Genomic DNA, 225,803 nt, shown 5'->3' on the forward strand with positions numbered 1-225,803 from the left:
TTTCGCAGGTCTGTCGATCAGGCGCGACCTACGGCTGCCGGACTCCCGGTGCCGTAGTAAAAGTAGAAGCGCTGACCGAACACGCCGTTGAGTATGCCGCGCGGGGCGCGACCCCCGCAAGCAAACCCGTCAGGTTCAGGTAGGACCCCGGCCGCTCAGCCGAGTCGGGTGATGCGGTCGGCCGGGCCCGGGGCGACCGGTCCGGCGGCGAGGTACGCAATCAGCGCGTCGACGTCGAAGCCCCGCGCCGTGCTCCGGCCGGTGCCCGCCGTCAGCTCGGTGAAGCCGTCCCCGCCGTTGGCGAGGAAGTCGTTCGTGGTGACCCGGTAGTCGGCCGCCGGGTCGACCGGGGCGCCGTTCAGCGCGAGCGCGCTGACCCGGGAGCCGGCCGGGGCGGTGCTGTCGTACGAGTAGGTCAGCCCGGCGGAGACCTGGAGGATCCGCTGGGTGGTCTGCCCGTTGAAGCCGACGAACTGCTGCTCCAGCACGTTGCGGAGCTGGGCTCCGGTGAGGGTCTGGGTGACCACCAGGTTGTTGAAGGGCTGGACGGTGAACGCCTCGCCGTAGGTCACCTCGCCCGGCGCCTCGCCGCCGGGCGACGCCCCGTACGACAGGGAGGCCCGGATGCCGCCCGGGTTCATCAGCGCGACCTGCGCGCCGTCGCCCCGGGTGTACGCCAGCTGCGCGTCGGCGATCACGTCACCGAGCGGGCTCTCGCCGTTCGGGCGGGCGTCCCGGACGATGTCCGCCGAGATCCGACCGACCACCCGGTTGGCGATCGGCGCGACCGCGGCGCGGTACTTGTCGGCGAGCGCCTTGGCGCCCGGGTCGACCAGCTCCGGGTTGCGGACGTAGACGCCGGGGGCGCTCTGCTGCCAGCTGCCGTCGGCGTTGCGGACGCCGTTCTCGACGACCACGTTGCGGGCGGAGATGCCGGTGAACCGGCCGGTGTCCCGGTCCAGCGAGTAGTCGATGTCGGTGACCAGCTGGCCGTTGCTGCCGGCGCTGGTGACCACGCTCGGCGCGCCCGAGGAGTTCGGCAGCGAGCAGGAGTAGAAGCGGTGGGTGTGCCCGGAGACGACCAGCCCGAACTCCGGCCGCAGGCCGCGCACGATGTCCACCACCGGGCCGGAGAAGTTGGCGCAGTCGGAGACGCCCGGGGGGTTCGGCGGCGGCGACTGGGCGCCGCCCTCGTGCAGCAGCAGCACCATCGCCCGGACGCCGAAGAGCTTGAGCAGGCCGCCCCACCGGTTGGCGGTCGCCACCTCGTCCCGGAACTCCACCGAGGTGATGCCGGCCGGGTTGACGATGCCGGGGGTGCCCTCGAGGGTGACCCCGACGAAGCCGACCGGTACGCCGTCGACGAAGCGGACGTCGACCGGCGGCAGGATCGGCAGCCCGGTCTTCTTGCTGATCGTGTTGGCGGCCAGGTAGGTGAACCTCGCGCCGGCGAAGCCGTCGCCGTCGGCGCAGCCGTCGACCGGGTGGCAGCCGCCCTTGTCGATCCGGATCAGCTCCTCGACGCCCTCGTCGAACTCGTGGTTGCCGACCGAGCTGATCTCCAGCCCGATCTCGTCCATCAGCTCGATGGTGGGCTCGTCGTGGAAGGCGGCGCTGACCAGGGGGGTGGCGCCGATGAGGTCACCGGCGCCGACGGTGGTGGTGCCGCGGCCCTCGGCGGTGGCCTCGGCGCGCAGCTTCCTCAGCCAGGTGGCGAGGTATTCCACGCCGCCGGCGGGGGTGCCGTTGACCGTGGCGCCGCTGCCGCCGGGCGGGTCGATGGCGCCGTGGAAGTCGTTGTAGCTCAGGAAGTTGCCCTTGACCTCGCCGCCGGTCGCGGCGGCGTAGGAGACGGCGACCGGGGTGAGGGCGGTCGCCGGGTCGGCGCCGACGGGTTGCGGTCCGGGGCGGCCGGTGGCGGGCAGGGTGGCCACGACGGCCAGCGCGAGGGCCGGTACGGCGAGGTGGCGCAGCACGGCCCGACCGCGCGAGCGCGGTTGACTCATGGTGTTCTCCCAGGTCCGTTGCGGGGGAGCGGGCGGGGATTTCACCGTCATCGTTCCCGTTCGGGGGCGAACGCGCCAGGGGTGGCACCGTGGCAGGTTTCGTCCCACCCCCGCCGGGCCGGTGACGGTGACCTCGCCCGGGCGTGCGCGGGCGGGAAGTGTCCGGCCGGCGGCATAGACTCGCCGTGCGATGCATCCTCTCTTCGACATCCCCGTGTCCCCGCCCGCGCCCGAGCCGGCCCGTGCCCCGTCGCGCCGGCCGGGGTCCGCCGCCGCGCACCTCGACCCGCAGGCCCTGGTCGAGGGCCTCAACGGCCCCCAGCGGGACGCGGTGACCCACGCCGGCTCGCCGCTGCTGATCGTGGCCGGTGCGGGCTCCGGCAAGACCCGGGTGCTCACCCACCGGATCGCCTACCTGCTGGCCGCCCGGGACGTGCACCCGGGCGAGATCATCGCGATCACCTTCACCAACAAGGCCGCCGGTGAGATGAAGGAGCGGGTGGCCCACCTGGTCGGGCCGCGCGCCCGGCTGATGTGGGTCTCCACCTTCCACTCCGCCTGCGTACGCATCCTGCGCGCCGAGCACGAGCACGCCGGGCTGAAGTCGACCTTCTCGATCTACGACGCGGACGATTCGCGCCGGCTGATGCAGATGGTCGCCCGCGAGCTCGACCTCGACCCGAAGCGCTACCCGGCGCGCGGCCTGGCCGCCCAGGTCTCCAACCTGAAGAACGAGCTGGTCGATCCGGAGGAGTTCGCCACCCGGGCCAAGGGGCCCAACGAGCGGGCGCTGTCGGAGGCCTACACGCTCTACCAGCGGCGGCTGCGCGAGGCGCACGCGCTGGACTTCGACGATCTGATCATGACGACGGTGCACCTGCTGCAGTCGCACCCGCACGTCGCGGAGAGCTACCGTCGCCGGTTCCGGCACGTCCTCGTCGACGAGTACCAGGACACCAACCACGCCCAGTACACGCTGATCAAGGAGTTGGTCTCCGGCACCGAGGGGATCGAGCCGGCGGAGCTCTGCGTGGTCGGTGACGCCGACCAGTCGATCTACGCGTTCCGCGGTGCGACCATCCGCAACATCCTGGAGTTCGAGCGGGACTTCACCGACGCCCGGACGATCCTGCTGGAGCAGAACTACCGCTCCACCCAGACGATCCTCAACGCGGCGAACGCGGTGATCGACCGGAACACCTCGCGCAAGCCCAAGCGGCTGTGGAGCGACGCCGGGGCCGGCGAGCAGATCGTCGGCTACGTCGCCGACACCGAGCACGCCGAGGCGGACTGGGTGGGCCGGGAGATCGACCGGCTGGTCGACGACGGGGAGACCCGCCCCGGGGACGTCGCCGTCTTCTACCGCACCAACGCCCAGTCCCGGGTCTTCGAAGAGGTCTTCATCCGGGTCGGCCTCCCCTACAAGGTCGTCGGCGGGGTGCGCTTCTACGAGCGCAAGGAGGTCCGCGACGCGCTGGCCTACCTGCGCGCGGTGGTCAACGACGACGACACGGTCAGCCTCCGCCGGATCCTCAACACCCCGCGTCGCGGCATCGGCGACCGGGCCGAGGCCTGCGTCGAGGCGCTCTCCAGCCGGGACCGCATCTCCTTCGGCGCCGCGCTGCGCCGGGCGAAGGACGCGCCGGGCATCTCGACCCGGGCGGCCAACGGCATCGGCGACTTCGTCGCGCTCCTCGACGGCGCGCGGGAGCTGGCCGAGACCGGCACCCCGGAGGAGGTGCTGGAGGCGCTGCTGACCCGCTCGGGCTACCTGACCGAGCTGGAGGAGAGCCTGGACCCGCAGGACGCCGGCCGGGTGGACAACCTCCAGGAGCTGGTCAGCGTCGCCCGCGAATACACCGAGCGGGTCGAGGCGACCGGGGCCGAGGGGGAGCGGGCCACCCTGGCCGGCTTCCTGGAGCAGGTGGCGCTCGTCGCCGACGCCGACCAGATCCCGTCCGACGACCCGGACCACCAGGGCGTGGTCACCCTGATGACGCTGCACACCGCCAAGGGGCTGGAGTTCCCGGTGGTCTTCCTGACCGGCCTGGAGGACGGCGTCTTCCCGCACCTGCGCTCGCTGGGCGACACCCGCGAGCTGGAGGAGGAGCGCCGGCTGGCCTACGTCGGCATCACCCGGGCCCGGCAGCGGCTCTACCTGTCCCGGGCGGTCACCCGCTCGGCCTGGGGGCAGCCGGCCTACAACCCGCCGTCGCGGTTCCTCGAAGAGTTGCCACCCGAGCTGGTCCGCTGGGAGCGCACCGAGGGGTCGTACACCTCGTGGGCCGGCGGGGGCGGTGGCGTCGGTGGCCGCGCGGACCGCGCGCCCGGCGGGCGTGGCGGCTTCGCCGGGGGTACGCCGAAGGCGGCGCAACTGGCCAAGCGGCTCGGCGTCGACGGCAGCCGGTTGGCCACCGCCAGTGAGCTGCCGCAGGGCCCGAAGGTGTCCGCCGGTGACCGGGTCAACCACCAGCGGTACGGGTTGGGCCGGGTGCTCGCGGTGGAGGGGCACGGGCCGGGCGCGCGGGCCCAGATCGACTTCGGTGACCAGACCATGTGGCTGGTGCTCCGGCACGCCCCGATCGACAAGCTCTGACGACGCAGGGGCCCGACCCGGCACAGCGCCCGGGTCGGGCCCCTTCTCGCGTCGCCGTGGCTCAGCAGCCCACTTTGATGCCCCGGGCGCGCAGGAACGGCCCCGGGTCGATCTGGTTCCACATCTGACCCCGGTGCACCTCGAAGTGCAGGTGCGGGCCGGTGGAGTCGCCGGTGGAGCCTTCCAGGCCGAGGGTCTCCCCGGCGCCGACCTTCTCACCGACGCTGACCTTCGCGGTGCTCAGGTGCGCGTAGTGGGTCAGGTAGCCGTTGCCGTGGTCGACCACGACCGAGATGCCGTAGCCGTCGCCGACGTCGCCGGCCTTCTCCACCGTGCCACCGAAGGCGGCGCGGACCGGCGTGCCGGCGGGCATCGCGAAGTCGATGCCGGCGTGCAGCGTGCCCCACCGCGGCCCGTAGCAGGAAGTGATCTCGGCACCCCGCATCGGCATGACCCAGGACGGTCTCGGCTTCGCCGTCCTGGTGGCGGTCGGCCTCGGCCGCGGCGTGGCCTTCCGGGTGGGCGTGGCCGACGGGCTGGCGGTCGGGCTCGCCGTGGTGGGGCTCGGCCTGGCCCACGGGCTGTCCGGGGTGGCCGACTCGCGGGTGGAGCGGTCGGCCCGGTCGGCGGCCTCGGCGCGGGTCCGGGCGTCGAGGGCGACGGCGGTGGGGGTGGGGGAGTCCTCCCGGTCGAGCACGACGGTCGAGACGCCGACGAGGCCGAGGCCGACCAGCGCGACCGCGCCGAGGACGAGGCTCCGTCCTCCGGGCCGGCGCCGCCCGTGCCGGGCCGGGACGGACAGGGTCTTCTCGTTCGGGGTGTTGCTGTCTTCCTGCACGACGGACCTTCAGTCTGGGGGGCGGGGACCTGCCCATCCTGGGTGTCGACCGGGTCGTCGGCGGGTACGGGTGCGGGTGGGCGACCGACGGGCGCCGGGGCCGGTGTCCGGGATCCTGCCGCTCTCGGCCCGGACGCCCCGGATCGTCCTCCTGTCGGCCTGTGCCCCCGCTCACATCGCCCGGTGTGACCCAGCAGACTTCCGGCAAAGAAGAACCGCCCGGATCGTTCGATCCGGGCGGTCAACGGGCGATACGTAGCGTCAGGAAGCCGCTACCTCGCTGTAATATGCCTCGACTTGCAGCTTGATGTCCACTCCGCGTTCCTGGAGCCACGGCACCGGGTCCAGCGGCTCGCCCTTGACATGGATCTCCAGGTGGAGGTGGGAGCCGTACGAGTGGCCGGTGTTGCCGACCAGTCCGAGCTGGTCGCCGGCCTTGACCTGCTGCCCCTCCTGGACGCTGACCGACTGGGAGTGGCCGTAGATGGCCTCGCTGCCGTCCGCGTGCTGGACGATCACGGCGTAGCCGTAGCCGCCGAACCAGCCGGCCTTCATGACGGTGCCCGAGTGGATGGCGACGTACGGGGTGCCCTCTGGCGCGACCAGGTCGATGCCGGTGTGCAGCTTGCCCCAGCGCATGCCGTACGGGGAGTTGAAGTCGTAGCCCTGCAGGGGCAGCAGCCACGGGTCCTGCTCGGTGGAGCTGACCTGCGCGTCCCGGTTGGTGTCACGGGTGGCGCGGTCGGCCGCGTCGGCGCGGGCCGCCACGTCCTGGTTGGTGATCGACGCCTGCTTGAGCTCGTCGAGGACCGACGGGCTGACGCTCTTGGCGTCGGGCATCGCACCCGCGCCGAGCGCGACGATGCCGGCGCCGACGAACGCGGTGGTGACGACCGCGGCGTAACGGCTCCGCGGGGGGGTGGGTACGCGGCGGCGACCGCGATATCTATCGGGCTCAGACGACAGGCGCTGGCGCACGCACACCCTCCGTTGTCGGGGATCCGATGCGGTCTGCCGGCGTCCCGGGAAAGCCCCGGTGAACGTCGGTCGGCCGCGTCGTCACCCGTCGGTGGACCTGATGACAACCGTGGACACGTTAGCCCTCCCCCGCTCCCGTCACAAGCGCAACCGCCGAAACGCCGAGTCTTTCTGTCCGTTTCCGTCCTTCATTGTCATAGCTTGGGGCACCGTACGGCTGTCCCTGCAACTGCCCGTTCGTTGCCCAGAGTGACCGATCGGCGGAGGTGTCCGCCTTTCGGTGGGGCTCGCCGGGGGGTAAGGGTGCGGGCCGGATTTCCCGCCCCGCGCCGGGCGGGTTACCGTTCGTTCAGGTGATAGCCGCGGAGCCCGCGAAAGGTGTGCTGATGAGCTCTCGTATCCGGGTCGTCGTCGCGAAGCCGGGCCTGGACGGCCACGACCGCGGCGCCAAGGTGGTGGCGCGCGCACTCCGCGACGCCGGCATGGAGGTCATCTACACCGGCCTGCACCAGACGCCGGAGCAGATCGTGGAGACCGCCATCCAGGAGGACGCCGACGCGGTCGGGCTCTCCGTGCTCTCCGGCGCGCACATGACGCTCTTCCGCCGGGTGCTGGAGCTGCTCGGCGAGCGGGACGCCCGCGACATCGTCGTCTTCGGCGGCGGCATCATCCCGGACGCCGACATTCCCGAGCTGGAGCAGCTCGGCGTCGCCAAGATCTTCACCCCGGGGGCGACCACCGGGTCGATCGTCGAGTGGGTCCGGGCGAACGTTGCCCAGGCCGTCGCCTGACCCCAACCCCCGACGTACCGAAATGGCGGTGTCCCGAACCGGGACACCGCCATCTCGCTGTTCCGGGGTCGATCACGGCGTGGGCCGGACCCCGGACAGGGGGAAGGGCCGGACGCACCCCTCACACGCCCGGCCCTTCTATGCACGATGCCCCGCCGCCACCCCTCGACCGACAGGGCATCGGCCGCTCCCGTCTTCGCGCTGTTCAGCGCTCCGACATCAGACTCAACGACGCCCCCACGGTGGGGTTACGCGGCTTGCGCGACAACCTGCGCCGCGGCCCGCGGGCCCGGCGGGTCGCGCCCGACGCGCTGTGCATTACCGCACACCGTGCACCCGCTCGGTTGCCTGCGGTGCCCATCTCGCTAGGCTGCCGCCAACGGCCTGTTTGAACTGACGGCAGGCGTCAAGAGAGTTTCCACAACGCTGGTGAGCGGCGCGACGGCGCGCCGCGGAGACGGGACGGGACGCGCAATCGTGGACCTGTACGAGTACCAGGGGCGGGACCTGTTCGAGCGGCACGGGTTGCCCGTGCTCGCCGGCGGCGTCGCCACTACCCCGGAGGAGGCCCGCGCGATCGCCGAACGCCTCGGCGGTCGGGTGGTCGTCAAGGCGCAGGTGAAGGTCGGCGGCCGAGGCAAGGCCGGCGGCGTCAAGCTGGCCGAGGGCGCGGAGGAGACGGTGGCCCGCGCCACCGACATCCTCGGCATGGACATCAAGGGTCACACCGTCCACAAGGTCATGATCACGGTGACCGCGGACGTGGCCGAGGAGTACTACTTCTCCTACCTGCTCGACCGGGCGAACCGCACCTTCCTCTGCATCGCCAGCGTCGCCGGCGGCATGGACATCGAGCAGGTCGCCGCCGAGACCCCCGACAAGGTGGTCAAGGCCCCGATCGACGCCGTCAAGGGCGTCGACGAGGCGAAGGCCCGCGAGATCGTCACGGCCGCCGGCTTCCCGGCCGAGGTCGCCGACCAGGTGGTCGACGTCGCGGTCGGGCTGTGGAAGGCGTTCGTCGCCGAGGACGCCACGCTGGTCGAGGTGAACCCGCTGGCGAAGACGGGCGACGGCAAGCTGCTGCTGCTCGACGCCAAGATCACGCTGGACGAGAACGCCGCGTTCCGGCACCCGGACCACGAGGCCCTGGTCGACCAGGCCGCGGTGGACCCGCTGGAGCAGGCCGCCAAGGAGAAGGACCTCAACTACGTCAAGCTCGACGGCGAGGTCGGCATCATCGGCAACGGCGCGGGCCTGGTCATGTCCACCCTCGACGTGGTGGCCTACGCGGGCGAGCGGCACGGCGACGTCAAGCCGGCCAACTTCCTCGACATCGGCGGTGGCGCGAGCGCCGCGGTGATGGCCAACGGTCTGGAGATCGTGCTCTCCGACCCGTCGGTGAAGAGCGTCTTCGTCAACGTCTTCGGTGGCATCACCGCCTGCGACGAGGTCGCCAACGGCATCATCCAGGCGCTGGCCCTGCTCGAGCAGCGCGGCGAGAAGGTCACCAAGCCGCTCGTCGTCCGCCTCGACGGCAACAACGCCGAGGCCGGTCGGGCGATCCTCGACGGCGCGAACAACCCGCTCGTGCAGCGGGTCGACACCATGGACGGCGCGGCCGAGCGGGCCGCCGAGCTGGCAGCTGCGGGGGTCTGAACATGGCTATCTGGCTGACCAAGGACTCGAAGGTCATCGTTCAGGGGATGACCGGTTCCGAGGGTTCGAAGCACACCCGGCGGATGCTCGCCGCCGGCACCAACGTCGTCGGCGGCGTCAACCCGCGCAAGGCGGGCCAGACCGTCGACTTCGACGGGACCGAGCTGCCGGTCTTCGCCTCCGTCGCCGACGCGATGAAGGAGACCGGGGCCGACGTCACCGTCATCTTCGTGCCGCCGCAGTTCACCAAGGGCGCCGTGGTCGAGGCGATCGACGCCGCGATCCCGCTGGCCGTGGTGATCACCGAGGGCGTCCCGGTGCACGACACCGCCGCCTTCTGGGCGTACAACGTGTCGAAGGGCGAGCAGACCCGCATCATCGGGCCGAACTGCCCCGGCATCGCCTCGCCGGGCGCCTCCAACGCCGGCATCATCCCGGCCGACATCACCGGCTCCGGCCGGATCGGCCTGGTCAGCAAGAGCGGCACGCTGACCTACCAGATGATGTACGAGCTGCGCGACATCGGCTTCTCGACCTGCGTGGGCATCGGCGGTGACCCGATCATCGGGACCACCCACATCGACGCCCTCGCCGCGTTCGAGGCCGACCCGGAGACCGACGCCATCGTGATGATCGGCGAGATCGGCGGCGACGCCGAGGAGCGGGCCGCCGAGTTCATCAAGGCCAACGTCACCAAGCCGGTGGTCGGCTACATCGCCGGCTTCACCGCGCCCCCCGGCAAGACCATGGGGCACGCCGGCGCGATCATCTCCGGCTCGGCGGGCACCGCCGAGGCGAAGCAGGCGGCCCTGGAGGCCGTCGGCGTCAAGGTCGGCAAGACGCCGACCGAGACCGCCAAGCTGATGCGGGAGATCATGTCCGGCCGCTGAGCGGGCGGACGGGCCGCTGAGCGGCCGGCAGAGCTACCGAGGGGGTCGACCGGCGACGGTCGGCCCCCTCAGTTGTCGTCCCAGAGCGGGTAGGTGCCGGTGGCCCGCCAGATCGCGGAACCGATGATGTTGATCACGCCGAAGGCGATCGCCAGGTAGCCCAGCACCGGTGACTGGTTGAACCGTTTCGCGTCCCGGATCGACAGGTAACCGAAGACGACGCCGAGGATGCCGCAGCAGAACAGGCCGGTGACGATGCCGAGCACGCCCCAGAGCGTGGTGCGGTCGCGACCGGCCGCCGGCGGTGGCGGTGGCGGCGGGTACGGAGCGTTCACGGCTTCCTCCCAGCGGTCGGTGCCGCGACCTCGGTCGCGTCCTGCGCCGAGGCTAGACCGGATCCGGGCCCTGAAACCGGTGGATCACGGAACTCGCCGGGGCCGCCCGGGGCCGCCGGGCAGCCGCCGGCCGCCCGGCGTGCCAGAGTAGACCCGATGTCCTCGGTCACCCCTGATCAGCCCCGTCGCGCCGGCCCGGTCGTCCGCGCCGACGCCCGACCGGCCGACCGTGCCGTGCCGGGCCCCCGGGTGCCGGCCCCCCGCCGGCCGGAGCCGTCGCGCGGCCGCGCGCCGCTCGCCGTGGCCGCCGGGGTCGCCGCCGGCTGGGCCGCGCTCACCTCGTACCTGCCGGTCGCCGTGGTGCTGGGGCTCGTCCAGCTCAGCGAGGACGCCGGCTCGGCGACCGGCGCCCTGCGCGCGGGGCTCGCCGGCTGGCTGCTCGGCCACGGGGTGCCGCTGGAGACCGGCGCCGGCCCGCTCGGCCTCGTCCCGCTGGCGCTCAGCGGGCTCGCGTTCTGGCGGCTGACCCGGGCCGGCGTGCACACCAGCCGGGCCATCGGCGCCCGCGGCGGCCGCTCACCCCGCCAGGCGCTCACCGCCGCGGGCGCGGTCGGTGTCGGGTACGCGCTGCTCGGCGCCCTCGCCGCGGTGCTGGTCGGCACGGCCGGCCTGAGCGTGTCCCCGATCCGGGCCGGCGGGACGTACGCCATTTTCGGCGCCCTGGCGGCGCTGGTCGGCGCGGCCCGCACCACCGGGGTCGCCGGGGTGCTCGCCGCGCGGACGCCGACCGTGCTGCGCGACGGGGTGCGCACCGGGCTGGTGGCGGGGCTGCTGCTGCTCGGCGCGGGCGCCGGCGCGGCCGGACTGGCCGTGGCGACCGGCGGGGGAGACGCCGCCGACATGATCGCCGCCTACCGGACGGGGGTCGCCGGCCAGGCCGGCATCACCCTGGTCAGCCTGGCGTACGCGCCCAACGCCACGGTCTGGTCGACCGCCTACCTGCTCGGGCCCGGGTTCGCCGTCGGCGCCGGCACCGCGGTCCGCACCAGCGAGGTCTCGGTGGGCGCGCTGCCGGCCGTACCGTTGCTCGCCGGCCTGCCCAGCGGCCCGGCCGACGGGTTCGGCGCCGCGCTGCTCGCGGTGCCGGTGCTGGCCGGCATGGCGGCGGGCTGGCTGCTCGGGCGCCGGCTGCTCCGCCCGGCCGCCCGGCAGGAACTCCCCGCCGCCCGGCCCGACCGCACGGAGCTCGGCTGGCCGGCGCTGCTCGGCCCGGCGGCGCTCGCCGGCCCGGTGGTCGGCCTGCTCGCCGGTCTCGCCGCCGCCGCCTCCGGTGGGCCGCTCGGCGGTGGCCGGTTGGCCGAGATCGGCCCGGTGCCCTGGCAGGTGGCGGCCGTGGCGACCGCCGTGGTGATGGCCGGCGCGCTGCTCGGCGCCGCCGCCGCCAAGGTGCTCGACCGGCCGACCCGCGGCTGACCCGGCCCGGCCGGGCGTCGTGCGACCTCGGCACGCCGAAGGGGCGCCCCGGAGGACCCGGGACGCCCCTTCGCGTGGCGCCGACTCAGGAGTTCGGCAGGGCCAGGCCGAGGGCGATCACCCCGATGTGCAGGATGCCCAGCAGCAGGCCGAAGCCGCCGCAGATCAGGCCGGTGAGGGCCTGACCGGGGTTGGTCGCCAGCCCGCGGGTGGCCTTCTGCCGCGCCAGCCCGCCGGTGACCAGCGCCGCGATGCCCAGTGGAATGCCCAGATAGCAGCAGACCAGCGGGATCGAGGCGATGCCCAGGATCATCGACAGCAGGCCGAGGGTGTTGTCGCCCTGCTGCGGGTACCCGGCACCCGGATAGATCGGCAGGCCGTACGGCTGCTGACCGTACGGGTCCGGGTAGGACGGCTGCCCGTACGGCGGCTGCTGCCCGTACGGCGGCTGCGCGCCGGCGTACGGGTCGTACGGTTGCTGGCCCCAGGGCGCCTGCGGCGGCGCGTACGGGTCCGGCTGCTGCCCGTACGGCGGCTGCCCGTACGGCTGCCCCGCAACGGGCTGCTGACCGTACGGGTCCGGGCCGGGGTGTCCGGGCTGCATGTCGGGTGCCCCTCGGTCCGGAATCGTCAGTAGCTGCTGCTGGTGCTGCCGCCCATGGCGCCCATCGCGCCACCGAAGATGCAGCAGAGCAGGACGATGACGAGCCAGATGCCGCCGATGATGAAGGCCAGCTTCGACCACTTCTTGGACTCGGCGGCGGCAGCCTGCGCGCCGGCGTAGTCACCCTGCTGGAGCAGCGGGTTGACCTTGGAGGCGTTGATGATCGCCGGGATGGCCAGCGGCCAGAACAAGAAGATGGCGACGATCGACGGCGTCATGTTGTTGTTGATCGGCTGCGGCTGCTGGGGGTTCGGGTAGCCGGGCTGCATCGCGGGGGTGCTCCTCGTCGACATCGGTACGTGTGGCGTACCGGTTCACTGGTGAAGGGTCACGGCGACGGGCGGATGCCGGCCACCGGGCGACGGGCAGCGTATCGCGCCGGGGCCACCCGGGAGATCACCCGAATCGTCGCTGCCCGACCGATGGGCGGGCCGACCTGCCCGATAGGGTTGGCCGCGTGACCGAGCCCGCGTCCGTCGCCCGCCTCGTCGTCCTCGTCTCCGGGTCCGGCAGCAACCTCCAGGCCCTGCTCGACGCCGCCGCCGACCCCGCGTACGGGGCCCGGGTGGTGGCGGTCGGCGCCGACCGCGAGGGGATCGCCGGCCTGGACCGGGCGACCGCCGCCGGGGTGCCGACCTTCGTCGAGCGGGTGAAGGACCACCCGAGCCGGGAGGACTGGGACGCCGCGCTCACCGCGCACGTCGCCGAGCACAAGCCGGACCTGGTGATCAGCGCCGGCTTCCTCAAGCTGGTCGGGCCGCACTTCCTGGCCGCCTTCGGCGACCGCTACCTGAACACCCACAACACCCTGCTGCCGGCGTTCCCCGGCATCCACGGCCCGCGGGACGCGCTCGCCTACGGCGTCAAGGTCACCGGGGCCACCCTCTTCTTCGTCGACGCCGGGATGGACACCGGTCCGATCGTCGCGCAGGTCGCCGTGCCGGTGCTCGACGACGACGACGAGGAGGCGCTCACCGAGCGCATCAAGGAAGCCGAGCGGCGCCAGCTCGTCGAGCAGGTCGGTCGGCTGGTCCGCGAAGGTTGGACCATCACCGGAAGAAAGGTCACGGTTCCGTGAGTTCCACTCAGGACGAGCGCCGCCCGATCAGGCGGGCACTGGTCAGCGTCTACGACAAGAGCGGTCTGGTCGAGCTGGCCCGGGCCCTGCACGACGCCGGAGTGGAGATCGTCTCGACCGGTAGCACCGCGTCGACTATCTCCGGCGCGGGTGTGCCGGTGACCCCGGTGGAGCAGGTGACCGGCTTCCCGGAGATCCTCGACGGCCGGGTGAAGACCCTGCACCCGAAGATCCACGGCGGCCTCCTCGCCGACCTGCGCAAGGACTCGCACGCCGCCCAGCTCGACGAGCACGGCATCGCCGGGATCGACCTGCTGGTCTCCAACCTCTACCCGTTCCAGGCCACCGTCGCCTCGGGCGCGTCGCAGGACGAGTGCGTCGAGCAGATCGACATCGGCGGGCCGGCGATGGTCCGGGCCGCGGCGAAGAACCACGCGTCGGTCGCGGTGGTGACCGACCCCGCGGCGTACCCGGCGCTGCTGGCCGCGCTCGCCGAGGGCGGTTTCACGCTCGCCCAGCGCCGGGCGCTGGCGGCGCGCGCCTTCGCCGACATCGCCGAGTACGACGTGGCGGTCGCCGAGTGGTGCGCCCGGGAGCTGGCCCCCGAGGCCGACGGGTGGCCGCGGTTCGCCGGGCTGACCCTGCGCCGGCAGGCGGTGCTGCGCTACGGGGAGAACCCGCACCAGGACGCCGCCGTCTACGCCGACCCGTCCAGCCCGCCCGGGCTCGCCCAGGCCGAGCAGCTGCACGGCAAGGAGATGTCCTACAACAACTACGTCGACGCGGACGCCGCGTGGCGGGCGGCCAACGACTTCCCCGACCAGCCGGCGGTGGCGATCATCAAGCACGCCAACCCCTGCGGCATCGCGGTCGGCGCCGACGTGGCCGAGGCGCACCGCAGGGCGCACGCCTGCGACCCGGTCTCCGCGTTCGGCGGGGTGATCGCGGTGAACCGGCCGGTGAGCGTCGAGCTGGCCCGGCAGGTCGCGGAGATCTTCACCGAGGTGCTGGTCGCGCCGGAGTTCGAGACCGGTGCCCGGGAGATCCTCCAGGCCAAGAAGAACATCCGGCTGCTGCGGGCGCCGGAGTTCCGGCCGCTGCCGGCGGAGTGGCGGCAGGTCACCGGTGGCGTGCTGGTGCAGCTGCGCGACCGGATCGACGCCGAGGGCGACGATCCGGCCAACTGGCGGCTGGCGACCGGCGAGGCGGCCGACGAGGCGACCCTGCGGGACCTCGTCCTGGCCTGGCGGGCGGTCCGCGCGGTGAAGAGCAACGCGATCCTGCTGGCCCGGGACGGCGCCTCCGTCGGCGTCGGGATGGGCCAGGTCAACCGGGTGGACTCGGCGCGGCTGGCGGTCAGCCGGGCCGGCGCGGACCGGGCCCGCGGCGCGGTGGCGGCCTCGGACGCGTTCTTCCCGTTCGCCGACGGCCCGCAGATCCTCATCGACGCGGGCGTGAAGGCGATCGTGCAGCCCGGCGGCTCCATCCGCGACGAGGAGACCATCGCCGCCTGCAAGGAGGCCGGGGTCACGATGTACCTCACCGGCACCCGCCACTTCTTCCACTGACACCCGGCTCCGAGCGGCCCCGTCCCCGACCGGGGACGGGGCCGCTTCTGCCGGCGCCGCAGCGTGTCCCGGAGGGGCCGTCACGCCGCCACCCTGGTCAGTCGAGCCGACGTTCGATCGGCAGACGGGACCGGGTCAGCAGTCCGGCGCCGAGCATGGCGACCAGCGGCACCACGGCCAGCGCACCGAGGACGGACCACGGGACGACGATCGGGTACGGGTCCCCGCCGGGCCAGGTCCCCAGGTATCGCTGGTTGATGGCGGTGAGGAGGGCGACGCTCGCCACGAGGCCGACGGTCATGCCGAGCAGCGACCCGAGGCCGGCGATCACGCCGGACTGGCTCAGCGACAGCTTCCGGCGCACCAGGGGGCTGGCGCCGACGGCAGCCAGGGTCGACAGGTCCGGTCGGCTGTCGGCGGCGGTGAGCCCGGTCGCGATCCCGACCGCGCCGAGGGTGATCAGCCCGGCCGCCACCGTCAGGATGAGCAGGACCGGATCGCCCGACGTCGCGGGGCCCCGCTCCACGCTGACGCGCAGGCCGGCGGCGAGGGCGCTGACCTCGGCGCGGAAGCGGTCCTCCGCCGCCGTGTCGGGAGCCGGTGTGGCGATCACGAAGCCCCACTGGTGTGCGACGAGCCCGGCGCGGGCCAGCGCCGCCGGCGAGATGACCGTCCGGTCCGACCGGATCCCGGTGGCGAGGGCGTACCCCGGCAGCTTGAGGGGGGCCGGCTTCTCGGCCCCTTTCAGTGGTCCTCCCCGTTTCGGCACCGCGGGTGGCTGCACCGTCACCGTTCCGTCCACCACATAGCGGGAATCGGTGACGACCACGCCGCCGGCCCGCAGGGTGGCCACGGCCCGGGCGAGGTCGTCGCCGTGGGCCCCGGTGAGGGGCGCCACCGCGCTGCCGTCGTCGACGACGAGCCAGACGTAGTCGCGCGAGTACGTCTCGTTGGGCGGGTCGCAGCGGGCGTCGGCGCGGGCCTGGCGCTGCTCCCCGGGGGTGAGGGGCCGTTGCAGGTCGAAGTAGGGGCACCGCTGCCGCGGCGGGAGTACCAGGTCGACGGAGGTGTTGGGGCAGTCGCCGGGGTCCCAGCCACGGCAGCCCGGGACGCGTACCTCGGCCACCTTGGCGGCGGGCAGGGTGCGATCGGCGATCGCCGCGAGCCGGTCGACCGGGATCGACCGCTGATCCGGGCTGAGGGGATTCACCAGCGTCACGTGACCGGCCGGCGTGCTCGGGCGGTATGCCGCGTCCGACCGGGCGTCGCTGCTGTACTGGTAGACGCCCAGGCAGATGGTGCCGGCGACGGCGGCCATCACGGCGGAGATCGCCGGCGCGGTCGCCGCCCGGTTGCGGCCGGCGTCGCGGAGCGCGATCCGCGGCGTCAGCGGCAGGTGCTGGCCGAGCCGGGCGAGCAGGCCGACCAGGGCCGGGGTGCAGAGCACCAGGCCGAGCTGGGTCAGCCCCAGCCCGGCCAGCAGCAGGTTCGTCGACGTCCGGACGGCGGCGTACGCCGTCAGACCGGTACCGCCGGCGGCGAGCACCAGGCCCACGGCCACCCACCGCCGCCGGGACCGCGTCACGCCCCGACGCCCGGTCAGCGCGACGACCACGTCCTGCCGCGCCGCCACGAACGCGGGCACCAGCGCCGCCACCATCCCGGTGAGTACGGCCAGCCCGGCCCCGGCGAGCAGGGCGAGCGGGAAGAAGCGGTACCCGCCGGCCCGCGCCTGGGCCAGGTGCTCCTCGACGAACGGGCGCCCGGCGACCGCCAGGATGGCGCCCAGCAGGGTCCCGACGACGGCCCCGACCAGGCCCAGCACCACGCCGTCTGCGAGCACGATCCGGCGGAGGTGGGCGGGGCTGCCGCCGTTGGCGGCCACCAGAGCGAGGTCGCGCTGGCGACGCCGCGCACCGATGGCGAACGCCGGCCCGGCCAACAGCACGATCTGCATGGCGCCGAGCCCGCCGAGCAGCACGCCGATGCCGACCGACCGGGCGTTCACCTCCGACGGGGGAGTGTGCCGTACCGGTGGCGGGTCGCGCAGCACCGCCCGGGAGATCACCAGGATGCCCTCGGCGTTCAGCCGTCCGACCTGGTCCCAGCCGACCGGGGCCGGGGCGTCGACCAGCCACGCGCTCGGCGGGTCGGTGCGGGCGGCCGGGGGCAGCACGACGACCTCGCCGAGAGCGTCCGGGATCTCGACGATCCCGACCACCGTGAACCGCCGCGACCCCTCGACCAGTTCGACGGTCCCGCCGAGGTCCACGCCGAGCCGGCGCAGCCCCGCCTCGCTGGCGGTCACCTCGGTCGCGCCGGTCGGCGCACGCCCCGCCCGCAGGCGCGCCATCCCCTCGGTGACCGGGTCCGCCAGGTCCAGCCCGTACGACGGGACGGATCCGACGCCGTCGGCGGTCCGCCAGTCCCACCGCTGTTCGTCCCAGACCGGGACGACCCGGCTTCCGGACGGCAGGGCGGCGGTCACCTCGGCGGAGGTCGCCGGCTCGTGGTCGGCGGCGGCGCTCCTCCGGTGGATGCCGGTCGCGGTGACGAGGTCACCGTCGGGACTCTGCTCGACGGCGCCGACGTAGTCCCAGGTCACCCTGGCGTCGGCGGCGCCGAGCGTGCGTCGCAGCCGTTCGTCGTCGGTGAGCTGGAACATGTCGTAGGACGCGGCGGCGAAGCTGAGCGCCAGGACGGGCGTCGCGATCATCGCCGCCACCAGCGCGCTGCGCCCCTTGGCCCGGCGGGTCTCGCGCCACGAGATCCGCAGCGCGGTACGCCAGGAGACCAGGGCGTCCGACATGCGGTGTCGTCGCCGGGTCATCGGATCTCCCCGTCCAGCAGTCGCTCGGGCCGGTGCAGCGGCCCGGAGGTGCCGGTGACCACCCCGTCCCGCATGAACACCACCCGATCGGCCCAGGCCGCGTGTCGTGCCTCGTGGGTGACCAGTATGGCGGCGGCCCCGGCGTTCACCCGGGAGCGCAGCACCCGCAACACCGCCTCGCCGGCCTGCGAGTCGAGCGCCCCGGTCGGCTCGTCGGCGAGGACCAGCCGGCGCCGGCCGATCAGGGCCCGCGCGATCGCCACCCGCTGCTGCTGGCCGCCGGAGAGTTCGTCGGGGAAGCGCTGGGCGAGGTCGGCCATGCCCACCTCGTCGAGCGCGGCGGCGGCGCGGCGGCGGGCCTGCCGTACGGAGGTGCCGTCCAACTCCAGCGGCAGTGCGACGTTCTCCACCGTGGTGAGGCCGGGCAGCAGGTTGAGGTGTTGGAACACGTAGCCGATCGAGCGTCGGCGCAGCCCGGAGAGGCGCGCGCGGTTGAGCGTGTCCAGCCGTTCGCCCTCGACCCACACCTCGCCCCGGGTCGGCCGGTCCAGCCCGCCGGCCAGGTTGAGCAGGGTCGACTTGCCGGAACCCGAGGGGCCCATGACGCCGACGAGTTCGCCGGGGCGCACGACGAGGCTGACCCCGCCCAGCGCGGTCACCGACGCGTCGCCGACGCCGTGCCTCCGGTACGCGTCCCGGATCTCCAGCACGTTCACCGGGCCGGCCTCCGCCGGTCCGGGGCGGGCGCGGGACGCCCCGGCGTGGTCGGCGGTGGAGCGGCTTCGCGAGGTCGCGGGGCGTTCCGTCGGCGGGCGAGCGGAGCGTGGAGATCAAGCCATGTGGTCATGCATACGGAGTATGCATACCAGGTATGCAGCGGTCAACGGCGGCTCGCCCGGCCGCGAGGGGCGGCGGCGGGGCCGCCCCCTCTGTGCTCGACGCACGCCAAAGCGTGCACCGTGAAGAGTTGTGGTCGCTCCAGCGACAACAACTCTTCACGGGATCGGCGCCCGCGTGGCGCCGCAGCTCGCCTTCCTGTCGGCAGGGGGAGGGTCAGGCGGCGCGGAGGGTCAGGGCGGAGCGGGTGCCGTCGGTGCGGTCGGCCCGGATGGTCCAGCAGCCGGGGGCGGAAAGACCCGCTAGCTGCCCCACTCGTCGCCGGGGCTGCCCCAGGTGCTTCCGTCGTGTCGGGCGGGTCCGTCCGCCGGGTGACGGTGACGCCGCCGGGCCAACCGCGCGCAGCGTCAGCTCGCCCGACCCGGTCATCCTGAGGGCGATCTTCACCCGTTCGCCAACCCGCAGGTCCTCGCAGGTCAGGAACAGCAACGCATGATCTTGCCGAGCTGCATCACGGCGACCCGGATGTGCCGGGCCACCGACAGGTCGTGCGCGATGAAGATGTACGGCAGCCCGAAGGGAACGTCACCGTTTGCCGTCGGCGAACCGTCGACCGCGCGACATGAGACGATCTGGTCGTGACGGCGACGATCCTGGACGGCAAGGCCACCGCGGCGGAGATCAAGGACGAGTTGCGTACCCGGGTGAAGGCGCTCGCGGAACACGGCGTCACCCCGGGACTGGGCACCGTCCTGGTCGGCGCCGACCCCGGCTCCCAGGCGTACGTCAACGGCAAGCACCGGGACTGCGCCGAGGTGGGCATCGCCTCGATCCGCCGGGAACTGCCCGCCGACGCCACCCAGCAGCAGGTCGACGACGTGCTCGCCGAGCTGAACGCCGACCAGGCCTGCCACGGCTACATCGTCCAGCTGCCACTCCCCGGCCACCTGGACACCCAGCGGGCGCTGGAGATGATCGACCCGGACAAGGACGCCGACGGCCTGCACCCGGTCAACCTCGGCCGGCTCGTGCTCGGCTACGACGGCCCGCTGCCGTGCACCCCGCGCGGCATCGTCGAGCTGCTCCGCCGGCACGACGTCGCGCTGCGCGGTGCCACGGTTGCCGTGGTGGGCCGGGGCAACACGGTCGGCCGCCCGCTCGGCCTGCTGCTCACCCGGCGCAGCGAGAACGCCACCGTGACCCTCTGCCACACCGGCACCCTCGACCTCGTGGCGCACACCCGGGCCGCCGACATCGTCATCGTCGCCGCCGGTGTCCCCGGCCTGCTCACCGCCGACATGATCAGTCCCGGTGCGACCGTCGTCGACGTCGGCATCACCCGGGTGATCGGGCCGGACGGCAAGGGCCGCTACACCGGTGACGTGGACCCGGAGGTCGCCGAGGTGGCCGGCAAGGTGGTGCCGATGCCCGGCGGCGTCGGCCCGATGACCCGCGCCATGCTGCTGACCAACGTGGTGGAGCGCGCCGAGCGCGGCTGACCCGGGCCGGACCGGGCGCGCGTGACATCCGCCCCATCCCGGCGATGGCGCCGCCCCTGGCCCGATCGGTGCCACGATGACTGATACGGTCCGGAAAACCGACTGGTATCAGGGAGTGGGACGACCATGGGTAAGAAGGTCACTGTCGTCGGGGCCGGCTTCTACGGCTCCACCACCGCACAGCGCCTGGCCGAGTACGACGTCTTCGACACCGTCGTGATCACCGACATCGTGGAGGGCAAGCCGGCGGGTCTCGCGCTGGACCTCAACCAGTCCCGCGCGGTCGAGGGCTTCGAGACCAAGGTCGTCGGCGTCACCACCGGCCCGAACGGCGAGGGCTACGAGGCCATCGAGGGCTCGGACGTCGTCGTCATCACCGCCGGCCTGCCGCGCAAGCCGGGCATGAGCCGGATGGACCTGCTGGAGACCAACGCCAAGATCGTCCGGCAGGTCTCCGAGAACGTCGCCAAGTACGCCCCGAACGCCGTCGTCATCGTCGTCTCCAACCCGCTGGACGAGATGACCGCGCTGGCCCAGCTCGCCACCCAGTTCCCCAAGAACCGGGTGCTCGGCCAGGCCGGCATGCTCGACACCGCGCGGTTCACCAACTTCGTCGCCGAGGCGCTCGGCGTACCGGTGAAGTCGGTGAAGACGCTGACGCTGGGCTCGCACGGCGACACCATGGTCCCGGTGCCGTCCAAGAGCACCGTCAACGGCAAGCCGCTGCGTGAGGCGATGCCCGCCGAGCAGATCGAGGAGCTGGTCGTCAAGACCCGCAACGGTGGCGCCGAGGTCGTCGCGCTGCTCAAGACCGGTTCGGCGTACTACGCCCCGTCCGCCGCCGCCGCCCGGATGGCCAAGGCCGTCGCGGAGGACTCCGGCGAGGTCATGCCGGTCTGCGCCTGGGTCGACGGCGAGTACGGCATCGCCGGCGTCTACCTGGGCGTCGAGGCCGAGATCGGCGCCCAGGGCGTCAAGCGCGTGGTCGAGACCGACCTGGACGCCGACGAGCTGGCCAGCCTGAAGGAGGCCGCCGAGGCGGTCCGCGCCAAGCAGGCCGACGTCGCCAACATGTGATCCACCAGCACCACCCGAAGGGGGCACGCCGGCACACCCGGCGTGCCCCCTTCCGCTTTCCCGTGGGGCGCGGGCGCGCGGCGCGGGGGCGCGGGGCCCGGTCGCGGGCGCGCGAGGGCGGGGGCCCGGTCGCGGGCGCGCGGGCCCGGTCGCGGGGCGCGAGGGCGCGGGCCCGGTCGTGGGGGCGGGGCCCGGTCGTGGGGGCGGGGCCCGGTCGCGGGGGCGCGAGGGCGCGGGGCCCGGTCGCGGGGGCGCGGGCGCGGTGCCGGGGGCGCGGCGCGGGGCGCGAAGATCACGCTCGAACATGGAAGTAGTGGCCTCCTGTCGTCGGGGAGCCCACTACTTCCTGGAACGAGCACGATCTTGCGGATGCCCGGACCGCTCCCAGCGTTGATCAAGAAGTTTGCGTCGGAAACGGCGCCTGGGGCGACGCAAACTTCTTGATCAACCCGAAGGTGCGCGGTGCGCCCAGTGCGCGCGCTGGCAGGGGGCGCGAGGGTGTCGGGGTGCGCGAGGGCGCGGGGTGCGCGAGGGGAGGGGGTGCGCGAGGGGAGGGGGTGCGGGAGGGGGTGCGGGAGGGGAGGGCATGCGGGGGCGCGGGGGTCAGAGGGGGGTGAAGGGGGTGCCCAGGTGGGGGGTGGCCAGGTGGGTGGGGCCGGGGGTTGTGGCGAGGGTGTGCAGGAGGGTGGTAGGGGAGGTGCGGGCGGTCACCGGGTCCTCCTCGTGGGCGTAGGCGAGGGTGGGGTCGACCAGCTGCACGGCGTGCACCAGCAGGTCGCCGGTGAGCAGGAGCCGTTCGTCGCCGGCGTCGACCAGCACCGACTGGTGGCCGGGGGTGTGCCCCGGGGTGCTCAGCAGGCGTACCCCCGGGGTGAGCGGGGTGTCGCCGTCGACCACCCGGAGCCGGCCGGCGGCGCGCAACGGCGCGACCAGGCCGGCCGGTAGTCCCGGGTTGATGGTCTCCATCGCGTCCAGTTCGGCGCGCTGCACCAGGTAGTCGGCGTTCGGGAAGTACGGCCGGCCGGGCGTGCCGGTCACCGCCCAGCCGATGTGGTCGCTGTGCAGGTGGGTGAGGACCACGGTGCCGACGTCGGCCGGGTCGATGCCGGCGGCGGCTAGTTCGGCGGGGAGCCGTCCCGGCACCGGGGCCCAGCTCGCGGCGGGAGAGCCGGCCGGGCCGATGCCGGCGTCGACGAGGGTCACCAACCCGTTCCCGGCACGGAGCGCGAAGCTGCGGAACGGCAGCCACCACTGCCCGTCCTCGGTGACCGACGCCGGGTCGCGCCGGTCGGCCTCCCGCCAGTGCGCCTCGGTGGCGTCCGGGAACGCCTCGGTGCGGGGTTGGAAGAACGGCCCCTCGCCGTCGGTGAGTGCGGTGACCGTGATAGACCCGAGGTTACGGCTCAGTGGCATCGGGCGATGGTGCCAGTGATCCCCGCGCCGGGCATCCGGTTATCCGCCTCGACCGAGGCCGGCTGGGGGCCGCCGGCGAGTTTCCAGTACGCTCGTACTGCTTGAGCACGTGTCCCCCGAGAGGAGCGCCGGCCGATGGCGAAGATCAAGGTAAACAACCCGGTCGTGGAGCTCGACGGCGACGAGATGACCCGGATCATCTGGAAGCAGATCCGGGAGCAGCTGATCCTGCCCTACCTCGACGTCGACCTCCACTACTACGACCTGTCGATCCAGCACCGCGACGAGACCGACGACCAGGTCACCGTCGACGCCGCCAACGCCATCAAGCAGCACGGCGTCGGCGTCAAATGCGCGACCATCACCCCGGACGAGGCCCGGGTCGAGGAGTTCGGCCTGAAGAAGATGTGGCGGTCGCCGAACGGCACCATCCGCAACATCCTCGGCGGCGTCGTCTTCCGTGAGCCGATCATCATGTCCAACGTGCCGCGGCTCGTCCCCGGTTGGACCAAGCCGATCATCATCGGCCGGCACGCCCACGGTGACCAGTACAAGGCCACCGACTTCGTCGTCCCCGGCCCGGGCAAGGTGACCGTCACCTACACCCCGGCCGACGGCTCCGCCCCGATGGAGATGGAGGTCGCCAACTTCTCCGGCGGCGGCATCGCCATGGGCATGTACAACTTCGACGAGTCGATCCGGGACTTCGCCCGCGCCTCGTTCCGGTACGGCCTGGACCGCAACTACCCGGTCTACCTGTCGACCAAGAACACCATCCTCAAGGCGTACGACGGCCGGTTCAAGGACATCTTCGCCGAGGTGTTCGAGAACGAGTTCAAGTCCGAGTTCGAGGCCGCCGGCATCACCTACGAGCACCGGCTGATCGACGACATGGTCGCCGCCGCGCTCAAGTGGGAGGGCGGCTACGTCTGGGCCTGCAAGAACTACGACGGCGACGTGCAGTCCGACACCGTCGCGCAGGGCTTCGGCTCGCTCGGCCTGATGACCTCGGTGCTGCTCTCCCCGGACGGCCGCACCGTCGAGGCCGAGGCCGCCCACGGCACCGTCACCCGGCACTACCGGCAGTGGCAGAAGGGCGAGAAGACGTCGACCAACCCGATCGCGTCGATCTTCGCCTGGACCCGTGGCCTGGCCCACCGGGGCAAGCTGGACGGCACCCCGGCGGTCACCGAGTTCGCCGAGACCCTGGAGCGGGTCTGCGTCGAGACCGTCGAGGGCGGCCAGATGACCAAGGACCTCGCGCTGCTCATCTCGCGCGACGCCCCGTGGCTGACCACCGACGAGTTCATGGGCGCCCTGGACGAGAACCTGGCGCGCAAGCTCGGCGCCTGATCGCCGTACCGCTTCACCGACCGAGCCCGCCGGCGTCCGCCGGCGGGCTCCGTCGTACCCGGAACCCGGCGGGTCGCGGTGTCCGGGCGAGGGGATGGCGCGACACGCCGCGAACGGTGGGCGGGGATCCCCCCGGCGTCACCGCCGGGGAGGTGGGTCGTTGAAGCGGGTGGACGTGATGCCAGTCGCGTCCCGGAGGGTTGACTTCGGTCGCCTCGCGGCAAGAGTGCCGACCAGCCAGCCTTCCCGGCTGTCGTGCACAGCCAGCCGTCCCTTCCCTGCGGGGGGCCCTGTCCCGGGCCCCCCGCGCCCTGTTTCCGGGCGCGACGTTCCGCCCTCCGCCCAGGGTCAGGCGGCGCGGAGCAGTTCCGCCGCCCGCTCCGGGGCGATGTCGTTGATGAAGACGCCCATGCCGGACTCCGAGCCGGCCAGGTACTTCAGCTTGTCCTTCGCCCGCCGGATGCTGAACAGCTGCAGGTGCAGGTGGCCCAGCTCCCGGTCGATCCGCACCGGCGCCTGGTGCCAGGCCGCGATGTACGGCATGGGCATGTCGAAGAGCGCGTCGAAGCGGCGCAGCACGTCCAGGTAGAGCGGGCCGAAGGCGTCCCGCTCGGCGTCGTCGAGCGCCGGGATGTCCGGCACCGGCCGGTGCGGCGCCACGTGCACCTCGAACGGCCAGCGGGCCGCCGCCGGGACGTACGCCGTCCAGTGCTCGTTCGAGGCGACCACGCGCTCCCCGGCGGCGCGCTCCGCGGCGAGCACGTCGGCGTAGAGGTTGCCGCCGCCGGTGCGCTCGGCGTGCCGGCGCGCCGCGGCCAGCAACGACCGGGTCCGCGGCGTGACGAACGGGTACGCGTAGATCTGCCCGTGCGGGTGGTGCAGGGTCACCCCGATCTCCACGCCCCGGTTCTCGAACGGGAAGATCTGCTCGACCCCGGGCAGCTCGGAGAGCGCCGTGGTGCGGTCGGCGAGCGCCTCCAGCACCAGCCGGACCCGCGCCGGGGAGAGGCTGGCGAACGCGGCGTTGTGGTCGTCGGTGAAGCAGACCACCTCGCAGCGTCCCTGCCCCGGCCGGACCGGCGTGAACGGGGTGATCTCGGCCGGCTCCTCGGTGATCCGCTGGCTCAGCGAGGGGAAGCGGTTCTCGAAGACGGCCACGTCGTAGTCCGGCGCGGGGATCTCACTGAGCCGGTCGCCGCGCGACGGGCAGAGCGGGCACTGGTCCGCCGGCGGGAGGAAGATGCGGGTCTGCCGGTGCACGGCGACCGCCACCCACTCGTCGGTCAGCGGGTCGTACCGCAGCTGGGAGGCGTGCGGGGGAGGGGGCAGCTCGCGGCGGTCGGGCTGATCCCGGACCGCGTCGTCCCGCTCGTCGAAGTAGATCAGCTCGCGGCCGTCCGCCAGCTCCATCGCCGTACGCTTCACTGCGTCGTCCCTTCCGTGGTCGTCCGGCCCGTGCTCGGCACGATCACCAGCTCGCCCACCTTCTCGTCGAGTGTCCGGCACGCCTCGGGTGCCAACCGGTCGTCGGTGATCAGCACGTCCGCCGCGGCGAGCCCGACGATCGAGGAGATGCCGACGGTGCCCCACTTGGTGTGGTCGGCCAGCACGACCAGCCCGTCGGCGGCGGCGACCAGCGCCCGGTCGGTCTCCGCCTCCATCAGGTTGGGCGTGGTGAAGCCGGCCCGTTCGGTGATGCCGTGCACGCCGAGGAAGAGCAGGTCCAGGTGGAGCGAGCGGATCGCCTCGACCGCCAGCGGCCCGACCAGCGCGTCGGACGGGGTGCGCACCCCGCCGGTCAGCACCACGGTCTGGTCGGGGCGCCCGCCGGCGTGCAGGATCTCGGCCACCGGCAGGGAGTTGGTCACCACGGTCAGGCCCGGCACGTCGACCAGCCGGCGGGCCAGCTCGGCGGTGGTGGTGCCGGCGGAGAGGGCGATCGCGGCGCCGGGGCGGACCAGTTCGGCGGCCCGGGCGGCGATGGCGGCCTTCTCAACGGACTGGCGGACGGACTTGGCGTGGAAGCCCGGCTCGTCGGTGGAGCCCGGGCCGGCGAGCGTCGCGCCGCCGTGCACCTTGGCCAGCAGGCCCTGCTCGTGCAGCGTCTCCAGGTCACGCCGGATGGTCATGTCGGAGACGCCGAACGCGGCGGCGAGGTCGGTGACCCGTACGCCGCCGGCCGCGCGGACCCGGTCGAGGATGGCATCCTGCCGTTGCCGTGCCAGCATCCGCTCCACCCCTCCGGCCGCCCCCGCGCACTCTCACGCGGTCAAACGTGTTCCAACAAGAATGAACACTAGCGCGCAGGAGTCATCAACGGAAGGAACCCCCTGGCAGGGGAGATCAGGCCGACTGCAGCCGCGGCTCCACCCAACCGGTCTCAGTCAGGTGGTGCATCACCGACTGGACCGCCTCGTCGACGCTCAGCTCCGAGGTGTCGATCACCAGCTCGGCGTCGGTCGGCTCCTCGTACGGGTCGTCGATGCCGGTCATCCCGGTGAGCAGGCCGGCTCGGGCCCGCGCGTACAGGCCCTTGCGGTCGCGCCGCTCGCAGACCTCCAGCGGGGTCGCCACGTGGACCAGCAGGAACCCGGCCCCCGCCGCCAGCGCCATCTCCCGGGCCGCCGCCCGCGCCTGGGCGTACGGCGCGATCGGGCAGCAGATGCCGACCCCGCGGTGCCGGGCGATCTCCGCCGCGACCCAGCCGATCCGGCGGACGTTGGCGTCCCGGTCGGCCCGGCTGAAGCCCAGCCCGGCGGAGAGCTCCCGGCGCACCACGTCGCCGTCGAGCAGGGTCACCGTCCGGTCGCCCTGCTCACGCAGCGCGTCCGCCAGCCCCCGGGCGATGGTGGACTTGCCGGAGCCGGAGAGGCCGGTCAGGAAGACCACCAGGCCCCGGTACCGGCGCGGCGGCCGGGCCCGGGTCAGCTCCTTGGCCACCGCCGGTGGGGTGTGCCACTCGGGCAGCGGGAAGCCCCGGTCGAGCAGGTCGTCGATCTCCTCCTGGCTCAGCGCCAGCCGCCGGTTGCGCGGCGGGATGTCCTCCCGCCAGCGCCACTGCCCGTCCCGGTTGTCGTAGGCCAGCTCGCGCGGCACCAGCACCCGCAGCCCGGCACCGGAGAGCATGCCGTCGGTGGAGAGCAGGTGGGTCACCCCGTACGCGGCGGAGATCCGGGCGCGCAGCAGCGCGTCGCCGATGTCGTCCCGGCCGCGGGGCATCGGCACCACGATCAGGGTGGCCGGGGGCATCCGGTCGCGGGCCGCGAAGACGCTGCGCACCAGCGCCTCCGGCGGCAGCGCGCCGACGCCGTCCGCGCCGACCGGGATCATCACCAGCAGGTGGGCGGCGAGGGTACGGGCGGCGTGCGCGATCTGCGCCAGCTGCGGGCGGTGCAGCGGCCGGTCGGCGATCACCCCGAGCACCCGGCCCGGGGGCAGCAGCGCCCGGACCTCCTCCGGGGTGCGGCGCAGCCGCTGGAACGGGCCGTGCCCGCCGTCACCGAGCCGGCGTACCGTGCCACCCACCCCGGCCACGCCCTCGCGGGCCGTCCAGACGTCGGTGACCTCCAGCGCGGCCACCGGGGCGCCCTCGCCGTCGGTCAGCACCAGGGCCCGGCGCAGCGGATCCGCCGGATCGAGCTTCTCGGCCAGCGCGGCCGGCACCTGGAGGGTCACCGGCACCGGCCACGGCGTGCCGTCGGCCAGCCGGCCCCGGCGCTGCAGCGAAACCAGGTCGGCCCGGGTCATGAAGCCGGTCAACGGGGCGTACGCCCCGGTCAGCAGCAGCTCCAGATCGGCCAGTTCCCCCAGGCGCGGCAGGTACGCCGGAGCGTCCCGAAGCACCTCGTCGGGCAGCACCCAGCCGTTGCTCATCCGCACCCCTCACTCGCCGACCGGCACACAGTTTCTCAGTCGACCGGCGATCGGTCGAGAGCGCCACTCCACTCCGGTCGGTCGAGCTTGGCGCGGGGTCAGCCGACCGGGGTCAGCGGGGCGGCCCCGAACGACACCGAGAACCGCTTGCACCAGATCGAGACGCTGGTCAGGCCGGTCAGGTCGGTGCCGGCCGGGACGGCGTACGCCTGGTCGCCGCGGTTGCCCTTCAGCCGGCCCAGCTCCACCCACCGGCCGTCGTCGAAGACGCCCCAGCCGGCCCGGCCGGTGCGGACCGGCTGGTCGGTCAGCCAGACCCGCAGGTCGGGACCGTTGGAGGTGTCCAGCCCGACCAGCTCCAGCCGGTGTCCGCCGTCGGCGCCCCGGACGATCCGGGCGGCGCCGGAGGTGTCGTGCTCGTGGGTGACGAAGTCGCCCCGGCTGACCAACGTGGGTCCGGCCGGCGCCGCAGCCGTCGCCGTCGGCGTCGGGACGCCGGTCGACGGGCTGGGGTCGCCGTCCACCTCGGTCAGCTCCTCGCTGACCCGGGTGTCCGTCACCGCCTTCCACGGCTGGAACCAGTAGAGCCCGAGGGCCGCTCCGGCGCCGAGGACGGCGACGGCGGCCCAGGTCAGCGGGGTGCGAAGCAGACGGGAGATCACCCGTCCAGTCTCCCGGGCCGCCGGCTCGGGGCACCGCACCGGCGGCCTTACGAACTTCTTACCCCTACTGGCGACATCAGGGGCGTGCCTGATGCGTACGGGTGCGTCCACTTCCTACGCTGTGACTCGTGACACTGATAGCGACCGAGTCGCTGACCAAGACGTACGGAGGCCGGGTCACCGCGTTGGCCGACCTCACCGTCGAGGTCGAGCCGGGGATCATCGGCCTGGTCGGCGCCAACGGCGCCGGCAAGTCCACTCTGATCAAGATTCTGCTGGGTCTGCTCGCGCCGACCAGCGGACGGGTCTCCGTGCTCGGCCTCGACCCGACCACCGATCCGGGGGCGGTCCGGGCCCGGGTCGGCTACATGCCCGAGCACGACGCGCTCCCGCCCGACCTCTCCGCCGCCGAACTCGTCACCCACCTGGGTCGGATCAGCGGCCTGCCCCGCACGGTGGCCCGCGAGCGGGCCTCCGAGGCGCTGCGCCACGTCGGCCTCCACGAGGAGCGGCACCGCGCCGTCGGCGGCTACTCCACCGGCATGAAGCAGCGGGTGAAGCTGGCCCAGGCCCTGGTGCACGACCCGGACCTGCTGCTGCTCGACGAGCCCACCAACGGCCTCGACCCGGCCGGACGCGACGCCATGCTCGCCCTGATCCACCGGATCGGCACCGAGTTCGGCATCTCCGTGCTGGTCTGCTCGCACCTGCTCGGCGAGGTGGAGCGGATCTGCGACACGCTGGTCGCCATCGACGGCGGCCGGCTGCTGCGCGCCGACCGGATCGACGCGATGACCTCCGCGACCGACGTGCTCGCCATCGAGGTCAGCGAGGGTACGGACGACCTGGCGACCCGGCTCGGCGCGCTCCACCTGCCGGTGACCCGGGACGGCCGGATGCTGCTGGTCCCGCTCGCCGACGAGGCGACGTACGACCTGATCCTCAACGCGGTCGCCGAACTGGACCTGCCCCTGCACCGGCTGGACCAGCGCCGGCACCGGGTGGCCGAACTCTTCGCCACGAGGGAGCCCAGCCATGTCTGAGCCGACCGGCGTCATCCACGACATCGGGTACCAGCGCTACACCGGCCCCCGGCTGGGCCGCCGGCACGTCTTCGGCGCGCTCTACCTGCACGGCCTGCGGACCGTCTTCGGGTTCGGGCGCAGCGCCAAGGCGAAGATCTTCCCCTGGCTCGTGGTCGCGATCGTCACCCTGGTGGCCGCCGGGGTGACCGCGGTACGCACCCAGATCGGCCAGGTGGTGATGACGTACGCCCAGTTCGCCGACGCGATGAGCTGGCTGGTCATCTTCTTCGTCGCGGTGGCCGCCCCCGAGCTGGTCTCCCGTGACCTGCGCAGCGGCGTGCTGCCGCTGTACTTCTCCCGGCCGCTGCCGCGCGGCGACTACGCGCTGGCCAAGCTGCTGGCCCTGGTCTCCGCGCTCTGGCTGCTGCTCGGCGGCCCGCAGCTGGTGATGTTCCTGGGTGCCGCGTTCACCACCGGCAACGGGATGCGCGGCGTCTGGGACGAGCTGCTCGACCTGCTGCCGGGGCTGCTCTACGCCGGGCTCTGGGCGGTGGTCTTCGCCTCGATCGGCCTGCTGGTCGCCTCCCTCACCGGCAAGCGGGCGTTCGCCGCCGGTGGCATCGTCGCGGTCTTCCTGATGACCACCCCGATCGTCGGCACGCTGTCGATCATGCCGTCCCGGACGGTGAACGAGCTGGCCCTGCTCGCCTCGCCGTCCACCCTGGTGCAGGGCGTCGGCATGTTCACCCTCGGCGACCTGCTGGTGCCCGCCGGGGAGGCCGACCGGATGATCGGCGGCTTCGGCCCCGTCTACATCCTCGCCGCCGTGCTGCTGGTGGCCGGCTGCGTCGCCCTGCTGCTGCTGCGATACCGGAAGGTGGCCGCCCGATGACCACGCTCAGCGCCGGCGCCCCGCCGGTCGCCGTCTCCAGCACCCTCGACCTCGCCGGCGTCTCCCGCTGGTACGGCAACGTGGTGGCGGTCAACGACGTCACCATGCGGCTCGGTCCCGGGGTGACCGGCCTGCTCGGCCCGAACGGGGCCGGCAAGACCACCCTGCTGCACATGATGGCCGGGTTCCTCGCCCCGTCCCGGGGCGCGGTCACCCTGGACGGCGAGTCGACCTGGCGCAACCCGGAGGTCTACCGGCGGCTCGGGCTGGTCAGCGAGCGGGAGGCGGTGCACACCTTCCTCACCGCGTACGAGTTCGTGCTGGCCAGCGCGAAGCTGCACCGGCTGCCCGACCCGGCCGCGGCGGCCCGGCGGGCGATCGCCCTGGTCGAGATGGAGGGCGCGCAGGACCGGCGGATCGGGACGTACTCCAAGGGCATGCGGCAGCGTGCGCGGGTCGCCGCGGCGCTGGTGCACGACCCGCAGGTGCTGCTGCTCGACGAGCCGTTCAACGGGATGGACCCGCGCCAGCGGCTGCACATGATGGCGCTGCTGCACTCCCTGGGCGACGCCGGCCGGACGATCCTGTTCAGCTCGCACATCCTGGAGGAGGTCGAGCAGGTCTCCGGCACGGTGCAGGTGATGGTCGCCGGCCGGCTCGCCGCCTCCGGCGACTTCCGGACCATCCGCCGGTTGATGACCAACCGGCCGCACGTCTTCCTGGTCCGCTCCACCGACGACCGGGCGCTGGCCGTGGCGCTGATGGCCGAGCCGTCGGTGTCCGGCGTCGAGCTGGACCGGACCGGCCTGACCGTGAAGGCCGGCGACTACGGGGCGTTCACCCGGGCGCTGCCGAAGTTGGCGCTGACCAACGGCATCCGGGTCCGTCAACTGTTGCCCGAGGACGAGTCGTTGGAGAGCGTCTTCTCCTACCTGGTGGAGGCCTGATGTCGACCGTTACCTGGATCACCGCACGCGGGCTCTTCGGCCGCCGGCGGTTCCTGCTGCTGCTCCCGTTGCCGCTGCTGCTGGTCGGGCTCGCCGTGCTCTGCCGGGCGCTGGCGGTGCCGGCGGCCGACTGGGGGCCGCCGGTACTGGTCGGTCTCGGCCTGGCCGTGGTGCTGCCGGTGGTGGCGCTGGTGATCGGCACCGGCGTGCTCGGCGCCGAGATCGACGACGGCACCGTGGTGCACATCCTGACCAAGCCGCTGCCGCGCTGGCAGATCGTGCTGCCGAAGCTCGCCGTGGCGACCGGGGTCACCGCGGTCACCGTCGCCGTGCCGCTGCTCGTCGCGGGCGCGCTCGCCGAATCGGTACGCCTCGGCCTGGGGCTCGCCGCCGCCGCGGCGCTCGGCGCGCTGGCGTACTCGGCGCTGTTCCTGGCGCTCAGCCTGGTGACCCGGCGTCCGGTCCTGCTCGGCCTGGTCTACGTGCTGATCTGGGAGGGGTTGCTCGGCAACTTCGTCAGCGGCACCCGGGTGCTGTCGATCCAGCAGTGGGTGATCGCCCTCGCCGACCGGCTGGCCCCCACCGAGCTGCTGTCGACGACCGTCTCCGTCCCGGTCGCCGCCGTGCTGACCGGCCTGGTGGCGGTGGGCTTCACCGTGCTGGCGATCGACCGGCTCCGCTCCTACTCGATGGCCGGCGAGACGAGCTGACCGTCGGGCGCGGCGGGTCCGCGACCGGCACCGCGAGGCCCGGTGTGCCACCGGCACACCGGGCCTCGCGGTCAGGCGGCTGTCAGGTGGTCACGGAGACGGTGACCGTGCCGATGACCACCCGGTGATCGGAGCAGGGACCGCCACAGGTGGTCGGAATGGCGAGAGAGTCGCCGCTGTACGTTCCGGCGATCCGGTCACCTCGGACGAAGATCAGGTCGATCTTCTTGCCCTGGTTGCAGAGCCCCTCGGTGTTGCCGTCGTAGACGGTGGTCTCGCCGTATCCGGGGCACCGGCCGTCGGTGTCGTCGAGTTCCCGGTAGTTGCCGGTGTTGCCACTGTTGTTCGGCGTGTTCAGGCTGGACGAGTACCAGGGGTTCAGCCGCCCGTAGTGCGGCTGCGCGTTGAAGTCACCCGCGATGAGGACGGTGTCACCGGCGGCGGCGAAGCTCTCGAGTCGGCTGCGCACCTCGTCCAGCTGGGTCACGTTGATGTTCCGGCCGTTGATCACCGCGTTCGACGGGGTGATGTGTGTCGTGCAGAATCTCAGGTGCGGGCGGGCGGCGAGTGGCGCGCAGAGCAGTTTGCGCCGCTCGGTGGTGCCGTCCTCGGCCAGCGCGTAGCGGTTGGCGGCACCGAGCGGTGCCCGGCTGAAGATGGCGAGCCCGAACGGTTGGCCACCGCACGCGGTGTCGCTGTGCGTCTCGAACCGGGCGAAGTTGCTGTCGTCCTGGGGCCAGCCGGAAGCGAGCAGGTTCGCCTGCACGGCCTTGTACTGATCCCAGCAGAGTTCGTTGAGTGCGGCGAAGTCGGCGGCCCGGTTCCGGATGGAGTCGGCGAGGGCCGGGATGAGGCCGTCGTTGGTGACGCCTCGGTGGAGGGTCCAGCCGGCGACGTTCCACGTCCAATTGGTGTAGCTGGCGTTGACCGTCGCCGCCCTGACCGGGGCGGCCACCCCGAGGACGACGAGCAGCCCGGCGGCGAGCCCGGCGATGAGTGTGCGAATGCGCATGATCCCCGTATCCAACGTGGTGAATGATGGTCGGAGATCATCGCACGCGTCGATACCCTCGTCCACCCCGCAGCGACCGTCGTCGCCGACGGGTACTCCCGTCCGCCTGCGCCTGCTGACTCCTCAGAAGGCGCAGGCGATGACGAGTTCCGGGGTGCGGTCGGGCAGCAGGTCCAGCTTGGCGATCCGGCCGGCCGCCCTGACGTCGTCGGCGACCAGGGTCAACCGGTCCAGCAGCTCCGCCGGGCCGAGCGCCTCGGCCAGCGGCACCTCCGCCTTCATGGAGAGCTTCCGCTCCGACTTGGCTCGGCGCACCTGGCTCAGCGCGTCGGCGGCCAGCCGCAGCAGCTCCGGCTCACCGGGGCTCTGGATCGCCCGGCCCACCTCGTAGGTGGTGGGCCACGTCGCGCGGTGCACCGAGCCGTACCGCCACCAGGACCAGACCTCCTCGGTCACGTACGGCAGGACCGGGGCGAAGAGCCGCAGCTGCACCGAGAGCGCGGTGGCCAGGGCCGCCCGGGCCGAGTCGGCCGCCGGCCCGGTGCCGTAGGCGCGTTCCTTGACCAGTTCGATGTAGTCGTCGCAGAACCGCCAGAAGAACGCCTCGGTGGCCTGGAGCGCCGCCGTGTGGTCGTAGGAGTCCAGGGCGGAGGTGGCGGCGGTGACCACGCCGGAGAGCTCGGCGAGCATGGCGGTGTCCAGCGGGGTGATCGCCGGGGCGCGCAGGGCGTCCGCGGCGCCCAGCCCGAGGGCGAACTTCGACGCGTTGAGCAGCTTGGTGGCGAGCCGGCGGCCCACCTTGAGCTGCGCGGTGTCGAAGGCCAGGTCCATGCCGGGCCGGCCGTTGGCCGCCCAGTAGCGGACCGCGTCGGAGCCGTGCTGCTCCAGCAGGGCCAGCGGGGTGACCACGTTCCCCTTGGACTTGGACATCTTCTTGCGGTCCGGGTCGAGGATCCAGCCGGAGAGTTCGACGTCCCGCCAGGGCAGCGCGCCGAATTCCAGGTGTGAGCGGAGCACGGTGGCGAAGAGCCAGGTCCGGATGATGTCGTGGCCCTGCGGGCGCAGGTCCATCGGGAAGACCCGGCGGAACAGGTCCGGGTCGGTCTCCCAGCCGCCCACGATCTGCGGGGTGAGCGACGAGGTCGCCCAGGTGTCCAGCACGTCCGGGTCGCCGACGAAACCACCCGGCCGGCCACGCTGCGACTCGTCGAATCCGGGCGGCGGGTCACTGGACGGATCGATCGGCAGCATCGACTCGTCCGGTGTGAGAGGGTGGGCGAAGTCCGGCTCGCCAGCGTCGTCGAGCCGGTACCACACCGGCACCGGCACCCCGAAGAAGCGTTGCCGGCTGACCAGCCAGTCGCCGGTCAGCCCGCCCACCCAGTGGTCGTACCGGTGCCGCATGTGCTCCGGCAGCCAGCGCAGTTCCGCGCCGCGGGCCAGCAGCTCCGCCCGCAGGCGCTCGTCCCGGCCGCCGTTGCGCAGGTACCACTGCCGGGTGGAGACGATCTCCAGTGGCCGGTCGCCGCGCTCGTAGAACTTCACCGGGTGGGTGATCTCGCGCGGCTCGCCGACCAGGTCGCCCGCGTCGGCCAGCAGCTGCACCAGCGTCCGCCGGGCGCCGTTGACGGTCTGCCCGCCCAGCGCCGCGTAGGGCTCCGCGGGCACGCCGGCCGGCGGCTCGGGCAGCAGCCGGCCGTCCCGGCCGATCACCACCCGGGTCTCCAGGCCCAGGTCCCGCCACCAGGTCACGTCGGTCAGGTCGCCGAAGGTGCAGACCATCGCGATGCCCGTACCCTTGGCCGGGTCCGCCAGCGAGTGCGCGCGCACCGGCACCTCCACCCCGAAGACCGGGGTACGCGCGGTCGAGCCCACCAGGTCCGCGTAGCGCTCGTCGTCGGGGTGGCAGACCAGCGCCACGCAGGCCGGCAGCAGCTCCGGGCGGGTGGTGTCGATCAGCACCTCGCGCCCGCCCGGCCCGGCGAAGCGCAGCCGGTGGTACGCCCCCGGCCGCTCCCGGTCCTCCAGCTCGGCCTGGGCGACCGCGGTGGCGAACCCGACGTCCCAGAGGGTCGGCGCCTCCGCCTGGTACGCCTCGCCCCGGGCCAGGTTCCGCAGGAACGCCCGCTGACTGGTGGCCCGGGCGACCCGCCCGATGGTGGTGTACGTCAGGGACCAGTCGACGGAGAGGCCGACGCGCCGCCACACCGTCTCGAAGACCTGCTCGTCCTCGGCGGTCAGCTTCGCGCAGAGGTCCACGAAGTTGCGCCGGGAGATCGGCGTCGGGTTCCTCCGGGCCGCCTCGTCCACCCCGGCGGCGGGCGGGACCCACGACGGGTCGTACGGCAGCGTCGGGTCGCAGCGCACCCCGTACACGTTCTGCACCCGGCGCTCGGTGGGCAGGCCGTTGTCGTCCCAGCCCATCGGGTAGAAGACCGTCCGGCCGCGCATCCGCTGGAACCGGGCCACCACGTCGGTGTGCGTGTACGAGAAGACGTGTCCCATGTGCAGCTCGCCCGATACGGTCGGCGGCGGCGTGTCGATCGCGTACACGTCGGACCGCTGCTTCCCGCGGTCGAACGTGTACGTGCCCTCCTCCTGCCAGCGGCGCGCCCAGGTCTCCTCGAGCCCGTCCAGGGTCGGACGCTCGGGGACGCCGGTGCGGGCCGTCCTCGCCGTGTCGGTCATCCGTCGATCCTAGGCAGCGCGGATGACCGACAGCCACGAATTTGTCCCGTGTCCGTGACCGTTCGCGGACACCGCGCGACGGGGTGGGCCGCCGACGGCGTCGACCCCGACGAGCGGCCGGGGCGCGGTCAGACCAGCGAGTCCCGCCACTGCCGGTGCAGGGTGGCGTACCGGCCACCGGCGGTGGCGAGGAGGGCGGGCGGGCCGTCCTCCACGATCCGGCCGCCGTCGAGGACGAGCACCCGGTCGGCGGTCTCGACGGTGGAGAGCCGGTGCGCGATCACCAGCGCGGTCCGGTCCCGCAGCACGGTGGCGAGCGCCCGCTGGACCAGCCGTTCGGTGGGCACGTCCAGCGACGAGGTCGCCTCGTCCAGGATCAGCACCCGCGGGTCGGCCAGGAACGCCCGTGCGAACGCGACCAGCTGCCGCTGGCCGGCGGAGAGCCGGCCGCCGCGCCGGTGCACCTCGGTGGCGTACCCGTCGGGAAGGGCGGCGATGAAGTCGTGCGCGCCGATCGCCCGCGCGGCGGCCTCCACGGCCGCGTCGTCGGCGGCGGGGCGGCCGAACCGGATGTTCTCCGCGACCGTGCCGCCGAACAGGTGGTTCTCCTGGGTCACCAGCACCACCGCGCGGCGCAGCTCCGGGTCGGCGACGTCGCGCAGGTCGACCCCGTCCAGCAGCACCGCGCCGGCGTCCGGGTCGTGGAAGCGGGCGAGCAGCTTGGCCACGGTGGACTTGCCGGCGCCGGTCGGCCCGATCAGCGCGACCGTCTGTCCGGCCGGCACCACCAGGTCGAGCGCGGCGAGGATCGGCGCCTGCGGCCGGTAGCCGAAGGAGACCGATCGGAACGCCACCGCGCCCCGGCCGGGGCCGGCCGGCAGCGGCACCGGGCGCACCGGCTCGGGCACTCCGGGCGGCTCGTCGAGCACCCCGGCGAGCTTCTCCAACGCCGCCGTCGCCGACTGCAACGAGTTGTAGAACTGGCTCAGCTCCTGCATCGGCTCGAAGAAGCGCCGCAGGTAGAGCAGGAACGCGGCGAGCACCCCGACCTCCATCCCGCCGCCGAGCACCCGCCAGCCGCCGTACCCGAGCACCACCGCGACGGTGACGTTGCCGATCACCTTGATCCCCGGCGCGTACGTGGCGATCAGCCGGAACGCGCGCAGCGTGGCCCGCCGGTGCTCGTCGTTCACCGCCACGAAGATCTGCTGGTTGCGCCGCTCCCGCCGGAACGCCTGCACGGCGCGGATGCCGCGCAGCGACTCGACGAAGTGGACGATGACCAGCGCGACCGCCTCCCGGCTGCGCCGCCAGGCGTCGGCGGAGGCGCGGGCGAACCAGCGGGACAGCAGGAACAGGAAGGGGAACGCCAGCAGGGTCACCGCGGCCAGCGGCAGGTCCAGCCAGAGCAGGATGCCCGCCACCGACAGCACCGTCAGCGCCGCCACCACCAGACTGTCCAGCCCGCCGTCGACCAGTTCGGCGATGGCGTCGAGGTCGCTGGTGAGCCGGGAGACCACCCGCCCGGAGGTGTAGCGCTCGTGGAAGGCGACGGAGAGGGTGAGGAAGTGGCCGTACACCCGCTGGCGCAGCTCCAGCAGGACGGCCTGGCCGATCCGCGCGGAGAGGGTGAGGAAGCCCCGCCGCGCGGCGTACTCGGTGCCGGCCGCGACGGCGAACGCGGCGGCGACGGCGGTCAGCGGTCGCGGGTCGCCGGCCCGCAGCGGCGCGATGGCCCGGTCGATGCCGACCATGACCAGGTACGGCCCGGACATGGCGGCGGCGTTCTGGGCGAGCAGCAGCGCGGTGGCCAGCCCGAGCGTCCGTCGGTGGGGGCGCAGCAGGTCGGCGAGGAGGGCCCGGCTGTGGCCGCGCAGCCGGGCCACCGCCTCGGGTGAGGTGTCCTCGGCGCGGCTGCGGTCGGCCTCCGGGTCGGTGGCGATCCCACGCCACCGGGACAGGTCCGCCCCGGCGGGCGGCGGTGGACCGGCGGACGCCGGTGGGCCGGGTGGCGCGGCGGGGGCGCGTTGGCGGGGCGGCCGGGCGCTCACGAGCACACCAGCCCGCGTTCCCCGGCCGACGGTTCGGCGGAGAGCACCGCCCGGTACGCGGGCACGGTGGCGAGCAGTTCGGAGTGCCGTCCGACCGCGACGATCCGGCCGCCGTCGAGCAGGGCCACCCGGTCGGCCAGCGCGACGGTCGACGGGCGGTGCACGACCAGCAGCGCGGTAGTCTCCCGCAGCACCCGCCGCAGCGCCGCCTCGACCAGCGCCTCGGTCTGCACGTCCAGGGCGGAGAGCGGGTCGTCCAGGACGAGTACGGCGGGGCGGCCGAGGACCGCCCGGGCCAGCGCGAGCCGTTGCCGCTGCCCGCCGGAGAGGGAGAGCCCCTGCTCGCCGACCCGGGTGGCCAACCCCCACGGCAGGTCGTACGCGAAGTCGGCCTGGGCCAGCGAGAGCGCCGCCCGGACCTCCTCCTCGTCGGCGTCCGGGCGGCCCAGGGTGAGGTTCTCCCAGACCGACATGGAGAAGAGCGTCGGCTCCTCGAAGGCCACCCCGACCAGCCGGCGCAGCGAGCCCAGCCGCAGCTCGCGCAGGTCGTGCCCGTCCAGGGTGATCCGCCCGCCGGTGACGTCGTGCAGCCGGGGGACCAGGGAGAGCAGGGTGCTCTTGCCGGCGCCGGTCGCGCCGACCAGGGCGAGTGTCTCGCCCGGCTCGACGGTCAGCTCGATTCCCCGCAGTACTTCGTGGGCGCTGCCCGGGTAGCGGAAGAAGACCGCGTCGAAGCGCAGCCGGCCGCGGACCGCGGCGCGGGGCAGGAGCGCCGCGTGCGGGGCGTCCACGATGGTCGGTGGGGCGTCCAGCACCTCCTGGATCCGGTCGGCCGCGGTGGCGGCCTCCTGACCGTTGGCGATGATCCAGCCGAGCGACTGCACCGGCCAGGTCAGCATGAGCTGGAGGCTGACGAACGCGACCAGCTCGCCGATGCTGAGGGTGCCCCGGGCGGCCAGCGCCGCGCCGCAGACCAGCACCACGCCGAGGGTCAGGTTGGGTACCAGGTCGAACAGCGCCGAGGTGCGCGCCAGCAGCCGGGCCTTGGCGATGCCGGTGTCGTGCAGCGCCCGGGCCCGCCCGGCGAACCGTTCGGCCAGCTCCGGCCCCCGCCCGTACGCCTTCATGGTGCGCAGCCCCTGAGCGGTCTCCTCGACCAGGGTGGCCACGTCGCCCTGCTGGTCCTGCATCCGGCGCGACGCCGCGTGGTAGTGCCGGGCGAACCGCCGGCTGACCAGGAACAGCGGCACCGCGCTGGCCGCCACCAGCAGGCCCAGCGGCGCGTGCAGCCGGAGCAGCAGCACCACCACGGCGACGTAGGTGGCCACGTTGAGCACCAGGAAGAAGAGCCCGAAGGAGAGGAACCGGCGGATCACCGACAGGTCGCTGATGGCGCGGGAGAGCAGCTGGCCGGAGTGCCACCGGTCGTGGAAGCCGGGCGGGAGGCGTTGCAGGTGGGCGTAGATGTCGGCGCGGATCGCCGCCTCCATGCCGACCGAGGAGGAGGACTGCGTCCACCGCCTGATGAAGATCAGCACCGCCTCGGCGAGGCCCAGCAGCAGAGCGAGGGCGCCGAGCCGGAGCAGGCCCCCCGGGTCCTGCCGGGCGATCGGCCCGTCGACCACCCGCTGCACCACCAGCGGCACGGCGAGGCTCGCGGCGGTGGCCGCCAGGCCGGCGAGGAGCAGCCAGCAGAACTGGCCCGCGTACGGGCGCAGGTAGGGGCGCAGCCGCCAGAGGTTGCGCAGCGGGCGCGACCGGACCGCCGCCCGGGGGGTCGGGTCGCCGTCGCGCTGCGCGGGCACTACCCGACGTTAGCGTCAAGTGGGAGCGGTGCCACTGTCAGCTTCCCGTCAGCCGCCCCTCATGGGCGAGGAGCCAGCGCTTCACCTCCAGCCCCCAGCGGTAGCCGCCGAGGCTGCCGTCGGTGCGCAGCACCCGGTGGCAGGGGACGAAGAGCGCGGCGGCGTTGCGGGCGCAGGCGGCGGCGGCCGCGCGGACCGCGGCGGGCCGCCCGGCCAGCCCGGCGAAACCGGTGTACGTCACCGGCTCGCCCGGTTTCACCTCGCGCAGCACCTGCCAGGCGTGCGCCATGAAGACGCCGCCGGTGTGCTGCTCCACCGGCACCGCGTCGATGGCGGTCAGGTCGCCGGCCAGGTACGACCGGACGGCGACGGTGACCGCGCCGAGGTCGGCCCGGTGCCGCAGCGGCCCGCGCAGGCCGGGGTGCACCAGGGGGAGCAGGCTCTCCGGTTCCGGGGTGAAGCCGGCGGCGCGGACGGCGCCGTCCGGACCGGCCAGCACGGCCAGCGGACCGGTGGGGGTGTCGATGAGGGTGCTGTCGATGGTCATGCTGCTCTCCAGAGTCGGATCACCGCGTACGACCGCCAGGGGCGCCAGCGGTCGGCGTACGTGTCGAGGGTCTTCGGGTCGGTGGGCAGGCCGAGGGCGGCGGCGCCGCGACGTACCGCCAGGTCGGTGGGGAGCAGGACGTCCGGGTCGCCGAGCGCGCGCATGGCCACGTAGCCGGCGGTCCACGCCCCGATGCCGGGCAGCGCGGTCAGCCGCCGCACGGTCTCCTCCCGGTCCCCACCCGGCTCCAGGTCGATCTCGCCCGCCGCGACGGCCCGCGCCAGCCCCCGAACCGTCTCCCGCCGCGCCCCCGGCATCCCGAACGCCCCATCCGGCAACCCCACCACCTCCCCGGCACTGGGAAACCCCCGCAACCCCCCACCCCCCTCCGCCTGTCGATCATGAAGTTGGCGGCGGTCGGGGAGATCGACATCACCGTCAACTTCATGATCGGCGGGGGTGGTCGGGGGGTGGGCGGCGGTCAGGAGGCGGGTGAGAGTGGTGCGGGCGGAGCGGACGGAGACCTGCTGGCCGATGATCGCGCGGAGCGCCATCTCGAAGCCGTCCACGGCGCGCGGGAGGCGAACCCCGGGCTCCGCCGCCACGGCGGGGGCCAGGGCCGGGTCCGCGGCGAGGGTGGCGTCGACGGCGTGCGGATCCGCGTCGAGGTCGAACAGGCGGCGGCAGCGGGCCACCGCGGGCGCCAGGTCGCGCATGTCGGCCAGCCGCAGCGTCGCCCAGACGTGGCCGTCCGCGGGGGCCAGCGCCGCCTCCGCCGGGCCGTGGGGCAGCCGCAACCCCCGGCGGTACGTCCCGTCGCGCACCTCTTCAACGCCCGGCAGCGCCCGGTGCGCCAGGAAGTCCAGCAGCGCCTCGGCGTGCAGCGGTGGCCGGTACGCCAGCCGCAGCGTGATCGTCCCCGCGCCGCCGGCCGCCGGTCGACGCCCCCGCGCCGTGCGCAGCTCGGAGGGGGAGGCCGCGTACACCTCCCGGACCGTGTCGTTGAACTGCCGCACACTGCCGAAACCCGCCGCGAAGGCGATCTCCGCCAGGCCCAGTCCGGTCGTCTCGATCAGCGTCCGAGCGGTCTGCGCGCGCTGCGCCCGGGCCAGCGCCAGCGGGCCGGCGCCCAGCTCCGCGCTCAGCATCCGGTGCAGGTGCCGCTCGGTGTAGCCGAGCCGGGCGGCGAGCCCCGGCACGCCGTCCCGGTCCACCACCCCGTCGGCGATCAGCCGCATGGCCCGGCCGACCACGTCCGCGCGGACGTCCCACTGGGGCGAGCCGGGAGCGGCGTCGGGACGGCAGCGGCGGCAGGCGCGCAGCCCGGCGCCCTGCGCGGCGGCGGCCGACGGGAAGAACCGGACGTTCTGCCGCTTCGGCGTCATCGCCGGACAGGACGGCCGGCAGTAGATCCCGGTCGACGTGACGCCGGTGTAGAACCAGCCGTCGAAGCGCTGGTCGCGGCTGTCCACGGCCCGGTAGCACCGTTCGAAGTCCAACTCCACGTCACCGATGATGCCCGCAGCTCAGGGCGGGTGGCTCGCGGGAATCGGACCTGAGCGTGGTGACGCCCGACGCCCCGGGCCGTGGTCGGCCCGGGGCGTCGTCAGGCGATCAGCGCGGCGACGGGCTGCCGGGCGGTACCGGCGACGGCCTGCCGGGCGGCGCCTCGGTGCCGACCGGGCTCGGCACCGCCGTGGTCGGGGCGGGACGTGCCGGACCCGCCGGCCTACCCGGCGCGGGCGCGGCGGGGCTGGGTGTCGCCGCCGGCGAGGGTGGCGCCGGAGTGGCCGGGCCGGGCAGTGGTGGCCGTGGTGCGGGTGTCGCGTCCGTGGTCGGCTCGGCCGGGCGGGGCGGTGGGGCGGTGGGGGCGGCCGGCTGCGGCGTGTCCGAGCTGGTCTGGGCGACGGCGAGCGGGGCGGCGATCAGGACGGCGGCGAGCGTGCCCACCGCGCCCATCGTCACCGTGGCGCGGCGTCGGGTCCGGGCCCGTCGTTCCGCCGGCTGCAACTGGTCCTGCACTGTCGGTGCCTCCTCGGCAAGGTCGGTCAGGGTGGTGCGGATCAGGACTTCGAGGGGGGACGTCATCGCCGTACCTCCAGGAGTTCGACGTCCGGCAGGAGCTGACGCAGTCGGGCCACCGCCCGGTGCGTACGGCTGCGGACGGTGCCGACCGAGCAGCCCAGCGCCTGGGCGACCTGGGTCTCGGTGAGGTCCTCGTAGTAGCGCAGGACCACCACGGTCCGCTGCGCCGGCGGTAGGTGCCGCAGCGCCGCCCGCATGGCCAGCCGCAGGTCGGTGCCGCCGCTGGGATCGGCGGCGGGCACCTCGTGCGCCCCGGTGAGCAGCGACTCCCGGTACCGGCGCAGCCGCCGCCACCAGCTCACCTGCTCCCGGTACATGACCGTGCGCAGGTAGCCCTCCGGGTCGGCGTTGCGCAGCGCGCGCCAGCGCGGAATCGTCCGCGCCAGCGCCGACTGGAACAGGTCCTCGGCGGCGTGCCGGTCCCCGGTGAGCAGGTACGCGACCCGCATCAGGGCCGGCGTCCGGCTGGCCACGAACTCGGCCAGCCGGGCCCGGTCGTCCTCGTCCACCCGGCCTCCCCGATTGTGGTTTGTCACAGATACAGACGCCGCAGGCCAGCCCGGCTATCCATTGCGGGGCAAAGGATTCCGGCCCGGAAAAGTGTCGGTAGTGGTCGGTAGCGTCCCGCCACCAACTCCAGAAGGGTGCGGCGATGGCGAGCGTGGCCGGGCGAGGAGCCTCCCGGTCCGGGCGGGCGCGGCTCGACCGGTCGGTGGCGCAGGGCCTCTATGACCGGATGCGGGTGGTGGCCCCGGCGGCCTTCGGTGCGATCGAGCGGGACCGGGCGGACGATCCGGCCCGGCCCTTCGCCGACACGGCCTGCGGGCGGCTCGCCGCGTCCCTCGACGCGCCCGGCCTGCGGGCGCTCGGCATGTGGGCGCACCACTGGTGCATGCGGCACTACGACGACGACACCCGGGTCGGCCTGCGCCTGGTGCGGGAGATAGCGGGCCGCCCCGGCCTGGGCTGGACGGTCGACGAGGTGCGCTGGATGCTCGGCGAGTCGGAGCTGGCCGGTCCGGCCGCCGCGCAGCGGTTCACCCTGCCGGTCGCCGCCGCCGCCGAGCTGCCCGCGGGGGTCGACCTGCCCGCCGGGGCCGGTCCCGAGGCCGGGTCCACCGGGAGCGGCTGGCGCCTGGCGGGCTGATCCGCTCGCCGGTCGCGGCGGGTGGCGGCGGGGCCTCGACGGCGACGAGGCCGGCGTCATCAGCGGCCCCTGGCGGCTGCTGCCCGCCACCGCCGGGGCCGCATCCCGACCGGGCCGCGTCCGCTGCCGGGCGATGGCGCAGGATGGGGTGCCACCCGTCCCGCCGGAAGGATCGACGTGCCCGCCAGCGAACCGACCATCGTCGCCACCAGCATGGGCTTCTCCAGCCGCCGGCGCGGGCCCTGGGACGCGCGGCCCGGACCGGTCTTCGACCTGATGGCGGAGTTGGCGCAGGCCGGCGACGCGCCGAAGATCTGCTACCTCAACCAGGCGGTCGGCGACCAACCCACCTCGTTCACCGTCTTCCACGGCGCCTTCGCCGGCACCCGCTTCCGGCCGTCGCACCTGGCGCTCTTCCCGATGCCGAACGTCGACGACGTCCGCGCCCACCTGCTCGCCCAGGACGTCGTCTGGGTCGGCGGCGGCAGCGTGGCCAACCTCTGCGCGGTGTGGCGGGCGCACGGCCTGCCCGAGATCCTGCGCGAATGCTGGGCGGCCGGCGTGGTGCTCGGCGGGGTCTCCGCCGGCTCGATCTGCTGGCACGCCGGCGGCGCCACCGACAGCTTCGGCCCGACGCTGCGCGGCTTCACCGACGGGCTGGGCTTCCTCCCGTACGGCAACGGGGTGCACTACGACAGCGAGGCGGAGCGCCGCCCGCTGATGCACCGGCTGGTCGGCGACGGCACGCTGCCGGTCAGCCACTGCACCGACGACGGGGTCGGGCTCGTCTACCGCGGCACCCGCCTGGTCGAGGCGGTCGCGGACCGTCCCGGGGTCGCCGCGTACGAGGTCGCGCCGGACGGCGACGGCGGCGTCCGGGAGACCCGGATCGAGCCCCGGCTGCTGACCGGTCCGGCCTGACGGTCAGGTCGTCCCGGCCCGCTCGGCCCGCTCGGCCCGCTCGGCCTGGCGGCGCCGGGCGGCGTCGAAGACCTGGGCCAGCTCCGCGGCGTCCTCCCCGGCGTGGTGGGTGTGCGGCACGTCGGTCAGCCCCAGCTGGTGCTTGATGTGCCCCTTGCGGCTGGCCACCCACTCGCCGCCGGTCAGCCCCATCCAGAAGCTGCGCAGGTCGACGCCGGAACCGGTCGCGCCGAACGGGCTGCGGCCGGTGAACCGGACGAAGTACCAGTGCACGAACATGCCGTCCCACACGGCCGGCGCGGCCAGGAAGACCGGGCGGCCGATCCGCCGCAGCCCGTTCACCCACCGCGCGGCGGCGCTCATCGCCTCCTCCGCGGTGGGCGCCTCCCGCAGCAGGCGGTCCCGGTCGAGTCCGGAGACGGCCAGCGCCGCCGGCACGAACTCGTCGGAGATCGGCTTCAGCTCGGTGTAGAAGGTCAGGTCGGGCCGGCCGGCGACCGCCATGCCGAGCGAGATCATGCTGTACGGGCCGGGGATCGGGCCGTCCGCCTCGACGTCGACGGCCACGTACAACTCGGGCAGCTTGTCGGTCACCCGCGGAGGCTAGCAACGCGCCGGGGGTCCGCGGTCGCCCTTTTCCGCCCGATGCCGGGCCTGCCTGCCCGCGGCCGGCGGTGACCGGCGTAAGCTGGCCCGTCGTGAGTCTCTCCATCGGCATCGTCGGCCTGCCCAACGTCGGCAAGAGCACCCTGTTCAACGCGCTGACCAAGAACGACGTGCTCGCGGCGAACTACCCGTTCGCCACCATCGAGCCCAACGTCGGCGTCGTCGGGCTGCCGGACGAGCGGCTGGGAAAGCTCGCCGAGATCTTCTCCTCGCAGAAGGTGCTGCCCGCGCCGGTGTCGTTCGTCGACATCGCCGGCCTGGTGCGCGGCGCCAGCAAGGGGCAGGGCCGGGGCAACGCGTTCCTGGCGAACATCCGCGACGCCTCGGCGATCTGCCAGGTGGTGCGCGCCTTCTCCGACCCGAACGTGGTGCACGTCGACGGCAAGGTCTCCCCGGCCGACGACATCGAGACGATCAACACCGAGCTGATCCTCGCCGACCTCCAGACCCTGGAGAAGGCGCTGCCGCGGCTGGAGAAGGAGGCGAAGCTCCGCAAGGACCGCGCCGCCGCCGTCACCGCCGCGAAGAAGGCCGTCGACCTGCTCGACACCGGGGTCACCCTCTACGCCGGCGCGGCGCGCGCCGGCATCGAGCTGGAGCACCTGCGCGAGCTGCACCTGCTCACCACCAAGCCCTTCCTGTACGTCTTCAACGTCGACGAGGCCGAGCTGGCCAACGACGAGTTCCTGGACGAGCTGCGCGCGCTGGTCGCCCCCGCCGAGGCGGTCTTCATGGACGCCAAGATCGAGTCCGAGCTGGTGGACCTGCCCGAGGAGGAGGCCCGCGAGCTGCTGGAGTCGATCGGGCAGCACGAGCCGGGCCTGGACCAGCTGGTCCGGGTCGGCTTCCGTACGCTCGGGCTCCAGACGTACCTGACGGCGGGGCCCAAGGAGGCGCGGGCCTGGACCGTCCCGGTGGGCGCGACCGCGCCGGAGGCCGCGGGCGTCATCCACAGCGACTTCCAGCGCGGCTTCATCAAGGCCGAGGTGGTCTCCTACGCCGACCTGGTCGAGGCCGGATCGATGGCGGCGGCGAAGGCCGCCGGCAAGGTCCGGATCGAGGGCAAGGAGTACGTGATGCAGGACGGCGACGTGGTGGAGTTCCGCTTCAACGTCTGAGTCCGGTCCGTTTCCGCAGTTCAGGCGGTTGTGGCGTGGCTCGGGGGCACGCCGGGGGCGCAGCGGCGCGGCGGACTAGGGTTCGCGCATGGGCTTGCACTGCGGGTACCTCGTGTCCACCGCTTCACCGACCAGACTGCTGGCGGAGCTGTCGCGACATGCGGGGGAGTTCACCAGCGACGCGGTCGTGGAACGTACTGCCGACGCTGAGATCGACCCGGGGCAGTTCGACCTGCTGCTCGGCGGACGCGACGGCCATGCATTCCTGGTCGACACGTCGATGTTCCTGTCCGACAGTCCCGACATGCTCGTTGCCATGTCCGCTGAGCTGGGCACTGTTGTGGGCACTGGTGCTGAAACCGTGTCAGGTACATATTGGCTGACTGTCGCCCGCGACGGCGAGCCGCTGAGGTACACCTACACGTCGTACGCGAGCTTGACGCGGGGTATGGCAATGGGTGAACCGCTGTCGAGCGAGGATGAGCACCCGCTCGCCGACATCAGTGGGGGCGGGGTGTTCGCCGCGATGGCGCTCTTCGGGCTCGACCCGTCCCCCTGGCTGGCGTCCGGACCGGCCACGATCGTCAAGTTCGACGCTGCCCGGTTCCCGACAGACGGACCCATCGCCGCCATGCGTCGCAAGCACCTCGAGCAATACAAACGTCCTGAGGACGAGTGGTTGAGCGAGATCACCGCGGTAGCCGTCGAGGGGCCGCCCGCACCATGACCCATCCGCTCATCGACACAAGCGGACAGGTCAGCCCCTTCGACAGACAGATCAGTCTCAAGACGTGCGTGACACTGCGTCTGCCCGTAATGGAGAGGACGACCGTAAGCCTGCCTGGCAGGGTGAACTGGTGCCGGATATCGACCCCACTGAGGCGGAGTACCTCCGCGAGATAGAGCTCCTTGCCAATGACGTCGTCGGTCGGGCGGTGGACGAGGGCTGGCTGAGCTTTGATCCGGATCCTGACGACGCGACGCCCCTGCAGCGTGCCGTCAACGCGCTGGGACGCCAGCTGCGGCATTACCACTTCGAGAATGACGGCTGCGTCGATCCGGACGCCCCGCTCGTCGGCCTGGCCGGGGCTCTCCTGGTTCGTCCCACGACCGTCCTGAGCGAGCAGGAGTACGTCCACATCTGCGAGCGGCTGGGCGTTGAGGCACGGCCGCAGGGGTGGGCGTTGTGGCATACCTGGGATCAGAAGGGCCGACGAATCACCATGGTCACCACCAGGATCAGCACAACTGAGGGAATGCTGCTGGTCTGGTCGAAGGGCCGCCACATGGTCCCGGTCAAACCGCCACGGGCCGCAGTGGCAGCCACCGTCAGGGGCTGGATTGGACCAGCGGTCCGATCTCCCGGATACGTGGCCGAGACAGGAGTAACGGAAGCGGCCGTCGCTGCTTCCGTGCCACCGTGCTCGACAGGTGGGTCTACAACTGCTCCACCGAGCAGCAGAGAAGAGGGCATCCAGCCGGATGTGTCACCCACGTCTTGAGACTGATCTGTTGGGCTTCCCTCCGGGATGTGGACACCGGGTTATGCCGCGACCTGATGCGGCGTAGTCGGTGTGAGGGTCTGTTCGTAGTCGGCGTGCCGGCGGTGGGCACGTCGAGCCCGGACAGGATCGTGAGCAGCTTCGACTTGCCCGATCCGGAGGCGCCGACCAGGGCCATCAGCTCACCCCGGTCGACCACGAGGTCCAAGCCCTGTAGGGCGACGACCTCGACCCCTTCGGCTTGGAAGATGCGGACCAGCCCGTCACAGGCGATGTGGCCGCGCAGCCGGTCGGCGCCACCCGCCCGGGCGGCGGCCCGCAGGCGGGCGCGTTCCTGCTCTCTTGACCGCCAACTTACTGCTTTACTATGTTCCTAGCAAAGCAGTAAGGGGCTACCGTGTTCGTCTTCCGGCTCGACACCCACTCCGGCGTGCCGCCGTACCTGCAACTCGTCCAGCAGGTCCGCCAGGCGGTGCTGCTGGGCTTTCTCCAACCCGGTGACCGCCTCCCGCTCATCCGCGAGGTGGTCGAGGACCTGGCGATCAATCCGAACACCGTTGCCAAGGCGTACCGGCAGATGGAACAGGAGAACCTGGTCACCGGCCGGCCCGGCCAGGGCACGTTCGTCAATGAACAGCAGTCGGCCGCGATGTCGGCATCGACGTACACGTCGCTGCGCCGCGGCCTGGCGACCTGGCTGCGCCGCGCCTACGCGGCCGGCCTCGACGAGCAGGCGGTCAGCGCGCTCTTTACTTCCGTCCACCAGCAGACGAGGAATGAGGACGTGGCGTGACAGCGACCGAGTTCGCGCTGCGCACCGACGGTGTGGGCAAGCGGTACCGGAGGGGCTGGGCGCTGCGCGACTGCACCCTGGCCCTGCCGGCGGGCGGCGTGATCGCCCTGGTCGGGCCGAACGGCGCGGGCAAGACCACGCTGCTGCGCCTGGTCGTCGGGTTGCTGGCACCGAGCACCGGCACGGTGGAGGTCCTCGGCCACGACGTCACCGCCAGCACCCCGCAAACTCTGTCCCGGGTCGGGTTCCTGGCCCAGGACCACCCGCTGTACAAGCGCTTCACCGTCGCCGAGATGCTCCGCTTCGGCCGGGCCTGCAACCTGCGGTTCGACCAGGGGCTGGCCGAGCGCCGGCTGGCGAAGCTGGGCATCCCGCTCGACCGCAGGGCCGGTACGCTCTCCGGCGGGCAGCAGGCCCAGGTCGCGTTGGCTCTGGCCCTGGCGAAGCGGCCGGACCTGCTTGTCCTCGACGAGCCGGTGGCCAGCCTCGACCCGCTGGCCCGGCACGAGTTCATGCAGGTCCTCATGGGCGCGGTGGCCGAAGACGGGGTGACCGTCCTGTTCTCCTCCCACGTCGTGCACGAGCTGGAGCGCGTCTGCGACCACCTGGTCGTGCTCAACCACGGCCGGGTCACGCTCACCGGTGACATCGACACCCTCCTCGCCGAGCACCGGCTGCTCGTCGGCCCGCGCACGGCCACCGACCTCGACCGGGCCAGCGCCGTCGTGGAGGCCGTCCACAGCGACCGGCACACGACCCTGCTGGTACGCGACGGCGCGATCCCGGCCGCGCCTGGGTGGCAGGCCCAGCCGGTCGCGCTGGAGGACCTGGTGCTGGCGTACCTGCGCCGGCCGTCCGAGCCGAGCGCCGCGGTCACGTCGGGGGTGGCGGCATGACGTGGTTGATCTGGCGCCAGCACCGGACCGAGGTCTGCGTCCTGGGTTTGCTTGTCGGCATGTTCGGCATTGCCCTGCTCGTGCTCGGGACGCAGGCCCACGACCTGTTCCCCGGCGGTCCCGCCCGGTGTGCGGGAGAGGCCGGTATCAACGAGGCCTGCGCGGCCTCCTTCCGCCGGCTCGACGAGGAGTACGGGTACGTCGAGAACCTCCTGGCGGGCTTCTATCTGGTCCCCGTCGTCATCGGTGCGTTCCTCGGTGCGCCGCTGCTCGCGCGCGAACTGGAGGACGGCACCTGGCAGCTCGCCTGGACGCAGGCCGTGCCGCGGATGCGCTGGCTGGCGGCCAAGCTCGCGGCACTGGCCGGCGTCACCGTCACGCTCACCGGGATGTTCACCGCGGTGCTCACCTGGTTCCGTCAGCCATTCGACGCGTGGGAAGGGCGGTTCCAGTACGACGCCTTCGACGTGGAGGGACTTGTTCCGGTGGCGTACGCGCTGTTCGCGTTCGGCGTCGCCACCGCCGCGGGGGCGATCCTGCGGCGCAGCCTGCCCGCGTTCGGCGTCGCGTTCGGGGCGTTCCTCGCCGCCCGGATGGCGGTGGCGCTGTTGGCCCGTCCCGCGTACGCCACGCCGCTCACCACCATGGAGCCGGTCCCCGTCGGCGGCTCGAAGGACCAGGCGGGGCACCGGCCCGTGCCCAGCTTCGCTGACTGGATGATCGAACACGGCTACGCAGACGCCACCGGGCGCAGGCTGAGCTGGACCGAGTACTACGAGCTGGAGGGCGCCGCCAACCGGGCCGGCACCAACCTCAACCAGTTCCTGCACGCGCGGGGCATCCAGCAGTTCGGGGTCTACCACCCGGCCGACCGGTTCTGGACGTTCCAGCTCATCGAGGCGGCCCTGTTCATCGCCGTCGCGGCGGTCCTGATCGGTGTGGTGGTGTGGCGGGTACGGCGCCGTATGATCTAGTGCCCTGACCACAAACGTTCACGGTGTTGGTTGACACGCTGTTCGGCTTGTCGGCCGGGCGGCGTGTCGGCGTTCACGCTGTGTGGATGGCAGAGATGGGCTTCCCCCGGGATGTGGACACCGGGTTATGCCGCGATCGGTAGCAGCGTAGTGGGGTCGAGGGTTCGTTCGTACTCGGCGGGGCTGCGGTAGCCGAGGGCGGAGTGGCGACGGCGGTGGTTGTAGAAGGCGATCCAGCGGAAGCCGTCGCGTCGGGCGTCGGCCTCGCTGTTCCAGCGTCGATGGTCGACGGCGAGTTCGCGTTTGAGGGTGGCGCCCCCTGACCGGCGAGCAGGCGCGCGGGCGCGTCAGGCCGGCGGGCGGGTCAGTTCGACCTCGTCGGCAGGCAGGATCTCGACGTCGCCCTTCGCGTCGCGGATCTCCAGCACGGGTACGCCCTCGTCGAGCTGCATCGCCCGGCGCTCCCTGCCGCTGGGCATCCGCGCGACGACCGACGCGCCCGGCGGCACCTCCACCTGCCGGCGCTGCGGAAAGTCGCGGACGTAGCTGCCATGCCCTCTGACGGTGTTGACGAGGCCCTCGGACCGAAGCAGCGAGATGGACATCCGAACGGCTTCCCGGCCGACGCCATACTCCTGCGTCATCCGCGCCTCGCTGGGCAACGCCGACCCGGGCGCCAACTCGCCAGCATCGATGCGCTCGCGCAGGATGTCGGCGAGCTGCACGTAGACCGGCGTGTGCGAGCGCGGATCGATAGCCATGCGTCAAGCCTTGTCCCCCCGTCGGCCGGACTGGTTGTGCCCCTGAGCCCCTGACTGTATAGTCGCAGTGACGGTCGGTGCTCGGGTGGAAACTCCAGGGTGCCGTCGAGCGGCCCTGCTGGCGTACCGCTGATCTCAGGCTGCGGTGGCAGGGCGGGGTGGTCCGCCCGTGCGCGGCGGGCGGGTGCGGCCACCCCATCCATATCCCAGGACGGAGAGGTGGACGAGCGTGCGTGTCCTGTTCCGACGGCGCGGCCGGAACCAGCGACCGGAGCGGGCCGGCCGGCCCGGCGGCAACTACCGCTCCTGGTCGTGCGTCCCGTTGCTGCCCTGGCAGGTACGGCAGCGACGGTTCCGGCTGACCGGCTTCGGCCGGCGTGGACTCGACCCGGACGAGGTGCAGCTCTTCCTCGACCGGGTTGCCGGCGACCTCGACGCCGCCCACCGGGCACTGCGGGAGAGCCGGCTGGAGACCGCCCGGATCAAGGACGCGCTGCGCCGCTGGCAGTCCGAGCAGGCGCGGCGCGCCAACGCGGGCCGGCGCTGATGGCCGACCGGGGGCGCTTCGTCGTACACCTGCCGGTGCGGGCGGCCGACCTGGCCGGCGCGGTCCGACTCGCCCGGGTGGTGGCCCGGTGGGCGTGCGTGCTCACCCCGGCCGACCCGGGGGAGACCACGGTGTCGGCCGAGGACGAGCAGGGTGTACGACATCGGGTCTTCTGCGATCTGCGGATGCCCGGTGGCCGGCGGTGCCTGCTCCGGGCCGACCACGATGGACCCTGCTCCCGGCAACTTGCCCGACGCTGACTCCGGGGGGTCGGCGGACGTCTTCGCCACCGGCTAATCTCGGCGTGATGCGCGTCCTCTTCTTCAACAATCCGATGCCCGGGCACTTCCTGCCCCTGCTCCCGTTGGCCCGTGCCCTGCGGAGGCAGGGGCATGCCGTTGCCTTCGTCAGCGCCGCCGGCATGGCCCCCGCCGTCGAGCCCGAGGGTTTCGAGCTGATCACCGCCGGTCCGACGGCGGACGTGGTGATCGGCGAGCTGAACCGCCGTACCGGCACCAACATCCTGGTCAACAGGACGCCCGAGCTCGTCGGGGAGTTCTTCGCCGGGGTGCGCGTCGACCTCTCCGTGGACGAGGCCCTGGCCGGAGCGCGCGTCTGGGCGCCAGATCTGGTCATCTCCGAGCACCTCGACTTCGTGGGTCCGCTCGTCGCGGCCATGCTCAAGCTGCCGTCCGCGGTGCTGGCCATCGACCCGGCGCTCGAACCGGAATCCCTGGCCGCCCTGGCCGTGGCGGCGCACGCCCGGTATCTCGAGCGCGGTCTGGAGGCGCCGGACCACGCGCCGTCCGGCCGTTGGCTGCTGGACCTCTGCCCGACGAGCCTGCAGCGCGGCGGTGCCCTGCCGCCCCTCGACCGCATCGCGCTGCGGCCGGAGCCGCATCAGGCCGCCGAAGGCACACCGCGAGCATCCCGGGTTCCGGGTACCGGCCGGCCCCGGGTACTGGTCAGCCTCAGCACCGCCCCGGGGGCGCCGTCCGCGCTCGGCCCGATCCTCCGGTCGCTGAGCGCCCTCGACATCGATCTGGTGGCGACGACGGGCGGTCGCCCGGCCGAGGAGTTCGGAGTGGAGCCGGGACGGGTCGAACTGGTCTCCTTCCTGCCGGCGGCGGAGTTGCTGGACGGCGTCTCGGCCGTGGTGCACCACGGCGGCTCCGGCACCACCTTCGGTACGGCGGCCCGCGGCGTCCCCGCCGTCGTCGTGCCCGGAATGGAAGGGCAGGAGCGCCAGGCGAGACGCGTGCAGGCCGCCGGAGCCGGGCTTGCCCTGCCGATCGGGGAGCAGGAGCCGGAGGCCGTCGCCGCCGCGCTCGCCCGGCTGCTCGCCGAGCCCGCGTTCACCGTCGCAGCACAGCGCCTCCGTGACGAGATCGCCGCCATGCCGTCGGCTGACGAGGTGGCCGAACGCCTCACCGCGTACGTCTCCGAATAAGGGGCGGTGGCGCGCGTCGGCACGGCCGGGCCGACGCGCGCATCGACCCACTACTCCCCGGTGAGTCCGTCCACCGACTCGCGGATGAGGTCGGCGTGGCCGACGTGCCGGGCGTACTCCTCGATCAGGGTGATCAGGATGTAGCGCAGGCTGGGTGACTCACCGCGCGAGTTGACGAACCGGCCCAGCTGGTCCAGGCCGCCGTCGGCCAACGCCTCGTCGATGGTGACGCGGGAGCGGGCCACCGCGTCCCGCCAGAGCGTACGGAGCTGCTCGGGGGTGTCCTCGGCGGCCGAGCGCCAGTCCCAGTCCGGGGCGGCGTCCCAGTCCACCGTGTTCCAAGGGGGGCCCGGCTGCGTGCCCTTGAGCCACTGCGCCAGGGTGGAGTCCTCGACGTTGGCCAGGTGCTTGAGCAGCCCGCCCAGGGTCATCGACGAGGGGCCGATAGTCGCCCGCAACCCGGCCCCGTCCAGTCCGTCGCACTTCCACGCCAGGGTCGCGCGCTGGCGCTCCAGGAAGCCCAGGAGCGTGGCGGCCTCGTCGGCCGCGAGCGGAGGCTTCGGGCGGCCCTGTTCGTCCCGATGGGTCATGGGCGGTGAGTGTAGGTGTCGGGTCCGACGATAGGTGTCCCCATCCGACGGACCGACGGGCCGCCCCGCCCGTGTCCTCCCGGCGATCGGCCGGCCCGCCGGGCTGAAGCGGATGACGGTGTCGGAGCGTGACCTCGGCTCTGAGCCGGCGACCTGGATGAGCGCGATACCTGTCAGGCATCAATATGCCTCTGGGGCATCACGCTCATAGACATCACGCTCCCCGACCGCTCCCCGGACCGCTCAGTGGACCGACGCAGCGGCACGGTGCATCGAATCCGGCGTCGGGACGTGCCCCTCGGCGAGGCCCGTCCCGGGGCCAGTCGCCCGGTCAGGCCAGAGCGGGCCGCTCGTCGGGGCGGCGGACCAGCAGGTAGCAGCGCCAGGTCACGATGTCGCCCTGCGGGCCAGCGACTTCGGCGGAACGAGCACGTGGTCGACGCCGGGCAGCCGGCAGACCTGCTCGGCGAGCTTCTCGTCGTTGGCCCGTACGACCGCCGGACGGTCGGCCAGGGTCAGCACCAGCACCTCCGGCAGGTCCACCGGCTTGGCGGACGCGACGATCTCCGGCTTGATGTCCTGGTACATCTCCTTGAGCCGCTCGTACCCCTCCTCCCGGCTGCGCAGGCGGACGCCGCTCGCCCCCGGTACCGCCCGCAGCCGGGCCTCGATCGCCTGCTTCTCCCGCGCGGAGGCGCCGTCGGTGAGGAACACGTCGACGTCGAGGACGACGTGGGTCGCCACCCGGCCGCCGTAGTCGACCACGCAGTCCTTCACGGACTCCTGGGTCTTCTTTCCCCGGAAGACGACCGAGTCGACCCCGTCGAGGGCCCGCAGGTCGGCGCGGAGCGGCCCGGAGTAGGTGCGTTCGAATGCGGCCCGGTCGGGCAGCCCGAACCTGAAGGACTCCGGCAGGTTCTCCGGCTTGACCGAGTCGAGCAGATCCGGCTCGTCCGCCAGGTCCTTCCTCATCGACTCGTACGCCTGCTGATGGTCGACGAAGGTGAGGTCCCTGATGTCCGGGACCGCCCGCAACCGCGTCTGGACCGCGCTGGTCTGCGCCGCGGTGGCCTCGGTGTCCAGGAACACCGCGACGGTCAGGTTCTCCGGGCGGTCCTCGATCGGCGTCTGGCCGGGAGTGCAGGCGGAGAGCTGCGCGGCCGTCAGGAGGCCGACCAGGATCAGAGGCGATCTACGCATGACGGGCACCCTAGCGAAGCGTCGGTCCGCCGTGGGGTTCGCGACACCTCGACCAACGTGGAGGACGGCGGGCACTCAGCCGCGTCGACTACTCTCCGACTGCCCGCCAATGCGGACACGGGAGAGGAAACAGGCGTGACCAGGGAACGGAGCAGGCCGACGTCCACGGAGGAGCACCGCCCCGCCCCACCCGGAACGACGGAGCCGACCGGGGACGAATGGGAGCCCTGGGCGCGGCCCGAGCAGCCGCGCGGTCGGCTGAGCCGGTGGGCGGTCGCCACCTTCCTCCTCGGTCTGCTCGGCGGGGTGCTCGCGCCGGTCGCCGGGGTCGTCGCGCTGCGCCGGATCGCCCGCACCGGCATGCGGGGCCGGGGCCTCGCCGTCGCCGGCCTGCTGTTCGCCGGGGTCTGGGCGCTCGCCCTGGTCCTGGTCTGGACCCAGGCCGGCCCGCGCGTCGACCCGGCGGCCGGCGTCCGGGGGTTGCGGCTGGGGGAGTGCTTCCGCGCCCCGAACACCCCCACGGGTACGCCGACCGCGCCCGACACGATCACCGAGGTGCCCTGCACGGAGCCGCACGACGCGGAGATGATCGGCGACTTCCCGGCCTACGAGCGGTACGCCGACGAGCCGTACCCGGGCACGGCCGTGCTGTCCCGGCGGGCGGAGGCGACCTGCGGGCAGCGGCAGCGCAGCTACGTGCTCGACCCGCTCTCGCTCCCGACGGACGTGCGGCTGCGCTGGTACGTCCCCTCCCGGGTCCAGTGGGCGTCGGCGCCGAAGCTCACCTGCTACCTCGCCGTCCCGGCGTCGTTGACCCGGCCGCTGCGGGCGGACGCCACCGTGCTGCGGCCCGAGCAGCTCGCCTACCTGACCGCGGCGCGGGACTACACCGAGCTGCGGGCGGACCTGGTCGCCCGGGCGCCGACCGCCCCGGTCACCGAGCTGCGCGAGGCGGTGCGGCGAATCGAGGCCGCGCACACCCGGATGGGTTTCCAGTTGCGGGCCGGGAGTTGGCCGGAGCCGACGCGCGCGGCCGTGGCGGCGCTGATCGCCGGGATGGAGCAGGCGGAGCCGGCCTGGCGGGACGCCGAGAAGGCGGCCGGCCGCGACGACCTGCTCAAGGTGGTCGCGGAGATCCAGCGGCACCCGGCTCCGGAGGTCGAGTCGGCCGTGCGGCAGGCCCTGGGGCTGCCCGTTCAGCAGGGTGATCCGGTCCGGTGACGCGGCGACCCCGCCCCCCTTGGTGCGGGTGGCGGGGTCGGCAGGACCGGCTGGTTCAGTGGTTGGCGCGCGGGTCGGCGTCGCGGCTGCGGCTGCCGGACTTGGCCAGGCCGCGGCTCACCAGGTAACCGATGGTCAGCAGGGTGATGTACCACCAGGCCTTGTCGGCGGCGAAGTAGTCGCCGCCGTCGTTCACGGCACGGTCACCGACGGCGTTCGAGGCGATCAGCACGCCGATCACGGAGAGCAGGTAGACGGCCAGCTCGGTGGTCTTCCACGAGGGCTTGGTCTCGTCGCCGTGCCGGTGTGCGGGCCGCACGTCGTGCCCGACGTGGTCGGCGTGGTGGTCGGCGGTGCGGGTGGTGCTCGTGGGCGTGGTCATGATCAGCTCCAAAATATGTTGTTTCGGGGGGTCCGTCCTCTACGGGATGGTTGTTCCTTCCCGCGTCGAAACAACTACCCTGGGCGGGTTATCAGAAACATCAATCTTCAGGAAGTCCACAGGGTGTCGCCGCGTGGTCGACGGCCGCTCGGCCGGCGTGAAACAGGACGTTCCGCCGAGCACGCCGACGGGTGCCCGGCTCTAGGCTGAGGTCACGCCGGCGGCCGGTCGGCGGGAACGGGGGCCGAGATGGGCGGTGTCCGCCCGCTGTCGCAGGGCTGCCGCACCGGTGCCGACGGGCGGCGGGACCGACCCGGGCCCGATCAGGGTGCGGTGACCGCGCGGTACGCGTCCTCGATGCGGGCGGCCAGCAGGACCTCGCCCTCGCTCAACGGCTCGCCGTCGCCGTGGCCGACCCGGATCAGGGTCTGCTCGTCCCGGCGGCTGATCTCGGGACGCAGCCGCAGCGCGTCCGCGACCACCTTGATCCGTTCGGTCAGCGCCGCGTGCTGGGTGTCGTCCATGACGAGGATCCGTCGGATCTGCTCACCGTCCCGGGTCCACCCGGTGAGGAGGGTGAGCGCGTCACTGAGGTAGTCGTGCTTCGCCCGGCTGTTGAACAGCGCGCGCATCACCGCACCTCCCAGGCGTCGTTGCCGGCTTGTGGCCAAATCGTCGCCGTCCCGTGTCCTCGTGGTGTTACACAGTCTGTCCGCACTCGGAGAGTGTGTCCACGGCCACACTTCCGAACTCTGCTGACCTACCGGTCGGGGACGGTACCCAAACCGACGATTGATCTGGCACGCTGGACGGCCGTGCAGACCGAACAGGTAAGCGGTAACGGACACGCCGAGCGGCGTGAGCCGAAGGTCGTCGTCGGGGCGGCGATCATCTCCGACGGACGGGTGCTGGCCTGCGCCCGCGCCGCGCCACCGGAGGTGGCCGGCAGGTACGAGTTCCCCGGCGGCAAGGTCGAGCCGGGCGAGAGCGAGACGGCCGCGCTGATCCGCGAGTGCGTCGAGGAGCTGGACGTACGCGTCGAGATCGGTGACCGGGTCGGTCGGGACGTCCGGATGGCCCACGGTCGTTCGGTGCTCAAGGTGTACGCGGCCCGGCTGCTGCACGGCGACCAGCCGCGGGCGCTGGAACACTCCGCGATGCGCTGGCTCTCCGCCGAGGAGTTGGACACGGTGCCCTGGCTGCCCGCCGACGCGCCCATCGTCGCCGCCCTCCGTCCCCTGCTCACCCGCGACTGACCCACCGCTGTCGGCCCCGGCCGCCGCGACGGCGGCGGCGGGGATCCGGGACCGGCGGGGGGAAAACGGACGGGGGCCGGCGGCAGTCGCCGCGGCCCCCGTCGATGCAGTCCCGGTCAGTGCTTCTCGTCCTGGCTCGGGTGCGCGAAGTTGAGGTGCTCCGGAGGCAGCGGGAAGGTGACGTCGTCACCGAACGGCGACGGGGCCGCCGCCCGGTCGAAGGTCAGCTCCGTCAGCGGCAGCTTGCCGCTGCCGTCCACCGCCGGAGCGGTGGGGTGCGGAACCTCCCGGTGCCAGTTGACGCCCTTCTGCGCCTGGACCTCGGCGCGCGAGTCATGCGACCCTCCCGCGTGCGAGTGAACCCCAGCCTGACCAGCGCCGCTGTGCACCACGGACCCCTTTCCCGCGCTGCCCGCGGTGCTCTGCCGGGGCGTCTCGCCCCGCCGGAAGATCTTGCTACCAAGCCACACAAGGGGATCGTACCTGCGGTCGACGACCCGCTCCTTCATGGGGATGATCCCGTTGTCAGTGATCTTGATGTGCTCCGGGCAGACCTCGGTGCAGCACTTGGTGATGTTGCAGAAGCCCAGGCCCTGCTCCCGCTGCGCGTACTCCTTGCGGTCGGTCTTGGTGTCCAGGGGGTGCATGTCCAGCTCTGCGGCGCGGATGAAGAAGCGTGGCCCGGAGAAGGCCTGCTTGTTCTCCTCGTGGTCGCGGATGACGTGGCAGACGTTCTGGCACAGGAAGCACTCGATGCACTTGCGGAACTCCTGCGAGCGCTCCACGTCGACCTGCTGCATCCGGTAGTCACCCGGGGCGACGTCGGCCGGCGGCGCGAAGGCGGGCGTCTCCCGGGCCTTCTCGTAGTTGAACGAGACGTCGGTGACCAGGTCGCGGATCACCGGGAAGGTGCGCAGCGGGGTGACCGTGACCGTCTCGTCCTCCTCGAAGGTGGACATCCGGGTCATGCAGCTCAGGCGCGGCTTGCCGTTGATCTCCATCGAGCAGGAGCCGCACTTGCCCGCCTTGCAGTTCCACCGGCAGGCGAGGTCCGGCGCGTCGGTGGCCTGGAGCCGGTGGATGACGTCGAGGACGACCTCGCCCTCGTTCACCTCGACCGCGTAGTCCTGGAGGTCGCCGCCGGTCTCGTCACCCCGCCAGATCCTGAACTGTCGCTTGTTTCCCATTACTTGCCCGCCTCCTCAGCGAGGGCGTCGAAGTCCGCGAGCTCCTCGTCGGTCAGGTACTTGGACAGCTCGGCGCGATCGAAGAGGCCGATCAGCTCCGCTCGCATCTTCGGTAGTGGCTTCTGGTCCAGCCGGACCGTGTCGCCGTCCAGCGAGCAGACCAGGTTGAACCGCCGCCACTTCGGGTCCATCGCCGGGAAGTCCTCCCGGGTGTGCCCGCCGCGGGACTCCTGCCGCTCCAGCGCCGCCTTCGCGGTGCACTCCGAGACCACCAGCATGTTGCGCAGGTCCAGCGCCAGGTGCCAGCCGGGGTTGTAGCGCCGGCCGCCGGCCGCGCTGACCTTGGCCACCCGCTCGCGCAGCTCCGCCAGCCGGCTCAACGCGTCGACCAGCTCGTTCTCCCGCCGGATGATCCCGACCAGATCCCCCATCACCGCCTGGAGGTCCTGCTGGAGGGTGTACGGGTTCTCGCCGGTGTCCCGCTGCAACGGCGCGAGGGCCGTCTCCACCGCCGTCTCGACCGCGGCGATCGACACCTTCGGGCGCGAGGGCAGCTGGTCGGCGTACGACGCCGCGTGCCCGCCCGCCCGCTTGCCGAAGACCAGCAGGTCGGAGAGGGAGTTGCCGCCGAGCCGGTTGGAGCCGTGCATGCCGCCGGAGACCTCACCGGCGGCGAAGAGCCCGCGCACCGTGCCGTACGCGGCACCGGAGTCCGGGTCGACCTCCACCCCGCCCATCACGTAGTGGCAGGTGGGGCCGACCTCCATCGGCTCCTTCGTGATGTCGACGTCGGCCAGCTCCTTGAACTGGTGGTACATCGACGGCAGGCGGCGGCGGATCTCCTCGGCCGGCTTCCGGGAGGCGATGTCCAGGTAGACGCCGCCGGCGGGCGTACCCCGGCCGGCCTTGACCTCGCTGTTGATCGCGCGGGCGACCTCGTCGCGGGGGAGCAGCTCCGGTGGGCGCCGGTTGTTGTCCGGGTCGGTGTACCAGCGGTCCGCCTCCTCCTCGGTCTCCGCGTACTGCTTGCGGAAGACGTCGGGGACGTAGTCGAACATGAACCGCTTGCCGTCGGAGTTCTTCAGCACGCCGCCGTCGCCGCGCACCGACTCGGTGACCAGGATGCCCTTCACCGAGGGCGGCCAGACCATGCCGGTGGGGTGGAACTGGAGGAACTCCATGTTGATCAGCGTCGCCCCGGCGCGCAGCGCCAGCGCGTGACCGTCCCCGGTGTACTCCCAGGAGTTCGAGGTGACCTTGTACGACCGGCCGACCCCGCCGGTGGCCAGCACCACGGCCGGCGCCTCGAAGAGGACGAACTCGCCGGATTCCCGGTAGTAGCCGAACGCGCCGGCCACCCGGTCCCCGTCGAGCAGCAGCTCGGTGATGGTGGTCTCGGAGAAGACCCTGATCCGGGCGTCGTACGAGCCGAGGTCCCGCTTGTCCTCCTGCTGAAGGGAGACGATCTTCTGCTGGAGGGTGCGGATCAGCTCCAGGCCGGTGCGGTCGCCGACGTGCGCCAGCCGCGGGTACTCGTGGCCGCCGAAGTTGCGCTGGGAGATCTTCCCGTCCGCGGTGCGGTCGAAGAGCGCCCCGTACGTCTCCAGCTCCCAGATCCGCTGCGGCGACTCCTTCGCGTGCAGCTCGGCCATCCGGAAGTTGTTGAGGAACTTGCCGCCGCGCATGGTGTCCCGGAAGTGCACCTGCCAGTTGTCCCGGCTGTTCACGTTTCCCATGGCGGCCGCCGCGCCGCCCTCGGCCATCACCGTGTGCGCCTTGCCGAAGAGCGACTTGGAGATGATCGCGGTCTTCTTGCCGGCCAGCCGGGCCTCGATCGCCGCGCGCAGGCCGGCGCCGCCGGCCCCGATCACGACGACGTCGTAGTGGTGTCGTTCGATTCGCGTCTCAGTCATGTCCAGGGGCCCTTAGTTGATGAACCGCAGGTCGGTGATCCAGTTGGCGGCCACCGCCATGACGTAGAAGTCGGTCAGGGCGAGGGTGCCGAGGGTGATCCACGCGAGCTGCATGTGCCGGACGTTCAGCCAGGACACGCCGGTCCAGGCGCGGTAGCGCAGCGGAGCCTTCGAGAAGTGCTTGAGGCGGCCACCGATGATGTGCCGGCAGGAGTGGCAGGAGATGGTGTACGCCCAGAGCATCACCACGTTGACCAGCAGGACGATGTTCCCCAGCCCGAAGCCGAAGCCCTTCGGCGAGTGGAAGGCCAGGATCGCGTCCCAGGTGTTGATCAGCGAGATGATCGCGGCGGCGTAGAAGAAGTAGCGGTGCAGGTTCTGCCCGAGCAGCGGGAACCGGGTCTCGCCGGAGTACGCCTTGTGCCCGTCCGGCACCGCGCAGGCCGGCGGCGACAGCCAGAACGACCGGTAGTACGCCTTGCGGTAGTAGTAGCAGGTCAGCCGGAACAGCAGCAGGAACGGCAGGGTCAGCGCGGCGTCCGGGATGATCCACCAGCCGGGCAGGAAGCGGCCGAAGTGCGAGGCGCCCTCGAGGCAGCGTTCGGTCACGCACGGGGAGTAGAACGGGGTCAGGTAGTGGTAGTCGTCGACCCAGTACCACTTGTGCATGAAGACCCGGACCGTCGCGTACGCGACCCAGGCGCTGAGCCCGAGGAAGGTGAGCAGTGGGGCGAGCCACCAGCGGTCGGTCCGCAACGTCTTCGCCGCGATGGCGGCGCGCGCCCGCGCCAGCGGCCTCGTTGCCGTTGATGTCATTCGAGTCGTCTCCCTGACGGCGCCCTCGCGGGCGGCGGATCACGTTCCATTCGGTCAGCGGACCGGTGGGACTGAGGTCCACTGTCACGTCTTTGCGCACACCAACGACCGCTCCGACGAATCGGCGCAGCTAAGTGACACACGTTACGCCGATCTTCGCGGGCCGGCCGCGCAACGCAGTGTCCCGTGTGTCCCGCGGGTTGGAAAGACCCACACCATGATCAATGTCGGGAGGCGGGGAGAGATAGCCTCCGCTCGACATCCGGGGGTCCGCCCCGACGCCGGCGGCGACCGGTCAGCCGGAGGCGCCGCCGGTGAAGTTCCAGGACGCCAGCCGCAGCGCCGGGGACTCCCACCACGAACCGTCGAGCCGGTCCGGCTGGCGCACCGGCCGGCGGCCCAGGCCGCGCACCGCGCCCGGCGCCAACGCCCGGGAGTACGCCTCGGTGAACCGGAGGTCGCGGACCGCCCGGGTCGGCACACCGTCCTCGACCAGCCACACCCCGTTGCGGGTCAGGCCCGTGATCACCAGGGTCTTCGGGTCCAGCACCCGGGTGTACCACAGGTCGCTGACCAGCAACCCCCGCTCCATCCCGGCCACCAGCGCGGCGGTGTCCGGGTCGGCCACCGCGCCGGCCACCCCGACCGGTCCCGCCCCGGCGGCGCCGGTCGGCTCACCCGGCGGGTCGGCGTCGTCGTGGGTGGCGCCGAGGAGGCGGAGGTTGCGGGGGAGCGGACCGAAGGTGGCCCCGCCCGGCATCCCGTGCCCGGTGGACTCCGCCCCCACCTCCGCGCCGCTGCGCCGGTCGTGCGCCACCGCGCGGGTCACCCCGGCCTCGACCAGCGTCACCGCGCGGCGGGCGGTGCCCTCCAGGTCGTACGGGAGGGCGGAACCGTGCAGCGGGTCGTCGACCAGGGTCACCGCCGGATCGAACTGGGCCGATCCCGGCCGGGCGAAGGACTGGCGCTCGGCGTACCGCTTGCCGTTGAAGCCGTACCAGGCGAGATTCTGGAGCAGGTCGGCGACGGCGGCCGGTTCGAGCACCACCTCGTACCGGCCCGGGGGCAGCTCGACCGGGTCGGCGGCGGCGCGGGCCTTCGCCGCGGCCCGGGCGCCGAGGGCGGCGCCGTCGAGGTCGGCGAGCCGGTCGACGCAGAGCCGGGCCACCCCGTCCGCGCCACCGGCCCGGGCGATGCCGTCCATCGCCGCCTCGGCCGTGTGGCCGATCGCCGTGTGGCCCGCGGAGTTGGCGAACGCTCCCCGGCGCGACGATATGCGGCAGTAGCCGGCCGCCTCCAGGCCGCCCACCGCGTCCACGAAGGCGCGGACCCGCTCGGCCAGGTCGGCGGGTTGGGCGTGCTCCGTCGGGCCGTCGGTCGGTGGGGCGGACGGCACCGGGGTGGGTGGGGTCAGCCCGGGCCAGGCCGGGTCGGGCGGGCAGAGCCGGGCGGCCGCCAGGGTCCGCTCGACCAGCGCGGTCAGCCCGTCGGCGTCGACCAGGCTGCCGCTGCCGGCGGCCGTCCGGCCGTCGACGTGCAGCCGCAGCCGCACCGCCCGGCCCACGTCGGAGACGTTCTGGTGGATGAACGAGTTGGCGAACCGGGTCAGCGCCTGGTGGTGCTCGACCACGGTGACCTCGGCCTGCGCCCCGGGGCCGGCGAGACGGCGGACCAGCTCCACCACCCGGGCGGCGTGGTCCGACCCGGTCCCGGTCATGCGCGTACCCCCACCCGGACGTCGCGGAACCGGGCCGGCGCCGACGGGTGGCCGGTGTGCCCGATCTGGCCCGGCTGGCCCTTGCCGCAGTTGGGCGTCCCCCACGGCACGATCTCGGAGGAGAGCATGTCCATCGAGCGCCAGAAGAGCGGGCCGATGCCGGTGTAGGTGGGGTTGCGCAGCATCCGCCCGCGCCGCCCCTTCTTCACCTCCCAGCCGACCTCGCAGCCGAACTGGAAGTTGAGCCGCCGGTCGTCGATGGACCAGGACCGGTTGACGTCCATCAGCACCCCGTCGTCGGTCGCCGCGATGATCTCGTCGAGGGTGTGCGGGCCCGGTTCCAGGCCCACGTTGGTCATCCGCACCATCGGCAGCCGGGCCCAGCCGTCCGCCCGTACGCTGCCGCCGTGGTCGAGGCCGGCGACGGCGGCCGAGTCCCGCCCGGCGAGCACGCCCACCCAGCGCCCCTCGCGGACCGCGTCCCGCCGTACGGCGGGCGAGCCCTCGTCGTCGAAGCCGAAGCTGCCCAGCGCACCCGGGATGGTCGGGTCGATGGTGACGTTCATCAACTCGGAGCCGTACCGCAGCGAGCCGAGCTGGGCCAGGTCCAGCCAGGAGGTGCCGGCGAAGGCGGCCTCCCAGCCGAGGATCCGGTCCAGCTCGATGGCGTGCCCGACGGACTCGTGGATCTGGAGGGCGAGCTGCTCGCCGCCGAGGATCAGGTCGGTCTCGCCGGCCGGGCACTCGGGCGCGGTGAGCAGCTCCCGGGACTCCTCGGCGATTCGCGCCGCGTGCGCGGCCAGGTCCAGCGACTCGACCAGCTCCCAGCCGGTGGTGCCGTACTGGCCGCGGTAGCTGGGCCAGGAGCGGCGCTGGGTCTCCCGCTCGCCGATCGAGGTGGCGGAGATGCCGCCGCCGCACTCCCGGATGCGCTGGTCGATCCGGTGCCCCTCGCTGGAGACGAACCACTTGGTGGTGTCCCAGATCTGGTAGAGCCCCTCGGCCAGGTCGGCGCCGTGCGCCCGCATCGTGGCGGTCGCCCCGACCAGCAGGTCGCCCTTGTCCGACAGCGCCACCCCGAGCGGGTCGACCCGGCACTGCGAGGCCCAGGTCGCGGTGGTCGGCTCGCTCGGGACCAGGTCGATCGGCGGCCCGGGAACCCGCGCGCTCGCGGCGGCGGTCTCCGCGGCGCGCCGGCCGGCGCCGCGGACCATCCGCTCCGACAGCTCGGGTACGGCGTGGAAGCCCCAGCTCGATCCCACCAGCGCCCGGACGCCCAACCCGATGCTCTCGTCCTGGGTGAGCTCCTCGATCTCGCCGTTGCGGGCCGACATGGACTCGTAGCGGCGGTGCATCACCCGGGCGTCCGCGTACCGGGCGCCCGCGTCGAGGGCGGCCTGCACGGCGGCCGACGCCGCATCGAACTCGGTCATGTGCCCGACCCTAGGCGAGCGGACCGACATCCGTCAGGGGACGAGATCCTCCGGCCGGATGGTGGCGTGCACCGGCTCGGTCAGCGTCAGGGTCTCGCCCCGTTTGACCATGGACTGTTCGACGTAGTTGCGGCCGCGGCGCTGGAAGAGGCGCAGGCCTCCTGTCTCCTGCTCGACCAGCAGGTACCACTCGATGCCGGCGGCGGCGTAGTAGTGCATCTTGAGCACCTTGTCGGTCGCCGCGTTGCTCGGCGAGATGATCTCGCAGATGAGGCGGACGTCGGCCGCCTCGATCATGAGTTCGTCCAGGTCGACCGGCCCGGTGATGACGAGATCGGGAATGGGGATTCGGCCCGCTCGGAGCCGGACGTTCACCGCCTCCAGGAGCTCCAGCCCGGCAGTCTCCGCCGCGGCTTCGAGGATGTTGCCCAGCTTGCGCGAAATGCGCTGGTGACGTGGAGTCGGGGCTGGGGTCACGTGGAGGCTCCCGTCGAAGAGTTCGACGCGCTGTTGCGTCTCGCCGAGGGCGAGGTACTCCTCTTCGGTCCACGGTCCCTCGTGGTCGAACACCGCCGCGGTCATGGTCACCTCCACCTCGTGCCGGCGGGAATCCTCCCGTGGGTGCCGCCCCCATGGTCGCACCCGAGGTGCGACCGTGCGGGCACGACATCGAGTCGCCGGGGTGGATGTCCTGGTGAGGACTGTTCACGCCCGTTGTCGACTCGTTACGCTGTGGCCCGCTGACAGCTCCGCCTTTGTAGCTTATTTTCGCCCTCGTGAGTTTGTTGTAGGTTCTCTACAACCCGAGGGAGGCGGTCGTGGACAGTCCGGAACCGGTGCCGTCCGGCCGATCCGGCGTGCCGGAACAGCGCGCCGCCGAGGGCCCCTACCTGCGGGTGGAGGACCTGCGGGTGCGCTTCGAGACCGAGGACGGCGTGGTACGCGCGGTCGACGGGGTCTCCTTCGCGGTGGAGCGTGGCCGCACCCTCGGCATCGTCGGCGAGTCCGGCTCCGGCAAGAGCGTCACCTCGCTGGCCGTCCTCGGCCTGCACGACCCCCGGCGGACCACCATCACCGGGGAGATCTCCCTCGGCGGCCGGCAACTGGTCGGTCTCCCCGAGGAGGAGGTGCGCCGGCTGCGCGGCCGGGACATGGCGATGATCTTCCAGGATCCGCTCTCCGCGCTGCACCCCTACTACACCGTCGGCAGGCAGATCGCCGAGGCGTACCGGGTGCACCACCCGAAGGCCGGCAAGCGGGAGGCCCGCCAGCGGGCGGTGGACATGCTGGGCCGGGTCGGCATCCCGCAGCCGGCCAAGCGGTTCGACCAGTACCCGCACGAGTTCTCCGGCGGCATGCGGCAACGGGCGATGATCGCGATGGCCCTGGTCAACGACCCGGACCTGGTGATCGCCGACGAGCCGACCACCGCGCTGGACGTGACGGTGCAGGCGCAGATCCTGGACCTCCTCGCCGACCTCCAGGCCGAGTTCCGCTCGGCGATCATCCTGATCACCCACGACCTGGGCGTGGTCTCCCAGGTGGCCGACGACGTGCTGGTGATGTATGGCGGCCGGGCCGTCGAGCGGGGCAGCGTGGAGCAGGTGCTGCGACGTCCGCAGCACCCGTACACCTGGGGCTTGCTCTCCAGCGTGCCGTCGTTGCACGGCGACGCGGACGCGGACCTGGTGCCGATCCCCGGCAACCCGCCCTCGTTGATCAACCTGCCGGCGGGGTGCGCGTTCCATCCGCGCTGCCGCTACGCCGACCGCAACGGCGACCGGTCGTCCACCGAGGTCCCCGAGCTGCGCCCGACGGGCGCCCCCGGTCATCTGGTCGCCTGCCACCTCTCCGCCGACCAGCGGACCGTGCTGTACGCCGAGGACGTCGCGCAGGTGGGGGTGGCCCGGTGAGGAACGCGGCGGAGCGGAGTCCCGCAGGTTCGAACGAAGGGTCCGCGCCGATGACCGAGACCGAGCCGCTGCTGCGGGTGCGCGGGCTGGCCAAGCACTTCCCGGTGCGCAGCGGCCTGCGGAGCAGGGGACTGGTGCGGGCCGTCGACGGGCTCGACTTCGAGGTGCGGCCGGGGGAGACCCTGGGGCTGGTCGGGGAGTCCGGCTGCGGCAAGACCACCACCGGCCGGATGCTGGTGCGGCTGCTGGAGCCGACCGCCGGTTCGATCGAGTTCGCCGGGCGGGACATCACCCACGCCGGGCGGCGCGAGCTGCGTCCGCTGCGCCAGGACCTCCAGATCATCTTCCAGGACCCGTACGCCTCGCTGAACCCGCGCCACACCGTGGGCCGGATCGTGGCGATGCCGTTGCAGGTCAACGGGATCACCCCGCCCGGCGGGGTGAAGAAGCGGGTGCAGGAGCTGCTGGAACTGGTCGGGCTCAACCCGGAGCACTACAACCGCTACCCGCACGAGTTCTCCGGCGGGCAGCGGCAGCGGATCGGCATCGCCCGCGCGCTGGCGCTGCGGCCCCGGTTGATCGTCGCCGACGAGCCGGTCTCGGCGCTGGACGTCTCGATCCAGGCGCAGGTGGTCAACCTGCTGCGGGACCTGCAACGCGAACTCGACCTGGCGTTCGTCTTCATCGCCCACGACCTGGCCGTGGTCCGGCACTTCTGCCAGCGGGTCGCGGTGATGTACCTCGGCAAGATCGTGGAGATCGGCGACCGGGCCGACATCTACGAACGGCCGCAGCACCCGTACACCCGGGCGCTGCTCTCGGCGATCCCGGACGTGACGGCGCTCGGTCCGGGCGGCCGGATCCGGCTCACCGGGGACGTGCCGACGCCGCTGGACCCGCCCTCGGGTTGCCGGTTCCGCACCCGGTGCTGGAAGGCGCGGGACGTCTGCGCCACCGAGGAACCCGCCCTGGTCGTCCGCGACGGCGGCCGACAGTTGACGGCCTGCCACTTTCCGGAGAGCGGCCCGGTCGGCGGCGCCGATCCGGCCGGCCCGGTGGACGTGAGCGGCGTGAGCGCCGAGGAGGTGGCGAGGTGAGCCTGTCCCCGGTCGAGGGCGTGGCGCTGGCCGAGATCGAGTCCGGCGGCGACGGTGCCGCCCCGAAGCAGAAGGCCGTGGTCGGCCGCTCGCCCGGGCAGCTCGCCTGGCTCCGGCTGCGCCGGGACCGTACCGCCGTCGTCAGCGGGTCGATGCTGGTCTTCTTCGCGCTGGTGGCGCTCGCCGCGCCGCTGATCGAGCTGCTCTACGGGATCGGGCCGGGCGACCAGTTCCAAGGCAAGCTGGACGGGTTCGGGATGCCGCTCGGCTACGCCGGGGGTGTGTCGGCGGACCACTTCTTCGGCCTGGAACCCGGGCTCGGTCGGGACATCTTCATCCGGATGGTCCACGGCCTGCGGACCTCGCTCTTCATCGCCTTCACCGCGGCGGTGGTCACCACCACGATCGGCGTCGCGCTCGGCGTCCTCGCCGGCTACCTGGGTGGCCGGGTCGACGCGGTGATCAGCTGGATCACCGACCTGGCGCTGGCCATGCCGTTCCTGATCGTCGCGCTGGCACTGACCCCGACCCTGGTGCTGCGCTTCTACGGCGAGCGGGAGGAGGTCTCCTCGGTCTTCGGGGTGGTGGTGCTGATCGTGGTCTTCGCGGTCTTCGGCTGGACCAGCACCGCCCGGCTGGTGCGGGGCCAGGTGATCACCTTGCGCGAGCGGGAGTTCGTGGAGGCGGCCCGGGCCAGCGGCGCCGGGCTGGGGCACATGCTCTTCCGGCAGTTGCTGCCGAACATCTGGGCCCCGATCCTGGTGGCGTTCTCGCTGGCGGTGCCGCAGTACGTCACCGGCGAGGCCGCGCTGTCCTTCCTCAACGTCGGCCTCGGCGAGGAGACGCCGAGCTTCGGAAAGATGATCTTCCGGAGCCTGAGCTACCTGGAGACCGACCCGGCGTACGTCTTCTTCCCGGGCATCACGATCTTCGCGCTGGTGCTGGCCTTCAACCTCTTCGGGGACGCGCTGCGCGACGCGCTCGACCCGAAGTCGTCGCGGTAGGGGTGTCGCCATGGCCCGGTTCCTGATCAAGCGGATCTTCTCCGCCGTGCTCACCCTCTTCGTGGTGAGCGTGCTGACCTTCCTGATGTTCTTCGCGCTGCCCCGCGACCCGGTCAGCGGCATGTGCCCGAAGAACTGCAACCCGGAGCGGCTGGAACGGGTCCGCCAGGAGCTGGGTCTGCGCGACCCCCTGGTCACCCAGTACGCCGGCTACATGAAGGGCATCGTCACCGGCCGGGACCTGGGCAGCGCCCAGGGCGGCCGGTGCGACGCCCCCTGCCTGGGCTGGTCGTACGTCACCAACGAGGCGGTCTCGGACACCATCGCCCGGGTGCTGCCGGTGACGCTGAGCATCGTGATCCCGGCGGCCGTGCTCTGGCTGCTGCTCGGGGTGGGGCTCGGCATGGTCTCCGCGCTGCGCCGGGGCACCTGGCTGGACCGGGCCGCGATCGGCTTCTCGCTGGCCGGCGCCTCGTTGCAGATCTACTTCGTCGGCGCGGTGCTGATGCTGGTCTTCGTCTACACCCTGGCCTGGCTGCCGGTGCCCGGCTACACCTCGATCTTCACGGACCCGTTGGAGTGGGCCTCCGGGCTGGTGCTGGCCTGGCTGGCGCTGGCGTTCCTGTTCTCCGCGATCTACGCCCGGTTGTCCCGGGCGCAGATGCTGGAGACGCTGTCGGAGGACTTCGTCCGGACCGCGCGGGCCAAGGGCCTGGCCAAGCCCAAGGTGTACGGGCGGCACGCGCTGCGCGCGGCGATCACCCCGGTGGTGACCATCGCCGGCCTCGACGTCGGCGGGGCGCTGGGCGGCACGGTGATCACCGAGACCACCTTCGGCCTGAACGGGATGGGCCGGACCGCCGTCGAGGCGGTGCGCGCCGGCGACCTGCCCACCATCATGGCCACCGTGCTGATCGCGGCGGTCTTCGTGGTGCTGGCCAACCTGCTGGTGGACCTGCTGTACGCCGCGATCGACCCGCGGGTCCGGCTGGGCTGACCGTCGTCCGTCCCCGTCGGACGTCGACCGGTCGGGCGGCGTTGAAAAGTATCGACAACTGTTACACAACTCGTAGGTTTTTTTCTTTACGATCCTCGGGACGTCGGCGGTACACCCGCCGGACCGGACGGGCACAGGTGGAGGAGGCAGAAGATGCGACCACGCGTGACGGCCGCCGCGGGCGGCGCGATCGCACTGGTGGTGGCGCTGGGTGCGTGCTCGAAGAACACGGGCGAAGGCACCACGGTGGACACCAACCGGCAGCAGACCGGGGTCATCGCCACGGACCCGAAGGACTCGATGGGGCCGGCCGCGGAGGTGAGCGGCGCGCAGAAGGGCGGCACCTTCACCATCATCCGGGAGACCCCCATCACCCACCTGGACCCGCAGCGGACGTACTCCTTCGCCGGGCTGATGGCCAACCCGCTCTTCTCCCGCTACCTGACCACGTGGAAGGACGACGGCAAGGGCGGCCTGGTGCTCGTCGGTGACCTGGCCGAGACGCCCGGCACCAACGTCAACAACGACTGCAAGGTCTGGGAATACAAGATCAAGGACGGGGTGAAGTTCGAGGACGGCAGCCCGATCACCGCCAAGGAGATCGCGTACGGCATCGCCCGCTCCTTCGACCCCGACCTCTCCGGCGGCCCGACCTACCTGCAGGAGTGGCTCGCCGACAGCCCGCAGTTCGACACCAAGTGGGACTTCAAGAAGAACAAGACCTCGCTGCCGCCGGGCCTGACCACCCCGGACGACAAGACGCTGCGCTTCGAGTTCGCCAAGCCCCGCTGTGACCTGCCGTTCGCGGTCTCGCTGCCGACCACCGCCCCGCTCAAGCCGGAGAAGGACACCGGGGTCAACCTGGACACCCAGCCCTTCTCGTCCGGGCCGTACAAGGTGGCGAAGAACCAGGTCGGCGTGCAGCTCACCCTGGACCGCAACCCGAACTGGGACCCGAAGACCGACCCGGTGCGCCACCAGTACCCGGACCAGTTCGTCTGGAGCTTCGGCCCCACCGAGGACGCCGCCAACAACCGGGTCATCGCCGACAACGGCGCCGACCAGAGCGCACTCGCCTGGAACTTCGTGCCGGCCTCGCTGGTGGCCAAGGTGGCGGGGGACGCCTCGCTCAAGAGCCGCACCATCCTCTCCCCGACGCCCAGCGCCAACCAGCTGGTCATCAACACCCAGCGGGTCAAGGACCTGAAGGTCCGCCAGGCGCTCAACTACGCCATCGACCGGGACGGGCTGATCAAGGCGCTCGGCGGCCAGACCGTCGCCGCCCCGCTGACCACCCTGATGCCGCCGGCCACCATCGGCTACCAGGCGTACGACGCCTACCCGGCGGGCGCCAACGGCAACGTCGACAAGGCCAAGGAGCTGCTCGGCGGCCAGACCCCGGAGCTGGTCCTGGGCGCGGCGGACAGCACCCGCGAGCAGCAGGAGGCCGTTCAGGTCAAGGCCAACCTGGAGCGCGCCGGCTTCAAGATCACCATCCGGAACATCCCGGACGACGCGAAGCTCGACGAGATCAAGAAGAAGGACAACCCGTGGGACCTGTACTTCGGGTCCTGGGCGGCCGACTGGCCGAGCGGCGCGTCCATCCTGCCGGTGCTCTACGACGGCCGCACCATCAAGGCCGAGGGCAACAGCAACCAGTCGTACGTCAACGACCCGGCGATCAACGCCGAGTTCGACCGGATCCTCGCCCTGGAGCCGGCGAAGCAGGGCCTTGAGTGGGCCAAGCTCGATGAGCGGATCATGAAGGAGCTGGCCCCGGTGGTGCCGCTCTACGTCGACGTCGCCTACAACGTGCACGGGTCCAAGGTCGGCGGGGTCTTCATCTCCAGCGTCTTCGGCTACCCGTCCTTCGTGAACGCGTACGTCAAGCCGTGATCTGCCACTGACGACGCGCACCGCAGGCCAGGGTCCTCTCCCGACAACGTGGTCGGGAGGGGACCCTTTCGCTTGACGAGCCGGGACCACGGTACGGAGAAGCTGACCTGGCCTCTTGTCCGCGAAGCTCGCACCGACCCACCCATCAGCGGTGAGCAGGCCGGTTGTGCTGGCTGAGCCATCGCCAAAGCGTCGGCGCGCGCGGTTGGTGACATGATCGAGCGGTGGTTGAGGCAGTTGGCGTTCGATGGTTCCCGGACGAGGTCGGTCGTAACGAGGGGGAGGCCGCTTTCCTGGAACGGCTTCGGCGGGAAGCATCCGGCTGGGACGTCGAGGGGCTCTCGCCGGAGGACCACACCTCGTCGCAGCTGTGCCTGGTGCCGCTGTACATCGACGTTTATGTGCCAGGGCTCACCACCCAGCGCAGCACCCTGCAGGTTGGCTACTGGACGGGCGGGCCGCTCGGACAGGCACTCCAAGGTGTCTGGGGCGACGACCACCTCCTCGATGACCACGACGGCAACGATCCTGAGGACCTGACCGTGATCGGGGTGCGGGCCAGCCATGAGGACTACGCGGAGTGGGCCGGCGCCTGGCTGCTGCGCCAGTTGCAACGACCTGTCGTGCGGGAGGAGTGGCTGGCCGGGGACCGTGTGGTCGCTGCCACCTGGCGGCTGGACGATACTGGCCGTGTCCTCGCCCGGCATGGCAGCAGTTCCCGCCGGTTCCTGCGCCGCCGCGCCGACCGTGTTGTCGCGGTGAGGTGAGCTTCGCGATGATCGCCGAGCCGGGATGGTCTGCCGGCACGCCGGTCATCGGCTCGGCGTCGCGTGTACGCGTGTCGTGAGGCGCTGTCAGCCTCATGTTGGGATGAAGCCGTCACGACCGGCCTGTGAGCTTGACGAACGCCTACGCCGGCGACGTGTTGTACCGGTCGAGCGTCGCCTTGGACGTGGAGGCATCCTGGAAGGTCAGTTCCCACGGGCCGGTGTTGACGTCCATGTCCTTGCCGAACCCGACCCACTTCCCGGCCATCCGTCGACCGGTGGGCTCCACCAGTAGCTGGATCGCGCCGTGGTACCGGGCTCCCCGGTAGTAGCCGCCGGGGTCGGTCTGCTCCACCCAGGTGCCGGTGACAACGGCACCGTCCACCGTGAGATCCAACGACAACGACGATGCCGCCGAGCCGGGCAGGCTACGTGCGGTCAGCCGGTCGCCGTGCTGAAGCACGACCAGGAAGTGCTGCCCGGCGAACGACTCGCCCCGGCCGCTGGAATGGTACTGATAGCGGCTGAGCCACACGCCCTCGTGTGATCCGTGGACAGCGGTCGGCCTGGGCGTGGGGGTGGCCAGGCCGGACATGGGCGAGGTCAGGTCGTGGCCACCCTGCTGGTCGTCGACGACGTGGCCGTCAGGCAGCGCGGCGAAGCCGAGCAGCGAGATGGGCAGACCGGTGACCACTTCCAACGCGCGGGCGTAGACGGGTCGCGGCGCGGCGATCACGCCTGACTCCCAGCGTTGAACAAGTCGCTTGTTGGCGTCGTTGGGCTCGCCGGCGCGGTGACCGGCGGCCTGGAGCGCGCGGGCGAAGTCGTCCTGGCTCATGCGCATCCTGGTGCGGACGGCGCGCAGGACGGTGTTCGGAGCGGTCATGCTCGCCACGATAGCGGGATGTCGTCTTAATGTCGCTTCCCATGTGGGTGCCTTGTCGCGTCTTGTGCCGTCGCGCCCGGCGACACCTCGACGTCACTGTGGATGGCATGCGACGGCTGACTCGCCGCCGCGTCCCCGACGGAGGTGGCGATGCAGGATGGCGGCGAGGCGGCGGTGAGCCGGGGTGAGCAGGAGGAGGCGGCCGAGCGGGAGGCGGCGAGACAGCGGATCCTGGCGCAGGCCGAGGCGGAGCGGATACCGGTCGAGGAAACGACTCGGGCGGTGTCGGACCGGCAGTGGCGTCGTGACCGGTGATTCGGTACCGATTGGTCGACGCGTCGCGTACCTGCGGGTGCGGCGGAGGTTGTCGCAGCAGTCGTTCGCCGATCAGTTGGGGAAGTCGAAGAGTTGGGTGGACAAGGTCGAGCGTGGCGTCCGCTCCCTGGAGCGGGTGTCGACCATTCGGGACATCGCGGCGGTGCTGCGGGTTGACACCGCGGCCCTGCTCGGTCGCGACGCGCAGCCGGCCGAGGTGGCCGAGCGCAGCGAGGGCGTCGCACGGATTCGGGCGGCATTGTCGGCGTACGAAATAGCTCTTGGCCGGCCGGCGGCGGGCCGGGAGGTGATGCCGGCCGATCGGCTGGCACGGGAGGTGCGACACGCCTGAACGGTCTATCAGCATGCCCGGTACCCGCGCCTGGCGGAGCTGTTGCCGGCGTTGCTGGCCGAGGCTCACCGTGCCCACGTGCGGAACCCGGGGGCGGGTCGGGTGGCCGTGGTGGAGGCGTACCGGGTGACGGCGGCGTTGCTGGTGAAGCTGGGCGAGGGGAGCCTCGCGTGGCTTGCCGCTGATCGGGCGATGTCCGCCGCTGCCGGTGACCGGGTGTTGCTGGCGGGCGCGGCGGTGCAGCTCGGCCAGGTGTTGCGGGCGTCGTCGCGGGCGAGGTCTGTGATGCTGGCCGCCGCCTACGAGATCGCCCCGGCCGATCCGGACGCCGGTACGCCGCAGGAGTTGTCGTTGTGTGGGTCGCTGCTGGTGCAGGCCGCCCTGATCGCGGCCAGGGCGGGTGATGACCGTTCGGCGGGTGACCTGCTGAACGAGGCCGGTGAGATGGCGGCCCGGGTGGGTGACGGGCAGGACCATCATTGGACCGCGTTCGGGCCGACAGCCGTCGAGGTGGCGCGGGGCGCCGCCGCCGTGGAGCTGGGCGACGGCGCTGCGGCGGTCGCCCGGCACGAGGGGGCGATCGGACGGGACGGGTGGCGGTGGCTGCCGGTCGAACACCGGGCCGCGCACCTGATCGACGCGGCTCGCGCCTATTTGCAGACCGACGACCCCGTCAGCGCGGCCCGGGCCCTGCTGCGCGCCCACCGCATCGCGCCCGCCGAGGTCCGACACCGGCCGGCGGTACGAGAGGTGGTCGCCCAAGTCGCCCGCGACCCGGACGCCCCCGCCACGATCACCGAACTCGCCATCGGAATCGGGGTGCTCTGAGCGTGATCACGCCGGGCCCGCCGACGGCTCACCCGAGATGACGGCGCAGGAAGTCCAGCTCCAGCCGGAGCAGGCGCTCGGACAGCCCGTCGGCGGCCTGGTGGGTGGCGCCGGTCAACGGCAGCACCGCGTGCGGACGGCCGGTGGCCAGCAGCGCCGCCGACAGCCGCAGCGTGTGCGCGGCCACCACGTTGTCGTCGACCATGCCGTGCACCAGCAGCAGCGGCCGGGCCTGCTCCGTGGCGAGGACCGGCTCGGCGGCCAGCTCCACCAGCGAGTGGTGCCCGTAGACGTCGATCCCGTCCTCCGGCAGGCCCAGGTAGCGCTCGGTGTAGGCGGTGTCGTACAGGTGCCAGTCGGTGACCGGGGCGCCGGCGATGCCGCACCGGAACAGCTCCGGGTGGCGCAGCACCGCCAGCCCGGCCAGCCAGCCCCCGAACGACCAGCCGCGCACCGCCACCCGGTCGAGGTCGAGGTCCGGGTGCTTGCCCGCCAGCGCGGTGAGCGCGTCCACCTGGTCGGTCAGGATCACGTCGGCCATCCGCCGGTGGATCGCCTTCTCGAACGAGGGCGCCACCCCGGGGGTCCCCCGGTTGTCGATGGTCACCACCGCGAAGCCGGAGTCGGCCCACCACTGCCGCTCCAGCCAGGCCGACCGGGCCGCCACCACCTCCTGGTGCCCCGGTCCGCCGTAGATGTCGAGCAGCACCGGCAGCCGGGTGCCCTTGACGTGGTCGGCGGGGTAGAGCACCGCCGTCGGCAGCCGCCGGTCGGTCACCCGCACCAGCACCGGGCGCGGCGCGTACGGCGGGCTGGCGGCGAACGAGCGGAGTTGGGCCACCTCGCGGTCGCCGCGCCAGACCGACCAGCGGGTCCCCGGGTCGTCCAGCGACGCCGTGCCCACCACCAGCACGTCCGCGCCGACGGCGGCGGTGTGCCAGCCCGGGGTGCTGCTCATCCGGCGGGCCTCCACCCCGCCGCCGATCACCGTCCGCACCCGGTACAGGTGACGCTGGCTCGGCTCGCCCTCGCTCGCCTCGACCAGCAGGTCGGCCGGGCCGTTGCCGACCGGCAGCCGCCCCACCACCCGGCGTACGTAGAGCGAGGGCGGGGTGAGCAGGGTGCCGTCGGCGAAGAGGCAGCGGGCGTCGTACCCGTCGTGGGCCAGCTCGCCGCCGACCAGCACCCGCCCGTCGGGCAGGTGCGCCGGGGTGCCCGGGATCGGCTCCACCCAGCGCGGGTCGGCCAGTTCGGCGTGCACCTGGGTCTCCCCGGTGCGGTGGTCGACCGCCAGCACCAGGCCGTGCTGCTGCGAGCGGCGCAGCACGGTGATCAGCGGCCCGCCCTCGGCCCAGCCGACCGACGCCAGGTAGGGGTAGGTCTCCCGGTCCCAGTGCACGTCGACCCAGCCGCCGTCGAGGTCGAGCAGGTGCAGGCTGACCTCCGCGTTCGGGCCGCCGGCCAGCGGGTACGCGATCGAGGTGGGCGGGCTCGCCGGGTCGGCCGGGTCGTGCAGGTGCCAGCGGGGCAGGCGGGACTCGTCGACCCGGGCGGCCAGCACCGAACGGCCGTCGGGCGCCCACCAGTAGCCGCGGAACCGGTGGAACTCCTCGGCCGCCACGTGCTCGGCCAGCCCCCACGTCACGCCGGAGTCCTCGCCGGCCAGCAGGGTGTCGGTGCCATCCGACTCGACCACCCGCAGCTGGCCCCGGCGTACCCCCTCGGCGGCGTCGGTCACGTACGCCAGCCGCTCCCCGGTCGGGTCGGGCCGCGGGTCGATCACCGGCCCGACGGTGGCCACCTCGACCACGTCACCGTGCACCAGGTCCGCCCGGAACAGCCGTCCGGCCAGCGGGAACACCGCCACCCGACCGGCCGCGTCGAGGGCGTACGAGCCGATGCCGGCGGCGCTGAGCCGCTGCCGCTCGCGCAGCGCCCGCTCACCCGGGGCGAGCGCCGCCGGGTCGGCCTCGGCACCGAGCAGCGCGGCCGGGTCGGCCACCAGCCGCTCCTCGCCGGTGGCGACCTCCAGCGACCAGAGGGCCTCCGCCGGGTCCTCCGGTCCACCGGAACGGAGGAAGATCACCCGGGAGCCGTCCTCGGCCACGGAGACGGCGCGCGGGGCCCCGTGGCTGAACCGACGGGTGCGGGCGGCCAGCTCGGGAAAGTCCACAATCCGGATCGTAGAGCGGCGTCGGGCGTGATGTGGCCGACCTGGGCGGACGCGTCGAGACCGGCGGCCGGGGACCGCCGGTTAGAGTGACGGGCGTGACGACGCTGCCCGACCGCCGCCTCCTGCTGGTCCACGCGCACCCCGACGACGAGTCCATCGGCACCGGCTCGACGATGGCCCACTACGCCGCCACCGGAGCCCACGTCACGCTGGTCACCTGCACCCTCGGCGAGGAGGGCGAGATCCACGTGCCGGAGCTGGCGCAGCTCTGCGCCGCCGAGGCCGACCAGCTGGGCGGATACCGGATCGGCGAGCTGGCCGCCGCCTGCGCCGCGCTCGGTGTCACCGACCACCGGTTCCTAGGTGGCGCGGGCCGCTACCGGGACTCCGGGATGATGGGCCTGCCGACCAACCAGCACCCCCGGGCCTTCTGGCAGGCCGACCTCGACGAGGCCGCCGGGCACCTGATGGAGATCATGCGGGAGGTACGCCCGCAGGTGCTCGTCACGTACGACCCGAACGGCTTCTACGGCCACCCCGACCACATCCAGGCCCACCGGGTGGCGATGCGGGCGGTGGAGCTGGCCGCCGCCGAGGGCGTGGCCCCGACGAAGGTCTACTGGACGGCGATGCCGAGCAGCGTGCTCGAGGCGGGCATGACGCACTTCGCCGAGTCGGCGGACAACCCCTTCGCCGGCATCGACAGCGTCGAGGACCTGCCCTTCGGCACCCCGGATCCGCAGATCGCCGCCCGGCTCGACGCCACCGAGCAGCACGCCGCCAAGGAGGCGGCGATGCGGGCCCACGCCACCCAGATCCCGGACAACTCCTGGCTCTACTCGATCGCCGGCAACTTCGGCGCCGAGTTCATGGGCGTGGAGTACTTCACCCTGGCGGTGGGGGAGAAGGGGCCCGGCAGCGGCCCGTACGGCTGGGAGGACGACCTCTTCGCCGGGATCGTCACCGACGGGGCGGACCGCTCCCCCGTCGCGGCGGCCGGCCTCCGGTGACCCTGCCCGCCCCGCCGATGCCGGTCGTCGAGGAGGAGAGCCCCCCGCCCCCGCCCCCCGGCCGGTTCACGCGGCTGTTCGACCCGGCCCTGCGGGTGGCCGGCGGCCTGGTCTCCCTGCTCGGCGGGGTGCTCGCCGCCCTGCTCGGGCTGCTCTTCTCCACCGTCCGGGTGGGGGGACAGCTGGTCGGGGTGTCGGTGCCGGTCACCATCGCCGCCGCGATCGCGCTCAGCTGGTTCGCGTACGCGACGGTCGGCCGCAAGTGGGCCGTGGCGCTGCCGGCGGTGCCCTGGTTCGTGCTGATGTCCGTGGCGGCGGTCCGCTCCGACGAGGGTGACCTGCTCGTCGCCGGTGACAACTGGGTCGGGCTGGGGATGATCACCGCGGGGGCGATGACCTTCGCGGTGATGGCGTTCCGGCAGATCCTGGGCCCGCCGCAGCGACGCCGTGACGGGTGATGACGGGGCGCCGGTGGTGGTGGTAGATATTCCTGCCAGGAGGCCCGCCGACGGGGCGGCCGGTACGGCGGGAGGCGTGCGATGAGCCAGCGGCGGCGCGCGATCGGGGTGCTCGCGGGAGCGCTGTTCGCGGTCAACGTGGTGGCCCGGTTGACGACCAGGTTCGGCTTCGACGGCAACGACAGCGCCCAGTCCGTGATCTCCCTCATCATGTTCCTGGTGATCGGGGCGATCCTCGCCGGGGTGGTCCTCGTCCGGGGCCGGGTCCAGCCGGTCGCCGAGTGGGGCGGCGTCGTCGGCGCGGCGATCGGGGTGGCGCTGCTGCTCACCATCCTGGTGGGGCCGCTGCTGGTGGGCGAGAGCCCGATCCCGGACAACGGCGGTCTCTTCTTCGCCCAGTTCGGCTTCTACCTGCTCGCCGCCGGCGCCGGGGTGGCCCTGGCCCACCTGGTGCTCACCGCCCTCGGCCGGGACCACCGTTCGCAGCAGCTCAAGCGGTACGCCGAGCGCAAGGCGGCCAGGCCGCCCCGCGTCGTCCGCCGCTGACCCGTCGGGTCGCCCCTCAGTCCGGGGCGACGCGGGTCAGGTAGGTGTGGTGGGTGGTGAAGCCGATTCCCTGGTAGAGCGTCACCGCGGCGGTGTTGCGCTGTTCCACCTGGAGGAAGGCGTGCGTCGCCCCCTCCGCCACACCCCAGTCGACCAGGGCGCGGACCACCCGATTGGCCAGCCCGCGCCGCCGGGCCTCGGGCACCACCTCGATCAGGCTGAGCCCCAACCAGCGGCCCTGCCCGGTGACCGTGCCCCGGCCGATCGCGACGAGCCGGCCGTCGGCGTACACGTGGGCGAAGCGGACCCGGTCCACGGCGGTGAGCACGTGCCGGGCGGCGTCCGGCAGGCCGCCCTTGCGGCCGGCGGCGATCGCCAGCCAGCCGTCGGACGGCGCGGCGGCCAGCTCCACCGGCGGCGCGTCGGCGGGGGCCGGTGGCGCCGGCGGCAGCGCGGCCAACGCCACGGTCTGCACCAGCACCGGCGGGCGGGCGCCCCAGCCCCGGGCGTCCAGTTCGGCGCCGACCGGCGCGGCCAGCGGCAGCGGGGTGTTCACCATCGCCTGCTGGCCGTGGTCGGCGTACCAGCGTTCCACCGCGTCGAGCGCGGCGGGCAGGGGACGGTCGGGGTCGCCCACGGGCAGCGCCGAGTTGGCCCGGCCCGACCAGCCCGCGGCGGCGCGCAGCAACCAGTCACCGAGCCGGCCCCGGACCGGGGCGGGCCACGCCTCGTCGGAGGCGCGTTCCAGCTCCACCACGGCGCCGGCGGTGGGCCGCCGGGTGGGCGGCACCCGCTTGGCCCGGTGCACCTCCGCCACCGGCACCCGCAGCCGGCCGCGCGCGGTGGCGAGAGTGAGATGGGTCTCGGTCAGCTCGACCAGTTCGCCGAGGGCGTCCGTGAAGAGGGGCCGGCCCTCGCGAATCCCCACAATGCGGCGGACCACGATCCGGTGTCCCACGTCCTGCTGTCGGAGCACGATCGACCTCCTCCCCGGCGAGATACTAGGCTCTTAGCGTCGCGGTGATCGCGACGAGTCTTGCGGAGGAGAAGACCGGTGACCTACATCATCGCCGAGCCGTGCGTGGATGTGCTCGACAAGGCATGCATCGAGGAGTGCCCGGTCGACTGCATCTACGAGGGCAATCGGATGCTCTACATCCACCCCGACGAGTGCGTCGACTGCGGTGCCTGTGAGCCGGTCTGCCCGGTCGAAGCCATCTTCTACGAGGACGACGTCCCGGAGCAGTGGAAGAACTACACCGGGGCCAACTACGAGTTCTTCGAGGACCTGGGCTCGCCGGGTGGGGCGTCGAAGATCGGCAAGGTGGAGAAGGACGCGACGTTCGTCGCGGCCCAGCCGCCGCGCGGAGAGGGCCACTGAACCGGCCCGCGCCGGTCTCGTCGCGCCTGCCCGAGTTCACCTGGGACACGCTGGACGCCGCGGCCGCCCTGGCCGCGGCGCATCCGGACGGTCTGATCAACCTCTCGATGGGCACCCCGGTCGACCCGGTGCCCCCGGTGATCCGGCAGGCGCTGGCGGACGCGGCCGACGCGCCCGGCTATCCGCTGACCGCGGGCACCCCGGCGCTGCGTGACGCCATCGCGGCCTGGGTCGCCCGGGCCTGCGGCGCGGGCGTCGACGGGCTGGGGGTGCTGCCCACGATCGGCTCCAAGGAACTGGTCGCCTGGTTGCCCACCCTGCTCGGCGTCGGCCCCGGCGACGTGGTCGTGGTGCCCTCGGTGGCCTACCCGACGTACGAGGACGGGGCCCGGCTCGCCGGCGCCACCACCGTCCGCGCCGACTCGCTGACCGCGGTGGGTCCGACCTCCCGGGTACGCCTGGTCTGGGTCAACTCGCCCGGCAACCCGACCGGTCGGGTGCTGCCCGCCGCCCACCTGCGCAAGGTGGTGGACTGGGCCCGGGAGCGGGGCGCGGTGGTGGCCAGCGACGAGTGCTACCTGCCGTTGGGCTGGTCGGCCGAGGCCGAGCCGGTCTCGGTGCTCTCGCCCGAGGTCTGCGGCGGGTCGTACGACTCGGTGCTGGCGGTGCACTCGCTCTCCAAGCGCTCCAACCTGGCCGGTTACCGGGCCGGCTTCGTGGCCGGCGACCCGGCCCTGGTGGCCGAGCTGCTCAAGGTCCGCAAGCACGCCGGGATGATCGTGCCGGCGCCGGTGCAGGCGGCGATGGTGGCCGCGCTGGGCGACCAGGCGCACGCCGACGAGCAGCGCGAACGCTACCGGGCCCGGCGGGAGACGCTGCTCGCCGCGTTCACCGGGGCGGGCTTCACAGTGGAACACTCCGAGGCCGGTCTCTACCTCTGGATGACCCGGGGCGAAGACTGCTGGGACACCGTCGACTGGCTGGCCCGCCGGGGCATCCTGGTGGCCGCCGGGGTCTTCTACGGCCCCGGTGGCGCGCGGCACGTCCGGGCGGCGCTGACCGGGTCCGACGCGCACGTCGCCGCCGTCGCGGCCCGCCTCGCCGGATCCTGACCGCTGGTCCGGGCGGCCGACCCACTCCGGCCGGCCGCCCGGACGGCGTCAGCCGTTGATCCGGCGGAAGACCCGCAGCAGGGTGTCCCGGCTCTGCTTCTCCAGCAGTTCGCTGGCCATCAGCTCCTGCATGGTGACCACCCGGCCGTCGTGCAGGCTCAGCTCCGCCTTCAGCGGCACCTCCCGCTTCACGTCCACCGAGACGATCTCCTCGTACGGCAGGAAGGCGTGCCGGGTCGCCAGCTCCGCGATCGGCACCGAGCCGACCAGCGCGCGCAGCCGCTTCTCGCCCTGGCTCGCCTTGCCCGGGTTGACGATCAGGATCAGCCCCCGGTCGAGGATGAGCACGTCGTGCTCCTTGCCCTCGATCTTGATGTTGGCCAGCGCGCCGATCAGGTCGGCGTCCCGCCCGGAGACCCGGTCCTCCACCACCGTCGCGCCGCCCGGGTCGATGCCCAGCGCGGCGAGGCGGGCCAGCGCCTCGTCCAGGGTCTGCGGCGCGACGGCCAGCTTGGCGACCTCGGCCAGGTCCCACGGCTCCCCGTCCGCGCCGACCAGCTGGGCCGGGCCGGACCAGGAGAGCTGCCAGTGCGCGCGGCCGGAGCGGATCGCCGCGTTGTCCAGCAGCGTCTCCATCGGGCCGGCGAACCGGACCGCGGCCTCCTTGCGGGTGGCGTCGCCGAAGAACTGCTCGGCGAACTCGCCCAGCCGACCCGAGCGCACCAGGTCCAGCACCGTCGTCAGGCCGGGCCCGGTCACGCCGGTGAACCGGCCCGCCGCCCGGTAGATGCCGTCCGCCTGCTGCTGCACCGAGGCGGCCAGCGCCGCGGCGGTGAACTGGGCCCACGGCAGCACCTGCCGGCTGCCGTGCTCGACCACGGCACCCTGGAGCTGCCGACCGGCGGTGGCGATGTCGGCGAGCAGCAGCGCGGCCGGCCGGTCGTCCGGTGCGACCGCTCCCGCCGGCAGGGCCGTCATCGCGGCGACCCGGATGCCGATCGGCGGGTGGGTGTCCCACGGCGACGGCTTCCCGTCCGGGGCGTGCTCCCGCAGTTCGGCGATCTCGTCCCGGCGGGCGTGCAGCAGCTCGCCGAAGCCGCCGAAGAGGTCGTCCGGCGCCAGCCCGGCCGACCAGCCCGGCTCCACGTACCGTCGCATGTAGAAGCCCCAGGCGGCGTCGAGCGCGGGCAGCGTGCGCAGCGCCGAGGTCGCGGCCTCGTGCCCGGCCAGCAGCACGGAGGACCGGTCGGCCTCCAGCTCCTGCCGACGCGACGCGGCGTTGTCCACCATCAGGTAGAGCTTCGAGTAGCCCCGGAAGACCCAGCCGATCGGGTTGTGCCGGCCGATCCGCTGGACGGTCTCCTCGATCGCCAGCCGGCCCCGGTACGCCACCCCGCCGAGCCGGGTGTGCTTGCCGGAGTAGTGGCCGAGCTCGTGGGCGAGCACCGAGCGGAGCTGGTCCAGCCGCATCGCCTGGAGCAGCGGCAGTCCGACGTAGAGGGTGCGCCGGCCGCCGATCAGGCCGAGCAGACGGCTCTGCTCGCCGACCGCCGCGTTCACCTCGGGCACCAGCCGGATCTCGTCCGGGGCGCGGGTGCCCACCGCGGCGGCCAGCTCCCGGACGGTGCTCCACAGTCCCGGCGCGTCGCGTTCGGAGAGGATCAGGCCGGGCGCCGGCTCGTTCCTGGTACGGATCGCGCGCCAGAGTCCGACGGCCACCGCTCCCAGCGCGATGACCAGGGGCAGCAGCAGCTTGCCGGTGAGGGCGCCGCTGGTGTGGCTGTACAGCCAGGCCCCGAGCGCGACGACGGCGGCGAGCTGCAACAGCGCGACGACGTAGAAGCCGATCAACATGACCACCGAGGCGAGCGCCCGGTACGTCGCGGACATCTTGGTTCCTTCCCCCGCTGTGAGGCCGCCTCGGATTCACGGGCGGCGGAGGGGACCGTACGACGTGGATCTTCGCCGGACAACCCCCTTCCGGTCCGCCCGGTCCACCTCTACGATCTGCCAGGTCGTCACCTCGCCGGTGACCTGCGCTCCGCCGCCGGCCAGTTCGAGGTCATCGGCGACCAGGTGACCCCCTGGCCCTGGTGCCACATCAGCGGCGACGACCCGGTGCACCGGTTCACGGCCGGGCGCGAGGACGCCCGGGCCGCCGAGGACCGACCGGCGTACCGGCCGGGCCGATATCCTCGGCCCGGACCTGGTGGGGGCCGGAGGGCCCCGCACCCCCTAGCCGGAACAGCGAGGTGCGCCGATGGTGGACAGGGTCGGTGCGCCGGTGCGGGCCGCGGTGGTGGGCACCGGCCTGATCGGCGGCTCGGTGCTGCTGCGGCTGCGCGCCGCCGGCCTCGACGTGGCCGGCTGGGATCCCGACGAGGCCACCCGGGAGCAGGCGCGTCGAGCGGGCGTACCGGCCCTGGACCGGCTGGTCGACGCGGTGGCCGACCGGGACGTGGTCTTCCTCTGCGGACCGCTGCCCACCCTGCCGGAGACGCTGGTCGAGGTGGCGGCGGCGACCGGCGGCGGGTGCGTGCTGACCGACGTCGGCAGCACCAAGGGCGAGGTCGCCGCCTTCGCCGCCGCGCGTGGGCTGACCGACCGGTTCGTGCCCGGCCATCCGATGGCGGGCACCGACCGGGCGGGCCTCACCGCGGCGGCGCCGGACCTCCTCACCGGGGCGGCCTGGGTGCTCTGCCCCGCCCCCGGGCCGGCGCTGGCCGCCTTCCGGTGGCTGACCGCCCTGGTCGTCGACGTCTTCGCCGCCCGGGTGGTGCCGATGCCCGCCGACCGGCACGACACCGTGGTGGCGCTCGCCTCGCACGTCCCGCACCTGCTCGCCGGGGCGCTGGCCGGGGCGGCCGACCGGTCGCCGCTGCGCGACGCGGTGCTGGGCCTGGCCGCCGGCAGCTTCCGCGACGGCACCCGGGTCGCCGGCGGCCCGCCGGAGCGCACGGCGAACATGCTGCTGGCCAACCGGGCGGAGACGCTGGCCGCGCTGGGGTCGGTCACCGCCGTCCTGGACGAGCTGGCCGCCGCCCTGCGCGCCGGTGACCGGGAGGCGCTCACCGCCCGGCACGCCGAGGGCCGGGCTGCCCGGGCCGCGCTGGCCGGTCGCCCGACGGTGTCGCTGCGCCGTCGCTTCCCGCTGGCCGGCGGGGACGAGGAGCTGGCCTTCCTGCTCGAGTTGGGTGCGGCCGGCGGGCACCTGGACGGGTGCCGCGTCGACGCCGACGGGGTGACGTACTCGGCCCGCCGGTTGCCCGAGGGCGCGGGCGGCCCGGCGGCCCCGCCGCTAGGGTGAGGGCGTGACGGACGGACCGGTCGTGGCGGTGCGCGGTGCGGCGTACCGGGAGGTGCCGCCCGAGCTGGCCCGCTTCCACGTGACCGTGCGGGCCCGGGAACGCGACCGCGAGGCCACCCTGACCCGGCTCGCCGAGCGGTCCGCCGCGGTGCGGGTGCTGCTCGACGAGCACCGGCCGCCGGTCGACCGCCGGGAGACCGGCGAGCTGTGGGTACGTGCCGAGACCAGCCGGTCCAGCGAGCGGGTGGTCGGCTACCGGGGCAGCGTGACCACCATCGTGACGGTCACCGACTTCACCACCCTCGCCGAGCTGATGTTGCGCCTGGCCGACCAGGAGCAGGTGGAGGTCGCCGGCCCGCAGTGGTCGCTGCGCCCGGACAGCCCGGCCCACCGGGAGGCCCGGCACGCCGCGATCGCCGACGCGCTGCACCGGGCCCGGGAGTACGCCGAGGCGCTCGGCGCCCGGGTCACCGCCCTGCTGGAGCTGGCCGACCCGAACGAGGAGTACGGCATCGCCTCCGCCGGCGGCGCCGCCTGGCGCGCCAAGGGTGAGCCGGCCGAGCTGGAGCTGGATCCGCCTCCGCAGACCGTGCACGCCGTGGTGCGGGCCCGGTTCGCCATCAGCGAGCCGGTCCTGCGCTGATGCCCGAGGTGCTTGGCGTCTCGCTCGACGAGCTGGTGGCCCGGGCGAGGACCCTGGCCGACGCCGGTCCCCGGCAACTGCTCGGCATCACCGGGCCACCCGGTGCGGGCAAGTCCACGCTGGCCGAACGGCTCGTCGCCGCGGTCGGCCCGGCCGCCCGGCTGGTGCCGATGGACGGCTTCCACCTGGCCCAGGCGGAGCTGGTCCGGCTGGGCCGCGCCGACCGCAAGGGCGCGGTGGACACCTTCGACGCCAACGGGTACGTCTCGCTGCTGCGCCGACTGCGCCGGCTCGAGCCGACCGCGGTGTACGCGCCGCTGTTCCGCCGTGACCTGGAGGAGCCGATCGCCGGCGCGATCGAGGTGCCGCCCTCGGTGCGGCTGGTGGTCACCGAGGGCAACTACCTGCTGGTCACCGACCCGCCCTGGGACGAGGTGCGGTCGCTGCTGCACGAGGCCTGGTTCCTCGACCTGGACGCCCAGCTGCGGCTGCGCCGGCTGGTGGCCCGGCACGAGGCGTACGGCCGGTCGCCGGACGCGGCGGTGGCCTGGGCGCACGGCAGCGACGAGGCCAACGCCGCCGTGGTGGCGGGCTCCGCCGGCCGCGCCGACCTGGTGGTCCGCCTATCCGACCCGCTGCCGGGGTGACGGGGCGGTCCGGCGCAGCAACCGGGCCACCAGCGCCCGCTCGCGGGTGAACTCCGGCGACTCCGGGTAGCCGCTGTGGTTGCGGATCGGCGGGTCGGCGACCTCGCCCCCGCTGGGGTGCAGCGCCTCCGGGTCGGCGACCGGGACGTCCCGTCCGCCGGCGCTGACCGGCCAGCCGAGCGGGTCGGTGTCCCGCCAGAAGTTGCTCCAGGCGACGGGGCCGGAGGGCCAGGCCAGGGCGGTGGCGAACGCCCGGAGTCGCTCCGGCCCGAAGTACGCCGGGAAGATCCGCCCGTAGAGCCGGGTCAGCTGGCAGCCGTACGAGAAGAACCAGATCCGGCGCCGCCAACGGGACGGCAGTTGGAGCAGCATCGCGGCGCAGATGACGGCTCCCTGGCTGTGCCCGGAGAGGATCACCCCGTCCACCCGGCGGAGGTCCTCGCCGGCCAGCGACAGCAGCCCGGCGACGCGGGTCTGCAGCTCGGGGACCGCCCGTTCGGCGTAGCTCGGTGGGGCGAGCGGGTGCGCGGCGCGGGGCCAGAAGGTGCCGACGTCCCAGATCACGCCGGCCGAGCGCCGGACGGTGTCGTTGCGGTAGACCAGCAGGCCGAGGGCGGCGACGACCGCGGGCAACCAGCCCAGCATGGTGCCGCCGACGTCGGCGACGGTGTGCACCACGTCCCGCCAGTCGCCCGTGCTCCTCGGGCTGGGCCGGCTGCGGGAGAGGGCGGCGGCGCAGCAGAGGGTCACCAGCACCGCCGACACGGTGCCGAAGCAGCCGATCAGCCGGACGGCGTGCTCGCCGACCAGCCGGTGCAACGCCCGGAACGTGCTGACCTCGCGGCAGCGCCGCAGGTCGTGGGCGGAGAGAGCGGTGCCGGGAGTGATCTGGGCGATGTACTCCTGGCGGCGCAGCCGGTGGAAGAGGAGGCCGGCGCGTACTCCGGTGGCGGCGAGGGCGAGTGCGGCGACGGCGAAGGCCAGGCCGGCCCAGAAGACGGCCAGGGGCGGCACCACCGTGGAGTACCGGCTGGGTGTGCCCCCGTTGTCGAGCCGGTCGGTGACCCAGTAGAGCAGGCCGGCGCAGTAGGAGATGGCCATCATCCAGCCGAATCCGGCGATCAGGGCGGCGCCGCGGCCACCCCAGGCCAGGTCGGTGTGCGCGCCGAGCGGCTGCTCCTCGGTCTCCGGCCGGATACGGGGGAGCAGCAACCCGGTCGCGGCGATCCCGATCGCCAGCACGGCCAGCATCCAGAGCCGCAGCCCCGCCGGGGCGGGTGGCGCGAAGGGCGGCGCGGCGTCGACCCAGACCGCCCCGAGGGGCAGCAGGACGGCGCCGGTCAGCGGGGCGAGCAGCCCCCGACGCCCGGAGCGGGCGACCGCGCCGATGGTGATGAGCAGCAGCACCTGGTAGGTGGCGAGCCAGGCGAGGGCCGGGTCGTACCCGGGCAGCGACCGGTCGGTGAGGCAGCCGGCGATCCCCGGGTCGCGGACACACCCGGCGGGGGGCCGGTACTCGGCCAGGGGCCGGCCGGCCGGACCGTCGGGCAGCAGCAGAAGGGTGAAGGTGCCGGCCAGTCCGAGCCCGGTGAGCAGGCCGACGGCCGCGCTCCACCGGCCCAGCGGGGTGGCCCCGCCGCGCCGGCTCAGCCAGGGGTGGCCCACCGCGACCACCGCGATCACCACGACCGCGGCGAGGGCGGTGACGGTCGGCCAGGCCACGGCGGCGCGGACGCCGCGCGGTGGGTCCATGGCGAGCGCCGCCCCGAGCGGCACCGCCGCGGCGATCACCGCTCCGGTGCACAGGTGCAGGACGGCGGCCCGCCGCAGCTGGCCCTCGCCGCCCCAGAAGGTGGGGTCCTGGAGCGGGCTGGTGGCCGCCTCCCGCCGCTCCGGTTCGGGCTCGCCGTCGCGGGGCCGGGGGTGGGGTTCGGCGGGCAGCTCGGCCTCGTACTGGTAGGTGCGCCAGGCCACGATGCCGAGCACCGCGAGCATGGCGAGGGGGAGGAGCAGGCCGACGGCGAGCGCGCGGCTGCCCTCCCGCCACCAGGCGTGGGTGAGGAACTCCCACGGGCCCGGCAGGTGGCGCAGGCAGTCCCGGTCGACGCACTGCCAGGCGACGAGGTCGCCCCCGATGCCGGTGGCGGTGACGACCAGGGTGCCGGTCAGGCTGAGGCAGAAGAGCCGGATCAGCCACGCGGTGATGCCGGACCGGCTGCCCCAGCGCTCCTGGTCGGGGTCGGGCGGGATGCCGGGCCGCGCGTAGAGCGCGACGTTGGCCAGGGTGAACGGCAGCAGCAGGGTCCACAGGGCACGTTCGACGTCGCGTACGGTCCGCGCGCCGGAGGTCAGCTGTCCCCAGCTGTACGCCTCGACCGTGATCGCGTCGTCCGGGTCGGCCGCGGTGGACCGGTAGAAGCCGGTGACCGCGTCCCCTGCGACCAGCCGGGGTTGCGGGCCGTTGCCGCCCGGTTCGGGGCGCAGGCCGAGGAGCTGGTCGGGTGGGGTGTTGGAGACGCCGTGCACCCGTAGTTCGAGCACCCGTTCGTCCATGCCGGCCCCCTGGTGACGCCTCCACTACCCAGGGTGCCCGACGATGGCGGTCTCGCCCACTGTCGGAATTACTGTTTTCGCAGCTCAAACCCTATTCGAGGGTGCGTACGGGCTTGGCCGGGTTGCCGACCGCGACGACGTTGGGTGGCAGGTCCTTGGTCACCACGGCGCCCGCGCCGACCACGGTGTTCGCCCCGATGGTGACGCCGGCGAGCACGATGACGCCGCCGCCGAGCCAGACGTTGTCGCCGATGGTGATCGGCTTCGCCGCCTCCCACTTGTCCCGGCGAGGTCCCGGCTCGACGGGGTGGGTGGGGGTGAGCAGTTGCACGTTCGGTCCGATCTGGACGTCCGCGCCGACGGTGATCCGGGCGACGTCGAGGAAGACGGCGTTGAAGTTCACGAAGCTGCGCGGGCCGATGTGGGTCTGCCAGCCGTAGTCGCAGTGGAACGGTGGGCGGATCCAGGTGTCCTCGCCGAGCGAGCCGAGCAGTTCGCGCAGCGCGGCCAACCGTCCCTGCGGGTCGGTGGCGGGGCTGGTGTTGAAGCGCTCGGTCAGCTGGGCGGCCCGGTCCAGGTCGGCGATGATCTCGGGCTCGTTGGCGATGTACGGCTCGCCGGCGAGCATGCGTTCCCTCATGGACGTCACCGGCCGATCATCCCTGACCGAACCGGCGTCGGATGCCGGGACCGTCATATTCCGGACTTCATTTTGCATACCCGGTATGTAATTCTGGTTTCCGTCAATGTGACTCCCGTCTATAACGACGCCTCACGAGGAGGATCCGTTGCACCGAACCAGAAGAAAGACCGTCGCGCTCGGTCTGGTGTTCGGCCTGGCGCTCGGCGCCCCGGGCACCGCATCGGCCGCCGTACCATCGGCCCCGGCCGATCCGGCCCGGGCGGCCCGGCCCGCCGGGTCACCGTCGACGGCGACCGGGGCGTCGGCCAGTGTCACCCTGCTCACCGGGGACCGGGTCACCGTCACCGCCTCCGGCGACGCCGCCGTCCGGCCCGCCGCCGGCCGTGCTGACGTGCGCTTCGTGGTGCGCCGGGAGCGCGGCCACCTCACCGTCGTGCCGCAGGACGCCCTGCCGCTGATCCGCTCCGGCAAACTGGACCGTCGGCTCTTCGACGTCACCGAGCTGATCTCCGCCGGCTACGACGACGCCCGCCGCGACGACCTGCCACTGCTGGTGTCGTACGCCTCGGGCGAGGCCCGGCGCGGCGCGGCCGCGCTGCCCGGCACCCGGGTGACCCGGGACCTGCCGGCGATCCGCGGCGCGGCCCTGACCGCCGGCAAGTCCAGCACCAACGCCGTCTGGGCGGCGGTCACCGCCGGCTCCGCCGGCACCCGGCTCGGCGCGGCGGGGGGCGTCGAGCGGATCTGGCTCGACGGCCGCCGTCGGGTCACCCTGGACCACAGCGTCCCGCAGATCGGGGCGCCCGCCGCCTGGTCGGCCGGCCTCACCGGCAAGGGTGTCTCCGTGGCGGTGCTGGACACCGGCGTCGACGCGGCCCATCCCGACCTGGCCGGCAAGGTGGCCGAGGCGCGCAACTTCACCGAGGTCCCCGACGGCCGGGACACCGTCGGGCACGGCACCCACGTCGCCTCGACGATCGCCGGCAGCGGCGCCGCGTCGGGCGGCAGGTACAAGGGCGTGGCCCCGGACGCCACGCTGCTCGACGGCAAGGTCTGCGAGGACCTGGGGTGCAGCGACTCGGCGATCCTGGCCGGCATGCACTGGGCCGCCGTGGAGAAGCGGGCCGCCGTGGTCAACATGAGCCTCAGCGGCTGGGACTTCCCGGAGGTCGACCCGCTGGAGGCGGCGATCGCGACGCTGACCGCGCAGACCGGCACGCTCTTCGTCACCGCCGCCGGCAACGACGGCTCCGACGGCTCGGTCGGCTCGCCGGCCAGCGCCGACGCGGCGCTCGCCGTCGGCGCGGTGGACCGGGACGACCAGCTCGCCGACTTCTCCAGCCGCGGGCCCCGGGTCGGTGACGACGCGATCAAGCCCGACATCACCGCGCCCGGCGTGGACATCGTCGCCGCCCGGGCCGCCGACGGCTTCATCGGCGAGCCGGTGGGGGAGAAGTACCTCCGGCTCTCCGGCACCTCGATGGCCACCCCGCACGTGGCCGGCTCGGCGGCGCTGCTGGCCCAGCAGCACCCGGACTGGAAGGCCGGCCAGTTCAAGTCGACCCTGATGGCGGCCGCGAAGCCGCACCCGGAGCAGACCGCGTACCAGCAGGGAGCCGGTCGGGTCGACGCGGCGCGCGCGGTCACCCAGCGGGTCACCACCGACCCGGTGAGCGTCTCGTTCGGGCGCACGCTCTGGCCGCACGGCGACGACACCCCGATCACCCGCACGGTGACCTGGCGCAACGACGGCCCCGCCCCGGTCACCCTCGACCTGAGCGTCGAGGTCACCGGTCCCGGCGGGCGGCCGGCGCCGGCCGGCATGTTCCAGATCGGCGCGAGCCGGCTCACCGTGCCGTCGGGCGGCACCGCCGCGACCACCGTCACCGCGGACACCCGGCTCGGCGGCGCCGACGGCTACTGGACCGGCCGGGTCGTCGCCCGCTCCGGGGCGACGGTCGCGGTCACCCCGCTGGCCGTGCACCGGGAGGTGGAGAGCTACACCCTGACGCTGACCCACCGCGACCGGTCCGGCAAGACGACGGGGGAATACCACACCAGCCTGGTCGGGCTGGACCGCTTCGACGTCCGGGACGCCTACGACCCCGACGGGGTGGCCCAGGTGCGGCTGCCCAAGGGGCGCTACGGCCTGAGCTCGCTCATCTTCGAGCCCGCCCCCGAGGGCGAAGCCGGCGGGCTCACCATGCTGGCCCAGCCCGAGCTGACCGTCGACCGCGACCTCACGCTCACTGTGGACGCCCGGCGGGGCAAGCCGGTCCTGACCACGGTCCCGAAGCGGGACGCGGCGCCGCTGCTGATCGACGTCAGCGCGGTCTTCTACGCCGACGAGGGCAGCATCTACGGCTTCGGGCTCTGGGCCGCCAGCTTCGCCGGCCTGACCACCGCCCAGCTGGGCAGCCGGGTCTCCGCCGACCGGTTCGTCTCCACAGTCAGCAGCCAGTGGGCCGACCGGGAGGCGGCGAACAGCCCCTACCTGTACGCGCTGAGCGAGGCGATTCCGGGCCGGATGCCCACCGGCTTCGTCCGGCACTACCGCAAGGGCGACCTGGCCACGGTGGTGCACCGCTTCCGGGGTGGCTATCCGGGGATGGTCGCCGAGCGGATCGTCATCCCGGAGCTGGAGTACAACACCGGCGCTTCGGCGGTCATCCTGCCGATCGAGGTGCCCGGCCAGCGGGTGGAGCACTACAACACCAAGGGGGTGAAGTGGGAATCCGAGATCGACTTCGGGACCCGGGACGAGGAGGGCTGGCTGGACGCGAAGGTGGCGCTCTTCTCCACCCCGACGGCGTACCGGGCCGGACGGACCGTGAAGGAGGACTGGAACCAGGCCCCGTACTCGCCGTCGTTCCCGGCCCCGCGCTGGCCGGAGGAGAGCGTCACCCGGACCGGTGACCTGATCCAGGTCGGGTTGCCGATGTTCAGCGACGCCGCCGGGCACCCGGGCGGGTCGGTCACCGACGCCGAGCGGACCGCCCTGTGGCGCGACGGGAAGCTGGTCGGCGAGAGCGAGTACGCCGGCTACGGCCAGTTCACCGTGCCCCCGGGCGCGGCGGACTACAAGCTGACCGCGTCGGCGACCCGGAGCTTCACCGACCTGAGCACCGAGGTGGAGTCGACCTGGACCTTCCGCTCAACCCACGTCCGGGGTGACACCCCGGCCCGGTTGCCGCTGATGGCGGTGCGTTTCGCCCCGCCGCTGCGGGCCGACAACAGCGCACCGGCCGGTCGCAGCTTCCTCGTCCCGGTCGCGGTGGAGCGGCAGCCCGGCGCGCCTGCCGCCCGGGTGGCGAAGCTCACCGTCGACGTCTCGTACGACGGCGGGAAGACCTGGCGCAAGGCGGGCCCGGTCCGCGTTCCGGGCAAGGGCTGGGTGGCCGTGCTGGTGCACCCGCACGGCCAGGGGTACGCGTCCCTGCGGGCCACCGCCCGGGACACCGACGGCAACACGGTGACCACGCGGATCATGCAGGCGTACCGCCTGCGCTGAACCGGACGTCCGGGTCCGCGGCCTCGACGGCGCGGACCCGGACGGTCCCGGTCAGTCGTTGGCGTGCAGGGCGGCGTTCAGCTCGATGCCCTTGCCGGTGCGCGGCTTCGCCTCCAGCGCCCCGGTGACCGAGTTGCGCCAGAACAGCAGCCCGTCCACGCCGGAGAGTTCGCGGGCCTTGACCACCCGGCCGTCCGGCAGGGTGACCTTCGAGCCGGCGGTGACGTAGCAGCCCGCCTCCACCACGCAGTCGTCGCCGAGCGAGATGCCGATGCCGGCGTTCGCGCCGACCAGGCTCCGCTCGCCGATGCGCACCTTGTCGGTGCCGCCGCCGGAGAGGGTGCCCATGATCGAGGCGCCCGCGCCGATGTCGGAGCCGTCGCCGACCACCACGCCCTGCACGATCCGGCCCTCGACCATCGAGGTGCCCAGCGTGCCCGCGTTGAAGTTGCAGAAGCCCTCGTGCATCACCGTGGTGCCGGACGCCAGGTGCGCGCCGAGCCGGACCCGGTCGGCGTCGGCGATCCGCACCCCGGCCGGGACCACGTAGTCGGTCATCCGGGGGAACTTGTCCACCCCGTACACGGCGAGGTGGCGGCCGGCGGCCCGCTCGATGACCCGCAGCTCGTCGACCCGCTCCGGCGGGCACGGCCCGGCCGACGTCCAGGCCACGTTGGCCAGCTTGCCGAAGATGCCGTCGAGGTTGAGCTCGTTGGGCCGCACCAGGCGGTGGGAGAGCAGGTGCAACCGGAGGTACGCGTCGGAGGCGTCCTTGATCGGGTCGTCCAGCGAGCCGATCACGGTGACCACCTGGACGGTACGCAGACCGGGCAGCGCCCGCTCGCCGACCGCGCCGGGTGGCAGGTCGAGCACGTCGGCCTCGTCCTCCCCGGGGACCAGCGGCAGCTCGCCGAGTCCCAGCTTGCCGGTCGGATACCAGGTGTCGAGCACCTGCTCGTCAGCGGTGACGGTGGCCAGGCCGATGCCCCAGGCGGGTACTGCGGACGTCACTGTTCTACCTTTCGTTCGCGGCTGCGGGGCTCGCAAGCTCACTCCTCGCGCTCACCGAATTTGACGGTACCGTGCCCAGCATGGAGAACCCGCTGACCCCCGAGGTCCTCGCCGATCCGGTGGCGCTGACCCGCGCCCTGGTCGACATAGAGTCCGTCTCCCTCAACGAGAAGGCGATCGCCGACTGTGTCGAGGAGGTGCTGCGGGCCGTGCCGCACCTGACCACGTTCCGGCACGGCAACACCGTGATGGCCCGTACCGACCTGGGGCGGGCTTCCCGGGTGGTGCTCGCCGGCCACCTGGACACGGTCCCCTTGAACAACAACTTCCCGTCGACCATGCGCGGCGACCTGATGTACGGCTGCGGCACCTCCGACATGAAGTCGGGGGTCGCGTTCGCGCTGCACCTGGCGGTCAGCCTGCCCGACCCGCGCTACGACGTGACGTACTTCTTCTACGAGGCGGAGGAGATCGAGTCGCGGTACAACGGTCTCTTCCTGGTCTCCCAGGAGCACCCGGAGTGGCTGGAGGCGGACTTCGCGGTGCTGCTCGAACCGACGTACGGGATCGTCGAGGCCGGTTGCCAGGGCACCATGCGGGCGATCGTCACGACCCACGGCGAGCGCGCCCACGCCGCCCGGTCCTGGCACGGGGTCAACGCCATCCACGGCGCCGGCGAGGTGCTGCGCCGGCTGGGGGCGTACGAGGCCCGACGGGTCACCATCGACGGGTGCGACTACCGGGAGGGGCTGAACGCCGTCCGGATCAACGGCGGGGTGGCTGGCAACGTGGTGCCGGACCACTGCGAAATCGAGATCAACTACCGGTACGCCCCGGATCGCGACCCGGTGGCGGCCGAGGCGCACCTGCGCGAGGTCTTCGCCGGCTTCGACCTCGCGGTGACCGACGCCGCCGCGGGCGCGCCCCCCGGTCTGGAGTCGCCGGCGGCTCAGGAGTTCCTCGCGGCGGTGGGGGCGGCGCCGATCGGCAAGCTGGGCTGGACGGACGTGGCCCGGTTCGCGGCGATGGGCATCCCGGCGCTGAACTTCGGACCCGGTGACCCCAACCTGGCCCACCACAAGGACGAACACGTCGAGCTCACCAAGATCCGCGACGGGGCCGCCACCCTGCACCGCTGGCTGGCCTCCGCCTGACCCCCCGCCGCGGGGTGATCGAGGGGTTCGGCGTCGCCGGGGAGTGTCCCGGGGACGCGGGCCTCTCGATCGCTCCCCGGCCCGGGCCTCAGACGGTGGTCAGCAGCGGGTTGTCGGTGGGGCCGGCCGGGGCCGGGGTGGGCTCGTCCGAGGATTCCAGCTCCCGGGCGCGGCGGCGCTCGGCCACCACGTCGCAGATGCGTCGCTGCATCTGCCGGCGGATACGAATTCGCTCGTTGCTGCTGATCACGCTTGCTCCTCCCCCGAAGGTGCGCCCCGGGGCATACCCGGTATGTGAATAGTAAGACGTGCGGGCGACAGAATTAGTTGCCCAAGATCGCAAAATTTCTGCCGGCTTCTCCGCCAGCTCACCCCCGGGTCACCGCTCCACTACGGTGGCTCCCATGAGCCAGAGCAACGGACGGCAGCCGGGCCGTGATCCGGAGCGGCACCGGGGCGCCGTGACGCTGCGCCGGGGTGCGATCCCGACCAGCACTGCCGATCAGCGACTGCTGGACTCGCACGGTCGTGGCGACTGGAAGACCCGGGACGCCTGGCGGGCGCTGCGGATCCTCTCCGAGTTCGTCGAGGGCTTCGACACCCTGGCCGACCTGCCGCCCGCGGTGAGCGTCTTCGGCTCCGCCCGTAGCAGACCGGAGAGCCCGGAGTGCCGGATGGCCGAGGAGCTGGGCGCCGCCCTGGCCCGGGCCGGCTACGCCGTCATCACCGGCGGCGGGCCCGGTGTGATGGAGGCGGCCAACCGGGGTGCCAGCGACGCGGGGGGCCTCTCGGTCGGGCTGGGCATCGAACTCCCCTTCGAGCAGGGGATCAACGACTGGGTCGACCTCGCCATCGACTTCCGCTACTTCTTCGCCCGCAAGACCATGTTCGTCAAGTACGCCCAGGCGTTCGTCGTGCTGCCCGGCGGCTTCGGCACCATGGACGAGCTCTTCGAGGCGCTCACCCTGGTGCAGACCGGCAAGGTCACCCGCTTCCCGGTGGTGCTGATGGGCACCGCGTACTGGCGGGGACTGCTCGACTGGTTGCGCGACACCATGGCCGCCGAGGGCAAGATCGGCGCGGTCGACCTGGAGCTGATCTGCCTGACCGACGACGTGGCCGCCGCGGTCCGGCACATCGTGGAGGCGGAGGCGATGCTCTCGGCCGAGCAGGAGGCGGTCCGCGAGGAGTCCGTCGCCCTGACCGCCGCCGAGCAGCGGGTCGCCCGCCGGGCGTCCGCCGCCGACGAGCGGGACACGAAGGGCTGACCCGGTGGCGGCGATCTGTGTCTTCTGCGCCTCGTCCCGTACCCTCGACCAGCGCTGGCTGGACCTGGCGGCCGAGACCGGCGCGGAGCTCGCCCGGCGCGGACACACGCTGGTCAGCGGCGGCGGCTGCGTCGGCATGATGGGGGCGCTGGCCGACGGCGCGCGCGCCGCCGGCGGGCGCACCGTCGGGGTGATCCCGCAGGCGCTGGTCGACCTGGAGGTCGCCGACCTGGCCTCGGACGAGCTGCTGATCACCGACACCATGGCCAGCCGCAAGACGCTGATGATCGAGAAGTCGGACGCCTTCCTCACCCTGCCGGGTGGGTTGGGCACCCTGGACGAGCTCTTCGAGGTCTGGACCACCGCGACGCTGGCCCTGCACGCCAAGCCGATGGTGCTGGTGGACACGGACGGCTTCTACCGCCCGATGCTCGACTGGCTCGCGACCCTCGCCGCCCAGACCTTCCTGAAGCCCGCCGGCCTCGACCTGCTGACCATCGCCGACTCCGTCCCCACCGCCCTCGACACCATCGAATCCCACCTCGCCTGACCCCCGGCGCGCCCTGCCGTCGATCATGAAGTTGACGGCGAAGTCGATCTCCTGCACCGCCGCCAGCTTCATGATCGACGGCGGTCGACGGGGGGAGGGCGGGGGGTGTCGTACCGGCGTGGTGGGATGAGGGGGTGCAGGGGTACCGGCTGGTGCGCCGGCCTGCCGGACCGGCCCGCGACGACGGGCGGTCCGCCGCGACCGTTCGGGGGGACGGTCGGCCGGGCGGGCCGAACCAGCGGGACGGCGGTTCGGGTGCGGGCACCGAGGGGGAGCCGCGGTCCGGGGGGCTGGCGGGCGCTGCCGCGTACCCGGACGGCCGGTTGGCCGACCCGCTCCAGGCGGAGGTCGTCGCCCATACCGACGGGCCGATGCTGGTCCTCGGCGGGCCGGGCACCGGCAAGACCAGCACCCTCGTCGAGGCGGTCGCCGCCCGGGTGGCCGAGGGCGTCGACCCGGAACGCGTGCTGGTGCTCACCTTCGGCCGCCGTGGCGCCACCGACCTGCGCCAGCGGATCGAGGCGCGGATCGCCGGCGCCGGGCACCGGGTGGTCCGCGAGCCGCTGGTGCGGACCTTCCCCGCGTACGCCTTCGGCCTGCTCCGCCGGGCCGCCGCCGAACGGGGCGAGCCGTCGCCCCGGCTGCTCACCGGCCCCGAGCAGGATCTGATCATCCGCGAGCTGCTGGAGGTGGTTGGCGAGGAGCCCGACGACGACCCCGTCGGCTGGCCCGAGGACCTCCGCCCCGCCCTGCGTACCCGGGCGTTCGCCGCGCAGCTGCGGGACCTGCTGATGCGGGCCGCCGAGCGCGGGGTCGGCCCGGTCGAGCTGGCCCGGCTGGGCGAGCGGCTCGGCCGCGCCGACTGGCCGGCCGCCGCCCGCTTCCTCCGCGAGTACGTCGCCGTCCTCGCGCTGCGCGACGTCAGCAACCGCGGCTCCGTCGCCTACGACCCGGCGGAGCTGGTCCGGGCCGCCACCGGGATGCTGCGCGACGACCCCGAGCTGCTGGAGGCCGAGCGCCGCCGGTTCGCCCACGTCTACGTCGACGAGCTGGCCGACACCGACCCGGCCCAGCAGGAGCTGCTGGCCGTGATCGCCGGCGGGGGCCGGTCCCTGGTCGCCTTCGCCGACCCCGACTCCTCCACGTACGCCTTCCGCGGCGCCGACCCGAGCCTGGTGGGCGCCTTCCCGCACCGGTTCCGGACGGCCTCCGGGGCGCCCGCGGCGCAGGTGGTGCTCACCACCTCGTACCGGGCCGGGGCGGGGCTGCTCGGCGCGACCGGGCGGCTGGCCCGCAAGCTGCGCGGTCCGGCCACCCACCGGCGGATGCGTCCACTTCCGGACGCGCCACCCGGCTCGGTCGAGGTCCGCACCTTCCGCTCCAGCACCAGCGAGGCCGCCTGGCTGGCCCACGCGCTGCGCTCCGCGCACCTGCTCGACGGGGTGCCCTGGTCGGAGATGGCGGTGCTGGTCCGCTCGACCAGCCTGCACCTGCCGTCGCTGCGGCGTGCCCTGCACACCGCCGGGGTGCCGACCGTGGTGCACGGCGAGGACCTGCCGCTGCACCTCCAGCCGGCGGTGGCGCCGCTGCTGCTCCTGCTGCGCTGCGCGCTGGAGCCGGAGCGGCTGGACGAGGAGTCCGCCGTCGCGCTGCTGCACTCGCCGCTGGGCGGTGCCGACCCGCTGGCCGAGCGGCGGCTGCGCCAGGGGTTGCGTGCGCTCGCGCTGGCCGGGGGCGACCGCCGGCCCTCCGGCGAGCTGATCGTCGAGGCGCTGCGCGACCCCGCCGAGCTGGCCGGGATCGACCGGCGCTGGGTGGAGCCGGCCCGCACGGTCGCCGAGCTGCTCGCCACCGCCCGGGACGCGGCGGCCGCCCCCGGGGCCACCGCCGAGGACGTGCTCTGGGCGGTGTGGCGGGCCAGCGGGCTCGCCGAGCGCTGGTCGGGCGCCATCAACCGGGGCCGGGCCGCCACCGGCGAGCACGAGACGGCGCAGCGCTGGCGGGCCGAGGCCGCCGACCGCGACCTCGACGCGGTGCTGGTGCTCTTCGACGCGGCGGCCCGCTTCACCGACCGGCTGCCCGGCGCGCGGACCGAGGTCTTCCTCGACCACGTGCTCGGCCAGGACCTGCCGGCCGACACCCTGGCCGCCAGCGCCGACCGGGGCGACGCGGTCCGGCTGCTCACCGCGCACGCCGCCAAGGGCCTGGAATGGGACCTGGTCGCGGTCGCCGGTGTCCAGGAGGGCGTCTGGCCGGACCTGCGGCTACGCGGCAGCCTGCTCGGCTCGGAGCGGCTGGTCGACGTGCTCGCCGGCCGGGCCGAGGGCGCCGGCGTCCGGGCCAGCCTGGTCGGGCAGACCTCCGCCCTGCTCGACGAGGAGCGCCGACTCTTCCACGTCGCCGTCACCCGGGCCCGGCGCCGGCTGCTGGTCACCGCGGTGGCCTCGGCCGCGGTCGGTGGCGACGACCACGAGGAGCAACCCAGCCGCTTCCTGCACGAGCTGGGCGTCACCGAGCCACCGGCGACCGGGGCGGGCGGCCCCGCCCCCGACCCGACGCCGCCGGGTCCGCCAACGGATCGACCGGGCGACGACGCCACCCCGACAGGCCCGGCGGGGGACCGGTCCGCCGACACCACGCCGGCCGGGGACGACGCCGAGCCCCACCGACCCGGGGAGCTGCCGGTGGGGCGTCCGCCCCGCGCGCTCACCCTCTCCGCGCTGGTGGCGGAGCTGCGTACCGCGGTCACCGACCCGGCGGCGTCGTACGCCCGGCGGCGCGCGGCGGCGGCCGAGCTGGCCCGCCTCGCCGCCGCCGGCATCCCCGGCGCCCACCCCGACGACTGGTGGGGGCTGCGTCCCCTCTCCGACGACCGGCCGCTGGTCGACGAGGGCGAACCGGTGCGGGTCACCCCGTCGGCCATGGAGAGCGCGCTGCGGTGCAGCCTGCGCTGGCTGCTGGAACGGCACGGCGGCAGCGGACCGGCCAGCGCCGCCCAGGGCGTCGGCAACCTGGTGCACGCCGCGGCGATGCTCGCCGAGGACGCCAGCGCCGACCGCACCGCACTGCTGGAGTACGTGGCCGCCCGGTTCGACGCGATCGAGCTGGCCGCCCGCTGGATGGTGGGCCCGGAGCGGACCCGCGCCGAGGCGATGGTGGACAAGCTGCTGCGCTGGCTCGCCGGCAACCCGCGCCGGCTGCTCGCCATCGAGCACGAGTTCGCCGTCCGCCTCGACGACCCGCAGCGACCGATCGAGCTGACCGGTCGGGTGGACCGGCTGGAGGTCGACGCCGACGGCCGGCTCGTGGTGATCGACCTCAAGACCGGCAAGTCCACCGCGGTCACCGAGCGGGAGGTGGCCGAGCATCCGCAGCTCGGGGCGTACCAGGCGGCGGTGGAGGCGGGTGCGTTCGCCGAGTACGGCGAGTCCTCCGGCGGCGCGGCGCTGGTGCAGCTCGGCACCGGGGCCAGGGACGCCAAGGAGCAGGCCCAACCCGCCGCGGGAGAGGGCCCCGAGGCGGGCTGGGCCACCGCCCTGGTCCGGCGCACCGCCGATACGATGGCCGCCGCCACCTTCGCCGCGGTCGCCAACTCCAAGTGCCGGGTCTGCCCGGTGCGTACCAGCTGCCCGGTCTCCGGGCAGGGGCGTCAGGTCGTCGAGCCCCCAGCCACCCGTCCCTCGGAGGGCCCGTGAGCGCCGAGGTGCCCCAGTGACCCAGCCGACCCTCTTCAGCACCGCCGCCCCGGCGCCCCGGTCCGCCGACGCCGGCCCCCGCTACACCCCGGTGGAGCTGGCCAGGCTGCTCAAGCTGCCCGCGCCGACCCGGGAACAGGCGGCGATCATCGCCGCCCCGGTGGAGCCGCTGCTGGTGGTGGCGGGCGCCGGCTCGGGCAAGACCGAGACGATGGCCGCCCGGGTGGTCTGGCTGGTCGCCAACTCGTACGTCCGGCCGGAGCAGATCCTCGGCCTCACCTTCACCCGCAAGGCGGCCGGCGAGCTGGCGCACCGGGTCCGTACCCGGCTCGACCAGCTGGTGCGGCGACTGGGCCGGCGTGGGCGCGACCCGCTGGACGACCCGCTGGCCGGCGAGCCGACCGTCTCCACCTACCACTCGTACGCCGGCCGGATCGTCACCGAGCACGGCCTGCGCGCCGGGTACGAGCCGACCACCCGGCTGCTCACCGAGGCGTCCCGCTGGCAGCTGGTCGACCTGCTGGTGCGCAACTACGACGGCGACATGTCCGAGGTCGACCGGATGCCCAGCACGGTCACCGACGCCGTGCTCGCCCTCGCCGGTGAGCTGGACGAGCACCTGGTCGACCCGGACGCCCTCGCCGCCTGGACCGGCCGGTTCTTCGCCGACGTGCAGTCCCGCCCCGGCCGGATCTACGCCGACGTGCGCAAGGCCCTCGCCGTCCAGCAGACCCGGCTGAAGCTGCTGCCGCTGGTGCGGGCGTACGCCCGGCGCAAGGACGACTTCGAGGCGATGGACTTCGCCGACCAGCTCGCCCGCGCGGCCCGGGTGGCCCGCGACCACCCCGGCGTGGGCGTCATCGAGCGGGACCGCTTCCGGGTGGTGCTGCTCGACGAGTACCAGGACACCAGCCACGCCCAGGTGGTGCTCCTCAACGCGCTCTTCGGCGGCGGCCACCCGGTGACCGCCGTCGGTGACCCCTGCCAGTCGATCTACGGCTGGCGCGGCGCCAGCGCCGGCACGCTGGAGCGGTTCCCCACCGACTTCGCCCGGGCCGACGGCGCCCCGGCCGAGGTGCTCAGCCTGACCACCAGCTGGCGCAACCGCCCGGAGATCCTCGGCGTGGCCAACGCGCTCTCCCTGCCGCTGCGCGCCGCCGGCGCCCGGGTGCCCGAGCTGCACGCGGCGATGAGCGTCCGGGACCCGATCCCGCACCGCAGCCCCGGCGGCCACGCCGCCGGCACCGTGCACTGCGCGCTGCTGCGGACCTACGCCGACGAGGCGGAGTGGATCGCCGACAGCGTGCTGGCCGCCTGGCGGGGCGCGGCCCGGATGCCCGGCGCGCTGCCCGAGCACATCCCCGTGCCGTCCCGCCCCACCACCGCCGTCCTGGTCCGGCTGCGCAGCCAGATCCCCGCTATCGAGGCGGCGCTGCGCGCCCGGGGCCTGCCGGTCGAGGTGGTCGGCCTGGGCGGCCTGCTGGACACCCCCGAGGTCCGTGACGTGGTCTGCACCCTGCGGGTGCTCGCCGACCCGACCGACGGGGCGGCGCTGCTGCGGCTGCTCACCGGCGCGCGCTGGCGGATCGGCCCGCGTGACCTGGTGGCGCTGCACCGCAGGGCCCGGGCCATCGCCAGGGCGCGGCGGCAGCTCACCGGCGACGACGGGTCGGAGATCGTCGTGGACGCCCTGGACGAGGCGACGCTGGTGGAGGCGCTGGCCGACCTCGGGCCGGCGCAGGCGTACTCCGACCAGGGTTACGCGCGACTGCGGTCGTACGCGATGGAGCTGGCGCTGCTGCGCTACCGGCTGGACCAGACGCTGCCGGAGCTGATCGCGGACATCGAGCGGACCATCGGCCTGGACGTGGAGGTGGCGGTGCGGGCCGGCCGGGACGGCACCGGTGACGCCGGGCTCGCCCGCGGCCACCTGGACGCCCTCGGCGACGTGGCGGCCCGGTTCAGCGGGGAGACCCCGGGGGCCACCCTCGCCGGCTTCCTGGCCTACCTGGCCGCCGCCGAGGACGAGGAGCGTGGCCTGAGCCCCGGCGAGGTGGAGGTGGTCGAGGGCGCGGTCCAGGTGCTCACCGCGCACGCCGCGAAGGGCCTGGAATGGGACGTGGTGGCCGTCGCCGGACTGACCCGCGGCGTCTGGCCGGGGCCGGTGCGCAACTCCGACCACTGGCTGGGTGGGCTCGGCGTGCTGCCGTTCCCGCTGCGCGGCGACGCCGACGGCCTGCCCGAACTGGGCCTGGCCGAGGCGGAGGACCAGCGTGGGGTGGCCCGGGCGGTGTCGGAGTTCACCGACGCCTGGCGGGCGCACGACGAGCGGGAGGAGCGCCGGCTGGCGTACGTGGCGGTGACCCGGCCCCGGCGGCTGCTGCTCTGCTCCGGCTACTGGTGGGGGGAGGGGACGAAACGGTTCCGTGGGCCCTCGGTCCTCCTGCGCGAGGTGCACGACGCCTGCCTGGACGGCGCGGCCGGGCACCTGGTCGACCAGTGGGCGCCGGAGCCGCCCGGCGACGCGGTCAACCCGACCGCCGAGGTGGTGCTGCGCGCCGAGTGGCCGGCCGACCCGCTGGGCGTACGCCGGCCGGCGCTGACCGAGGCCGCCGCGCTGGTCCGCCGCTTCCTCGCCGACGGGCAGGACGCCGCCGTGCCGTCACCGGCCGGTCCGGACGGTGACGGCGCGGTCGACCCGCTCGCCGACGACCCGGAGGTGGTCCGCTGGCGGCAGGAGGCCGACCTGCTCCTGGCCGAGCGGGCCGAACTGCTGCGGCGGGCCGAGGCGGTCGAGGTGGCCCTGCCCGGGCACCTGTCGGTGACCCAACTGGTCGCGCTGCGCCGTGACCCGGAGGCGCTGGCCCGGGCGCTGCGCCGGCCCATGCCCACCGAGCCCAACCCGTACGCCCGCCGGGGCACCGCCTTCCACACCTGGCTGGAGCAGCGCTTCGGCGCCGACCGGCTGCTCGACGTGGACGAACTGCCCGGTGCGGCGGACGCGGACGCCGCCGGAGACGAGGCGCTCACCGAACTCCAGGAGCGCTTCCTGGCCAGCGAGTGGGCCGAGCGGGTGCCGGTGGAGGTGGAGGTGCCCTTCGCCACAGTGATCGCCGGCGTGGTGGTGCGGGGCCGGATGGACGCCGTCTTCGCCCGCCCCGGCGGCCGCTGGGACGTGGTCGACTGGAAGACCGGCCGCCGGCCCACCGGGCGGGAGGCGGAGGTGGCGGCGGTGCAGCTCGCGGTCTACCGGCTGGCGTGGGCGGAGCTGGCCGGGGTGCCGGTCGACCGGGTGGGCGCCGCGTTCCACTACGTCCGGGAGGGCGTCACGGTCCGCCCGGCGGACCTGCTGGACGCCGACGGGCTCACCGCGCTCATCGCCGGAGTACCGGAAATCCCGGATGGGGGTGGCGCGACGGCCAATCCGTGGTAGGTTGGTCTTGTTGCAGTTTTGGTTACCAGAGACTCTGTGTGCGCCTGGCGGGAATTGTGGCCCCAGGCGCTCTTTGTTGTGTCCGGAGTTCTCCGGGCGGGGCGACCAGAAGCGACAAGCGATTCGCGCATGCCCGCGCGGAGCGCTCCTCTTCGAGCCCGCAACAGGTGCGGGTTCGACGTTCCGTCAAGGAGACGAAACACATGGCTATTGGCACCGTGAAGTGGTTCAACGCTGACAAGGGCTTCGGCTTCATCACCCCGGACGGCGGCGGCGCTGACGTCTTCGCCCACTTCTCGGCGATCCAGTCCTCCGGCTACCGGAGCCTGGACGAGAACCAGCGGGTCGAGTTCGAGGTCACCCAGGGCCAGAAGGGCCCGCAGGCGGAGAACATCCGCCCGCTCTGATCTTCGGATCACCCTGCACCATCCATCACACTTTCCGGTGTGGTGAACGGGACCGGTCCGCCGCGCCACCCCCCGCTCCGCGGGGCGGCGCGCTGCGGCGGACCGGCCCGTACCCTTTCGGTTCGTGCTTGTGAGTCCCGGTGGACGAGTCCTCCCGGTGACAGCGCCCTTGAGGCGCCCTCCCTCGACACGTGCCGCGTCGAGGAAGGCATTCCGCATGACCATGACCATTCCCACCTTCGCCGCCACCGGCCTGGCCGCCGAGCTGGTCGCCGAGCTGGCGGCGCAGGGCATCTCCGAGCCGTTCCCGATCCAGGCGGCGACCCTGCCGGACTCGCTCGCCGGCCGGGACGTGCTCGGCCGGGGCCGCACCGGCTCCGGTAAGACCCTCGCCTTCGGGCTTCCGCTGCTCTCCCGCACCGCCGGCCGTCGGGCCCGGCCGGGTCGCCCGCTGGCCCTGGTGCTGGTGCCGACCCGGGAGCTGGCCCAGCAGGTCACCACCGCCCTCGCCCCGTACGCCCGGGCGCTCGGGCTGCGCTGCGCCACCGTGGTCGGCGGCCTGTCGCTCCAGCGGCAGGCGGACGCGCTGCGCGCCGGCGCCGAGGTGGTCGTGGCCACCCCCGGCCGGCTGCACGACCTGATCAACCGCGGTGACGCCCGGCTCGGTGAGGTCGCCGTCACGGTCCTCGACGAGGCCGACCAGATGGCCGACATGGGCTTCCTGCCGCAGGTCACCAAGCTGCTGGAGCAGGTCGACCCGAACGGCCAGCGGATGCTCTTCTCCGCCACCCTGGACGGCGGCGTGGACCGGCTGGTCCGCCGCTTCCTGACCAACCCCGTCTCGCACTCGGTCGACCCGGGCACCGCCACGGTGACCGCGATGACCCACCACGTGCTGCACGTCGACGCGGTCGACAAGCCCGCCGCGCTCACCCAGATCGCCGCCCGCGAGGGCCGCACCATCCTGTTCATGGGGACCAAGCACCGCGCCGACCGGCTGGCCCGCCAGCTGCTCTCCAAGGGGGTACGCGCCGCGGCCCTGCACGGGGGCAAGTCGCAGCCGCAGCGCACCCGGATCCTGGAGCAGTTCCGCAACGGCCAGATCACCGCCCTGGTGGCGACCGACGTGGCGGCCCGGGGCATCCACGTCGACGGTCTCGACATGGTGGTCAACGTGGACCCGCCGACCGAGGCGAAGGACTACCTGCACCGGGGCGGTCGTACCGCCCGGGCGGGGGAGTCCGGCAGCGTGGTCACCCTGGTCCTGCCCGAGCAGCGCCGGGACGTCTCCCGGCTGATGAGCGTGGCCGGCATCAAGCCCCAGTCCACCCAGGTACGCCTCGGCGACGAGGCGCTGGCCCGGGTCACCGGGGCCCGGGAGCCGTCCGGGGTGCCGGTGACCATCGTCGCCCCGCAGCCGGCGCCGGCCGCGCGGGTGCGTACCGCTGGTGGCGGCGGGGAGGGCACCCGGGCCGCGCACCGCACCTCGGGCCGCTCCCGGCGCCCGCGCCGCCCGCGTACCGTCTGACACCTCCGCGACACCTCGGATCCTGGCGGGGACCGATCCTTTCGAGGGCCGGTTCCCGCCAGGATTTTCTGTTCTGGTGGACCGGATGTGGTCGGGCTGTCGCGCCTGGTAGTGGCCGTGGTGGTTGAGTCGGGAAACAGGCCCGATTGGGTCCGATCGGTGACTGTTCCGCACGGTGCGCCTCGTCGAAGCTGATCCCGGGGGAAGATCCGGCCGCTACCGGCCGGCCACGGGAGGGGTGACCATGGCGGGCGACGCCGGCTCGGGGGCGGTGCGCGAGGTGCTGGTGGTGCTCGCGGTGGCCGGCGCCGGCCTGTTGCTCGCCATGGTCGCGGCGTTCGCTCCGTGGCACCCGGGGCCCGGCGCGGTGGCACCCGCCGGGCTGGTCGAGCTGCAGGCGCCGGCCGGGGCGGTCACCGCCGCCGGCAACGTCTCCACCGGCTGAGCGGCCGGTCAGCGGCGTACCGGGCGGTCGGTCCGGCTCCCGGGGGCGGAGCCCTCGGCGAGCAGGTCGGCCAGGGTGGTCCGGTCGACCACCGTCGCGATCGCGCCGGCCACCGCCAGCCACACCTCGCCCAGCCCGCTGGCCACCCCGTGGTAGCCGGCGTCCTCCGCCGGGCGGCCCCGCACCGTGGTCAGCGAGCCGCCGACGGCGCGCAGCACGTCCCCGACGGTGATCTCCACGGCGGGGCGGGTCAGCGCGTACCCGCCCTCGGTGCCCCGATGGCTGTGCAGCAGCCCGGCCCGGCGCAGGTCGAGCAGGATGCCCTGGAGGAAGCTGAGCGGGATGCCCTGCGCGTCGGCCAGGCTCGCCGCCTTGACCAGCCCGCCGCCGCCGGCCTGCCCGCCGTCGCCGGCCTGCCCGCCGTCGCCGGTGCGGGCGGCGGCGACGGCGAGCATGGCCCGGAGCGCGTAGTCGCTGCGTGCGGAGACGTACACGACGTCAGTCGCCAACCTGGTCGAGGACGCCCCAGCGGCGACGGATCGCCTTGTCGGCGGCGCCGAAGGCCGCGTCCACCAGCAGGCCGACCACCAGGATGACGATCATGATGGCCATCAGCCGGGGTGAGTCGGAGAAGTCCCGGGCGTAGGTGAGCTGGGCCCCGATGGAGGTCTTCTCGGCGATGACGACCAGCAGTTCACCGGCCATCAGGCTGCGCCAGGCGAACGCCCAGCCCTGCTTCAGCCCGGCGACGATGGCCGGCAGCGCGGCGGGTGCGATGACGTACCGGTAGAGGTTGAGCCCCCGGGCTCCGAGGTTGCGGCCGGCCCGGATCAGCAGCGGCGGCACGTAGTCCACGCCGTGGATCACGCCGTTGGCCACGGAGGGGGCGGCGCCGAGCACCACGACGAAGAAGATCGCCTCCTCGCTGAGCTGGAAGAGCACGATGGCCAGCGGGAACCAGGCGATCGACGGCATGGTCTGGAGGGCGGTGATCATCGACCCGAGCGCGGCCCGCAGCACCCGGACCCGGGCGACCCCCAGACCCAGCACCAGGCCGACCGCGACGGCGACGGCGAAGCCCATCAGGGCCCGCCGTCCGGTCGTGGCCAACCCGTCCCAGAGCGCGGCGGTGAAGAGGTAGTTCCACAGGTCGGCGAAGACGGTGCCGGGGGCGGGCAGCGCCCACGGATCCTTCCACTTCAGCCAGAACGTCACCTGCCAGATGCCGACGGCGAGCGCGAGCGCGGCCAGCTTCGGCCAGGTGGCGGCCCAGATCCGGGCCGCCCGGGAGGTCTCCTTCTCCCGACCGGCGATCTCCAGCGCGTCCAGGCCGCTGATCTCGGCGTCGCTGCGCGCGGTGGTGGCGAGGGTGTCACTGGCCATGGCGGCCCACCTCCGTACGGAGCCGGTCGGTGACCTCGGCCGCGATGGCGGCGATCTCGGGGGAGTCGATGCGCCGGGGCCGGGGCACGTCCACCGAACTCGACCAGATGATCCGGCCGGGCCGGCTGCTGAGCAGGATGATCCGGTCGGCGAGCCGGGCCGCCTCGCGGACGTTGTGGGTGACGAAGAGGACGGTGAGCTTCCGCTCGGACCAGATCCGCTCCAGCTCGTCGTGGAGGATGTCCCGGGTCATCGCGTCGAGCGCGCCGAACGGCTCGTCCATCAGCAGCACCGGGGTGTCCAGGGCGAGGGTGCGGGCCAGCGCGACCCGCTGCCGCATGCCGCCGGAGAGCTCGTGCGGGCGCCTGCGGCCGAACTCCGCCAGGTGGACGGTGCGCAGCAACTCGGCCACCCGGTCCCGCCGGGCGGCCCGGGGCACCCCGCGCAGCTTCAACGGCACCTCGACGTTGCCCTCCACGGTCAGCCAGGGGAAGAGCGCCGGCTCCTGGAACATCAGCCCCGGCCGGGCGTCGTCGGCCACGGAGATGGTCCCGCCCTGTGCCCGGTCCAGGCCGGCCACCAGGTTGAGCAGCGTGCTCTTGCCGCAGCCGGAGGCGCCGACCAGGCAGACGAACTCACCCGGCGCGACGTCGAGGCTGACCCCGTCCAGGGCGAGGACGGCGTTCGTCCCGCGCCCGTACACCTTGGTCACGCCGGAGAGCGCGACCGCGGTGGTCGCGCTCGCCGGCGCCGTCGTGGTCGACGTCATGGCTGGGCGACCTCTCCCTTGCCCTGGCCCTTGAGCACCTCGTTGAGGTACGTCAGGTCGTAGAGGCCGTCGAGGCTTACCGGCTGGGTCAGCTCGACCGCGACCGCGTGGTCGAGCCCGGCCTTCAGCGAGGACGCGATCGGGTCGTTGGTGAACTCCAACGTCGGCCAGGCCTGCTTGATCAGCTTCACGTCCAGCGGCTTCCCGCTGATCTTGGCGATGTGGTCGGAGATCGCCTGCTGGGACTCCTCCGGCCGGGTGTTGACGAACTCGTTGGCGGCGACCTGCCCCTCGACCAGCTTCTTCACCACGTCGGGGTGTTCCTTCAGGAACCGGGTGCTGACGATGAGGTTGGTGATGACGAACTTCCGGTCCGGCCAGAGGTCGCGCTCGTCGACCAGCACCTTGCCGCCGGCGTTGACCAGCCGGGAGACGAACGGCTCGGGCACCCAGGCGCCGTCGATCGCGCCGCTGCTGAAGGTCTCCACCGTCTGGGAGTTCTCCTGCGGCACAACCTTGACGTCGCCGCCCCCCTCCTTGGTGGTCTTCAGGCCCTTCTCCCGGAGCCAGTGGCGCAGCGCCACGTCCTGGGTGTTGCCCAGCTGCGGGGTGGCGACCTTCCTGCCGCGCAGCTGCTCCACCGAGGTGATCTCGGGCTTGACCACGAGGGCCACGCCGCCGGAGGCGGCGCCGGAGACGACCCGGACCGCCTGGCCCTTGGACTTGGAGAAGGCGTTCACGGTCGGGTTCGGGCCGATGTACGTCGCGTCGAGCGCACCGGAGAAGATCGCCTCGATGGCGGCGGGCCCGGCGTTGAAGGTCTTGGTGTCCAGCTTGACGCCGGCGCCGAGCTTCTCCGTGAAGATGCCCTTCTCCACGCCGACCACGGCCGGCGCGTGGGTGATGTTCGGGAAGTAGCCCAGGCGGAGGGTGACCGGGCCGGAGCCACCGGCGCCGGGGTCCTCGTCGCCGCACGCCGCGGTCGTCCCCGCCGCCGCCACGCCGATGACGGCGAGGGTGGCGAGGGAGACCAACCGACGGAAGGGGAGCCGTCTCATCGTCCATCCAATCCGCAGTATTCCTACTTAGTTGGTAGGAAGACTGGGGCAGGGCTCGGGCTGCGTCAAGGCCCATCCACGATCCGGGACGCGCGTTCCGGGAATGTCGGCAATTCCCACCAGCACGGTAGGCATGGCGAGATCGGTCGGCCGCCGACGGGAGGGCCGGTCGGTGACCGGGTGAGCCCCGGCGCAGCCGCCCTCCACCCGGGCGCGTGACCACGGCCGGTCGCTGCGCGGAGGACGCCGGTGCCGCCGGTGCCGACGCGCTAGTGTCGATCACGTGCCGACGCGCAGAGCGAGAATCCCAGCTACGAGATACCCCGTCGAACGGTTCACCCTCGGCAACGGCCTGCGAGTGGTGCTCACCCCCGACCGCAGCGCCCCGGTCATCGGGGTCGCGGTCGTCTACGACGTCGGCATCCGCTCCGAGCCCGAGGGCCGGACCGGCTTCGCCCACCTCTTCGAACACCTGATGTTCCAGGGCTCGGAGAACCTGGAGAAGCTCGCCCACTTCCGGCACGTGCAGGGCGCCGGCGGTACCTTCAACGGCTCCACCCACCTCGACTACACCGACTACTACGAGACGCTGCCGAGCAGCGCCCTGGAGCGGGCGCTGTTCCTGGAGGCCGACCGGATGCGCGGCCCCCGGCTGACCGAGGAGAACCTGCGCAACCAGGTCGACGTGGTCAAGGAGGAGATCCGGGTCAACGTGCTCAACCGGCCGTACGGCGGGTTCCCCTGGCTGACCCTGCCGCCGGTCATGTTCGACACCTTCCCCAACGCGCACGACGGCTACGGCTCCTTCGTCGACCTGGAGTCCGCCACCGTCGCCGACGCCGCCGACTTCTTCCGCCGCTACTACGCCAGCGGCAACGCGGTCCTCGCCGTCAGCGGCGACATCGACGTGGCCGAGGCGACCACGCTGATCGAGCGGCACTTCGGCGACGTGCCGGCCCGCCCGGCGCCGAAGCGCCCCAACTTCGCCGAGCCCGACCTGACCGCCGAGCGGCGCACCTCGTACACCGACAAGCTGGCGCCGCTGCCGGCGGTGGCCGGGGCGTGGCGGGTGCCCGACCCGCTCGGCGACCTCACCGCCTACCTGCCGTACGTGGTGCTGGCCGAGGTGCTCACCGACGGTGACGCCTCCCGGTTGGTGGAGCGGCTGGTCCAGCAGGACCGCACGGTCACCGGCCTCGGTGGCTACCTCGGCTTCATGGGTGACCCGTTCGACGTGCGCGACCCCACCGCGATGCTGCTCCAGGCGCACCTGCCGCCCGGCGGCGACGTGGACAAGGTGCTGCGCACCATCGACGAGGAGCTGGACCGGCTGGCCACCGACGGGCTGACCGACGGCGAGCTGGCCCGCACCCAGGCCAGGATGGCGACCCACCTGCTGCGGGAGACCGACGCGGTGCTCGGCCGGGCCCTGCGGATGGCGGTGCTGGAGCAGCAGCGCGGCGAGCCGGGCCTGCTCAACGAGCTGCCCCGGCTGGTCGGCGAGGTCACCGAGGAACAGGTCCGGGCCGCCGCCGCCACGCTGCGGCCGGAGCGCCGCGCGGCCATCGAGGTCATCGCCGGAGGTGCCAGGTGAGCGCGAGGAGTGAGCCGGGTTTGCGAGCCCCGCAGTCGCGAACGGAGGAGGCTCGGTGAGCGCGAGGAGTGAGCCGGGTTTGCGAGCCCCGCAGTCGCGAACGGAGGAGGCTCGGTGAGCGCGAGGAGTAAGCCGAGCGCGACGACGACCGTCCCCGCCGGGCCGCGGGCCCTGCCGCCGCTGGGCCGCACCCGCAAGTTGAAGCTGCCCCGGCAGGCCGAGCGGCGGCTGGCCAACGGGCTCACCGTGATCGCGGTACGCCGCCCGGCCGTGCCCCTGGTCGAGCTGCGGCTCTGGATGCCCTTCGGCCGTACCCAGCTGGCCCGCGGCGCGATGCTCGCGCAGACCGTGCTCTCCGGCACGGAGACGATGACGGCCGTGCAGATCGCCGCCGAGCTGCAGAAGGTCGGCGGCGGGCTCTCCGCCGGCGTCGACCCGGACCGGCTGATGCTCTCCGGCGCCGGGCTGGTCACCGGCCTCGACCGGATGCTGGAGATCCTGGCCGAGGTGCTGACCGGCGCCACGTACCCGAACAAGGACGTCGCCACCGAGCGGGACCGGCTGGTCGACCGGATCCAGGTGGCGCAGCGCCAGCCCGCCCACCTGGCCCGGACCGCCCTGCTCAAGCGGATCTACGGCCGGCACCCGTACGCGGAGCAGACCCCCGATCCCGACCAGGTCCGCGCGGTCCGCCCGCCCGCGCTGCGCAAGCTGCACGCCGACCGGGTGCACCCGGCCGAGGCGGTGCTGGTACTGGTCGGTGACGTGCAGCCGGACCGCGCGCTGGACGCCGCCGAGCAGGCGCTGGCCGGTTGGCGCGGCGACACCCGCGGCGTCGACCTGCCGCCCGCGCCGCCGCTGGAACCGGGCCCGCTGCTGCTGGTCGACCGGCCCGGCTCGGTGCAGTCCTCGCTGCGCATCGCGCTGCCGGCGGTGCCGCGCACCCACCCCGACCATGCCGCGTTGCAGTTGGCCAACCTGGTCTTCGGCGGCTACTTCTCGTCCCGGTGGACGGAGAACATCCGCGAGGACAAGGGCTACACCTACGGCCCGCACTCGCTGGTCGAGCACTCGGTCGCCGGGTCGGTGCTGGTCGCCGCCGCCGAGGTGGCCACCGAGGTCACCGGCCCGGCGCTGCTGGAGACGACCTACGAGCTGGGCCGGCTGGCATCGCTCCCGCCGAAGCCGGACGAGCTGGAGCAGGCCCGCCAGTACGCCCTCGGCACCCTCCAGCTCGGCATGTCCACCCAGGCCGGCCTCGCCTCCCTGACCAGCGCGTACGCCGGCAACGGGCTGCGCCTGGAGTTCCTCGCCGAGCACGCCGCCCGGTTGGCGAAGGCGACCGTGGACGACGTCGCCGAGGCGGGCGCCCGCTACCTGGCCCCGGCGAAGGCGGTCACCGTGGTGCTGGGTGACGCGGAGCGGATCGAGGGCCCGCTGGCGGCGCTGACCCCGGTCCAGCGGGAATCGGCGTGAGCGGCGAGCCCGCCCCGCCGCTGGCCCGCTCCACGCTCGACCGGGCGGCGCACCGGCGTACCGACCCGGAGTGGCTGGCGCAGGCGTGGCGGCGGGCCCGGGTGCTGGTGCTCGACTCGACCCGGGAGGGGCGGGCGCTGGTGCACACCGACACCAACCCGCCGAGGCTCGTGCTGCACGACCCGGCGGCGCTGACCGTCACCGCGGACGCGGTGCCGCTCTTCCTCGGGGTGGAGCCGGACGACGTGCCGGTCTTCGCCGTCGACGCCCCGCTGCCGGAGCTGCCGGGTACCCGGGCGGTCAACCTGCGCGAGGTGGGCCACCTGCTCGGTGACCGGGACGCGGGCATCTTCACCACCGCGCTGGCGCTGGTCAACTGGCACCTGGGGCACGAGTGGTCGCCGCGGACCGGGCACCGGACCGAGGTCGACGAGGGCGGCTGGTCGCGGGTGGACGCCGAGGGCCGGCGGGCCTGGCCGCGTACCGACCCGGCGATGATCGTGCTGGTGCACGACGGGGTGGACGGGCCGGAGGGCCGCTGCCTGCTCGGCAACAACGCCACCTGGCCGCGCACCCCGGGCGAGCGCCGCTTCTCGTGCCTCGCCGGCTACGTCGAGCCGGGCGAGTCGGCCGAGGCCGCCGTCCTGCGCGAGGTCCGCGAGGAGGTCGGGGTCGCGGTCGAGCGGATCGGGTACGCGGGCAGCCAGTCCTGGCCGTTCCCCGGCTCGCTGATGCTCGGCTTCCTGGCCGAGGCCGATCCGGGGGAGCCGGTGCACGTCGATCCGGCGGAGATCGCGTACGCCCGCTGGTTCACCCGTCGGGAGATCGGCGCGGTGCTGGCCGGTCGGGCGGTGGACGCCGGCGACGGCGCGCGGGTGATCCTGCCGCCGCCCTCCTCGATCGCGCTCTTTCTGATCCACCGCTGGCTCGACGGCCACTGCTGAACCGGCCGGACGCGGTCCCGGCCCGGGACCGTCGTTGCCGCGACGATCCCGGGCCGGGAACACGGACCGTCGTGGCGGATGGGGCGAGGAACTCGGCGGGGGAGCCGGTCCGACCACGGCGGACGTCGGGTGGGGTCAGGTGGCGGTGTCGACCCAGCTCTCCTGACGGGTCGGGGTGGGCTCGTCGAGCGGGAGCACCTTGACCCGCTGTCGCCCGGAGCGGACCGCGCCGACGGTGGCGAGCGCCCGGGCCAGCAGCAGCGCCGCCTCCCGGTCCTCGGCGTGCACGGTCTGCCGGCGGGCCTCGGGGGTGGTCGTCTCGTCGCGCAGCCGGCCACCGCCGGCCCAGGCGGCGGCGATGTCGGTGTCGGCGGCGGTGCGGATGTCGGTACGAACGATCAGGAAACGCATGGCTGTCTCCGGATGGGCCGCGACGGACGAGTACGCAGTGGAACTTCCACGTCACTGATTCGTCATGTTACGCCCGTCGGGGGTCCCAGCAAGTGAAACGCGGCCATCTGTCCGGTGCCCGACCGATCGGCCGATGCCTGCTCAGCACGGTCGGTGGCCGCGGACGACGAGGGGCCGCCGGCGTCGTGCCGACGGCCCCGTACGGTCACCGGATCAGTTCAGGTCGAACTGTCCGTTCCTCGCCCCGGTGATGAACCCGAGCCAGCCGGCCCGGTTGAACAGCAGTACCGGACCGCTCGGGTCCTTGCTGTCCCGCAGCGCGACCGCGGCCGGGCCGGTGCCCAGGGGGGCCACCTCGACGCAGTTGGAGGTCTGGCTGCGGGTGCTCTTACGCCACGGGGCGTCGGCGAGCTGCCGGGTGAGCACGGTGTTGCGGATCTCGTTCATGGTTCTGCTCCTGCTCCTGGGGTTCGTTGGGGACGAGTGACCCGTGCCCGGCCCCGGCGGAGTTCAGGTGTGCATCACCGTTCCGTCAGGCGCCCGGAGTACCGGCTGCGCTGGACCGGCGCCGCTGCCGATCCCTGCGCCGCCGTGGACGAGGCCGCCGCCTCGGAAAGCCGTCCCGTCGCCTCGAAGAGCCAGGAGAGGGTGTCCGATGCGGAGAGCGCCGCCGAGCATAGCCACTCGAATGCCACTTTATAGCGATTCAGGGTGTTTGCCTCGGTTGACATGGCGTCGATGAAGCCACCTTCGATGGCCAGCGTCTCCGGGTCCTGCGGATCGGCGAAGCGGTAGAGCGAGAACGCCGTCGGCGGCAGGTAGAAGTCGCCGATCCGGGCGTCGCGCAGCAGCAGGCGCAGCGTCACGTTGGGAAGCATGGCCAGCTCACAGAGCTGGACCAGCTGCTCGCGCAGCACCTCGGGCGGACCGGCCCGCCGGCCGAGCGCCGCCTCCTCCAGCACCGCGGTGTAGCGCGGCCCGTCGGCGCGGTCCAGCAGCGACTGCCGGGCCAGCCGCGCGCGTACCTCGGTCTCCGGGTCCTCGCCGGTGTCCGGCTCGCCGGCCTCGGTCGCCGCCCGGTTCGCCGAGACGATCCGCAGCCGCGCGTACCCGGGGGTCTGGAGCAGGCCCGGCACCAGCACCGGGTTGTACTCGCGGATCTCCGCGCAGCCCGCCTCCAGCTCCGCCCAGCCCAGCTGCTGCTGCGTCATCACCGGGTACGACTTGAGCCAGCCCCGCATGTCGCCGGCCTCGAGGGTGATGCCGAGCAGGTCCTCGCTCAGCTCCGGCTCGGCGCCGTAGAGCGCCAGCAGGAGGCGGACGTCGTCCGGGTCGGGGCGGCTGCGGCCGTTCTCCAGCCGGGACAGCTTGGAGGCCGAGGCCCAGCCGATCCGCTCGATCACCTGGTCGCCGGTGAGCCCCGCCGCCTCGCGCAGGCGGCGCAGTTCGATGCCGAGCCTGCGACGACGCAGGATCGGGCTCGGTACGGCAGGAGGCACGTCTCCTCATTTCCGTCGACCGCCGCGGACGCGACGGTAACTGTATGAAATTCGCCCCCCACGGTCAGTATGGACGGCGCGACCGGCGTCGGAGGTTCCGGCGAGGGCGTGTCTGAAGACAAAAAGAGGACTGTGGAAAGTGTCAGCGGTCCGGACGACGATGTCCGGGTCGGAAGCACCTCCCCCAGACGCGCCCGGCGACCGGGTGCCACCCCCGCGGAGGGAACCCCCATGCGCACCGTCCTGCGCCGCCCCGACTTCCGACTCCTCTTCGGCGCGCTGCTGGCCAGCATGGCCGCCGAGTCGGTCCTGCTGCTCGCCCTGGCCATCTGGGTCAAGGACCTGACCGGCTCCGACGGGCTGGCCGGCGCCACCATCTTCGCGATCATCGCGCCGATGACCCTGGCCCCGCTGGTCGGCTGGGTGGTCGACCGTTACCGCCGCCGGCCGTTCTTCGTGGCCGCCAACCTGGGCACCGCCATGCTGCTCACCCCGCTCTTCGCCGTCGGTGACCGGGGCGACGTGTGGATCATCTACGTGGTGGCGGCCCTCTACGGCCTGTCGTACCTGACGCTCAGCGCCACCCTCAGCGGCCTGATCCGCCAGCTGGTGCCGAGCGAGCTGCTCGCCGACGCCAACGGCGCGTTGCAGACCGTACGACAGGGGTTGCGGCTGGGCGGGCCGCTCGCCGGGGCGGCCCTCTACGCGGCGGTCGGCGGCTGGCTGCTGGCGGCGCTGGCGATGACCGGGTTCGTCACCGCCGCCGTCGTGGTCGGGACGATGCGGGTGGCCGAGACGACGCCACCGCCGGCCACCCTGCGCTGGCCCGCCGAGCTCGGCGCCGGCCTGCGCCACCTGACCGCCGAGCCGGCGCTGCGCCGGGCGCTGCTCGGCTACGGGCTGGGCTCGCTGGTGATGGGGTTCAGCGAATCGCTGATCTTCGCCTACGTCGACCAGGGGCTGGGCCGCGACGCCGCGTTCGTCGGGGTGCTGGTCGCCGTCCAGGGCGTCGGCGGGCTGGTCGGCGGGCTGCTCTCACCCGCCGTGGTGCGCCGTACCGGTGAGCTGGGGGCGCTCGCCGCCGGGGTGACCTTCTTCGGGCCGGCGGCGCTCGCGCTGGCCTGGCCGGACCTGCGGCTCGGGGTGCTGGCGCTGCTGCTGGCCGGGGTCTCGCTCCCACTGACCCTGGTCGGGTTGACCACGCTGATCCAGCGGCGGACCCCGCCGGGGCTGCTCGGCCGGGTCACCGCGGCCTCGGAGGCGATGGTCAGCGCCCCGCAGGCGGCCTCCATCGGAGCCGGCGCGCTGCTGGTCAACGTGCTGGACTACCGGCTGCTCTTCGTGGTCGTCGGTGTGGTCACCACCGCCGCCGGGGCCTGGCTCTGGCGCGGCCGCCGGCTCTCCCCGCCGCCGTCCGTCCTGCCGCCCACCGCCCCGCCGCCGCTCGTCCCGGCGCCCCGCCGCCCCCGCCCGACGGAACACCTCACCCCCGGCCCCACCCGCTGACCCGCGAGACGGAAGAAGTGGCCGTCCCGGTGCGGGACGGCCACTTCTTCGACCTGTACGGGCGGTCAGCCGGCGATCTCGGCCAGGTGCTGCTTGACCTGGGTGATGGAGGGGTTGGTCAGAGCGCTGCCGTCGGCGAAGCGGAGCGTCGGGACGGTCTGGTTGCCGCCGTTGACGCTCATCACGAAATCGGCGGCCTGCGGGTCCCGCTCGATGTCGACCACCTCGTAGCCGATGCCCTCGCGGTCCAGCTGCGACTTGAGCCGGTGGCAGTAGCCGCACCACGACGTGGAATACATCGTCAACATGGTCAGGTCCTCCAAGGTTCGCTGCGCCCGCCTTCGTTCAGGTCAGGCTAACCGCTGCAACATCACCGGGAGCTGAGATGATTCCTCGCTGTGGTGGTTCACTCAGCGGCCGAGCTCGTGCTCGCCGGGCTGGATCCGGAGCAGCGGTCCGCGGTGACCGCCCCGGCCGGCCCGGTCTGCATCCTCGCCGGCGCCGGCACCGGCAAGACCCGCGCCGTGACCTCCCGGATCGCCCACCGCGCGCTGTCCGGGGAGATTTCCCCCCGGCACGTGCTGGCGGTCACCTTCACCGCCCGGGCCGCCGCCGAGATGCGGGCCCGACTCACCGCGCTCGGGGTGGCCGGCGTGCAGGCACGGACGTTCCATGCCGCGGCGCTGCGGCAGGTGCGCTACTTCGCGCCCCGGCTGCTGGCCGGCCGGGCCATGCCGGAGCTGCTGGACAGCAAGGTCCGGGTGGTCACCCTCGCCGCCGCCAAGGTCGGCCTGCGGACCGACCGGGCCGCCGCGCGGGACCTCGCCGGTGAGATCGAGTGGGCCAAGTCGTCGCTGGTCGAGCCGGGGGAGTACGTGGTCGCCGCGGCCAAGGCGCTGCGCGAGACGCCGCACGAGCCGGCGAAGGTGGCCGAGGTCTTCACCGCGTACGAGCGGCTCAAGCGCGCCAACGGGGTGATCGACTTCGAGGACATGCTGCGCGCCGCGGTCTGGGGCATCGAGGAGCACCGGGACGTCGCCGAGCAGGTCCGCGGCCAGTACCGGCACTTCGTCGTCGACGAGTACCAGGACGTCAACCCGTTGCAGCAGCGGCTGTTGGAGGCGTGGCTCGGCGGCCGGGACGACCTGACCGTGGTCGGTGACGCGAGCCAGACCATCTACTCGTTCACCGGGGCGACGTCGTCGTACCTGGTCGACTTCCCCCGCCGGTACCGGCACGCCACGGTGGTCCGGCTGGTCCGCGACTACCGCTCCACCCCGCAGGTGGTCGGCCTGGCCAACGCGGTGATCGCGCAGGCCCGCGGCGCCGAGGCCCGGCTGCGCCTGGAGCTGCACGGGCAGCGCCCACCGGGCCCCGAACCGGAGCTGCGGATCTTCACCGACGAGCCGGCCGAGGCCGCGGCGGTGGCGGCCCGCTGCCGGACCCTGGTCGACGGGGGCACCCCGGCGAAGCAGATCGCCGTGCTGTTCCGCACCAACGCGCAGTCCGAGGCGTACGAGAAGGCGCTGACCGAGGCCGGCGTGCCGTACGTGGTGCAGGGGGCGGAGCGGTTCTTCGAGCGGGTCGAGGTGCGCCAGGCGATGGTGGCGCTGCGGGCCGCGACCCGCTCGATCCCGGGGGAGACCCCGCTGCCGACCGCCGTGGTCGAGGCGCTCGCCGCGGTCGGCTGGGCCCCCGACGCCGCCCCGGCCGGCGGCGCGGCGCGCGAGCGCTGGGAGGCGCTCGCCGCGCTGGTCCAGCTCGCCGAGGAGTACGCGGTCACGCCGGAGGTGGTGCCGATCGGCGAGGCCGCCGCGGTGGAGCGCCCGGTCACCCTGGCCGACTTCAACGAGGAGCTGGCCCGCCGCGCCGCCCAGCAGCACGTGCCCACGGTCGACGGGGTGACCCTGGCGTCGCTGCACTCGGCCAAGGGGCTGGAGTGGGACGCGGTCTTCCTGGTCGGGCTCTCCGAGGGCACCCTGCCCACCACGTACGCCCGGACCCCGGAGCAGGTGGAGGAGGAGCGCCGGCTGCTCTACGTGGGGATCACCCGGGCCCGGGAGTGGCTCTGGCTGTCGTACGCGACGGCCCGCTCGCCGGGCGGTCGGGCCCGGCGGCCGTCGCGGTTCCTGCCCCAGCTGGACCGCTCCGGCGGCGGCGAGCGGGCCGGTGGCGCCGTGCCCAAGCGCGGCGTCGAGCGGCGGCGCACCCAGGTGGTCTCCTGCCGGATCTGCGGCGCGACCCTGCTCGCCGGCCCGGACCGCAAGCTCGGCCGCTGCCCGACCTGCCCCTCCGACATCGACGAGGGCCTGTACGAGCGGCTGCGCGACTGGCGGGCCCGGGTCGCCGGGGCGCAGAAGGTACCGGCCTATGTGGTCTTCACCGACGCCACCCTGACCGCGCTGGCCGAGCGGCGTCCGGGGCGACCCGAGGAGCTCGTGGCGATCGCCGGCATCGGCCCCCGCAAACTCGGCCTGTACGGCGAGGCGGTGCTGGCGCTGGTGGACGGCGCGGCGGTGGACGACATCGCCCCGGAAAAAACTTTCCAAATCTCGTCGTTAAATCGTTTGCCCTCGCCCCCGGGCGAGGAATAGCCTCAGGACACACCTTGGGAGCGGCGCCATTCCGGCTGCTCACAAGGGGAGACCGATGTCGGCACGAGTGAACGTGAGGGAGGTGGCACCCCGTGAAGATCTTCATGTATGAGCGTCCGGCGGCGATGCCAGCTGCCCACGCTCCGCTGTCGGCTGTCCGGGTGGCCCTTGCCGCCACGCGACCGTCGATTCCGCAGGTGCACCAGGTTCAGGCCGAGCTGAACCTTACCGTCGCGCCGACCGGAGTCGAGGGGACCAGTGGCTTCGCGGGCATGGGCATCGGTGTCGCCAAGAAGCGCACGGATGTCCGCGGCGTTCCACCTCGAGGGAGACCGGTCTGAGAATCAGACCACCGGCTCACCTCGAGGCCGCGGAACCCGTTCACCGGGATCCGCGGCCTCAGTTTTTTGTCCACGCCGAAGTACGTCGGAATGCGATCCACGTGATCGAAGTGAGAGAGAGGTGACCGGGAGATGAGTCTGGCGTTGGCCCCACTCGACGTGAGTGTCGAGGTGGAGGCGAACCTGCCCTGCCGGAAGTTCGACCCCGACCTGTGGTTCTCCGACTCGCCCGCCGAGCTCGAGCTGGCCAAGTCGCTCTGCGGGGACTGCCCGCTGCGCGTCGAGTGCCTCGCCGGCGCGGTGGAGCGGGCCGAGCCCTGGGGCGTCTGGGGCGGCGAGATCTTCGAGCGTGGCGCGGTCGTCCCGCGCAAGCGGCCCCGTGGCCGTCCGCGCAAGGAGGACCTCGCCCGCGACGCGGCGCTCCAGGTCGAGGCCGAGGCGCGACTGGTGGCCAGTGGTGTGGCCCCCTCGCGCAACACGGTCCGGCTGGCGGCCTGACAACTACCCGATCCGCACCATCCACGCCGGTGTCCCCACCGGCCACGAGAAAGCCGAAGAAGATGCTGCACCTGCCGAACGGAACCGAGATGCAACTACTCCACGAAGCGTTGTCCCGGGCTCGAATGCGCCGGCCTCAGGCCGGTCGTACCACCACGAGCACTGAGGCAACCCGTTCCGCCCGTACCGTCGCGATGAAGAGCCGGGGCCAGTCGGCCCGCGACCTGGGCGTTCTCTAGATCCCTACTGATCCGCGGGGGCGGTGACCGGACTCCGGTCACCGCCCCCGCGTCATACGTGGTGGGGTCAGGCCACCGGCGCGAAGCCGGGCAGCCAGCGCTCCAGGATCCCCCGGTACGGCGCCTTCGCTTCCAACTGGCAGAGCACCCCGATCGAGCCGAGCGTCACCCGGTGGATCATCAGGTACGACGGGGGCAGGTTGAGCTGCCGGCTGAGCTGGTAGGTCGGCGACTTCGGGCTGGCCAGGCGGGCCGCCTCGGACCGCAGCCAGGCCCGGCTGAACCGGAATTCCTCGGCGGCGATCGGTTCCAGCATCGGCCGCAGGAAGTCGAGCACCGCCTGGGCGTCGATCGGCTCGGTGGAGCTGACGAAGCCCTCCTCACGCAGGCCGTTCACCACCCTGTCCGCGTCACCGCGCAGCGCCAGCCCGGCGATCCGGCCGATCGGCTCCGGGGTGCCCTCCGGCATCCGGGCCACCGCACCGAAGTCGATCACGCCGAGTCGGCCGTCCGGCAGCAGCCGGAAGTTGCCGGGGTGCGGGTCGGCGTGCAGCAGGCCGGCCCGGGGCGGCGCCGACAGGTGCAGGGTGGCCATCAACCGGCCGGCGGTGTCGCGCTGCTCCTCGGTGCCCTCGCGGATGATGTCGGCGAGCGGTATGCCCTCGATCCACTCGGTGACCAGCACCCGGGGCGAGCTGGAGAGCACGGCCGGGATGAAGATCTCCGGGTCGTCGGCGTACGCGGCGGCGAAGGCCCGCTGCGACTCGGCCTCCAGCTCGTAGTCCAGCTCCTCGGTGACCCGCTCCCGCAGTTCGACCAGGAGCGGCTTGACGTCGAGACCCGGCTGGATGGCCCGGAACATGCCGCCCAGCCGGGAGAGCTGCTTGAGGTCGGCGATCAGGGCGTCGCCCGCCCCCGGGTACTGGATCTTGACGGCCGCGGTCCGCGCCTCGCCGGTCTCCGGATCCCGCCAGACCGCCTTGTGCACCTGCCCGATGCTCGCCGCGGCGGCCGGGGTGTCGTCGAACTCGACGAACCGGTCCCGCCAGTCCGGGCCGAGCTGTTCGGCCAGCACCCGGTGCACGGTCGCCGCGGGCAGCGGAGGTGCCGACTCCTGCAGCTTGGTCAACGCCTGCCGGTACGGCGCGGCGATCTCGTCCGGCAGCGCCGCCTCGAAGACCGACAGCGCCTGCCCGAACTTCATCGCACCGCCCTTGAGCTGCCCCAGCACGCTGAAGAGCTGCTCGGCGGTGCGCTGTTGTATCTCGGCGGAGATGACGTCGGAGGCGAGCCCGGTGACGCGCTTACCCATGCCGAGGACGGTCCGGCCGGCGAAGCCGAGCGGCAGAGCGGCGAGCTTGGCGGTCCGGGACACGGCCCGGCGCGGGATGTCGGTCACCCGGCCATTGTTACCGACTCCGACCCCCCGCTGCTGCCACCGGAAGGAAGGGGCCCCGGTCGACGCCCGGCGCGGGTGGCCCGGGGCGCGGTCGACGGTCGCCCGGCGCGGTCGCTCAGCGGCGCCGGCGGGAGCAGCCGCAGGACGGGTGCGGTGGCCACACCCGGCGCCGAAACCGGCCGGCCGCGCCGATCTCCACCGCACAGCCCACCGTCTCCGGCGTGGTCCCGTCGAGGTGGGCCAGCACCTCGCCGACCGCGTACCCGACCGCGGCGAGCAGGGTGGCCGTGCCGCAGGCCTGGTCGGTCGGCTCCGCCGCCAGCTGGGCGGCGAGCGTCGGCCAGCCCGGGTCCCGGTCGACCCGGTGCAGGTGCAGGCAGTACAGGCAGGGCCCGGCCGGCGGTCGGACCAGCGGCCCGATCACCGGCACCCCCTCCCGTAGGCCGAGCAGCAGGTGCGGCTGGCGACGCTGGGCGTACCCGGCGGCGAGGAGGGCGGCCGGGCGATCCGTGCCGAGGTGGACGACCAGCTCGACCCGGGCGCGGGGGAGCGGCCGGGTCTGCGTGCCGGGGGCGGTGCGGCCGATCGCCGCCCGGACGGCGGCGGCGAGCGGGCGCCCGACGTCGGCCGCCGCCAACCCGGTCCCGACCAGGTCACCGGGGCGGACCGGGCCGGTCAGATCGGGCACCACGTGACCCACCCCGGCCTGGGCGAGAGCGACCGCGACCGGGCCGCCGAGCCGCCCGGGACCGGTGACCACCACCCGGGCGGTCCGGCGCCGCCGCAGCACCTGGGCCGGGGTGCCCGGCAGCGTCGCGGAGGCGAGCGCGAGCGCCCCGGCCTCCGCGGCGAGCCGGATCCGCGCCGGCCCGGCCAGGTCGCGGGGGAGCAGCGTGTGCGCGGGTACGACCAGCCCGGCGGCGTGGAGCGTGTCGAGCAGCCCGCGTGCGTCGTCCGGCCCGATCTCCGCGCTCACCGCGTCGGCCAGGACGCGACGTTCACTGCGGCTGCCGTCGAGCAGGTCGAGCAGGCGGACGGCGCGTGGGTCGGCCACCTCCAGCAGGACGGCGCGCCCCGGGGCCAGGCCGAGTTGCAGGGTGTGCCGGTCCCGCCACAGCCGGCTGAGGCCGGGTAGCAGGGTCGGACGGGTCAGCGGGGTACGGGCGGCGAGGGCATCCGGCGGCGGGCTCATGTTGACGAATCGTGACCGCGCCGATGCTGTCCGTCGATCGTTGTCCACAGGTGCGCAGGCCCGTATCCAGGGTTGTCCACAGGAATCCGCGCGTTGTCCACAACCGGTGAGTAGGTGTGTCGGGGAGCCGACAGCTCGCCGGGTCCGGAAACGAGCGGGGGGAGGGTGGCCGTCGGCCACCCTCCCCCCGCGAACTCGTACCGTCAGACCTTGGCCTTGCCGAGGATGCGGTTCACTGTTGTGCCGCATACCGGACACTTGCCCTTGGCCATGTTCATCCCGGTCTTCGAGACCTCGATGTGCCCCTCGAAGTCCCGCTTCTCCTTGCACTTGACGCAGTAACCGTTGTAGGTCTGGGCCTGCTCGGCCACGGTAGCCTCCTCGTCTCGTCCGCCGGGACGTGTCGGCCCGGCGGGTCTCCCGGCGGCGGACCACCTCGGGCGCCCGCGCTGGGTCTTTCGTCGCGGCCACCCACGTGACCGCTGGTTGGCGGACCCTACCCAGCTCTGGGCGAATCCATGTCAGCTGTGCATCGACACTGTGAGGAAGTCGACGTCGAGAGTGTGCATGCCGAATTAGGTGGGATAAGTGAGTTTGCCGGGGACACGCCGGTTGAAGACGCTCGAAGGGCCTCGTTCGGGGCTGCGGTCACCACTTTCCGCTGATCACCTACCGTGGTGAGGTACGCCGCAGATTTTTTCGGGACTCTCCGCGCCCAACCATCACTTTCCGGGCGCGTGTCGACGTGTTGACTCTTGCGGACCCCTGGTCAGTACGCATTAGCTTTCCCTCGTGGCAGGAAACCACGGCTGCGCGGCCCACTGATGGCGGGGGTGCGGAAGCCGGTCGTCGAGGTACGGCGTAGTCAGCGTCGGCGACGCACGGTGTCCGCCTACCGCGACGGAGAGCGCGTCGTGGTGCTCATCCCCGACCAGTTCTCCCGCGCCGAGGAGAGCGAGTGGGTCGACCGGATGCTGGCCCGGCTGGCCGCCCGGGAAGGCCGGTTGGCCCGCTCCGACACCGAACTGCTCGACCGGGCGCTCCGCCTGATCAACCTCTACCTCTCCGACCACGGCAGCGACGCCCTGCCGGCCAGCGTCCGCTGGGTCACCAACCAGAACGGCCGCTGGGGTTCCTGCACCCCGGCCGACCGCACCATCCGGATCTCCCACCGCCTCCAGGACATGCCCGAGTGGGTGCTCGACTACGTCCTGCTGCACGAGCTGGCACACCTCATCGTGCCCAGCCACAACGCCTGCTTCTGGGCCCTGGTCAACCGGTACGCCAAGACCGAGCGGGCCCGCGGTTACCTGGAGGGCGTGGCCGCCGCCTCCGGCGTCCCCCTGCCCGACTGACCCTTCCTTCTCCACCCTCCGTCTCCACCCTCCGTCTCGGCACTCCGTCTTCGGCACTCCGTCTTCGGCCCCTCCGTCCTCCGTCCTCCGTCTTTCGTCGGGCGCGTCGGGCGCGTCGGGCTGTCCGGGCGTTCCCCGGCTCGCTGGGCGCGCCGGGCGGGGACGAGGTGGTCGCACTAGGGTCGGGGCGTGACCCGACGAGTGCTGGTGGCACTGCTCGCCCCGGTGGCCTGGTCGCCGCCGGGCATCGACCTGTCGGCCTGGCGCGCCGCACTGGCCGAGGACGTGGTGGACCTGCTCGCCACCCTGGCCGAGGTCGAGACCGCGGTCGCCGTGACCGCGGCGGACCGGCCGCTCGCCGAGGCGGTGGTCTGGCCCGGCACCGTGATCCACGAGGTTTCCGAACCCACCGTCAACGCCGTCCTGGCCACCCTGACCGACCACGACCAGGCGGCCGTCGTCGCCGCCGACGCGCCCGACGTGCCCGGGCTGACCCTGGGCAAGCTGCTCCGGCCGTTGACCAGCCGACCCGTCGCGGTCGCCCCGGTCGAGGGAGGCGGACCCGGACTGCTCGGCGTGGCGTCGCGGCTGCCCGTACCCGGATGGTTGCCGCCACTGGACCTGGACGCCGCGCTCCCCGCGGACGTCCGCCGGGCGGCGCCGGCCCCGGCCGACGTGGCGGTCACCGCCGGCTGGCGTCGACTACGCGGGCCCGCCGACCTGGCCGCCCTCAATCCCGCCGTGGAGGGCTGGGAAGCCACCCGAGCCCTGCTTTCCGGACGCGCGGCCTGAGCGCTCCGGCTCCCGCCTGGCCTGCCGTCACCGGCGCCCGTCCCCGCGTTGTGCCCGCCCCGCGTTGCGCCCGTCCCGCGTTGCGCCCGTCCCCGGGCTGCGCCGGTTGCCGGCCGCGGTTCCTCTGCTGCGCCGGTTCGCGCGCTGCGTCCGGTAAGCGCGGCTGCCGTTCGCGCCCTGCGTCCGGTTAGGGCGGCTTGCCGTTCCCGCGCTGCGCGGGTTCGCGCGGCTTGCCGTTCCCGTGCAGCGCCGGTTCGCGCGTTGCGTCTGTGCGAACTGTGCTCGCCTCCGCGCCACGGGGGATCCGGTCGGCTTGCCCTTTAGAGCTGATGACGTAAACGGTTCACCGTCCCGGACCCGGGTGATTCGTTTACGTCATCAGCTCTAAAGGACGACAGACAACCGGCACCCTCACCGCTGGGACAGCCCTCGGCAGCCGTTGCCGTCGCCGGCCCGCAGGCGGCGTCGTGCCCGCAGCCGCCACCGGTGCGGCCCAGAGACATCGCCGGAGCCCACATCGTCGGACGGAGGCCGCCGACATCGCCGGGTGGGCCGCCGGCATCGCCGGGTGGAGGCCGCCGGCATCGCCGGACGGCGGCTGCCGACATCGCCGGAGGGAGGCCGCGGAGATCGCTGGACGGGGGCCACAGGGATCGCCGGGCGGGGCTCGCAGCCGCCATCGGCGGGGCTGGTAGCCGTCATCGGCCGGGTCCACAACGCCACCGGCCGGGCCGTGGGTGTCCACGGTCCGGCCGGTGGCGTGCTCGTCAGGACTTGTCGGGGTCGTCCCCGGCGTCGTCCGGCCGCGGCTGCGAGCCGCCCGGGGCCTGCTCCTGCGGGCCGCCCGGTGCGGTGAAGTCGAAGCTGGCCAGCTCGTCGTCGAGGTCGAGCCGGGCGGTGGCGAAGGCCACCGGGTCGGCGAAGTCCTCGTCGGAGGGGAGCAGGTCGGGGTGACCCCAGACCGCGTCCCGGCCGGTGATGCCCCGGTGCTCGGTCAGCGCCGCCCAGAGCGCCGACGCCTCGCGCAGCCGGCGGGGCCGCAGCTCCAACCCGACCAGTGCGGCGAAGGTCTGCTCGGCCGGACCGCCGGCGGCCCGGCGCCGGCGGAAGGCCTCGCCGAGGCGGACCACGTTGGGCAGCCGCTCGCCGGCGGCGTTGTCCACCACGTGGCAGACCCAGCCCTCGACCAGCGCGAGCGCCGTCTCCAGCCGGGCCAGCGACGCCTTCTGCGCCGGGGTGTCCTCGGGGGTGAAGATGCCCTCCAGGGCGATCGCCTGCATCGACTCGGGATCGGTCGGGTCGACCCGACCCATCGCCTCCTCGATCGCCTCCCGGTTGACCCGGATGCCCGAGGCGTAGTTCTCCACCGCGGTCAGCACGTGCCCGCGCAGCCACGGAACGTGCTCGAAGAGGCGCTGGTGGGCGGCCTCGCGCAGGGCGACGTAGAGGCGTACCTCGTCCTCGGGCAGCTCCAGGCCCTGGCCGTACGTCCGGATGTTGGCCGGGACGAGGGCGGCGGTGCCGGCCGGGCCCAGCGGCAGGCCGATGTCACCGGCGGAGAGGACCTCCGCGGCGAGCTGGCCGAGCGCCTGGCCGAGCTGGCCGCCGAAGAGCGCCCCGCCGAGCGTGGCGACCATCGACTGCATCGGGCCGAGCTGGGCGCGGGCCTCCGGGGGCACCAGGTCGCCCATCGCGCCGACCATCCGGCTGGCCACCGGGTCGCAGAGCTTGCGCCAGACGTCCAGCGTCTTGTAGATCCACTCGTTCCGGTTCCAGGCCACGGAGGTGCGGATTCCGGTCGGCCAGGCCGACATCGGCTCCAGCCAGAGGTCGGCCAGGCGCAGCGCCTCCTCCACCGCGTGCCGCTCGTACGGCGACGGCATCGGATCGCCGGTGGCGGCGAGCTGGCTGGCGGCGACCTGCCGGGCCAGGTCCCAGTTGACCGGCCCGCTGCCCGGCGCGGAGAGCAGGTGCTGCAACTGCGACATGAACTGCTGCATCTGCGCGGGATCGTTGGGGTCTGGTGGTTGCCCACCCGGGAGCGCGAAACCGAACGGAATATCAGGCACGACGTCTACGGTACGCGCGCCGCGCCCCAGGTCGCGGCCGCTGGCGTTGCGCTGAGGGCGAAGTCCGCGTCGGCCCGCCGCTGGCCGCCGTCCCGGTCGTGGGTCGGTACGCTCTGCCGCATGAGACGTCGTGGCGTGACCGTCCTCCTCGGTGCTCTGCTCACCACCCTGTTGAGCATCGGCGTGCTCGGCGCTCCGATCCCGTACGTGGTGCTCGGCCCGGGCCCGACCGTCAACACGCTCGGCACCTCCGACGGCAAGGAGGTCATCCAGGTCACCGGTCGCGCGACGTCGACCTCCGCCGGACAGCTGCGGATGACCACGGTGGGTGTGCAACCCGAGGTGAAGTTGCGCGGCGCGATCGCGGGCTGGTTCTCCGCGGACGAGGCGGTGGTGCCGCGGGAGCTGGTCTACCCGCCCGGTGAGACCCAGGAGGAGGTGGAGAAGCGCAACGCCGAGGACTTCGAGAACTCGCAGTCCAGCGCCGAGACCGCCGCGCTGGTCGAGCTGGGGTACCCGGTCCAGGTGGTGGCGAAGGAGGTGGCCGCCGACGGCCCGGCCAACGGGGCGCTGAAGGCCGGCGACGTGATCACCGCGGTCGACGGGACCACGGTGACCACCGCCGCGAAGCTGGTCGAGCTGGTCCGGGCCAAGCCGGCCGGCACCGCCCTGAAGATCGGCTACACCCGCGACGGCGTGCCCGGCACGGCCACGGTCACCAGCCGGGAGCAGGACGGCAGGCCGCGCATCGGGCTGGTGCCCGAGCAGCGGCAGCCGCACCCGTTCACCCTGAAGATCGACCTGGGCAACATCGGCGGGCCGAGCGCCGGGCTGATGTTCGCCCTGGGCATCGTCGACAAGCTCGAACCGGCCGACCTGACCGGCGGGAAGATCATTGCCGGCACCGGCACCATCGACGACGAGGGACGGGTGGGCCCGATCGGCGGCATCGCCCAGAAGCTGGTCGGAGCGAAGGAGGCCGGGGCGAAGTTCTTCCTGGTGCCGGCGGACAACTGCGCGGAGGCGGTCCGCAATCCGCAGCCCGACCTGTCGCTGCTCCGGGTCGGATCGCTGGACGAGGCGCTCACCGCGCTGGAGACGCTGCGGGCCGGGGGCCAGCCCACCCGCTGCTGACCAGGGGCCGCTGCGGGAGGCACCCGGCGAATCCCCAGGCGATCGTGACGTGACCTTGACCCGACGTGTTCAGCAACACCCCGTACTCTGGGTGCCTGTCCGGAGCCGATCACATCGAGCGTGCGGAGCGAACAGTGGTCATGCGTAGCAGCCCCCTACCCAGGATGAGTCGACGCGGACGCGTCACCATCGGGGTGCTGGTCGGGGTGTTCGTCCTCTTCACCCTGCTGGGCTGGGGTGTCCAGGCATGGACGGACTGGCTGTGGTTCGACGAGGTCCGCTACACCCAGGTCTTCACCAGCGTGCTGGTCACCCGGCTGCTGCTCTTCCTCGCCGTCGGCCTCGGCATGGCCCTGTTCGTCGGCGGCAACCTGTGGCTGGCCTACCGGCTGCGGCCGACGCTGCGGCCGCACTCGCTGGAGCAGGCCACCCTGGATCGGTACCGGATGCTGCTCAGCCCCCGGGTCGGCACCTGGTTCTCGGTCACGGCGGCGGTGATCGGGCTCTTCGCCGGCCTCTCCGCGCAGACCCGCTGGGACCAGTGGCTGCTCTTCCGCAACGGCGGCGACTTCGGGGTCAAGGACCCGGAGTTCGGCGTCGACGTCGGCTTCTACGTCTTCCAGCTGCCCTTCTGGCGGTACCTGCTCGGCGTCGGCTTCACCGCGGTGGTGCTGGGCCTGATCGGCGCCCTGGCGGTGCACTACATCTTCGGCGGCGTCCGGTTGCAGGGCGTCGGCGACCGGATGACCAACGCCGCGCGGGCCCACCTCAGCACGCTGGTCGCGGTCTTCGTCCTGCTCAAGGCCGTCGCGTACGTGCTGGACCGGCGGGCCATGCTGCTGGAGTACAACGAGGGCGCCAAGCTGTACGGCGCCGGTTACGCCGACGTCAACGCGCTGCTGCCGGCCAAGGAGATCCTGGCCTACATCTCGGTCGTGGTGGCGATCGCGATCATCGTGTTCTCCAACGCGGTGATGCGGAACCTGGTCTGGCCGGGCATCTCGCTGGCCCTGCTCGGGGTCTCCGCGGTGGCGATCGGCGGCATCTACCCCTGGGCGGTGCAGACCTTCGAGGTCAAGCCGAGCGCGCGGGACAAGGAGGCGCCGTACATCTCCCGCAGCATCGAGGCGACCCGCGCCGCGTTCGGCCTGACCGGCACGAAGACCACCGGGTACGCGGCGAGCAACCTCACCCCACCGGCGAGCCTGGCCACGGACACCTCGGTGGTGCCCAACGTCCGGCTGCTCGACCCGCAGCTGGTCTCCGAGACGTACACCCAGCTCCAGCAGGTGCGGGGCTTCTACGACTTCGGGCCGAAGCTGGACATCGACCGGTACTCGGTGGCCAACAAGACCTCCGACTACGTGGTCGGCGTCCGCGAGGTCAACTACAACGAGCTGACCCAGAACAACTGGATCAACCGGCACACCGTCTTCACCCACGGGTACGGGCTGGTCGCGGCCCCCGCGAACCAGGTCGTCTGCGGCGGTCAGCCGTACTTCGTCTCCGGCTTCCTCGGCGAGAAGGCGCAGGAGGCGTGCTCCTCGCAGGCCGAGCAGATCCCGGCCAGCCAGCCGCGGATCTACTACGGCGAGCGGATGGAGGAGGACGACTACGCGATCGTCGGGCAGCGCGACAAGAGCCGCAACGCCGAGTTCGACCGTCCCTCCCCGACCACCGGCGGCGAGCAGTACTACACCTACACCGGTGAGGGCGGTGTGGAGATCGGCTCGTTCACCCGCCGGCTGCTCTACGCGATCAAGGAGCAGGAGTCGAACTTCCTGCTCTCCGAGGCGGTCAACGAGAACTCCCGGCTGCTGTACGTGCGCAACCCGCGGGACCGGGTGGAGAAGGTCGCGCCGTTCCTCACCCTCGACGGCGACCCGTACCCGGCGGTGGTGGGCGGCCGGATCCAGTGGATCATCGACGCCTACACCACGGCGGCGACCTACCCGTACGCCGAGCGGATCAACCTGCAGACCGAGACCACCGACGAGCTGACCAACCGGGGCACCTTCCAGCTGGCCCGGGAGAACGTCAACTACATGCGCAACTCGGTGAAGGCGACCGTCGACGCGTACGACGGCACGGTCCGGCTCTACGAGTTCGACGAGACCGACGCGGTGCTCAAGGCGTGGAACAAGGCGTTCGGCGGCGACCTGGTGCTGCCGAAGAGCGCCATCCCGGCCGAGCTGACCGAGCACTTCCGCTACCCGGCCGACATGTTCAAGGTGCAGCGCAACCTGCTGACCAAGTTCCACGTCACCAACCCCGGCGACTTCTACTCCGGCCAGGACTTCTGGCAGGTGCCGAACGTGCCGGACGCGCCGGACAGCGGGTCCAAGCAGCCGCCGTACTACCTGTTCACCCAGTTCCCGGGGCAGCAGTCGCCGCGGTTCCAGCTCACCTCGGCGGTCACCCCGAACGGGCGGCAGAACCTCGCCGCGCTGATCTCCGGGTCGTACGTCGACGGTCAGCCCCAGCTGGAGGTGCTGGAGCTGCCGGACCAGACCCGGATCTCCGGGCCGGTGCAGGTGCACCAGCAGATGACCAACAACGCCAACATCCGCCAGCAGCTCAACCTGCTCTCCTCGAACCAGGCGCAGGTGCAGTACGGCAACCTGCTGTCGCTGCCGTTCGCCGACGGGATGCTCTACGTGGAGCCGGTCTACGTCAAGAGCAACCAGCAGGACGCGTACCCGCTGCTGCAGAAGGTGCTCCTGTCGTACGGCGACGGTGGCTCCTACGTGGCGCTCGCCGACAACCTGACCGACGGCATCAAGCAGCTCGTCGACCAGGGCAAGCGTGCCGGCGCACCGGGCACCCCGCCGCCGCCCGGCGGCACCCCGCCGGCACCGCCGCCGCCCGGCAACAACAACCCGCCGCCGCTCACCGGTGAGCTAGCCTCCGCCGCGGAGCGGGTGCAGACGGCGATCGCCGAGGTCAAGGCCGCGCAGGCGTCCGGCGACTTCGAGCGGTACGGCCGGGCGCTGAAGGCGCTGGACGAGGCGATGGGCGCGTTCCAGCAGGCGCAGCGGGCCGCCACCCCGGGCGCCCCGGCGCCGAGCGGCAGCGCGTCGGCGTCCCCGGCACCCACGCCGAGCGGCTGACGCCGCAGGTTTCCCCGGCGGGGCCCGGGCCCGCGCGACCGACTTCGGTGCGCGGGTCGCGGGCCCTGTCGCATTTCGGACCAGATGACCGCAACCTGCCGGTGCGCTCCACCGTCTCCTCTTCAGGTGGCTGCGACAGGCAGGGGTGGTGCCGGTATGAGGGACGCGGCGAGTTTCGACGAGTTCTACCGGAGCACGTCGGCGCGGACGCTCCGCTACGGCCACGCGGTGGCGGGTGACCACGGCGAGGCCCAGGACCTCGTGCAGGAGGCGTACGCCCGCGCCTGGCGGCAGTGGGGCAGGCTGGCCACCCACCCCGCCCCGGAGGCCTGGCTGCGCCTGGTGGTCAGCCGACTGGCGACGGACCGGTTCCGCCGCCTGCGCGGCTGGCGGACGGCGATCAGCCGCACCGGCCCACCCGAGGACGTACGGCCACCCGGCGAGGACACCGTCCTGCTGGTCGGCGCGCTGCGGCAGCTGTCGGTGAACCAGCGGCAGGCGCTGGCCCTGCACTACCTGTTCGACATGTCGGTGGAGGAGATCGCCCGGGAGACCCGGGTGCCCACCGGCACCGTGAAGTCCTGGCTGTCCCGGGGCCGGTCGAGGCTGGCCGAGCTGCTGCCCGGGGTCCACGCCGAGGAGCTGGAGGTCAACGATGTCGCCTGAACTGACCAACTTCTACCGCTCGCTCGCCGACGACACGGACGGACGCGGCCTGGCCGCGCCGGAGCTGGTACGCCGGCGGGCCGACCGTCGGGCGTGGACCCGCGCCGCGACGGGGGCGTTGGCCGTGGCTGTCCTGGCCGGCGGAACCGCCGTCGGCGCCCAGCTCGTCCTCGCCGCCGACCGGGGTACCCCGGTGAACCCCCCGGGGGACGTCTCGCCCGCGCCGTCGGTGTCGTCCGCGCCGTCGTCGTCCCCCCCGGTGCCGAGGCCGTCCCCGTCGACGCCGTCCGCGCCGCCCAGCTCCCCGTCGCGGGCGGTGACCTCCGCCCCGGGGTCCGCGGGCGCCGCGCCGACCGCGCGGACCCCGACCTCCGTACCCGACCGGGCGTTCTTCGTCCTGGCCGCGGCGAACGACACCGGCATGACGCCGGCGTTCCTCGCCGGACCGGTGCTGCCGGAGCTCTGCGACGCCGACCCCGGCGCGTCCGGGATCGTCCAGCGCCGGGCCCGCACGCTGGCGTTCAAGCTGGCCGACACCCCGCCGGGGTACGTCCCGGACGGCTCCTACCGGCACAGCGTCACCATCTACCGGGCCGGGCGGGCTGGCGACGCGCTGGCCGAGCTGCGGCGCGCGGTGCGCGACTGCCCGACCCAGCCGGCGTCCGGCGGCGGGGAGGGGCTGACGTCGACCCAGCGGCTGCTGCCGGACGCCGGCTACGGCGACGAGTCGGTGCTGTTCGAGCTGCGTCGCCCCGCCGCGGACCACGAGGGCGCCCCGGCCGTCAAGGAGGTGGTCCGGCTGGTCCGCGCGGTGCGGGTCGGGGACGTGGTGACGGTCCTCTGGGAGCAGGGCTGGGAGGGGACGTCCAGCCCACGGTCCCAGGTCGACGCGGACAGCCGGCGTGCGGTGGCGGCGGTCCGGGACTGGTGGGAGTGAGGGACCCCGGGCCCGTTTTGCGGGCCCGGGGGTCCGTAGGCTACGGTTGTCCCAGCGACGCGGGGTGGAGCAGCTCGGTAGCTCGCTGGGCTCATAACCCAGAGGTCGCAGGTTCAAATCCTGTCCCCGCTACCACGACGGCACGGCCCCGAGGATCTGATCCTCGGGGCCGTTTCCGTTTGCCGGCTCCCGGGGCGTCTCAGCCGTCCGATCGGCGCGAACGGGCGTGCGGTTGACTCCCCGGCGTCGTTCGCAACGCCCCTGAGCTGCCCGAACGTCGGATCGGGGTACCCGCCTGATCTCGGTGGCGGTGGTGCGTTAAGCTTATGGAGCCGACGCGGGGTGGAGCAGCTCGGTAGCTCGCTGGGCTCATAACCCAGAGGTCGCAGGTTCAAATCCTGTCCCCGCTACTGCACGAGAGGCCCCGGAGTTCATCTCCGGGGCCTCTCGCCGTTTCCGGGCACCGCCGGTCAGGAAAAATGGACCTTTGGGGCGGTCCGACGTGCCAGGGTTGCCCGCCTCGGTCAGGATGAGGGCATGTCTTCTTGGAGCAAGTGGTCGGGCCGCCTGAGCGCGGTCCTGGGTGCGGTCGTGTTGTCGGTCTTCGTGCCGGTTGCGGCGTGGGCCTCCACGGGCCCGGGTGAGCTGGTGGTGGAGGCGGCGCGGCGGCGTGGGCGCGGCGGCGGTGGTCTCCTCGGCCTGCTCTGCTGCCTGGTGGTGGTGGTGGCGATCGTCCTGCTGGTCCTCCGGCTGTTGCGCAACCGCCGCAACCGTCCGCCGCGCTGATCCGACGCCGTGCCGTCCGTCCCCCGGGACGGTCGGCACGGCGGGCGCTCAGTTCGCCAGCACCGCCTGGGCCCGCGCCATGAACTTCGAGGTGGCGGCCCGGGCGCCCGACTTGCCGGACCGGATGCTCCGCGCCGCCTCGGCCAGCAGGGTCCGGACCTGGTCGTGCCCCTTCGGCGGCGGTGCCGGCGCCGTGCCGACCTGGTCGTTGAGCAACTGGGCGAGAGTGGCTACCCGCTTCTGGACCGGATCGTCGAGCGCCTCGACGACGGTCCGCCGCACGGGGAGCGACGGTGGCAGCCCACGTTCGGTGCCGAGGGTCTGTCCCGCCTCCACGGTGAGGGTGAGGAAGCTGATCACGTCGGCCACCACGTCCGGGTGCCGGGTGCCCCGGAAGCCCGCCCAGTACATCGAGGCCCGGTCCCACTGCGCGGCCGGCGGGCCGGGAAAACCGGCCAGGGCCAGTTCGTCGCGGCTGTTGCGCTGAAGCTCCGGAAGCTGATGCGACCAGGCGAACGAGGCGGCGGTGTGGCCGGTCACCACGAGTTGGCGGGCCGGGTCGCCGCGGTCCGCCCGGTCGACCAGGGCCGCCGCGGGGGTGGCCCGGTCGGCGCGGGCGCGCTGCCAGAGCTCGAACCAGTCGAGCAGGGCGATGGAGCTGAAACCGAGGTTGCGCCCCTGGTAGAAGTCACCGCCCTGGGCCCGCAGCCAGAGCCACATGGCCCGGTGGTCCCCGGACGCGTCCATGGTGCCGGCGACCCGGCCGCCGCTGACCCGGGTCACCCGGGCCGCCCACTCGAGGTATTCGGGCCAGGGCGTGCCGGTGGTGGGCGCGGGCAGTTCGAGCCGGTCCAGCAGGTCCTTGTTGTAGACCACGACGGGATGGGTCTGCGCGGCGGGGACGGCCCAGGTGCGGCCGTCCACCCGGCCGTAGTCGGCCAGCCCCGGCGGCAGGCCGCGCAGGTCGAGGCGGCCGTTCGCGGCGTACCCGCTGAGGTCGAGCGTGACGCCGCGCTGCGCGTACTCGGCCAGCATGCTGTCGTCGACCTGGAACAGGTCGGGCACGTTACCGCCGGTGGCCTGGGTGGCCAGCCGGTCGTAGTAGCCGTCGAGCCCCTGCCAGGTGACCCGGAAGGTGACCCGGGGGTTACGCCCCGAGTAGAGCCGGAGCGCCTTCTCGGTGGCCTCGGCCCGCCGGGTCCCACCCCACCAGAAGACCGAGAGCTCGACCGGCCCGTTCGCCCCGGGCGCGGCGGCGCCGTCGGTGCACCCGGTCAGTCCACCGGCGGCGAGCGCCGGCGCGGCCAGCAGCGCGCGGAGCAGCCGCCGCCGGGCGGGGTCGGCCGCGGACCGGAGCAGCGGTGGGCGGGCAACGGGCACGGGACGCTCCAGGAACGGGACGGGTGACGGCCGGACCATTCACGCAGGCTCCGCGCCCGGGTGTCAACGCCCACCGGCCGGCACCACCGCCGGGGTACGCGCCGGCGGGCGGCGGGACGCCCGGGTGGCCGGCACGGGCGTCTCCTCGCCGCGTGGTGTACTAGGCCGCGTGGAACTTCTGCACTCGGGCAAGGTACGGGACGTCTACGCCGACGGCGATGACCTGATCCTGGTCGCCTCCGACCGCATCTCCATCTACGACGTGGCGCTGCCGACGCCGATCCCGGACAAGGGTCGGCTGCTCACCGCCCTGTCGCTGTGGTGGTTCGACCAGCTCGCCGACCTGGTGCCGAACCACGTCGTCTCGGCCACCGACGTGCCGGCCGAGTTCGCCGGGCGGGCCATCCGGTGCCGCCGGCTCGACATGGTGCCGGTCGAGTGCGTCGCCCGGGGCTACCTGACCGGCGGCGGGCTGACGGAGTACCAGCGCACCGGCGCGGTCTCCGGCGTGCCGCTGCCCCGCGGCCTGGTCGAGGCGTCGATCCTGCCCGAGCCGATCTTCACCCCGTCGACCAAGGCGCCGGTGGGGGAGCACGACGAGCCGATCACCTACGCCGAGGTGGTGGACAAGGTCGGCGCGGAGACCGCCGAGCGGCTGCGGCAGATCACCCTCGACGTCTACCGGCGCGGCGCCGAGCTCGCCGCCGACCGGGGCATCCTGGTCGCCGACACCAAGATCGAGCTGGGCTGGGCGCCGGACGGCACGCTGATGCTCGGCGACGAGCTGCTCACCTCCGACTCGTCCCGGTTCTGGCCCGCCGAGTCGTACCAGCCGGGGCGCGCGCAGTTCTCCTACGACAAGCAGTTCGTCCGGGACTGGGCGACGGGCAGCGGCTGGAACAAGCAGGCCCCCGCGCCGGAGGTGCCGGCCGAGGTGGTCGAGGCCACCCGGGCCCGCTACGTCGACGTCTACGAGAAGCTGACCGGCAACCGCTGGGAGTAGCCCGGACCGTCACTCCACCCAGTCGAGGGTGCGCTGCACGGCCTTGCGCCAGTTGCGCAGCTCCCGCTCCCGGTGCGCGGCATCCATCCGGGCCTCCCACTGCGCGTCCGAGCTCCACTGCGCGCGCAGCGTCTCCAGGTCCGGCCAGAAGCCGACCGCCAGGCCGGCGGCGTACGCCGCGCCGAGGCAGGTGGTCTCGGTGATCCGGGAACGGACCACCGGCACGTCGAGCACGTCGGCGAGGAACTGCATCAGCAGGCCGTTCGCGGTCATCCCGCCGTCCACCCGCAGCCGGCGCAGCGCCACGTCGGAGTCGGCGTTCATCGCGTCGACCACCTCGCGGGTCTGCCAGGCCGACGCCTCCAGCACCGCCCGGGCCAGGTGCCCCTTGGTGATGTAGCCGGTCAGCCCGGCGATGACGCCCCGGGCGTCGCTGCGCCAGTGCGGGGCGAAGAGCCCGGAGAAGGCCGGCACGACATAGCAGCCGCCGTTGTCGTCGACGGTCCGGGCCAGCTCCTCGACCTCCGGTGCGGTCGAGATCAGCCCTAGGTTGTCCCGCAGCCACTGGACCAGCGACCCGGTGACCGCGATCGCCCCCTCCAGCGCGTACGCGGCCGGCTGGCCGTCGATCCGGTAGGCCACGGTGGTGAGCAGGCCGTGCCGGGACGGCACCGGGCTGGCGCCCGTGTTCAGCAGCAGGAAGCTGCCGGTGCCGTAGGTGCACTTCGCCTCGCCCGGCTGGAAGCAGGTCTGCCCGAACAGGGCGGCCTGCTGGTCGCCGAGCGCGCTGGCCACCGGCACCCCGGCGAGCAGCCCGTCGGCGGTGCCGTAGACCTCGGCCGACGAGCGGATCTCCGGCAGCATGGCGGCCGGCACGCCCATCACGTCGAGCAGCTCCGGGTCCCAGTCCAGGGTCTCCAGGTCCATCAGCATGGTGCGGCTGGCGTTGGTCACGTCGGTGACGTGCCGCCCGGTCAGCTTCCAGATCAACCAGCTGTCCATCGTGCCGAAGAGCACCTCGCCCCGCTCGGCGCGCTCGCGCAGCCCCTCCACGTGGTCGAGCAGCCAGCGCAGCTTCGGGCCCGCGAAGTAGGTGGCCAGTGGCAGGCCGGTGCGCTTGCGCAGCCGCTCCTCGCCGTACGCCTCGTCGAGTTCGCGCAGCAGTGGCCCGGTGCGGGTGTCCTGCCAGACGATCGCGGGAGCCACCGGACGGCCGGTGGCCCGGTCCCAGACCACGGTGGTCTCCCGTTGGTTGGTGATGCCGACCGCGGCCAGCCCGTCCGGGCCGGTGCCGGCGGCCTCCAACGCGTCCCGCACCACCCGCTGCACGTTGGTCCAGATCTCGTCCGCGTCGTGCTCCACCCAGCCGGGCTGCGGGAAGATCTGCCGGTGCTCGCGCTGTGCCACGGAGACGATCTCCCCGGCGCGGTCGAAGACGATGCACCGCGAGGAGGTGGTGCCCTGGTCGATGGCGGCGACGTACTCTCCGGTCATGGCGGCACCGTACCCGGCCGGGGCGCGGTCGGAGAACCGGTGCCGGACCGTACGATCTGGACCGTGCGTGACATCGCGGTGTTCAGCGGAACCGCCCATTCGGAGTTGGCCGCCGAGATCTGCGCGCACCTGGACGTGCCGCTGCGCCCGGTGCGGGTGTCCCGGTTCGCCAACGACTGCCTGGAGGTGCAGCTCCAGGCGAACTGCCGGGAGCGGGACGTCTTCCTGATCCAGCCGCTGGTGCCACCGACCCAGGAGAACCTGGTCGAACTGCTGCTCATGATCGACGCCGCCCGGGGCGCTTCGGCCGCCCGGATCACCGTGGTGCTGCCGCACTACGCGTACGCCCGGTCGGACAAGAAGGACGCGCCGCGGATCTCCATCGGCGGCCGGCTCGTCGCCGACCTGCTCACCTCGGCCGGGGCGCACCGGGTGCTGGCGATGACCCTGCACTCGCCGCAGGTGCACGGCTTCTTCAGCGTCCCCGTCGACCACCTGCACGCGCTGCGCGAACTGGCCACCCACTTCCGGGGCCACGACCTGCGCGACACCGTGGTGGTCTCGCCGGATCTCGGCAACGCCAAGGAGGCGGCGGCCTTCGCCCGGATGCTCGGCACCCCGGTGGCGGCCGGGGCGAAGCAGCGGTTCAGCGACGACCGGGTCCAGATCAGCACGGTGATCGGCGACGTCACCGACCGGGACGTCATCGTGCTCGACGACGAGATCGCCAAGGGCAGCACGGTGATCGAGCTGATCGCCCACCTGCGCGAGCGGAAGGTCCGCTCGATCCGGCTGGCCTGCACGCACGGGCTCTTCTCCAGCGGCGCGCTGGACCGGCTCAGTGCCCAGGACGGGGTGCTGGAGATCGTCTGCACCAACACCGTGCCGATCCCGGCGGAGAAGCGGGTGCCGAAGCTGACGGTGCTCTCGGTGGCGCCCGCGCTGGCCGAGGCGATGCGGCGGATCCACAACGGCGAGTCGGTCAGCGCGCTCTTCGGCTGAGGGAGCGTGGCGGACCGCGGGGCGTCAGCCGGCGGCGCGTTCGACCGTCACGGTCGCCGTGCTGATCCGTACCGTCGTGCCGGCCGCGCCGGTCTCGACCTCCATGGTGTCGCTCAGCTCCCGGGCCAGCCAGAGCCCCCAGCCGCCGGCGGTCTCCGGTGCCGGTCGGCTGCGGTCGCCCAGCCGGCGCGCGCTGATGCCCCGGCCGTGGTCGGCGACCTCGCAGACCACCGCGTCCCCACGGCGCCACAGCCGGAGCCAGCCCCGGCCGCCGCCGTGCCGCACCGCGTTGGTGATCAGCTCGTTGACGGCCAGCACGAAGTCGTCGAGCCGCTGGCCGTCCAGGCCCGCCGACTGCGCGCAGGAGGTGACCGAGTGTCGCAGCCCGGTCACCTGCGCCTGGTCGAAGGCCTCGGCGATGAGGGGGGAAGATTCGATGGGCACAACCGTACGCGGTGTCGGCGATTCTGCGTTCGTCATGGGCCCTGTCCCGGCGCCGGTCTCGGAGTTTTTCGCGGCATTTCCACCGTACGTCAGGGTTCCTGTGAGCGCGACGGGCGGGCCGTCCGGGCGGTGCCGGCTGTGGCATCGTGACGGCCATGCCGTCGCCGCCGGGAGGGTTCGAGGTGCCGCTCTGGCGGTCCCTCGCCGTCTTCCGGTTCGCCTCCCTGGCGTACGTCTGCCTGCTGATGGTCCGCGACGCCGGCCGGTACGCGCACCCGGTCGCCGCCGGCGGCGTACTCCTGGCGATGCTGGCCTGGTCCGGGATGACGGCGGTCTGGTACGCCCGGCCGGAGAACCGGCGTTGGCCGCTGCTCCTGGCCGACCTCGGCGTGGTGCTCGCGATCCTGGCCGCCACCCCGTGGGTGGTCGGCCGTGCGGCGCTCGCCGCCGGGGTGCCGACCCTCGCCGTGGTCTGGCTGGCCGGACCGGTGCTGGCCTGGGCGGTCTCCGGGGGCCGGCGGCGCGGCGCGGTGGCCGCGCTGCTCCTCGGCGGCGCCGACCTGGCCACCCGGGGCCGGATCGGCCCGTCCTCGCTGACCGGGGTGATCCTGCTGCTGCTGGCCGGGGTGATCGTCGGGCACGTCGCGCGGCTCGCGGTCACGGCGGAGGAGCGGTTGCAGCGGGCGGTCGAGCTGGAGGCGGCGACCCGGGAGCGGGAACGGCTGGCCCGGGGCATCCACGACTCGGTGCTCCAGGTGCTGGCGCTGGTGCAGCGCCGCGGCGCCCACCTCGACGGGGAGGCCGGGGAGCTGGCCCGGCTCGCCGGGGAGCAGGAGGCCGCGCTGCGGGCGCTGATCGCCGGGGTGGAGTCGGCCCCCGCGCCGGATCCGGCCGGCGGCACCCTGGACCTGCGCGCCCTGCTCGGCCGGTACGCCTCGCCGGCCGTCCAGGTCTCCGCCCCGGCCACCCCGGTTCCCCTCCCGGCGGCCGTCGCCCGGGAGTTGGCCGCGGCCACTGCGGCGGCGTTGGACAACGTCGGACGGCACGCGGACGGTCGGGCCTGGGTGCTGGTGGAGGACGAGGGGGAGACGGTGACCGTGTCGGTACGGGACGCCGGCCCGGGGATCCCGGACGGCCGGCTGGCCGAGGCCGCCCGGCAGGGGCGGCTGGGCCTGGCGCAGTCCATCCGGGGTCGGATCACCGACCTCGGCGGCGAGGTGCGGATCGACTCCGCCCCGGGCGCCGGCACCGAGATCGAGATGGTCGTCCCGAGGCAGTCGCCGTGAGCGCGGAGGTTGTTCAGTGATCAGGGTGATGGTGGTCGACGACCACCCGATGTGGCGGGAGGGGGTGGCCCGGGACCTCACCGAGGCCGGTCACCAGGTCGTCGCGACCAGCGGGGAGGGGCGGCAGGCGGTCCGGGTGGCCGCCGCCGTCCGGCCCGACGTGGTGGTGCTCGACCTCCAGCTCCCCGACATCTCCGGGGTGGCGGTGGTCCAGGGGCTGCGCGCGGTGCTGCCGCGGGTACGGGTGCTGATGCTCTCGGCCAGCGGCGAGCAGCAGGACGTGCTGGACGCGGTGAAGGCCGGCGCCACCGGCTACCTGCTGAAGTCGGCGGCGCCGGCCGAGTTCCTGGACGCGGTCCGGCGCACCGCGGCCGGCGAGCCGGTCTTCACCCCGGGCCTGGCCGGGCTGGTCCTCGGGGAGTACCGCCGGCTCGCCGCCACGCCGCGGGCCTCGGTCCGGGACGAGGCGGCACCCCGGCTCACCGATCGGGAGACCGAGGTGCTGCGGTTGGTGGCGAAGGGGATGTCCTACAAGCAGATCGCCGAGCGGCTCGGGTTGTCCCACCGCACGGTGCAGAACCACGTCCAGAACACCCTGGGCAAGCTCCAGCTGCACAACCGGGTCGAGCTGACCCGCTACGCGATCGAGCGCGGCCTGGACGCCTGACCGGTCAGTGGGCCGCGGGCGGACGGGTCTCGTGGATGGCCAGCTCCTCGGCGGTCGCGCCGCCGCCGGCCGAGCCCGCGTCGTAGGCGACGTTGTCGCTCTCCTGGTCGGTGTGGGCGCCCTCGTCCGGCTCCACCAGCCGGCCGACCTGGTGGTCGGCGACGCTGCCGAGCTGGCCGTGGTCGTAGAGCGAGACCGGGGAGCGCGGGTCCGAGGTGGGGCCGGGGTTCATCACGTCGGCGTCGAGCTGGGCCTGGGCGGCCGCCTCGTCGCTGTCCGCCTCGGCGGCGATGTCCGGGTCGATCGGGCCGGCCAGCGGGTCGTCGGCGGGTCGCTCGTGCTGCTCGCGGCCGAGCTTGTAGTCCAGGGACTCGCCGTCGAGCTGCTCCTCGGCGGTGGTCCCGAACTTGTCGACCGCCACCGGCGTGCGGTCGCCGGGCAGCTGAGCCGGGTCCGGCCCGTCCGCCTCGCGGCCGGTGTGCACGTCGTCGTTGGCGGTCGAGTCGTCGTCGGCGGTGTCGGGCAGGCCCAGCGCCTCCGGGTCGGACACGGGGGTCGGGTACTCGTTGTCGCGCATGGCTGATCTCTACCCACTGTCCCGCCTGGGGTAACCGTCCGGCACCCCCGAGATCGGGCCGAAACGGGAGAAAATGGGGGTGATGGGGAGGAGTCAGCCCCGGCGCGGGGCCTCGTCCTCGACGTCCAGCACGCACCAGATCACCTTGCCGTCCGGGACGGGGGTGCTGCCCCAGCGCCGGGTGACCGTGTCGATCAGCAGCAGACCCCGGCCGCCGGTCGAGGTCGGCGGCGCCAGCCCCGGGTACGCCGGCTGCCGGGGAGAGTGGTCGCGGACCGCCACGTGCAGCGAGCTGTCCCGCGGGGCGAGCCGCACGGTCATCGGGGTCAGCGCGTGCGCCACCACGTTGTTGACCATCTCGGTCACCGCGATGCACCCCGGCTCGGTCAGCTCCGGCACGCCCCAGCGGGCACAGCCGTCGGCCACCATCGCCCGGGCCCGGCGGGCCGCGTCGACCGCCGGGGGCAGCTCCGCGTCGAGCACGGCGGCCATCGGCCGCCGGGCCAGCGTCGCGAGCGCCTCGTCCATGGTGGCGCAGCTGCCCAGCTCGGCCGCGGCGGCGCCGCCGACAGTCCCGGCCGGGTCGACCACCAGCACGTCGGCGGCGGGCCAGTCGACCACCGCGTGCCGCACGTCGGTCAGCAGCCGGCCGGCCGCGTCGCCGGTGGCGCGCAGCTCGGCCAGGTCGACCACGATCGGGCCGGGACGGTCGCAGAGCCGGGCCAGCAGGGCGTCGCGAACCCGGTCGACGACCACCGGATCGAGCATTCCGCTCAACCGGACGGTCGCCGACGACTCGTCCGCCTCCACCCGGCAGCGGGTCTCCGCGGGCAGCATCCCTGTGCGGGGCCCACCCGCCGGCCGTTCCACGCCGCTCATCGCCGGTCCGTCCGGGACCGGCGGGTCATCGCGGCCACCGTGCCGACGGCGGTGCCGGCCGCGGCCAGCCCGAACGCCGCGGTCATCCGGACCAGCTGCCGGCGCCGGCCCTGCCAGCCGTCGTCCCGCTGGGCCTCCCCGTCCGCGTGGAAGACGTTTCCGCTGCTCTCCACCGTGCCGGCCGGACCGAACTGGGTCCGGTGCACGTACCAGCCGAGGACCCGTTCGGCGAGCGCGGGGGCGAGCCGCCACTGCAGGCCGATCAGCCGGGCCGCGCCCCCGGCGTACGCCTCGCGGCGCGGCCGGCGCAGCAGCCGGACGATGGTCTCGGCCACCATCTCGGGCGGGTAGACCGGCGGCGGCGGGACCAGTTCCCGGCCGGTGTGGTTGCCGGCGTGCCGGAAGAACGGCGTGTCGATGGTGGCCGGCAGCACCGTGCAGATCGAGATGTTCCCCCGCCCGGTCACCCGCAGCTCCTGCCGGACCGTGTCGGCCAGCCCGCGGATGCCGTGCTTGGTGGCGTTGTACGCCGACTGGTAGGGCATCGCCACCTCGGCGAGCACGGAGGCGTTGTTGACCACCACCCCGCCCCCGGACGCACCCAGCCAGGGCAGCGCGGCCCGGGTGCCGTGGGCGGTGCCGAGCAGGTTCACCTCGACCACCCGGCGGAACTCGGCCGTCGGGATCTCGTCGAAGAGGCCGACCGCGCTCACCGCGGCGTTGTTGACCCAGCCGTCGATCCGGCCGAACTCGGCCACCGCGCGGGCGGCCAACTCCTCGACGGCGACCGGGTCCGTGACGTCGGTGGGTACGACCAGGGCCCGTCCGCCCAGCTCCCGGCACCGTCGGGCGACCTCGTCGAGGGCGATCTCGGTGCGGGCGGCGAGGACCACGTCGGCGCCCCGCCGGGCGAGCGCGTACGCCGTGGCGGTGCCGATTCCGCTGGAGGCGCCGGTGATCACCACTGTGGCATCGGCGAGGCTACGGGTCAGTGGCATCCTTCGCCCGTACCCCGCAGCCCGGGGGCTCATGCCGCCGGGGGGTCACGGATCGGGCGCAACGGTCCCGGGCGGCGCTCCGGGCTGTGCTCCGGGCGCTTCCCGGCGGCGGGCGCCCCGCGCGCCGCCACCTGTGCCGAACGCTCCCGATCTGCCAGGTTTCGGCTCCCCGAGGCCGGGTTAATGGGACGCTCTGACGGAGGACCATCCCTTGCAAGTCTGCAGTTCGCATGGAGGTGCACCATGCGTGTCGGCCTCGTGTTCGCGCACGCCGGCCCGTCCAGGGACGCGGAGGGGCCGGTCGTCGGTACCCGCGACCACATCGCCCGCGTCGCCGCCGAACTCGCCGGCCGGGGACATGACGTCCGGGTCTACGCGCGCCACGACGATGCGACCCTGCCGCAGGTCGTCGAGGTCCAGGGCTACCGGATCGAGCGGGTGCCGGTCGGGCCCGACCGGCCCACCGCCACCGCGGAGCTGGTCCCGTACGTGTCGGAGTTCGGCCGCTGGCTCGCCGACCGCTGGGCGGGGGAGTGGACCCCGGAGGTGGTGCACGGGCACTACTGGATCGGCGGCCTGGCCGCCGCGCACGCGGTACGCGAGACGGACATCCCGGTCGTGCAGACCTTCCACTCCCTCGGCGTGGAGCAGCTGCGGCACCTGGGCCGGGAGTACGGCGGCCCGGGGGAGCGGATCCCGTTGGAGCGGGCGCTGACCCGGGCGGTGGACATCGCGGTGGCCCAGTGCAACGACGAGGTGGACGAGCTGACCCGGATGGGCCTGCAACGCACCTCGGTGGCGATGGTTCCCGCGGGCGTGGACATCGAGCAGTTCCACCCCGACGGCGAGGCGGCCCCCCGTGACCAGCGGTCCCGCATCCTCTCCGTCGGTGGCCTCTCCGCCGGGCACGGCCAGGAGGACCTGATCCGGGCGTTGCGGCTGGTGGGTGACGCGGAGCTGGTCATCGCCGGCGGTCCGCCGGTCGAGCAGCTCGCCACCCACACGGAGGCCCGACGGCTGCGCGAGCTGGCCGAGCGGACCGGGGTCGCCGACCAGGTGAAGCTGGTCGGCGCGGTCCCGCACGACCAGATGGCCACCTGGTACCGCTCGGCCGACGTGGTCGCCTGCACCCCGCGCTACTCGTCCGCCGGCCGGGTGTCGCTGGAGGCGATGGCCTGCGGCGTCCCCGTCGTCGGCTACGCCATGGGCGGGATCGCCGACGCCGTGGTCGACGAGGTCACCGGCCGGCTGGTGCCGCCCGGGGACGTCCGCACGCTGGGCGTGACGCTGCGCCGGCTGCTCGCCGACAACGCCGGGCGGTTCGCGTACGGGCACGCGGCGGTGGACCGGGTCCGGTGCAGCTACACCTGGGAACGGACGGCCGGGGCGCTGGAGCGGCTCTACGAGCGGGTGGTGGGCCGCCGCAAGCCGGTCGAGGCGGCCTGACCGGACGCCGTACCGGCCCGGGGCGGCGGCTCAGGGCCGGGGCGCGGCGCCGACCATGGCCCGGCGACGCTCCCGGTCCCGGGCGGCGTGGTGGTGCTGTGGTTCGGCGTACCGGGTCAGGCCGATCACCGCCGCCAGGGTGACCAGGAAGCCGACCGCGGCCAGCCACTCCCGGCCCGGCCAGATCTTGTCGTTGAGCAGCAGCAGACCGATGATCGCGGCGGGTACCGCGCCGGCGGCGTCCATCGCGGCGACCGCCGCCGTGGTGGACCCCCGCTGCATGGCCAGCCCGAGCAGCAGCTGCCCGACCAGGGAGTGCGCGATCAGCAGGTAGAGCAGCGGATCCTGGAGGAACGCCTCCGCCGACGAGGCGGAGGCCAGCGGCCGGGCGGCCACCGCGGCGGCGGAGAAGGCCAGGCCGGCCAGGGAGCCCAGCGCCACCGAGCCCGGTGGCCCGTGCAGGCGCACCGCGAAGAAGCCGAGCACCCCGATGCCGCCGAGCGTCACGGCCAGGGCGACCATGCCGGCCGTGCCGAGCGGCTTCGAGGGGGCCGGCTGGGCGGAGAGCACCAGCGCGGTGATCCCGCCGAAGAGGAGCACCAGCAGCGCCACCTCGGCGGCGGGCAGCCGCCACTTCAGCACCGCCACGCCGAGGACCGCGGTGACACCCAGCCCCGCGGCGACGCTCGCCTGCACCAGGAACAGCGGCAGGTCCCGGCGGGCCAGGAAGGCCAGCACGAAACCGGCCACCTGGCAGAGCAGCCCGATCAGGTAGGTGCGGTGGCTGGCCAGTCGCAGCAGCAGCCCCGGGTCGAAGGTGTGGTGGACGGTCGTCCGGGCGGCGGCGACCGACTGCAGCATGTTGGCGAAGCCGTACGCGACGATCATCGCCGCGAGGAAGCACCAGCCGGAGGACACCACCTGGCGAGGATAGTGGGTGTCGTGGGTTCAGCGCTCGGTCGGCCGACCCAGCCGGGTCAGGACGTCGGCGTGCAGGAGGCCGTTGCTGGCGATCGCGCTGGTCTCCGTGGAGGCGCCGTCACCAGGGGCCGGACGGCCGTCCAGAGTGGTCAGCCGGCCGCCGGCCTCGGTGACTACGGGCACCAGCGCGGCGATGTCCCAGAGCGACAACTCCGGTTCCACCATGACGTCCAGTGCCCCCTCGGCCAGCAGCATGTAGCCGTAGAAGTCGCCGTACGCCCGGCTGCGCCAGGTGTCCCGCATCAACTGCAGCATCGCGTCGAGCCGGCCCGCCTCCTCCCACCCGGTCAACGAGGAGTAGCAGAAGCTGGCGTCGGCGAGATCCCGCACCGCCGACACCCGCAGCGGCGTGCCGGAGGTGGCGTCCGGTCCGGCGTACGCGCCCTCGCCGACGGCGGCCCACCAGCGGCGGCCGAGCGCCGGGGCGGAGACCAACCCGACCACCGGGCGGTCGTACTCCAGCAGGGCGATCAGGGTCGCCCAGACCGGCACGCCCCGGACGAAGTTCTTGGTGCCGTCGATCGGGTCGACCACCCAGCGCCGGCCGCCCGGACCGGCGGCCGGCTGCTCGCCGTACTCCTCGCCGAGCAGGCCGTCGTCCGGCCGCCGCTCGGCCAGCAGCGCGCGGATCTCCCGCTCGACGGCGGTGTCCGCGTCGGAGACGGGGGTGAGGTCCGGCTTGGCCTCCACCCGTAGGTCGAGGGCGCGGAACCGGGCCGTCGAGATGGCGTCCGCGGCGTCGGCGAGCTGGTGGGCGAGGGCGATGTCGTCGGCGTACCCGGTCATGCCACAGACGGTAGCGGCGCGTGCCGGATCACGATCCGCCGGGCGGGCCGTCGCCGGCCGCCCCGGCGGGTCAGGAGCCGGCGAGCGGATCGCCGGGATTGCGCTGGTCGGCCTCGCCGCGCGCGTCGCCCTCGCCGGACCGGGAGGCCAGCAACCGACGGTACGACGCCAGTCGGCGCTGGTCGGCCTTGCCGGCGGCCACCCAGGCGTCCAGCGCGCACTCCGCCTCGTCGGCCGTGTGCGGGCAGTTCGGCGGGCAGTCCACCGTCCCCTCGACCAGGTCGGGGAAGCCGTGCAGGAGGCTGTCCGCCGAGACGTGCGCCAGCCCGAAGCTGCGCACTCCCGGGGTGTCGACGATCCAGCCCGGGTCGTCGTGTGCGCCGCGCTCCGGGGGCAGCCGCAGCGCCACCGCGCTGGTGGAGGTGTGCCGGCCCCGACCGATGGCGCTGACCACGCCGACCGCCCGGGCCGCGTCCGGGACCAGGCGGTTGACCAGCGTCGACTTGCCCACGCCGGAGTGCCCGACCATGACCGAGACCCGGCCGGCCAGCAGCGCGCGCAACGCGGCGAGGTCGGAGTCCGGCCGGACCAGCACGTACGGCAGCTCCAGCTCGGCGTAGTAGCCGAGCACCTGCTCGGGGCCGGCCAGGTCGGCCTTGGTGAGGCAGAGCAGCGGCTCGATCCCGGCGTCGTACGCGGCCACCAGGCAGCGGTCGATGAACCCGGTCCGCGGCGGCGGGTCGGCCAGCGCGCTGACGATCACCAGCTGGTCGGCGTTGGCGACGACCACCCGTTCCAGGCGTCCCTCGGCGGTGGTCTCGTCGTCGTCGGCCGTGCGCCGCAGCACCGAGGTCCGTTCGGCGATCCGGACGATCCGGGCCAGCGCGCCGGCGCTGCCCGAGGTGTCCCCGACCAGGCCGACCCGGTCACCCACCACCACCGACTTGCGGCCCAGCTCCCGGGCCCGCATCGCGGTGATCGTGGCGACCTCCCCGGTGTCGGGGAGCACGCAGGTGTAGCGGCCGCGGTCGACGGCGATGACGAACCCCTCGACGGCGTCGGCGTGCCGGGGGCGGGTACGGGTGCGTGGACGCGAGGACTTCCCGGGCCGGACCCGTACGTCGTCCTCGTCGTACTCCCGCCGTCTGGTCGCCAGGACCGCCCCCTTCGCCGTCAGCTCTTGCCGGTCACCAGTGCCGACCATAGCGCCGGAAACTCCGGCATGGTCTTGGAGGTGCAGGCCACGTCGTCCACCTCGATGCCTGGGACGGCCAGCCCGGCCACCGCGGCGGCGTGCGCCATCCGGTGGTCGGCGTACGTCCGGAAGGTCCCGCCGCGCAGCGGGCGGGGGCGGATCTCCAGCCCGTCGGCGGACTCGGTGAGGTCCGCGCCGAGCGCGGTGAACTCGCGGGCCAGCGCGGCGATCCGGTCGGTCTCGTGCCCCCGGATGTGGGCCACCCCGGTGAACCGGGACGGCGAGTCGGCCAGCATCGCCAGCGCGGTCAGCGCCGGGGTCAGCTCGCTGACGTCGGAGAGGTCGGCCTCCAGTCCGCGTACCGTGCCGGTGCCGCGGACGGTGAGCCCGGCGGTGCCGAGGGTCACCTCGCCGCCCATCCGTTGCAGCAGCGAGCGGAGCTGCTCGACCGGCTGTGCGCTGCTGCGCGGCCAGCCCTGCAACGTCACCTCGCCGCCGGTGACCAGCGCGGCGGCGAAGAAGGGAACCGCGCCGGAGAGGTCCGGTTCGATCTCCCAGCCGCGGCCGCTGAGCGGGCCGGGCTCGACCGACCAGACGTCGGGCGAGCTGTCGTCGACCGCCGCCCCGGCGGCCCGCAGCATCTGCACGGTCATCCGCAGGTGCGGCGCGGAGGGCACCGGCGGGCCCTCGTGCCGGACCACCACGCCCCGGTCGAAGCGGGCCCCGGCGAGCAGCAGGCCGGAGACGAGCTGGCTGGAGGCGGAGGCGTCGATCACCACCTCCCCGCCGGTCACCCGGCCGGCGCCGAGCACGGCCAGCGGCAGGCTGCCGGTCGCCGGGGCGTCGATCCGCACGCCGAGCGAGCGCAGCGCGCCGATCAGCGGGCCGAGCGGGCGGACCCGGGCGTGCGGGTCGCCGTCGAAGGTGACCCGCCCCTCGGCCAGGCCGGCGACCGGCGGCACGAAACGCATCACCGTGCCGGCCAGGCCGACGTCGACGTGCGCCGGGCCGGCCAGCCGGTGCGGCCGGACCAGCCAGCGCTCGTCGTCGGCGACCGAGACGTGGGCGCCCATCGCGCGCAGCCCGCCCGCCATCAGTTCGGTGTCCCGGGCGCGCAGCGGCCCGTGCAGCGTGGACGGGCCACTGGCCAGCGCGCTGAGCACGAGGGCCCGGGCGGTCATCGACTTGGAGCCGGGCAGGCGCAGCGTCGCGCCGACCGGGTCGCTGGCGGTCGGAGCGGTCCACGGCTGCGGCGGCCGGGTCGCGGTCGGATTCCCCACGGTCACATTCTGCCAAGTCCGCGGGCCGACCGGGCCGGCCGTCGGGCCGACTCCCGGTTGGCGGGACAGCCGGACGCCCCGCCGGCGGGTTAGCGTGGGCGCCATGTGCGGGAGGTACGCGACGACCCGGAGCGCGGGCGACCTGGGAGCGCTCTTCGAGTCGTACGACGAGACCGACGGCCGGCTTGGTCCCGACCACAACGTCGCGCCGACCGACCCGGTGCCGCTGGTCCGGCTCACCCCGGAGGGCCGGCGCGCGCTGTCGGTGGGGCGCTGGGGGCTGGTGCCGCACTGGTCCCGTTCGGCCGCCGGCGCGGCCCGCATGATCAACGCCCGGGTCGAGACGGTCGCCACCAGCCGGGCCTACGCCGACCCGTTCGCCCGCCGCCGCTGCCTGGTGCCCGCCGACGGCTGGTACGAGTGGGTGCGGCGCCCGGACGGCGGGAAGCAGCCGTACTACATGACCCCGCGGGACGGCTCGGTGCTGGCCTTCGCCGGCATCTGGTCGCGGTGGGAGTCGCTGCTCACCTTCAGCGTGCTCACCACCGCGGCGGTGGGGGAGTTGGCGGAGGTGCACGACCGGATGCCGCTGCTGCTGCCGCGCGAGCGCTGGGCGCAGTGGCTGCTCGCCCCGGTCGACGACCCGGCGACACTGCTCGCCCCGCCGCCCGCCGACTGGCTCGGCGGGCTGGAGATCCGGCCGGTCGGTCCGGCGGTCGGCGACGTCCGCAACGACGGTCCGGAGTTGACCGCCCGGGTGTCGCTGCCCGAGGAGCGCGCCGAGGAGGAAATGACGCTCTTCTGAACCTGATTTGCAACATTGTCGCGCACGAATTGCCAGAGTTCCGGGCGAAACGTCGCTCGGATCTTCAGTCATCTTTGTGCGTAGCCCCTTGTCCCCGTCGCTGTCGGTGCGATAGAACACAGCGCCGGCACTGGGAGCGTCTTCGCGCGGTGCGAACGATGCCCGTCGATCTTGCCGGTCCCACGGGGGAGGTGGGTGTGATGACCCGGGCGCGTATGCCCCGTCCGCACGAGGTGGCCGCCGCACGACGAGACCCGCGCCTGCTGCGGGCGTTGCGGGAACGTCGACAGGACGAGGCCTGGCGGACCAGAGGAACCTGTCAGAGTGTGGATCCGGAGACGTTCTTTCCGGCGCCCAACGAACCGGCCGACGCGGCCGTCGCGCTCTGCCGCAGCTGCGACGTCCAGGGCTCGTGCCTGGCCTGGGCGCTGGAGGTGGGTGACTGCCACGGCGTCTGGGGTGCCACCACGCCGCGCGAGCGGCGGGCCATGCTGGTCGCCTGGCGCAGCGAGGTGCAGCCGGATCCGGACGCCGCCGACGACGCCGGTCCGCCGGTGCGGGACCGCCTGCTCACCCTGGTGCCGCTGAGCTGACCGCGCGACCGGGTGCCGCCGCGCCGCCCGCCGACTGAGCCGGCCCGGCCGGTCCTGCGGCGTGCCGTCCGGTCCTGTGGCGTGCCGGCCGTCGACCTTCGTTCGAGCCGGCCCGTCCGGTCCGGTGCGACGCGGATCGTCGACCCTCGTCGAGACCGGCCCGTCCGGTCCCGCGGTGCCGGCCGTCGACTGAGCCGGTCGGCCGGTCCGGGCGCGATGTGGGCCCGGCCGGTTCGGCGCCGGCACCCAGCCGCGCGCCGGTTGCGTCGTCCGCCCATCGGGCCGGGGCGCACGGGACGCAGAATGGACCCGTGCCGCACCGCGACGAGATCGACACCCCCCGGGGCCCGGCGCGGGTCGACACCGACCTGCCGGCCGGTCCGCCGACCGCCCTGCTCGTGCTCGGGCACGGGGCGGGGGGCGACGTCGACGCCCCGGACCTGCTCGCGGTCCGCGACGCCGTGCTCGGCGCGGGGGTGGCGGTGGCCCGGATGACCCAGCCGTACCGGGTCGCCGGGCGGCGGGCGCCGGCCCCGGCCGGCCACCTCGACGAGGCGTGGACGGCCGTGCTGGCGGTGCTGCGCGCCCGGCACCCGGAGCTGCCGTTGCTGGTCGGCGGCCGGTCCAGCGGCGCCCGGGTGGCCTGCCGGACCGCCGCCGCCGTGGGTGCCGTCGGGGTGGTCGCGTTGGCCTTCCCGCTGCACCCGCCGGGTCGCCCGGAGCGGTCCCGCGCGGACGAGCTGCGCACCGGGCTGCCGACGCTGGTGGTCAACGGCGACCGGGACCCGTTCGGGGTGCCCGCCGCCGACAGCCAGGTCCGGGTGGTGGTCCGCCCGGGGGAGCGCCACGACCTGCGCGGGGACCCGGCCGGGACGGCCGACGTGGTGGTCGGCTGGCTGCGCGAGCTGGGCCTGACGTCCCGCTGACCGTCGCCGCGCCGCCGTGCCGTCCCCGCCGCCGTGTCGCCGCGCCCGTGCCCGTGCCCGTGCCCGTGCCGCCGCGCCCGTCCCCGTTGCGACGGTCGGTCCCCCGCCGACCGCCGCCTCCGCACTCGTGCTGCCGCCTCCGCGCCCGTGCCCCGCGCTCGCGTCGGCGTAACCCCTCAAGATCGTGCTCGATCCTGGAAGTAGTGGCCTCGCCGAAGGTCGGACGCCACTACTTCCACGATCCAGCGTGATCATGCCGGCCGGCCTGCCGCCGCGTGGCTGCCGCCGCGTGGCTGCCGCCGCGCCGTCGCGGGCCGTTTCCGGCTGCCGGGGCTCCTCGTTGCTCCGGATGGTGCCGGTTGCCCGGTTCGGGCGGTCGGGGCCATCCTCCCAGGCCCTTCCTGGTCCCAGCGTCGGCTTCGCCGGGGCCGGGACCAGGAACGGGGCGGTCGGGTGGAATGTCCCGCCCGTGCCGCGGCGTTGCACCCCCCGGACGACGAATCTGGCGAGGGGGGTGACCGGTGCCGACCGAGACACGGAGCCGGGAGCGGGACGAACGGGGAGCGCGGCAGCTCAGGCAGCTGCTGGGCGGACCGGACTGGCCCGTGACGGTGGGCGGTCCGGCCGTGGTGAGCACCAGCACACCCGGCGGAACCGAATCTGCGGGGCGATCGGTCCGCGTATCCTCGGCGGGAAAGCATCCGACGCGAGGGGATGTGCGGTTGACCACCGAAAAGACGGACGAGCGCAGGGCCCGCTTCGAGCGGGACGCGATGCCCTTCGTCGATCAGCTCTACGCTGCCGGGCTGCGCATGACGCGTAACCCGGCGGATGCCGAGGACCTGGTCCAGGAGACGTACCTGAAGGCGTACGCCGCCTTCCACCAGTTCGAGCAGGGCACCAACCTGAAGGCCTGGCTCTACCGGATCCTGACCAACACCTACATCAACTCCTACCGCAAGCGGCAGCGCCAGCCGATCCAGGCGCCCACCGACGAGATCACCGACTGGCAGCTCGCCGAGGCCGAGTCGCACACCTCCAGCGGGTTGCGGTCGGCCGAGACCGAGGCGCTGGACCGGCTCCCGGACAGCGACGTCAAGGAGGCCCTCCAGCAGTTGCCGGAGGAGTTCCGCCTGGCGGTGTACCTCACCGATGTTGAGGGCTTCTCCTACAAGGAGGTCGCCGACATCATGGGCACGCCCATCGGGACGGTGATGTCGCGGCTGCACCGCGGCCGACGTAATCTGCGCAAGCTGCTCGAGCGCTACGCGGCGGAGCGTGGTTTCAGCTCCGCCCAGTCCTCGAAGGGCTCGACCGCCGCTGCCGGCCGGGAGGTGTGACGTGAGCTGTGGGAAGCCGCACGAGACGGACTGCCGCGAGATCCTCGCGGAGGTGTACCTCTACCTGGATCTCGAGTGCGCCGAGGAGCGGCGCGGCCTGATCCGTCACCACCTCGACGAGTGCGGGCCCTGCCTGCGCGAGTACGGCATCGAGCAGGAGGTGAAGGCGCTCGTGGCCCGCTGCTGCGGCAACGAGACCGCCCCCGACCAGCTGCGCGAGCGGCTGCGGGTCCGGCTCACCGAGCTGGTGGTCTTCGAGGTCAGCGAGTCGCGCGAACTCGCCGACTGAACGGCGACGACGGAGCGCTGAGCACGGCCGACGACAACGGTGGCCCGGGTCGACTCGACCCGGGCCACCGTTGTGTCCGGCGCGTGGGCCGGCGCTGCTGATCACCGCGGCGGACGACCGCCGCGCAGGATCAGGAGTTGGGGCGCTTGCCGTGGTTCGCGCCGCTCTTCTTCCGGGCCTTCTTCTTCCGGGCCTTCTTCGCCATGCTGACCTCCTCGTGATGGGTCGGATCCCTGCGCACGACCCTCGGCGCCGGTGCACGCACCGGTCCTCCCGGCGCCAGGGTCCGACCCGCTGATGCTAGTGCCGCCGCCACCGGCGGTGGTCCGCCGGGGCGGGCCGGAGCGCGTGACGTCCACTATCGCCGAAGTGGCGCCGGCCGCTCCCCGCCCACCGGGTGTCGCCGCATGATTGGATACGTCGGCAGACAATCGCGAGAGGGAGGGCCGGAACATGGCCGAGGAGATCCGCGCCGAGATGGTGGCCAACGTCTGGAAGGTCGTCGCGTCGGCCGGGGACACCGTGTCCGAGGGGGACACCCTGGTGATCCTCGAGTCGATGAAGATGGAGATCCCGGTCGTGGCCGAGTCCGACGGTGTCGTCACGCAGCTCGCGGTCAACGAGGGCGACGTCGTGCAGGACGGTGACCTGATCGCGGTGATCGGTTGACCGGCCTGCTGGTCCGTCCGGCGACCCCGGCGGACTTCGCCGCGGTCGCCCGGCTGACGGTCGCCGCGTACGAGGCGGACGGGCAGCTCAAGGGCGAGAACGGGTACGCCGACGTGCTTGCCGACGTGGCCGTCCGGGCCGAGCACGGCGAGGTGCTGGTGGCCGCCGACGAGGTGACCGGTGAGGTGCTCGGGTCGGTGACCTTCGTGCTGCCCGGCACCCGCTACGCCGAGCTCGCCGGCCCCGGCGAGGCCGAGTTCCGGATGCTGGCCGTCGACCCGGCCGCCCAGGGCCGCGGCGCCGGGGCGGCCCTGGCCCGGGCCTGCGTCGAGCGGGCCGCTGCGCGCGGCTGCTCGGCGGTGGTGATCTGCGTACGCAGCGGCTTCGCCGGCGCGGCGCACCGACTCTACGAACGGCTCGGTTTCGTCCGCGCCCCCGAGAAGGACTTCTCGCCCCTGCCCGGGGTGGACCTGCTGGGCCTGCGCCTGGCGCTGACCGTCCGGCCCTGACCGGTCAGTCCTGACCGGCGCCGGGAGTCTGCCCGCCGATCCCGGTGAGCAGTTCGTCGGCGACGTCGAGGGCGAGCTTCTTGCGCTCGGCGTCGGTGATGTTCGGCGTGCGTACGGCGAACCAGCTGCTGTGCACGGCGAAGAGCGACAGCGCGGCCCGGAGCTGGGCGGCCGGAGAGTCGTCGCCCTGGCACAGCTCGTCGGCCAGGCGCAGCATCCGTTCGCGCATCTGCTGCCCGGCGGGGAGGCTCTTCAGCACCGTCTGGTTCTGCTCGAAGAACCGCATCACCGAGGGCTGCTCGCTGGCGAACATCGCGTCGGCGTACCGGCCGATCAGGGCCTGCCGGGTGGCCCGGCCGGCCGGTTGCGACCGCGACCACTCGATCAGCTCGTCCATCCGGCGTAGCCGGTCCTCGACGAAGCTGTTGACGATCTCGTCCTTGCTCTTGAAGTGGTAGTAGAGCGCGGCCTTGGTCACGTTCAACCGCTCGGCGATCTCCCGCAGCGAGGTCTTCTCGTACCCCTGCTCGGTGAAGAGTTCCAGCGCGACGGCCTGGATCCGTTGCCGCGTGCCGCCTGTGCTCTCCCTCACCCGCACCACCCAACTCGCTTGACGGTCTCTCGCCCACCAACTTACCGTGCGGCTAGTAAGGTAACTGGCCGGGCGGCAGGTAAGTGTGTCACTTCTCGGGGGGAGCCTACCCATGAGTCAGGAAAGCCAGACGGCGGCGAGACCCAACGTGAGGGTCGTGCTGTTCGGCCTGATGATCGCGATGATGCTCGCGATGCTCGACAACATGATCGTCAGCACCGCGCTGCCACGGATCGTCGGCGAGTTCGGCGGCGTGGACCACTTCACCTGGGTGGTCACCGCCTACGTGCTGGGCACCACGGTCTCCACCCCGATCTGGGGCAAGCTGGGCGATCTCTACGGCCGGAAGGCCGTCTTCCTGACCTCGGTGGTCGTCTTCCTGATCGGCTCGGCGCTCTGCGGCATGGCCGGCTCGGACATGCTCGGCGGCCCGGACAACGGCATGATCGAGCTGATCGCCTTCCGCGCCGTGCAGGGCCTCGGCGCCGGCGGCCTGATGGTCGGGGTGATGGCGATCATCGGCGACCTGGTGCCGCCCCGGGAGCGGGGCCGCTACCAGGGCATGATCGCCGGCATCATGGCGATCGCCATGGTGGCCGGACCGCTGGTCGGCGGCTTCATCACCGACCACCTCTCGTGGCGCTGGGCGTTCTACGTCAACCTGCCGCTCGGCGGCGTCGCGCTGGTCCTGCTGATCGCCACCATGCACCTGCCCAAGTACCGGACCGAGCACCGGATCGACTGGCTGGGCGCGGCGCTGCTCTCCGTCGGCATCACCGCGATCGTGCTGGTCACCACGTGGGGTGGCAACGAGTACGAGTGGGCCTCGCCGCAGATCCTCGGCCTCTCGGCGCTGGCTCTGCTCGCCCTGGTCGTCTTCGGCTTCGTCGAGCGGCGGGCCGCCGAGCCGATCCTGCCCCTCGGGCTCTTCGCCAACCGCAACTTCGCCCTGATCTCCGTGATCGGCTTCCTGCTCGGCTTCGCCATGTTCGGCGCGATGAACTTCCTGCCGCTCTACCAGCAGACCGTGCAGGGCGCCTCGGCCACCAACAGCGGCCTGCTCCTGCTCCCGCTGATGTTCGGCATGCTGGTGGTCTCGCTGGTGGTGGGCCGGGCGATCACGAAGACCGGCCGGTACCGGCTGTTCCCGATCGTCGGCGGGGTGGTGATGGCCGCCGGCCTGGCCCTGCTGACCCGCCTGGACGTCGACACCAGCAAGCTCGAGTCCTCCCTCTACATGATCGTGCTCGGGGTCGGCATGGGCTTCCTCATGCAGACCACGATGCTGATCGCGCAGAACAGCGTCGAGCAGAAGGACCTCGGCGCGGCCAGCGGCGCGGCCACCTTCTTCCGCTCCATCGGCGGCTCGTTCGGCATCTCGCTCTTCGGCGCGATCTTCGCCAACCGGCTCGCCGACTCCGCCGCCGGCAGTGCGTTCAGCGGCGGGGTCGGCGAGGGAGGCGGGATGGACCTGGAGCAGCTCAAGGGGTTGCCGGCGCAGCTGCGCGAGTCGGTCCTGGGCGGTCTCTCCGACGCCATCTCGCACGTCTTCTTCTGGGCGGTGCTCTTCACCGTCGCGGTGCCCGTGCTCGCCTGGTTCGTCAAGGAGGTGCCGCTGCGCTCGGCCAACGACGCCCCGCCCGCGGACGCCACTGGCGAGGAGCAGGCCGAGGCCGCTCTCGGCCGGGCCCCGGTGGCCTGAGCCCCGCCGGTCCGTCGCGGCCGCGTCGTCCCCTGCCCGGGTACGCCGCGGCCGCGCCGCGTTGCCGGCCCGGGTACACGACCGGCCGCGCCGCCGCCCGGCCCGGTAGGTCCCGGCCGGGCTGCGTCTCCGGTCGATCTTGGGCCTCCCTGCGCCGTCGACACCGCGGCGTGCCGCGGACCACGTCGACCTGGGGAGTCCTGCGGCGGTGCCGGGGGTGCAGGGTCCAGGTCGGGCGGGGTCAGGGGCGGCGGCGGAACGGGGCGGTCAGGCGGCGCCAGAGGCGGGTCAGGGGGCCTCGCCGGTGCGGGCCGACGGCGCCGTCGCCGATCAGCCGGTGGGCGAGGGCGGTGGTGGCCGGGTCCAGGGCCGGCGTGGCGAGCGCCAGGTGCGCCAGGGAGACGGCGATCGGCACCGGTCGTACCCGGGCCACGGTCGCCACGTCACCGAGCCGCTCGGCCACCACGCGGGCCACGTCGGGACGTACCTCGGGGTGGACCCAGGCGGCGGTGACCAGGGCGAAGAGGGCGGCTTCGGTGATCCAGTCCTCCACGCCCCAGACCAGCTCCACCAGCACCCGGCGCCGGGTCGAGTCCGGCCACGGCTCGTCGGTGCGGTGGTGCAGCAGCCCCAGGCAGGCCCAGACCTGCACGCAGCGCACCCAGAGCGAGGGGTCCTGCCCGGCCAGCACCCGGCCGAGCGCGGTGGCCGGCGCCTCGGGCGGGTGCACCAGCAGGCCCAGCAGGTCGGTCAGCTCCAGGGTGGCCAGCCCCACCGCCGCGTCGTACGCGGCCGGCGGGTGCGGCCAGGCCGGGTGGGCGAGCTGGCTGACCCGGTCCGCCGCCGCGGTGGACGGGGCCGGCAGGGTGGGCGCGGCGACCGTGCCGTCGTACCGCCACAGCGGGCAGGCGTCGGCCCGGCGCGGCTCACGCGGGTCCGGGTCGGCGACCCCGGTGACCTCGACCGCGAGGCCGGGTACGGCGGCCGTGACGGTCCGCATCGCGCTCGGCGGTTCCAACGCCGCCAGCCGTACCGCCCCGCCCGGCGGGCCGTCGGCGGCGAGGGCCCGGCGCAGCGCGTCGACCATCGCGCCGGCCGCCGGCGTCACCTGGCCGAGCCAGGGCCGGGCGCGGCAGCACTCGGCGAGGTCGCCGTGCTCGTGGGTGTCGTCGGGGTTGTCGCGGACGAAGTCGGCCAGGGCGATCAGGTGGGCCACGTCGCCGTCGCGCAGGAAGCGCAGCCGGTGGGCGGTGTGCACCGCGCAGTCGAAGCCGGGGTCCCGGGCCAGCGCCCGGTCGATCCACTCGATGGCCTGGTCGAGTCGGCCGGTGTCGGCCAGGGTGCCGGCGATGTCCGCGTAGACCGCCAGGTCGTCGGGGTCGTGCCCGACGGCCCGTTCCAGCGCCGCCAGGGCGTCGCGGGTCCGGCCGGCGCTGCGGTACGCGTACCCGAGCCACACCTCGCCGAGTTTGGACGGCTCCGCGCGTACCCCCCGGCTGGCCCAGGTGACGGCGAGGGTGACCTCGCCGATCCGCCGGGCCAGCGCGGACGCCGCGCCCAGCAGCAGGGCGTGGTCGGGATGCGCGTCGACCGCGTGCCGGGCGAGCGTGAGGTACGGCCGCAGCGGCGCCCGGGTGGGCCGGGGCGCCGGGTCCGGCACCGCCGCGCAGATCTGCATCAGGATCCGGGCGGCGCGGTCCGGGTCGAGCCGTTCGACCAGCTCGGGCGCGGACACCCAGGGCACGCCGGCCCAGTCCACACCCGGCGCGTGGCCGGTGGCGGCGACCAGCAGGTCGAGCCCCTCGGCCGGGCGTCCGGCGGCGGCGAGCAGGTGGGCGCGGGCCACCACGGCGCCGACGAAGGCGTGGTGGCCGAGCGGGAAGAGGTCGAGGTCGCCGCCGGAGGCGGCGGCGATCCGGGCGAGGGTCTCGTGCACCTCGGGCAGGGTCGGCGCCTGGACCAGGGCGGCGGTCAGGTGGTCGGCCGCGCCCCGCAGGTCACCCTCGTCCAACGCGAGCCGGGCCAGGGTGAGCTCCTCCGCCGCGGACAGCGCGGGTTCGTCACGTCCCTCCGTCACGTCGGCCTCTCGCTCTCGGGTGGGTTGCCGGGGCTGGGCAAGCCTAGGGGATGTCGCGCCGATCTGGTGATCCACTGCTCGTTGTTGTTCGGAAGATTGCTCTCATCTGATCATGCGTGCAAGACTGAGCATGAAACGCGCGGCTAGCGCGCAGGGAGGAGCTTTCCGTGACGCGTCCAGGGGCCGGCATGGCCGCCGACATCGAGGAGCAGCCGGCCGGATACGCCCGGTTGCTCTCCGCCGAGCAGGCCGACGCGATCGCCCGGGTGGCGGCGGTCATCGCCCGGCGGCGCCCACGACACGTCGTGTTCACCGCCCGGGGCACCTCCGACCACGCCGCCCTCTACGGCGCCTACCTCACCGAGATCCGTCTCGGCCTGCCCGCCGGGCTCGCCTCGCCGAGCGCGGTCACCATCTACGGGGCCCGGCCCGACCTCTCCGAGGCGCTGGTGATCGGGGTCAGCCAGAGCGGCGGCTCTCCCGACCTGACCGAGGTGCTGCGTGCCGCCCGCGCCTCCGGCGCGCTCACCCTGGCGGTGACCAACAACCCCGACTCGGCGCTCGCCGACGCCGCCGAGCTGAGCGTCGACATCGCCGCCGGCCACGAGCGGGCGGTCGCCGCCACCAAGACGTACACCGCCGAGCTGCTCGCCCTGCTGATGCTGGTGGAGGGCGTCCGGGCCGGCGACGGGGCGCTGCCGGCGCAGGAGCGGGCGGCGCTGGACGCCCTGCCCGCGCTGGCCGAGCAGACCCTGGCCGACGACACTCCCGCCCGGCTCGCCCCGCGCTACCGGTTCGCCGGCCAGCTCGTCACCACCGGTCGGGGATACGCGTACCCGACCGCCCGGGAGGCGGCGCTGAAGCTGATGGAGACCTCGTACCTGCCGACGCTCGCCTTCTCCGGCGCCGACCTGCTGCACGGACCCCTCGCGATGACCGACCCCGACGTGCCGGTGCTGGCCGTGGTCGGTTCCGGCCCCGGCGGCCGCTCCATGGGGGAGGTGCTGCCCCGGCTCGGTGAGCGCCGGGCCGACGTGGTGGTGGTCGGTTCCGCCGAGGTGGAGGGCGCAACCCGGATCGCCGTCCCCGAGGTCGACGAGCGGTACGCCCCGCTGCTGGACATCCTGCCGTTGCAGCGCCTGGCGCTGGCGCTGGCGCTGGCCCGCGGCGAGGACCCCGATGCGCCGCGCGGGCTGAAGAAGGTCACCGCGACGATGTGAGCCCGGCGTGGCAGGCTGAGTGGCGTGTCCACGCTGCGCGACCTTGCCGAGGAGCACACCCAGCTCCGTCCGGGCGACATCGACCACCTGCACCGGATCGCCGGGGACTGGCAGCTGCTGTCGGACCTCTCCTTCGCCGACCTGCTGCTGTGGGTGCCGGTCGACGGCGACGGGACGTTCCTCTGCGTGGCCCAGGTCCGCCCGACCACCGCGCCCACCGCGTACCTGGACGACCAGGTGGGCCGGATCGTCGGCGGGCCGGAGGTGGCGCACCTGGAGGTGGCCCACCGGCAGGGCCGGATCTGGCGGGAGGGCGACCCGGTCTGGTACGGCGACGTGCCGGCCCGGCACGAGGCGATCCCGGTCCGGCTGCGCTCCGCCGACGGTGAGACCGACGAGGTCGTCGCCGTGGTGGGCCGGGACACCAACCTCTCCACCGCCCGTACGCCCAGCCAGCTGGAGCTGAACTACCTCACCACCGCCGACGACCTCGCCCAGATGATCGCGGACGGCACCTTCCCGCCGCCCCGGCATCCGGGGGAGACCACCTCCGCGCCCCGGGTCGGCGACGGCCTCGTCCGGCTGGACGCCAACGGCAAGGTCACCTACGCCAGCCCCAACGCGCAGTCGGCGTACCGGCGGCTGGGCTACGCCTCCCACCTGGTCGGGGAGGACCTGGCCAAGCTGCACCGCCGGCTCGCCGGCGACCCGCTGGAGGGCACCGACGCCGCCAACGGCATCCTCGCCGCGCTGCGCGGCGAGGCGCCGCCCCGGCGGGAGATCGACGCCCGGGGCGCGACCATGCTGACCCGGGCGCTGCCGCTGATGCCCGCCGGCGTGCCGATCGGCGCCCTGGTCCTGGTCCGCGACATCACCGAGGTACGCCGCCGCGACCGCGCCCTGATCACCAAGGACGCCACCATCCGGGAGATCCACCACCGGGTGAAGAACAACCTCCAGACCGTCGCGGCGCTGCTGCGCCTCCAGGCCCGCCGGGTGTCCATGCCGGAGGCCCGGGTCGCCCTGGAGGAGTCGGTGCGCCGGGTCGCCTCGATCGCCCTGGTCCACGAGACGCTCTCCATGTCCAGCGACGAGGCGGTCGAGTTCGACGGCATCGTCGACCGGGTGGCCAGCGCGGCGACCGAGGTCGCGGCGACCGAGGTGTCGGTCGGCATGCGGCGCAGGGGCAGCTTCGGGGTGCTGCCGGCCGAGATCGCCACCTCGCTGGTGATGGTCCTCAACGAACTGCTGCTCAACGCCGTGGAGCACGGCTTCCCGCCAGCGGGCGAGGACGGTCCCGGCGCGGACGGCACGGCCGAGGTGGTCGTCTCGGCGCACCGGTTCCGCAAGCAGTTGCACGTCTCGGTGACCGACAACGGGCGGGGCCTGCCCGCCGAGTTCGACGCCGAGCGCGGCGGCCGGTTGGGCCTGCAGATCGTCCGGGCGCTCGTCACGGGGGAGCTGCGCGGCACCATCGAGCTGCGGGACGGGGCCACCGGCGGCACCGAGGCGGTGCTGGTCGTGCCACTGGCGAAGGCCTGATCCGGTACGTCGTCCGTCCGCTCTCCGGTCCGATCAGTACTGGCCGTTCAGCTCATTGTGACGAGACCGACCGGCTGTTCGATGCCCGATGTGGCTTTTAGCGGGTCCGACTCGTCCTGCTCAGCCGGGCCGGCTGAGCAGCGCGACGGTCACCCCGGCGCGGGGGCGGACCTGCTCGACGGTGAAGCCGGCGCGCAGCGCGTCCCCCTTCGCGCCGGGCACCGCGGCCAGCGGGTCGTCCCGACGTCCGGCGACCACCAGCCAGACCCGTCGGGCGCCGGCCAGGCACTCGGCCGGTCGGGCACACTCGGTGGCCCACAGGTCGGCCCGCTGTCGCTGGTCGCGTACCACCAGCACGTCCGGGGGCCGCCGTGCGCCCAGGTGGTACGCCACGCCGAGGTCGAGGAAGAGCCAGCCGTCGCGGGGGGAGTACACGACGACGTCGCCGGGTCGTTGCCCGGCCGCGATGAGCGCGGCCGCGCCGCGGTAGTCCACGGTGGCGCTGCGCGGCCAGCCGTGGCTGCGCCGCAGCGCCTGCTGGTCCGGCACGCTCAGCAGCCCGGCCAGCACCACCACGGCCAGCGCCGCCGGCGCCGGCACCGCGGCCAGCGCCGCGCCCGCGAGCAGGCAGCCGAAGGGCACGGTGAAGAGCAGGTAGCGCGGAACCCAGAGGGGTACGGCCAGCGCGGCGACGTAGACCAGCAGCACGGGCAGCAGCACACAGACGCCCGGCAGCAGGGCGCGCCGGCCGGCCCGGCCCGCGCCCAGCGCGGCGAGGCCGACCAGCAGCCCGCCCAGCACGCCGCTCTGCGCCACCGCGCCGGGCAGCGCCGCCAGGTCCGGCAGGCGGGCCGGCTCCACCCAGTCGAGCTGGTGGGAACGCTGGCTCCGGGCGGTGAGCAGCAGCGGCGCCAGCACCGCGGCGGCGGGCAGCAGGGCCAGCGGCCAGCGCAGCAGCCGCCGGTCCCGGGAGCGCGCCGGAGTCGGATGGCCGCCCGCGTCGAGACCGGCCGCCGTGGGGCCGCGCCACCAGGCCACCAGGACCACCACCGCGTGCGCGCCGAGCAGAGTGAGAGCGAGTAGGTGGGCCAGGCCGAGCCCGGCGACGGCGGCGGCGTACCCGGCCCAGCGCGTCCAGCCCGGCCGGTCCAGCGCCGCGACCAGCAGCAGGGTGGCCAGCACCGCGAACAGGGTCGTGAGCGCGTACGGGCGGGCCTCCTGGGCGTAGCGCGAGGTGCCGGGGAGGACCGTGAAGACCAGTCCGGCGAGCAGTCCGACGCGCGCCCCGAGCAGCCGCCGGCCGAGTACGGCGGTCAGCCCGGCCGCCCCGGCCATCCCCAGCGCCGACGGTGTCCGCAGCGCGGTCGCCGAGTCTCCGAAGAGCACCACCCAGCCGTGCAGCAGCAGGTAGTACGGCCCGGTGGCGGCGTCCACGGTGCCGCTGAGCCGGAACAGGTCGCCGACCGGGCGGGTGACCGCGCTCCAGGTGGCCAACTCGTCCCGCCACGGTTGGGCGTGGCCGATCCCGGCCAGTCCGACGGCGAGCGTGGCCAGCGCGGGCACCACCCAGACCAGGTGGCCTCCCCGACCCGCCAGATGCCGCCTTACGGACATAGTGCCCACGCGCCGAGCGTCCCACACCGGCCGGGACCGCGCGTGCCCTCCCGCGGGGGTGCCCTCCTGCCGGACGCGGTCTCCGATCGGGCGCCGATCCGCGCACCACCGGCTCCCCGGCCCATGCCCAGCGCTGGCACCGGCACCGGCACCGGCACCGGCACCGGCACCGGCACTGGTCTGGTGTTGGCGCCGACACTGGCACGGCGCTGGCGTTGTTGCAGGCAGTGGGACCCGCACCTGCCACTGTCACTGCCACTGTCACTGTCACTGTCACTGCCACTGCCACTGCCACTGGCGAGGGTGCCGGTACCTGTATTGGCACCGGCACCCTGTCGCCATAGGTGGTGCCGGGGTGTGGTCGTCCTTTAGAGCTGATGACGTAAACGATTCACCCGCCGCGACTGCCGACGGCTGGCAGTGGCGTAATCCCCGAGCCGAGCGATGGAAGCAGCTGACCGCCCGGCCGCACCATCGGCACCCGATGATCCGCGCCATCGCAGTGCCCGGGGTAGCGCAGCGAACGATGATGCGAGGTGGTCCGGGTGGGCCCTGACGCCTGCCGCGTCGGGCTGATTCGTTTGCGTCATCAGCTCTAAAGGCTCGTCAGGGGAGACCAGGGGGCGGGTGTCGACGCCGTCGGTCGCCCCCGTTGCCTTCGGTCGCCTGGTGGTGGAGTTGCCGGGCAAGGTGAGCGCGGCGGGCCGACAGCCGCGACGAGGTTTGCTCCTTCGGCGGTCACGTGCGGGGCGGTCACGTGCGGGGCGGTCACGTGCGGGGCGGTCACGTGCGGGGCGGTCACGTGCGGGGCGGTCACGTGCAGGGCGGTCACGTGCAGGGCGGTTACGTGCAGGGCGGATACGCGCGGGGGCGGATACGAGTGGGGAGTGGGGCCACCGGGCGATCGAGGGGCGTGGCCCGTGATGTGGGATGAGGCACGCGGTCATTGGCCGCCCCCGTGAGCGTGTGGCAGCATGGCGTCATGCTCGTCGCTGTCGTCCGCCGCTTCGTGGCCCGTCGCCACGTCGATTACGGCCGCGTGCGCAGCGCCATCTGTCCGGCCCACTGACGACGCCCGACCAATCCGTCTCGGGCGCGTTCTCGCGCCGGCCGTACCGACATCGTCGTCCTCGGCCCGTACCCACGGGTCGGCCGTCGCGTCCGCGCTCCCACCGAGGCACAGCAGACTTACGGAGGACGCCGCGATGGCGGTCAGTAGCACCCCGGCCCGCCCCGAGACCCCGACGGCGCCCGCCGTCCGGGCACCCCGTCGGCCGCGCGGCGAAGGGCAGTGGGCGCTCGGCCACCGCGAGCCGCTCAACCCCAACGAGCGAATCAAGAAGGACGACGACCCGCTGAACGTGCGGGCCCGGATCGAGAACATCTACGCCCACCGGGGCTTCGCCTCCATCGACCCGCAGGACCTGCGCGGCCGGTTCCGCTGGTGGGGGCTCTACACCCAGCGCAAGGCCGGCATCGACGGCGGTCGCACCGCCGTGCTGGAGCCGCACGAGCTGGAGGACGAGTTCTTCATGCTCCGGGTCCGGGTCGACGGCGGTCAGCTCAACCTGGCCCAGCTCCGGGTGATCGCCGACATCTCCCGCGAGTTCGCCCGCGACACCGCCGACATCACTGACCGGCAGAACATCCAGTTCCACTGGATCCGGGTCGAGGACATGCCGGAGATCTGGCGTCGGCTGGAAGCGGTCGGCCTGCAGACCACCGAGGCGTGCGGCGACTGCCCGCGCATCGTGCTCGGCAGCCCGGTCGCCGGGGTGGCCCGCGACGAACTGCTCGACCCGACCCCGGCGGTCGACGAGATCGTCCGCCGGTATGTCGGCGACAAGGCGTACTCGAACCTGCCGCGCAAGTTCAAGACGTCGATCTCCTGGCTGGTCGACACCCCGTACGAGGCGAACGACATCGCCTTCCTCGGGGTGGACCACCCCGAGCACGGCCCCGGCTTCGACGTCTGGGTCGGCGGTGGCCTCTCCACCAACCCGATGCTGGCCAAGCGGCTCGGCGCCTGGGTGCCGCTGAACGAGGTCCCGGACGTCTGGGCCGGAGTGGTGGGGATCTTCCGCGACTACGGCTACCGCCGGCTGCGCAACCGGGCCCGGCTGAAGTTCCTCGTCGCCGACTGGGGCGTGGAGAAGTTCCGCGAGGTGCTGGAGAAGGAGTACCTGGGCCGCACCCTGCTCGACGGTCCCGCTCCGCAGCTGCCGGAGAAGCCGGTCGACCACATCGGCGTGCACGAGCAGGCCGACGGCCGTCACTACGTGGGCGCCGCCCCGGTGGTCGGGCGGGTCTCCGGCGGGCAGCTCGCCCGCCTCGCCGACGTGGTCGAGGCGCACGGCAGCGACCGGGTACGGCTGACCCCGTACCAGAAGCTGCTGGTGCTCGACGTGGCGCCGGAGCGGACGGAGTCCCTCGTCGACCAGCTCCGCGGGATCGGCCTGGAGGCCCGGCCGTCGGCCTGGCGGCGCGGCACCATGGCCTGCACCGGCATCGAGTACTGCAAGCTCGCCATCGTGGAGACCAAGGCGCGCGGCGAGCAGCTGGTGGCCCGGCTCGAGGAGCGGCTGCGCGAGTTCGACGCCGACATCTCCATCCACATCAACGGCTGCCCGAACGCCTGCGCCCGCACCCAGGTGGCCGACATCGGCCTCAAGGGCCAGCTGGTGGTCGGCCCGGACGGCCGCCAGGTGGAGGGCTTCCAGGTGCACCTGGGCGGCGGCCTGGGCATGGCCGAGGGGCAGAGCGCCGGCTTCGGTCGCAAGTTGCGCGGTCTGAAGACCACCGCCGACGAGCTTCCCGAGTACGTGGAACGAGTGGCCCGCCGCTACCTGGCCGGCCGGACCGACGGCGAAACCTTCGCCAACTGGGTGATCAGGGTCGACGAGGAGGAGCTTCGATGAGCGAGACCCGTTCCGCGCCGCTGTACTGCCCGTACTGCGGTGAGGAGGACCTGCGGCCGAGCGAGGCCGGGCACGGCGCCTGGGAGTGCCACGCCTGCGCCCGCGTCTTCACGGTGAAGTTCACCGGCCTGCTCGGCAAGGTGGTGGCCCGGTGAACCTCGTCTCCGCCGCGAACCTGAACCTGGTCGGGCTCGGTGGCCCGAAGCCGGCCGACCCGACCCGCCGCGACCCCGAGGAGCTGCGCGCGCTGGCCGAGCGGGCCGGCCGGGAGCTGGAGGGCGCCCCGGCGCTGGAGATCGCCCGCTGGGCCGCCGAGACCTTCGGGGACCGGTTCTGCGTCACCAGCTCCATGGCCGACGCCGTGCTGGCGCACCTGGTCTCCCGGGTCGCCCCCGGGGTGGACGTGGTCTTCCTCGACACCGGCCTGCACTTCCCGGAGACGCTGCGGGTCCGCGACGAGGTGGCCCGTCGGCTGCCGGTCAACGTCCGCTCGATCCGCCCCCGGCTCACCGTGGGCCAGCAGGACGGCGAGTACGGCCCCCGGCTGTTCAACCGGTCCCCGGACGACTGCTGCCAGCTGCGCAAGGTGGAACCGCTGGAGCGGGCGCTGTCCGGGTACGACGCCTGGGCGGCCGGGCTGCGCCGGGACGAGTCGCCGACCCGGGCCAACACCCCGGTGGTGACCTTCGACGCCCGACGGGGCAAGGTCAAGGTCAACCCGATCGCCGCCTGGACCCAGGCCGACGTGGACTCCTACATCTCCCGGTACGACATCCCCGTCAACGAGCTGTTCAGCCGCGGCTACGGCTCGATCGGCTGCTGGCCCTGCACCCGCCGCACCAGGGCGGGGGAGGACCCGCGGGCCGGCCGTTGGGCCATGTTCGAGAAGACCGAGTGCGGCCTGCACGTCTGACCGCGTCGACGTCCGGCGTCGGGCCGTGCGCGCCGGTGGTACTGGTCGCGCACGGCAGCCGCGATCCCCGGGCGGCGGAGGCGACGCGCGCCCTCGCCCGGGCCGTGTCGGCCGCCCGGTCCGGCGGCGTGGTCCTGCCGAGCTGGCTGGACCACACCGAGCCGGGGCCGACCACGGTGCTGCGGGACCTGGCCGCCGCCGGGCACACCGAGGCGGTGCTGGTGCCGCTGCTGCTCACCGCGGCGTACCACCGGCGGGTGGACGTCCCGGCGGCGGTGGCGGCGGCGCGGGAGACCGCGCCGGAGCTGACGGTACGGGTGACCGAGGTGCTGGGCCCCGCCGACGGTGTGGTGGACGCCCGGCTGCTGGCGGGGCTGCGCCGGCGGCTGGCCGAGGCCGGGCCGGACGGGATCGACGCCCTGGTGCTGGCGGCGGCGGGTACCCGCGATCCGCGGGCGCGCGCCTCGGTCGGCCGGGTCGCCGCGGCGCTGGCCGGTGAGCTGGCGGTGCCCTGCCGGGTCTCGTACGCCTCGGCGGCGCCGCCGGGGGCCGGGGTGGCGGTGACCCGGCTGCGGTCCGCGGGGGCGCGGCGGGTGGCGGTGGCCGGGTACTTCCTGGCGCCGGGGCTCTTCCACGACGGGGTGGTGTCGGCGGCCCGGGAGGCCGGGGCGGTGGCGGTCAGTGACCCGCTGACCGACGCGCCGGAGCTGGCCGAGCTGGTGCTGCGCCGGGTCGACGAGGCGGGTCGGCTGTGACCGACGTCGCCTTCATGATCGAAAAGGGCGGCTTCGGGGTATCGGGCGGGGCATGCGGCGTGCGGACAGCAGTACGCCCCGGCGGGTCGGACCCGGCCGGGGCGTACGCGACGTGATCGGTGGTCAGGCGGAGTGAGCGCGCAGCACCCGGAGACCGCCGCGGCGCTTGACCGCGCGGCGCTCCTCTTCACTCATCCCGCCCCAGACGCCGGCGTCCTGACCGGACTCCAGCGCCCACTGGAGGCAGTGGTCGGTCACCGGGCAGCGCCGGCAGACGGCCTTGGCCTGCTCCACCTGCAGGAGGGCCGGACCGGACGTCCCGATCGGGAAGAACAGCTCCGGGTCCTCGTCGCGGCAGACGGCATCGTGGCGCCAGTCCATGGCGGCAACACTCCTCATTCTGGATGGGTGGCGGATAACGCTTGTTGCTTTTCTTATATGCATCCGCAGTGCCGGTCGTGACAGTTCGCATCCGACTATTCGGCAGTGCGTGAGCAGGCTCGTTCAGCACCTGGACCTGCTGGAACAGCTCAACCTGACGAGCATATCCAGGCAATGTCCCGGTAACTCAAGTTCGCTTGTGAATACTTTCACGAACGTGCGCGATGTCAAGGGTGACGCTCGGAAAAACTCCGCTCGGTGAGCAAGCTCACGGCCCTTTTGTCCGGGTTTCAGGCGTCCCTGGTTACCCGGCGTACCACAGTCGAGGATCAATATAGTACACTGCGCATGACATTGCTGACATTTCCGGCACCTGTCCCTCCGTGTGGCGGCCGGCGTTCGGCGGCCGCTCAACCAAGGGCGTTACCCGAGACCTAGCAGATTACTCTCAGTGCGTCGGGTACGGATGCGAATCTGACTTTTTCCCGCTCACCAAGGTAGTCGCCGTCGAGCTGGAACGCCTGCGCACGAGCGCTGATCAGGGTGAACTCGGCCACGTCGTGCAGCCGGAGCACCTGCCGGCCCCGCGGGTCGGGGTGTCGCGACAGGAACTGGGTCACGGTGCGTGTCGTGCTGGCGACCCGGAGCTGACGCAGCGCCAGCACGTCCAGGCCGAGGTCGAAGGACGCCTCCGGGTTCGGGTTGACCTCCCGATCGCCCAGGTACGTCCACGGCGCGGTGTTCTGGATGATGACCGTCGCCAACTCGCCCTCGGCCGTCTCGCCCGGCCGCTCCAGGCTGATCGCCGGATGCCGCCGGTCCGAGCCGAGGAAGTACTGACTCACCGTCGAACGGAAGTAGAGCCCCGGCGTGGAGACCCGGCCGCGCCGGCGGGCCTGCTCCACCCGGTGGATCACCGCCGCGTCCACCCCGAACCCGGCGCAGAAGGTGAAGTAGCGGTCGTCGGCGCGGCCCAGCCCGATCGTCCGGGAACGGCCCAGCCGCAGCCCCTCCAGGATCATGCTGGTTCCGTCCGCCCAGTCCCGGGGCAGCCCCAGGGCGCGGGCGAAGACGTTCGTCGAGCCGCCCGGGACGGTGGCCAGCGCGGGCAGCCGCTCGGCCGTGGTGCCGCCGGCGCCCATCGTCGGCGGCTGGGCGGTCATCAGCCCGTTGACCACCTCGTTGACCGTGCCGTCACCACCGAGCGTGACGACCACGTCGACGCCCTCGGTGGCCGCCTCCCGCGCCAGGTCCGTGGCGTGACCCCGCCGCCGGGTGTACCGCACCGACAGGTCTACTTCACTGCGCAGCGCCCGGACCAGCACGTCCCGGCTGCGCTCGCTGGTGGTGGTGGCCTTCGGATTGACCACCAGGACGGCCCGCATGGGCGGCACTGTACCGCGCGGGGACGCGGGTATCGTGGCGCGCGTGACCATCGACTCGGACCCGGTACCCGACACGCTGCGCTGGGCGGTCCGGCTGCTGCGGGGCGAGGCGATCGCCCTGGCGCTGCTCGCCGGCTGGCTGGTCTGGGCGGACCTGACCGCCGACAAGACCGACCTGGTGTCGGCACTCTTCGTGACCGGGTTCGCGGTCGCCGGCGCGCTGGCGCTCTGGGCCCTCGGCGGGGCGCTCGCCCGGCGCCGCTCCGGCGCCCGGGCGCCGGCGATGGTGCTCCAGCTGATGCTGCTGCCGGTCGGCTGGTTCATGATCCAGGGCGGCCTGGGCTGGCTGGGCGTGCCGCTGATGGCGCTCGGAGTCGGGGTCTGCGCGCTGCTGGTCAGCCCGCCGACCACCCGGGCCCTCGGCTTCCGGTAGCGGAGTGTGGGCCGGCCCGCCGGGCCGGCCGCCGGTTCACCAGCCGGAGGAACGCCGGGTCAGCAGGGAGATGGTCGCCCGGCCCCCGTCGGCGGTGGCGGACGCCGAGGTGGTCAGCGCGGTGAGCACCTTCCAGGCGAACGAGGACTCCGACGGCAGCGTGGCGCCGCGCACGGTCGGCACGGTCACCTCGACGGTCAGCGCGTCCTCGGTGACCGCGAAACGGCACTCCAGCTCGGCGTCGCGGGTGGCGATGGCGAGCAGCATGGCGCAGGCCTCGTCGACGGCGATCCGCAGGTCCTCGATCTCGTCGAGGGCGAACTGGAGACGGGCCGCGAGCCCCGCCGTGGCGGTACGGAGCACGCCGAGGTAACCGCCGTCGGCGGGCACGGTCAGGTGCACCACGTCGTCGTCGGTGGTCGGCTGGCCGGTCAGTTGAGTCACGCCTCATCCCCCCGGTCGGGGACTCTACCCGTAGCGGCATCCGCCGGGACGGGGACGGTCGCCGCGTGCTCGGCGAGCCCGCGCAGCGCCGGCCCGCTGAGCCGGTACGGCACCCACTCGTCCAGCTGCACCGCGCCGATGGCGGCGTAGAAGCGGGCGGCCGGGTTCCAGTCGATCATCCACCACTCCAGCCGCTGGTAGCCGCGCTCCACGCAGATCGCGGCCAGCGCGGCCAGCAGCAGGCGGCCCGCCCCGGTGCCCCGGGCGGCCGGGCGGACGTACAGGTCCTCCAGGTAGATACCGTGCACGCCGGCCCAGGTGGAGAAGTTGAGGAACCAGAGCGCGAAACCGACCGGCTCGTCGTCGGCGTCGACCGCGACGTGCCCGAAGAGCGCCGGCGCCGGGCCACGACCACTCCGGCTCGGCGCGTCCGACGCCGCGTCGCGACCTGGAGCAGTCGGGAACAGCGCCGCGGTGAGCTGCTCCTCGGTCAGGTGGCACTGGTCGGCGGCGCGCTCGTAGTCGGCCAGTTCGTGCACCATCGCGACGACGGCCGGCACGTCCCGAGGACGCGCCGGCCGGATCGTCGGTGCCGGGTGGGGCAGGCTCACGCCTTCTTGGTCTCCCAGAAGATCTTCGAGATCTCGTCGATCTTCTGGAGCAGCTCGTCGGCCTTGGTCGGGTCGGTCGCACCCTTGGCGCCGGCCGCGCCGGCCATCTTGGTGGCCTCGTTGAAGAGCTGGTGCAGGTGCGGGTACTTCTCGAAGTGGGCCGGCTTGAAGTAGTCCGTCCACAGCACCCACAGGTGGTGCTTGACCAGGTCGGCCCGCTGCTCCTTGATCAGGATCGCCCGGGTGCGGAACTCGGGGTCGGTGTTCGACTGGTACTTCTCGCAGATCATTTTCACCGACTCGGCCTCGATCCGGGCCTGCGCCGGGTCGTAGACACCACAGGGCAGGTCACAGTGGGCGCTGGCGGTGAGTCGGGGCGTGAGGATGCGGGGAAGTCGCATCTGAGTCCTCCACAGGAAGTTTGCGATGATCCAAGCCGACATTACTCCTGGGGACCTCCCCGGCAGGGATGGAGGGGAAACCTGGTGACGGTCCACGGGGCCCATCCGCCGGCCCGGCTGCGCCGGCTGCTCACCGCCGTTCTGGTGACCGGCCCGTCCATGTCGCCCACGCTGCGCCACGGCGACGCCGTCCTGGTCCGGCGGGGCGGCCGGCCGGTCCGCCCGGGCGACGTCGTGGTCGCCGTCTTCCGTACCCGGCCGGAGCTGCTCGTCGTCAAGCGCGCGGTCCGCCCGCAGGACGGCGGCTGGTGGGTACGCGGGGACAACGACCTGGTCACGGACGACTCCCGGGCGTACGGGGTGGCTGACGTGCGGGGTCGGGTGGTGCTCCGGTACTGGCCGCGCCCCGGCCGGGTGCCCCGCCGCGCGTTATGACCCTCCTCACATCCGTGCCGAGGTGGCGTGACTATGCTCGGAAAGTGCCCCGGGTGACCCCCCGCACCGCGTCCCGCCGCTGCCGCCTCACCTCGCGCCCGCGCGGGCCGCTCCGTCTGCTCGACAGATCCTGGAGTCACCATGTCTACGCCCACCGTGGATCCCGCTGATCCCGTCTTCCGGTTGCACGCCGGCGGCAAGATGGCCGTCGCCTCGACGGTCCCGCTGACCAGCCGGGAGGACCTCTCCCTCGCCTACACCCCGGGGGTGGCCCGGGTGTGCGAGGCGATCGCCGCCGACCCGGCCCTCGCCGACGACTACACCTGGGTGTCGCACGCCGTCGCGGTCGTCACCGACGGCTCCGCCGTACTCGGCCTGGGCAACATCGGTCCGCGTGCCGCGCTGCCGGTGATGGAGGGCAAGGCGGTGCTGTTCAAGCAGTTCGCCGGCGTCGACGCGGTACCGATCTGCCTGGACACCCAGGACGTCGACGAGATCGTGGCGGTGGTGAAGGCGCTCGCTCCCTCGTTCGGCGGGATCAACCTGGAGGACATCAGCGCCCCGCGCTGCTTCGAGGTGGAGCGGCGGCTGGACGAGGCGCTGCCCATCCCGGTCTTCCACGACGACCAGCACGGCACCGCGATCGTGGTGCTGGCCGCGCTGCGCAACGCGGCGGCCCTGCTCAACCGGAAGCTCGGGGACCTGCGGGTCACGGTCAGCGGCGCCGGTGCGGCCGGCGTGGCGGTCACCCACATGCTGGTGGCCGGTGGGGTGAATCCCGATCAGGTGGTGGTCTGCGACTCCCAGGGCATCATCGGCCGGCACCGTCCCGACCTGACCGAGACGAAGGCCCACCTCGCCGAGACGACCAACGCCGAGGGCCGGCGGGGCGACATCACCGAGGCGCTGCGCGGCGCGGACGTGCTGATCGGCGTCTCCGGCGGGCGGATCCCCGAGGCGGCGGTGGCCGGGATGGCCCCCGGCGGCATCGTCTTCGCGCTGGCCAACCCCAACCCCGAGGTGCACCCCGAGGTGGCCGCCCGGCACGTCGCGGTGGTCGCCACCGGACGCAGCGACTACCCCAACCAGATCAACAACGTGCTGGCCTTCCCCGGCGTGTTCCGGGGCGCGCTGGACGCCCGCGCCACCCGGATCACCGACGGGATGAAGGTGGCCGCCGCCGACGCGATCGCCGGCGTGGTGGCCGAGTCGCTCACCGCCGACGCGATCGTGCCGTCCCCGCTGGATCCGCGCGTCGCCCCGGCCGTGGCCGTGGCGGTCGCCGAGGCCGCCCGCCGCGACGGCGTCGCCCGCGCCTGAGGTGCTCCGAAGGGCCCTTCCCGACGCTCCCGGCGGGGGAAGGGCCCTTCTTAACCCCCGTCGCGCTTGTTACGGTGCCGACCATGCGTGCCGCCTATGCCTCGAGCTTCGACACCGACAATCCGCTCGCCGCGCTCACTGTGGGTGACCGTCCCGAGCCGACCCACCCGGACGACGACTGGGTGACCGTGCAGGTGCGGGCCAGCTCGCTCAACCACCACGACCTCTGGTCGCTGCGCGGGGTGGGGCTCGACGGGGGTCAGCTGCCGATGATCCTCGGCTGCGACGCGGTCGGTACCGACCCGGACGGCAACGAGGTGGTCATCTACCCGGTCGTGCCCACTCCGGGCGACCCGCGCGGGGTCTCCATCCTCTCCGAGCACTTCCAGGGCACCCTCGCCGAGCGGGTGGCCGTACCCCGGATGAACCTGCTGCCGCTGCCGGAGGGCCTGTCGGCGACCGACGCGGCGTGCCTGCCGACGGCCTGGCTCACCGCCTGGCGGATGCTGACCACCAAGGGTCGGATCGCCGACGGCGAGTCGGTGCTGGTCCAGGGCGCGGGCGGCGGCGTCGCCACGGCGGCCGTCGCGCTCGGCGTGGCGCTGGGCAAGCGGGTGTACGCGACCAGCCGGGACGCCGGCAAGCGGGAACGGATCACCGCCCTGGGGGCGACCGCGCTGGAGCCGGGCGCCCGCCTGCCGGAGCGGGTCGACGTGGTGATCGAGACGGTCGGCGCGGCCACCTTCGACCACTCGCTGAAGTCCGCCGCGCCGATGGCCCGGATCGTCGTCTCCGGCGCCACCGCCGGGCACGAGCCGAAGGTCAACCTGCGTCGGGTCTTCGCCATGCAGCTGGAGATCCTGGGCACCTCGATGGGCACGCCGGACGAGCTGACCGACCTGCTGGCGTTCTGCGCCGAGCGCGAGGTGCGCCCGGTGGTGGACGGCATCGTGCCGTTCAGCAAGGTGGAGGAGGCGTTCGCCCGGCTGCACTCCGGCGAGGTCTTCGGCAAGGTCGTCGTCGACCACACCGCCTGAGGGCCGGCCGTGGGGAAGGGGCTCCTGCTCCCATCCGGGGCAGGGCCCTTCCTCACAGGCGGTTGTCGAGGGTGGCGATGTCGTCGCGGGCGGCGTCGGTGGCGAGCCGCTTCTTCGCGGCGGCGTCGCCGTACAGGGTCCAGCGGAGGAACTCGACCGTGGCGTCCGCGACCACCCGCAGCGCCGCCCCGTCGCTGAGCAGGGCCCGGCCGTGGTCGCCCTTCGGCAGGCTGAGCATGGCCTTCGGCCAGGGGACCGCGTCGTAGACGGCCCGACCGGCCGCGTAGTCCACCACCTCGTCGGCCTCGCCGTGCACGAACAACTGCGGGGCCGTCGCCCCGGCGAAGGCGGTCCCGACCCCGAGCGCCGTTCCGGCGAAGACCACCCCGGCGTCCAGCCGCTCGTCCCGGCCGGTGGTGAAGAGCCCGATGGTGGTCACCCCGCCGGCGGAGTGGCCGGCGGCGGCCACCCGGTCGGTGGCCAGCCGGCCGCGCAACGCGTCGCCGGCGGCACCGTCGAGCGCGAGCACCCTGTCCAGCGCGTACGACACGTCGGCGGGCTGGTTGAGCACGTCGAGGACGTTGCCGTCGGCGCCCCGGCTGGTGTGCGGGAACGTCGGCGCGGCGACCACGAACCCGGCTGCCGCCCACCGGGTGAGCAGCCTCGCGTAGTCGTCCGGCCGGCCGCCCAGCCCGTGGCTGAACATCACCACCGGGAACCGGCCGGCAGCCGCCGCGACCCCCCGCCGCGCCGGGCCGCCGGCCTCGCCCCGGGCCGGGTACCAGAGGGTCACCGGCAGGGCGCGGTCGCCGTCCCGGGTCAGCTTGAGCTGACGTACGCCGACGCCGAAGGTCTCGGCCGGGGCGGTGCCGGCGGGGACCCGGGGCGCCGGGGTGGCCGCCCTGGGCGGCTCGGGCGGTGCGGCCGGCCGGGCGGTCGGTGCGGTCGGCGCGGAGCAGCCGGCGAGGCCGCCGCCGAGCAGCGTGGCGGCGAGCAGGGCCGGGACGAGGCGACGGGACATGAATTCGATTGTGCCTCGGCGCACCGGGTCGCCGTCCGTGGTCGGACGGAGTGCGCCGGACGCGCACCCTCGGTGGACGGCACGGTCGGGTCAGCCGTGCAGCCGGTCGTCGAGCGCGGTGACGCCGGGCAGCGTCGCGTCGGCGGTGAGGCGGCCGGCGGCCGCGGGGTCGTCGTAGAGGGTCCAGCGGAGGAAGTCGGTGGTGGTGGCGAGGACCTGGTCGAAGCCGGGCCGCCCCGGGGTGAGGTACTCGCCGTGGCCCTGCCCGAGCAGGCTCAGGAAGGCGGCCGGGCCGGACACCCGGTCGTAGCCGGCGCGGCCCACGGCGAGCGGCACGATCGGGTCGGCGGTGCCGTGCACGAAGAGCACCGGCGCGGCCGGGGCGGCGAAGGCGCCGGCCAGGCCACCGCCGGCGACCACGATCCCGGAGCGGAGCCGGGGGGAGTGCCCGGAGGTGAACATCCCGGCGGTGGTGAAGCCGCCCGCCGAGTGCCCGGCGGCGGCGAACCGGGTCACGTCCAGGTGCCCGGCGAGCGGGTCGTCGGACCGGCTGTCGAGCCGGACCAGGTGCCGGATCAGCCGCCAGCCGTCCGCCGGCTGGTGGCGTACGTCGGCCCGGGTGAACCGGGCCGCCCGGAGACTGGTGTGCGGGTAGGCCGGCGCGGCCACCACGAAACCGGCGGCGGCCCACCGGGTGGTCAGCCCGGCGTGCAGCTCGGGGAGGCTGCGCAGGCCGTGGCTGTAGACCACCACCGGGAAGCGTCCCGGGGCCACCCGGCCGTCCGCCGTCGGATACCAGAGGGTCACCGGCAGCGGCCGGGGACCGGCCGGGTCGATGGTGAGGGTGCGTACCGCGACGGGGTGGACCCGGTCCGGGGCGTGCCGGGCCGGCGGCGCCGCCTCGGTCGCGGCGCTGGCCGCTCCGCAGCCGGCGGTCACCGCGGCGAGCAGCGCCGTCAACACCGCGACCAGCCGCCGCCGCACCCCCATTGCGCCACCGTACGGGGCCGCGCCGGGTTCCCGGCCCCACCGTCCGGGCCGGATGCCGCCGTCCACCCGGCAGGTCCGGCTCCACCGCTCGGATCGGAGTGGTCACCCTCGGTCGCCCGGGACGGCGCCGGGTGCGCGGCTTCGCTAGGGTCTCCGGCATGTCTGACGAGTACGTGGATCCCAGCGGCAACACCGAGCAGTTCCGGGCGTTCGCCCAGTCTCCGGGCGCCGCGCCGGTCGAGACGCCGTCCCGGCTGCCGGTGATCGTCGCCGCGGGCGTCGCCGCGGCGGTGCTGCTGGCCCTGGCCGCCTGGCTGGCGCTGCGCTGACCGGTTCGGGCCGCCCGGCGGCGGGAGCGCCGCACCGCTCGGCGCCGGGCCCGGCGTCGGGCGGGCCTCAGCCGACCGCGCCGACCACCGCTCGGGTCTCCCGGGCGATCTCGCGCTCCTCGTCGGTGCCGACCACGCAGACGCTCACCTCCGCGCCGTCCGGTGAGATCACCCGGTCGCCGCTGCCCGCGTTGCGGGCCGGGTCCACGCTGATGCCGAGCCGGTCCAGCCCGGCCAGCACGGCGGCCCGGACGTCGGCCGAGTGCTCACCCACCCCGGCGGTGAAGGTGACCGCGTCCACCCGGCCGAGCAGGGCGTAGTACGCGCCGACGTAGCCGGTGATCCGGCGGCGGTAGACGTCGAAGGCGAGCGTCGCGGCCCGGTCCCCGGCGGCGCGCCGGGCCAGCACCTCGCGCATGTCGTTGACCCCGCTCAGGCCGAGCAGCCCGCTGCGGTGGTTGAGCAGGTCGTCGATCTCGTCCACGCCCATCCCGGCCTCGCGGCGCAGGTGGAAGACGATCGCCGGGTCCAGGTCCCCGCTGCGGGTCCCCATCACCAGGCCCTCCAGCGGTGACATTCCCATCGAGGTGGCCACGCTGCGCCCACCGTCGACCGCGCAGGCGCTCGCCCCGTTACCCAGGTGCAGGGTGATCGTGCGCACCTGGTCGTACGGCCGCCCCAGCAGCTCGGCGGTGCGCCGGGAGACGTACGCGTGCGAGGTGCCGTGGAAGCCGTACCGGCGGATGCCGTACCGCTCGGCGGTGTCCCGGTCGATGGCGTAGGTCGCCGCGGCCTCCGGCAGGGTGTGGTGGAACGCGGTGTCGAAGACCGCGACCTGCGGCACGCCCGGCAGCGCCGCGCGGGCGACCCGGATGCCGGCCAGGTTGGCCGGGTTGTGCAGCGGAGCGAGCGGGACCAGCTCCTCGATCGCGGCGAAGACCGCGTCGTCGATCAGCACCGGCTCGCTGAACCGCCGGCCGCCGTGCACCACCCGGTGCCCGATGCCGGCCAGCCCGGCCAGGTCGACCCGGTCCAGGATCTCCCGGACCGCCGTCTCGTGGTCGGCCGGGCCGCCGCCCGGCTCACCGACCCGCTCGACGGTGCCCTTGTCGCGGACGGTGTCGCCGTCGTACAGCCGGTACTTCACCGACGACGATCCGCAGTTGAGGACCAGCACCCGACTCATGACGCCTCCGCGGTGGCCTGGATGGCGGTGATCGCCACGGTATTGACGATGTCGGCCACGGTGGCGCCCCGGGACAGGTCGTTGACCGGCCGGCGCAGGCCCTGCATGACCGGGCCGACCGCGACCGCGCCCGCCGAGCGCTGCACCGCCTTGTAGGTGTTGTTGCCGGTGTTGAGGTCCGGGAAGATGAAGACCGTCGCCCGCCCCGCCACCGCGCTCTGCGGCAGCTTCGTCGCCGCGACCTTCGGGTCGATCGCCGCGTCGTACTGGATCGGCCCCTCGACCAGCAGCTCCGGGCGGCGCTCGCGGACCAGTTCGGTTGCCGCCGCGACCTTCTCCACGTCCGCGCCGGCCCCCGAGGCGCCGGTGGAGTACGACAGCATCGCCACCCGTGGCTCGATGCCGAACCGGGCGGTGGTGTCGGCCGACGAGATGGCGATGTCGGCGAGCTGGGCGGCGTCCGGGTCCCGGTTGACCGCGCAGTCTCCGTAGACGAGCACCCGGTCGGCGAGCAGCATGAAGAAGACGCTGGAGGCCACCGAGAGGCCCGGCACGGTACGGATGATCTCGAAGGCGGGCCGGATGGTGGCGGCGGTGGTGTGGGTGGCCCCGGAGACCATCCCGTCGGCGTGACCGGTGGCCACCATCATGGTGCCGAAGTAGTTCGGCTGCGCGACGACGTCGTGGGCCATCTCGACGGTGACGCCCCGGTGGGCGCGCAGCCGCGCGTACTCGACGGCGAACTCGTCGCGCCATTCGCTGGTGGCCGGGTCGACCACGTCCGCGCCGGTGACGTCGATGCCCAGCTCCCGGGTGCGCCGGGCCACGTCGTCGGGGCGGCCCAGCAGGGTCAGCTCCGCCACGTTCCGGTGGAGCAGGATCTCCGCGGCGCGCAGGATCCGCTCCTCGGACCCCTCGGGCAGCACCAACCGCCGGCGGGTCGCCCGGGCCCGGTCGAGCAGGTCGTACTCGAACATCAGCGGGGTGACCCGCTCGGAGCGGCTGACCCGCAGCCGGCGGGCCAGGTCCACGGTGTCCACGTTGCCCTCGAAGGCGCCGAGCGCGGCCTCGACCTTGCGCGGGTTGGCCGGGCTCGGCCGGCCCTCGATCCGGCTGGACGCCGCCACGGTGTCGTAGCTGTCACTGGGCACCGAGAGCACCGCCAGGCCGGTGTTGAGCCCTTCGACCAGCCGCATCGCCCTCGGGTCGGGCTGTTCCCCGAGGGTCAGCACCAGGCCGGCCACCGAGACCTGACCGGCCACGTGCGCGGCGCTGGCGGCGACCAGCAGGTCCGCCCGGTCGCCCGGGGTGATCACCAGCGCGCCCTCGGTCAGGTGGTCGAGCAGGGTGGGCACGTGCGCCGCGCCGACGACGTAGTCGAGGACGTCCCGACCGAGCGCGGCGTCGTCCCCGGCCAGCAGGGTGGCGCCGAGGGCCGCCGCCACCTCCGCCACGGTCGGCGCCGACACGATCGGCAGCTCCGGGATGGCGTACGCGGGGACGGGCAGCTCGGGTAGGGTCATCGGGCCGGGGACCCGGTTGGCGATCACCGCCAGCATCGTCGCGCCGAGGTCCTCCAGGTCGTGGTACGCCCCGCGCGCCGCCGCCGCGATCGCCTCCGGCTCCTGCCCGAAGCCGTCGATGACGGGCACCACCACGCTGCCGAAGTCGGTGGCCAGCCGGGCGTTGAAGGCCAGCTCCCGGGGGCCGGTCCCGTCGCCGGTGTCGGCGAAGTCGCTGCCCACCACGACCACGGCCGGGCAGTGCCGCTCGACGTCCCGGTACCGCTCGACGATCCGGGAGATCAACTCTTCCCGCCGCCCGTCGGCGACCATGGCGCTCGCCTCGGCGTACGTGGCGCCGGTCAGCTCCTCCTGCGGCAGGTCGACCCGGTAGCGGTCGTGCAGCAGGGCGAGGATCGGGTCGGGGCCGCCGCCGGCGACCAGCGGTCGGAACACGCCGATCCGCTCGACCTGGCGGGAGAGGAGTTCCGCGAGGCCGAGGGCGATGGTCGACTTCCCCCCGCCGGACCCCACGCTGGTCAGGTAGACGCTGCGGGCCACGCCCTCACCCTAGAAGATCGCGCCCCGCCCCGCCCGGGACCTCCGCCCCACCCACCCGGTCCCTCCGCCCCACCCACCCGGGTCCCTTCGCCTCCGGTGGGCGAAGCGCCCCGCCAACTTCATGATCACCGAGGTGGGGGGAGACGGGGGAGGGGTTACTCGTCGTCTTCGTCGTCCAGGCGGGCGAGGTAGGTGGCCAGGCGTTCGATGGGGGTCTCGAACTCGGGGTTGAGGTCGACGAAGTCGCGCAGGCGCTCGGCGAGCCACTCGATGCTGACCTGCTCGTCGGCCCGGCGCTCGACCAGTTCCTCGATGCCACGGTCGGTGAAGTACATCTGTGCGTCCTTGTGGTCGGCCGCCGACGGGACCGGGGCAGTGCCGTCACTCGGACGGCGCTGCCCCGGGTCTCGGCGGTGCGGTCAGGTCACGGGCGGGGGAGGGCCGCCTCGATCAGCGCGGTCTGCTCGACCTCGTGCATCTTGGCCGAGCCGACCGCCGGGGCGGCGGCGGCGGGCCGGGAGATGCGGCGCAGCCGGACGTCGGCCAGGTGCTCCAGCAGGTTGAGCGCGACGAACGACCAGGCGCCCTGGTTGGCCGGCTCCTCCTGGACCCAGGCGAAGTCCTCGGCGTTGGGGTACTGCGCCAGGGCGGCCCGGATCTCCTCCACCGGCATCGGGTAGAGCTGCTCCATCCGGATGATCGCGGTGTCGGTGACCCCCCGCTCGGCCCGGGCCTGGAACAGGTCGTAGTAGACCTTGCCCGAGCAGAGCAGCACCCGCTTCACCTGCTCCGGCGCCGGGGCGGCGGTGTCGGCCAGCACCGGCTGGAAGGTGCCGGTGGTGAAGTCCTCCACCTGGGAGATGCAGAGCTTGTGCCGCAGCAGCGACTTCGGCGTGAACACCACCAGCGGCTTGCGCTTCGGCGACAGGGCCTGGCGGCGCAGCAGGTGGAAGTAGTTCGCCGGGGTGGTCGGGATGGCCACCCGCATGTTGTCCTCGGCGCAGAGCTGGAGGAAGCGCTCCGGGCGGCCGGAGGTGTGGTCCGGGCCCTGCCCCTCGTGGCCGTGCGGCAGCAGCAGGGTGACCGCGGAGCGCTGGCCCCACTTCACCTCGCCGGAGGAGATGAACTCGTCGATCACCGACTGGGCACCGTTGACGAAGTCGCCGAACTGGGCCTCCCAGCAGACCAGCGCGTTGACGTTCTCCACCGAGTAGCCGTACTCGAAGCCCATCGCGGCGTACTCGCTGAGCAGCGAGTCGTGCACGAAGAAGCGGGACCGCTCGCCGCCCTCGGTGAGCGTCTTCAGCGGCAGGTAGTCGTCGCCGGTGCGGGCGTCCACCACCGAGGCGTGCCGCTGGACGAAGGTGCCGCGGCGGGAGTCCTGGCCGGCGAGCCGGACGGTGACCCCGTCGTGCAGCAGCGCGCCGAACGCGAGGATCTCGCCGTAGCCCCAGTCGATGTTGCCCTCGACGGACATCTTGGCCCGCCGGTCGAGCAGCTGCTGGATCCGCTTGTGCGGGGTGAAGCCCTCGGGGAGCTTGACGTGCGCCTCGCCGATCGCGCGGACCACGGCGGCGTCGGTGGCGGTCTCCACCTGCGGCTCCGGCTCCTCCTCGCGGCGCGGCCGGGACAGCTGGCGCGGGGTGGTCGCGGCGTCCCGGGTGGCCTTGAAGACCCGTTCCAGCTGCCCCTGGTAGTCGCGCAGCAGTTCCTCCGCGTCCTCCACGGTGATGTCACCCCGCCCGATCAGCTCCTCGGTGTAGAGCTTCCGCACCGAGCGCTTCGAGTCGATGATCTTGTACATCTCCGGGTTGGACATCGACGGGTCGTCGCCCTCGTTGTGCCCGCGCCGGCGGTAGCAGACCATGTCGATCACGACGTCCTTGTTGAACGCCTGCCGGTACTCGAAGGCCAGCCGGGCGACCCGGACCACGGCCTCGGGGTCGTCGCCGTTGACGTGGAAGATCGGCGCCTGGATCATCCGGGCGACGTCGGTGCTGTAGAGGCTGGAGCGCGAGTACTCCGGGGCGGTGGTGAAGCCGACCTGGTTGTTGACCACCACGTGCACGGTGCCGCCGGTGCGGTAGCCGCGCAGCTGGGAGAGGTTGAGCGTCTCGGCGACCACGCCCTGGCCGGCGAAGGCGGCGTCACCGTGCACCGCCAGCGGCAGCACGGTGTAGCCCTCCAGCTTGAGGTCGATCCGGTCCTGCTTGGCCCGGACGATGCCCTCCAGCACCGGGTCCACGGCCTCCAGGTGCGACGGGTTCGCCACCACCGAGACCTTGACCGCGTGGTCCCCGTCCGGGGTGGTGAACTTGCCGTTCTGGCCGAGGTGGTACTTCACGTCGCCGGAGCCCTGCGTCGAGCGCGGGTCCAGGTGGCCCTCGAACTCGGAGAAGATCTTCTCGTACGGCTTGCCGACGATGTTGGCCAGCACGTTGAGCCGGCCACGGTGGGCCATGCCGATGACGACCTCGTCCAGCCCGCCCTCGGCGGAGCACTCCAGGATCTCGCCGAGCAGCGGGATCAGCGACTCGCCGCCCTCCAGCGAGAAGCGCTTCTGCCCGACGTACTTGGTCTGGAGGAAGGTCTCGAACGCCTCGGCGGCGTTGAGCCGGTTGAGCACGTGCTTCTGCTCGTCCGGGGCGGGCTTCTCGTACTTGCGCTCGATCCGCTCCTGGATCCAGCGGCGCTCCTCCGGGTCCTGGATGTGCATGTACTCGATGCCGACCCGGCGGCAGTACGAGTCGCGCAGCACGCCGAGGATCTCGCGCAGCTTCATCCGCTGCCGGCCGGCGAAGCCGTTGACCGGGAAGACCCGGTCCAGGTCCCACAGGGTCAGCCCGTGCTGGAGGACGTCCAGGTCCGGGTGCTTGCGGATGGCGAACTCGAGCGGGTCGGTGTCGGCCATCAGGTGGCCGCGCACCCGGTACGCGTGGATCAGCTCGTGCACCCGCGCGGTCTTGTTGATCTGACCCTCGGAGTCGACGGCGACGTCCCGCACCCAGCGCACCGGCTCGTACGGGATGCGCAGCGAGGTGAAGATCTGGTCGTAGAAGCCGCGCTCGCCGAGCAGCAGCTCGTGCATGACCTTGAGGAACTCCCCGGACTGCGCGCCCTGGATGATCCGGTGGTCGTAGGTGCTGGTCAGCGTGATGATCTTGCTGACCGCCAGCTCGGCCAGGGTGGCCTCGCTCATGCCCTGGTACGGCGCCGGGTACTCCATCGCGCCGACGCCGATGATGGCGCTCTGCCCCTGCATCAGCCGCGGGATCGAGTGCACCGTGCCGATGCCGCCCGGGTTGGTCAGCGAGATGGTGGTGCCGCCGTGGTCCTCCATGGTCAGCTCGTTGCGGCGGGCACGCCGGACCAGGTCCTCGTACGCCTGCCAGAACTGCCGGAAGTCCATCTGCTCGCAGCCCTTGATGGAGGGCACCACCAGGTTGCGGGAGCCGTCCGGCTTGGCCAGGTCGATCGCGATGCCCAGGTTGACGTGCTCCGGGCGGACCAGCGCCGGCTTGCCGTCGACCTCGGCGAAGGAGTTGTTCATCTCCGGGTGCTCGACCAGCGCCCGGACCATCGCGTACCCGATCAGGTGGGTGAAGCTGACCTTGCCACCGCGCCCCCGGGCGAGGTGGTTGTTGATCACGATGCGGTTGTCCACCAGCAGCTTGGCCGGGACCGCGCGCACGCTGGTGGCGGTCGGTACGGCCAGCGAGGCGTCCATGTTCTGGACGATCTTGGCGGCCACGCCGCGCAGCGGGGTGGTGCCGGCGCCGGCGGGCGCCGCGGCCTTGGCGGCCGGCTTGGCCGGGGCGGCCTTGGCGGCGGGCTTGGCCGGGGCGGCCTTCGGCGCGGCGGCCGGTGCGGGCGCCGGGGCCGGCTTGGCCGCCGGCTGGGCCACCGTGGCGGCGGGCTCCTGCTGCCCGGCCGGCTCGGCGGCGGCCGGCTTGGCCGGGGCCTTCTCCTCGGCCGGGCGCGGCGTCGCGGCGCCCGGGGCCGGTCGGTAGTCGGCGAAGAAGTCGTGCCAGGCCGAGTCGACGCTCGATGGGTCGGCGAGGTAGCGCTGGTACATCTCCTCGACGATCCACTCGTTCGGGCCGAAACCCGCCAGTGGGTTCTCCTGCGAAGTCTGCTGGGTCGACACGGCCGGTAATCGCCTCTTTCACGCGGGTTCGTTAGGTCACGCGGTGGGCCCCCGCCGCCCGGAAGCGCGGCGCGCGGAAGACGGGTCCCAGGCTACGCCGTAGGAATGCCGCCGGCATTTCCGCCTCCGTCGGGTGGTCCGTTTCACAGAAGATGCCAGAAGTTCAGCAAACGCTGCGTCCCGGATCGACTGCTGTTATGACCGGACGGCCCGGTGCGGTGGCGTCGTGCCACCGCACCGGGCCGTCGGCGCCCGCGGGAGCGGGTCGGTTCAGGAGATGTCGCGCCGCCGGGTGATGAGCACCCCGGCGACCCCGCTGACCAGCGCGTAGCCGACCAGCACGAGGGCGCCCACCCACCAGGCGGGCAGCAGCTCGGAGGCCTCCCCGCTGATCATCACCTGGGACGCCACGGCGGGCCAGACCACCTGCCACTTCACCACCGCCTCGCTGTCCAGCCAGCTGGAGAGCAGGAAGAACAGCAGCTGCACCACCTGGGTGCCGATCAGGTAGACCAGCGCGGCGGTGATCACCGCGCCGAGCTGGTTGGGAATCAGTGTGCCGAGGCCCACCCCGAGGATCGTCCAGATCGCGTACGCCAGCAGGTTGAGCAGCAGCGCCCGGTGCACCGCCCACTCGCCGAGCTGGGTGCCGTGCCCGTCGAGGGTCAGGAAGATCGCCCCGGCGGCCAGGTCGATCACCGTGGTGGCCAACCAGAACCCGAAGCCCAGCAGGGACGCCGCGGCGAGCTTGGCCAGGATGACCGAGGTGCGCCTGGGGGTGGCCAGGAAGGTCGTGGTCGCCGTCTGGTGGAAGAACTCGTTGGTGACCATCAGGATGCCGATCAGCATCACGAAGAGCAGCCCCAGGTACTGGCCCGAGGTGTAGAGGTTGGCCGCCTGCGCGGCGGCCGTCGCCTGCTCCCCGGTGATCCCGAAGTCCTCGGCGTTGCCGGAGAGCGTCTCGTGGGCGAGCCAGGCGTTGATCGCGAAGGCCAGGGCGAGTGACAGGAACGCCCCGATGCCGAGCAGCCACCAGGTGCTGGTGGTACGGATCTTGAGCAGTTCGGACCGGACGAGGTTCATCGGATGCCCGCCTTCCCGGCCGTCAGTTCCAGGAAGACCCGTTCCAGGTCGGGTCGTTCGGTGGTCAGCTCGTGCAGCTCCACGCCGGCGGTCAGCGCGGTGCGGCCCACGGTCGGCGCGTCCACCCCGTCGACCATCAGCGCGCCCTGCCCGTCCGCGGTGACGGTGGCCGACCGCGCCGTCAGCGCGGCGGTCAGCTCGTCGACCTGCGGGGTGCGGACCCGCACCCGGAGGCCCTGTGCCATCGAGCCGATCACCTGCTCCACCGGGCCCTGCCGGACCAGCTGGCCGGCCGCGATGATCACCACGTCGTCGGCGAGGAGCTGCATCTCGGAGAGCAGGTGGCTGGAGACCAGCACCGTGCGGCCCTCCTGGGCGAGGTTCTTGAGGAACCCGCGCATCCACCGGATGCCCTCCGGGTCCAGCCCGTTGGCCGGCTCGTCGAGGATCAGCACCCGGGGGTCGCCGAGCATCGCCGCGGCGATGCCGAGCCGCTGCTTCATGCCCAGCGAGTAGCCCTTGAACTTCCGCGTCGCCGCCGGCGTCAGCCCGACCAGGGCCAGCGCCTCGTCGGCCCGCCCCTTCGGCAGGCCGGCCGCCGCGCAGATCACCCGCAGGTGGTTGCGCCCGGTCCGGCCCTTGTGCGCGCTGGAGGCCTCCAGGACCGCGCCGACGTGCCGCAGCGGGTCGGTCAGGTCGGCGTACCGGTGGCCGCCGATGGTGGCTGCGCCGCTGGTCGGGGTCACCAGGTTCAGCAGCATGCGCAGGGTGGTCGTCTTACCGGCCCCGTTCGGGCCGAGGAAGCCGGTGACCCGACCCGGCTCGACGGTGAAGGACAGGTTGTCCACCGCCCGGACGTTCTTGTACTGCTTGGTCAGTCCGGACACGACGATCTGGCCGGTGCTGGGGCTCCACTGCCCGTCGGACATCGTTCTCCTCCCGTGCGGCGGCGCTGCACGCGCCGCGCTGTGCGGCGCCGTTGCGGTCTGCGCCGTGGCACAGCCTGGCAAGGGCGCGCAAGCCGGTCAATCGGGCCTGCTCCCCAGCCGCCGCTCCGCCCCGGGCAGGAGAGGACTCCTCCTCAGGGACGAGACGCCGGCTCCGGCAGCGCGATCCAGGTGGCCCGGGCCCGGCCGAGCAGCGCGCCGGTCGAGTCGTACAGGCTGGTGTGGACGGTCGCCTTGCGTCCCTCGCCGCCGACCGTCCGGCCGGTCACCACGCACGCCTCGCCGGGGGCCGGGAGCGCCTCGACCTGCGCGGCGATCCGGCCCAGGACGTACGGCCGGCCGGGGGCGATGACCGCCCAGCCGCCGGGGCAGTCCAGCGCCGCCCAGACCGTCGCCGGCTCGACCCGCCCGGGCGCCCGGAACACCGCGGCGGTCCGGCCGTCCGGCAGCCGGCCGGGGAAGATCCGCAGCCCCTCCGGGTGCGCCGGGCCGCAGACGTAGCAGCCGGGAAAGGGATGGTCCACCAGCCCGGGATACGCCGCCGAGGCGGCGGCCGCGGTCTCCGGGTCCACCGGGGCGACCGCCGGGGGCGGGTCGTCGGTCGGGCGCACCTGGGCGACGAGCCGCCCGGCCGGGTCCAGGACGTCGCCGTCGGCCAGGGTCAGCGGGGTGTCCAGCGGCGGTGGTCGGCGCAGCGTCACCTCGACCGGCCGGTCCCCGCCGTACGCGGCGGCGAAGACGCCGGCGCTCCACCCGCCGTTGCCCGAGCCGGGCGGCCCGTTGTACCGGGACTCGATGATCATGCGAAGCACCTCCGTCGTGCCCGGCGTCGTCGCCGGATCCGCCGGGGCAGCCTCGCACAGCGGCGGATCGGGCCGGACCGCCGGACGGCGTTCACCGGATCGACATCCACCCCCGGGCGACCGGCAACCCCGGGCACCTACACAGGTGCCATGGCCGTTCTGCACGCCGCTGGCGCACCCCTGACGACCAGCGGATACACCCTGCTGATCGCCGACGACCCGACCCAGGTCGCGGCCGCGCAACGCCTGCGTCACGACGTCTTCGCCACCGAACTGGGCGCCACCCTGCGCCCGGGCGGTGACGGGGTGGACGCCGACGACCTGGACCCGTACTGCGACCACCTGATCGTGCGCGACGAGCGCACCGGCGCGGTGGTCGGCACCTACCGGCTGCTGCCGCCCGGGCGCACCGACCGCCGGTACGCCGAGGGCGAGTTCGACCTGGCCGCACTCCAGCCGCTCCGGGACAGGCTGGTGGAGGCGGGCCGCTCCTGCGTCCACCCCGACCACCGCTCCGGCGCCGTGATCAACCTGATGTGGGCCGGGATCGTCCGCTACCTGCACCTGAGCGGCTCCGGCTGGCTCGGTGGCTGCGCCTCGGTGCCGGTGGCCGACGGGGGCCGGGCCGCCGCCGAGGTGTGGGCCCGGGCCCGGTCCGGGTATTTGGCGCCGCCGCTGCTGCGGGTCCGCCCGCTGCGCCCCTGGTTCGCCGAGCCCGGCGCGATGGCGGACGCCGCCGCGCCGCCGGACGACGCCGGGCCAGCGCCGGTGCCGCCGCTGCTGCGCGGTTACCTCCGGCTCGGCGCCTGGATCGCCGGCGAACCGGCGTACGACCCGGACTTCGGAGTGGCCGACTTCTACGTGCTCCTCTCCCTGGACCGGATGAACCCGCGCTACCTGCGCCACTTCCTGGGCGGGGCCGAGGGATGAGCGCCGAGCTGTGGCGGCCCACCTCCGGCTGCGGCCCGGCCTGCCTGCCGGCGCGAGCGCCGGCCGTACCGGTGGCCCGGCGGCTGGCGCGGCTGGCCGGCGTACTCGGGATGCTGCTGGCCGGGGCCGGTCTGGCCGCGCCGTTGGCGCTGCTGCCGGCGGCGGAGCGCGCGGCGGTGGTGCGGGTCTGGGCGCGGGGGACCGCCCGCGCCCTCGGCGTGCGGCTGGAGGTCCACGGGCGCCCGCCCCGCCGGCGGGCGCTGCTGGTCGCCAACCACGTCTCCTGGCTGGACGTCCTCGCGATCCTGGCGGTCGCGCCGGCCCGGCTGCTGGCGAAGCGGGAGGTCCGGGCCTGGCCGCTGGTCGGGTTGCTGGCCCGGGCCGGCGGCGCGTTCTTCGTGGACCGCTCCCGGCCGCGTGACCTGCCGGTGACGGTGGCCCGGCTCGCCGGCGCGCTGCGCGCCGGTCACCCGGTCGCGGTCTTCCCGGAGGGTACGACCTGGTGCGGCAGCGCCGCGCCGGCCGCCTGCCGACCGGGCCGGGCTTCCGCCCGGCGGTCTTCCAGGCGGCGATCGACGCCGGGGCGCCGGTCGTGCCGCTGCGCCTGGAGTACCGCTCGGCCGCCACGGGGGAGGTGACCACGGCGGCGGCGTTCCTCGGCGAGGAGAACCTCTGGCAGTCGGTGCGCCGGGTGCTCGCCGGGCGTGACCTGGTGGTCGCCGTCCGGGTGACGGCCGCCCTGCATCCGGCCCGGGACGCCGACCGGCGACTGCTGGCCCGGGCCGCCGAGGCCGCGGTGCACCTGGTGCCGGCCCGACCGGTCCCGCCACCGGCGGTGCGGGCCCGTCCGCGCGCGGCGACGGTCCCGCCGCGCGCGGTGCCGCCTCCGCCACCGGCCCGGCCGGCGGTGTTCGGGCCGACCTCGTCGGTCACCTCCGGCCGGCCCGGGGCGGGGGAGCGCGACCTCGCCGCCTGACCGACCCGGGAACTCGCGACAGTCTTGTTCTATCGCGATGTATCGCGTTACGCTCTCCTCGCGAGCGGTGGGCCGTCCGGCCCCGGCCGCGCGAGGGAGGGGCGCCATGACGACCTGGACGGTGGACCAGCCGCGACGCTTCACGTTGGACGACCCGGTCACCGAGCTCGACGTCCGCCTGCTCAGCGGGCGACTCAACGTGGTCGGCACCGACGGTCCGGCCCGGATCGACGTCACCCGGGCCGCCGGCGACCGGCGGCCCCTGCTCATCGAGCACCACGGCGGGCGGCTGAGCATCCGGCAGGAGCGGAAGTTCCGCTGGTCGGAGGTGCTGCGCTGGGTGGGTCCCCTCGCCCGATGGCCCCGCGTCGACGTCTCCGTCGCCGTGCCGGCCCAGGTGCTGGCCACCCTCCGGCTGGTCGACGGGCAGCTGGTCGCCTCGGGGCTGCGGGGGGAGACCCGGGTGGAGGTGGTCTCCGGCCAGATCACCCTGATGGGGCTCCGCGGCCGGACCTTCGCGAAGATCACCTCCGGTCCGGTGGAGGCGCTGGGAGTGGCCGGCGAGCTCACCCTGGAGACCGTCTCCGGTGAGGTCATCCTGGCCGACAGCGCACCCGCCTCGGTCCGCGCCCAGACCATCTCCGGCTCGATCACCTGCGACTTCGACAACCCGCGACGCAGCGAGATCCGGCTCAGCACCATCTCCGGCGGGATCACCGTCCGGGTCCGCGAGGACAGCGACCTCGCCGTCCGGCTGCACACCATGGCCGGCCGGATCACCACCGGCTTCGCGCAGATGTGGCCGTCCAGCGGGCACGGCGCGGTACGCGACGTCGAGGGGGTGCTCGGCACCGGCGACGGTAGGCTCTGGGCGTCCGCGACCTCGGGCAGCATCGCGCTGCTCGCCCGTCCCGTGGACGACGACCAGGAGGAGCTGCCGTGACCGCCGTGTTCAGCCACGGGCGGCTCCGGCTCTACCTGCTCAAGCTGCTCGACGCCGGCCCCAAGCACGGCTACGAGCTGATCCGGCTGCTGGAGGAGCGTTTCCTCGGCCTGTACGCCCCGAGCGCCGGCACCATCTACCCCCGCCTGCAACGGCTGGAGGTCGACGGGCTGGTCAGCCACACCGCCGCCGGTGGCCGCAAGGTCTACGAGATCACCGACCTGGGCCGGGCCGAGCTGCGGCAGCGGGCCGGCGAGCTGACCACTCTGGAGTCCGACATCGACGCCTCGGTGGAGGACCTCTCCACCCTCGCCGGGGAGATCCGGACCGAGGTGCGCGGCTCGGTGCGCGACCTCAAGCGTGAGCTGCGCGAGGCGGCCCGGCAGACCCGACCGGCCCGGTGGGACCGGCCCGCCCCCGGGCCGCGGCCCGGCCCGCCGCCCGCAGCAGGCACGTCCCCTTTGCTGACCGAGTTCGATCAGCGGCTGGCCACCTTCACCGTCGAGGCCGGCGCGTTGGTCCGGGCCGGGCGGCTCAGCGACGTCCAGCTGCGTACCGCGATCCGGATCCTCGACGGGGCGCTGGACGGGCTGCGCCGGCTGCTGCGCTGAGCCGCTCACAGGTTTTTTCCAGGAAGCGTCCAGCGCCGCCGCAGCGATGTCCCGGATGATTGCCGGCATGGCCGCTACCCAGACCGAGGCGCGACTGCTGGTCGTCGAGGACGACCCCAACATCCTCGAACTGCTCTCCGCCAGTCTGCGCTTCGCCGGTTTCGACGTGGCGACCGCCACCAGCGGCAGCGCGGCGCTCCACGCCGCCAAGGACCACCGTCCCGACCTGGTCGTGCTCGACGTGATGCTGCCCGACCTGGACGGCTTCGAGGTGATCCGGATGCTCCGCGAGGGCGGCACCCGTACCCCGGTGGTCTTCCTGACCGCCCGGGACGCCACCGACGACAAGATCCGCGGGCTGACCCTGGGCGGCGACGACTACGTCACCAAGCCGTTCAGCCTGGAGGAGCTGACCGCCCGGATCAGGGCGGTGCTGCGGCGTACGGCCACCGGTGAGCACGCCCCGTCCCGGCTCACCTTCGCCGACCTGGAGCTGGACGAGGAGACCCACGAGGTGCACCGGGCCGGCCAGCGGGTGCAGCTCTCGCCCACCGAGTTCAAGCTGCTGCGCTACCTGATGCTCAACGCCAACCGGGTGCTCAGCAAGGCGCAGATCCTCGACCACGTCTGGAACTACGACTTCCGGGGTGACGACAACATCGTCGAGTCCTACATCTCGTACCTGCGCCGCAAGGTGGACAACACCCCGCCGCGGCTGATCCACACGCTCCGCGGCGTCGGGTACGTGCTGCGCAAGCCGGCGGCGTGAACACCCTCCACCAGGCGAAGGGTCGACTGCGCAGCGTCCCGCTCCGGGTCAAGCTGGTCGCGTCCGTCCTCGCCCTCGTCTCCGGGGCGCTGGTGGTGATAAGCGCGTCGACCACCGTCTTCCTCCGCAGCTATCTCATCGCTCAGGTCGATGGGGACCTGCGGCTCGCGGAACGGACCATCACTCGAGTGGTGGACCTGCTCCAGCAGGGCCGGCCGACGGAGTTCGGCCTGCCCAGCGAGTTCGTCGTGCTGACGGTCGTCGACGGTCAGCCCAAGGTGGGCTACTTCAACCCGGACCTGCGCCCGGACGACCTGCCGAGGTGGCCGGGGACCGAGGAGGGCCTGGCGGCCCGGGTCGGCAAGCTGTCCACGGTCCCGTCCCGCGATGGGCACAGCCGCTGGCGGCTGCTCTACACCCAGCTGCCGACCGGCCAGCTCGCTGCCATCGGCCAACACCTCACCGACGTGGACCGGGCCGTCAAACGGCTGCTCTGGATCGACGTGCTGGCCGGCACGGCGGTGCTGATCCTCCTCGCCTCGGTGGGCGCCGCGATCGTGCGGACCAGCCTGAAGCCGCTGGTGGAGATCGAACGGACCGCCGCCGCGATCGCCGGCGGTGACCTGACCCGGCGGGTCCCCGACCCGGAGGAGGGGCAGCTCTGCGCCACCTCCGAGCTGGGTCGGCTCTCCCGGGCGTTGAACGCGATGCTCGCCCAGATCGAGACGGCCTTCACCGCCCGGGCGGCCTCCGAGACCGCCGCCCGGTCGGCGGAGGCGAGCGCCCGCGACGCGGCGTACGGGGCCCAGGTCTCCGAGGCGCGGGCCCGCCGCTCCGAGGAGCGGATGCGGCAGTTCGTCGCGGACGCCTCACACGAGCTGCGCACCCCGCTGACCACCATCCGCGGCTTCGCCGAGCTGTACCGGCAGGGCGCCGCCCGCTCCCCGGAGCAGACCGCCGACCTGCTGCGGCGGATCGAGGACGAGGCGGCCCGGATGGGCCTGCTGGTGGAGGACCTGCTGCTGCTCGCCCGGCTGGACCGGGAGCGGCCGCTCTCCCTGGCCCCGGTGGAGCTGCCGGTGCTGGCCTCCGACGCGGTGCAGGCGGCCCGCGTGGTCGCCCCGGACCGTCGGATCGAGCTGGAGATCGAGCCCGGCTCCGGCCCGCTGGTGGTGCACGGCGACGACGCCCGGTTGCGCCAGGTGATCGGCAACCTGATGACCAACGCGCTCACCCACACCCCACCCGACGCGGCGGTGACCCTGCGGCTGCGGGCCGAGCCGGGGAACCTGGCCGTGGTGGAGGTGTCCGACACCGGCCCCGGGCTCAGCCCGGAGCAGGCCGAGCGGGTCTTCGAGCGCTTCTACCGGGCCGACGCGGCGCGGACCCGCCGGGCCAGCGGCATCACCAGCACCGGGCTGGGGCTGGCCATCGTCGCGGCGCTGGTGGCCGCGCACCACGGCACGGTCGGCGTCGCCGAGACGCCGGGCGGTGGGGCCACCTTCCAGGTCCGGCTGCCGCTGCTGCCGGACGACGGCAGCGACGGGGAATGACTTTCAGAAAACATTCAGGCCGGTTCCAGGCTGGTGACAGTGCGCCGGGGGAAGCTGGCCCCATGACCGAGTTCGAGACCGACCCGCAGCGGCGGCCCGCCGCCCCCGACGCGGAGCCGTCGCACCCCACCGCCGAGCTGTCCCGCGTCGAGCGCGGGGAGTCCGAGGGCACCGCCGCCTTCCCGGCCGCGCCGGTCGACCGTCCGGGCGAGGCCGCCGGCACCGCGGGGGAGCCGGCCGGCGCCGCCCCGTCCTCCGGCGCGCCCCACCCGCCGTCGCCCGCTTCGCCGTACGGCGCGCCCCACCCGCCGTCGCCCGCTTCGCCGTACGGCCCGCCCGCCGCTGCCCACGCGCCGGGTGCGCCGAGCTCCGCCGCCGGCTACCCGGCGCCCGGTCAGCCGTCCGCCGCGCCGTACCCGGTCGGCGGTGCGCACGGCCACCCGGGTCACCCGCCGTACCCGGTCGCCGGGCAGCCCGGCCCGTACCCGCAGGGCCAGCCGGGCGGCTGGCCGGCCGGCTACCCGTCCCCGCAGGGCCCCGGTGGTCCGTTCCCGCCGCAGCACGCCGGCCCGCCGGCGCCGCCCTGGGCCGCCGGCCCGGCGCCCCGCCCCGGCCGGGTCGCCAAGTTCGTCGGCGCGGGCGTGGCGGTGTTCGCGCTGATGCTCGGCTCCGGCGTGGCCGGCGGCGCGCTCGCCCTGGCCGTCGACGGCGGCTCGGGCGGCATCACCCGCACCTACTCGGCAGCCCCGGTGATCGACAGCGCCGACCTGCCGAAGATCGCCGCGGCCGTGCAGGACAGCGTCGTCTCGATCGCCACCGGCAGCGGTGAGGGCTCGGGGGTGGTGCTCAGCGCCGACGGCTACGTGCTGACCAACAACCACGTCGTCGCCACCGCCCCCGCCGACACCGTCCGGGTGATCTTCGCCAACGGCAAGAACGCCCAGGCCAAGATCGTCGGCACCGACCCGAAGACCGACCTGGCGGTGCTGAAGGTGAGCGGCGTCGGCGACCTGAAGGCCGCCCGGCTCGGCGACAGCGACGCCATGCAGGTCGGCGACCAGGTCCTCGCCCTGGGCAGCCCGCTGGGCCTGCAGGGGTCGGTCACCGCCGGCATCCTCAGCGCCCGCGACCGGACCATCCAGGCCGGCGGGAACGGCCAGCAGCCGCAGCAGGGGGCCAGCTCGATCTCCGGGCTGCTCCAGACCGACGCCCCGATCAACCCGGGCAACTCCGGTGGCGCGCTGGTCAACACCCGGGGCGAGGTGATCGGGATCAACACCGCGATCGCCACCGCCGGGCAGGGTAGCAGCGGCAACATCGGCGTCGGCTTCGCCATCCCCAGCAACAAGGCCAAGGACGTCGCGGAGAAGCTCCAGCGCGGCGAGAAGGTCAGCCACCCCTCCCTCGGGGTCAGCGTCAACGCGGCCGAGAACGGCGGAGCCCTGGTCGCCGCGGTCGCCCCCGGCAGCGCCGCCGAGAAGGCCGGCCTCCAGCGGGGCGACGTCATCACCCGGTTCGGCGACAAGGTGATCAACGATTCCAACGATCTCGTCGGCGCGGTGCAGGCCGGCAAGGTCGGCGACCGGGTCGAGGTGACCTACCAGCGCAACGGGTCCGAGGCGACGGCGACCGTCACGCTCGCCGAGATGTCATAACGGACAGACCTTCCTCCTGGGAGAGGGCGGCGGGCGGTGGGGCCAAGGGGGTTGGCTCCGCCGCCCGCCGCCCTTTCCACGTCTCCTCATCCGGCCCGGGTGAGGCGGCCTCACCCGACGTGCCGCCATCGTCGGCACCGAGCCGACCGCACGGGAGGGGACGCCATGGGCACGGCAGCGGCCGTTCGTACCGACCCGCAGATCCAGCGCGACGTCCTGGCCGAGCTGGACTGGGACCCGCAGGCCCAGCCGAGCGAGATCGGGGTGACCGTCGCCGACGGCGTGGTCACCCTCACCGGCCGGGCGGACAGCTACGCCCGCAAGTGGGCGGCGCAGCGCTGCGCGCACCGGGTGCGCGGCGTCCGCGCGGTCGCCGACGACATCGAGGTACGCCTGCCCGGCCTCGACGGCCAGGACGACGGCGAACTCGCCCTGGCCGCCGTCCGGGCACTGGAATGGGACAGCTTCGTGCCCTCCGAACGACTCGACGTCACCGTCTCCGACGGCTGGTTGATGCTCCGCGGCGAGGTGGAGTTCGGCTATCAGCGCCGTACCGCCGAGCGGGAGGTGCGCCGGCTGCGCGGCGTGCGCGGGGTGACCAACCTGATCGACGTGGTCCCCTCGGCCCCGCCGAGCGTCGAACAGACCGCCCGCGACCTGCGTCGGGCCCTGCTCCGGCGGGCCGGCACCGAGGCGATCACCGCCGAGGTGGCCGGCGACACCGTCGTGCTGCGGGGGACGGTCCGCTCCTGGGGCGACCGGGACGAGGCGGAGCGGGTCGCCTGGTCGGCCCCCGGCGTACGGGCGGTGGACGACCGGCTGGTCGTCACCGGCTGAGCACGGACCGAATGTCCGTTTGACGCCCTCGGGACGGGGAAATCGCCGCCGATCCCGCTCGCCAGGGACCAACGGGGAGGATTCGTGGCCGAGACCCACCGTCCGTCGGAGCGTCCGCCCGAGCGGCGGCTGCGGATCGCCATGCTGGTCCCGCCGTGGCTCTCGGTGCCGCCCCCCGGCTACGGGGGGCTGGAGCAGGTCGTGCACGGACTGGTGGACAGCCTGGTCGCCCGCGGGCACGCGGTGACCCTCTTCGGCGCCGGCCGGCACCACGGCACCGCCGCCGACTTCGTCTCCACCATCGCCGACCTCCAGTACGAGCGGCTCGGTGAGGCGCTGCCCGAGCTGGCCCACCTGAGCCGGACGAACCACCTGATCAACGCGGCGGACTTCGACGTCGTACACGACCACACCACCATCGGGCCGCTGGTCGCCCGCCGCCGGGCGGTGCCGACCGTGGCGACCGTGCACGGCAACCCGGTGGGGGAGTACGGCGCCGTGCTCAGCGACACCGACCACGGCGTCGGGCTGGTCGCCATCTCGCACGCCCAGCGGCGGTTGAACCCGGGCCTGCCCTGGGCGGGGACCGTGCACAACGCGATGGACGTGCGGGACGTCCCGCGCAAGCGGGTCGCCAGCCGGGGCCCGGTGCTGTGGCTGGCCCGGTTCAGCCCGGACAAGGGCCCCGAGGTGGCGATCCGGGCCTGCCGGGCGGCCGGTCTGCCGCTCGTGCTGGCTGGCAAGTGCAACGAGCCCGCGGAGCGGCGCTACTTCACCGACGTCGTCGAGCCGATGCTGGACGAGGACGTCACGGTGGTGTTCAACGCCGACCGGCCGGCGACCCTGCGGCTGCTGCTGGACGCCCGCTGTCTGATCATGCCGATCCAGTGGGACGAGCCGTTCGGCATGGTGATCCTGGAGGCCATGGCGACGGGTACGCCGGTGGTGGCGCTGCGCCGCGGCTCCGTACCCGAACTGGTCCTCGACGGGGTGACCGGGCTGGTCCGCGACCACGCCGAGGAGTTGCCCGCGGCGCTGCGCGAGGCGGTGCGGCTGGACCCGGCGGACTGCGTGGCGCGCGTCGGCGAGCACTTCTCCATCGAGCGGATGACGAGCGGCTACGAGGAGGTCTACCGCCGGTTCGCCCTCGGCGCGCCGGTGTCGGCCCGGGAGCCGGTGCCGATCGCCGCACGCTGACCGGGCCCGCTCAGGCCCGGGCCCCGGCGAGCCCCACGACGGCCGCGTCGAGCCGCCGCGCGTACGCCGGGGTGATGGCCCCCTCGTCGACCCGGCGGGTGACCTTCTGGCGCAGCGCGGCCACCGGGACGGCCAGGTCGGACCGGCCCGCGGCGACGTCCCGGGTGAGGTTGCCCAGCACGTTGCGCAGGTCCTGACCGACGTCGTCGCGGATGTCGCCGGTGCGCACCCCGTCGTCGATCAGCCGGCGCAGCCGCTCGGCGGCCTCGTCCAGCCCACCGGCGCCCTGGCCGCCGTCCGGGGTCGGTCGGGGCGTCGGCGACCGCGCCGGGGCGGTGGTGGTGGGGGCCGGCTGCCGCGGCGGGACGGCGGACGGCTCGGTGGGCGGGACCGGCAGCTCGACCCGCGGGCCGCCGGTGGGCAGGGCGGCCGGGGGCGACTCCGCGCCGGGCAGCAGGGCCGGGGTGAGCAGGGCGGCGGTCGTGGTCGCCACCACCAGCGCGCCCACCACCAGCAGGGGACGCCGGCCCGACGACGCCCCGGCCGGCGCGGGCGCCGGTGCGTCGAGCGCGGGCAGGGTGACCGTCGGCGCGAGCATCGTCGCGGCCTGCGGGTCGCCGGGGAGCAACTGGTCGCGCAGCGCCGCCGCCACCTGGTGGGCGGTGGGCCGGTCGCGCGGGTCACGGGCCAGGCAGCGCAGGCAGGTACGGGCCACCGGGGGCGGCAGCCCGGGGACCCCGTCCAGCGACGGCGGCTCCCCGTCGCGCAGCGCCACGGTGAGCTCCTCCCAGGTGTCCGCCGGGTACGGCACCTGCCCGGTGAGCGTCTCGTGGAGCAGCACCCCGAGGGAGTAGACGTCGGTGGCCGGCTGGGCCGGAGCGCCGTCCAGCCGCTCCGGCGCCACGTACGCCGGGGTGCCGAAGGTGCCCCCGTCCTCGTCGTTGTCCGGCGTGCCGATCCGGGTGGCGATGCCGAAGTCGAGCACCTTGGCGCCCACCCGGGTCATCATCACGTTGGCCGGGGTGATGTCCCGGTGCACGATGCCGAGCCGGTGCGCGGCGGCCAGCGCCTCGGCCACCTGGGCACCCACCTCGACCGCCTCGCTCCAGGGCAGCGGCCCCTCGGTGAGCCGGTGTTCCAGCTCCTCGCCGGCGAGCAGCTCCATCACCACGAAGGAGGTGATCGAGCCGTCCGGGGCGAGCGCCTCGCCGTAGTCGTGCACGGCGGTGACGTGCGGGTGGACCAGCGCGGCGGCGGAGCGGGCCTCCGCGCGGACCATGTCCCGGAACCGGGCGTCCGCGGCGAGCGACGGGGCGAGCACCTTGACCGCGATCATCCGGTCGAGCACCTCGTCGCGGGCCCGCCAGATGACCGACATGCCCCCGGCCCCGATCTGATCCAGGAGCCGGTACCTGCGGGCCAGCAACCTACCGGCGTGCAGCGCTGCCATCAGTGATCGCACCTGCCTGGGGTGGGGGTGGTGCCAGGTTGCGGGAATGTGTCCGCCCTGTCAACGGCCGTCCCCTCTCCCGGTCACCGTGCGCGCACGCCGGTTCGCCGACCGCGAGGGCCGGCCGGCGGCCAGCGGCTCGACCGGGCCGGTCGGCGTCGACATGCCAGGATGAGCGGCATGGCTGGCGGTCCGGTGGCGTTCGTGCTCGGCGGCGGGGGAGTCCTCGGCGCGGTGGAGGTGGGCATGCTGCGGGCCCTGTTCCGGGCCCGGATCCGCCCCGACGTCGTGCTCGGCACCTCGATCGGGGCGGTCAACGGCGCCCTGGTCGCCGCCGACCCGTCCGAGGCGGTCACCGACCGGCTGGTCCGGCTCTGGGCCTCACCCGAGGCGAGCGAGGTGTACGGCGACTCGGTGGCCCGGCAGCTGCGCCGGTTCGCCGCCCGTACCCACCTGCACTCACCGCGGCCGCTGCGCAAGCTGCTGGAGAGCGAGCTCGGCGCGGAGACCACCTTCGCCGACCTGAAGGTGCCCTTCCGGTGCTGCGCGGCGAACATCGAGCGGGCCGCCGAGCACTGGTTCCACAGTGGCCCGGTGGTGCCGGCGGTGCTCGCCTCCGCCTCGGTGCCGGGGCTGCTGCCACCGGCCCGGATCGACGACCAGCACTACATCGACGGCGGGATCGTCAACTCGATCCCGATCGGCGAGGCGGTCGCGGTGGGCGCGCGGCGGATCTTCGTACTCCAGGTGGGCCGGATCGAACGGGAGCTGACGCCGCCCCGGCGGCCCTGGGAGATCGCTCAGGTGGCGTTCGAGATCGCCCGGCGGCACCGGTTCGCCCGGGAGATGGCCGCCCTGCCCGACGGGGTGGAGGTGCACGTCCTGCCGACCGGCGGCCTGGAGCCGCGCGACGACAGCCCGTGGGCCTACCGGGACCTGGCGGCGGTGGGGCGGCGGATCAGCCGGGCCTACACCGCCTCCCGGCGCTACCTGGCCACCCTGGACCGCTGATGCCGCTGCCACCGTGGTGGGTGCGCCGGCTGCTGCTTGCCCCGGCGGTGGTGCTGCTGGCGGTGCTGATGGTGACCACGGTGCCGGTCTGGGCGCTGCTCGGCCTGGCCCTCTCGCCGTTCGTCCCCGGCCGGCTGCGCCCGTTGCGGCTGCTCTGGATCGGCTGCGTCTACCTGCTCTGGGACGCGGCCGCGCTGATCGCGCTCTTCCTGCTCTGGCTGGCCTCCGGCTTCGGCCTGCGCAAGCGGGCGCCGGTGTTCCAGCGCGCCCACTACCTGCTCGCCGGCCGCTTCCTCCGGGTGCTCTTCTGGCAGGCCCGTTGGACGTTGCGGCTGAGCATCGACGTGGTCGGCACCGACCCGGACACCGCCCTGCCCGGCCGGCCGGAGCTGGTGGTCTGCCGGCACGCCGGCCCCGGTGACTCGTTCATCCTGATCCATGCCCTGGTCAACTGGTTCAATCGCGAGCCGCGGATCGTGCTCAAGGAGAGCCTCCAGTGGGACCCGGCGATCGACGTGCTGCTCAACCGGCTGCCCAACCGGTTCATCGCGCCCGGCCCCGACGGCCGCGAGTCGGTGGTCCGGCAGATCGGCCACCTCGCCACGGACCTCGACGACGACGACGCCTTCGTGATCTTCCCCGAGGGGGGCAACTTCACCCCGGGCCGCCGGCTGCGGGCGATCGCCCGGCTGCGCGCGCTGGGTCTGGAACGGATGGCGCTGCGCGCCGAGCGGATGCGGCACGTGCTCGCCCCGCAGCCCGGCGGCCTGCTCGCCGCGCTCGACGCCGCCCCGGACGCCGGGGTGATCTTCGTGGCGCACACCGGGCTGGACCGGATGCTCACCGTCACCGACGTCTGGCGGGAGCTGCCGATGGACAAGCGGATCGTGATGCGGTTCTGGTCGGTGCCGCCGGAGGAGGTGCCGACCGGGCGGCAGGAACGCATCGACTGGCTCTTCGACTGGTGGGCGCGGATCGACCGGTGGATCGCCGCCAACCGTGACGGCGGCGCCGTCGACCCGGCCGCCCCGGCGGCACCCGGTCGGACCGGAACCGACCCCGCGTAGGGTCGCCTCGTGGAGCAGATCTGCGTGGTGACGACGGTGGTGGACGCCCGGTCGGTCGCGGACGTGCTGGCGGCCGCGGCGGTGGCCGGCCGACTGGCCGCCTGCGCGCAGGTCGGCGGGAAGGTCGACAGCACCTACTGGTGGCGTGCCGGGGTGGAGACCAGCACCGAGTGGTCGGTGCAGTTCAAGACGGCGCCCGACCGGGTGGCCGCGCTGGTCGACCAGCTCCGCGGCACCCACCCGTACGAGGTGCCGGAGATCCTGGTCAGCCGGGTGGAGTGCGGCGACCCGGCGTACGTGGCCTGGGTGCACGAGAACACCCGCGACTAGGTACGCGCACTCTGGGCCGGGCCTCCGGCGGTGGCGAGGATGGCCGGGTGGAGAACACCGCCTACCCCTGCCCCGGCTGCGGCGCGCCGGCCGACCTGGTCCATGGCTGCTCCGGCTGCGACCGGCCGCCGTACCCGCTCGCCTCCGAGGTGATCCGGCTGGGCCGGGAGATCGTCGCGCTGGGGCGTGAGGTGGAGCGGGCGCGCGGGACGTACCAGGAGTTGTCCTCCCGGCTGCTCGCGGCGCAACGACGTCGTACGGAGCTGGCGGCCCGGGTCCGCGCCGAGGTCTCCGGGCCGGTGCCGGTCCCCGCCGGGCCGGTGCCGCCGGTCCTCGGGCCGCCGGTCCCGGCGCCGCCGACGGTGCCGGGGCGGCCGGAGTCCTCGACCCGGACGGTGCAGAGCCTGCTCTTCGTCCTCGGCGGACTGCTGCTCGGCACCGCGGCGGTGGTCTTCACCGCCGTCGCCTGGGCCGCCGTCGGGGTGGCCGGTCGGGCGCTGATCCTCGCCGCGTTCACCGCGCTCGCCTTGGCCGCGCCGCTGCTCACGGCGCGGCGCGGACTGCGCGGCACCGCGGAGACGTTCGCCGCGGTGGGGCTGCTGCTGGTCGTCCTCGACGGGTACGCCGCCTGGGCGGTCGACCTGTTCGGCGTCTCCGGCTGGCCGGGCACCCGGTACGCCGCGCTGGTCGGGGGGGCCGGCGCGGCGGTCGCCGCCGGATACGCCCGGCTCAGCCGGCTGACGGTGCCGTGGTTCGCGGCGCTGATCCTCGTGCAGCCGGTGCCGCCGCTGGCGGCGGTGGAGCTCTACCCCGGAGCCAGTGGCTGGACGCTGGCCCTGCTCGGGACGGCGCTGCTCGACGTCGGGGTGCTGGTCGCGCTGCGCCACCGGTCGGCGCCACCGGCGCTCCCGACCGCCGCGGCGCCGGTCGGGCCGCGCGGGGTCGGCCCCGCCGGGACCGCTCCGGTGCCCGGCGGCGCGGCCCCGGCCGACGACGCGGCGGCGACGGTCGGCGGGGGGCCGACCGAGGTCGCTGGTCAGGCGACGGTCGGCGGGGGGCCGACCGGGGCCAGCGGGGCGACGGTCGGCGGGGGGTCGACCGTCGCGGTGGGGGCGCGGCCCGGGGGGCCGGCGGCCGGCGGGGGGCCGGTCGCCGGGCCGCGGGGCACGACCGCGGTGGACGCCGCGCGGCTGCTCGCCTGGCTCTTCCTCGGTGGCGCCTCGGTGCTCGCCGCCGGCTGCGCGCTGGTGCCGCTCGCCGTGGGCCGGGCCGGTGGGCAGCCGCTGCTGGCCGGCGTGCCGATGCTGCTGGTGGGGCTGGTCCTGCTCGGCGCGGCGCTGGCCGCCGCAGGCCGGATCGTCCGGCAGGTCGCGGCCGGGCTGCTGGTGCCGCTGCTGGCCGCCGCCCTGCTCCGCCCGGTGGCCGAGCTGCGCGCCGGGCTCCTGCTGCTGGCGGCCGCCCTGGTGGCCGCCGCCCTGGCCGGGGCGGTCCGGCTGCTGCCGGAGCGGTTCCGCGCCGGGCCGCGGGTGGGGGCGCTGGTCGTCGCGGGCGGCCTCGCCCAGGTCGGCGCCCTCATCACGGTGGGGCTGGCCGGCGACGCGGTGAGCCGGTCGCTGCCCGCCTGGCGGGCCGGGGCGGCCGGTCCGGCGCTCTCCTGGGGGTGGCAGCTGCCGGTGGCCGTCGCGCTGACCGCCGCCGCCGTCGCGGTGCTGCTGCCCCGGGCGGCCCGCCCGGTGACGGCGCTGCTCGGGGTCGCGCTGACCGCCGCCGCCCTGCCGGCGGTGGCCGTCACGCCCTGGCCGGCGACGCTCGCCATCGACCTGGTCGTCGGCGTGGCGCTCCTGCTGGTCGCGGTCCGGCCGGGGTGCCGGAACCCGACGGCGCTGGTCGGTGCGCTGGCCGCCGCCGCCCTGGTCGGACACGGCCTGCTGGTGGGGTGTGCCGAGCCGGTGGGGCTGCTGGTGGCGCTCGGCGTCGTGGCGGCGGCCGGCGCGGTGGCGGCGCTGCGGACCGGTCAGGGCAGCGCGGTGCAGCGCGGCGTCGCCGGGGTGGCGCTGGCCGTGGCGCTGCTCGCCGTACCGGCCGGGGTGGTGGTCGCGCTCTTCGCCGCCGGGGCGCCGCCCTGGTGGCAGCTGCGGGGTGGACTGGCCGCCGCGGCGCTGCTGCTCGCCCCGGTCGTCGCGCTCCGCCGGCACCGGCCCGACCTCGACGGGTACGCCTCGACCGCGCTGGCCGTGGCGCTCGCCGGACTCGCGCCGGCACCGCTGGTCGTACCGGGCGGGGAGCCGGTGGCGCTCTACGCCGCCGTGGCCGTGCTGGTGCTGGCCCTCGCCGACCGGCGGGAGGAGGCCGACGGTGCGGTGAGGGTGGTCGGCGTCGGGCTGGCCGGGCTGACGGTGCTCGCCGCCGCGCCGGCCGCCCTGGCGGCGCTCGTCTCGCCGTACGACGGGGTGGCCCGGCCCTGGTCGGGGGCGCCCGGGGTGGAGCCGGTCCCCGGCGCGCCGGCCGCCGGGGTGGCCCTGCTGGCGCTGGCGGTCGCCGCCGCGCTGGTGGCCGGGCGGCTCCGCGGCGGCCGCGCCACGTCGGTGGTGGCCGCGCTGCCGTTCGGGGCGGCCGCGCTGCCGGTGCTGCTGGTGGCGGCCGCCGCGCCGTGGCCGGTCGTCCCGGCGGCGGTGCTGCTGACCGGGGTGTCGACGTTGCTGGCCGTCGCGCTGGCCGAACCTGGTCCGGGCGACCCGGCTGCGCCGGCCGGAACGGCTCCGGCATCGGGCGAGCGGCCTGCCGCGCCGGGCGACCCGGGTCCGGCGACGCCGGGCCCGCGCCGGTCGGGCGGCCCGCCGGCCCTGCTCGGGCTGGTCGGTGCGCCGGTCGGGCTGGCCTGGACCCTGCTCGGCTTCCTCGGCCTGCAGGCCACCCGGGCCGGCACCCTGGCCGGGCTGGCCCTGCTGGTGGTGGCGGCGGTGGTGGTGGGCGCCGCCGGCCGCCGGCCCGAGGTCCGGCTGCTGGGCTGCCTGACGGCGGTGGCCGCGACCACCGGCCTCGCGGTGACCGCGCCGGTCGCGGCGGGGCTGCCGCTGCGTACGGCCGGCTTCGCGGTGCTCGCGGTGGCGGTGACGGTGCTGCTGGTCGCGCCGGTGCTGTCCCGCCGGGTTCCGGTGGTCGGGGCGGCGATGGAGGCGGCGGCCCAGGCGGTCGCGCTGGTGGCGCTGCTGCTCACCGCCCCCTCGGCGCGGCACGCCGCCGCGGTCTGCGTGCTCTGGGGCGCCGCGGTCGCGCTGCGGGTGCTGCGGCGCGGGGAGTCGACCGCCCGCCGGTGGCTCTTCGCCGGCATCGCCGGGTCGAGCGAGCTGCTCGGCGCCTGGCTGCTGCTCGCCGCCGGCCGGGTGCTGCTGCTGGAGGCGTACACCCTCCCGGCGGCCGGGCTGGCGCTCGCTGCCGGCGTGGTGGCGCTGCGGACCCGGCCGGGGCTGACCAGTTGGCTCGCCCTCGGCCCGGGCCTCGCCGCCGGGCTGCTGCCCGGCCTGGTGTCGGTGCTGGTGGCCCCCGAACCGCAGCCGTGGCGGCGGCTGCTGCTCGGCGCCGCCGCGCTGGGCGTGGTGCTGGCCGGCGCGACCCGGCGGTGGCAGGCGCCGGTCCTGCTCGGCGGGGCGACGCTGGCCCTGCTGGCCCTGCACGAGCTGGCCCGGGGCTGGGACCTGCTGCCCCGCTGGATCTTCCTGGCCGCCGGGGGGCTGGCACTGATCGCCCTGGCCGCCACCTACGAGCGGCGCCGCCGCGACCTGGTGCGGCTGCGGGTGGCGGTGGGGCGGATGGGCTGAGGTAGGGAGAGCCCCACCCGCTGTTCGGGGGCCAACATGATTACGCAGCGCAATCATCGGTGCCAGGATCGAGGGTGGGGCCGCTACCGGAGCGTGGCCCGTACCGAGGATTCGAGGAGCGGACATGACGCCTTCAGCCGTGGCGGAGCAGCCGTCACGACGCGGCAGTGACTACGCGCTGTTGTCCCGACGAATCAGCGATGCGGGTCTGCTGCAACGGCGGCCCAGCCGGTACGTGGCCCGGGTCGTGCTGACGGTGGGCTTCTTCGTGGCGGGCTGGGCCGCGGTGGTGGTGGTCGGTGACTCCTGGGCCCAGCTGCTGCTCGCGGTGGTGCTGGCGGTGGCCACCACCCAGGTGGCGTTCCTCGGCCACGACGTCGGGCACCGGCAGATGTTCCGCCGTCGGGGCCCGAGCGAGCTCACCGGGCTGCTGGCCGGCAACCTGGCCGTCGGGCTCAGCTACGGCTGGTGGGTCGACAAGCACAACCGGCACCACGCCAACCCGAACCACACCGACGACGACCCGGACGTCGGGGCGGGCGCACTGGTCTGGACGTACGAGCAGGCCGAGGCCACCCGGGGCGTCGGCCGGTGGCTCGCCCGGCGGCAGGCGTGGCTGTTCTTCCCGATGCTGCTGCTGGAGGGGTTCAACCTGCACGTGGCCGCCGTCCGGGCGCTGGTCGGGCGGGATCCGGACGGCCGCTGGCGGACGCCGGTGCGGCACCGGACGGTGGAGATCCTGCTGCTGGGCGCGCACACCGTCGGCTACCTGGGCCTGCTGTTCACCGTGATGTCCCCGGGCCGGGCGCTCGCCTTCATCGCCGTCCACCAGGGGCTCTGGGGGCTCTACATGGGCTGCGCGTTCGCCCCGAACCACAAGGGCATGCCGATGCCCACCGCCGCCGACGAGCTGGACTTCCTGCGCAAGCAGGTGCTCACCTCGCGCAACGTCCGGGGCGGCCGGCTGGTGGACCTGGCGCTCGGCGGGCTCAACTACCAGATCGAGCACCACCTGTTCCCGAACATGCCGCGGGGCAACCTGCGCCGGGCCCGCCCGATCGTGCGGGCGTACTGCGCCGAACGGGGGGTCCGTTACGCGGAGACCGGGCTGGTCGAGTCGTACCGGCAGGCGCTGGCGCACCTGCACGAGGTGGGGCGGCCGCTGCGCGGCCGGTGACGCCCGGTACGTGCGGCGGGGCGGCACCGGTCGGTGCCGCCCCGCCGTCGTCGGTCGTCGCGTCCGTCAGCCGCCGAAGGACTTGATCAGCTCCGCCGGAGCCTCCTCGGTCTGGCTCGCCGGCGGCTTCTGCGGGTCGACCGCGGCACCGAAGTCGGTGTAGGTGGTCCGCATCTTGCCCAGCGCGGGCAGCAGCACGCTGGTGTCGACCACCAGTTCGGTCAGCCGGCCCTGCTCGTCGGTCTTGGCGGTGAAGGGCACCGCCGAGGCCTTCTCGCCGAGCGACTTGATGTTCTCGTCGTCCGGCTTGGCCTTGGTGTAGTCCAGGGTGCCGGCGTAGCTGCGCTCGCCGGTCTTCTCGACCTCGGTGACCCCCTTGATCATCTGCTTGGCACCGCCCGGGTCGCCGTCCGGCATCAGGTTCATCCGGCCGTTCGGGCCGAGCTTGGTGGTGTCCATGTGCAGCCACTTGTTGGGCATGCCGGACATCCCGGAGATCTTCAGCCAGGCGTCGTCGCCGATGGTGACCATCCGGAACTTGCCGGAGCGGCCCATGTCCAACGTCATGTCGGCGGTCTTCGCCTTCGGGTCCAGCAGGCCGCCACCGTTGAGGACGGCGGACTTGATGGTGACCCGCGAACTCTGCTCGTTGAGCTTCGTCGAGGCGGCGGTCAGCTCGGCCAGCGGATCGGCCTTGGCGGCCGGGGCGGCGGAAGAGGCGCCGGTGGCGGCTGGAGCGTCGGCTCCGGTCTGGTTGCCGCACCCGGTCAGACCGAGACCGAGCGCGGCGACGAGCGCGACCCCCGTGGTCGCCAGCCGTCGAGTGTTCATCGTGGATTTCTCCTCGCGGAAGGGTGGGCCGGGACCGGCGCTGCGCACCGACCCCGGCCGGGCCGTCGGTCAGCGTAGCGACCGAGGGCGACAGTAGGGCGTCGGTGTCCGGTTCTGACTGCGGCTGGTGCCCCGCCGGTGACTCATGGTGAGTGGATCTGTGGCCCGGTGCCGTCTCCGGCCTGATGGTGAGGGCACCGGTAGGGTCGGACCATGGCAGACCTGCTCACCGCCGAGGCGGTGCGAGAAGAGCTGGGCGGGCTGACGGAGTGGTCCGGCGACCCGGGCGGGATCACCCGCACCGTGCAGCTGGCCGGCTTTCCGGACGCCATCGCGGTGGTCGACCGGGTGGCGGTGGTGGCCGAGACGCTCGACCACCATCCCGACATCGACATCCGGTGGCGGACCCTGACCTTCCGCTGCGTCACCCACTCCGCCGGTGGGGTCACCCACCGTGACGTGGAGTTGGCGCGTCAGATCGACGACATCGTCCGGAGCGTCCAATGAGATTCGAGATCAGCAAGGTGCTGGACGCCATCGAGGGACGGGTCTGCACCGACCCGTCGCTGGCCCGCGCCGTCCTCGACCTGGCCGAGGTGATCCGCTACCAGGACCTCGACGGCGGCCGGCCGGCGAGCCTGCTCCGGCTCGGCATGGTGATCGACGCCCTCTCCCGCGAGCTGGAGGAGGACAGCGTCCCGGTCTACGCGGTGGTCCACCGGGCCCTGCTCTCCGACGCCGACCTGACCTCCAACGAGCGGATGGTGGTCCGGCGCTGGGCCGACGACGGTCTGGTGGAGGTCCTCGACAACCCCGGCGACCGGATGCTGGAGGTGGCCGACCTGCTCGGCCTCCCGCTGCTCACCCGAGTCCGCTTCGACGGCCTGCGCGGACGCTTCCCCTGGCTGGTCGAGCAGCCGGGGCGGGTGCTCGCCCCGGTACCGGGCGCCGGCGGTCCGGCCCTGCTCGCGCACGTCGGCGGCGGCCACACCCCGGTCGAGGGGGACCGGTCACCGGTCGGCGCGAAGCTGCTGGCCCGGCAGTGGCGCTGCACCGAGCCGGGTTGCGCGCTCTTCGGCGGCGGCGGGGGCGGCGGCGCCTTCGCCGACCTGGCCCGGGTGGACCGCGCCCCGGCCGGCCAGCCGCCGCCCACCCTGCGCAACGGCGTACCGACCTGCCCGCGGCACGGTGTCCGGCTGGGCGACGGCGGTCCCCGGCCGCGGACCGAGGTGCTCGCCGTACGCGTCGGCGGGCTGATCCGCCGACGGTTCGTACTCACAGAGGAGCAGCCCGTGCTGGTCGGGCGGGCGCCGGACACCAGCGGCGGGATCATGCTCGGCCAGTGGCTCAACGACGAGGCGCGACGCTGGATCAGCCGCAGCCACATCCGGCTGGAGCTGCGGGTCGGCGAGGTGATCGTGACCGACGTCAGCACCAACGGCTCCGGCATCCGGCCCAACGGGTCGATGACCGAGTCGGAGCGGGTGCCGCTCGCGCCGAACCAGTCCCGGGTGCTCTCCGGCGCCGACATGGTCGAGCTCTACCCGGGTGTGCAGATCGGCCGGGCCGGCGAACTCCCCACCGGCGCACCCTTCACCCCCACCTCCGTGATGGCCGAGGCCCCCACGATGGCGATGCGCCTGCCCCGCTGAGGGCGGGCGAACGAAAGGCGGGCGCCGGGACCGAGGTCCCGACGCCCGCCTTTTTCCGTTCGGAAAATCAGCCGGCCAGCACGGCGGCGAGCTGCGCCACCGCGTGGTCGATCTCCTCTTCGGTGATCACCAGCGGCGGGGCCAGCCGGATGGTGGAGCCGTGGGTGTCCTTGGCGAGGACGCCGCGCTCCATCAGCCGCTCGCAGGCCTGACGGCCGCTCATCAGCGCCGGGTCGATGTCCACCCCGGCCCAGAGGCCGCGGACCCGGACGGCGACCAGGCCCTTGCCGAGCAGCCCCTCCAGGCCGGCCCGCAGCCGCTCGCCCAGCTCGGCGGAGCGGCGCTGGAACTCGCCGGTGGCGAGCAGCCGGACCACCTCGGTGGCCACCGCGCAGGCGAGCGGGTTGCCGCCGAAGGTCGAGCCGTGCTGGCCCGGCTTGAGCACGCCCAGCACGTCCGCGTTCGCGGCGACCGCCGAGACCGGCACGATGCCGCCGCCGAGCGCCTTGCCCAGCAGGTACATGTCCGGCACGACGCCCTCGTGGTCGCAGGCGAAGGTGTGCCCGGTCCGGCCCAGGCCGGACTGGATCTCGTCGGCGATGAAGAGCACGTTGCGCTCGGTGCAGACCCGGCGCACGCCCGACAGGTAGCCCTCCGGCGGCAGCACGACGCCCTGCTCGCCCTGGATCGGCTCCAGCAGCACGGCGACGGTGTTCTCGTCGATCGCGGCGGCGAGGGCGTCCAGGTCGCCGTAGGGGACGACCGTGAAGCCCGGGGTGTACGGCCCGAAGTCGGCGCGGGCGTCCTCGTCGGTGGAGAAGCTGACGATGGTCGTCGTCCGGCCGTGGAAGTTGCCCTCGGCGACCACGATGTTGGCCTGGCCGGGGGTGACGCCCTTGACCTGGTAGCCCCACTTGCGGGCGACCTTCACGCCGGTCTCGACCGCCTCGGCGCCGGTGTTCATCGGCAGGACCAGGTCCTTGCCGCAGAGCTCGGCCAGCTCCTTGCAGAAGTCGGCGAACTGGTCGTGGATGAAGGCGCGGCTGGTGAGCGTCAGCCGGTCGAGCTGCTCGTGGGCGGCCCGGATCAGCGTCGGGTGCCGGTGGCCGAAGTTCAGCGCCGAGTAGCCGGCGAGGCAGTCCAGGTAGCGACGGCCGTCCACGTCGGTGAGCCAGGCGCCCTCGGCGGAGGAGATCACCACCGGCAGCGGGTGGTAGTTGTGCGCGGTGTGCTTCTCCGCGTCCCGTACCGCGGCCGGAGTCCGCAGCATGTCCTCGATCACTTGCTCGCCTTTCCCTGACGGAGTCGCAACGTGCAGCACTTCGGTCCGCCGCCGGCCTTACGCAGCTCGGACAGGTCGATCCCGATGGTCTCGTAACCCCGGTCGCGCAGCTTCGCGGCCAGGTCGGTGGCCTGCGCCGGCAGCACCACGTGCCGGCCGTCGCTGACCGCGTTCAGCCCCAGCACCTCGGCGTCGGCCATGGTGGCGTGCACCGCGTCGGGGTAGAGCCGACGCAGCACCGCCTGGCTGCCGGGGGAGAACGCCTCCGGAAGGTACGCCACGGTCCGCTCGTCGAGCACGGTCAGGGCGGTGTCCAGGTGGTAGAAGCGCGGGTCGACCAGCTGCATCGTGATCACCGGGTAGCCGAAGACCTCCTGCAGCTGCGCGTGCGAGGCGTGCGCGGTGCGGAAGCCGGTGCCGGCGAGCAGGTGGTCGCCGACCAGCAGGACGTCGCCCTCGCCCTCGTTGACGTGCTTCGGGTCGTACATCTCGAAGCCGGCGGCCTCGAACCAGGCGCGGTAGGCGGGGGCCTCGTCGGCGCGCTGCGGGTCGCGGAACTGCACGGCCATCGCCTTGTCGTCGATGACGGTCCCGCCGTTGGCGGCGAAGACCATGTCCGGCAGGCCGGCGACCGGGTCGATCAGCTCGACGGAGTGGCCCAGGTCGAGGTAGGTCTGGCGCAGCCGCTCCCACTGCCGGATCGCCAGGTCGGCGTCGACCGGCGCGGTCGGGTCCATCCACGGGTTGATGGCGTAGTCGACGGCGAAGTACGTCGGCCGGCACATCAGGAAGCGCTGGCTGGTGGCGTCCATCGTCATGTCCTGCTCCTGGGGGTCGGGCGCGCCCGGCCACCGTGGCCCACGGGCTGGCGCCGTTGGTCAACGGTATGCGGCCCCGGCCGACGACATCCACCATGAAGGCTTGCGTACGCCGACGGATCATTGCGTCTGCGGTCGGTCGACCGGTGATTCGTTGCGTCGACGCTCACGACGACGGGGCCGCCCCCTCCTTGGGAGGGAACGGCCCCGGACGTGCTTCGGGGGCGGCGAACCGCCGCCCCCGAAAGGATGCGTGCCCGGCTGGTGAACCACCAGGCTGGTCGGGCGTCGCCGGCGCACCACCGGCGAGCGGAAAAGTGCCCGTCAGAAGCGGTCCACAAACTGTGAGTCGAGCCACTCGCGCAGCCGGCCCACCCAGTCGCCGTCGGTGGTCGGCCAGTCGAACTGGCCGGTGAACGCGACGATGCCCAGCACCACGGCGGCGAGACCGACCAGCATCCCGATCAGCGCGTCGGTCTTGCCGGCGACGTGCCGGCGCCGGGTCGCCCGCAGGCCGAGGACGGAGAGCACCGCGCCGACCGCGCCGAGGGCGATGCCGTAGCCGGCCAGGGCGCCGGTGAGCACGAAGAGCGCGCCCGCCACTGCGACGATCAGGCCGATGGTGGCCAGCAGGCTGGCCCGCGGCTTCGGACCGGCGACGACCGGCGCCTCGTCCGGGTCCGAGCGGTCCCGGGAGTCGACGGTGCGCTTGGCGGCCCGGTCCAGGTCGACCGTCCGGTCGTCCGCCGGCGCGGCGTCCTCGTCGCGGTGCCCGAGCGGGCGGCCCGGCGCGGCGTCGGCGTCGCCGTGCCCGAGCGGGCGGGCCGGGGTACGCGGCTCGTCGTCGACCGGCGCGACCCGGCCGGACGGTCCGCGCCGCGGGTCGTCGCCGTGTCGGGCGGTGGCGGCGCGGGCCAGCGCGGCCCGCTCGGCCGCGCGGCGCTCCGCGTCGGCGTCCGGCGCGTCGCCGGCGGCGGCGTTGCTGCGGTACGTGGTGCGGTCCGCGTCGCGATCGGTGACCACCGGCCGGGTGTCGCCCGGCGCCCCGTCACGCTCGTCGATCCGCCCGTCATCGTTGCTGTCCTGCGCCGGCACGCTGCGCCGCCGCGACAGAGAAGGAATGTTCACCCTGACACCTCCTGGTCCGTGCGTGGAGGCCTCGTATCGTCGGTGGCAGCCACGCGGGTTACGCACCGTGAAGTACCCCGTGCGTCCGTTCGTCACACTCCGGCCCGGCGCTACCGTTGACCGGTGCCAGAGGGACACACCATCCACCGCCTGGCGGCCCGGCACGCCGAGCTCTTCGCCGGTGACAAGCTGACCGCCGCCAGCCCGCAGGGCCGCTTCGCCGAGGGCGCCGCCCGGCTCTCCGGCACCGTCCTCGACGGCACCGAGGCGTACGGCAAGCACCTGCTGCACCACTACGCCGGCGAGCTGACCCTGCACGTCCACCTCGGGCTGTACGGAAAGTTCACCGACGGGCCGGGGGAGCCGCCGCCCCCGGTGGGGCAGGTCCGGCTGCGCCTGACCAGTGACCGGCACTGGCTCGACCTGCGCGGCCCCACCGCCTGCGAGCTGCTCACCCCGGCAGAGGTGGCCGCGCTGCGGGGCCGGCTCGGCCCGGACCCGCTGCGCGGCGACGCCGACCCGGCCCGCGCGTACGCCCGGATCCGGCGCAGCCCCACGCCGCTGGCCGCGCTGCTGCTGGACCAGTCGGTGGTGGCCGGCACCGGCCTGATCTTCGTGACCGAGGCGCTGTTCCGGGGCGGGCTGCCGCCCACCCTCCCCGGCCGGCAGCTCACCCCGGCCGGCTGGGAGGCGCTCTGGGCCGACCTGGTCGAGCTGATGACCTGGGCCGTCCTGCGCGGCCGGATCGACACCGTGCGGGACGCCCACCTGCCCGAGGCGATGGGCCGCGCCGCCCGCGTCGACCGGCACGGCGGCGAGGTGTACGTCTACCGCCGCCCCGGCGACCCCTGCCACGTCTGCGGCACGGCGGTCAGCCGGGGCGAGCTGGCCGGCCGCAACCTCTACTGGTGCCCCACCTGCCAGACCTCCTGACCGGGTTCGGGGCGGTTCAGTCGTCGTCGACGAGCCAGCGGACCACCTCGACCTGGTTGGTGAGGACGGTCTCCCCGTCCGTGCTCCAGGCCAGCGTCTGCCCGATGGTCCAGCCGCGCACCCGCTCCCGGTCCAGCCCCAGCTCGCCGGTGATCCGGTCGAGCCGGCGGCGCACCGCGGCGGGCGAGTGACCCAGCTCGGGGCCGCGCACGATCGGCGCCACGGAGAACTCCCGCTCACCGGCGAGCGGCTTCGGGTCGATCACCAGCCAGGGCTCCCGGGTCGCCCGCAGCACGTTGCCGGCGTGCAGGTCCTGGTTGACCAGCACCTGCTCGCCCTGGCTGCCGACCAGTTCGGCGAGCCGCCCGAGCGCCGCGTCGAGCAGCCGCCGCTCGTACGGCCGGCCGGTCCGCGCCCAGTGCAGCGGCAGGCGCGTCAGCCAGCCCGCGGCCTCCTCGGCCAGCGGGGTGAACGGTGCGCCGGCCGGCCGCCACAGCCGGGGCAGCAGGCCGGCGACCACGTCCAGCGCCTCGTCGGGCGGAATCCGGTGCAGCGCCGAACCCGGCCGGCACCGCTCCACCAGCAGCGCCCGCCGCTCGGGATCGTGGGCGAGCAGCCGGACCGCCCCGTCGCCGTCCCAACGCGCCAGCGCGTCCCCCTCGTGCCGGCTGTCCGGCTCGGGGTACTGGAGTTTCAGCACCGCGGCGGTGCCGTCGGGCAGCTCGGCCGGCATCGCGAGGGAGGCGAAGGCGTACGGGAACGGTGGTCCGAGCCGCAGCGACCACCGGTCGGCGCACTCGTCCCGCAAGCGGGGCAGCGTCGCCAGCCAGTCCCGCCCGTCGGGCATCCGCCGTACCCACTCCAACCCCGCCGGGATCTCCACCCGGCCATCCTGCCCGCCACGGCCGTGCCGGACTCACCCTTCCCGGTGGCGACCGCGCCCTTGCCCGGCCGCGCGATGCCTCGCTCCGGGTGCGTTTCTTGTCGCCATAGCGGCAACAGACGCACCCGGAGCCCGCAAGGGTCAGGGGCGCCAACCAGCGGCCGTCAACGCGGCGCGTAGTTGGGCCGCCACCTCGTCGGGCCGGCGGCGAACGTCGAAGGCGGTGAACCGGAGGATGCGATCCCCCTCAATCCAGATCTGGTTCTGCCGCCGCAGGTCCGCCGCCCAGTGCCGGACGTCCATGTGGTGCCCGCCGTCGACCTCGACGTGCAGGCCCCAACGTCGCCAGTAGGCGTCCAGGTAACGCACCCGTCCGTTGGCGTCGCGCCGCCTTTCCTGACCCTCGGGAACGGGTAGGCCATGCCGCCGGCAGAGCCGGACCAGGTCGATCTCCGACAGCGCCTCGGCTCCGCCGGTGATGTCCCGCAGGGTCTGCCGGATCAGGAGCCGGCGGTGGACCCGTGGCATCCGCTCCAGCACCACGCCGATCTCGTCCGGCGTGACCCGGCGCTGCTGGCAGCCGGCCGCCAGAATCTCCTGCGCCTGGTCGTCCGTGCGGGCCCACCCGGCGGCGTCCACCAGGGAGCGCGCCATGCCGGTCCGGTCAGGGTGGCCGCGCTGGCGGTCCTCGGCCGGTAGGTCACGGGTGCGGCGGACCCGGACGGCCGGCAGCCCTGGTGGAAGCCGCCGCAGCAGATCCGCGGCCCGCCGACCGTGCGGCACGAGCACGTCGACGACCTCGTACCGCCAGTTGCCACGCAGCCCCGCCGCCTGCGCCGCGGCCAGTCCGGCGAGGACAGCGCCCTGCCCCGCGGCGAGCACCGCCACCCACCACTGCTGTTCCCGGTGGAACGTCGCGCGCGGGTCGCCCACCCGGAGCAGCCCTCGGCAAAGCCGGTGCCAGCGTCCCGTGGCGAGGCGGTGCCGCACCGCCGACGGAGCCAACTCCCTGGTCGCCTGCCCCCACGTGAGCACCCCCGACTGGGTGAACAGCAGCCAGTCCAACCCTGACGCGTCGTCCGCCGGCATCCGCACCCCGCGATCCCACTGGAATTCGGGTGCGGTGGTTGTCGTCCGGGCGACAAGAACCGCACTCAAAGCCGACCGAGGTCAGCGGCGGGAGGCGGCCAGGGTGTCGACGGCCTTGCGGGCGGCGATCAGCACCGGGTCCCAGACCGGCGAGAACGGCGGGGCGTAGCCGAGGTCGAGCCCGGTCATGTCGTCCACGGTCATGCCGTTCCAGAGCGCCACCGCCAAGGCGTCGATCCGCTTCGCCGCCTCGGATCGGCCGACGATCTGGGCGCCGAGCAGCCGGCCGGTGGGACGCTCGGCGATCAGCTTGACCATCATCGGCTGGGCGCCCGGGTAGTAGCCGGCGCGGCTGGTGGACTCGACGATGACGGTGACGAACTCGAAGCCGGCCGCCGTGGCGTCCCGCTCGCGCAGCCCGGTCCGCCCCACCTCCAGGTCGCACACCTTGGTGACCGAGGTGCCGATCACGCCGGGAAAGGTGGCGTACCCGCCGCCGATGTTGATCCCGGCGACCCGGCCCTGCTTGTTGGCGTGGGTGCCGAGCGGGATGTGCACCGGCATGCCGCTGACCAGGTGCAGGGTCTCCACGCAGTCACCCGCCGCCCAGACGTCGGGTACCCCGGGCACCCGCATCCGCCGGTCCACCCGGATCCCGCCGGTGGGTCCGAGCGGCAGGCCGGCGGCCTCGGCGAGCGCGGTGTTGGGGCGTACCCCCAGGCCGAGGACCACGACGTCGGCCGGCACCGGGCCGTCCGGGGTGACCACGGCGGACACCCGGCCGTCGCGTTCCTCGACGCCGGTCACGGTCGTGCCGGTACGGACCTCGACGCCCAGCCCGCGTATCGCCTCCACCACCAGCGCGGCCATGTCGGGGTCCACCGTGGACATCGGCTGCTCGGCCTGCTCGACGAGGGTGACCGAGAGCCCGCACTCGATCATCGCCTCGGCCATCTCCACCCCGATGTAGCCGCCGCCGACCACCACCGCCCGGCGGGGCGCCGGGTCCCCGTTGAGCCACTCGCGCAGCGCGGCGCCGTCGTCGAGGGTCTGCATGCCGAAGATCCCCGCGGTGCCGGTGGCCCAGGACGGCTGCACCGGGACGGCGCCGGTCGCGTACACCAGGGTGTCGAACCGCTCGCGGACCTGGCGGCCACCGTCGACCTCCCGGGCGACGACCTCGCGGCGCTCCAGGTCGATGCCGGTGACCTCGGTGCGTAGCCGCACGTCGATGGCGAAGTCGTCGCGGAAGGTGGCCGGGTCGCGGGCGATGAGCTGGTCCCGTTCCGGGACCACCCCGCTGATCCAGTACGGGATGCCGCAGGCCGAGTAGGAGGTGAAGTGCCCCCGCTCGAACGCGACGATCTCGAGGTCGTCACGGTTTCGGCGGCGGCGGGCCTGGGACGCCGCCGCCATGCCGCCCGCGTCCCCGCCGATGACGATCAGCCGTTGGGTCACGATGCCCAGTCTTCCATGTGCGGATCAGCCGCGGGTCTGTCGCGCCACGTCGGCCACCACATCCTGCAGCCGGCCGGTGCGCGCGAAGACGGCCCGCTGCCGGGCGGCCCCGGAGCCGTGCCGGCGCAGCCCGCCGAGCAGGTCGGTCACCTCGTCGAGGTCGCCGTGCTCCGCCAGCGCCGGACGGACCTGGTCCACCATCCGATCCAGCAGCTCCCAGGCCGGCCGCAGCTCACCGTTGGTGAAGTCGACGCCCTCGCCCTCCAGCCCGTCGTGGGCGGCCCGCCAGTGGGCGGCGACCAGCAGGTGGTGGTCGGTGTTCACCGCCGGGCGACCGGCGGCGATGTCCGTCATCGCGGTCGCCACGAGGGCCCGCACCAGGGCGGCGACCAGCACCGAGTCGTCCACCGACGGGCAGACGTCGCCGATCCGGAGCTCCACCGTCGGGTACTTCGCCGACAGCCGGGCGTACCAGTAGAGCATTCCCTCGTCGAGCATCACGCCGGTGGCGATCAGCTGTCGGATGAGCCGCTGGTAGTGCTCGTGCGACTCCAGCCAGGGGGTCGGCGCCACCGACGGCCAGTGCTCCCACTCGACCGAGCGCCAGCTCGCGTAGCCGGTGTCCGCGCCCCGGGCGAAGGGCGAGTTGGTGGTGACCGCCTGCAACACCGGCAGCCAGGGCCGGACGTGGTTGAGCACCTGCACGCCGGTCTCCGGGTCGGGGACGCCGACGTGGACGTGCATGCCGTTGTTGCCGGGGCCGGGCACCAGCAGCCGGAACCGCTCGATCATCCGGTCGAAGCGGGGCTTGTCGACCACCGGCGGGACCGGGCCCTCCACCGGGCCGGTGCCGATGGCCAGCAGCCGTACGCCGGCCCGCTCGGCGGCGTCGGCGAGCGCGGCGCGCAGCATGCCCAGCGAGTGCCGGATCGAGCTCAGCTCCAGGCCCGGTGGGCTGCCGATCTCGATCTGGCTGGTCTGGAACTCCCGCTCCACCTGGCCGCGCAGCTCGGCGGGCACCTGCTCCATCACCAGGTCCACGGCGGGCACCGCGGCCCCGGTGTGCGGGTCGACGAGAAGGAACTCCTCCTCCACGCCGACGGTGAGCAGGTCGGTGCCCTCCGGCGTCCGCGCCGTCGCCTCCACCGCCTGGCTGGCCATCGCCATCACCGTCCGTTCCGTACCGGTCGCAGCGCTGCGCCGCAACGTCGACCGGCCATTACCCAGGGTGGTGGGCCGGGAAAACGCCGCACCGCGTGTCGCCCCCCGGCGTGCCGCGCCCGTCGAGGTGTCCGCAGCGTGAACCGGGGCTCGCGCTTGCCGCCCGGTTCTAGGCTGGGGCCGTGCCGGGTCTGCTGGTGGCGGTGACGGGTCTGTGGGCGTACGCGCTCACCGAGCTGACGCTGCTCGGCCAGGGCCCGGTCGAACTCCTCGCGGGCGCGGCGGTGGTGGCCGCGCTGCTGCTCGCGGCGCTGCTGGCGGCTCGGCCCAGGCCGGCCGAGCGACCGGCCCGGGGTGGACGGTGGGGCCTCGGTCTGCGGGAGCGGGCCCGACGCCGGCGGGTGCCCCGGCAGGTCGACCCGGACGCGGCGGGCCGGCCCCGACCGCGGGCGCCGGGTTGGGGCCCGCCGGCCGGGCGCCCGGTCGCGGTCTGACTCCGCGCCGCCGTCCGCCGGTTCCGTCGTCATCCGTCCCGGCGGGGCGCCGCCCCGGGGACGTCCGATCGGACCGAGGGGTTCACCCATGCTCGCCTTCGCACCGTTGCACGACGCGGTCGGCGCCGCCGGCGCCGCCGTCACCTGGCTCTCCGACCTGCTCGCCCCGCTGACCGGCGGGGCGGCGACCGCCGCCGCCATCGTCCTGTTCACCATCGGCGTCCGCCTGCTGATCTCACCGCTGACCATGGCGCAGATCCGCGGGGAGCGGCGCCGTGCGGCGCTCGCTCCCGAGGTCCGCGACCTCCAGCGGCGGTACGCCGACGACCCGGCCCGGTTGCAGTCGGAGCTGTTCGGGCTCTACCGCCGCGCCGGCGCGTCCCCGGTCGCCGGCTGCCTGCCGGCGCTGCTCCAGGCGCCGTTCTTCCTCGTCATGTACCGGCTCTTCGCCACCGGGGAGGGCGGCGCCGGGCTGCTCGACGAGCGGCTGGCCGGGGTGCCGCTGGGCTGGCACCTCGGCGACGGCCTCTCCGGCCCGGTGGCGCTGGTGTTCGGTCTGCTGCTGGCGGCGCTGACCGGCCTGGCCTGGGCGCAGTCGAGGCGGGCGCGGCGGCTTGCGGCGGCCACCGGGACGGTGGCGGGCGCGCCGGCCGAGGGGCCGGGCGCGGCCACCCTGGGCCGGATCGTCCCGCTGCTGCCGTACGGGACCGTGCTGGTGGCGCTGGTGGTGCCGCTGGCGGCGGTGGTCTACCTGGTGACCACGACGGCGTGGACGGTGGGCGAGCAGCTGGTGCTACGCCGAGGGCCATCGACAAACGTTGACATCTCGCGGGGAGGGGCGTAGAAAGCGCTCTCAGAGAGCGCTCTCTCACCGTCCCCGCAGAGAGGCATCCCGATGGAACCTGCCCCGGCGGCCCGCACCGCCCCACCCCCACTCCGCCCCCGCCGTTCCCGCCGGCGACTCGCGCTGGCGGTCGCCCTCGCCGCGACCACCACCGCGCTGGCCGGCCTGACCGTGACCGCCCACGCCGCCGTCCCGTCGCCGCCGTCCGGCTGGTCTCTGATGTGGAGCGACGACTTCACCGGCGCGGCCGGCACACTGCCGTCCGCCGCCAACTGGATCATCGACACCGGCACCAGCTATCCGGGCGGTCCGCCCAACTGGGGCACCGGCGAGATCCAGACGTACACCGCCAGCACCGCCAACGTCGGCCACGACGGCGCCGGCAACCTGCGGATCACCCCGCTGAGGGACTCCGCCGGCCGATGGACCTCGGCCCGGATCGAGACCGTCCGCGCCGACTTCAAGCCCCCGGCCGGCGGGATCGTCGCCATCGAGGGACGGATCCAGATGCCGAACGTCACCGGCGCGCAGGCGGCCGGCTACTGGCCGGCCTTCTGGGCTCTCGGCTCGCCGTACCGCGGCAACTACCAGAACTGGCCGGGCATCGGCGAGTTCGACGTGATGGAGAACGTCAACGGCCTGAACCAGGTCTGGGGGGTGCTGCACTGCGGGTACGCCCCGGGCGGCCCCTGCAACGAGTTCAGCGGGCTCGGCAACAGCCGGCCCTGCCCCGGCAGCACCTGCCAGTCGGCGTTCCACACCTACCGCTTCGAGTGGGACGCCTCGGTCAGCCCGCAGCAACTGCGCTGGTACGTCGACGGGCAGCTCTACCACACCGTCGGTCAGGGCCAGGTCGGTGAGCCGTACTGGACCCAGATGACCGGGCACGCCGGCTACTTCCTGCTGCTCAACGTGGCGATGGGCGGGTCGTTCCCGAACGGCGTGGCCGGGCACGCCACCCCGACCGCCTCGACCGTCCCCGGTCGGCCGATGCTGGTCGACTACGTGGCGGTCTACCGCCGGGGGACGTCCACCCCGCCGCCAACCACCCCGCCGCCCTCCGGCGTGGTCGACGCGTACGGGACCATCCAGGCCGAGGCGTTCAGCGCGCAGAACGGGGTGATCGTCGAGGCCTGCGCCGAGGGCGGGCAGAACATCGGCGCGCTGCGCAACGGCGACTGGGTCCGGTACGACAACGTCGACTTCGGCGCCACGCCGCCGCGCGACTTCGTGGCCCGGGTGGCCTCGGGCGCGTCCGCCGGGGTGAGCGGCCTGGTCGAGGTACGTCTCGACAGCCCGACCAATCCACCGATCGGCAGCTTCGCGCTCGCCAACACGGGTGGCTGGCAGAGCTGGCGCTCGGTGCCGGGCAACGTCGCCACGGCGACCGGTCGGCGCACGGTCTACCTCACCTTCACCAGCGGCCAGCCGGCCGACTTCGTCAACGTCAACTGGTTCACCTTCCGGCGCTGACCCGCCGCGGTCCCGGCCCGCGTCGCCCACGGCGGCGCGGGCCGATCCGTACCGCAGCTCTGGACAGAAACAGTTAACAGTCTTAATAATAGGCGCAGACGTCGACACCCATGGATAAGTACCAGCTCGGAGGGTCCCGTGACGCGTTCCAGAACATCGCTCCTGTCCCTGGTCACCGCGCTGGCGGCGACCCTCGGCGCGGCCTGGGTGGCGCTGCCGGCGTACGCGGCCGGGGCCACCGCCGGCTTCACCAGGACCGCCGACTGGCAGACCGGCTGGGAGGGGAAGTACACGATCACCAACGGCGGCGGGTCGACCATCACCGGCTGGACCCTCTCCTTCGACCTGCCCGCCGGCACCACCCTGGGCACCTACTGGGACGCCCTGCTCACCAGCTCGGGCCAGCGGCACACCTTCACCAACCGGTCCTGGAACGGCAGCGTCGCCCCCGGCGCGTCGGTCTCCTTCGGCTTCCTCGCCAGCGGCTCCGGCCTGCCCACCAACTGCCTGCTCAACGGCGCCCCGTGCGGCGGCGGCCCCGGCACGCCGAGCCCGACCCCCACCACCCCGACGCCGACCCCCACCAACCCCTCGCCGACGCCCACCCCGCCGCCGCCCACCGGCGGGCTGCCGAAGCACCTGCTCACCGGCTACTGGCACAACTTCGACAACCCCGCCGTCGAGCTGCGGCTGCGCGACGTGCCGGCCGAGTACGACATCGTCGCGGTCGCCTTCGGCGACGCCACCGCCACCCCCGGCGCGGTCGCCTTCGCCGTCGACCCGGGCCTGTCGGCCGCGCTCGGCGGCTACACCGACGCGCAGTTCACCGCCGACGTGCAGACCCTGCGCTCGCGCGGCCAGAAGGTGATCCTCTCCGTCGGCGGCGAGACCGGCCGGGTCGCGGTCAACGACGCCGCCTCCGCCACCGCGTTCGCCGACACCACCCACGCGCTGATCCAGCGGTACGGCTTCGACGGCGTCGACATCGACCTGGAGAACGGGCTCAACCCGACGTACATGGCGCAGGCGCTGCGTGCCCTGCGGGCGAAGGTGGGCGCCGGGTTGATCATCACGATGGCCCCGCAGACCATCGACATGCAGTCACCGGCCGGCGGCTACTTCAAGCTGGCGCTGGATATCAAGGACATCCTCACCGTCGTCAACACCCAGTTCTACAACTCCGGAGCGATGCTCGGCTGCGACCAGAACGCCGCGTACGCCCAGGGCACGGTGAACTTCATCGTCGCCCTGGCCTGCATCCAGCTGGAGGCCGGGCTCCGGCCCGACCAGGTCGGCCTGGGCCTGCCCGCCGGGCCGGGCGCGGCCGGCGGCGGCATCGTCGCCCCCAGCGTGGTCAACGCCGCCCTGGACTGCCTGGCCCGGGGCACCAACTGCGGCAGCTTCCGGCCGCCGCGCACCTACCCGGGCATCCGGGGCGCGATGACCTGGTCGGTGAACTGGGACGTCAGCAACGGCAACGCCTTCGCCCGCACGGTCAAGCCGCACCTGGCCACCCTGCCCTGACCCGCGCGGCCGGCCCGCCACCCCCGCGGGCCGGCCCCTCCCGCGCCACCGACCCGCCCGCGCGGGCCGGCGATCCCGCCCACCCGCCGGGCGGAACCCCCACCACAGGTCCCTGGAGGCCACCGTGAAACTCCGCTCCCCACGCGTGGCGACGTTCGCCGTCGCGCTCGCCGCCGCCCTGGTCGCGGCCACCGTCGTGGCCCCAGCGGCCGCGTCCGCCGCCACCGCCGCCTTCGTCCGCACCGCCAGCTGGGGCAGCGGGTACGAGGCGAAGTTCACCGTCACCAACGACAGCCCGGCCAGCATCAGCTCGTGGAACGTGCAGTTCGACCTGCCCGCCGGCAGCTCGCTCGGCACCTTCTGGGACGCCCGGCTGACCACCTCCGGCCAGCACGTCACCGCGGTCAACCAGTCCTGGAACGGCACCCTCGCCCCGGGCGCCAGCACCTCGTTCGGTTTCGTGGTCAGCGGCACCGGCGACCCGATCAACTGCACGGTCAACGGCGGCGCCTGCACCGGCGGAGGCGGCGGCGACCCGTCCGCCCCGGCGACCCCCGGCGGCCTGCGGGTCACCGGCACCACCGCCTCCTCGATCGCCCTGGCGTGGAACGCCGTCGGCGGCACGGTCACCGGCTACCGGGTGTACGAGGGCTCGACCGTCCGGGCCACCCTCACCGGCACCGCCACCACCATCAGCGGGCTGGCCGCCTGCTCCGGGCACAGCTACACGGTGGCCGCGTACAACTCCTCCGGTGAGTCGGCGAAGTCCGCGCCGGTCTCCGCCAGCACCACCGGCTGCACCGGTGGCACCGCCCCGATGGCCGCCGCCCCCTACCTCTACCCCGGCTGGGGCGACCCGCCCGCGCCGTCGACCGTCATGTCGGCGACCGGGATCAAGTGGTTCACCATCGCGTTCGTCCTCTCCGGCGGCGGCTGCACCCCGGCCTGGGACGGCGGCGGCCCGCTCACCGGCGGCGTGCACGCCAACACCATCGCCGCGATCCGGGCCGCCGGCGGTGACGTCATCCCGTCCATCGGCGGGTGGAGCGGCAACAAGCTCGGCCCGAACTGCTCCTCGGCCGCCGCGCTCGCCGGGGCGTACCAACAGGTGATCAACGCGTTCGGGCTGAAGGCGATTGACATCGACATCGAGAACAGCGACGAGTTCGAGAACGAGGTGGTGCAGGACCGGATCCTCGGCGCGCTGAAGATCGTCAAGCAGAACAACCCGGGGATCAAGACCATCATCACCTTCGGCACCTCGACCACCGGGCCGAACTACTGGGGCACCCGCCTGATCAACCAGGCCGCCGCGCTCGGTGCGAACATCGACACCTTCACCATCATGCCGTTCGACTTCGGCGGCGGCGCGAACATGTACCAGAGCACGGTCAACGCGGCCGAGGGGCTGAAGAACACGCTGAAGACCGCCTTCGGCTGGTCGGACGCCACCGCGTACGCGCACATGGGCATCTCCGGCATGAACGGCCTGTCGGACCAGCAGGAGCTGACGTCGCCGGCCACCTGGACGCAGATCCGCGACTGGGCGAAGGCCCGCGGCCTGTCCCGGTTCACCTTCTGGTCGGTCAACCGGGACCGCCCCTGCCCGGGCGGCGGCGTGGTCTCGCACTGCTCCGGCATCGCCCAGAACACCTGGGAGTACACCTCGATCACCGCGAAGTACTGAGCGACGGCGTCGCGGTCAGCGACCGGCGGTCACCGACTGCCGGTCGCGCCGCGCCCGCCGCTTGCGGACCTTCTTGGTCACCCAGGTGGCGATCATGACGGCGAAGACGGCGAAGATCGCGTAGTTGAACCAGCTGCTGTACCGGTCCACGTCCTCCCAGCGTGACCCGAGCGCGAAACCCAACCCCACGATCAGGGTGTTCCACACCCCGCTGCCCAGCGTGGTCAACAGGACGAACTCGCCCATCGGCATCCGGTTCGCCCCGGCCGGGACCGACACCAGGCTGCGCACCACCGGCACCACCCGGCCGATCAGCACCGCCCACCGGCCGTACCGCTCGAACCACCGGTCGGCCTTCTCCAGGTCGTCGGAGTCCACCAGCGGGAGGTGGTCCAGCCAGCGCTTCAACCGCTCCTCGCCGAGCGCCGCGCCGAGCCAGTAGAGCACCAGCGCGCCCAGCAGCGAGCCCGCCGTCGCGGCCAGCACGATCACCACCAGATGGAACCGGCCCTCGCTGGCCAGGTAGCCGGCCATCGCCAGCACCACCTCGCTGGGGATCGGCGGGACGATGCTCTCCAGGGCCACCAGCAGCGCCACCCCGACCGCGCCGAACGAGTCGATGACAGTCGCCACCCACCCGGTCAGCCCGGTGAACTGGTTCGGGTCGACGTTCTGGGCGAGAGCCATGGGCGTCCTTCCGAGAGTTGCCGGATCGGACGGTGGTACCCGCGTCCCGGCCCCTCACACCTGCCGGTGACCCGACCCACTCCGCGGTGCGGTCAGGTCGAGGGGTGCAGCTCCCGGTCGGCGGGCCCCTGACGCCACCCGGTGAAGCGGACGGTCAGCCCGGCCCGCATCGGCGAGCAGCAGAACGGCCCGGCCGTGGCCTCGGCCGCCGGGTCCAGCGGGGCGAGCCGGACCAGCCGCCACGGCTCGTCGTCCACCCGGGCCCGGACGGTCAACGCGTCCCCGGCCCGGCTGACCCGGACGGTCACCTCCCGCCCCGCCCACTCCGGCACCGGCGCCAGCGACCAGTCCGAGAACTCCCGGGTCACCACCGCACCGAGCTGGAGCTCACCGTCGCTCAGCTCGACGCCGGTCTTCACCCAGGTGCGCTCGTCCACCCGGACCAGCGCGCCGGCCTGGTCGAACTGTCCGGTGAGGTCGAGGGCGAAGCTCACCTCCATGGCACTGCCGACCGGCAGCGGCGCGAGCAGGGCCGGCCCGTTGTCGTGCACGAAGCCGTAGCTGGTCCGCCGCCAGAAGTCGCTCTCCGCGGCCGGCTCGACCACCAGCTCGCCCGCCGGGCCGTGTTCGGCGCGCACCGGTGGGTGCAGCCAGGCGCCCCGGGCCCAGTCCAACGGTTCGCTCGGCGGTACCGGTCCGGTCTCCATGATCGGAACGGTACCGGTCGGAGCGGGACCGCGAGGCCCGACCGCGTGCCGGCCGGGTTTGCCGCGGTGATGGATCGGAGAAGTTCATCCGGCATGGGTGACAGGTGGTACTCCGAGGCCGTCGTCTACTGCCTCGACATCGACACGTACGCGGACTCCGACGGCGACGGGGTCGGTGACATCAGAGGGCTGATCGGCCGGTTGGACTACCTGGCCCGGTTGGGGGTGACCTGCCTCTGGCTGCACCCGATCCACCCGTCGCCCAACCGGGACGACGGCTACGACGCCACGGACTTCTACAACGTGGACCCCCGCTTCGGCACCCTAGGCGACTTCGCCGAGCTGCTGCACCAGGCGCAGAACCGGGGCATCCGGGTGATCATCGACCTGGTGGTCAACCACACCTCGGACGAGCACCCCTGGTTCCAGTCGGCCCGCTCCTCGCCCGACTCGCCGTACCGGGACTGGTACGTCTGGTCCGACACCGAGCCGGACGACCGGCGCCAGGGCATGGTCTTCCCGGGCGAGCAGAACGAGACCTGGAGCTACGACCGGACCGCCAAGGCGTGGTTCTACCACCGGTTCTACAAGTTCCAGCCGGACCTCAACTTCGCCAACCCGAAGGTCCGCGCCGAGATCAAGAAGGTCATGTCGTTCTGGCTCCAGCTCGGCGTCTCCGGTTTCCGGATGGACGCGGTGCCGTTCATCATCGAGCTGACCGAGCCGGGCAACCCGAACTCGCCCAAGGACTTCGAGTTCCTCACCGAGATGCGCCAGCACGTGCAGTGGCGGCGCGGCGACGCGGTCCTGCTGGCCGAGGCGAACGTCGAGCCCGACCAGTTGCCGATGTTCTTCGGTGACGGCGGCGGCTCCGGCAACCGGATCCACATGCTCTTCGACTTCATGCTCAACGGTCGGCTCATGCTGGCCCTGGCCCGGCAGGACCCGGAGCCGGTGATCGAGGCGCTGCGGGACACCCCGTTGCTGCCCGTCGGTGGCCAGTGGGCCACCTTCCTGCGCAACCACGACGAGATCGACCTCTCCCGGCTCACCGCCGAACAGCGCAACCAGGTGTACGCGGAGTTCGGTCCGGACGAGGACATGCGCATCTACGACCGGGGCATCCGGCGGCGGCTGGCGCCGATGCTCGGCAACGACCGGCGGCGCGTCGAGCTGGCGTACGCGTTGCAGTTCTCGCTGCGCGGCACGCCGGTGCTGCGGTACGGCGAGGAGATCGGGATGGGGGAGGACCTGTCGCTGCCCGGCCGGGAGGCGATCCGCACCCCGATGCAGTGGTCGTACAAGGAGAACGCCGGGTTCTCCACCGCCGACCCGGAGAAGCTCGTCCGGCCGGTGATCGACAAGGGTGACTTCAGCTACCAGAAGGTCAACGTGACCGCCCAGCGTGGCGACCCCAAGTCGCTGCTGTCCTGGTTCGAGCGGATGATCGGGACCCTCCGGGAGGCGCCGGAGATCGGTTCCGGCTCCACCACCCACATCGACGTCTCCGTGCCGGCCGGGGTGCTGGCGCACCGCGCCGACGGCCCGACCGGGACGATGGTCTTCCTGCACAACCTGGGGACGGAGGACGTGGAGGTCGACCTGAGCAGCCTCGCCGCCGAGGCGGACCTGCCGACCGACGTCCTCGCTGACCGGGGGTACGGCGAGGTGGGCAAGCTCGACCGGCTCAAGCTGGCCGGCTACGGCTACCGGTGGATCCGGCTCTGCCGGGGCTGACCATCTGGTCGATCGAGTCGCGGGACGGCGCTCGTCTCCGGGCCTGCCGACCGGCGGTCGGCGGGGGTTAAGCTCCATCGATCGAGCCAAGTTACCCGGAGGTAATCATGTCGGAAGAGCCCCGCGTCGCCATCGTCACCGGAGCCGCGCGCGGTATCGGCGCGGCGACCGCCCGCCGGCTGGCCGCCGACGGCATGGCCGTCGCCGTGGTCGACATCGAGGAGTCGGCGACCAAGGAGACG

The 225,803-nt window shown here is 73.7% G+C and carries 205 protein-coding genes, 2 tRNA genes and 4 pseudogenes (1 of these 211 cut by a window edge); 117 read left to right on the plus strand and 94 right to left on the minus strand.

Annotated features, from left to right (window positions below; genetic code table 11):
* Window positions 1-155: 155 nt before the first annotated feature.
* The gene (locus AC5L3Z_RS01875; RefSeq protein ID WP_494838988.1) at window positions 156-2,006 is read right to left on the minus strand and encodes a bifunctional metallophosphatase/5'-nucleotidase; all 1,851 of its coding nucleotides are present in this window, start codon (window positions 2,004-2,006) and stop codon (window positions 156-158) included.
* 190 nt (window positions 2,007-2,196) lie between these two features.
* On the opposite strand from AC5L3Z_RS01875, the gene pcrA reads away from it, so the two are divergent.
* Window positions 2,197-4,602, plus strand: coding sequence for a DNA helicase PcrA (pcrA, locus tag AC5L3Z_RS01880; protein ID WP_334533831.1), 2,406 nt, complete (start codon window positions 2,197-2,199; stop codon window positions 4,600-4,602).
* Between the two features lie 61 nt (window positions 4,603-4,663).
* Here the strand turns inward: pcrA and AC5L3Z_RS01885 are convergent, their stop codons facing one another.
* Window positions 4,664-5,440 carry a M23 family metallopeptidase gene (locus tag AC5L3Z_RS01885; RefSeq protein ID WP_494838990.1) on the minus strand — a complete coding sequence of 259 codons (777 nt, stop codon included), beginning with the start codon at window positions 5,438-5,440 and terminating at the stop codon, window positions 4,664-4,666.
* Between the two features lie 261 nt (window positions 5,441-5,701).
* On the minus strand, window positions 5,702-6,418 hold the full coding sequence (locus AC5L3Z_RS01890) for a M23 family metallopeptidase (protein WP_494838991.1): 717 nt from the start codon (window positions 6,416-6,418) through the stop codon (window positions 5,702-5,704).
* Between the two features lie 386 nt (window positions 6,419-6,804).
* Here AC5L3Z_RS01890 and icmB point away from each other — a divergent pair, with 386 nt between their 5' ends.
* The 3 genes from icmB (at window position 6,805) to sucD (ending at window position 9,755) form a co-directional block, all read left to right on the plus strand.
* Entirely contained in the window at window positions 6,805-7,209 is a 405-nt protein-coding gene (icmB, locus tag AC5L3Z_RS01895) for a coenzyme B12-dependent isobutyryl CoA mutase small subunit (RefSeq protein WP_334533824.1), read from the plus strand.
* 477 nt (window positions 7,210-7,686) lie between these two features.
* Window positions 7,687-8,865, plus strand: a complete 1,179-nt coding sequence (sucC, locus tag AC5L3Z_RS01900; protein ID WP_494838992.1) for an ADP-forming succinate--CoA ligase subunit beta — start codon at window positions 7,687-7,689, stop codon at window positions 8,863-8,865.
* A gap of 2 nt (window positions 8,866-8,867) precedes the next feature.
* Window positions 8,868-9,755: a succinate--CoA ligase subunit alpha gene (sucD, locus tag AC5L3Z_RS01905; protein WP_334533818.1), complete on the plus strand. Its 888-nt coding sequence runs from the start codon at window positions 8,868-8,870 to the stop codon at window positions 9,753-9,755.
* Window positions 9,756-9,823: 68 nt separating this feature from the next.
* On the opposite strand, the gene AC5L3Z_RS01910 is transcribed toward sucD, so the two are convergent.
* The gene (locus AC5L3Z_RS01910; protein WP_494838994.1) at window positions 9,824-10,090 is read right to left on the minus strand and encodes a DUF4190 domain-containing protein; all 267 of its coding nucleotides are present in this window, start codon (window positions 10,088-10,090) and stop codon (window positions 9,824-9,826) included.
* A 156-nt stretch (window positions 10,091-10,246) separates the two neighbouring features.
* On the opposite strand from AC5L3Z_RS01910, the gene AC5L3Z_RS01915 reads away from it, so the two are divergent.
* Window positions 10,247-11,563 (plus strand): cell division protein PerM, encoded by a 1,317-nt coding sequence (locus AC5L3Z_RS01915; RefSeq protein WP_494838995.1) that lies wholly within the window; start codon window positions 10,247-10,249, stop codon window positions 11,561-11,563.
* A gap of 85 nt (window positions 11,564-11,648) precedes the next feature.
* Here the strand turns inward: AC5L3Z_RS01915 and AC5L3Z_RS01920 are convergent, their stop codons facing one another.
* Entirely contained in the window at window positions 11,649-12,167 is a 519-nt protein-coding gene (locus AC5L3Z_RS01920) for a DUF4190 domain-containing protein (protein WP_494838997.1), read from the minus strand.
* A 26-nt stretch (window positions 12,168-12,193) separates the two neighbouring features.
* A complete protein-coding gene (locus AC5L3Z_RS01925) occupies window positions 12,194-12,496 on the minus strand; it encodes a CD225/dispanin family protein (protein ID WP_494838998.1) in 303 nt (100 codons plus the stop codon).
* A gap of 188 nt (window positions 12,497-12,684) precedes the next feature.
* Here AC5L3Z_RS01925 and purN point away from each other — a divergent pair, with 188 nt between their 5' ends.
* Together purN and purH are read left to right on the plus strand one after the other, a co-directional pair.
* Entirely contained in the window at window positions 12,685-13,305 is a 621-nt protein-coding gene (purN, locus tag AC5L3Z_RS01930; RefSeq protein WP_494839000.1) for a phosphoribosylglycinamide formyltransferase, read from the plus strand.
* Entirely contained in the window at window positions 13,302-14,873 is a 1,572-nt protein-coding gene (gene purH / locus AC5L3Z_RS01935) for a bifunctional phosphoribosylaminoimidazolecarboxamide formyltransferase/IMP cyclohydrolase (protein ID WP_494839001.1), read from the plus strand. Before purN ends, purH begins: the two co-directional genes overlap by 4 nt.
* A 97-nt stretch (window positions 14,874-14,970) precedes the next feature.
* Here the strand turns inward: purH and AC5L3Z_RS01940 are convergent, their stop codons facing one another.
* Both AC5L3Z_RS01940 and AC5L3Z_RS01945 read right to left on the minus strand, forming a co-directional pair.
* On the minus strand, window positions 14,971-17,703 hold the full coding sequence (locus AC5L3Z_RS01940; protein WP_494839002.1) for an FtsX-like permease family protein: 2,733 nt from the start codon (window positions 17,701-17,703) through the stop codon (window positions 14,971-14,973).
* The gene (locus tag AC5L3Z_RS01945; protein ID WP_494839003.1) at window positions 17,700-18,419 is read right to left on the minus strand and encodes an ABC transporter ATP-binding protein; all 720 of its coding nucleotides are present in this window, start codon (window positions 18,417-18,419) and stop codon (window positions 17,700-17,702) included. Before AC5L3Z_RS01945 ends, AC5L3Z_RS01940 begins: the two co-directional genes overlap by 4 nt.
* 759 nt (window positions 18,420-19,178) lie before the next feature.
* On the opposite strand from AC5L3Z_RS01945, the gene AC5L3Z_RS01950 reads away from it, so the two are divergent.
* Together AC5L3Z_RS01950 and mdh are read left to right on the plus strand one after the other, a co-directional pair.
* Window positions 19,179-20,039 (plus strand): bifunctional methylenetetrahydrofolate dehydrogenase/methenyltetrahydrofolate cyclohydrolase, encoded by an 861-nt coding sequence (locus tag AC5L3Z_RS01950; protein WP_494839004.1) that lies wholly within the window; start codon window positions 19,179-19,181, stop codon window positions 20,037-20,039.
* 126 nt (window positions 20,040-20,165) lie between these two features.
* On the plus strand, window positions 20,166-21,116 hold the full coding sequence (gene mdh, locus AC5L3Z_RS01955; protein ID WP_334534526.1) for a malate dehydrogenase: 951 nt from the start codon (window positions 20,166-20,168) through the stop codon (window positions 21,114-21,116).
* 603 nt (window positions 21,117-21,719) lie between these two features.
* Here the strand turns inward: mdh and AC5L3Z_RS01960 are convergent.
* Complete coding sequence (locus tag AC5L3Z_RS01960; RefSeq protein ID WP_494839005.1) at window positions 21,720-22,529, minus strand: MBL fold metallo-hydrolase; 810 nt, start codon at window positions 22,527-22,529, stop codon at window positions 21,720-21,722.
* A gap of 135 nt (window positions 22,530-22,664) precedes the next feature.
* Between AC5L3Z_RS01960 and AC5L3Z_RS01965 the strand changes: the two genes are divergently transcribed.
* On the plus strand, window positions 22,665-23,882 hold the full coding sequence (locus AC5L3Z_RS01965; protein ID WP_494839006.1) for an NADP-dependent isocitrate dehydrogenase: 1,218 nt from the start codon (window positions 22,665-22,667) through the stop codon (window positions 23,880-23,882).
* A gap of 348 nt (window positions 23,883-24,230) precedes the next feature.
* Here AC5L3Z_RS01965 and galT read toward each other — a convergent pair whose 3' ends face one another.
* The 4 genes from galT to AC5L3Z_RS01985 all read right to left on the minus strand — a co-directional run bounded on the left by galT (window position 24,231) and on the right by AC5L3Z_RS01985 (window position 28,417).
* Entirely contained in the window at window positions 24,231-25,307 is a 1,077-nt protein-coding gene (galT, locus tag AC5L3Z_RS01970) for a galactose-1-phosphate uridylyltransferase (protein WP_334614836.1), read from the minus strand.
* Window positions 25,304-26,110 (minus strand): DeoR/GlpR family DNA-binding transcription regulator, encoded by an 807-nt coding sequence (locus AC5L3Z_RS01975; RefSeq protein WP_494839007.1) that lies wholly within the window; start codon window positions 26,108-26,110, stop codon window positions 25,304-25,306. The genes galT and AC5L3Z_RS01975 overlap by 4 nt, the downstream gene beginning before the upstream one ends.
* A gap of 115 nt (window positions 26,111-26,225) precedes the next feature.
* A complete protein-coding gene (gene cysC / locus AC5L3Z_RS01980; RefSeq protein WP_494839008.1) occupies window positions 26,226-27,755 on the minus strand; it encodes an adenylyl-sulfate kinase in 1,530 nt (509 codons plus the stop codon).
* Between the two features lie 98 nt (window positions 27,756-27,853).
* On the minus strand, window positions 27,854-28,417 hold the full coding sequence (locus tag AC5L3Z_RS01985) for a DM13 domain-containing protein (protein WP_494839009.1): 564 nt from the start codon (window positions 28,415-28,417) through the stop codon (window positions 27,854-27,856).
* Between the two features lie 128 nt (window positions 28,418-28,545).
* Between AC5L3Z_RS01985 and AC5L3Z_RS01990 the strand changes: the two genes are divergently transcribed.
* Genes AC5L3Z_RS01990 through AC5L3Z_RS02005 form a run of 4 tightly spaced genes read left to right on the plus strand, consistent with a single transcriptional unit; the run spans window position 28,546 to window position 31,991 of the window.
* Complete coding sequence (locus AC5L3Z_RS01990; protein WP_494839010.1) at window positions 28,546-29,460, plus strand: ABC transporter ATP-binding protein; 915 nt, start codon at window positions 28,546-28,548, stop codon at window positions 29,458-29,460.
* Window positions 29,453-30,334, plus strand: a complete 882-nt coding sequence (locus AC5L3Z_RS01995) for an ABC transporter permease (RefSeq protein ID WP_494839012.1) — start codon at window positions 29,453-29,455, stop codon at window positions 30,332-30,334. Before AC5L3Z_RS01990 ends, AC5L3Z_RS01995 begins: the two co-directional genes overlap by 8 nt.
* On the plus strand, window positions 30,331-31,281 hold the full coding sequence (locus AC5L3Z_RS02000; protein ID WP_334534134.1) for an ABC transporter ATP-binding protein: 951 nt from the start codon (window positions 30,331-30,333) through the stop codon (window positions 31,279-31,281). Before AC5L3Z_RS01995 ends, AC5L3Z_RS02000 begins: the two co-directional genes overlap by 4 nt.
* Window positions 31,281-31,991 (plus strand): ABC transporter permease subunit, encoded by a 711-nt coding sequence (locus tag AC5L3Z_RS02005; protein ID WP_494839013.1) that lies wholly within the window; start codon window positions 31,281-31,283, stop codon window positions 31,989-31,991. The genes AC5L3Z_RS02000 and AC5L3Z_RS02005 overlap by 1 nt, the downstream gene beginning before the upstream one ends.
* Before the next feature lie 82 nt (window positions 31,992-32,073).
* Here AC5L3Z_RS02005 and AC5L3Z_RS02010 read toward each other — a convergent pair whose 3' ends face one another.
* The 8 genes from AC5L3Z_RS02010 to AC5L3Z_RS02045 form a co-directional block, all read right to left on the minus strand.
* Entirely contained in the window at window positions 32,074-33,003 is a 930-nt protein-coding gene (locus AC5L3Z_RS02010; protein WP_494839015.1) for an endonuclease/exonuclease/phosphatase family protein, read from the minus strand.
* Window positions 33,004-33,126: 123 nt separating this feature from the next.
* Window positions 33,127-35,691 (minus strand): valine--tRNA ligase, encoded by a 2,565-nt coding sequence (gene valS / locus AC5L3Z_RS02015; RefSeq protein WP_494839016.1) that lies wholly within the window; start codon window positions 35,689-35,691, stop codon window positions 33,127-33,129.
* 128 nt (window positions 35,692-35,819) lie between these two features.
* Window positions 35,820-37,742 (minus strand): ABC transporter ATP-binding protein, encoded by a 1,923-nt coding sequence (locus tag AC5L3Z_RS02020; protein WP_494839018.1) that lies wholly within the window; start codon window positions 37,740-37,742, stop codon window positions 35,820-35,822.
* Complete coding sequence (locus AC5L3Z_RS02025) at window positions 37,739-39,547, minus strand: ABC transporter ATP-binding protein (RefSeq protein WP_494839020.1); 1,809 nt, start codon at window positions 39,545-39,547, stop codon at window positions 37,739-37,741. Before AC5L3Z_RS02025 ends, AC5L3Z_RS02020 begins: the two co-directional genes overlap by 4 nt.
* 37 nt (window positions 39,548-39,584) lie before the next feature.
* Window positions 39,585-40,094 carry a methylated-DNA--[protein]-cysteine S-methyltransferase gene (locus AC5L3Z_RS02030; protein ID WP_494839021.1) on the minus strand — a complete coding sequence of 170 codons (510 nt, stop codon included), beginning with the start codon at window positions 40,092-40,094 and terminating at the stop codon, window positions 39,585-39,587.
* On the minus strand, window positions 40,091-41,599 hold the full coding sequence (locus AC5L3Z_RS02035) for a DNA-3-methyladenine glycosylase 2 family protein (protein ID WP_494839023.1): 1,509 nt from the start codon (window positions 41,597-41,599) through the stop codon (window positions 40,091-40,093). The genes AC5L3Z_RS02030 and AC5L3Z_RS02035 overlap by 4 nt, the downstream gene beginning before the upstream one ends.
* Before the next feature lie 109 nt (window positions 41,600-41,708).
* Window positions 41,709-42,182 (minus strand): hypothetical protein, encoded by a 474-nt coding sequence (locus tag AC5L3Z_RS02040; protein WP_494839024.1) that lies wholly within the window; start codon window positions 42,180-42,182, stop codon window positions 41,709-41,711.
* Complete coding sequence (locus tag AC5L3Z_RS02045; RefSeq protein WP_494839026.1) at window positions 42,179-42,688, minus strand: SigE family RNA polymerase sigma factor; 510 nt, start codon at window positions 42,686-42,688, stop codon at window positions 42,179-42,181. Before AC5L3Z_RS02045 ends, AC5L3Z_RS02040 begins: the two co-directional genes overlap by 4 nt.
* A gap of 143 nt (window positions 42,689-42,831) precedes the next feature.
* Here AC5L3Z_RS02045 and AC5L3Z_RS02050 point away from each other — a divergent pair, with 143 nt between their 5' ends.
* Both AC5L3Z_RS02050 and AC5L3Z_RS02055 read left to right on the plus strand, forming a co-directional pair.
* Window positions 42,832-43,326, plus strand: coding sequence for a hypothetical protein (locus AC5L3Z_RS02050; protein WP_494839028.1), 495 nt, complete (start codon window positions 42,832-42,834; stop codon window positions 43,324-43,326).
* Window positions 43,327-43,503: 177 nt separating this feature from the next.
* Window positions 43,504-44,247 carry a Type 1 glutamine amidotransferase-like domain-containing protein gene (locus tag AC5L3Z_RS02055; RefSeq protein WP_494839030.1) on the plus strand — a complete coding sequence of 248 codons (744 nt, stop codon included), beginning with the start codon at window positions 43,504-43,506 and terminating at the stop codon, window positions 44,245-44,247.
* Window positions 44,248-44,250: 3 nt separating this feature from the next.
* Here the strand turns inward: AC5L3Z_RS02055 and AC5L3Z_RS02060 are convergent, their stop codons facing one another.
* Window positions 44,251-44,841: an exonuclease gene (locus tag AC5L3Z_RS02060; RefSeq protein WP_494839031.1), complete on the minus strand. Its 591-nt coding sequence runs from the start codon at window positions 44,839-44,841 to the stop codon at window positions 44,251-44,253.
* A gap of 104 nt (window positions 44,842-44,945) precedes the next feature.
* Between AC5L3Z_RS02060 and ychF the strand changes: the two genes are divergently transcribed.
* The 3 genes from ychF (at window position 44,946) to AC5L3Z_RS02075 (ending at window position 47,533) form a co-directional block, all read left to right on the plus strand.
* Complete coding sequence (gene ychF / locus AC5L3Z_RS02065; RefSeq protein ID WP_494839032.1) at window positions 44,946-46,031, plus strand: redox-regulated ATPase YchF; 1,086 nt, start codon at window positions 44,946-44,948, stop codon at window positions 46,029-46,031.
* 88 nt (window positions 46,032-46,119) lie between these two features.
* Window positions 46,120-46,758 (plus strand): hypothetical protein, encoded by a 639-nt coding sequence (locus AC5L3Z_RS02070; RefSeq protein WP_494839034.1) that lies wholly within the window; start codon window positions 46,120-46,122, stop codon window positions 46,756-46,758.
* Window positions 46,759-46,888: 130 nt separating this feature from the next.
* The gene (locus AC5L3Z_RS02075; protein WP_494839036.1) at window positions 46,889-47,533 is read left to right on the plus strand and encodes a hypothetical protein; all 645 of its coding nucleotides are present in this window, start codon (window positions 46,889-46,891) and stop codon (window positions 47,531-47,533) included.
* On the opposite strand, the gene AC5L3Z_RS02080 is transcribed toward AC5L3Z_RS02075, so the two are convergent.
* Entirely contained in the window at window positions 47,469-47,855 is a 387-nt protein-coding gene (locus AC5L3Z_RS02080; RefSeq protein WP_494839577.1) for an ATP-binding cassette domain-containing protein, read from the minus strand. The genes AC5L3Z_RS02075 and AC5L3Z_RS02080 overlap by 65 nt on opposite strands.
* Window positions 47,856-47,930: 75 nt before the next feature.
* Here AC5L3Z_RS02080 and AC5L3Z_RS02085 point away from each other — a divergent pair, with 75 nt between their 5' ends.
* The 3 genes from AC5L3Z_RS02085 to AC5L3Z_RS02095 are packed head-to-tail and all read left to right on the plus strand — an operon-like array spanning window position 47,931 to window position 50,196.
* On the plus strand, window positions 47,931-48,326 hold the full coding sequence (locus AC5L3Z_RS02085; RefSeq protein WP_494839037.1) for a GntR family transcriptional regulator: 396 nt from the start codon (window positions 47,931-47,933) through the stop codon (window positions 48,324-48,326).
* Window positions 48,323-49,222 carry an ABC transporter ATP-binding protein gene (locus AC5L3Z_RS02090; RefSeq protein ID WP_494839039.1) on the plus strand — a complete coding sequence of 300 codons (900 nt, stop codon included), beginning with the start codon at window positions 48,323-48,325 and terminating at the stop codon, window positions 49,220-49,222. The genes AC5L3Z_RS02085 and AC5L3Z_RS02090 overlap by 4 nt, the downstream gene beginning before the upstream one ends.
* Window positions 49,219-50,196: an ABC-2 membrane transporter-related protein gene (locus tag AC5L3Z_RS02095; RefSeq protein ID WP_494839041.1), complete on the plus strand. Its 978-nt coding sequence runs from the start codon at window positions 49,219-49,221 to the stop codon at window positions 50,194-50,196. Before AC5L3Z_RS02090 ends, AC5L3Z_RS02095 begins: the two co-directional genes overlap by 4 nt.
* Before the next feature lie 125 nt (window positions 50,197-50,321).
* On the opposite strand, the pseudogene AC5L3Z_RS02100 reads toward AC5L3Z_RS02095, so the two are convergent.
* A pseudogene (locus tag AC5L3Z_RS02100) lies at window positions 50,322-50,498 on the minus strand (integrase core domain-containing protein); the annotation flags it as partial.
* 45 nt (window positions 50,499-50,543) lie between these two features.
* Window positions 50,544-50,957 carry a GntR family transcriptional regulator gene (locus tag AC5L3Z_RS02105; protein WP_334533507.1) on the minus strand — a complete coding sequence of 138 codons (414 nt, stop codon included), beginning with the start codon at window positions 50,955-50,957 and terminating at the stop codon, window positions 50,544-50,546.
* Between the two features lie 229 nt (window positions 50,958-51,186).
* On the opposite strand from AC5L3Z_RS02105, the gene AC5L3Z_RS02110 reads away from it, so the two are divergent.
* Genes AC5L3Z_RS02110 through AC5L3Z_RS02120 form a run of 3 tightly spaced genes read left to right on the plus strand, consistent with a single transcriptional unit; the run spans window position 51,187 to window position 52,954 of the window.
* Complete coding sequence (locus tag AC5L3Z_RS02110; protein ID WP_494839043.1) at window positions 51,187-51,504, plus strand: DivIVA domain-containing protein; 318 nt, start codon at window positions 51,187-51,189, stop codon at window positions 51,502-51,504.
* Window positions 51,504-51,764: a hypothetical protein gene (locus tag AC5L3Z_RS02115; protein ID WP_494839045.1), complete on the plus strand. Its 261-nt coding sequence runs from the start codon at window positions 51,504-51,506 to the stop codon at window positions 51,762-51,764. The genes AC5L3Z_RS02110 and AC5L3Z_RS02115 overlap by 1 nt, the downstream gene beginning before the upstream one ends.
* Before the next feature lie 47 nt (window positions 51,765-51,811).
* Complete coding sequence (locus AC5L3Z_RS02120; protein WP_494839046.1) at window positions 51,812-52,954, plus strand: glycosyltransferase; 1,143 nt, start codon at window positions 51,812-51,814, stop codon at window positions 52,952-52,954.
* Window positions 52,955-53,004: 50 nt separating this feature from the next.
* On the opposite strand, the gene AC5L3Z_RS02125 is transcribed toward AC5L3Z_RS02120, so the two are convergent.
* Window positions 53,005-53,544, minus strand: a complete 540-nt coding sequence (locus AC5L3Z_RS02125) for a DinB family protein (RefSeq protein WP_494839047.1) — start codon at window positions 53,542-53,544, stop codon at window positions 53,005-53,007.
* A gap of 387 nt (window positions 53,545-53,931) precedes the next feature.
* Window positions 53,932-54,744 (minus strand): permease-like cell division protein FtsX, encoded by an 813-nt coding sequence (locus tag AC5L3Z_RS02130; RefSeq protein WP_494839049.1) that lies wholly within the window; start codon window positions 54,742-54,744, stop codon window positions 53,932-53,934.
* A 135-nt stretch (window positions 54,745-54,879) separates the two neighbouring features.
* Between AC5L3Z_RS02130 and AC5L3Z_RS02135 the strand changes: the two genes are divergently transcribed.
* A complete protein-coding gene (locus tag AC5L3Z_RS02135; RefSeq protein WP_494839050.1) occupies window positions 54,880-55,965 on the plus strand; it encodes a DUF4190 domain-containing protein in 1,086 nt (361 codons plus the stop codon).
* Between the two features lie 55 nt (window positions 55,966-56,020).
* Here the strand turns inward: AC5L3Z_RS02135 and AC5L3Z_RS02140 are convergent, their stop codons facing one another.
* A complete protein-coding gene (locus AC5L3Z_RS02140; protein ID WP_494839051.1) occupies window positions 56,021-56,347 on the minus strand; it encodes a hypothetical protein in 327 nt (108 codons plus the stop codon).
* Window positions 56,348-56,670: 323 nt separating this feature from the next.
* Window positions 56,671-56,979: a 4a-hydroxytetrahydrobiopterin dehydratase gene (locus AC5L3Z_RS02145; RefSeq protein ID WP_494839053.1), complete on the minus strand. Its 309-nt coding sequence runs from the start codon at window positions 56,977-56,979 to the stop codon at window positions 56,671-56,673.
* Between the two features lie 183 nt (window positions 56,980-57,162).
* On the opposite strand from AC5L3Z_RS02145, the gene AC5L3Z_RS02150 reads away from it, so the two are divergent.
* Window positions 57,163-57,603 carry a (deoxy)nucleoside triphosphate pyrophosphohydrolase gene (locus AC5L3Z_RS02150; protein WP_494839054.1) on the plus strand — a complete coding sequence of 147 codons (441 nt, stop codon included), beginning with the start codon at window positions 57,163-57,165 and terminating at the stop codon, window positions 57,601-57,603.
* Between the two features lie 116 nt (window positions 57,604-57,719).
* Here the strand turns inward: AC5L3Z_RS02150 and AC5L3Z_RS02155 are convergent, their stop codons facing one another.
* From AC5L3Z_RS02155 to AC5L3Z_RS02180, 6 genes are all read right to left on the minus strand, one after another.
* Window positions 57,720-58,790: a succinate dehydrogenase/fumarate reductase iron-sulfur subunit gene (locus AC5L3Z_RS02155; RefSeq protein WP_494839056.1), complete on the minus strand. Its 1,071-nt coding sequence runs from the start codon at window positions 58,788-58,790 to the stop codon at window positions 57,720-57,722.
* Window positions 58,790-60,703 carry a fumarate reductase/succinate dehydrogenase flavoprotein subunit gene (locus AC5L3Z_RS02160; protein WP_494839058.1) on the minus strand — a complete coding sequence of 638 codons (1,914 nt, stop codon included), beginning with the start codon at window positions 60,701-60,703 and terminating at the stop codon, window positions 58,790-58,792. Before AC5L3Z_RS02160 ends, AC5L3Z_RS02155 begins: the two co-directional genes overlap by 1 nt.
* Before the next feature lie 12 nt (window positions 60,704-60,715).
* Window positions 60,716-61,519 carry a succinate dehydrogenase subunit SdhC gene (gene sdhC, locus AC5L3Z_RS02165; protein ID WP_494839059.1) on the minus strand — a complete coding sequence of 268 codons (804 nt, stop codon included), beginning with the start codon at window positions 61,517-61,519 and terminating at the stop codon, window positions 60,716-60,718.
* Between the two features lie 295 nt (window positions 61,520-61,814).
* Window positions 61,815-63,236, minus strand: coding sequence for a TldD/PmbA family protein (locus AC5L3Z_RS02170; RefSeq protein ID WP_494839060.1), 1,422 nt, complete (start codon window positions 63,234-63,236; stop codon window positions 61,815-61,817).
* Window positions 63,233-64,669 carry a TldD/PmbA family protein gene (locus tag AC5L3Z_RS02175; RefSeq protein ID WP_494839062.1) on the minus strand — a complete coding sequence of 479 codons (1,437 nt, stop codon included), beginning with the start codon at window positions 64,667-64,669 and terminating at the stop codon, window positions 63,233-63,235. The genes AC5L3Z_RS02170 and AC5L3Z_RS02175 overlap by 4 nt, the downstream gene beginning before the upstream one ends.
* Before the next feature lie 33 nt (window positions 64,670-64,702).
* Window positions 64,703-65,251 (minus strand): Uma2 family endonuclease, encoded by a 549-nt coding sequence (locus AC5L3Z_RS02180; protein WP_494839063.1) that lies wholly within the window; start codon window positions 65,249-65,251, stop codon window positions 64,703-64,705.
* A gap of 275 nt (window positions 65,252-65,526) precedes the next feature.
* Between AC5L3Z_RS02180 and AC5L3Z_RS02185 the strand changes: the two genes are divergently transcribed.
* The 6 genes from AC5L3Z_RS02185 to AC5L3Z_RS02210 all read left to right on the plus strand — a co-directional run bounded on the left by AC5L3Z_RS02185 (window position 65,527) and on the right by AC5L3Z_RS02210 (window position 72,343).
* The gene (locus tag AC5L3Z_RS02185) at window positions 65,527-66,582 is read left to right on the plus strand and encodes an ABC transporter ATP-binding protein (RefSeq protein ID WP_494839579.1); all 1,056 of its coding nucleotides are present in this window, start codon (window positions 65,527-65,529) and stop codon (window positions 66,580-66,582) included.
* A gap of 50 nt (window positions 66,583-66,632) precedes the next feature.
* Window positions 66,633-67,679 (plus strand): ABC transporter ATP-binding protein, encoded by a 1,047-nt coding sequence (locus tag AC5L3Z_RS02190; RefSeq protein ID WP_494839064.1) that lies wholly within the window; start codon window positions 66,633-66,635, stop codon window positions 67,677-67,679.
* Window positions 67,676-68,683 carry an ABC transporter permease gene (locus tag AC5L3Z_RS02195; protein WP_494839065.1) on the plus strand — a complete coding sequence of 336 codons (1,008 nt, stop codon included), beginning with the start codon at window positions 67,676-67,678 and terminating at the stop codon, window positions 68,681-68,683. Before AC5L3Z_RS02190 ends, AC5L3Z_RS02195 begins: the two co-directional genes overlap by 4 nt.
* Window positions 68,684-68,693: 10 nt before the next feature.
* Complete coding sequence (locus AC5L3Z_RS02200) at window positions 68,694-69,680, plus strand: ABC transporter permease (RefSeq protein ID WP_494839066.1); 987 nt, start codon at window positions 68,694-68,696, stop codon at window positions 69,678-69,680.
* A 153-nt stretch (window positions 69,681-69,833) separates the two neighbouring features.
* The gene (locus tag AC5L3Z_RS02205; protein WP_494839067.1) at window positions 69,834-71,576 is read left to right on the plus strand and encodes an ABC transporter substrate-binding protein; all 1,743 of its coding nucleotides are present in this window, start codon (window positions 69,834-69,836) and stop codon (window positions 71,574-71,576) included.
* A 224-nt stretch (window positions 71,577-71,800) separates the two neighbouring features.
* Window positions 71,801-72,343, plus strand: a complete 543-nt coding sequence (locus AC5L3Z_RS02210; protein ID WP_494839068.1) for a hypothetical protein — start codon at window positions 71,801-71,803, stop codon at window positions 72,341-72,343.
* A gap of 142 nt (window positions 72,344-72,485) precedes the next feature.
* Here the strand turns inward: AC5L3Z_RS02210 and AC5L3Z_RS02215 are convergent, their stop codons facing one another.
* Window positions 72,486-73,238: a helix-turn-helix domain-containing protein gene (locus AC5L3Z_RS02215; RefSeq protein WP_494839069.1), complete on the minus strand. Its 753-nt coding sequence runs from the start codon at window positions 73,236-73,238 to the stop codon at window positions 72,486-72,488.
* Window positions 73,239-73,379: 141 nt separating this feature from the next.
* On the opposite strand from AC5L3Z_RS02215, the gene AC5L3Z_RS02220 reads away from it, so the two are divergent.
* The 3 genes from AC5L3Z_RS02220 (at window position 73,380) to AC5L3Z_RS02230 (ending at window position 74,724) form a co-directional block, all read left to right on the plus strand.
* A complete protein-coding gene (locus tag AC5L3Z_RS02220; RefSeq protein ID WP_494839070.1) occupies window positions 73,380-73,544 on the plus strand; it encodes a hypothetical protein in 165 nt (54 codons plus the stop codon).
* Entirely contained in the window at window positions 73,534-73,896 is a 363-nt protein-coding gene (locus AC5L3Z_RS02225; RefSeq protein ID WP_494839072.1) for a helix-turn-helix domain-containing protein, read from the plus strand. The genes AC5L3Z_RS02220 and AC5L3Z_RS02225 overlap by 11 nt, the downstream gene beginning before the upstream one ends.
* A 78-nt stretch (window positions 73,897-73,974) precedes the next feature.
* On the plus strand, window positions 73,975-74,724 hold the full coding sequence (locus tag AC5L3Z_RS02230) for a hypothetical protein (protein WP_494839074.1): 750 nt from the start codon (window positions 73,975-73,977) through the stop codon (window positions 74,722-74,724).
* A 28-nt stretch (window positions 74,725-74,752) separates the two neighbouring features.
* Here the strand turns inward: AC5L3Z_RS02230 and AC5L3Z_RS02235 are convergent, their stop codons facing one another.
* Window positions 74,753-76,897 carry a S9 family peptidase gene (locus tag AC5L3Z_RS02235; RefSeq protein WP_494839076.1) on the minus strand — a complete coding sequence of 715 codons (2,145 nt, stop codon included), beginning with the start codon at window positions 76,895-76,897 and terminating at the stop codon, window positions 74,753-74,755.
* 86 nt (window positions 76,898-76,983) lie between these two features.
* On the opposite strand from AC5L3Z_RS02235, the gene mshB reads away from it, so the two are divergent.
* The 3 genes and pseudogenes from mshB to AC5L3Z_RS02250 all read left to right on the plus strand — a co-directional run.
* Window positions 76,984-77,907, plus strand: a complete 924-nt coding sequence (mshB, locus tag AC5L3Z_RS02240; protein WP_494839077.1) for an N-acetyl-1-D-myo-inositol-2-amino-2-deoxy-alpha-D-glucopyranoside deacetylase — start codon at window positions 76,984-76,986, stop codon at window positions 77,905-77,907.
* Window positions 77,908-77,924: 17 nt separating this feature from the next.
* Window positions 77,925-78,365, plus strand: coding sequence for a hypothetical protein (locus AC5L3Z_RS02245; protein WP_494839581.1), 441 nt, complete (start codon window positions 77,925-77,927; stop codon window positions 78,363-78,365).
* 78 nt (window positions 78,366-78,443) lie between these two features.
* Window positions 78,444-78,911, plus strand: a pseudogene (locus AC5L3Z_RS02250) (hypothetical protein); the annotation flags it as partial.
* Between the two features lie 16 nt (window positions 78,912-78,927).
* Here the strand turns inward: AC5L3Z_RS02250 and AC5L3Z_RS02255 are convergent.
* Window positions 78,928-79,887, minus strand: coding sequence for a GNAT family N-acetyltransferase (locus tag AC5L3Z_RS02255; RefSeq protein WP_494839078.1), 960 nt, complete (start codon window positions 79,885-79,887; stop codon window positions 78,928-78,930).
* 78 nt (window positions 79,888-79,965) lie between these two features.
* Between AC5L3Z_RS02255 and fdxA the strand changes: the two genes are divergently transcribed.
* Window positions 79,966-80,292, plus strand: a complete 327-nt coding sequence (gene fdxA / locus AC5L3Z_RS02260; protein WP_250798677.1) for a ferredoxin — start codon at window positions 79,966-79,968, stop codon at window positions 80,290-80,292.
* Window positions 80,289-81,404 carry a succinyldiaminopimelate transaminase gene (dapC, locus tag AC5L3Z_RS02265; RefSeq protein ID WP_494839583.1) on the plus strand — a complete coding sequence of 372 codons (1,116 nt, stop codon included), beginning with the start codon at window positions 80,289-80,291 and terminating at the stop codon, window positions 81,402-81,404. Before fdxA ends, dapC begins: the two co-directional genes overlap by 4 nt.
* Window positions 81,405-81,452: 48 nt before the next feature.
* Here dapC and AC5L3Z_RS02270 read toward each other — a convergent pair whose 3' ends face one another.
* Window positions 81,453-83,294 carry a M48 family metallopeptidase gene (locus AC5L3Z_RS02270; protein WP_494839080.1) on the minus strand — a complete coding sequence of 614 codons (1,842 nt, stop codon included), beginning with the start codon at window positions 83,292-83,294 and terminating at the stop codon, window positions 81,453-81,455.
* 370 nt (window positions 83,295-83,664) lie between these two features.
* Here AC5L3Z_RS02270 and AC5L3Z_RS02275 point away from each other — a divergent pair, with 370 nt between their 5' ends.
* Genes AC5L3Z_RS02275 through AC5L3Z_RS02285 form a run of 3 tightly spaced genes read left to right on the plus strand, consistent with a single transcriptional unit; the run spans window position 83,665 to window position 86,001 of the window.
* On the plus strand, window positions 83,665-84,711 hold the full coding sequence (locus tag AC5L3Z_RS02275; RefSeq protein ID WP_494839081.1) for a prephenate dehydrogenase: 1,047 nt from the start codon (window positions 83,665-83,667) through the stop codon (window positions 84,709-84,711).
* 4 nt (window positions 84,712-84,715) lie between these two features.
* Entirely contained in the window at window positions 84,716-85,354 is a 639-nt protein-coding gene (locus tag AC5L3Z_RS02280; protein ID WP_494839082.1) for an SIMPL domain-containing protein, read from the plus strand.
* The gene (locus AC5L3Z_RS02285) at window positions 85,354-86,001 is read left to right on the plus strand and encodes a nucleoside/nucleotide kinase family protein (protein ID WP_494839083.1); all 648 of its coding nucleotides are present in this window, start codon (window positions 85,354-85,356) and stop codon (window positions 85,999-86,001) included. Before AC5L3Z_RS02280 ends, AC5L3Z_RS02285 begins: the two co-directional genes overlap by 1 nt.
* Here AC5L3Z_RS02285 and AC5L3Z_RS02290 read toward each other — a convergent pair.
* The gene (locus tag AC5L3Z_RS02290) at window positions 85,978-88,554 is read right to left on the minus strand and encodes a hypothetical protein (RefSeq protein ID WP_494839084.1); all 2,577 of its coding nucleotides are present in this window, start codon (window positions 88,552-88,554) and stop codon (window positions 85,978-85,980) included. The genes AC5L3Z_RS02285 and AC5L3Z_RS02290 overlap by 24 nt on opposite strands.
* Before the next feature lie 91 nt (window positions 88,555-88,645).
* Complete coding sequence (locus AC5L3Z_RS02295; protein WP_494839085.1) at window positions 88,646-89,203, minus strand: sugar O-acetyltransferase; 558 nt, start codon at window positions 89,201-89,203, stop codon at window positions 88,646-88,648.
* 139 nt (window positions 89,204-89,342) lie between these two features.
* Between AC5L3Z_RS02295 and AC5L3Z_RS02300 the strand changes: the two genes are divergently transcribed.
* Window positions 89,343-92,708, plus strand: coding sequence for a S8 family serine peptidase (locus AC5L3Z_RS02300; RefSeq protein ID WP_494839087.1), 3,366 nt, complete (start codon window positions 89,343-89,345; stop codon window positions 92,706-92,708).
* A 51-nt stretch (window positions 92,709-92,759) separates the two neighbouring features.
* On the opposite strand, the gene dapD is transcribed toward AC5L3Z_RS02300, so the two are convergent.
* A complete protein-coding gene (dapD, locus tag AC5L3Z_RS02305) occupies window positions 92,760-93,719 on the minus strand; it encodes a 2,3,4,5-tetrahydropyridine-2,6-dicarboxylate N-succinyltransferase (RefSeq protein WP_494839088.1) in 960 nt (319 codons plus the stop codon).
* Between the two features lie 80 nt (window positions 93,720-93,799).
* Here dapD and dapE point away from each other — a divergent pair, with 80 nt between their 5' ends.
* Window positions 93,800-94,873, plus strand: coding sequence for a succinyl-diaminopimelate desuccinylase (dapE, locus tag AC5L3Z_RS02310; protein ID WP_494839090.1), 1,074 nt, complete (start codon window positions 93,800-93,802; stop codon window positions 94,871-94,873).
* An 88-nt stretch (window positions 94,874-94,961) separates the two neighbouring features.
* Here dapE and AC5L3Z_RS02315 read toward each other — a convergent pair whose 3' ends face one another.
* Entirely contained in the window at window positions 94,962-95,123 is a 162-nt protein-coding gene (locus AC5L3Z_RS02315; protein WP_334524538.1) for a hypothetical protein, read from the minus strand.
* 154 nt (window positions 95,124-95,277) lie between these two features.
* On the opposite strand from AC5L3Z_RS02315, the gene AC5L3Z_RS02320 reads away from it, so the two are divergent.
* From AC5L3Z_RS02320 to AC5L3Z_RS02350, 7 genes are all read left to right on the plus strand, one after another.
* Window positions 95,278-96,141 (plus strand): LOG family protein, encoded by an 864-nt coding sequence (locus AC5L3Z_RS02320; protein ID WP_494839092.1) that lies wholly within the window; start codon window positions 95,278-95,280, stop codon window positions 96,139-96,141.
* A 4-nt stretch (window positions 96,142-96,145) separates the two neighbouring features.
* The gene (locus AC5L3Z_RS02325) at window positions 96,146-96,691 is read left to right on the plus strand and encodes an LOG family protein (RefSeq protein WP_494839094.1); all 546 of its coding nucleotides are present in this window, start codon (window positions 96,146-96,148) and stop codon (window positions 96,689-96,691) included.
* Between the two features lie 134 nt (window positions 96,692-96,825).
* Window positions 96,826-100,386, plus strand: a complete 3,561-nt coding sequence (locus tag AC5L3Z_RS02330) for an ATP-dependent helicase (RefSeq protein WP_494839095.1) — start codon at window positions 96,826-96,828, stop codon at window positions 100,384-100,386.
* 16 nt (window positions 100,387-100,402) lie between these two features.
* Window positions 100,403-103,819: an ATP-dependent helicase gene (locus tag AC5L3Z_RS02335; protein ID WP_494839097.1), complete on the plus strand. Its 3,417-nt coding sequence runs from the start codon at window positions 100,403-100,405 to the stop codon at window positions 103,817-103,819.
* Between the two features lie 203 nt (window positions 103,820-104,022).
* A complete protein-coding gene (gene cspE, locus AC5L3Z_RS02340; protein WP_007464836.1) occupies window positions 104,023-104,226 on the plus strand; it encodes a transcription antiterminator/RNA stability regulator CspE in 204 nt (67 codons plus the stop codon).
* Window positions 104,227-104,443: 217 nt separating this feature from the next.
* A complete protein-coding gene (locus AC5L3Z_RS02345; RefSeq protein ID WP_494839099.1) occupies window positions 104,444-105,754 on the plus strand; it encodes a DEAD/DEAH box helicase in 1,311 nt (436 codons plus the stop codon).
* Between the two features lie 244 nt (window positions 105,755-105,998).
* Entirely contained in the window at window positions 105,999-106,199 is a 201-nt protein-coding gene (locus AC5L3Z_RS02350; protein WP_494839100.1) for a hypothetical protein, read from the plus strand.
* Between the two features lie 8 nt (window positions 106,200-106,207).
* On the opposite strand, the gene AC5L3Z_RS02355 is transcribed toward AC5L3Z_RS02350, so the two are convergent.
* Genes AC5L3Z_RS02355 through AC5L3Z_RS02370 form a run of 4 tightly spaced genes read right to left on the minus strand, consistent with a single transcriptional unit; the run spans window position 106,208 to window position 109,409 of the window.
* Entirely contained in the window at window positions 106,208-106,693 is a 486-nt protein-coding gene (locus tag AC5L3Z_RS02355; RefSeq protein ID WP_494839584.1) for an RrF2 family transcriptional regulator, read from the minus strand.
* A gap of 4 nt (window positions 106,694-106,697) precedes the next feature.
* On the minus strand, window positions 106,698-107,582 hold the full coding sequence (locus AC5L3Z_RS02360; protein ID WP_494839102.1) for an ABC transporter permease: 885 nt from the start codon (window positions 107,580-107,582) through the stop codon (window positions 106,698-106,700).
* A complete protein-coding gene (locus tag AC5L3Z_RS02365; protein WP_494839104.1) occupies window positions 107,572-108,351 on the minus strand; it encodes an ABC transporter ATP-binding protein in 780 nt (259 codons plus the stop codon). The genes AC5L3Z_RS02360 and AC5L3Z_RS02365 overlap by 11 nt, the downstream gene beginning before the upstream one ends.
* A complete protein-coding gene (locus AC5L3Z_RS02370) occupies window positions 108,348-109,409 on the minus strand; it encodes an ABC transporter substrate-binding protein (protein ID WP_494839105.1) in 1,062 nt (353 codons plus the stop codon). The genes AC5L3Z_RS02365 and AC5L3Z_RS02370 overlap by 4 nt, the downstream gene beginning before the upstream one ends.
* A 283-nt stretch (window positions 109,410-109,692) precedes the next feature.
* Here AC5L3Z_RS02370 and AC5L3Z_RS02375 point away from each other — a divergent pair, with 283 nt between their 5' ends.
* From AC5L3Z_RS02375 to nudC, 3 genes are all read left to right on the plus strand, one after another.
* A complete protein-coding gene (locus tag AC5L3Z_RS02375; protein WP_494839107.1) occupies window positions 109,693-111,003 on the plus strand; it encodes a M16 family metallopeptidase in 1,311 nt (436 codons plus the stop codon).
* A 114-nt stretch (window positions 111,004-111,117) separates the two neighbouring features.
* Complete coding sequence (locus AC5L3Z_RS02380; RefSeq protein WP_494839108.1) at window positions 111,118-112,479, plus strand: M16 family metallopeptidase; 1,362 nt, start codon at window positions 111,118-111,120, stop codon at window positions 112,477-112,479.
* The gene (nudC, locus tag AC5L3Z_RS02385) at window positions 112,476-113,423 is read left to right on the plus strand and encodes an NAD(+) diphosphatase (RefSeq protein ID WP_494839109.1); all 948 of its coding nucleotides are present in this window, start codon (window positions 112,476-112,478) and stop codon (window positions 113,421-113,423) included. The genes AC5L3Z_RS02380 and nudC overlap by 4 nt, the downstream gene beginning before the upstream one ends.
* 135 nt (window positions 113,424-113,558) lie before the next feature.
* Here nudC and AC5L3Z_RS02390 read toward each other — a convergent pair whose 3' ends face one another.
* From AC5L3Z_RS02390 to AC5L3Z_RS02400, 3 genes are all read right to left on the minus strand, one after another.
* Window positions 113,559-113,834 (minus strand): hypothetical protein, encoded by a 276-nt coding sequence (locus AC5L3Z_RS02390; RefSeq protein WP_334524503.1) that lies wholly within the window; start codon window positions 113,832-113,834, stop codon window positions 113,559-113,561.
* A gap of 213 nt (window positions 113,835-114,047) precedes the next feature.
* Entirely contained in the window at window positions 114,048-114,281 is a 234-nt protein-coding gene (locus tag AC5L3Z_RS02395) for a DUF397 domain-containing protein (RefSeq protein ID WP_494839110.1), read from the minus strand.
* A 74-nt stretch (window positions 114,282-114,355) separates the two neighbouring features.
* Window positions 114,356-115,333 (minus strand): helix-turn-helix domain-containing protein, encoded by a 978-nt coding sequence (locus tag AC5L3Z_RS02400; RefSeq protein WP_494839111.1) that lies wholly within the window; start codon window positions 115,331-115,333, stop codon window positions 114,356-114,358.
* 231 nt (window positions 115,334-115,564) lie between these two features.
* On the opposite strand from AC5L3Z_RS02400, the gene AC5L3Z_RS02405 reads away from it, so the two are divergent.
* The gene (locus tag AC5L3Z_RS02405; RefSeq protein ID WP_494839112.1) at window positions 115,565-116,839 is read left to right on the plus strand and encodes an MFS transporter; all 1,275 of its coding nucleotides are present in this window, start codon (window positions 115,565-115,567) and stop codon (window positions 116,837-116,839) included.
* A gap of 65 nt (window positions 116,840-116,904) precedes the next feature.
* Here AC5L3Z_RS02405 and AC5L3Z_RS02410 read toward each other — a convergent pair whose 3' ends face one another.
* Entirely contained in the window at window positions 116,905-117,147 is a 243-nt protein-coding gene (locus AC5L3Z_RS02410) for a mycoredoxin (RefSeq protein ID WP_334524494.1), read from the minus strand.
* A gap of 90 nt (window positions 117,148-117,237) precedes the next feature.
* Here AC5L3Z_RS02410 and AC5L3Z_RS02415 point away from each other — a divergent pair, with 90 nt between their 5' ends.
* The 3 genes from AC5L3Z_RS02415 to AC5L3Z_RS02425 all read left to right on the plus strand — a co-directional run bounded on the left by AC5L3Z_RS02415 (window position 117,238) and on the right by AC5L3Z_RS02425 (window position 120,272).
* Complete coding sequence (locus AC5L3Z_RS02415; RefSeq protein ID WP_494839113.1) at window positions 117,238-119,433, plus strand: ATP-dependent DNA helicase UvrD2; 2,196 nt, start codon at window positions 117,238-117,240, stop codon at window positions 119,431-119,433.
* A 92-nt stretch (window positions 119,434-119,525) separates the two neighbouring features.
* Window positions 119,526-119,774, plus strand: a complete 249-nt coding sequence (locus AC5L3Z_RS02420; RefSeq protein WP_494839115.1) for a hypothetical protein — start codon at window positions 119,526-119,528, stop codon at window positions 119,772-119,774.
* A 132-nt stretch (window positions 119,775-119,906) separates the two neighbouring features.
* Entirely contained in the window at window positions 119,907-120,272 is a 366-nt protein-coding gene (locus AC5L3Z_RS02425) for a WhiB family transcriptional regulator (RefSeq protein ID WP_494839117.1), read from the plus strand.
* A gap of 306 nt (window positions 120,273-120,578) precedes the next feature.
* Here AC5L3Z_RS02425 and AC5L3Z_RS02430 read toward each other — a convergent pair whose 3' ends face one another.
* From AC5L3Z_RS02430 to AC5L3Z_RS02440, 3 genes are all read right to left on the minus strand, one after another.
* A complete protein-coding gene (locus AC5L3Z_RS02430) occupies window positions 120,579-121,910 on the minus strand; it encodes an ABC1 kinase family protein (protein WP_494839118.1) in 1,332 nt (443 codons plus the stop codon).
* A 115-nt stretch (window positions 121,911-122,025) separates the two neighbouring features.
* On the minus strand, window positions 122,026-123,102 hold the full coding sequence (locus AC5L3Z_RS02435; RefSeq protein ID WP_494839120.1) for a hypothetical protein: 1,077 nt from the start codon (window positions 123,100-123,102) through the stop codon (window positions 122,026-122,028).
* Window positions 123,103-123,305: 203 nt separating this feature from the next.
* On the minus strand, window positions 123,306-123,473 hold the full coding sequence (locus AC5L3Z_RS02440; protein ID WP_200206664.1) for a DUF5679 domain-containing protein: 168 nt from the start codon (window positions 123,471-123,473) through the stop codon (window positions 123,306-123,308).
* A gap of 453 nt (window positions 123,474-123,926) precedes the next feature.
* On the opposite strand from AC5L3Z_RS02440, the gene AC5L3Z_RS02445 reads away from it, so the two are divergent.
* Window positions 123,927-124,457, plus strand: coding sequence for a M48 metallopeptidase family protein (locus tag AC5L3Z_RS02445; RefSeq protein ID WP_334524475.1), 531 nt, complete (start codon window positions 123,927-123,929; stop codon window positions 124,455-124,457).
* A 189-nt stretch (window positions 124,458-124,646) separates the two neighbouring features.
* Complete coding sequence (locus AC5L3Z_RS02450; RefSeq protein WP_494839122.1) at window positions 124,647-125,249, plus strand: hypothetical protein; 603 nt, start codon at window positions 124,647-124,649, stop codon at window positions 125,247-125,249.
* Window positions 125,250-126,016: 767 nt separating this feature from the next.
* On the opposite strand, the gene AC5L3Z_RS02455 is transcribed toward AC5L3Z_RS02450, so the two are convergent.
* A complete protein-coding gene (locus AC5L3Z_RS02455; RefSeq protein ID WP_494839124.1) occupies window positions 126,017-127,318 on the minus strand; it encodes a zinc-dependent metalloprotease in 1,302 nt (433 codons plus the stop codon).
* Window positions 127,319-127,438: 120 nt separating this feature from the next.
* Here AC5L3Z_RS02455 and AC5L3Z_RS02460 point away from each other — a divergent pair, with 120 nt between their 5' ends.
* The 7 genes from AC5L3Z_RS02460 to AC5L3Z_RS02490 all read left to right on the plus strand — a co-directional run bounded on the left by AC5L3Z_RS02460 (window position 127,439) and on the right by AC5L3Z_RS02490 (window position 133,951).
* Window positions 127,439-128,452: a YlbL family protein gene (locus tag AC5L3Z_RS02460; RefSeq protein ID WP_494839126.1), complete on the plus strand. Its 1,014-nt coding sequence runs from the start codon at window positions 127,439-127,441 to the stop codon at window positions 128,450-128,452.
* Between the two features lie 140 nt (window positions 128,453-128,592).
* Window positions 128,593-131,562, plus strand: coding sequence for a UPF0182 family membrane protein (locus AC5L3Z_RS02465; RefSeq protein WP_494839128.1), 2,970 nt, complete (start codon window positions 128,593-128,595; stop codon window positions 131,560-131,562).
* Between the two features lie 156 nt (window positions 131,563-131,718).
* Window positions 131,719-132,228, plus strand: coding sequence for a SigE family RNA polymerase sigma factor (locus AC5L3Z_RS02470; protein WP_494839130.1), 510 nt, complete (start codon window positions 131,719-131,721; stop codon window positions 132,226-132,228).
* Window positions 132,218-133,165: a hypothetical protein gene (locus AC5L3Z_RS02475; RefSeq protein ID WP_494839131.1), complete on the plus strand. Its 948-nt coding sequence runs from the start codon at window positions 132,218-132,220 to the stop codon at window positions 133,163-133,165. Before AC5L3Z_RS02470 ends, AC5L3Z_RS02475 begins: the two co-directional genes overlap by 11 nt.
* Window positions 133,166-133,223: 58 nt before the next feature.
* Window positions 133,224-133,300 (plus strand) — tRNA-Met (locus AC5L3Z_RS02480).
* A 201-nt stretch (window positions 133,301-133,501) separates the two neighbouring features.
* Window positions 133,502-133,575 (plus strand) — tRNA-Met (locus AC5L3Z_RS02485).
* Between the two features lie 127 nt (window positions 133,576-133,702).
* On the plus strand, window positions 133,703-133,951 hold the full coding sequence (locus tag AC5L3Z_RS02490) for a hypothetical protein (protein WP_494839132.1): 249 nt from the start codon (window positions 133,703-133,705) through the stop codon (window positions 133,949-133,951).
* A gap of 48 nt (window positions 133,952-133,999) precedes the next feature.
* Here the strand turns inward: AC5L3Z_RS02490 and AC5L3Z_RS02495 are convergent, their stop codons facing one another.
* A complete protein-coding gene (locus AC5L3Z_RS02495; protein WP_494839134.1) occupies window positions 134,000-135,331 on the minus strand; it encodes an ABC transporter substrate-binding protein in 1,332 nt (443 codons plus the stop codon).
* A gap of 169 nt (window positions 135,332-135,500) precedes the next feature.
* On the opposite strand from AC5L3Z_RS02495, the gene AC5L3Z_RS02500 reads away from it, so the two are divergent.
* Entirely contained in the window at window positions 135,501-136,334 is an 834-nt protein-coding gene (locus AC5L3Z_RS02500; protein WP_334524453.1) for a phosphoribosylaminoimidazolesuccinocarboxamide synthase, read from the plus strand.
* Between the two features lie 9 nt (window positions 136,335-136,343).
* Here the strand turns inward: AC5L3Z_RS02500 and glpK are convergent, their stop codons facing one another.
* A complete protein-coding gene (gene glpK / locus AC5L3Z_RS02505) occupies window positions 136,344-137,828 on the minus strand; it encodes a glycerol kinase GlpK (RefSeq protein WP_494839136.1) in 1,485 nt (494 codons plus the stop codon).
* Window positions 137,829-137,891: 63 nt separating this feature from the next.
* Here glpK and AC5L3Z_RS02510 point away from each other — a divergent pair, with 63 nt between their 5' ends.
* Window positions 137,892-138,830, plus strand: coding sequence for a ribose-phosphate diphosphokinase (locus tag AC5L3Z_RS02510; RefSeq protein ID WP_494839138.1), 939 nt, complete (start codon window positions 137,892-137,894; stop codon window positions 138,828-138,830).
* Between the two features lie 24 nt (window positions 138,831-138,854).
* Here the strand turns inward: AC5L3Z_RS02510 and AC5L3Z_RS02515 are convergent, their stop codons facing one another.
* Window positions 138,855-139,310, minus strand: coding sequence for an ATP-binding protein (locus tag AC5L3Z_RS02515; protein WP_494839139.1), 456 nt, complete (start codon window positions 139,308-139,310; stop codon window positions 138,855-138,857).
* 119 nt (window positions 139,311-139,429) lie between these two features.
* Between AC5L3Z_RS02515 and macS the strand changes: the two genes are divergently transcribed.
* The gene (gene macS, locus AC5L3Z_RS02520) at window positions 139,430-140,560 is read left to right on the plus strand and encodes a MacS family sensor histidine kinase (protein WP_494839140.1); all 1,131 of its coding nucleotides are present in this window, start codon (window positions 139,430-139,432) and stop codon (window positions 140,558-140,560) included.
* A 28-nt stretch (window positions 140,561-140,588) separates the two neighbouring features.
* A complete protein-coding gene (locus tag AC5L3Z_RS02525; RefSeq protein WP_494839586.1) occupies window positions 140,589-141,227 on the plus strand; it encodes a response regulator in 639 nt (212 codons plus the stop codon).
* Window positions 141,228-141,231: 4 nt separating this feature from the next.
* Here AC5L3Z_RS02525 and AC5L3Z_RS02530 read toward each other — a convergent pair whose 3' ends face one another.
* From AC5L3Z_RS02530 to AC5L3Z_RS02540, 3 genes are all read right to left on the minus strand, one after another.
* Window positions 141,232-141,804: a DUF5709 domain-containing protein gene (locus tag AC5L3Z_RS02530; protein ID WP_494839141.1), complete on the minus strand. Its 573-nt coding sequence runs from the start codon at window positions 141,802-141,804 to the stop codon at window positions 141,232-141,234.
* A gap of 93 nt (window positions 141,805-141,897) precedes the next feature.
* Entirely contained in the window at window positions 141,898-142,683 is a 786-nt protein-coding gene (locus tag AC5L3Z_RS02535) for an ATP-binding protein (RefSeq protein ID WP_494839143.1), read from the minus strand.
* A complete protein-coding gene (locus AC5L3Z_RS02540; RefSeq protein ID WP_494839145.1) occupies window positions 142,680-143,681 on the minus strand; it encodes an SDR family oxidoreductase in 1,002 nt (333 codons plus the stop codon). Before AC5L3Z_RS02540 ends, AC5L3Z_RS02535 begins: the two co-directional genes overlap by 4 nt.
* Before the next feature lie 243 nt (window positions 143,682-143,924).
* On the opposite strand from AC5L3Z_RS02540, the gene AC5L3Z_RS02545 reads away from it, so the two are divergent.
* Entirely contained in the window at window positions 143,925-145,127 is a 1,203-nt protein-coding gene (locus AC5L3Z_RS02545) for a glycosyltransferase (protein WP_494839146.1), read from the plus strand.
* Here AC5L3Z_RS02545 and AC5L3Z_RS02550 read toward each other — a convergent pair.
* The 4 genes and pseudogenes from AC5L3Z_RS02550 to aroA all read right to left on the minus strand — a co-directional run bounded on the left by AC5L3Z_RS02550 (window position 145,082) and on the right by aroA (window position 149,369).
* A pseudogene (locus AC5L3Z_RS02550) lies at window positions 145,082-146,048 on the minus strand (DMT family transporter). The gene AC5L3Z_RS02545 and the pseudogene AC5L3Z_RS02550 overlap by 46 nt on opposite strands.
* 27 nt (window positions 146,049-146,075) lie before the next feature.
* On the minus strand, window positions 146,076-146,894 hold the full coding sequence (gene hisN, locus AC5L3Z_RS02555; RefSeq protein WP_494839148.1) for a histidinol-phosphatase: 819 nt from the start codon (window positions 146,892-146,894) through the stop codon (window positions 146,076-146,078).
* Between the two features lie 70 nt (window positions 146,895-146,964).
* On the minus strand, window positions 146,965-148,098 hold the full coding sequence (gene rsgA / locus AC5L3Z_RS02560; protein ID WP_494839149.1) for a ribosome small subunit-dependent GTPase A: 1,134 nt from the start codon (window positions 148,096-148,098) through the stop codon (window positions 146,965-146,967).
* Window positions 148,068-149,369: a 3-phosphoshikimate 1-carboxyvinyltransferase gene (gene aroA, locus AC5L3Z_RS02565; RefSeq protein ID WP_494839151.1), complete on the minus strand. Its 1,302-nt coding sequence runs from the start codon at window positions 149,367-149,369 to the stop codon at window positions 148,068-148,070. Before aroA ends, rsgA begins: the two co-directional genes overlap by 31 nt.
* 103 nt (window positions 149,370-149,472) lie before the next feature.
* Between aroA and AC5L3Z_RS02570 the strand changes: the two genes are divergently transcribed.
* The 5 genes from AC5L3Z_RS02570 to rsrA all read left to right on the plus strand — a co-directional run bounded on the left by AC5L3Z_RS02570 (window position 149,473) and on the right by rsrA (window position 153,322).
* The gene (locus AC5L3Z_RS02570) at window positions 149,473-150,174 is read left to right on the plus strand and encodes an SOS response-associated peptidase (RefSeq protein WP_494839152.1); all 702 of its coding nucleotides are present in this window, start codon (window positions 149,473-149,475) and stop codon (window positions 150,172-150,174) included.
* A gap of 200 nt (window positions 150,175-150,374) precedes the next feature.
* The gene (locus AC5L3Z_RS02575) at window positions 150,375-150,767 is read left to right on the plus strand and encodes a WhiB family transcriptional regulator (RefSeq protein WP_334524416.1); all 393 of its coding nucleotides are present in this window, start codon (window positions 150,375-150,377) and stop codon (window positions 150,765-150,767) included.
* Window positions 150,768-151,078: 311 nt separating this feature from the next.
* Window positions 151,079-151,693 (plus strand): alpha/beta hydrolase family protein, encoded by a 615-nt coding sequence (locus AC5L3Z_RS02580; RefSeq protein WP_494839154.1) that lies wholly within the window; start codon window positions 151,079-151,081, stop codon window positions 151,691-151,693.
* Window positions 151,694-152,214: 521 nt separating this feature from the next.
* Window positions 152,215-153,033: a sigma-70 family RNA polymerase sigma factor gene (locus AC5L3Z_RS02585; RefSeq protein WP_494839156.1), complete on the plus strand. Its 819-nt coding sequence runs from the start codon at window positions 152,215-152,217 to the stop codon at window positions 153,031-153,033.
* 1 nt (window position 153,034) lies between these two features.
* Window positions 153,035-153,322 carry a mycothiol system anti-sigma-R factor gene (gene rsrA / locus AC5L3Z_RS02590; protein WP_334524408.1) on the plus strand — a complete coding sequence of 96 codons (288 nt, stop codon included), beginning with the start codon at window positions 153,035-153,037 and terminating at the stop codon, window positions 153,320-153,322.
* A gap of 130 nt (window positions 153,323-153,452) precedes the next feature.
* On the opposite strand, the gene AC5L3Z_RS02595 is transcribed toward rsrA, so the two are convergent.
* Window positions 153,453-153,527, minus strand: coding sequence for a 50S ribosomal protein bL37 (locus AC5L3Z_RS02595; protein WP_369700219.1), 75 nt, complete (start codon window positions 153,525-153,527; stop codon window positions 153,453-153,455).
* A 248-nt stretch (window positions 153,528-153,775) separates the two neighbouring features.
* On the opposite strand from AC5L3Z_RS02595, the gene AC5L3Z_RS02600 reads away from it, so the two are divergent.
* Together AC5L3Z_RS02600 and AC5L3Z_RS02605 are read left to right on the plus strand one after the other, a co-directional pair.
* Window positions 153,776-153,991 (plus strand): biotin/lipoyl-binding carrier protein, encoded by a 216-nt coding sequence (locus AC5L3Z_RS02600; protein ID WP_334524406.1) that lies wholly within the window; start codon window positions 153,776-153,778, stop codon window positions 153,989-153,991.
* On the plus strand, window positions 153,988-154,500 hold the full coding sequence (locus AC5L3Z_RS02605) for a GNAT family N-acetyltransferase (RefSeq protein ID WP_494839158.1): 513 nt from the start codon (window positions 153,988-153,990) through the stop codon (window positions 154,498-154,500). The genes AC5L3Z_RS02600 and AC5L3Z_RS02605 overlap by 4 nt, the downstream gene beginning before the upstream one ends.
* 4 nt (window positions 154,501-154,504) lie before the next feature.
* Here the strand turns inward: AC5L3Z_RS02605 and AC5L3Z_RS02610 are convergent, their stop codons facing one another.
* Window positions 154,505-155,098 carry a TetR/AcrR family transcriptional regulator gene (locus tag AC5L3Z_RS02610; protein ID WP_494839159.1) on the minus strand — a complete coding sequence of 198 codons (594 nt, stop codon included), beginning with the start codon at window positions 155,096-155,098 and terminating at the stop codon, window positions 154,505-154,507.
* Window positions 155,099-155,204: 106 nt separating this feature from the next.
* Between AC5L3Z_RS02610 and AC5L3Z_RS02615 the strand changes: the two genes are divergently transcribed.
* Window positions 155,205-156,794 carry an MDR family MFS transporter gene (locus AC5L3Z_RS02615; RefSeq protein WP_494839160.1) on the plus strand — a complete coding sequence of 530 codons (1,590 nt, stop codon included), beginning with the start codon at window positions 155,205-155,207 and terminating at the stop codon, window positions 156,792-156,794.
* Between the two features lie 241 nt (window positions 156,795-157,035).
* Here the strand turns inward: AC5L3Z_RS02615 and AC5L3Z_RS02620 are convergent, their stop codons facing one another.
* Complete coding sequence (locus tag AC5L3Z_RS02620; RefSeq protein WP_494839161.1) at window positions 157,036-158,871, minus strand: tetratricopeptide repeat protein; 1,836 nt, start codon at window positions 158,869-158,871, stop codon at window positions 157,036-157,038.
* 188 nt (window positions 158,872-159,059) lie between these two features.
* Here AC5L3Z_RS02620 and AC5L3Z_RS02625 point away from each other — a divergent pair, with 188 nt between their 5' ends.
* Complete coding sequence (locus tag AC5L3Z_RS02625) at window positions 159,060-160,091, plus strand: SIS domain-containing protein (RefSeq protein WP_494839588.1); 1,032 nt, start codon at window positions 159,060-159,062, stop codon at window positions 160,089-160,091.
* 24 nt (window positions 160,092-160,115) lie between these two features.
* Entirely contained in the window at window positions 160,116-161,633 is a 1,518-nt protein-coding gene (locus AC5L3Z_RS02630; protein ID WP_494839162.1) for a sensor histidine kinase, read from the plus strand.
* A gap of 120 nt (window positions 161,634-161,753) precedes the next feature.
* On the opposite strand, the gene AC5L3Z_RS02635 is transcribed toward AC5L3Z_RS02630, so the two are convergent.
* Entirely contained in the window at window positions 161,754-163,247 is a 1,494-nt protein-coding gene (locus AC5L3Z_RS02635; protein WP_494839163.1) for a glycosyltransferase family 39 protein, read from the minus strand.
* 1,205 nt (window positions 163,248-164,452) lie between these two features.
* Here AC5L3Z_RS02635 and AC5L3Z_RS02640 point away from each other — a divergent pair.
* From AC5L3Z_RS02640 to AC5L3Z_RS02655, 4 genes are read left to right on the plus strand one after another with little or no spacing between them, the layout of a single operon-like run.
* On the plus strand, window positions 164,453-166,165 hold the full coding sequence (locus AC5L3Z_RS02640; protein ID WP_494839164.1) for a nitrite/sulfite reductase: 1,713 nt from the start codon (window positions 164,453-164,455) through the stop codon (window positions 166,163-166,165).
* On the plus strand, window positions 166,162-166,320 hold the full coding sequence (locus AC5L3Z_RS02645) for a hypothetical protein (RefSeq protein ID WP_494839165.1): 159 nt from the start codon (window positions 166,162-166,164) through the stop codon (window positions 166,318-166,320). Before AC5L3Z_RS02640 ends, AC5L3Z_RS02645 begins: the two co-directional genes overlap by 4 nt.
* Window positions 166,317-167,078, plus strand: coding sequence for a phosphoadenylyl-sulfate reductase (locus AC5L3Z_RS02650; RefSeq protein WP_494839167.1), 762 nt, complete (start codon window positions 166,317-166,319; stop codon window positions 167,076-167,078). The genes AC5L3Z_RS02645 and AC5L3Z_RS02650 overlap by 4 nt, the downstream gene beginning before the upstream one ends.
* Complete coding sequence (locus AC5L3Z_RS02655; RefSeq protein WP_494839168.1) at window positions 167,060-167,833, plus strand: sirohydrochlorin chelatase; 774 nt, start codon at window positions 167,060-167,062, stop codon at window positions 167,831-167,833. The genes AC5L3Z_RS02650 and AC5L3Z_RS02655 overlap by 19 nt, the downstream gene beginning before the upstream one ends.
* A 123-nt stretch (window positions 167,834-167,956) precedes the next feature.
* Here the strand turns inward: AC5L3Z_RS02655 and AC5L3Z_RS02660 are convergent, their stop codons facing one another.
* Together AC5L3Z_RS02660 and AC5L3Z_RS02665 are read right to left on the minus strand one after the other, a co-directional pair.
* Entirely contained in the window at window positions 167,957-168,214 is a 258-nt protein-coding gene (locus AC5L3Z_RS02660; RefSeq protein WP_088975879.1) for a WhiB family transcriptional regulator, read from the minus strand.
* Between the two features lie 434 nt (window positions 168,215-168,648).
* Window positions 168,649-169,599: a diacylglycerol/lipid kinase family protein gene (locus AC5L3Z_RS02665; protein WP_494839170.1), complete on the minus strand. Its 951-nt coding sequence runs from the start codon at window positions 169,597-169,599 to the stop codon at window positions 168,649-168,651.
* A gap of 43 nt (window positions 169,600-169,642) precedes the next feature.
* On the opposite strand from AC5L3Z_RS02665, the gene AC5L3Z_RS02670 reads away from it, so the two are divergent.
* The gene (locus AC5L3Z_RS02670; protein WP_334524365.1) at window positions 169,643-170,032 is read left to right on the plus strand and encodes a hypothetical protein; all 390 of its coding nucleotides are present in this window, start codon (window positions 169,643-169,645) and stop codon (window positions 170,030-170,032) included.
* A 36-nt stretch (window positions 170,033-170,068) separates the two neighbouring features.
* Here AC5L3Z_RS02670 and AC5L3Z_RS02675 read toward each other — a convergent pair whose 3' ends face one another.
* The 3 genes from AC5L3Z_RS02675 to sodN are packed head-to-tail and all read right to left on the minus strand — an operon-like array spanning window position 170,069 to window position 171,488.
* A complete protein-coding gene (locus AC5L3Z_RS02675) occupies window positions 170,069-170,476 on the minus strand; it encodes an ATP-binding protein (RefSeq protein ID WP_494839171.1) in 408 nt (135 codons plus the stop codon).
* A complete protein-coding gene (locus AC5L3Z_RS02680) occupies window positions 170,473-171,087 on the minus strand; it encodes a GNAT family N-acetyltransferase (protein WP_494839173.1) in 615 nt (204 codons plus the stop codon). Before AC5L3Z_RS02680 ends, AC5L3Z_RS02675 begins: the two co-directional genes overlap by 4 nt.
* Window positions 171,084-171,488: a superoxide dismutase, Ni gene (gene sodN, locus AC5L3Z_RS02685; protein WP_334524359.1), complete on the minus strand. Its 405-nt coding sequence runs from the start codon at window positions 171,486-171,488 to the stop codon at window positions 171,084-171,086. Before sodN ends, AC5L3Z_RS02680 begins: the two co-directional genes overlap by 4 nt.
* Window positions 171,489-171,572: 84 nt before the next feature.
* Here sodN and AC5L3Z_RS02690 point away from each other — a divergent pair, with 84 nt between their 5' ends.
* The 3 genes from AC5L3Z_RS02690 to AC5L3Z_RS02700 all read left to right on the plus strand — a co-directional run bounded on the left by AC5L3Z_RS02690 (window position 171,573) and on the right by AC5L3Z_RS02700 (window position 174,280).
* On the plus strand, window positions 171,573-171,923 hold the full coding sequence (locus tag AC5L3Z_RS02690) for a S24/S26 family peptidase (protein ID WP_334524356.1): 351 nt from the start codon (window positions 171,573-171,575) through the stop codon (window positions 171,921-171,923).
* 141 nt (window positions 171,924-172,064) lie between these two features.
* Window positions 172,065-173,243, plus strand: coding sequence for an NAD(P)-dependent malic enzyme (locus AC5L3Z_RS02695; protein ID WP_494839175.1), 1,179 nt, complete (start codon window positions 172,065-172,067; stop codon window positions 173,241-173,243).
* Between the two features lie 74 nt (window positions 173,244-173,317).
* The gene (locus AC5L3Z_RS02700) at window positions 173,318-174,280 is read left to right on the plus strand and encodes a zinc-binding dehydrogenase (protein ID WP_494839177.1); all 963 of its coding nucleotides are present in this window, start codon (window positions 173,318-173,320) and stop codon (window positions 174,278-174,280) included.
* A 52-nt stretch (window positions 174,281-174,332) separates the two neighbouring features.
* On the opposite strand, the gene AC5L3Z_RS02705 is transcribed toward AC5L3Z_RS02700, so the two are convergent.
* Window positions 174,333-175,301 (minus strand): alpha/beta hydrolase family protein, encoded by a 969-nt coding sequence (locus tag AC5L3Z_RS02705; protein ID WP_494839179.1) that lies wholly within the window; start codon window positions 175,299-175,301, stop codon window positions 174,333-174,335.
* Between the two features lie 90 nt (window positions 175,302-175,391).
* A complete protein-coding gene (locus AC5L3Z_RS02710; RefSeq protein WP_494839180.1) occupies window positions 175,392-176,291 on the minus strand; it encodes an alpha/beta hydrolase family protein in 900 nt (299 codons plus the stop codon).
* Window positions 176,292-176,449: 158 nt separating this feature from the next.
* On the opposite strand from AC5L3Z_RS02710, the gene AC5L3Z_RS02715 reads away from it, so the two are divergent.
* A complete protein-coding gene (locus AC5L3Z_RS02715) occupies window positions 176,450-176,620 on the plus strand; it encodes a hypothetical protein (RefSeq protein ID WP_494839182.1) in 171 nt (56 codons plus the stop codon).
* 67 nt (window positions 176,621-176,687) lie between these two features.
* On the opposite strand, the gene AC5L3Z_RS02720 is transcribed toward AC5L3Z_RS02715, so the two are convergent.
* From AC5L3Z_RS02720 to AC5L3Z_RS02750, 7 genes are all read right to left on the minus strand, one after another.
* Window positions 176,688-177,806, minus strand: coding sequence for an acetate/propionate family kinase (locus tag AC5L3Z_RS02720; RefSeq protein WP_494839184.1), 1,119 nt, complete (start codon window positions 177,804-177,806; stop codon window positions 176,688-176,690).
* Window positions 177,803-179,869: a phosphate acetyltransferase gene (gene pta, locus AC5L3Z_RS02725; RefSeq protein ID WP_494839186.1), complete on the minus strand. Its 2,067-nt coding sequence runs from the start codon at window positions 179,867-179,869 to the stop codon at window positions 177,803-177,805. The genes AC5L3Z_RS02720 and pta overlap by 4 nt, the downstream gene beginning before the upstream one ends.
* A 155-nt stretch (window positions 179,870-180,024) precedes the next feature.
* A complete protein-coding gene (locus AC5L3Z_RS02730; RefSeq protein WP_494839187.1) occupies window positions 180,025-180,204 on the minus strand; it encodes a DUF6104 family protein in 180 nt (59 codons plus the stop codon).
* A gap of 89 nt (window positions 180,205-180,293) precedes the next feature.
* Window positions 180,294-184,016, minus strand: a complete 3,723-nt coding sequence (locus tag AC5L3Z_RS02735; protein ID WP_494839188.1) for a multifunctional oxoglutarate decarboxylase/oxoglutarate dehydrogenase thiamine pyrophosphate-binding subunit/dihydrolipoyllysine-residue succinyltransferase subunit — start codon at window positions 184,014-184,016, stop codon at window positions 180,294-180,296.
* A 270-nt stretch (window positions 184,017-184,286) separates the two neighbouring features.
* Window positions 184,287-185,099 (minus strand): ABC transporter permease, encoded by an 813-nt coding sequence (locus AC5L3Z_RS02740; RefSeq protein ID WP_494839189.1) that lies wholly within the window; start codon window positions 185,097-185,099, stop codon window positions 184,287-184,289.
* Entirely contained in the window at window positions 185,096-186,028 is a 933-nt protein-coding gene (locus AC5L3Z_RS02745) for an ABC transporter ATP-binding protein (RefSeq protein WP_494839191.1), read from the minus strand. Before AC5L3Z_RS02745 ends, AC5L3Z_RS02740 begins: the two co-directional genes overlap by 4 nt.
* A 152-nt stretch (window positions 186,029-186,180) precedes the next feature.
* Window positions 186,181-186,849, minus strand: coding sequence for a hypothetical protein (locus AC5L3Z_RS02750; protein WP_494839192.1), 669 nt, complete (start codon window positions 186,847-186,849; stop codon window positions 186,181-186,183).
* Between the two features lie 150 nt (window positions 186,850-186,999).
* Here AC5L3Z_RS02750 and AC5L3Z_RS02755 point away from each other — a divergent pair, with 150 nt between their 5' ends.
* From AC5L3Z_RS02755 to AC5L3Z_RS02795, 9 genes and pseudogenes are all read left to right on the plus strand, one after another.
* Window positions 187,000-187,779, plus strand: a complete 780-nt coding sequence (locus AC5L3Z_RS02755) for a GNAT family N-acetyltransferase (protein ID WP_494839193.1) — start codon at window positions 187,000-187,002, stop codon at window positions 187,777-187,779.
* A pseudogene (locus AC5L3Z_RS02760) lies at window positions 187,776-188,755 on the plus strand (lysophospholipid acyltransferase family protein). Before AC5L3Z_RS02755 ends, AC5L3Z_RS02760 begins: the two are co-directional and overlap by 4 nt.
* 106 nt (window positions 188,756-188,861) lie before the next feature.
* Entirely contained in the window at window positions 188,862-189,698 is an 837-nt protein-coding gene (locus AC5L3Z_RS02765) for a DUF4097 family beta strand repeat-containing protein (protein ID WP_494839194.1), read from the plus strand.
* On the plus strand, window positions 189,695-190,309 hold the full coding sequence (locus tag AC5L3Z_RS02770) for a PadR family transcriptional regulator (protein ID WP_494839196.1): 615 nt from the start codon (window positions 189,695-189,697) through the stop codon (window positions 190,307-190,309). Before AC5L3Z_RS02765 ends, AC5L3Z_RS02770 begins: the two co-directional genes overlap by 4 nt.
* Before the next feature lie 67 nt (window positions 190,310-190,376).
* The gene (locus AC5L3Z_RS02775; RefSeq protein ID WP_334524305.1) at window positions 190,377-191,078 is read left to right on the plus strand and encodes a response regulator transcription factor; all 702 of its coding nucleotides are present in this window, start codon (window positions 190,377-190,379) and stop codon (window positions 191,076-191,078) included.
* Complete coding sequence (locus tag AC5L3Z_RS02780; protein WP_494839198.1) at window positions 191,075-192,631, plus strand: sensor histidine kinase; 1,557 nt, start codon at window positions 191,075-191,077, stop codon at window positions 192,629-192,631. The genes AC5L3Z_RS02775 and AC5L3Z_RS02780 overlap by 4 nt, the downstream gene beginning before the upstream one ends.
* Before the next feature lie 62 nt (window positions 192,632-192,693).
* On the plus strand, window positions 192,694-194,286 hold the full coding sequence (locus tag AC5L3Z_RS02785) for a S1C family serine protease (protein ID WP_494839200.1): 1,593 nt from the start codon (window positions 192,694-192,696) through the stop codon (window positions 194,284-194,286).
* 165 nt (window positions 194,287-194,451) lie between these two features.
* Complete coding sequence (locus tag AC5L3Z_RS02790) at window positions 194,452-195,123, plus strand: BON domain-containing protein (protein WP_494839202.1); 672 nt, start codon at window positions 194,452-194,454, stop codon at window positions 195,121-195,123.
* Window positions 195,124-195,264: 141 nt separating this feature from the next.
* The gene (locus AC5L3Z_RS02795; RefSeq protein WP_494839589.1) at window positions 195,265-196,320 is read left to right on the plus strand and encodes a glycosyltransferase family 4 protein; all 1,056 of its coding nucleotides are present in this window, start codon (window positions 195,265-195,267) and stop codon (window positions 196,318-196,320) included.
* A 10-nt stretch (window positions 196,321-196,330) separates the two neighbouring features.
* Here AC5L3Z_RS02795 and AC5L3Z_RS02800 read toward each other — a convergent pair whose 3' ends face one another.
* Window positions 196,331-197,770, minus strand: a complete 1,440-nt coding sequence (locus tag AC5L3Z_RS02800) for a serine/threonine-protein kinase (RefSeq protein ID WP_494839204.1) — start codon at window positions 197,768-197,770, stop codon at window positions 196,331-196,333.
* Window positions 197,771-197,950: 180 nt separating this feature from the next.
* On the opposite strand from AC5L3Z_RS02800, the gene AC5L3Z_RS02805 reads away from it, so the two are divergent.
* The 5 genes from AC5L3Z_RS02805 (at window position 197,951) to AC5L3Z_RS02825 (ending at window position 205,173) form a co-directional block, all read left to right on the plus strand.
* A complete protein-coding gene (locus AC5L3Z_RS02805) occupies window positions 197,951-198,781 on the plus strand; it encodes a patatin-like phospholipase family protein (protein WP_494839206.1) in 831 nt (276 codons plus the stop codon).
* Window positions 198,781-199,848, plus strand: a complete 1,068-nt coding sequence (locus tag AC5L3Z_RS02810; RefSeq protein ID WP_494839208.1) for a 1-acyl-sn-glycerol-3-phosphate acyltransferase — start codon at window positions 198,781-198,783, stop codon at window positions 199,846-199,848. Before AC5L3Z_RS02805 ends, AC5L3Z_RS02810 begins: the two co-directional genes overlap by 1 nt.
* Window positions 199,849-199,857: 9 nt before the next feature.
* A complete protein-coding gene (gene cutA, locus AC5L3Z_RS02815) occupies window positions 199,858-200,178 on the plus strand; it encodes a divalent-cation tolerance protein CutA (protein WP_494839210.1) in 321 nt (106 codons plus the stop codon).
* Window positions 200,179-200,225: 47 nt separating this feature from the next.
* Complete coding sequence (locus tag AC5L3Z_RS02820) at window positions 200,226-203,996, plus strand: SCO7613 C-terminal domain-containing membrane protein (protein WP_494839212.1); 3,771 nt, start codon at window positions 200,226-200,228, stop codon at window positions 203,994-203,996.
* Window positions 203,997-204,120: 124 nt separating this feature from the next.
* Entirely contained in the window at window positions 204,121-205,173 is a 1,053-nt protein-coding gene (locus AC5L3Z_RS02825; protein WP_494839213.1) for a fatty acid desaturase family protein, read from the plus strand.
* Between the two features lie 66 nt (window positions 205,174-205,239).
* Here the strand turns inward: AC5L3Z_RS02825 and AC5L3Z_RS02830 are convergent, their stop codons facing one another.
* Window positions 205,240-206,004 (minus strand): hypothetical protein, encoded by a 765-nt coding sequence (locus AC5L3Z_RS02830; protein ID WP_494839215.1) that lies wholly within the window; start codon window positions 206,002-206,004, stop codon window positions 205,240-205,242.
* A gap of 213 nt (window positions 206,005-206,217) precedes the next feature.
* Here AC5L3Z_RS02830 and AC5L3Z_RS02835 point away from each other — a divergent pair, with 213 nt between their 5' ends.
* Window positions 206,218-206,511: a 4a-hydroxytetrahydrobiopterin dehydratase gene (locus tag AC5L3Z_RS02835; protein WP_494839216.1), complete on the plus strand. Its 294-nt coding sequence runs from the start codon at window positions 206,218-206,220 to the stop codon at window positions 206,509-206,511.
* Entirely contained in the window at window positions 206,508-207,656 is a 1,149-nt protein-coding gene (locus tag AC5L3Z_RS02840) for an FHA domain-containing protein (protein ID WP_494839218.1), read from the plus strand. Before AC5L3Z_RS02835 ends, AC5L3Z_RS02840 begins: the two co-directional genes overlap by 4 nt.
* A gap of 67 nt (window positions 207,657-207,723) precedes the next feature.
* Here AC5L3Z_RS02840 and rocD read toward each other — a convergent pair whose 3' ends face one another.
* The 3 genes from rocD to AC5L3Z_RS02855 all read right to left on the minus strand — a co-directional run bounded on the left by rocD (window position 207,724) and on the right by AC5L3Z_RS02855 (window position 210,884).
* The gene (gene rocD / locus AC5L3Z_RS02845) at window positions 207,724-208,938 is read right to left on the minus strand and encodes an ornithine--oxo-acid transaminase (protein WP_494839220.1); all 1,215 of its coding nucleotides are present in this window, start codon (window positions 208,936-208,938) and stop codon (window positions 207,724-207,726) included.
* Entirely contained in the window at window positions 208,935-209,750 is an 816-nt protein-coding gene (gene ddaH / locus AC5L3Z_RS02850; RefSeq protein WP_334534513.1) for a dimethylargininase, read from the minus strand. Before ddaH ends, rocD begins: the two co-directional genes overlap by 4 nt.
* A gap of 330 nt (window positions 209,751-210,080) precedes the next feature.
* Window positions 210,081-210,884: a thrombospondin gene (locus AC5L3Z_RS02855; protein ID WP_494839222.1), complete on the minus strand. Its 804-nt coding sequence runs from the start codon at window positions 210,882-210,884 to the stop codon at window positions 210,081-210,083.
* Between the two features lie 123 nt (window positions 210,885-211,007).
* Between AC5L3Z_RS02855 and AC5L3Z_RS02860 the strand changes: the two genes are divergently transcribed.
* Window positions 211,008-211,817: an Fpg/Nei family DNA glycosylase gene (locus AC5L3Z_RS02860; protein WP_494839224.1), complete on the plus strand. Its 810-nt coding sequence runs from the start codon at window positions 211,008-211,010 to the stop codon at window positions 211,815-211,817.
* Window positions 211,818-211,833: 16 nt separating this feature from the next.
* Here the strand turns inward: AC5L3Z_RS02860 and AC5L3Z_RS02865 are convergent, their stop codons facing one another.
* The 4 genes from AC5L3Z_RS02865 to AC5L3Z_RS02880 all read right to left on the minus strand — a co-directional run bounded on the left by AC5L3Z_RS02865 (window position 211,834) and on the right by AC5L3Z_RS02880 (window position 216,408).
* Window positions 211,834-212,700 carry an aminoglycoside phosphotransferase family protein gene (locus AC5L3Z_RS02865; protein WP_494839226.1) on the minus strand — a complete coding sequence of 289 codons (867 nt, stop codon included), beginning with the start codon at window positions 212,698-212,700 and terminating at the stop codon, window positions 211,834-211,836.
* A gap of 141 nt (window positions 212,701-212,841) precedes the next feature.
* Complete coding sequence (locus AC5L3Z_RS02870; RefSeq protein WP_494839591.1) at window positions 212,842-213,789, minus strand: endonuclease domain-containing protein; 948 nt, start codon at window positions 213,787-213,789, stop codon at window positions 212,842-212,844.
* 81 nt (window positions 213,790-213,870) lie between these two features.
* A complete protein-coding gene (locus AC5L3Z_RS02875) occupies window positions 213,871-215,247 on the minus strand; it encodes an FAD-dependent oxidoreductase (RefSeq protein ID WP_494839228.1) in 1,377 nt (458 codons plus the stop codon).
* 24 nt (window positions 215,248-215,271) lie between these two features.
* Window positions 215,272-216,408 carry a carboxylate-amine ligase gene (locus AC5L3Z_RS02880; RefSeq protein WP_494839230.1) on the minus strand — a complete coding sequence of 379 codons (1,137 nt, stop codon included), beginning with the start codon at window positions 216,406-216,408 and terminating at the stop codon, window positions 215,272-215,274.
* 182 nt (window positions 216,409-216,590) lie between these two features.
* On the opposite strand from AC5L3Z_RS02880, the gene AC5L3Z_RS02885 reads away from it, so the two are divergent.
* The 5 genes from AC5L3Z_RS02885 (at window position 216,591) to AC5L3Z_RS02905 (ending at window position 222,430) form a co-directional block, all read left to right on the plus strand.
* Entirely contained in the window at window positions 216,591-216,902 is a 312-nt protein-coding gene (locus AC5L3Z_RS02885; protein ID WP_494839231.1) for a DUF6412 domain-containing protein, read from the plus strand.
* A gap of 88 nt (window positions 216,903-216,990) precedes the next feature.
* The gene (locus AC5L3Z_RS02890) at window positions 216,991-217,746 is read left to right on the plus strand and encodes a YidC/Oxa1 family membrane protein insertase (RefSeq protein WP_494839233.1); all 756 of its coding nucleotides are present in this window, start codon (window positions 216,991-216,993) and stop codon (window positions 217,744-217,746) included.
* Between the two features lie 51 nt (window positions 217,747-217,797).
* Window positions 217,798-219,219, plus strand: coding sequence for a carbohydrate-binding protein (locus AC5L3Z_RS02895; protein ID WP_494839235.1), 1,422 nt, complete (start codon window positions 217,798-217,800; stop codon window positions 219,217-219,219).
* Window positions 219,220-219,357: 138 nt separating this feature from the next.
* Window positions 219,358-220,743: a chitinase gene (locus AC5L3Z_RS02900; RefSeq protein ID WP_494839236.1), complete on the plus strand. Its 1,386-nt coding sequence runs from the start codon at window positions 219,358-219,360 to the stop codon at window positions 220,741-220,743.
* 145 nt (window positions 220,744-220,888) lie between these two features.
* The gene (locus AC5L3Z_RS02905) at window positions 220,889-222,430 is read left to right on the plus strand and encodes a cellulose binding domain-containing protein (protein WP_494839238.1); all 1,542 of its coding nucleotides are present in this window, start codon (window positions 220,889-220,891) and stop codon (window positions 222,428-222,430) included.
* 15 nt (window positions 222,431-222,445) lie between these two features.
* Here the strand turns inward: AC5L3Z_RS02905 and AC5L3Z_RS02910 are convergent, their stop codons facing one another.
* Window positions 222,446-223,117, minus strand: a complete 672-nt coding sequence (locus AC5L3Z_RS02910; protein ID WP_494839240.1) for a DedA family protein — start codon at window positions 223,115-223,117, stop codon at window positions 222,446-222,448.
* 92 nt (window positions 223,118-223,209) lie between these two features.
* Window positions 223,210-223,824 carry a DUF1349 domain-containing protein gene (locus AC5L3Z_RS02915; protein WP_494839242.1) on the minus strand — a complete coding sequence of 205 codons (615 nt, stop codon included), beginning with the start codon at window positions 223,822-223,824 and terminating at the stop codon, window positions 223,210-223,212.
* A 93-nt stretch (window positions 223,825-223,917) separates the two neighbouring features.
* On the opposite strand from AC5L3Z_RS02915, the gene AC5L3Z_RS02920 reads away from it, so the two are divergent.
* Both AC5L3Z_RS02920 and fabG read left to right on the plus strand, forming a co-directional pair.
* Entirely contained in the window at window positions 223,918-225,561 is a 1,644-nt protein-coding gene (locus AC5L3Z_RS02920) for an alpha-amylase family protein (protein ID WP_494839244.1), read from the plus strand.
* A 107-nt stretch (window positions 225,562-225,668) separates the two neighbouring features.
* Window positions 225,669-225,803 carry the 5' portion of a 3-oxoacyl-ACP reductase FabG gene (fabG, locus tag AC5L3Z_RS02925; protein ID WP_494839246.1) on the plus strand. The gene runs 624 nt beyond the window's last position, so 135 of the gene's 759 nt are visible here — the first part of the coding sequence; its start codon is at window positions 225,669-225,671; its stop codon lies beyond the right edge, outside the window.

The sequence above is a fragment of the Micromonospora sp. LZ37 genome (genome assembly GCF_059359015.1).

Bases quoted from the DNA above. Each gene is read 5' to 3' on its own strand.
- AC5L3Z_RS02220 (WP_494839070.1), top strand. From the start codon at position 73,380: ATGCAGGATGGCGGCGAGGCGGCGGTGAGCCGGGGTGAGCAGGAGGAG.
- AC5L3Z_RS02825 (WP_494839213.1), top strand. From the start codon at position 204,121: ATGACGCCTTCAGCCGTGGCGGAGCAGCCGTCACGACGCGGCAGTGAC.
- AC5L3Z_RS02050 (WP_494839028.1), top strand. From the start codon at position 42,832: ATGGCGAGCGTGGCCGGGCGAGGAGCCTCCCGGTCCGGGCGGGCGCGG.
- AC5L3Z_RS02030 (WP_494839021.1), bottom strand. From the start codon at position 40,094: ATGACCATCGACAGCACCCTCATCGACACCCCCACCGGTCCGCTGGCC.
- AC5L3Z_RS02320 (WP_494839092.1), top strand. From the start codon at position 95,278: ATGAGCCAGAGCAACGGACGGCAGCCGGGCCGTGATCCGGAGCGGCAC.
- AC5L3Z_RS02040 (WP_494839024.1), bottom strand. From the start codon at position 42,182: ATGACGTCCCCCCTCGAAGTCCTGATCCGCACCACCCTGACCGACCTT.
- AC5L3Z_RS02435 (WP_494839120.1), bottom strand. From the start codon at position 123,102: ATGAGCCCGCCGCCGGATGCCCTCGCCGCCCGTACCCCGCTGACCCGT.
- AC5L3Z_RS02750 (WP_494839192.1), bottom strand. From the start codon at position 186,849: ATGATCATCGAGTCCCGGTACAACGGGCCGCCCGGCTCGGGCAACGGC.
- AC5L3Z_RS02695 (WP_494839175.1), top strand. From the start codon at position 172,065: ATGTCTACGCCCACCGTGGATCCCGCTGATCCCGTCTTCCGGTTGCAC.
- AC5L3Z_RS01995 (WP_494839012.1), top strand. From the start codon at position 29,453: ATGTCTGAGCCGACCGGCGTCATCCACGACATCGGGTACCAGCGCTAC.
- AC5L3Z_RS02660 (WP_088975879.1), bottom strand. From the start codon at position 168,214: ATGGACTGGCGCCACGATGCCGTCTGCCGCGACGAGGACCCGGAGCTG.
- AC5L3Z_RS02475 (WP_494839131.1), top strand. From the start codon at position 132,218: ATGTCGCCTGAACTGACCAACTTCTACCGCTCGCTCGCCGACGACACG.
- AC5L3Z_RS02830 (WP_494839215.1), bottom strand. From the start codon at position 206,004: ATGAACACTCGACGGCTGGCGACCACGGGGGTCGCGCTCGTCGCCGCG.
- AC5L3Z_RS02175 (WP_494839062.1), bottom strand. From the start codon at position 64,669: ATGACCGAGTTCGATGCGGCGTCGGCCGCCGTGCAGGCCGCCCTCGAC.
- AC5L3Z_RS02810 (WP_494839208.1), top strand. From the start codon at position 198,781: ATGCCGCTGCCACCGTGGTGGGTGCGCCGGCTGCTGCTTGCCCCGGCG.
- AC5L3Z_RS02890 (WP_494839233.1), top strand. From the start codon at position 216,991: ATGCTCGCCTTCGCACCGTTGCACGACGCGGTCGGCGCCGCCGGCGCC.
- AC5L3Z_RS02445 (WP_334524475.1), top strand. From the start codon at position 123,927: ATGGCGGGGGTGCGGAAGCCGGTCGTCGAGGTACGGCGTAGTCAGCGT.
- AC5L3Z_RS02665 (WP_494839170.1), bottom strand. From the start codon at position 169,599: ATGCGGGCCGTCCTGGTGGTCAATCCGAAGGCCACCACCACCAGCGAG.
- AC5L3Z_RS02345 (WP_494839099.1), top strand. From the start codon at position 104,444: ATGACCATGACCATTCCCACCTTCGCCGCCACCGGCCTGGCCGCCGAG.
- AC5L3Z_RS02465 (WP_494839128.1), top strand. From the start codon at position 128,593: ATGCGTAGCAGCCCCCTACCCAGGATGAGTCGACGCGGACGCGTCACC.
- AC5L3Z_RS02405 (WP_494839112.1), top strand. From the start codon at position 115,565: ATGCGCACCGTCCTGCGCCGCCCCGACTTCCGACTCCTCTTCGGCGCG.
- AC5L3Z_RS02645 (WP_494839165.1), top strand. From the start codon at position 166,162: ATGAGCGAGACCCGTTCCGCGCCGCTGTACTGCCCGTACTGCGGTGAG.
- cysC (WP_494839008.1), bottom strand. From the start codon at position 27,755: ATGAGCAACGGCTGGGTGCTGCCCGACGAGGTGCTTCGGGACGCTCCG.
- AC5L3Z_RS02535 (WP_494839143.1), bottom strand. From the start codon at position 142,683: ATGAGCGGCGTGGAACGGCCGGCGGGTGGGCCCCGCACAGGGATGCTG.
- ddaH (WP_334534513.1), bottom strand. From the start codon at position 209,750: ATGGACGCCACCAGCCAGCGCTTCCTGATGTGCCGGCCGACGTACTTC.
- AC5L3Z_RS02125 (WP_494839047.1), bottom strand. From the start codon at position 53,544: ATGACCCATCGGGACGAACAGGGCCGCCCGAAGCCTCCGCTCGCGGCC.
- macS (WP_494839140.1), top strand. From the start codon at position 139,430: ATGCCGTCGCCGCCGGGAGGGTTCGAGGTGCCGCTCTGGCGGTCCCTC.
- AC5L3Z_RS02145 (WP_494839053.1), bottom strand. From the start codon at position 56,979: ATGCGCGCGCTGTTCAACAGCCGGGCGAAGCACGACTACCTCAGTGAC.
- hisN (WP_494839148.1), bottom strand. From the start codon at position 146,894: ATGACCGGGTACGCCGACGACATCGCCCTCGCCCACCAGCTCGCCGAC.
- AC5L3Z_RS02130 (WP_494839049.1), bottom strand. From the start codon at position 54,744: ATGCGTAGATCGCCTCTGATCCTGGTCGGCCTCCTGACGGCCGCGCAG.
- AC5L3Z_RS02740 (WP_494839189.1), bottom strand. From the start codon at position 185,099: ATGAACCTCGTCCGGTCCGAACTGCTCAAGATCCGTACCACCAGCACC.
- AC5L3Z_RS02840 (WP_494839218.1), top strand. From the start codon at position 206,508: ATGAGATTCGAGATCAGCAAGGTGCTGGACGCCATCGAGGGACGGGTC.
- AC5L3Z_RS02775 (WP_334524305.1), top strand. From the start codon at position 190,377: ATGGCCGCTACCCAGACCGAGGCGCGACTGCTGGTCGTCGAGGACGAC.
- AC5L3Z_RS02140 (WP_494839051.1), bottom strand. From the start codon at position 56,347: ATGACCACGCCCACGAGCACCACCCGCACCGCCGACCACCACGCCGAC.
- AC5L3Z_RS02575 (WP_334524416.1), top strand. From the start codon at position 150,375: ATGACCCGGGCGCGTATGCCCCGTCCGCACGAGGTGGCCGCCGCACGA.
- AC5L3Z_RS01915 (WP_494838995.1), top strand. From the start codon at position 10,247: ATGTCCTCGGTCACCCCTGATCAGCCCCGTCGCGCCGGCCCGGTCGTC.
- AC5L3Z_RS02720 (WP_494839184.1), bottom strand. From the start codon at position 177,806: ATGAGTCGGGTGCTGGTCCTCAACTGCGGATCGTCGTCGGTGAAGTAC.
- AC5L3Z_RS02425 (WP_494839117.1), top strand. From the start codon at position 119,907: ATGAGTCTGGCGTTGGCCCCACTCGACGTGAGTGTCGAGGTGGAGGCG.
- AC5L3Z_RS02910 (WP_494839240.1), bottom strand. From the start codon at position 223,117: ATGGCTCTCGCCCAGAACGTCGACCCGAACCAGTTCACCGGGCTGACC.
- AC5L3Z_RS01975 (WP_494839007.1), bottom strand. From the start codon at position 26,110: ATGCTGGCACGGCAACGGCAGGATGCCATCCTCGACCGGGTCCGCGCG.
- AC5L3Z_RS02170 (WP_494839060.1), bottom strand. From the start codon at position 63,236: ATGACCGGGACCGGGTCGGACCACGCCGCCCGGGTGGTGGAGCTGGTC.
- AC5L3Z_RS02155 (WP_494839056.1), bottom strand. From the start codon at position 58,790: ATGGGAAACAAGCGACAGTTCAGGATCTGGCGGGGTGACGAGACCGGC.
- AC5L3Z_RS02350 (WP_494839100.1), top strand. From the start codon at position 105,999: ATGGCGGGCGACGCCGGCTCGGGGGCGGTGCGCGAGGTGCTGGTGGTG.
- AC5L3Z_RS02470 (WP_494839130.1), top strand. From the start codon at position 131,719: ATGAGGGACGCGGCGAGTTTCGACGAGTTCTACCGGAGCACGTCGGCG.
- AC5L3Z_RS01875 (WP_494838988.1), bottom strand. From the start codon at position 2,006: ATGAGTCAACCGCGCTCGCGCGGTCGGGCCGTGCTGCGCCACCTCGCC.
- AC5L3Z_RS02705 (WP_494839179.1), bottom strand. From the start codon at position 175,301: ATGTCCCGTCGCCTCGTCCCGGCCCTGCTCGCCGCCACGCTGCTCGGC.
- AC5L3Z_RS02870 (WP_494839591.1), bottom strand. From the start codon at position 213,789: ATGCCGGCGGACGACGCGTCAGGGTTGGACTGGCTGCTGTTCACCCAG.
- rsgA (WP_494839149.1), bottom strand. From the start codon at position 148,098: ATGGTCGGCACTGGTGACCGGCAAGAGCTGACGGCGAAGGGGGCGGTC.
- AC5L3Z_RS02730 (WP_494839187.1), bottom strand. From the start codon at position 180,204: ATGTACTTCACCGACCGTGGCATCGAGGAACTGGTCGAGCGCCGGGCC.
- AC5L3Z_RS02915 (WP_494839242.1), bottom strand. From the start codon at position 223,824: ATGGAGACCGGACCGGTACCGCCGAGCGAACCGTTGGACTGGGCCCGG.
- AC5L3Z_RS02755 (WP_494839193.1), top strand. From the start codon at position 187,000: ATGGCCGTTCTGCACGCCGCTGGCGCACCCCTGACGACCAGCGGATAC.
- pcrA (WP_334533831.1), top strand. From the start codon at position 2,197: ATGCATCCTCTCTTCGACATCCCCGTGTCCCCGCCCGCGCCCGAGCCG.
- AC5L3Z_RS01925 (WP_494838998.1), bottom strand. From the start codon at position 12,496: ATGCAGCCCGGCTACCCGAACCCCCAGCAGCCGCAGCCGATCAACAAC.
- AC5L3Z_RS02765 (WP_494839194.1), top strand. From the start codon at position 188,862: ATGACGACCTGGACGGTGGACCAGCCGCGACGCTTCACGTTGGACGAC.
- AC5L3Z_RS02095 (WP_494839041.1), top strand. From the start codon at position 49,219: ATGACGTGGTTGATCTGGCGCCAGCACCGGACCGAGGTCTGCGTCCTG.
- AC5L3Z_RS02715 (WP_494839182.1), top strand. From the start codon at position 176,450: ATGTCTGACGAGTACGTGGATCCCAGCGGCAACACCGAGCAGTTCCGG.
- icmB (WP_334533824.1), top strand. From the start codon at position 6,805: ATGAGCTCTCGTATCCGGGTCGTCGTCGCGAAGCCGGGCCTGGACGGC.
- AC5L3Z_RS02540 (WP_494839145.1), bottom strand. From the start codon at position 143,681: ATGCCACTGACCCGTAGCCTCGCCGATGCCACAGTGGTGATCACCGGC.
- AC5L3Z_RS02290 (WP_494839084.1), bottom strand. From the start codon at position 88,554: ATGGACGAACGGGTGCTCGAACTACGGGTGCACGGCGTCTCCAACACC.
- AC5L3Z_RS02285 (WP_494839083.1), top strand. From the start codon at position 85,354: ATGCCCGAGGTGCTTGGCGTCTCGCTCGACGAGCTGGTGGCCCGGGCG.
- AC5L3Z_RS02120 (WP_494839046.1), top strand. From the start codon at position 51,812: ATGCGCGTCCTCTTCTTCAACAATCCGATGCCCGGGCACTTCCTGCCC.
- AC5L3Z_RS01920 (WP_494838997.1), bottom strand. From the start codon at position 12,167: ATGCAGCCCGGACACCCCGGCCCGGACCCGTACGGTCAGCAGCCCGTT.
- AC5L3Z_RS02005 (WP_494839013.1), top strand. From the start codon at position 31,281: ATGTCGACCGTTACCTGGATCACCGCACGCGGGCTCTTCGGCCGCCGG.
- AC5L3Z_RS02615 (WP_494839160.1), top strand. From the start codon at position 155,205: ATGAGTCAGGAAAGCCAGACGGCGGCGAGACCCAACGTGAGGGTCGTG.
- AC5L3Z_RS02600 (WP_334524406.1), top strand. From the start codon at position 153,776: ATGGCCGAGGAGATCCGCGCCGAGATGGTGGCCAACGTCTGGAAGGTC.
- AC5L3Z_RS02205 (WP_494839067.1), top strand. From the start codon at position 69,834: ATGCGACCACGCGTGACGGCCGCCGCGGGCGGCGCGATCGCACTGGTG.
- AC5L3Z_RS02625 (WP_494839588.1), top strand. From the start codon at position 159,060: ATGGCCGCCGACATCGAGGAGCAGCCGGCCGGATACGCCCGGTTGCTC.
- AC5L3Z_RS02180 (WP_494839063.1), bottom strand. From the start codon at position 65,251: ATGACCGCGGCGGTGTTCGACCACGAGGGACCGTGGACCGAAGAGGAG.
- AC5L3Z_RS02490 (WP_494839132.1), top strand. From the start codon at position 133,703: ATGTCTTCTTGGAGCAAGTGGTCGGGCCGCCTGAGCGCGGTCCTGGGT.
- AC5L3Z_RS01940 (WP_494839002.1), bottom strand. From the start codon at position 17,703: ATGACCCGGCGACGACACCGCATGTCGGACGCCCTGGTCTCCTGGCGT.
- AC5L3Z_RS01965 (WP_494839006.1), top strand. From the start codon at position 22,665: ATGGCGAAGATCAAGGTAAACAACCCGGTCGTGGAGCTCGACGGCGAC.
- AC5L3Z_RS02800 (WP_494839204.1), bottom strand. From the start codon at position 197,770: ATGGCAGCGCTGCACGCCGGTAGGTTGCTGGCCCGCAGGTACCGGCTC.
- AC5L3Z_RS02635 (WP_494839163.1), bottom strand. From the start codon at position 163,247: ATGTCCGTAAGGCGGCATCTGGCGGGTCGGGGAGGCCACCTGGTCTGG.
- AC5L3Z_RS02515 (WP_494839139.1), bottom strand. From the start codon at position 139,310: ATGACGAACGCAGAATCGCCGACACCGCGTACGGTTGTGCCCATCGAA.
- dapE (WP_494839090.1), top strand. From the start codon at position 93,800: ATGGAGAACCCGCTGACCCCCGAGGTCCTCGCCGATCCGGTGGCGCTG.
- AC5L3Z_RS02275 (WP_494839081.1), top strand. From the start codon at position 83,665: ATGGTGGACAGGGTCGGTGCGCCGGTGCGGGCCGCGGTGGTGGGCACC.
- glpK (WP_494839136.1), bottom strand. From the start codon at position 137,828: ATGACCGGAGAGTACGTCGCCGCCATCGACCAGGGCACCACCTCCTCG.
- AC5L3Z_RS02570 (WP_494839152.1), top strand. From the start codon at position 149,473: ATGTGCGGGAGGTACGCGACGACCCGGAGCGCGGGCGACCTGGGAGCG.
- sodN (WP_334524359.1), bottom strand. From the start codon at position 171,488: ATGCGACTTCCCCGCATCCTCACGCCCCGACTCACCGCCAGCGCCCAC.
- AC5L3Z_RS01960 (WP_494839005.1), bottom strand. From the start codon at position 22,529: ATGCCACTGAGCCGTAACCTCGGGTCTATCACGGTCACCGCACTCACC.
- sucD (WP_334533818.1), top strand. From the start codon at position 8,868: ATGGCTATCTGGCTGACCAAGGACTCGAAGGTCATCGTTCAGGGGATG.
- AC5L3Z_RS02710 (WP_494839180.1), bottom strand. From the start codon at position 176,291: ATGGGGGTGCGGCGGCGGCTGGTCGCGGTGTTGACGGCGCTGCTCGCC.
- AC5L3Z_RS02640 (WP_494839164.1), top strand. From the start codon at position 164,453: ATGGCGGTCAGTAGCACCCCGGCCCGCCCCGAGACCCCGACGGCGCCC.
- AC5L3Z_RS02880 (WP_494839230.1), bottom strand. From the start codon at position 216,408: ATGGCCAGCCAGGCGGTGGAGGCGACGGCGCGGACGCCGGAGGGCACC.
- valS (WP_494839016.1), bottom strand. From the start codon at position 35,691: ATGACCGACACGGCGAGGACGGCCCGCACCGGCGTCCCCGAGCGTCCG.
- AC5L3Z_RS02795 (WP_494839589.1), top strand. From the start codon at position 195,265: ATGCTGGTCCCGCCGTGGCTCTCGGTGCCGCCCCCCGGCTACGGGGGG.
- AC5L3Z_RS02370 (WP_494839105.1), bottom strand. From the start codon at position 109,409: ATGAGACGGCTCCCCTTCCGTCGGTTGGTCTCCCTCGCCACCCTCGCC.
- AC5L3Z_RS02365 (WP_494839104.1), bottom strand. From the start codon at position 108,351: ATGACGTCGACCACGACGGCGCCGGCGAGCGCGACCACCGCGGTCGCG.
- AC5L3Z_RS02895 (WP_494839235.1), top strand. From the start codon at position 217,798: ATGGAACCTGCCCCGGCGGCCCGCACCGCCCCACCCCCACTCCGCCCC.
- AC5L3Z_RS02105 (WP_334533507.1), bottom strand. From the start codon at position 50,957: ATGGCTATCGATCCGCGCTCGCACACGCCGGTCTACGTGCAGCTCGCC.
- AC5L3Z_RS02000 (WP_334534134.1), top strand. From the start codon at position 30,331: ATGACCACGCTCAGCGCCGGCGCCCCGCCGGTCGCCGTCTCCAGCACC.
- cspE (WP_007464836.1), top strand. From the start codon at position 104,023: ATGGCTATTGGCACCGTGAAGTGGTTCAACGCTGACAAGGGCTTCGGC.
- AC5L3Z_RS02805 (WP_494839206.1), top strand. From the start codon at position 197,951: ATGGCTGGCGGTCCGGTGGCGTTCGTGCTCGGCGGCGGGGGAGTCCTC.
- AC5L3Z_RS02390 (WP_334524503.1), bottom strand. From the start codon at position 113,834: ATGCGTTTCCTGATCGTTCGTACCGACATCCGCACCGCCGCCGACACC.
- AC5L3Z_RS02410 (WP_334524494.1), bottom strand. From the start codon at position 117,147: ATGTTGACGATGTATTCCACGTCGTGGTGCGGCTACTGCCACCGGCTC.
- AC5L3Z_RS02835 (WP_494839216.1), top strand. From the start codon at position 206,218: ATGGCAGACCTGCTCACCGCCGAGGCGGTGCGAGAAGAGCTGGGCGGG.
- AC5L3Z_RS02460 (WP_494839126.1), top strand. From the start codon at position 127,439: ATGAGACGTCGTGGCGTGACCGTCCTCCTCGGTGCTCTGCTCACCACC.
- AC5L3Z_RS02395 (WP_494839110.1), bottom strand. From the start codon at position 114,281: ATGAACGAGATCCGCAACACCGTGCTCACCCGGCAGCTCGCCGACGCC.
- AC5L3Z_RS02160 (WP_494839058.1), bottom strand. From the start codon at position 60,703: ATGACTGAGACGCGAATCGAACGACACCACTACGACGTCGTCGTGATC.
- AC5L3Z_RS02270 (WP_494839080.1), bottom strand. From the start codon at position 83,294: ATGTCCGCGACGTACCGGGCGCTCGCCTCGGTGGTCATGTTGATCGGC.
- AC5L3Z_RS02545 (WP_494839146.1), top strand. From the start codon at position 143,925: ATGCGTGTCGGCCTCGTGTTCGCGCACGCCGGCCCGTCCAGGGACGCG.
- AC5L3Z_RS02190 (WP_494839064.1), top strand. From the start codon at position 66,633: ATGACCGAGACCGAGCCGCTGCTGCGGGTGCGCGGGCTGGCCAAGCAC.
- AC5L3Z_RS02070 (WP_494839034.1), top strand. From the start codon at position 46,120: ATGGGCTTGCACTGCGGGTACCTCGTGTCCACCGCTTCACCGACCAGA.
- AC5L3Z_RS02530 (WP_494839141.1), bottom strand. From the start codon at position 141,804: ATGCGCGACAACGAGTACCCGACCCCCGTGTCCGACCCGGAGGCGCTG.
- AC5L3Z_RS02360 (WP_494839102.1), bottom strand. From the start codon at position 107,582: ATGGCCAGTGACACCCTCGCCACCACCGCGCGCAGCGACGCCGAGATC.
- AC5L3Z_RS02525 (WP_494839586.1), top strand. From the start codon at position 140,589: ATGGTGGTCGACGACCACCCGATGTGGCGGGAGGGGGTGGCCCGGGAC.
- mdh (WP_334534526.1), top strand. From the start codon at position 20,166: ATGGGTAAGAAGGTCACTGTCGTCGGGGCCGGCTTCTACGGCTCCACC.
- AC5L3Z_RS02745 (WP_494839191.1), bottom strand. From the start codon at position 186,028: ATGTCCGACGGGCAGTGGAGCCCCAGCACCGGCCAGATCGTCGTGTCC.
- AC5L3Z_RS02245 (WP_494839581.1), top strand. From the start codon at position 77,925: ATGCCGGTCGTCGAGGAGGAGAGCCCCCCGCCCCCGCCCCCCGGCCGG.
- AC5L3Z_RS02010 (WP_494839015.1), bottom strand. From the start codon at position 33,003: ATGCGCATTCGCACACTCATCGCCGGGCTCGCCGCCGGGCTGCTCGTC.
- AC5L3Z_RS02115 (WP_494839045.1), top strand. From the start codon at position 51,504: ATGGCCGACCGGGGGCGCTTCGTCGTACACCTGCCGGTGCGGGCGGCC.
- AC5L3Z_RS02790 (WP_494839202.1), top strand. From the start codon at position 194,452: ATGGGCACGGCAGCGGCCGTTCGTACCGACCCGCAGATCCAGCGCGAC.
- AC5L3Z_RS02200 (WP_494839066.1), top strand. From the start codon at position 68,694: ATGGCCCGGTTCCTGATCAAGCGGATCTTCTCCGCCGTGCTCACCCTC.
- AC5L3Z_RS02920 (WP_494839244.1), top strand. From the start codon at position 223,918: ATGGGTGACAGGTGGTACTCCGAGGCCGTCGTCTACTGCCTCGACATC.
- AC5L3Z_RS02785 (WP_494839200.1), top strand. From the start codon at position 192,694: ATGACCGAGTTCGAGACCGACCCGCAGCGGCGGCCCGCCGCCCCCGAC.
- sdhC (WP_494839059.1), bottom strand. From the start codon at position 61,519: ATGACATCAACGGCAACGAGGCCGCTGGCGCGGGCGCGCGCCGCCATC.